Origin of the sequence: Psychromonas sp. SA13A, from assembly GCF_011378715.1 — a bacterium.
GTDB lineage: Bacteria > Pseudomonadota > Gammaproteobacteria > Enterobacterales > Psychromonadaceae > Psychromonas.
The window spans coordinates 1-223,867 of sequence record NZ_WTKU01000005.1 but is presented as its reverse complement, the minus strand read 5'-3'; the positions used below and the strand labels follow the sequence as shown (position 1 = coordinate 223,867).

Annotated in this window: 183 protein-coding genes, 8 tRNA genes, 1 other RNA gene, 2 pseudogenes and 1 riboswitch; of the genes and pseudogenes, 120 read left to right on the top strand and 74 right to left on the bottom strand. The window is 37.7% G+C overall.

What is annotated here, in order from left to right:
• Window positions 1-31: 31 nt before the first annotated feature.
• The 8 genes and pseudogenes from GQR44_RS07395 to rbsD all read right to left on the bottom strand — a co-directional run.
• Window positions 32-874: pseudogene (locus GQR44_RS07395) on the bottom strand (IS3 family transposase); the annotation flags it as partial.
• Complete coding sequence (locus tag GQR44_RS07390) at window positions 874-1,380, bottom strand: helix-turn-helix domain-containing protein (protein WP_166370789.1); 507 nt, start codon at window positions 1,378-1,380, stop codon at window positions 874-876. The gene GQR44_RS07390 and the pseudogene GQR44_RS07395, both read right to left, overlap by 1 nt.
• A 119-nt stretch (window positions 1,381-1,499) precedes the next feature.
• On the bottom strand, window positions 1,500-2,513 hold the full coding sequence (locus tag GQR44_RS07385; RefSeq protein ID WP_166370787.1) for a substrate-binding domain-containing protein: 1,014 nt from the start codon (window positions 2,511-2,513) through the stop codon (window positions 1,500-1,502).
• A 36-nt stretch (window positions 2,514-2,549) separates the two neighbouring features.
• Window positions 2,550-3,470, bottom strand: coding sequence for a ribokinase (gene rbsK / locus GQR44_RS07380; RefSeq protein WP_166370785.1), 921 nt, complete (start codon window positions 3,468-3,470; stop codon window positions 2,550-2,552).
• A 140-nt stretch (window positions 3,471-3,610) separates the two neighbouring features.
• Entirely contained in the window at window positions 3,611-4,489 is an 879-nt protein-coding gene (gene rbsB / locus GQR44_RS07375) for a ribose ABC transporter substrate-binding protein RbsB (RefSeq protein ID WP_166370783.1), read from the bottom strand.
• Between the two features lie 126 nt (window positions 4,490-4,615).
• Window positions 4,616-5,593 carry a ribose ABC transporter permease gene (gene rbsC, locus GQR44_RS07370; protein WP_166370781.1) on the bottom strand — a complete coding sequence of 326 codons (978 nt, stop codon included), beginning with the start codon at window positions 5,591-5,593 and terminating at the stop codon, window positions 4,616-4,618.
• Window positions 5,590-7,095: a ribose ABC transporter ATP-binding protein RbsA gene (rbsA, locus tag GQR44_RS07365; RefSeq protein ID WP_166370779.1), complete on the bottom strand. Its 1,506-nt coding sequence runs from the start codon at window positions 7,093-7,095 to the stop codon at window positions 5,590-5,592. Before rbsA ends, rbsC begins: the two co-directional genes overlap by 4 nt.
• 14 nt (window positions 7,096-7,109) lie before the next feature.
• Complete coding sequence (gene rbsD, locus GQR44_RS07360; RefSeq protein WP_166370777.1) at window positions 7,110-7,526, bottom strand: D-ribose pyranase; 417 nt, start codon at window positions 7,524-7,526, stop codon at window positions 7,110-7,112.
• A 267-nt stretch (window positions 7,527-7,793) separates the two neighbouring features.
• Between rbsD and tal the strand changes: the two genes are divergently transcribed.
• Complete coding sequence (gene tal, locus GQR44_RS07355; RefSeq protein WP_166370775.1) at window positions 7,794-8,753, top strand: transaldolase; 960 nt, start codon at window positions 7,794-7,796, stop codon at window positions 8,751-8,753.
• Window positions 8,754-9,039: 286 nt separating this feature from the next.
• Here the strand turns inward: tal and GQR44_RS07350 are convergent.
• Together GQR44_RS07350 and GQR44_RS07345 are read right to left on the bottom strand one after the other, a co-directional pair.
• Window positions 9,040-9,258: pseudogene (locus tag GQR44_RS07350) on the bottom strand (transposase); the annotation flags it as partial.
• Window positions 9,259-9,439: 181 nt separating this feature from the next.
• The gene (locus tag GQR44_RS07345; RefSeq protein WP_166370773.1) at window positions 9,440-9,904 is read right to left on the bottom strand and encodes a winged helix-turn-helix domain-containing protein; all 465 of its coding nucleotides are present in this window, start codon (window positions 9,902-9,904) and stop codon (window positions 9,440-9,442) included.
• Between the two features lie 784 nt (window positions 9,905-10,688).
• On the opposite strand from GQR44_RS07345, the gene GQR44_RS07340 reads away from it, so the two are divergent.
• On the top strand, window positions 10,689-11,117 hold the full coding sequence (locus GQR44_RS07340) for a DUF3859 domain-containing protein (protein ID WP_166370771.1): 429 nt from the start codon (window positions 10,689-10,691) through the stop codon (window positions 11,115-11,117).
• Between the two features lie 135 nt (window positions 11,118-11,252).
• Here the strand turns inward: GQR44_RS07340 and GQR44_RS07335 are convergent, their stop codons facing one another.
• Window positions 11,253-12,695 (bottom strand): methyl-accepting chemotaxis protein, encoded by a 1,443-nt coding sequence (locus GQR44_RS07335; protein WP_166370769.1) that lies wholly within the window; start codon window positions 12,693-12,695, stop codon window positions 11,253-11,255.
• A 570-nt stretch (window positions 12,696-13,265) separates the two neighbouring features.
• Here GQR44_RS07335 and GQR44_RS07330 point away from each other — a divergent pair.
• From GQR44_RS07330 to GQR44_RS07310, 5 genes are all read left to right on the top strand, one after another.
• On the top strand, window positions 13,266-14,189 hold the full coding sequence (locus tag GQR44_RS07330) for an ABC transporter ATP-binding protein (RefSeq protein WP_166370767.1): 924 nt from the start codon (window positions 13,266-13,268) through the stop codon (window positions 14,187-14,189).
• The gene (locus GQR44_RS07325; protein WP_028868509.1) at window positions 14,179-14,952 is read left to right on the top strand and encodes an ABC transporter permease; all 774 of its coding nucleotides are present in this window, start codon (window positions 14,179-14,181) and stop codon (window positions 14,950-14,952) included. Before GQR44_RS07330 ends, GQR44_RS07325 begins: the two co-directional genes overlap by 11 nt.
• Window positions 14,949-15,662: an SAM-dependent methyltransferase gene (locus GQR44_RS07320; protein ID WP_166370765.1), complete on the top strand. Its 714-nt coding sequence runs from the start codon at window positions 14,949-14,951 to the stop codon at window positions 15,660-15,662. The genes GQR44_RS07325 and GQR44_RS07320 overlap by 4 nt, the downstream gene beginning before the upstream one ends.
• Window positions 15,663-15,786: 124 nt before the next feature.
• A complete protein-coding gene (gene msrP, locus GQR44_RS07315) occupies window positions 15,787-16,809 on the top strand; it encodes a protein-methionine-sulfoxide reductase catalytic subunit MsrP (protein ID WP_166370763.1) in 1,023 nt (340 codons plus the stop codon).
• A 50-nt stretch (window positions 16,810-16,859) separates the two neighbouring features.
• Window positions 16,860-17,501 (top strand): protein-methionine-sulfoxide reductase heme-binding subunit MsrQ, encoded by a 642-nt coding sequence (locus tag GQR44_RS07310; RefSeq protein ID WP_166370761.1) that lies wholly within the window; start codon window positions 16,860-16,862, stop codon window positions 17,499-17,501.
• 113 nt (window positions 17,502-17,614) lie between these two features.
• Here GQR44_RS07310 and panD read toward each other — a convergent pair whose 3' ends face one another.
• The 7 genes from panD to dksA form a co-directional block, all read right to left on the bottom strand.
• Window positions 17,615-17,995 (bottom strand): aspartate 1-decarboxylase, encoded by a 381-nt coding sequence (panD, locus tag GQR44_RS07305; RefSeq protein WP_166370759.1) that lies wholly within the window; start codon window positions 17,993-17,995, stop codon window positions 17,615-17,617.
• Between the two features lie 70 nt (window positions 17,996-18,065).
• Window positions 18,066-18,920 (bottom strand): pantoate--beta-alanine ligase, encoded by an 855-nt coding sequence (gene panC, locus GQR44_RS07300; protein ID WP_166370757.1) that lies wholly within the window; start codon window positions 18,918-18,920, stop codon window positions 18,066-18,068.
• A gap of 47 nt (window positions 18,921-18,967) precedes the next feature.
• Window positions 18,968-19,762, bottom strand: a complete 795-nt coding sequence (gene panB, locus GQR44_RS07295; RefSeq protein ID WP_166370755.1) for a 3-methyl-2-oxobutanoate hydroxymethyltransferase — start codon at window positions 19,760-19,762, stop codon at window positions 18,968-18,970.
• A 61-nt stretch (window positions 19,763-19,823) separates the two neighbouring features.
• Entirely contained in the window at window positions 19,824-20,306 is a 483-nt protein-coding gene (gene folK / locus GQR44_RS07290) for a 2-amino-4-hydroxy-6-hydroxymethyldihydropteridine diphosphokinase (protein ID WP_166370753.1), read from the bottom strand.
• On the bottom strand, window positions 20,299-21,624 hold the full coding sequence (gene pcnB, locus GQR44_RS07285; protein ID WP_346774330.1) for a polynucleotide adenylyltransferase PcnB: 1,326 nt from the start codon (window positions 21,622-21,624) through the stop codon (window positions 20,299-20,301). Before pcnB ends, folK begins: the two co-directional genes overlap by 8 nt.
• 246 nt (window positions 21,625-21,870) lie before the next feature.
• Window positions 21,871-22,776 (bottom strand): tRNA glutamyl-Q(34) synthetase GluQRS, encoded by a 906-nt coding sequence (gluQRS, locus tag GQR44_RS07280; protein WP_166370751.1) that lies wholly within the window; start codon window positions 22,774-22,776, stop codon window positions 21,871-21,873.
• A 69-nt stretch (window positions 22,777-22,845) separates the two neighbouring features.
• On the bottom strand, window positions 22,846-23,295 hold the full coding sequence (dksA, locus tag GQR44_RS07275; protein ID WP_166370749.1) for an RNA polymerase-binding protein DksA: 450 nt from the start codon (window positions 23,293-23,295) through the stop codon (window positions 22,846-22,848).
• Between the two features lie 261 nt (window positions 23,296-23,556).
• On the opposite strand from dksA, the gene hrpB reads away from it, so the two are divergent.
• The 17 genes from hrpB (at window position 23,557) to GQR44_RS07190 (ending at window position 60,082) form a co-directional block, all read left to right on the top strand.
• Complete coding sequence (gene hrpB, locus GQR44_RS07270; protein ID WP_166370747.1) at window positions 23,557-26,037, top strand: ATP-dependent helicase HrpB; 2,481 nt, start codon at window positions 23,557-23,559, stop codon at window positions 26,035-26,037.
• A gap of 81 nt (window positions 26,038-26,118) precedes the next feature.
• Window positions 26,119-28,380 (top strand): penicillin-binding protein 1B, encoded by a 2,262-nt coding sequence (gene mrcB / locus GQR44_RS07265; protein ID WP_166370745.1) that lies wholly within the window; start codon window positions 26,119-26,121, stop codon window positions 28,378-28,380.
• Between the two features lies 1 nt (window position 28,381).
• Complete coding sequence (locus GQR44_RS07260) at window positions 28,382-28,801, top strand: SufE family protein (RefSeq protein ID WP_166370743.1); 420 nt, start codon at window positions 28,382-28,384, stop codon at window positions 28,799-28,801.
• Entirely contained in the window at window positions 28,794-29,588 is a 795-nt protein-coding gene (locus tag GQR44_RS07255; RefSeq protein WP_166370741.1) for a DUF3108 domain-containing protein, read from the top strand. The genes GQR44_RS07260 and GQR44_RS07255 overlap by 8 nt, the downstream gene beginning before the upstream one ends.
• A gap of 58 nt (window positions 29,589-29,646) precedes the next feature.
• The gene (gene rlmF, locus GQR44_RS07250; RefSeq protein ID WP_346774329.1) at window positions 29,647-30,609 is read left to right on the top strand and encodes a 23S rRNA (adenine(1618)-N(6))-methyltransferase RlmF; all 963 of its coding nucleotides are present in this window, start codon (window positions 29,647-29,649) and stop codon (window positions 30,607-30,609) included.
• 101 nt (window positions 30,610-30,710) lie between these two features.
• The gene (locus tag GQR44_RS07245) at window positions 30,711-31,043 is read left to right on the top strand and encodes an antibiotic biosynthesis monooxygenase (RefSeq protein WP_166370737.1); all 333 of its coding nucleotides are present in this window, start codon (window positions 30,711-30,713) and stop codon (window positions 31,041-31,043) included.
• 463 nt (window positions 31,044-31,506) lie between these two features.
• Window positions 31,507-32,535, top strand: coding sequence for an HlyD family efflux transporter periplasmic adaptor subunit (locus GQR44_RS07240; RefSeq protein ID WP_166370735.1), 1,029 nt, complete (start codon window positions 31,507-31,509; stop codon window positions 32,533-32,535).
• Window positions 32,536-32,603: 68 nt separating this feature from the next.
• Window positions 32,604-35,390, top strand: a complete 2,787-nt coding sequence (rbbA, locus tag GQR44_RS07235; protein ID WP_205962997.1) for a ribosome-associated ATPase/putative transporter RbbA — start codon at window positions 32,604-32,606, stop codon at window positions 35,388-35,390.
• Window positions 35,391-36,518: an ABC transporter permease gene (locus GQR44_RS07230; RefSeq protein WP_166370733.1), complete on the top strand. Its 1,128-nt coding sequence runs from the start codon at window positions 35,391-35,393 to the stop codon at window positions 36,516-36,518. It begins immediately after the preceding gene.
• Between the two features lie 176 nt (window positions 36,519-36,694).
• On the top strand, window positions 36,695-36,985 hold the full coding sequence (locus GQR44_RS07225) for a SelT/SelW/SelH family protein (protein WP_166370731.1): 291 nt from the start codon (window positions 36,695-36,697) through the stop codon (window positions 36,983-36,985).
• A 104-nt stretch (window positions 36,986-37,089) separates the two neighbouring features.
• Window positions 37,090-37,407 carry an antibiotic biosynthesis monooxygenase gene (locus GQR44_RS07220; protein ID WP_166370729.1) on the top strand — a complete coding sequence of 106 codons (318 nt, stop codon included), beginning with the start codon at window positions 37,090-37,092 and terminating at the stop codon, window positions 37,405-37,407.
• Between the two features lie 448 nt (window positions 37,408-37,855).
• Window positions 37,856-39,829: an HlyD family efflux transporter periplasmic adaptor subunit gene (locus GQR44_RS20040; protein ID WP_166370727.1), complete on the top strand. Its 1,974-nt coding sequence runs from the start codon at window positions 37,856-37,858 to the stop codon at window positions 39,827-39,829.
• A gap of 3 nt (window positions 39,830-39,832) precedes the next feature.
• Window positions 39,833-41,977: an efflux RND transporter periplasmic adaptor subunit gene (locus tag GQR44_RS07210; protein WP_166370725.1), complete on the top strand. Its 2,145-nt coding sequence runs from the start codon at window positions 39,833-39,835 to the stop codon at window positions 41,975-41,977.
• Between the two features lie 171 nt (window positions 41,978-42,148).
• On the top strand, window positions 42,149-43,036 hold the full coding sequence (locus GQR44_RS07205) for an efflux RND transporter periplasmic adaptor subunit (RefSeq protein ID WP_166370723.1): 888 nt from the start codon (window positions 42,149-42,151) through the stop codon (window positions 43,034-43,036).
• Window positions 43,037-43,097: 61 nt separating this feature from the next.
• Window positions 43,098-55,211 carry a putative Ig domain-containing protein gene (locus tag GQR44_RS07200; RefSeq protein ID WP_166370721.1) on the top strand — a complete coding sequence of 4,038 codons (12,114 nt, stop codon included), beginning with the start codon at window positions 43,098-43,100 and terminating at the stop codon, window positions 55,209-55,211.
• Between the two features lie 85 nt (window positions 55,212-55,296).
• Window positions 55,297-58,296 carry a response regulator gene (locus GQR44_RS07195; RefSeq protein ID WP_166370718.1) on the top strand — a complete coding sequence of 1,000 codons (3,000 nt, stop codon included), beginning with the start codon at window positions 55,297-55,299 and terminating at the stop codon, window positions 58,294-58,296.
• A complete protein-coding gene (locus GQR44_RS07190; protein WP_205962996.1) occupies window positions 58,289-60,082 on the top strand; it encodes an EAL domain-containing protein in 1,794 nt (597 codons plus the stop codon). The genes GQR44_RS07195 and GQR44_RS07190 overlap by 8 nt, the downstream gene beginning before the upstream one ends.
• A 222-nt stretch (window positions 60,083-60,304) precedes the next feature.
• On the opposite strand, the gene GQR44_RS07185 is transcribed toward GQR44_RS07190, so the two are convergent.
• Window positions 60,305-60,745: a MarR family transcriptional regulator gene (locus GQR44_RS07185; RefSeq protein ID WP_166370716.1), complete on the bottom strand. Its 441-nt coding sequence runs from the start codon at window positions 60,743-60,745 to the stop codon at window positions 60,305-60,307.
• Between the two features lie 147 nt (window positions 60,746-60,892).
• Here GQR44_RS07185 and GQR44_RS07180 point away from each other — a divergent pair, with 147 nt between their 5' ends.
• Complete coding sequence (locus GQR44_RS07180; protein ID WP_166370714.1) at window positions 60,893-61,321, top strand: organic hydroperoxide resistance protein; 429 nt, start codon at window positions 60,893-60,895, stop codon at window positions 61,319-61,321.
• 296 nt (window positions 61,322-61,617) lie between these two features.
• Here the strand turns inward: GQR44_RS07180 and GQR44_RS07175 are convergent, their stop codons facing one another.
• From GQR44_RS07175 to GQR44_RS07150, 6 genes are all read right to left on the bottom strand, one after another.
• The gene (locus GQR44_RS07175) at window positions 61,618-63,696 is read right to left on the bottom strand and encodes a methyl-accepting chemotaxis protein (protein WP_205962995.1); all 2,079 of its coding nucleotides are present in this window, start codon (window positions 63,694-63,696) and stop codon (window positions 61,618-61,620) included.
• Between the two features lie 342 nt (window positions 63,697-64,038).
• Window positions 64,039-65,268 (bottom strand): phosphoglycerate dehydrogenase, encoded by a 1,230-nt coding sequence (gene serA, locus GQR44_RS07170; RefSeq protein ID WP_166370712.1) that lies wholly within the window; start codon window positions 65,266-65,268, stop codon window positions 64,039-64,041.
• A 200-nt stretch (window positions 65,269-65,468) separates the two neighbouring features.
• Entirely contained in the window at window positions 65,469-66,125 is a 657-nt protein-coding gene (gene rpiA / locus GQR44_RS07165) for a ribose-5-phosphate isomerase RpiA (RefSeq protein WP_166370710.1), read from the bottom strand.
• 380 nt (window positions 66,126-66,505) lie between these two features.
• A complete protein-coding gene (locus GQR44_RS07160; RefSeq protein WP_166370708.1) occupies window positions 66,506-67,120 on the bottom strand; it encodes a 5-formyltetrahydrofolate cyclo-ligase in 615 nt (204 codons plus the stop codon).
• 197 nt (window positions 67,121-67,317) lie between these two features.
• Window positions 67,318-67,502, bottom strand: a non-coding RNA gene (gene ssrS / locus GQR44_RS07155) — 6S RNA.
• 190 nt (window positions 67,503-67,692) lie between these two features.
• Window positions 67,693-67,995, bottom strand: a complete 303-nt coding sequence (locus GQR44_RS07150; RefSeq protein ID WP_166370706.1) for a cell division protein ZapA — start codon at window positions 67,993-67,995, stop codon at window positions 67,693-67,695.
• Window positions 67,996-68,167: 172 nt separating this feature from the next.
• On the opposite strand from GQR44_RS07150, the gene GQR44_RS07145 reads away from it, so the two are divergent.
• From GQR44_RS07145 to GQR44_RS07115, 7 genes are all read left to right on the top strand, one after another.
• Window positions 68,168-68,737, top strand: coding sequence for a UPF0149 family protein (locus GQR44_RS07145; protein ID WP_166370704.1), 570 nt, complete (start codon window positions 68,168-68,170; stop codon window positions 68,735-68,737).
• An 11-nt stretch (window positions 68,738-68,748) separates the two neighbouring features.
• Window positions 68,749-70,047 (top strand): Xaa-Pro aminopeptidase, encoded by a 1,299-nt coding sequence (pepP, locus tag GQR44_RS07140; protein WP_166370702.1) that lies wholly within the window; start codon window positions 68,749-68,751, stop codon window positions 70,045-70,047.
• Window positions 70,040-71,332 carry a 2-octaprenyl-6-methoxyphenyl hydroxylase gene (gene ubiH, locus GQR44_RS07135; RefSeq protein ID WP_166370700.1) on the top strand — a complete coding sequence of 431 codons (1,293 nt, stop codon included), beginning with the start codon at window positions 70,040-70,042 and terminating at the stop codon, window positions 71,330-71,332. The genes pepP and ubiH overlap by 8 nt, the downstream gene beginning before the upstream one ends.
• Window positions 71,329-72,549, top strand: a complete 1,221-nt coding sequence (locus GQR44_RS07130; protein WP_166370698.1) for an FAD-dependent monooxygenase — start codon at window positions 71,329-71,331, stop codon at window positions 72,547-72,549. The genes ubiH and GQR44_RS07130 overlap by 4 nt, the downstream gene beginning before the upstream one ends.
• A gap of 164 nt (window positions 72,550-72,713) precedes the next feature.
• Window positions 72,714-73,910 carry an enoyl-ACP reductase FabV gene (gene fabV, locus GQR44_RS07125; RefSeq protein WP_166370696.1) on the top strand — a complete coding sequence of 399 codons (1,197 nt, stop codon included), beginning with the start codon at window positions 72,714-72,716 and terminating at the stop codon, window positions 73,908-73,910.
• A 187-nt stretch (window positions 73,911-74,097) separates the two neighbouring features.
• Window positions 74,098-74,174, top strand: a tRNA-Pro gene (locus GQR44_RS07120).
• Window positions 74,175-74,216: 42 nt separating this feature from the next.
• Complete coding sequence (locus GQR44_RS07115; protein ID WP_166370694.1) at window positions 74,217-75,176, top strand: KpsF/GutQ family sugar-phosphate isomerase; 960 nt, start codon at window positions 74,217-74,219, stop codon at window positions 75,174-75,176.
• Between the two features lie 537 nt (window positions 75,177-75,713).
• Here GQR44_RS07115 and GQR44_RS07110 read toward each other — a convergent pair.
• Together GQR44_RS07110 and rsmD are read right to left on the bottom strand one after the other, a co-directional pair.
• Window positions 75,714-75,977: a DUF1145 domain-containing protein gene (locus tag GQR44_RS07110; protein ID WP_166370692.1), complete on the bottom strand. Its 264-nt coding sequence runs from the start codon at window positions 75,975-75,977 to the stop codon at window positions 75,714-75,716.
• 3 nt (window positions 75,978-75,980) lie between these two features.
• Window positions 75,981-76,586, bottom strand: coding sequence for a 16S rRNA (guanine(966)-N(2))-methyltransferase RsmD (gene rsmD / locus GQR44_RS07105; RefSeq protein ID WP_166370690.1), 606 nt, complete (start codon window positions 76,584-76,586; stop codon window positions 75,981-75,983).
• 96 nt (window positions 76,587-76,682) lie between these two features.
• On the opposite strand from rsmD, the gene ftsY reads away from it, so the two are divergent.
• The 7 genes from ftsY to GQR44_RS07070 all read left to right on the top strand — a co-directional run bounded on the left by ftsY (window position 76,683) and on the right by GQR44_RS07070 (window position 83,896).
• On the top strand, window positions 76,683-78,710 hold the full coding sequence (ftsY, locus tag GQR44_RS07100) for a signal recognition particle-docking protein FtsY (protein WP_166370688.1): 2,028 nt from the start codon (window positions 76,683-76,685) through the stop codon (window positions 78,708-78,710).
• A gap of 13 nt (window positions 78,711-78,723) precedes the next feature.
• Window positions 78,724-79,404, top strand: a complete 681-nt coding sequence (gene ftsE, locus GQR44_RS07095) for a cell division ATP-binding protein FtsE (RefSeq protein ID WP_166370686.1) — start codon at window positions 78,724-78,726, stop codon at window positions 79,402-79,404.
• Window positions 79,397-80,386 carry a permease-like cell division protein FtsX gene (ftsX, locus tag GQR44_RS07090; protein WP_166370684.1) on the top strand — a complete coding sequence of 330 codons (990 nt, stop codon included), beginning with the start codon at window positions 79,397-79,399 and terminating at the stop codon, window positions 80,384-80,386. Before ftsE ends, ftsX begins: the two co-directional genes overlap by 8 nt.
• Before the next feature lie 161 nt (window positions 80,387-80,547).
• The gene (locus tag GQR44_RS07085; protein ID WP_166370682.1) at window positions 80,548-80,871 is read left to right on the top strand and encodes a hypothetical protein; all 324 of its coding nucleotides are present in this window, start codon (window positions 80,548-80,550) and stop codon (window positions 80,869-80,871) included.
• Between the two features lie 110 nt (window positions 80,872-80,981).
• Window positions 80,982-81,830, top strand: coding sequence for an RNA polymerase sigma factor RpoH (rpoH, locus tag GQR44_RS07080; RefSeq protein WP_166370680.1), 849 nt, complete (start codon window positions 80,982-80,984; stop codon window positions 81,828-81,830).
• A 73-nt stretch (window positions 81,831-81,903) separates the two neighbouring features.
• Complete coding sequence (locus tag GQR44_RS07075) at window positions 81,904-82,749, top strand: prephenate dehydratase domain-containing protein (protein WP_166370678.1); 846 nt, start codon at window positions 81,904-81,906, stop codon at window positions 82,747-82,749.
• Between the two features lie 220 nt (window positions 82,750-82,969).
• Window positions 82,970-83,896 carry a dienelactone hydrolase family protein gene (locus GQR44_RS07070; RefSeq protein WP_240923581.1) on the top strand — a complete coding sequence of 309 codons (927 nt, stop codon included), beginning with the start codon at window positions 82,970-82,972 and terminating at the stop codon, window positions 83,894-83,896.
• Between the two features lie 337 nt (window positions 83,897-84,233).
• Here GQR44_RS07070 and trmA read toward each other — a convergent pair whose 3' ends face one another.
• Window positions 84,234-85,340 (bottom strand): tRNA (uridine(54)-C5)-methyltransferase TrmA, encoded by a 1,107-nt coding sequence (trmA, locus tag GQR44_RS07065; protein WP_166370676.1) that lies wholly within the window; start codon window positions 85,338-85,340, stop codon window positions 84,234-84,236.
• Between the two features lie 189 nt (window positions 85,341-85,529).
• On the opposite strand from trmA, the gene murI reads away from it, so the two are divergent.
• Complete coding sequence (gene murI, locus GQR44_RS07060) at window positions 85,530-86,441, top strand: glutamate racemase (protein ID WP_166370674.1); 912 nt, start codon at window positions 85,530-85,532, stop codon at window positions 86,439-86,441.
• A 120-nt stretch (window positions 86,442-86,561) separates the two neighbouring features.
• Here the strand turns inward: murI and GQR44_RS07055 are convergent, their stop codons facing one another.
• Window positions 86,562-87,254 (bottom strand): pseudouridine synthase, encoded by a 693-nt coding sequence (locus GQR44_RS07055; RefSeq protein ID WP_166370672.1) that lies wholly within the window; start codon window positions 87,252-87,254, stop codon window positions 86,562-86,564.
• 309 nt (window positions 87,255-87,563) lie between these two features.
• Between GQR44_RS07055 and GQR44_RS07050 the strand changes: the two genes are divergently transcribed.
• From GQR44_RS07050 to GQR44_RS07035, 4 genes are all read left to right on the top strand, one after another.
• Window positions 87,564-89,792, top strand: a complete 2,229-nt coding sequence (locus GQR44_RS07050; protein WP_166370670.1) for an NADP-dependent isocitrate dehydrogenase — start codon at window positions 87,564-87,566, stop codon at window positions 89,790-89,792.
• A 246-nt stretch (window positions 89,793-90,038) separates the two neighbouring features.
• Window positions 90,039-91,433: an ATP-binding protein gene (locus GQR44_RS07045; protein WP_166370668.1), complete on the top strand. Its 1,395-nt coding sequence runs from the start codon at window positions 90,039-90,041 to the stop codon at window positions 91,431-91,433.
• A 3-nt stretch (window positions 91,434-91,436) separates the two neighbouring features.
• Window positions 91,437-92,105, top strand: a complete 669-nt coding sequence (locus tag GQR44_RS07040; RefSeq protein ID WP_166370666.1) for a response regulator — start codon at window positions 91,437-91,439, stop codon at window positions 92,103-92,105.
• A 321-nt stretch (window positions 92,106-92,426) separates the two neighbouring features.
• The gene (locus GQR44_RS07035) at window positions 92,427-93,569 is read left to right on the top strand and encodes an EF-hand domain-containing protein (protein WP_166370664.1); all 1,143 of its coding nucleotides are present in this window, start codon (window positions 92,427-92,429) and stop codon (window positions 93,567-93,569) included.
• Between the two features lie 341 nt (window positions 93,570-93,910).
• Here the strand turns inward: GQR44_RS07035 and GQR44_RS07030 are convergent, their stop codons facing one another.
• The 9 genes from GQR44_RS07030 to thiD form a co-directional block, all read right to left on the bottom strand.
• A complete protein-coding gene (locus tag GQR44_RS07030) occupies window positions 93,911-94,591 on the bottom strand; it encodes a DUF3334 family protein (protein WP_166370662.1) in 681 nt (226 codons plus the stop codon).
• 246 nt (window positions 94,592-94,837) lie between these two features.
• Entirely contained in the window at window positions 94,838-95,725 is an 888-nt protein-coding gene (locus tag GQR44_RS07025) for a LysR family transcriptional regulator (RefSeq protein WP_166370660.1), read from the bottom strand.
• Between the two features lie 437 nt (window positions 95,726-96,162).
• Window positions 96,163-96,789 carry a thiamine phosphate synthase gene (thiE, locus tag GQR44_RS07020; protein ID WP_166370658.1) on the bottom strand — a complete coding sequence of 209 codons (627 nt, stop codon included), beginning with the start codon at window positions 96,787-96,789 and terminating at the stop codon, window positions 96,163-96,165.
• A gap of 188 nt (window positions 96,790-96,977) precedes the next feature.
• The gene (gene thiM / locus GQR44_RS07015) at window positions 96,978-97,790 is read right to left on the bottom strand and encodes a hydroxyethylthiazole kinase (protein ID WP_166370655.1); all 813 of its coding nucleotides are present in this window, start codon (window positions 97,788-97,790) and stop codon (window positions 96,978-96,980) included.
• A 42-nt stretch (window positions 97,791-97,832) separates the two neighbouring features.
• On the bottom strand, window positions 97,833-98,498 hold the full coding sequence (tenA, locus tag GQR44_RS07010) for a thiaminase II (protein WP_166370653.1): 666 nt from the start codon (window positions 98,496-98,498) through the stop codon (window positions 97,833-97,835).
• A gap of 53 nt (window positions 98,499-98,551) precedes the next feature.
• On the bottom strand, window positions 98,552-99,502 hold the full coding sequence (locus GQR44_RS07005) for an ABC transporter substrate-binding protein (RefSeq protein ID WP_166370651.1): 951 nt from the start codon (window positions 99,500-99,502) through the stop codon (window positions 98,552-98,554).
• An 80-nt stretch (window positions 99,503-99,582) separates the two neighbouring features.
• The gene (locus GQR44_RS07000) at window positions 99,583-100,362 is read right to left on the bottom strand and encodes an ABC transporter permease (protein ID WP_240923588.1); all 780 of its coding nucleotides are present in this window, start codon (window positions 100,360-100,362) and stop codon (window positions 99,583-99,585) included.
• A 10-nt stretch (window positions 100,363-100,372) separates the two neighbouring features.
• Window positions 100,373-101,161: an ABC transporter ATP-binding protein gene (locus tag GQR44_RS06995; protein WP_166370647.1), complete on the bottom strand. Its 789-nt coding sequence runs from the start codon at window positions 101,159-101,161 to the stop codon at window positions 100,373-100,375.
• Between the two features lie 9 nt (window positions 101,162-101,170).
• Window positions 101,171-102,013 carry a bifunctional hydroxymethylpyrimidine kinase/phosphomethylpyrimidine kinase gene (gene thiD / locus GQR44_RS06990; protein ID WP_166370645.1) on the bottom strand — a complete coding sequence of 281 codons (843 nt, stop codon included), beginning with the start codon at window positions 102,011-102,013 and terminating at the stop codon, window positions 101,171-101,173.
• A 64-nt stretch (window positions 102,014-102,077) separates the two neighbouring features.
• Window positions 102,078-102,199, bottom strand: a riboswitch (TPP riboswitch).
• 310 nt (window positions 102,200-102,509) lie between these two features.
• On the opposite strand from thiD, the gene GQR44_RS06985 reads away from it, so the two are divergent.
• The 6 genes from GQR44_RS06985 to GQR44_RS06960 all read left to right on the top strand — a co-directional run bounded on the left by GQR44_RS06985 (window position 102,510) and on the right by GQR44_RS06960 (window position 111,573).
• On the top strand, window positions 102,510-103,355 hold the full coding sequence (locus GQR44_RS06985) for a hypothetical protein (RefSeq protein ID WP_166370643.1): 846 nt from the start codon (window positions 102,510-102,512) through the stop codon (window positions 103,353-103,355).
• A gap of 324 nt (window positions 103,356-103,679) precedes the next feature.
• Window positions 103,680-105,323: a sensor domain-containing diguanylate cyclase gene (locus tag GQR44_RS06980; protein ID WP_166370641.1), complete on the top strand. Its 1,644-nt coding sequence runs from the start codon at window positions 103,680-103,682 to the stop codon at window positions 105,321-105,323.
• A gap of 604 nt (window positions 105,324-105,927) precedes the next feature.
• Window positions 105,928-107,316 (top strand): cytochrome ubiquinol oxidase subunit I, encoded by a 1,389-nt coding sequence (locus GQR44_RS06975; protein ID WP_166370639.1) that lies wholly within the window; start codon window positions 105,928-105,930, stop codon window positions 107,314-107,316.
• Window positions 107,317-107,325: 9 nt separating this feature from the next.
• Complete coding sequence (gene cydB, locus GQR44_RS06970; RefSeq protein WP_166370637.1) at window positions 107,326-108,324, top strand: cytochrome d ubiquinol oxidase subunit II; 999 nt, start codon at window positions 107,326-107,328, stop codon at window positions 108,322-108,324.
• Window positions 108,324-108,428, top strand: coding sequence for a DUF2474 family protein (locus GQR44_RS19960; RefSeq protein WP_166370635.1), 105 nt, complete (start codon window positions 108,324-108,326; stop codon window positions 108,426-108,428). The genes cydB and GQR44_RS19960 overlap by 1 nt, the downstream gene beginning before the upstream one ends.
• Before the next feature lie 832 nt (window positions 108,429-109,260).
• Window positions 109,261-111,573 carry an EAL domain-containing protein gene (locus GQR44_RS06960; protein WP_205962994.1) on the top strand — a complete coding sequence of 771 codons (2,313 nt, stop codon included), beginning with the start codon at window positions 109,261-109,263 and terminating at the stop codon, window positions 111,571-111,573.
• 243 nt (window positions 111,574-111,816) lie between these two features.
• On the opposite strand, the gene GQR44_RS06955 is transcribed toward GQR44_RS06960, so the two are convergent.
• Window positions 111,817-112,641 carry a TIGR01459 family HAD-type hydrolase gene (locus tag GQR44_RS06955; RefSeq protein ID WP_346774328.1) on the bottom strand — a complete coding sequence of 275 codons (825 nt, stop codon included), beginning with the start codon at window positions 112,639-112,641 and terminating at the stop codon, window positions 111,817-111,819.
• A gap of 765 nt (window positions 112,642-113,406) precedes the next feature.
• Here GQR44_RS06955 and GQR44_RS06950 point away from each other — a divergent pair.
• The 3 genes from GQR44_RS06950 to GQR44_RS06940 are packed head-to-tail and all read left to right on the top strand — an operon-like array spanning window position 113,407 to window position 116,171.
• The gene (locus tag GQR44_RS06950) at window positions 113,407-114,777 is read left to right on the top strand and encodes an NAD(P)/FAD-dependent oxidoreductase (protein WP_166370633.1); all 1,371 of its coding nucleotides are present in this window, start codon (window positions 113,407-113,409) and stop codon (window positions 114,775-114,777) included.
• Window positions 114,774-115,862, top strand: coding sequence for a DMT family transporter (locus GQR44_RS06945; protein ID WP_166370631.1), 1,089 nt, complete (start codon window positions 114,774-114,776; stop codon window positions 115,860-115,862). Before GQR44_RS06950 ends, GQR44_RS06945 begins: the two co-directional genes overlap by 4 nt.
• A gap of 15 nt (window positions 115,863-115,877) precedes the next feature.
• Entirely contained in the window at window positions 115,878-116,171 is a 294-nt protein-coding gene (locus tag GQR44_RS06940; protein WP_166370629.1) for a hypothetical protein, read from the top strand.
• 688 nt (window positions 116,172-116,859) lie between these two features.
• Here the strand turns inward: GQR44_RS06940 and GQR44_RS06935 are convergent.
• The 4 genes from GQR44_RS06935 to GQR44_RS06920 form a co-directional block, all read right to left on the bottom strand.
• On the bottom strand, window positions 116,860-117,030 hold the full coding sequence (locus GQR44_RS06935) for a hypothetical protein (RefSeq protein ID WP_240923580.1): 171 nt from the start codon (window positions 117,028-117,030) through the stop codon (window positions 116,860-116,862).
• Between the two features lie 361 nt (window positions 117,031-117,391).
• Complete coding sequence (locus GQR44_RS06930; RefSeq protein WP_166370627.1) at window positions 117,392-117,580, bottom strand: DUF2892 domain-containing protein; 189 nt, start codon at window positions 117,578-117,580, stop codon at window positions 117,392-117,394.
• Between the two features lie 163 nt (window positions 117,581-117,743).
• Window positions 117,744-118,346 carry a Crp/Fnr family transcriptional regulator gene (locus GQR44_RS06925; RefSeq protein WP_166370625.1) on the bottom strand — a complete coding sequence of 201 codons (603 nt, stop codon included), beginning with the start codon at window positions 118,344-118,346 and terminating at the stop codon, window positions 117,744-117,746.
• A gap of 518 nt (window positions 118,347-118,864) precedes the next feature.
• A complete protein-coding gene (locus GQR44_RS06920; RefSeq protein WP_166370623.1) occupies window positions 118,865-121,231 on the bottom strand; it encodes an AsmA family protein in 2,367 nt (788 codons plus the stop codon).
• Between the two features lie 460 nt (window positions 121,232-121,691).
• Here GQR44_RS06920 and GQR44_RS06915 point away from each other — a divergent pair, with 460 nt between their 5' ends.
• The gene (locus GQR44_RS06915) at window positions 121,692-122,798 is read left to right on the top strand and encodes an endonuclease/exonuclease/phosphatase family protein (protein WP_346774327.1); all 1,107 of its coding nucleotides are present in this window, start codon (window positions 121,692-121,694) and stop codon (window positions 122,796-122,798) included.
• Window positions 122,799-122,914: 116 nt separating this feature from the next.
• On the opposite strand, the gene suhB is transcribed toward GQR44_RS06915, so the two are convergent.
• Entirely contained in the window at window positions 122,915-123,703 is a 789-nt protein-coding gene (gene suhB, locus GQR44_RS06910) for an inositol-1-monophosphatase (protein WP_166370619.1), read from the bottom strand.
• Window positions 123,704-123,916: 213 nt separating this feature from the next.
• Here suhB and trmJ point away from each other — a divergent pair, with 213 nt between their 5' ends.
• From trmJ to GQR44_RS06840, 14 genes are all read left to right on the top strand, one after another.
• Entirely contained in the window at window positions 123,917-124,675 is a 759-nt protein-coding gene (gene trmJ / locus GQR44_RS06905; RefSeq protein WP_166370617.1) for a tRNA (cytosine(32)/uridine(32)-2'-O)-methyltransferase TrmJ, read from the top strand.
• A 120-nt stretch (window positions 124,676-124,795) separates the two neighbouring features.
• Entirely contained in the window at window positions 124,796-125,272 is a 477-nt protein-coding gene (gene iscR, locus GQR44_RS06900) for a Fe-S cluster assembly transcriptional regulator IscR (protein WP_028868611.1), read from the top strand.
• Between the two features lie 17 nt (window positions 125,273-125,289).
• Window positions 125,290-126,504, top strand: coding sequence for an IscS subfamily cysteine desulfurase (locus GQR44_RS06895; RefSeq protein ID WP_166370615.1), 1,215 nt, complete (start codon window positions 125,290-125,292; stop codon window positions 126,502-126,504).
• A 46-nt stretch (window positions 126,505-126,550) separates the two neighbouring features.
• Window positions 126,551-126,931, top strand: coding sequence for a Fe-S cluster assembly scaffold IscU (iscU, locus tag GQR44_RS06890; protein WP_028868609.1), 381 nt, complete (start codon window positions 126,551-126,553; stop codon window positions 126,929-126,931).
• A gap of 70 nt (window positions 126,932-127,001) precedes the next feature.
• Window positions 127,002-127,325: an iron-sulfur cluster assembly protein IscA gene (iscA, locus tag GQR44_RS06885; RefSeq protein ID WP_166370613.1), complete on the top strand. Its 324-nt coding sequence runs from the start codon at window positions 127,002-127,004 to the stop codon at window positions 127,323-127,325.
• A gap of 91 nt (window positions 127,326-127,416) precedes the next feature.
• Window positions 127,417-127,926 (top strand): co-chaperone HscB, encoded by a 510-nt coding sequence (gene hscB / locus GQR44_RS06880; RefSeq protein ID WP_166370611.1) that lies wholly within the window; start codon window positions 127,417-127,419, stop codon window positions 127,924-127,926.
• A 32-nt stretch (window positions 127,927-127,958) separates the two neighbouring features.
• Window positions 127,959-129,827, top strand: a complete 1,869-nt coding sequence (hscA, locus tag GQR44_RS06875; RefSeq protein ID WP_166370609.1) for a Fe-S protein assembly chaperone HscA — start codon at window positions 127,959-127,961, stop codon at window positions 129,825-129,827.
• 31 nt (window positions 129,828-129,858) lie between these two features.
• Window positions 129,859-130,197 (top strand): ISC system 2Fe-2S type ferredoxin, encoded by a 339-nt coding sequence (fdx, locus tag GQR44_RS06870; protein ID WP_166370607.1) that lies wholly within the window; start codon window positions 129,859-129,861, stop codon window positions 130,195-130,197.
• A gap of 72 nt (window positions 130,198-130,269) precedes the next feature.
• Entirely contained in the window at window positions 130,270-130,470 is a 201-nt protein-coding gene (gene iscX / locus GQR44_RS06865; protein ID WP_166370605.1) for a Fe-S cluster assembly protein IscX, read from the top strand.
• A gap of 57 nt (window positions 130,471-130,527) precedes the next feature.
• Window positions 130,528-131,826 (top strand): aminopeptidase PepB, encoded by a 1,299-nt coding sequence (gene pepB / locus GQR44_RS06860; RefSeq protein ID WP_166370603.1) that lies wholly within the window; start codon window positions 130,528-130,530, stop codon window positions 131,824-131,826.
• 483 nt (window positions 131,827-132,309) lie between these two features.
• Window positions 132,310-132,732: a hypothetical protein gene (locus GQR44_RS06855; RefSeq protein WP_166370601.1), complete on the top strand. Its 423-nt coding sequence runs from the start codon at window positions 132,310-132,312 to the stop codon at window positions 132,730-132,732.
• A 316-nt stretch (window positions 132,733-133,048) separates the two neighbouring features.
• Entirely contained in the window at window positions 133,049-136,093 is a 3,045-nt protein-coding gene (locus GQR44_RS06850; protein WP_166370599.1) for an FAD-binding and (Fe-S)-binding domain-containing protein, read from the top strand.
• A 122-nt stretch (window positions 136,094-136,215) separates the two neighbouring features.
• Window positions 136,216-136,644, top strand: a complete 429-nt coding sequence (locus tag GQR44_RS06845) for a hotdog fold thioesterase (RefSeq protein WP_166370597.1) — start codon at window positions 136,216-136,218, stop codon at window positions 136,642-136,644.
• Window positions 136,645-136,683: 39 nt separating this feature from the next.
• On the top strand, window positions 136,684-137,523 hold the full coding sequence (locus GQR44_RS06840; protein ID WP_166370595.1) for a S1-like domain-containing RNA-binding protein: 840 nt from the start codon (window positions 136,684-136,686) through the stop codon (window positions 137,521-137,523).
• A 44-nt stretch (window positions 137,524-137,567) separates the two neighbouring features.
• Here GQR44_RS06840 and GQR44_RS06835 read toward each other — a convergent pair whose 3' ends face one another.
• The gene (locus GQR44_RS06835) at window positions 137,568-139,202 is read right to left on the bottom strand and encodes an FMN-binding glutamate synthase family protein (RefSeq protein WP_166370593.1); all 1,635 of its coding nucleotides are present in this window, start codon (window positions 139,200-139,202) and stop codon (window positions 137,568-137,570) included.
• A 242-nt stretch (window positions 139,203-139,444) separates the two neighbouring features.
• Entirely contained in the window at window positions 139,445-140,065 is a 621-nt protein-coding gene (locus tag GQR44_RS06830) for a LysE family translocator (protein WP_166370591.1), read from the bottom strand.
• Window positions 140,066-140,670: 605 nt separating this feature from the next.
• On the opposite strand from GQR44_RS06830, the gene GQR44_RS06825 reads away from it, so the two are divergent.
• Window positions 140,671-141,303, top strand: coding sequence for a hypothetical protein (locus GQR44_RS06825; protein WP_205962992.1), 633 nt, complete (start codon window positions 140,671-140,673; stop codon window positions 141,301-141,303).
• 601 nt (window positions 141,304-141,904) lie between these two features.
• Window positions 141,905-143,164, top strand: a complete 1,260-nt coding sequence (locus GQR44_RS06820; RefSeq protein WP_166370589.1) for a NupC/NupG family nucleoside CNT transporter — start codon at window positions 141,905-141,907, stop codon at window positions 143,162-143,164.
• An 85-nt stretch (window positions 143,165-143,249) separates the two neighbouring features.
• On the opposite strand, the gene GQR44_RS06815 is transcribed toward GQR44_RS06820, so the two are convergent.
• Window positions 143,250-144,695 (bottom strand): M48 family metalloprotease, encoded by a 1,446-nt coding sequence (locus GQR44_RS06815; protein WP_166370587.1) that lies wholly within the window; start codon window positions 144,693-144,695, stop codon window positions 143,250-143,252.
• Between the two features lie 247 nt (window positions 144,696-144,942).
• Between GQR44_RS06815 and GQR44_RS06810 the strand changes: the two genes are divergently transcribed.
• The 4 genes from GQR44_RS06810 to GQR44_RS06795 all read left to right on the top strand — a co-directional run bounded on the left by GQR44_RS06810 (window position 144,943) and on the right by GQR44_RS06795 (window position 149,136).
• Window positions 144,943-145,149, top strand: coding sequence for a sulfurtransferase TusA family protein (locus GQR44_RS06810; protein WP_166370585.1), 207 nt, complete (start codon window positions 144,943-144,945; stop codon window positions 145,147-145,149).
• Window positions 145,150-145,281: 132 nt separating this feature from the next.
• Complete coding sequence (locus GQR44_RS06805; protein ID WP_166370583.1) at window positions 145,282-146,379, top strand: AI-2E family transporter; 1,098 nt, start codon at window positions 145,282-145,284, stop codon at window positions 146,377-146,379.
• Between the two features lie 138 nt (window positions 146,380-146,517).
• Window positions 146,518-146,982 (top strand): thioredoxin-dependent thiol peroxidase, encoded by a 465-nt coding sequence (gene bcp / locus GQR44_RS06800; protein ID WP_166370581.1) that lies wholly within the window; start codon window positions 146,518-146,520, stop codon window positions 146,980-146,982.
• Window positions 146,983-147,249: 267 nt separating this feature from the next.
• Entirely contained in the window at window positions 147,250-149,136 is a 1,887-nt protein-coding gene (locus GQR44_RS06795) for a methyl-accepting chemotaxis protein (RefSeq protein ID WP_166370579.1), read from the top strand.
• 215 nt (window positions 149,137-149,351) lie between these two features.
• Here the strand turns inward: GQR44_RS06795 and uspE are convergent, their stop codons facing one another.
• From uspE to ccoN, 10 genes are all read right to left on the bottom strand, one after another.
• Window positions 149,352-150,290 (bottom strand): universal stress protein UspE, encoded by a 939-nt coding sequence (uspE, locus tag GQR44_RS06790; protein WP_166370577.1) that lies wholly within the window; start codon window positions 150,288-150,290, stop codon window positions 149,352-149,354.
• Between the two features lie 143 nt (window positions 150,291-150,433).
• Window positions 150,434-151,165 carry an FNR family transcription factor gene (locus tag GQR44_RS06785; RefSeq protein ID WP_166370575.1) on the bottom strand — a complete coding sequence of 244 codons (732 nt, stop codon included), beginning with the start codon at window positions 151,163-151,165 and terminating at the stop codon, window positions 150,434-150,436.
• A gap of 140 nt (window positions 151,166-151,305) precedes the next feature.
• Window positions 151,306-151,998, bottom strand: coding sequence for a sulfite exporter TauE/SafE family protein (locus GQR44_RS06780; RefSeq protein WP_346774326.1), 693 nt, complete (start codon window positions 151,996-151,998; stop codon window positions 151,306-151,308).
• A complete protein-coding gene (gene ccoS / locus GQR44_RS06775) occupies window positions 151,973-152,260 on the bottom strand; it encodes a cbb3-type cytochrome oxidase assembly protein CcoS (RefSeq protein ID WP_166370573.1) in 288 nt (95 codons plus the stop codon). Before ccoS ends, GQR44_RS06780 begins: the two co-directional genes overlap by 26 nt.
• On the bottom strand, window positions 152,257-154,683 hold the full coding sequence (locus GQR44_RS06770; RefSeq protein WP_166370571.1) for a heavy metal translocating P-type ATPase: 2,427 nt from the start codon (window positions 154,681-154,683) through the stop codon (window positions 152,257-152,259). The genes ccoS and GQR44_RS06770 overlap by 4 nt, the downstream gene beginning before the upstream one ends.
• A gap of 1 nt (window position 154,684) precedes the next feature.
• Window positions 154,685-155,161, bottom strand: a complete 477-nt coding sequence (locus GQR44_RS06765) for a FixH family protein (protein ID WP_166370569.1) — start codon at window positions 155,159-155,161, stop codon at window positions 154,685-154,687.
• A gap of 139 nt (window positions 155,162-155,300) precedes the next feature.
• The gene (gene ccoP, locus GQR44_RS06760) at window positions 155,301-156,257 is read right to left on the bottom strand and encodes a cytochrome-c oxidase, cbb3-type subunit III (protein WP_166370567.1); all 957 of its coding nucleotides are present in this window, start codon (window positions 156,255-156,257) and stop codon (window positions 155,301-155,303) included.
• On the bottom strand, window positions 156,257-156,448 hold the full coding sequence (locus tag GQR44_RS06755; RefSeq protein ID WP_028870405.1) for a cbb3-type cytochrome c oxidase subunit 3: 192 nt from the start codon (window positions 156,446-156,448) through the stop codon (window positions 156,257-156,259). The genes ccoP and GQR44_RS06755 overlap by 1 nt, the downstream gene beginning before the upstream one ends.
• A gap of 45 nt (window positions 156,449-156,493) precedes the next feature.
• Window positions 156,494-157,096 (bottom strand): cytochrome-c oxidase, cbb3-type subunit II, encoded by a 603-nt coding sequence (gene ccoO, locus GQR44_RS06750; RefSeq protein ID WP_166370565.1) that lies wholly within the window; start codon window positions 157,094-157,096, stop codon window positions 156,494-156,496.
• A 12-nt stretch (window positions 157,097-157,108) separates the two neighbouring features.
• Window positions 157,109-158,539, bottom strand: coding sequence for a cytochrome-c oxidase, cbb3-type subunit I (gene ccoN, locus GQR44_RS06745; protein WP_166370563.1), 1,431 nt, complete (start codon window positions 158,537-158,539; stop codon window positions 157,109-157,111).
• A gap of 220 nt (window positions 158,540-158,759) precedes the next feature.
• Here ccoN and GQR44_RS06740 point away from each other — a divergent pair, with 220 nt between their 5' ends.
• Window positions 158,760-159,251 carry a hypothetical protein gene (locus GQR44_RS06740; RefSeq protein WP_166370561.1) on the top strand — a complete coding sequence of 164 codons (492 nt, stop codon included), beginning with the start codon at window positions 158,760-158,762 and terminating at the stop codon, window positions 159,249-159,251.
• 212 nt (window positions 159,252-159,463) lie between these two features.
• Here GQR44_RS06740 and GQR44_RS06735 read toward each other — a convergent pair whose 3' ends face one another.
• The 4 genes from GQR44_RS06735 to GQR44_RS06720 form a co-directional block, all read right to left on the bottom strand.
• On the bottom strand, window positions 159,464-159,907 hold the full coding sequence (locus tag GQR44_RS06735; RefSeq protein WP_166370559.1) for a DoxX family protein: 444 nt from the start codon (window positions 159,905-159,907) through the stop codon (window positions 159,464-159,466).
• Window positions 159,904-160,707 carry a DNA-binding domain-containing protein gene (locus GQR44_RS06730; protein ID WP_166370557.1) on the bottom strand — a complete coding sequence of 268 codons (804 nt, stop codon included), beginning with the start codon at window positions 160,705-160,707 and terminating at the stop codon, window positions 159,904-159,906. Before GQR44_RS06730 ends, GQR44_RS06735 begins: the two co-directional genes overlap by 4 nt.
• Window positions 160,700-161,530 (bottom strand): DUF692 domain-containing protein, encoded by an 831-nt coding sequence (locus tag GQR44_RS06725; protein WP_166370555.1) that lies wholly within the window; start codon window positions 161,528-161,530, stop codon window positions 160,700-160,702. The genes GQR44_RS06730 and GQR44_RS06725 overlap by 8 nt, the downstream gene beginning before the upstream one ends.
• Before the next feature lie 144 nt (window positions 161,531-161,674).
• Window positions 161,675-161,935, bottom strand: a complete 261-nt coding sequence (locus tag GQR44_RS06720; RefSeq protein ID WP_166370553.1) for a DUF2282 domain-containing protein — start codon at window positions 161,933-161,935, stop codon at window positions 161,675-161,677.
• A 208-nt stretch (window positions 161,936-162,143) separates the two neighbouring features.
• On the opposite strand from GQR44_RS06720, the gene GQR44_RS06715 reads away from it, so the two are divergent.
• The 13 genes from GQR44_RS06715 to GQR44_RS06655 all read left to right on the top strand — a co-directional run bounded on the left by GQR44_RS06715 (window position 162,144) and on the right by GQR44_RS06655 (window position 171,810).
• Window positions 162,144-162,707: a sigma-70 family RNA polymerase sigma factor gene (locus tag GQR44_RS06715; RefSeq protein WP_166370551.1), complete on the top strand. Its 564-nt coding sequence runs from the start codon at window positions 162,144-162,146 to the stop codon at window positions 162,705-162,707.
• Entirely contained in the window at window positions 162,700-163,458 is a 759-nt protein-coding gene (locus GQR44_RS06710) for a DUF3379 family protein (protein ID WP_166370549.1), read from the top strand. Before GQR44_RS06715 ends, GQR44_RS06710 begins: the two co-directional genes overlap by 8 nt.
• A gap of 371 nt (window positions 163,459-163,829) precedes the next feature.
• A tRNA-Asn gene (locus GQR44_RS06705) sits at window positions 163,830-163,905 on the top strand.
• Window positions 163,906-164,041: 136 nt separating this feature from the next.
• Window positions 164,042-164,117, top strand: a tRNA-Asn gene (locus tag GQR44_RS06700).
• A gap of 59 nt (window positions 164,118-164,176) precedes the next feature.
• Window positions 164,177-164,252, top strand: a tRNA-Asn gene (locus GQR44_RS06695).
• Between the two features lie 67 nt (window positions 164,253-164,319).
• Window positions 164,320-164,395 (top strand) — tRNA-Asn (locus GQR44_RS06690).
• Between the two features lie 83 nt (window positions 164,396-164,478).
• Window positions 164,479-164,567 (top strand) — tRNA-Tyr (locus GQR44_RS06685).
• 82 nt (window positions 164,568-164,649) lie between these two features.
• Window positions 164,650-164,735, top strand: a tRNA-Tyr gene (locus tag GQR44_RS06680).
• Window positions 164,736-164,871: 136 nt separating this feature from the next.
• Window positions 164,872-164,960, top strand: a tRNA-Tyr gene (locus GQR44_RS06675).
• 788 nt (window positions 164,961-165,748) lie between these two features.
• Window positions 165,749-166,966 (top strand): ammonium transporter, encoded by a 1,218-nt coding sequence (locus tag GQR44_RS06670; protein WP_166370547.1) that lies wholly within the window; start codon window positions 165,749-165,751, stop codon window positions 166,964-166,966.
• A gap of 186 nt (window positions 166,967-167,152) precedes the next feature.
• On the top strand, window positions 167,153-167,779 hold the full coding sequence (gene upp / locus GQR44_RS06665; protein ID WP_166370545.1) for a uracil phosphoribosyltransferase: 627 nt from the start codon (window positions 167,153-167,155) through the stop codon (window positions 167,777-167,779).
• A gap of 122 nt (window positions 167,780-167,901) precedes the next feature.
• Complete coding sequence (locus tag GQR44_RS06660) at window positions 167,902-169,176, top strand: uracil-xanthine permease family protein (RefSeq protein ID WP_166370543.1); 1,275 nt, start codon at window positions 167,902-167,904, stop codon at window positions 169,174-169,176.
• A 219-nt stretch (window positions 169,177-169,395) separates the two neighbouring features.
• A complete protein-coding gene (locus tag GQR44_RS06655) occupies window positions 169,396-171,810 on the top strand; it encodes a DNA polymerase II (RefSeq protein WP_166370541.1) in 2,415 nt (804 codons plus the stop codon).
• A gap of 276 nt (window positions 171,811-172,086) precedes the next feature.
• Here the strand turns inward: GQR44_RS06655 and GQR44_RS06650 are convergent, their stop codons facing one another.
• Window positions 172,087-173,139, bottom strand: a complete 1,053-nt coding sequence (locus GQR44_RS06650) for an aldo/keto reductase (protein WP_166370539.1) — start codon at window positions 173,137-173,139, stop codon at window positions 172,087-172,089.
• A gap of 363 nt (window positions 173,140-173,502) precedes the next feature.
• Between GQR44_RS06650 and GQR44_RS06645 the strand changes: the two genes are divergently transcribed.
• Together GQR44_RS06645 and GQR44_RS06640 are read left to right on the top strand one after the other, a co-directional pair.
• Window positions 173,503-173,739: a hypothetical protein gene (locus GQR44_RS06645; protein WP_166370537.1), complete on the top strand. Its 237-nt coding sequence runs from the start codon at window positions 173,503-173,505 to the stop codon at window positions 173,737-173,739.
• A 519-nt stretch (window positions 173,740-174,258) separates the two neighbouring features.
• A complete protein-coding gene (locus GQR44_RS06640) occupies window positions 174,259-174,810 on the top strand; it encodes an NAD(P)H-dependent oxidoreductase (protein WP_166370535.1) in 552 nt (183 codons plus the stop codon).
• Between the two features lie 203 nt (window positions 174,811-175,013).
• Here GQR44_RS06640 and GQR44_RS06635 read toward each other — a convergent pair whose 3' ends face one another.
• A complete protein-coding gene (locus GQR44_RS06635) occupies window positions 175,014-175,613 on the bottom strand; it encodes a hypothetical protein (RefSeq protein WP_166370533.1) in 600 nt (199 codons plus the stop codon).
• Between the two features lie 279 nt (window positions 175,614-175,892).
• Here GQR44_RS06635 and GQR44_RS06630 point away from each other — a divergent pair, with 279 nt between their 5' ends.
• The 3 genes from GQR44_RS06630 (at window position 175,893) to GQR44_RS06620 (ending at window position 179,758) form a co-directional block, all read left to right on the top strand.
• A complete protein-coding gene (locus GQR44_RS06630; RefSeq protein WP_166370531.1) occupies window positions 175,893-177,863 on the top strand; it encodes a DNA topoisomerase III in 1,971 nt (656 codons plus the stop codon).
• 95 nt (window positions 177,864-177,958) lie between these two features.
• Entirely contained in the window at window positions 177,959-178,666 is a 708-nt protein-coding gene (locus GQR44_RS06625) for an AraC family transcriptional regulator (RefSeq protein WP_166370529.1), read from the top strand.
• A 183-nt stretch (window positions 178,667-178,849) separates the two neighbouring features.
• Window positions 178,850-179,758 carry an EamA family transporter gene (locus tag GQR44_RS06620; protein WP_166370527.1) on the top strand — a complete coding sequence of 303 codons (909 nt, stop codon included), beginning with the start codon at window positions 178,850-178,852 and terminating at the stop codon, window positions 179,756-179,758.
• A gap of 146 nt (window positions 179,759-179,904) precedes the next feature.
• Here GQR44_RS06620 and GQR44_RS06615 read toward each other — a convergent pair whose 3' ends face one another.
• Window positions 179,905-180,192 carry a hypothetical protein gene (locus GQR44_RS06615; RefSeq protein WP_166370525.1) on the bottom strand — a complete coding sequence of 96 codons (288 nt, stop codon included), beginning with the start codon at window positions 180,190-180,192 and terminating at the stop codon, window positions 179,905-179,907.
• A 475-nt stretch (window positions 180,193-180,667) separates the two neighbouring features.
• Here GQR44_RS06615 and GQR44_RS06605 point away from each other — a divergent pair, with 475 nt between their 5' ends.
• Window positions 180,668-181,450, top strand: a complete 783-nt coding sequence (locus GQR44_RS06605) for a TSUP family transporter (protein ID WP_166370523.1) — start codon at window positions 180,668-180,670, stop codon at window positions 181,448-181,450.
• Here GQR44_RS06605 and GQR44_RS06600 read toward each other — a convergent pair.
• Window positions 181,401-182,246 (bottom strand): LysR family transcriptional regulator, encoded by an 846-nt coding sequence (locus tag GQR44_RS06600; protein ID WP_166370521.1) that lies wholly within the window; start codon window positions 182,244-182,246, stop codon window positions 181,401-181,403. The two genes, GQR44_RS06605 and GQR44_RS06600, sit on opposite strands and share 50 nt — an antisense overlap.
• Window positions 182,247-182,360: 114 nt before the next feature.
• On the bottom strand, window positions 182,361-183,275 hold the full coding sequence (locus GQR44_RS06595; protein ID WP_166370519.1) for a LysR family transcriptional regulator: 915 nt from the start codon (window positions 183,273-183,275) through the stop codon (window positions 182,361-182,363).
• 268 nt (window positions 183,276-183,543) lie between these two features.
• Between GQR44_RS06595 and GQR44_RS06590 the strand changes: the two genes are divergently transcribed.
• Window positions 183,544-184,005: a DoxX family protein gene (locus tag GQR44_RS06590; RefSeq protein WP_166370517.1), complete on the top strand. Its 462-nt coding sequence runs from the start codon at window positions 183,544-183,546 to the stop codon at window positions 184,003-184,005.
• Between the two features lie 225 nt (window positions 184,006-184,230).
• Window positions 184,231-185,040, top strand: coding sequence for a class III extradiol ring-cleavage dioxygenase (locus GQR44_RS06585; protein WP_166370515.1), 810 nt, complete (start codon window positions 184,231-184,233; stop codon window positions 185,038-185,040).
• 432 nt (window positions 185,041-185,472) lie between these two features.
• On the opposite strand, the gene GQR44_RS06580 is transcribed toward GQR44_RS06585, so the two are convergent.
• From GQR44_RS06580 to ylqF, 3 genes are all read right to left on the bottom strand, one after another.
• Complete coding sequence (locus GQR44_RS06580; protein WP_166370513.1) at window positions 185,473-189,084, bottom strand: PAS domain S-box protein; 3,612 nt, start codon at window positions 189,082-189,084, stop codon at window positions 185,473-185,475.
• 506 nt (window positions 189,085-189,590) lie between these two features.
• The gene (locus tag GQR44_RS06575) at window positions 189,591-191,996 is read right to left on the bottom strand and encodes a diguanylate cyclase (protein ID WP_166370511.1); all 2,406 of its coding nucleotides are present in this window, start codon (window positions 191,994-191,996) and stop codon (window positions 189,591-189,593) included.
• 376 nt (window positions 191,997-192,372) lie between these two features.
• Window positions 192,373-193,314 carry a ribosome biogenesis GTPase YlqF gene (gene ylqF / locus GQR44_RS06570; RefSeq protein ID WP_166370509.1) on the bottom strand — a complete coding sequence of 314 codons (942 nt, stop codon included), beginning with the start codon at window positions 193,312-193,314 and terminating at the stop codon, window positions 192,373-192,375.
• A gap of 419 nt (window positions 193,315-193,733) precedes the next feature.
• Here ylqF and GQR44_RS06565 point away from each other — a divergent pair, with 419 nt between their 5' ends.
• The 6 genes from GQR44_RS06565 (at window position 193,734) to cyoE (ending at window position 199,380) form a co-directional block, all read left to right on the top strand.
• On the top strand, window positions 193,734-194,159 hold the full coding sequence (locus GQR44_RS06565; protein WP_166370507.1) for a hypothetical protein: 426 nt from the start codon (window positions 193,734-193,736) through the stop codon (window positions 194,157-194,159).
• Window positions 194,160-194,476: 317 nt separating this feature from the next.
• Window positions 194,477-195,427 (top strand): ubiquinol oxidase subunit II, encoded by a 951-nt coding sequence (gene cyoA / locus GQR44_RS06560; RefSeq protein ID WP_166370505.1) that lies wholly within the window; start codon window positions 194,477-194,479, stop codon window positions 195,425-195,427.
• Between the two features lie 2 nt (window positions 195,428-195,429).
• Entirely contained in the window at window positions 195,430-197,418 is a 1,989-nt protein-coding gene (cyoB, locus tag GQR44_RS06555) for a cytochrome o ubiquinol oxidase subunit I (RefSeq protein WP_166370503.1), read from the top strand.
• On the top strand, window positions 197,415-198,035 hold the full coding sequence (gene cyoC / locus GQR44_RS06550) for a cytochrome o ubiquinol oxidase subunit III (RefSeq protein WP_166370501.1): 621 nt from the start codon (window positions 197,415-197,417) through the stop codon (window positions 198,033-198,035). The genes cyoB and cyoC overlap by 4 nt, the downstream gene beginning before the upstream one ends.
• The gene (gene cyoD / locus GQR44_RS06545; protein WP_166370499.1) at window positions 198,035-198,364 is read left to right on the top strand and encodes a cytochrome o ubiquinol oxidase subunit IV; all 330 of its coding nucleotides are present in this window, start codon (window positions 198,035-198,037) and stop codon (window positions 198,362-198,364) included. Before cyoC ends, cyoD begins: the two co-directional genes overlap by 1 nt.
• Before the next feature lie 131 nt (window positions 198,365-198,495).
• Window positions 198,496-199,380: a heme o synthase gene (gene cyoE / locus GQR44_RS06540; RefSeq protein ID WP_166370497.1), complete on the top strand. Its 885-nt coding sequence runs from the start codon at window positions 198,496-198,498 to the stop codon at window positions 199,378-199,380.
• Between the two features lie 236 nt (window positions 199,381-199,616).
• Here the strand turns inward: cyoE and GQR44_RS06535 are convergent, their stop codons facing one another.
• Window positions 199,617-200,987 (bottom strand): MFS transporter, encoded by a 1,371-nt coding sequence (locus tag GQR44_RS06535; RefSeq protein ID WP_166370495.1) that lies wholly within the window; start codon window positions 200,985-200,987, stop codon window positions 199,617-199,619.
• A 318-nt stretch (window positions 200,988-201,305) separates the two neighbouring features.
• On the opposite strand from GQR44_RS06535, the gene GQR44_RS06530 reads away from it, so the two are divergent.
• From GQR44_RS06530 to GQR44_RS06495, 8 genes are all read left to right on the top strand, one after another.
• Complete coding sequence (locus GQR44_RS06530; protein WP_166370493.1) at window positions 201,306-201,743, top strand: GNAT family N-acetyltransferase; 438 nt, start codon at window positions 201,306-201,308, stop codon at window positions 201,741-201,743.
• A 259-nt stretch (window positions 201,744-202,002) separates the two neighbouring features.
• Complete coding sequence (locus GQR44_RS06525) at window positions 202,003-202,449, top strand: GNAT family N-acetyltransferase (RefSeq protein ID WP_166370491.1); 447 nt, start codon at window positions 202,003-202,005, stop codon at window positions 202,447-202,449.
• Between the two features lie 191 nt (window positions 202,450-202,640).
• A complete protein-coding gene (locus tag GQR44_RS06520) occupies window positions 202,641-203,525 on the top strand; it encodes a chemotaxis protein (RefSeq protein ID WP_166370489.1) in 885 nt (294 codons plus the stop codon).
• A 119-nt stretch (window positions 203,526-203,644) separates the two neighbouring features.
• A complete protein-coding gene (locus GQR44_RS06515) occupies window positions 203,645-204,130 on the top strand; it encodes a hypothetical protein (protein ID WP_240923579.1) in 486 nt (161 codons plus the stop codon).
• Window positions 204,131-204,300: 170 nt separating this feature from the next.
• A complete protein-coding gene (locus tag GQR44_RS06510; RefSeq protein WP_240923578.1) occupies window positions 204,301-205,089 on the top strand; it encodes a DUF3047 domain-containing protein in 789 nt (262 codons plus the stop codon).
• Window positions 205,090-205,206: 117 nt separating this feature from the next.
• Window positions 205,207-206,109, top strand: a complete 903-nt coding sequence (locus tag GQR44_RS06505) for a DUF6279 family lipoprotein (protein WP_166370487.1) — start codon at window positions 205,207-205,209, stop codon at window positions 206,107-206,109.
• Between the two features lie 53 nt (window positions 206,110-206,162).
• Window positions 206,163-206,486, top strand: coding sequence for a DUF4144 family protein (locus GQR44_RS06500; protein WP_166370485.1), 324 nt, complete (start codon window positions 206,163-206,165; stop codon window positions 206,484-206,486).
• A gap of 173 nt (window positions 206,487-206,659) precedes the next feature.
• A complete protein-coding gene (locus GQR44_RS06495) occupies window positions 206,660-207,271 on the top strand; it encodes a glutathione S-transferase N-terminal domain-containing protein (protein ID WP_166370483.1) in 612 nt (203 codons plus the stop codon).
• 161 nt (window positions 207,272-207,432) lie between these two features.
• Here GQR44_RS06495 and GQR44_RS06490 read toward each other — a convergent pair whose 3' ends face one another.
• From GQR44_RS06490 to GQR44_RS06480, 3 genes are all read right to left on the bottom strand, one after another.
• Entirely contained in the window at window positions 207,433-210,543 is a 3,111-nt protein-coding gene (locus GQR44_RS06490; RefSeq protein ID WP_166370481.1) for an efflux RND transporter permease subunit, read from the bottom strand.
• Window positions 210,544-210,547: 4 nt separating this feature from the next.
• On the bottom strand, window positions 210,548-211,723 hold the full coding sequence (locus GQR44_RS06485; RefSeq protein WP_166370479.1) for an efflux RND transporter periplasmic adaptor subunit: 1,176 nt from the start codon (window positions 211,721-211,723) through the stop codon (window positions 210,548-210,550).
• Window positions 211,724-211,956: 233 nt separating this feature from the next.
• Window positions 211,957-213,825, bottom strand: a complete 1,869-nt coding sequence (locus tag GQR44_RS06480; RefSeq protein ID WP_166370477.1) for a DUF294 nucleotidyltransferase-like domain-containing protein — start codon at window positions 213,823-213,825, stop codon at window positions 211,957-211,959.
• A 385-nt stretch (window positions 213,826-214,210) separates the two neighbouring features.
• On the opposite strand from GQR44_RS06480, the gene GQR44_RS06475 reads away from it, so the two are divergent.
• From GQR44_RS06475 to GQR44_RS06455, 5 genes are all read left to right on the top strand, one after another.
• Window positions 214,211-215,527: a CinA family nicotinamide mononucleotide deamidase-related protein gene (locus tag GQR44_RS06475; protein ID WP_166370475.1), complete on the top strand. Its 1,317-nt coding sequence runs from the start codon at window positions 214,211-214,213 to the stop codon at window positions 215,525-215,527.
• Between the two features lie 86 nt (window positions 215,528-215,613).
• Window positions 215,614-215,949 (top strand): rhodanese-like domain-containing protein, encoded by a 336-nt coding sequence (locus GQR44_RS06470; RefSeq protein WP_166370473.1) that lies wholly within the window; start codon window positions 215,614-215,616, stop codon window positions 215,947-215,949.
• A gap of 325 nt (window positions 215,950-216,274) precedes the next feature.
• Window positions 216,275-217,240, top strand: coding sequence for an endonuclease/exonuclease/phosphatase family protein (locus GQR44_RS06465; protein ID WP_166370471.1), 966 nt, complete (start codon window positions 216,275-216,277; stop codon window positions 217,238-217,240).
• A 339-nt stretch (window positions 217,241-217,579) separates the two neighbouring features.
• Window positions 217,580-217,771 (top strand): CsbD family protein, encoded by a 192-nt coding sequence (locus GQR44_RS06460; RefSeq protein ID WP_028870287.1) that lies wholly within the window; start codon window positions 217,580-217,582, stop codon window positions 217,769-217,771.
• Between the two features lie 395 nt (window positions 217,772-218,166).
• Window positions 218,167-218,751, top strand: a complete 585-nt coding sequence (locus GQR44_RS06455) for a VTT domain-containing protein (protein ID WP_166370469.1) — start codon at window positions 218,167-218,169, stop codon at window positions 218,749-218,751.
• A 199-nt stretch (window positions 218,752-218,950) separates the two neighbouring features.
• On the opposite strand, the gene GQR44_RS06450 is transcribed toward GQR44_RS06455, so the two are convergent.
• Window positions 218,951-219,127 (bottom strand): DUF6435 family protein, encoded by a 177-nt coding sequence (locus tag GQR44_RS06450; protein WP_166370467.1) that lies wholly within the window; start codon window positions 219,125-219,127, stop codon window positions 218,951-218,953.
• 118 nt (window positions 219,128-219,245) lie between these two features.
• Between GQR44_RS06450 and GQR44_RS06445 the strand changes: the two genes are divergently transcribed.
• The 5 genes from GQR44_RS06445 to tkt form a co-directional block, all read left to right on the top strand.
• Window positions 219,246-219,605 carry a MerR family transcriptional regulator gene (locus GQR44_RS06445; RefSeq protein WP_166370465.1) on the top strand — a complete coding sequence of 120 codons (360 nt, stop codon included), beginning with the start codon at window positions 219,246-219,248 and terminating at the stop codon, window positions 219,603-219,605.
• Window positions 219,606-219,959: 354 nt separating this feature from the next.
• The gene (locus tag GQR44_RS06440) at window positions 219,960-220,346 is read left to right on the top strand and encodes a carboxymuconolactone decarboxylase family protein (RefSeq protein ID WP_166370463.1); all 387 of its coding nucleotides are present in this window, start codon (window positions 219,960-219,962) and stop codon (window positions 220,344-220,346) included.
• 250 nt (window positions 220,347-220,596) lie between these two features.
• The gene (locus GQR44_RS06435; RefSeq protein ID WP_166370461.1) at window positions 220,597-221,046 is read left to right on the top strand and encodes a GyrI-like domain-containing protein; all 450 of its coding nucleotides are present in this window, start codon (window positions 220,597-220,599) and stop codon (window positions 221,044-221,046) included.
• Between the two features lie 141 nt (window positions 221,047-221,187).
• Window positions 221,188-221,703: a GNAT family N-acetyltransferase gene (locus tag GQR44_RS06430; RefSeq protein WP_166370459.1), complete on the top strand. Its 516-nt coding sequence runs from the start codon at window positions 221,188-221,190 to the stop codon at window positions 221,701-221,703.
• 260 nt (window positions 221,704-221,963) lie between these two features.
• On the top strand, window positions 221,964-223,867 hold a 1,904-nt coding region (gene tkt / locus GQR44_RS06425; RefSeq protein WP_166370457.1), incomplete at its 3' end, for a transketolase.

The window sequence follows — 223,867 nt, the reverse complement described above, 5'->3', positions numbered from 1 at the left end:
TGAACTGACCCCCAATAGTTGGACATTTTAGTTAGGCGGCTTGTAAGGCCTGGATTCGATACTCTATCGGAGTCAGGCCTTTTAATTTGACCTTTATCCTTTTTTTATTGTAATACTCGATATATTCGTCGAGCTTTTCTATCAGTTCATCGGCATCTTTGAAGTTTTGCCTATGATACATTTCTGTTTTTAATAATCCAAAAAAGTTTTCAGCTACTGCATTATCTAAGCAATTCCCTTTTCTGGACATACTTTGTGTAAGCCCACAATCTGCAAGCTGTTTTTGGTATGCTTTGTGCCGATACTGCCAGCCTTGATCGCTATGTACGATGGGTTTTGAGTTCTTGCTCAAATTATCGAGAGCATCTTTCAACATATCTGTGACTAATGGTAAACGAGCATTTTTAGCGATCTTATAAGCGATTACTTCTTGGGTAAATAGGTCAACAACTGGTGACAAATAGACTCTCTGATCTTTAACCTTAAATTCAGTTACATCGGTTACCCATTTTTCATCTGGTCTTGTTGCTTTAAAGTCTCGCTTAAGAACATTAGGTGCTGTTTTCCCTACACCTCCCTTATAAGAGCTGTATTTTTTGGGTCTTACTGTCGATTTTAAGTTTAATTGCGACATCAGTCTTTGTACCGTCTTATGGTTTAGCATAACTCCTTGCCTTCTAAGCGCTAGGTGAATACGACGATAGCCATAACGGCCTTTATGCTCATGGTAAATCGTCTTAATAAGATCTAATTCAAGACTATAAGCATCCATTTTTTTGCCTGCGTTAACTTGATAATAAAACACACTCTTTGCCAAGTGAGTGGCTTGAAGGAGGTGCTTCAAAGCATGCTTATCTTTGAGAGCTAAAACAACTAACGCTTTTTCTTTATTTGACGGCGTTTTGTCTGTTCCAGCTCTTCCAACTTTTTTAAAACAGCATTCTCTGCTCGTAGATAAGCAAGCTCTTCTTTTAGTTCTTCAAGTGTCATTTCATTATTTGGCTTTGCAGGAGTATTTGGTTGTGGTTTCATAGGAGGTCTCCCGAGTGAGGAACATTCAAGTCCTCTAAGCCCAGCCTCATTATATGTTTTTAGCCATACAGAAAGAGAGCCGGGTGAAGACAAATTTAATACAGCACTAGTGTGAGTGAGCGACCAGTCATTTGTCCACATTAATTTTAATGCTTGAAGTTTTGTTTTTGCATTACAACCATGAGAAGTAGGTAAGAATGCGTTTGTCCCATGAATTGCGAAAACCGAAGTCCAATATCGAATCTGTCGAGAGGATATTGTAAATTCATTTGCTAGTTTCCTAGATGACTTACCACCTAGGCATTCTTTTGCGATGATGAGTTTTAACTCACGACTATATTTGGACATAAAAAAAGACCCTCAGTAATTGGTTGTCCAACTATTTGGGGTCAGTTCATCATAATGGGCTTTTTTATTGTTTATCATTTATATGTGATAACGCTAAATTACTTTGGTAAAAAATAATATCAGGTATTTTGTCTATTAGGTATCACGCTGGATCTTTCAACTAAAGTGGGTTCAAGCTGGATCTCTAAATCAGTATCTCGCTGAGTTTGTATTTTATCTAATAAAGTATCAAATGCTTGCTGACCAAGATGAAACTTAGACTGATGGATGGTGGTGAGCGAGGGGCTCATATAGCGCGCTATTTTAATGTCATCGTATCCAATAATAGACAAATCATCAGGAATTGATAATCCTAACTCGTTAGCCATATTAATCACCCCCATTGCCATCATATCGTTACACACAAATAATGCCGTTGGCAGAGCTCCTTGCGCATATAAAGCTTTAAAAGCAACCGCACCACCTTCACATTCAAAGTTTGCCGGTACAATCCAGTGATCATTAATAATTAGGTTTGCATCCAACATTGCCTGTTTAAAACCAGCGTAACGTTTCTTTGCCGTAGGTTTATCTAGCGGACCATGGATACAGCCAATATTAGTATGGCCCTGCTTAATCAGGTACTGAGTTGCAATATAACCACCACGGTAGGAGTTGTCTTGAATTTTATCAGCGGGAAAGTGTGTTTCACCTGAGTCCATAACGACTGTGGGTACGGGCTTATGTCGCGCAAAAATATCTATATTTTGGTTCACTAATTCATCACTCATTAGCAATAATCCATCTACTCTTTTTTGCAGTAACATATCAATATTAAATCGCAGCCGGTCAAAATCTCCCTCGGTATTACATAACAATAAATTGTACCCTTGCTCATAACAACGACGCTCCACCCCTTTTACTACTTCAGCAAAAAAAGGGTTGATTGAAGTCGTCACTAACATACCAAAAGTATGCGTATTTTTTAACTTTAAGCTACGAGCCAGCGCAGAGGGAGCGTAATTTAATGCCTCAACGGCGGTTAACACTTTTTCGGTAACAGCTTCACTAACATAACGAGTCTTATTTAATACATGACTCACAGTGGAAGTAGAAACTTGGGCATGCTTTGCTACATCTTTAATAGTGGCCATTGTTTTATTTATTTCCTTACAGTTATGCTATTGCAGCTATTTTCTTTCAGTTAAGAACTCAGTCACATCTTTACGATATGGAATAGAGGATTGAGCACCTTGACCGGTCACAGTAATGGCAGCGGCGGCATGGGCGAATTGTACCGCTTCATTTAAACTTTTATCTTCTAACAATGCCGTTAAAAAAGCCCCATTAAAGGTATCTCCTGCCGCTGTTGTATCAACCGCATCAACTTTATAACCCATAATCTGTGAACCTTCACCCTCTTTACTTAACCACACCCCTTGACTACCTAAAGTAATCAATACGGTTTTAATTTGTTTTTTGTGCAGCGCATCTGCGGCTAGTTGGGCGGATTGTGCATCAAACACCTTAATACCAGTCAATATTTCAGCTTCTGTTTCATTTGGCGTAATAATATCAATCAGTTTTAATAATTTATCACTGAGGTGCTGAGCTGGCGCAGGATTAAGAATAACAGTAGTACCGGATTTATTTGCAATTTCAGCGGCATATTCGATGCTTTCCATTGGCACTTCTAGTTGTAATAGCAACATATCAGCCTGCTCGATAATGCGAGTATGCGCAGCAATACGCTGTGGTGTTAAACATGCATTTGCTTCAGCAGAAATACAAATGCTGTTTTCTCCCGTAGCTGCAACCTGAATCATCGCAATCCCAGTTGGCGTATCCTTTTCAATCATGACTGCATCAATATTAATACCGTCTTTTTCGAACTCTTGTCGGATATTAAGACCAAAACTATCGTCTCCTACACAGGCAATAAAGCTAACATTTGCCCCTAGACGAGCAGCAGCAACCGCTTGGTTTGCTCCTTTACCACCGGCAATAACAGAATAACCTTGCCCATGTAATGTTTCGCCTGGACGGGGAAAGCTACCAACCCTCAGAACATGATCTGCATTAACACTGCCTAGTACTGTTAGTTGACGCATAAGAATACCTTTTGAGATGGGTTACATAAAATTAGCCTACTAAGCCAATATACATAACATATTAATAAATAGAGACTAATAAATTTAAATTCTAAATAAGTGTAAACAAGAGAGGTCACTTTACGTAACCTCTCTATAAATTATTTTACAATCATCATTAATGGTACAGGAATGCTTTTAGCAACGGTTTTACCCGTTAAAACTGCAACAGCTGATTCAACACCTATTTCACCAATTAGCGATGGTTGTTGTGCAATTGTTGCACCTAAAAGACCACGCTTAACGGCTGCGATACCATCTTCAGTGCCATCAAAACCAACGATTAAGATGTCTTTACCTGAAGCTTGTACAGCACGGAATGCACCTAATGCCATTTCATCATTTTGCGCAAATACAGCTTGAGTTTGTGGTTGTGATGAAAGTAAGTTTTCCATAACATTTAACCCTTTAGTACGGTCAAAATCAGCTGGTTGACTTGCCAATAATTGCATATTTTCACTCTTAACTGCTTTCATGAAACCTTCACCACGTTCACGTGCAGCAGAAGTACCGGCAATACCTTCAAGTTGAACAATTTTTGCATCTTTACCAATTTTTTCACTGATATATTTACCCGCCATCTCACCACCGGCAACATTATCAGAAGCAATATGGCTAACGACTTCACCGTTATTTGCTGCTCTATCTAAGGTAAACACTGGTGTATTGGCTTTATTCGCCATACGTACCGCATTAGATACAGCATCAGAATCCGTTGGATTGATCAAAATCGCTTTCACACCACGTACTAATAAATCTTCAACATTTGCTAGCTCTTTACTTGGATCATTTTGTGAATCAAGCACAATCAATTTGTAATCTAGCTCTTTTGCTTTTTTCTCTGCACCTTCTTTCATGGTCACAAAGAATGGATTATTAAGTGTTGAAACCACCATCGCAATCGTATCTTGTGCTGCTGCACCAGCATTAAAAGTAGCTGAAATAACAGCGGCTGAAATTAATGTAGTTAACTTTTTCATTGAACATTCCTTTTCTTGGTTTTAAAAAATAAATTAATGTAAATTTACATAACTTGTTATCTATTAGTGATTGTTTATCAATTGTTATTGATTGTTTGTTATTTATTACCTGTTACTGTTGAGTGTTTATTTATTTTTGTTATCGACTAATACGGCTAACAAAATAACGGCTGCTTTTACTATCATTTGGAAGTATGAAGATACATCTAATAGATTTAAGGCATTATTTAAAACACCAATAATCAATGCACCGATCAAAGTCCCCATGATGTAACCTCTACCGCCGGCTAGACTTGTTCCACCTACCACAACGGCAGCAATCGCATCTAATTCATAGCCCATGCCCGCGGTTGGCTGTGCCGATGACAAACGAGAAGTGATAATAATGCCGGCAAGTGCTGATAATAAACCACAGATGGAGTACACACCGATCTTGATACGGTCAACATTAATGCCCGATAATTTTGTCGCTGACTCATTACCGCCCAAAGCATAAACATAACGTCCAAAACGCGTGTGATTTAATAGATACCAGATCCCTGCAAAAACAAAAATCATTAACCAAACTGGTACAGGAATGCCAAACATGTAGCCAGTACCAAACCATGCAAAGCTATCTGCAACATCGGTGAATCCCGTTGAAATTGGACGACCATCGGTATAAACCATGGTCACACCACGTAATAATGTCATCATTACCAACGTAGCAATAAAAGCCTGAACTTTACCTTTAGAAATAATAAGACCTGCCATAGAGCCTAATACTGCACCACCTAATAAAGAGACAGGTACTGCAATCAGCACAGGGATCTCTAAGCTGATCATACTAGCCGCAAATGCGCCACATAGCGCTAGGATAGAGCCTACACTTAGGTCAATGCCTGCGGTTAAAATAACCAATGTCATTCCTGCAGCTAAAATAGCAATAACTGAAGTTTGACGTAAAATATTAAGAATATTATCAATCGTAAAAAAGTATTCATTGAGCACTGATACAACGGCTATTAATACAATTAATGCAATCAGTGACTTTTGCTCGATCAACCATTCTTTACTCAGAAAGTGCCTTTTCGATGTTCCTGAACTTGTAATATTTGAACTCATGCTGCTACCTCGTTGTTATTTTTACCAACGGCACAAGCCATTAGTTTTTCTTGATCGGCTTCTTTGGCGCTAAATTCACCACTTATTTGACCTTGATGCATCACTAAAATGCGGTCACTCATCCCTAGTACTTCAGGCATTTCAGATGACACGAGAATGATGCTCATGCCTTCCGCTTTAAATTTATTAATCAGTTGGTAAATCTCTTTTTTAGCTCCTACATCAACACCACGTGTCGGTTCATCTAAAATCAATACTTTAGGTTTAGTCATCAATCCTTTAGCAATCGCAACTTTTTGCTGATTACCACCGGATAAATTACCAATAATTTGATTCATTGAAGGCGTTTTAATGTTGAATAAACGAATAAAATCATTAACCGATGTTGCTTCCGCTTGATGATCTAATTGCCAGCCTTTAGATAAATCTTTGAGTGCACATAAAGACATATTATCTTTAACTGACAACCCTAAAACCAATCCATCACCTTTACGATCTTCTGAAATATAAGCAATGCCATGGTTCAATGCTTGTAATGAAGAACTAGGATTAATCACTTGGCCATTCAGAATGATATCCCCTGATTCACGAGCGAGTGCGCCATAAATTACTTTCATTAATTCTGTACGACCTGCGCCCATCAACCCTGAAACACCTAAAATTTCACCATGGTTTAAAGTAAAACTAACGCCATGTGTGGCTTTCGCATATAGCTCTTTCACTTCTAAACAAACAGTACCGTGAGTACTTGCAATACGAGGATATTGCTCATCTAATCGGCGCCCTACCATTAATTCAATTAAGGTATCTTCATCCATCGACGCAACTGTTTTTTCCGCAATAAACTTTCCATCGCGTAATACGGTAATGTCATCACAAACTTCAAAAATTTCTTTCAAACGGTGAGAGATATAAACAATGCCATAACCTTCATCACGCAGTTCATTGATCACCACAAATAATGAATCAACTTCACTGTCCGTCAACGCATCAGTAGGCTCATCCATAATGATTACTTTAGATTCAAAGGATAAAGCCTTAGCAATTTCGACCATTTGCTGCTCACCTAAACTTAACTCATTAAGAGGAGTAGATGATTTGTGTTTTACCTTTAATCGCTTCAGTAGTAGATCTGCTTGCTCAAACATAAGTGACCAGTTAATTGCCCCAAAGCGATTAGTTACTTCACGCCCTAAAAATATATTTTCTGCAATTGTCAATTCAGGTAACAGATTTAACTCTTGATGAATGATACTAATACCAGCCTTTTGTGACTCTCTAGGCCCATTAAAACTAACCACTTTATCTTGATAGCGAATTTCACCTTCATCCAGAGAATAAATCCCAGTGATCACTTTCATCAAGGTCGATTTTCCCGCCCCATTTTCGCCCAACAAAGCCATTACTTGTCCGGGATACACGTTTAGGCAAGCCCCATCCAGCGCTTTCACCCCCGGAAAGGACTTATTGATATTATTAAGTTGTAATATTGGCTGTTTCATTTTTATCCTCACGACTAAAAAACTACACCGGATTGAAAAATAACATTGGCATAAGGTGTACATTCTCCAGTACGAACCACTGCTTTACTTTCAATAGTGCGGTCTTTAAATGCTTGGTGACTGATATAGGTAATATCGATGTGATGTCCAGACACTTGCTCTTTTTTAATTAAATCTAACAATTGCAGATGCAATTCTGGACTCACTTTTTTTAATTCTTCAGCCAATATCACCCCTGTTATTTGCATCTCGCTGAGCACAACAGCAACGGTATCGATAAATGCAGGTACGCCATGCGTTAAAGCAAGATCAATACGCACAGGTTGCTTTGGAATAGGTAAACCCGCATCGCATATTGTTATTTCATCAAAATGCCCTAATGAGGCAATGCAATAAGATAATTTTGCATTTAACAGTGCTGATTTTTTCATTTTAGAACCTCAAGACAATTAATATTTGTTTTAAAAACACGCAATGAATATAACTTCACTTACCAACGAAACGTTTGCGCAATCGTTTCGATGAGTGAAATTTAAACGTTAATAAATAAATTGCACGTATTGATGGCAAAAAAAGAGAGCCGCTTCACGATATTTTTTTTGAAACTTATCAGCACAAAAATAAACAGAAATGATGCTTGCTTAACAATAGGAAGATTGATATTAATAAAACGGTCACCAACATTAACGGGAAAATTTATGACTAACCAATTATTACAACTCAAAGAAATGTCGACAGTAGTCGCTGATACAGGTGATGTTCAAGCGATTAAAGAATATCAGCCACAAGATGCAACCACTAACCCATCTTTATTATTAAAAGCAGCTTCACTAAGCCAATATCAAGGTTTATTACAACAAGCAACAGAATGGGCTAAACAACAATCACAAGATATCCAACAACAGACGATTGATGCTAGCGATAAATTATCGGTTTTAATCGGTTTAGAAGTGCTTAAAATTATTCCAGGAAGAATCTCTACAGAAGTGGATTCTCGCCTTTCATTTGATACAGAAGCATCGATTTTAAAAGCCCGTAAATTAATTGCTTTATATAACCAAGCAGGTATTCAAAACGATCGCATTCTAATTAAATTAGCTGCCACTTGGGAAGGTATAAAAGCAGCTGAAATACTTGAAAAAGAGGGAATTAATTGTAACCTCACTCTATTATTTAGCTTTGCTCAAGCGCAAGCCTGTGCGGAAGCTGGCGTATACCTAATCTCTCCTTTTGTAGGCCGTATTCTGGACTGGTATAAAAAGCAAACAGGTAAAGAGTCTTACCCTGCAGATGAAGATCCTGGTGTTATTTCCGTTACTGAAATTTATAATTATTATAAACAACAGGGTTACGACACAGTGGTAATGGGCGCAAGCTTTAGAAGTGTTGAAGAAGTATTAGCACTAGCAGGCTGTGATCGTTTAACCATTAGTCCAGATCTAATGGCAGTATTACAAAGTAGAAACGAGCCAATACAACAAATGCTAAGTGATAAAAACGCACCTAAACAGGATGTGACCCCATTAACTGAAAGTGAATTTAGATGGTTATTAAATGAAGATGCGATGGCAACTGAAAAGTTATCAGAAGGTATTCGTAATTTCACACTAGACCAAATAAAACTAGATAAGCAGTTAGCTGATTTGCTACAGGCTTAATAGCATAAAAGTTATTTAAACTTAGATTCAAATAATAATTAAAAGAGAGCCTCAGTGATACTAAGGCTCTCTTTTTTTATGCAAAAAAAACATACCGTTAATTTGCTTATTATACCAAAAGAATTTAATTTATGATCAGATTCGCCCAGTCTCTTTTACAAAGAGATTTTACATGATCAATTTGATGCCTAAAGTTATTCCAGGCCCGACTTACTTGATCAACAATATCTTCATAATTTTTAAATGCGAAGTTTCCTAAGTCATTTGCTCTTAACCAAGCCCAAACCTATTCAATAGGATTAAGCTCGGGAGAATAAGGAGGGAGATGCATGATTGATAAATTCTTAAATTGACTATTTAGTTTGATTGAATGCCAACTAGCACAATCCATAATAACAAGTGCGTGCCTTCCAGCAGGTGTTGCATCTGATATTTGTTGAAGATGTTTTTCCATCATCTCCATACTCAATATTGGACTAATTAATGCTTCTGTTTGGCCTGTCGATGGACAAACAGCGCTTCATCTTCAAACCAAATATCTACTTCATCTAGCGTAACGTGGCCAGGAATTATGATGANCCGTCCATATTCGAGTCGTTGTATTTTGTTGCCCAAACCGCGCTTCATCTTCAAACCAAATATCTACTTCATCTAGCGTAACGTGGCCAGGAATTATGATGATCGATTCAATTACAATTTTTTTTAAACGCTTCTTGGGCTGCCAAGTCTTGCTTTGGGTGCTTCGAACGAGAAGTTATCCAAACGATACCTAGCTCTTTCATTAAACGGTAAATATTTCTTACACAGTAATTTACATTAAAGGTGTCTTGGATATATTTTTGAATGTCTTTACCCATTAAACGACCTCCCTGCGCTTTGACAGCATGACTTATTACGTATTCTTTTAATTGAGATTTTTGCTCATTACTTAAACGAGAAGGCTGACCAGTAGCTTTCTTTAATGCTAACGCATCAAATCCACCCGATAGATATTTTGTTATCCATTCGTTAACTAATCGACGACTTACATTCAATATCTTAGCAATGGATGTTCTAGAGTGACCATCATGGAACTTTTGCACAGCCAAATAGCGCAGTTTAAGGCTAGCATTATTTGTGTATGGAATTTTTATTTTGGAAATATTATTCATATGATAATCGAGCAATTAATGGTAAATGCATAATATCACATTAGATCACCAATTAAATTCCTTTGGTATAATTTAAAATAGCCCCACTGGTTAGTTCCGGTGGGGCTTTTTTGATTCTGTTGATTTATGACCTACGTAGAAAGTAGGGTGAGTTTGCCGATAGGCAAGGTTTACGAGTGGAGGAGCTCTGCGAAGACCGTTCCACCGTCAAGCTTGCATAGTATTCAGGAAAAACCCTGTAGACTCTGTCTACAGGGTTTTTTTCGTTTAGGGCTTTGGTGGTGATGCCCAGCTTGAGCAGGAGATAAATAAAGCACCACGCAGCGGCCTGCCTTTTATGCGATAGTAGGGCGAATGATGTGACAGCATCGTCTTATGATCGGGCTAAGCTCTGCATACCCTGGTGGTATAGCGGTAGCGATAGGTTATGTGCCATGTCAACCCATCGACAAGCTTACATTATATTCATAACAATCCCTGTTGACTGACGTTAGCAGAGATTTTTTCATTTAGGGCTTTGGTGACAATAGCCTATTTGAATATCAAAGTGAGTAGCCTCTGTCGTTGGCAGCTTCTTTTAGTGTAGTAGATAGCGGCGAATGATTTGACTGCTTCCAATTATGATCGGACTAAGCACTGCATACCCTAGCTATCGATACCCGTTATTAATTATTTCAGCCTAGAATAATGGTTCGGGACTTTGCTATTTTTTCCATACAAGTATCTATTTTATAGGTTCTTTTTTGGCTATAATTTACTGAATAATTATTGATGAGTAGAAAATATGGCCAAGAAAAAGCCGGTGATTAAGATGCAAACCTATGGTATTCATTCTAAATGGGAAGCCAAATCTAAAGCTTTACCAAAAGTGCTTGAATTTACGACTAATATCCCTGCTCAAATTGATATTGAATTTGGATTTATCATTAATGTAAAAAATGCACGCGGACAAAAAGCTTACTATTGTATCGAACATCCAGGTATATATGATGCTGATGGGAGTGTTTGCTCTGCATTTACTGGAGAAATGCATGTTACCAATAATGATTGGAGTTTTTATCTGGGTGATACTATTTGGGCTCCGATTGATGATAAATGTGGCCCGTGGCATATGACTATAACGTTAAATGATCAAATCATTGCGGATAAAACGTTTAACGTATCGTCAGTTAAATCAGACTCACCGATTAAGCAGCGTTTTTCATATTTATAATTTTATATGTTCATAAATGTACAATGCATACCCGTTGTCAGTTTTATCCATTAAATCATTTCACCCTAAGGTTTAATGACTTTTTTGAAAATTAAAAGATAACGGGCATATATAGCTAAAGGTAATGCAAATTATCTATTTGGTTTGATAACGAGCCAAAATATTACCTAGATTTTCCGATGCGCTAGATAATTTAACCACACCTTTTGCTGACTGACTTACTAAGTCTTTAACTGTATTAGATTGTAAACGAATACTGCTCAGTTCTTCAGATATATTATTAGATACTGAACTTTGTTCTTCCGAAGAAACTGATATTTGATAGCTCATGTCATTGATCGTTTGTGAAGATTCTTTAATAGAATTGACATCGCTGCCAATCTCTACAATCAATTCGCGACTTATTTGTGCTTGCTTGACCGTATTTTGAGTCATATTTGAAATGTTATTGGTTTCTAATTGTAAATTTTCAATCATTGATTGAATCTCAAGTGTGGCTGATTGAGTTCGCCCCGCCAACGTTCTAACCTCATCGGCAACAACTGCAAAACCTCTTCCCATTTCTCCAGCTCGGGCTGCTTCAATTGCTGCATTAAGCGCAAGTAAATTAGTTTGCTCTGAGATAGAGTTGATAGTTGTGACTACGTCATTAATTTTTATCGTATTCTCTTGCAGCGTGATGACCGAGTCAGATGTTTGATCGATGTAAGAAGATAATTGTTGGATCTCTTTCACTGCATGCTGTACACGGTTATCACTTTGTTTAATATATTCCGAATTATTTTCAATCTGCAGCGATGCTTTTTTAGAAATGTCGGTGACTTCCTGTGACGATGCTGTCATTTCTTCCATGGCTGTTGCTACTGCATCGAGTGAAACATATTGATGATTAATATGTTCTTCGCTTTGGCGTGTTTCATTCGCAAAAGAAGACGATGCATGATGAAGTGTTTCTGCATTCTCTTTAACGATCTCTACTAATTCAGTTAAAGTGTCCATCGCGTCGTCAAGTCCACAACCAATGGTGCCAAACTCATCTCTACCAGGGTGAAAGCCTAAACGGGAAGTGAGGTCTCCTTTAGAAATATTTTCAGTGGTATTCCACAATACCCATAATGCGCCTCCGAGAAAAGTTGCGGTCCAATAGAGGACAAGAGCAAAGGGTAGTAACCAAAGATATGAGAAGTACAAAGAATTTAAGGCTTGTTGTTTCGCCGCTTTTTCTTGTGATGTCACCGCTTTCGCTAATGAAGCATATTTTTGAGAATTAGTTTGAATAACGGCTGTTAATTTGTCTTCGCTTCGTGCTGATACTTTTTTTGAACTGGATTCAGTAATATTAAATGAGCTCAGTTTATTTAGTTGTTCACTAGACTCTAATGCTAAAACTATACCTGACAACTCTCTTTCTAAAGCGAACATTGATTGTTTTTCGATTTGTTGTAGATCATTTTGATATCGACTAAAGGACAGTGCTGTTAACACAATTAAAAACAAACCTAAAATGATCCAAAACTTGTCATTAATTGACATCTTTATGAATAGTTTATCTACATTACGGAATTTAACTTCTTTCATATCTTCTCCATGGAGCACTTTATTTTTTAAATGCAACAGTCATAGCCAATACTAGGCTTTCAGTGTTAATTAATTTTAGGAACTATTTTATGTGTATCATTACTTGTTAACTTATTAATTTTTTTGTTCTTTTTTACTAAAAATTACAGAGATACAAAAAACTATATCGGCACCTGTTGCATTATCTTTAGTAAATATAATTAATAGTTTACTCATTAAGAGGTGCTTGTCATAAGTCAACAGTAACTACTTGGTAGAAGCGCTTTTTACAGTTTTTTTTGAATAAAATTTAGTAGATAATTATCTGAATAGAGGAGTTGAGCGTACTTTACTGAAAGCTGTTATGTACTTTTAATATGTGGGACATTGTTAATTATTTTTGAAATATTGATTATTTGAATACTCTCATTGAACTTTATCTCAATAAACCCTTACAAATTTTCGGTATTTGTTAATCCTATTTTTATCAACGATTAATGTTACAATTTACCGTTATTCAATATTTTCAGTCATCGCTCCAATTTCATTATTGCAACGCATGAACTATCAATTACTAAGGCTTATATTGTTATGAATGCAATCGAACTTCAAAATATAACTAAAACCTATAAAGGCGGTGTTGTTGCCCTAAAAGGTGTTTCTCTAGAAGTTGCTGAAGGCGACTTTTATGCTCTGTTAGGGCCAAATGGTGCGGGCAAATCAACAACTATAGGTATCATTTCATCGTTAGTGAATAAAAGCTCAGGCCAGGTACGCGTATTCGGTTACGACATCGATACACAACTTGAAGCTGCCAAAAGCCAAATTGGTTTAGTACCACAGGAATTTAACTTCAATCCATTCGAACCGCCATTACAGATATTAGTTAATCAAGCGGGCTTTTATGGTACGCCGCGAAAAGAAGCATTTATTAGAGCTGAAAAGTATCTAAAACAGCTCGACTTATGGGAAAAACGTAATGAACCTGCAAGGGAGTTATCTGGCGGAATGAAACGACGTCTGATGATTGCGAGAGCATTAATGCATGAACCAAAATTATTGATCCTTGATGAACCGACTGCAGGTGTTGATATCGAATTACGTCGCTCGATGTGGGAGTTTTTAACAAAACTCAATAAACAGGGGGTGACTATTATTTTAACAACTCACTATTTAGAGGAAGCGGAAAGTTTATGTCGTAACATCGGTATTATCAATAAAGGTGAATTAGTGATTAATACCAGTATGAAGGAATTAATTGGCCGTTTAGAGAATGAGACTTTCATTTTAGATGTTAACTCTACGGCACATTTGCCAGAAACCAAAGATTACAAATTAACCATAATTGATGAGCGAACAGTCGAATTAGAGTTAGCTAAAGCCCATTCATTGAACAATATTTTTGAATTATTAACAAAGCAAGGTGTTGAAGTCAAAAGCCTTAGAAACAAATCTAATCGCTTAGAAGAATTATTTTTAGAGTTAGTTAAAAATGGAGTTATCGATGCTAAATAAACAATATGTGATAGCAGTTAAAAGTATTTGGACTAAAGAAGTTAATCGCTTTTTGCGTATATGGGTGCAAACATTAGTCCCACCTGCTATCACCATGTCTCTGTATTTTGTTATTTTTGGTAACCTTATTGGGGCAAGAATTGGTGAAATGAATGGGTTTAGTTATATGGCTTTCATCGTTCCTGGTTTGATCATGATGTCTGTGATCACCAACTCCTATTCAAATGTAGCCTCGTCATTCTTTAGCGCTAAATTCCAGCGTAATATTGAAGAATTGCTCGTTGCACCTGTTCCAAACTATCTAATTATTTGGGGGTATGTTGGAGGTGGTGTTGCGCGAGGTTTGATGGTCGGATTTATTGTTACTTTAGTTTCTTTGTTTTTTGTTGATTTACATATCCATAATGTATTGGTCCTGATAGCGAGTGTACTTTGTACTTCTATTCTTTTTTCTATCGGTGGTTTATTGAATGCTATTTTCGCTAAAACCTTTGATGATATCAGTATTATTCCTACTTTTGTGTTAACACCTTTAACGTATCTTGGTGGTGTTTTTTATTCTATTTCACTGCTTCCAGAGTTTTGGCAAGGTGTGTCTCATTTTAATCCGGTTTTTTACATGATCAACGCTTTCCGTTATGGGTTTTTAGGAGTCTCTGATGTACCAGTAATTTGGTCGTTTACTGTGATATTTACATTTATAATTATAGGTTACACGTTAGCAGCCGTGTTACTTAAAAAAGGCGCAGGTATTCGCTCATGAATGAAATTACTGGTGACTCAAGAATTATTACATCTAATCAAGTGGGGTTGCACGAGAAATTAGATGAAGTGGTGCTAAAGCATTTACAACATGACTTTAAAAAACCTTATCAAACGCATACTCTAGAAGCGTTTAAGGAAGTTGAAAAGTGGGTTGAGCAACAAGGTAAGCCGATTATATTCGATTCATGTTGTGGTGTTGGTGAAAGCACTTATCATATTGCAAAAGCACACCCCGAAGCAATTGTGCTAGGAATGGATAAATCTGCAGACCGGTTATCAAAACATGCTGTTGATGGCGAGCCTTTAGTGACAGGCAGCCATGATCATTTAAATGCTAATGGTTCTGAAGATTTAGATAACTATCGTTTGTTACAAGTTAATTTAAATGATTTTTGGCGTCTTGCTGTTGAAGCAAATTGGGCTCTATCACACCATTATTTGCTATATCCTAATCCGTGGCCTAAATCTAAACATTTGCAACGTCGTTGGCACGGTAGTGCTGTTTTCCCATCGATAATTAAATTAGGTGGTCAACTTGATTTGCGCAGCAATTGGTTTACTTATGTTGAAGAGTTTCAACGGGCATTACAATTAGCTAACGTTGAGAGTAAGACTGAAATTTATAGCGCAGAACAAGCGATTACACCCTTTGAACGTAAATATTGGGCAAGCGGTCAGCAGTCTTTGCGTTTAACCTGTGATTTATAATCTGTGTTTATAAATAGGGGAGGCCTATAAACTTCAACTATTTTTTAATCACATGAAATATAAAGTGTGTTTTAGCGGTCTATCTTTTTATACAGTCGAAGTGAAAACTGAGAGAGGAAAAAAGATGCTAATAAAACACACTAAAAAATCGCAATTAAAAGAGTCACAATTAACTAGCGAGTCAGTCTATAAAGAGCGCCGTAATATCATCAAAGGTCTAGGCCTTGCTGCTTTAACTATCCCTTTTATTAAACCTGCTAGTGCCAGTGTTTTCGATATTTTTTCTAGTGGTAACGATCAGGATAAAAATGCATTATTCCAACGCTCTGCTTTATCATTTACTAAAAATACTAACTACCAATCGCTCACACCATTGACGCCTGAAGATAAAGTTATTCAATATAATAACTTTTATGAATTTGGCACAGGAAAGGGGGATCCCGCTCAATATAGTCAGCAATTTAAAGTTGATCCTTGGTCATTAACTATTGATGGCCTAGTGGATAATCCACAAACATTAAACTACGAAGACCTACTTAAAAAGTTCGATATCGAAGAACGTTTATATCGCATGCGTTGCGTTGAAGCTTGGTCGATGAATATTCCTTGGTTAGGTTTCACTTTGGCAACGTTATTAAAGCAAGCGGGTGTTAAGTCCGATGCTAAGTATGTTCGCTTTGAAACTGTCTTTGACCCAGACCAAATGCGTGGGCAAGCTTCTCGGTTCGTCGGGGGCAGTATTAACTTTCCATATGTGGAAGGTTTAACCATTGAAGAAGCGATGAACCCGCTTGCATTGCTCTCTGTTGGTCTCTATGGCAAAACATTAGCACCGCAAAATGGAGCGCCTATTCGATTGGTTGTGCCCTGGAAGTATGGCTTTAAGAGTATTAAGTCGATTGTGAAAATCACCCTTACAGATAAAGCTCCCGTTAATACATGGCAAGCTCTTGGTCCTGATGAGTATGGTTTCTTTGCGAATGTTAATCCGCGTGCTGATCATCCTCGCTGGAGCCAGGCAAGTGAGCGCTTTATTGGTGAAGGTAATGTATTCCAACAAAGCCGCCAAAATACACTGATGTTTAATGGTTACGAAGAAGAAGTAGGTCATTTGTATAAAGGCATGGATCTACTACGTAATTTCTAAACCTAATCTCATTAACCTTAACCTTAACCTTATAACAGAGCGCGTTAAGCATGAATAAAATACCACCTTTGGCGATAACATTAATAAAAGCGATTATTCATATCGCTTCGCTATCGGTGTTATTGTATTTTTACCTGTTAATTGATAGTAATCAGTTAGGTGCAGACCCTGTTAAAGAGATGATACATTTTTTGGGTAAAACAGGTTTAAATTACTTGTTAATCACACTTGCTATAACTCCTATTAGTAAACGCTTTAAACAGCCTCTATTAGCACGTTTAAAGCGTGTTCTAGGCTTATATTCATTTGCTTGGATATGCTTACACTTGATTGCATTTTTATGGTTAGAATTAAACTGGGAAGTATTCTTATTATTCGATGAAGTAATTAAACGACCTTATTTAACATTAGGTATGTTGGCCTGGTTTATTTTACTGTTACTCAGTATTACTTCATTAACTGCCATTAGAAAGAAAATGAAACAAACTTGGTTTACGTTACACCGCTGGGTATACGTTGCTGTTTTATTGGGCACAGTGCATTATTATTGGTCAGTAAAGTCTGGCTTAATCGAACCGAGTATTTACTTTGTTATTTGTTTTATTCTGCTCAGAGAGCGTAACGCTTACTTTAGAGTAAAATTTAAAATGCTAATGACGGCTATTAAAAAGGCACCTAAGCCTTCAAATTAATAACTTATCAGGTATAGGTATAAAGCGAGGATTCAGCCCAAACATACACAAAAAAGCCGCTAATAATAAATATTAGCGGCTTTTTTCAATCTGCAGGAGCGTTTAGGTCTTAACTACGCTACTTGGATTGGAACATCTTTGCTGGTGCGGACAATATTATTGTCTTTATCTAAATATACTAGGCTAGGTTTATGGCCTTTAATCTCTTCGGCTTCGAAACTAGCGTAAGTACAGATAATAACACGGTCTCCTACTGCAGCTTGACGTGCAGCAGCACCATTAACAGAAATTATTTTTGAACCACGTTCACCAATGATTGCATAGGTAGAAAAGCGAGCGCCGTTATCGATGTTGTAAATCTCAATCTGTTCGTATTCTAAAATACCCGATTGCTCAAGAAGGTCTTGATCGATTGCACATGAACCCTCGTAATTTAATTCAGCATGGGTAACGCGCGCTTGGTGCAATTTGCCTGTTAGCAGTGTCTTTTTCATACAAAACCTTTGAGTCTAAAAAATTTAAAATGTTTGTTTTTTCAACAGAGGCGACTATAAAGTAAAAACTTTATTGGTGCAAATTAACAACTAAGTTATCAATTAAGCGAGTCTCTCCTAAGAAAGCGGCCATTAACACCACAGCTTGCTTACTGTCTGAGTTTAAAGGTGCCAATGTAAGTGGGTCAACCACATGAATTTTATCAGTTTTAAAGCCTACTTTGTTTAAAGTTTGGCTTGCATCTTCAATTAATTGCTTACTGGTTTCAGGATTAACTTGAACTTTTTGTCCAAGGTCATTCATCACTTCTGCAACTTTTGGTGCAATTATTTTTTGATCGGCTGATAACTTATTATTGCGCGAACTCATTGCTAAGCCCGAAGATTCTCTAACGGTAGCAACTGCAATAATTTCAATGGGCATGGCCAAATCAACTACCATTTGTTTTATCACACACAGTTGTTGAAAATCTTTTTCTCCAAAGCAGGCAAAATCGGGTTGTACTAAATTAAATAGTTTAGCAACGATGGTGCTTACACCCCGAAAATGTCCTGGACGTAATTCACCTTCTAAACAATCTGAAATACCTGGTACTTCTACAACCGTTTGAGAATGTAGCCCATTTGGATAAATGACCTGTGCAGAAGGGATAAATACAATATCAACCCCTGCTTGTTCAAGCTTGGCACAATCTGCATCTAATGTTTTTGGGTAATTCGCAAGGTCATCTGCGTTATTAAACTGCATTGGGTTAACAAAAATACTAACAACAGTAACTTCGGCATGTTGTTGAGCTTCTTTAACAAGCGTTAAGTGCCCTTGATGTAAGTTCCCCATGGTTGGTACAAAGCTAACTTGTGCACCTTGCTGTTTAATTTTTTTTATTTCATTACGTAGTAAAGTCGGATCTTTAATTATTTGCATGGTTAACTCTTAACAAAAAAAGTTGTTATTAATAACGGTTGTTGGCGTTAATAAAAGCTATGTTCAGCGCCAGGGAAAATTTTATTTTCTACTTGTTCTTTATAAAGCACAACAGCACGACGAATATCGCCGGTCTCTACTAAAAAGTTTTTAGAAAACTTAGGGCAAAACCCAGCTGAAATACCAAATGCATCGTGCATTACTAATATTTGACCGTCTGTTTCTGTTCCTGCGCCAATACCGATAACAGGTATATGCAACGCTTTAGTGACTCGCTCAGCTAAAGCAACAGGTACACATTCAAGTACTAAAAGTTGAATGCCTGCTGTTTGCAATGCGAGGGCATCTTCAAGTAATTTATCAGCCTGAGCATCAGCTCTGCCTTGGACCTTATAACCACCGAAAACATTAACAGATTGTGGTGTTAACCCTAAATGACCACAAACTGGAATACCGCGCTCGATCAAGCCTTTTACAGATGCTGTTAACCAAGCACCACCTTCAAGCTTGACCATATTTGCACCTGCGCGCATTAACGTCGCTGCATTGATGTAAGTTTGCTCTGGTGTTGCGTAAGACATAAACGGTAAGTCAGCAATAATTAAAGATTTCTTGGTGATGCTAGCAACGGCTGCTGTGTGATATGCAATATGCTCTACAGTCACTGGTAAGGTAGAGTCATGCCCTTGTAATACCATGCCTAAAGAGTCACCTACCAATAAAACTTGAATACCTGCTTGATCAAAAATAGCTGCAAAACTCGCATCATATGCGGTGATACAAGTAATTTTTTCTTGCTCTTGTTTCATTTTAGCTAAACGCGAAACGTTTACTTTAGCCATTATTGCTCCTAACTAGCAGTGGGGTAATTGTTGCATGATTTTACTGAGGTGATGAATTAATTCAACCTGTAATAGCGGTCAAACCATTTTTATCGCAATGTTTAAGTATCTCGATCAAAGAAGTGCCATTGGGCATTTGCAATGTTGGTGCTATTTCAAAGAGTGGGTAAAGCACAAACTCACGCTCTTTCATCCCATAATGAGGTACGGTTAAGCGCTCATTTTCTATCTCTTGATCTGCATACAAAAGAATATCTAAATCTAAGGTACGTGGCCCCCAACGCAAAGCTTTACGTTCGCGTCCTTGTTCCTGTTCAATGACCTGTAGTGCATCTAGTAGTTCAAGCGCAGATAGTGTTGTCTCTAGTTTAGCGACAGCATTGATATAATCAGGTTGATCCTGTGGCCCCATAGGCGCACTTCTATATAAAGATGAACACATCAGTAGTTTGGTATCTTTTATATTAGAAAGTGCTGTGATGGCTTGTTTTGCTTGTTCAATTGGCTGTGCTTGGTTACTGCCAATACCAATATAACTAATCATTGCTTTTACTCGGTGCGGGTTTACGCTTGGCTTTGCTGTAGCGACGCTTTTTAGCAGGTTGATTTGCTTCTGGTTTGTATTCTTTTGCTTTATTGACATTTTGACGAGCATATTGGTGCTCAGGTAATTTGTTGTGCAATTGATATTCTTCCCACCATGCCGTTAGTTCAGCTAGTTCGCGACTTTGTTCAACACGTGCTCTTAATGCTAAAAAGTCAAAGGCAGCTCGGAACTTCTCATGCGCATAAACACGCTGTGCGCGTTTACCTCCAAAGCGGGGTAGACGATGCTGTAAAACCCAGATATCACGAATAGCCGCGGTGAAGCGCTTAGGAATAGCAATAGTTTTGACTTGAATGGTTAACACTTCATTCATCGCTAGCATAAATGCATCGTGTAATTCGATACCACTTTCAAAGCTCATCTCTAATGCTCGTTGCTCAAGCGGGTACCATAACATCACTGCATAGATATAAGCAGGGGTCACTCGCTTACCTTCAGAGATACGCTTATCAGTATCCATTAAAGCTTGTTCAATCATTTTAGTGGCTTTGTCATCTTCGCCATCTTTAAATAAAATCGGGAATAGTACCGCTAATAATTTATATTCTTTTAATAATCGATAAGTTGCTAAACCTTGACCTGATAATAGTAATTTTATTACTTCATCAAAATGGCGTGCCGCAGGAATATCTTGTAATAAAGAAGCTAAACGGCGAATTGGCTCAGCACATTCTTCACTGATAGATAAATCTAATTTTGCTGCAAATCGGATCGCGCGCAACATACGCACAGGATCTTCACGGTAACGAACCTCTGGTTCACCAATTAAGGTTAAACGACGTTTTGCTAAATCGTTCATACCACCGCAGAAGTCATATAAAGAGAAATCAGCGATATCGTAATACAGTGCGTTAACAGTAAAGTCACGACGTTCAGCATCTTCTTCTAAAGAGCCGTAAACATTATCGCGTAACAACATACCTTCTTGCGATTGTTTGACCTTTTGTTTGTCTTGCTCTGCTTCATCGTGATGGCCTCGAAAAGTGGCAACTTCAATGATTTCACGACCAAATAAAATGTGTGCAAGACGGAAACGGCGACCAATTAAGCGGCAATTCCTAAATAAAGCTTTAACTTCTTCAGGGGTAGCATTTGTCGTAATATCAAAATCTTTAGGCTTCAAGCCTAATAATAAGTCACGCACACCACCGCCAACCAATAAAGCGCGGTAACCTGCATTATGTAAACGATACAAAACCTTCAATGCATTTTCGTCAATATCCGAACGAGAAATTGAATGTTCTTCGCGTGGGATCTTATATTGATCAAGCGATACTGCGGCTTGTGGCGTTTTTTTCTTTTGAAATACTTTTTTTACAAGTTTGCTTAAGCGTTTAATAGCTCTATCCTTTGCATCTACTTAGATGGAATTAGTCTGAAAATAATGCGCTCATTTTATGTGCGCAAGTTATTAAAAACAAATTAAATTTGCTTCTGTGTATTTCGCTTTATTAAAGTAGACATTTTATGTACTACTACAGTGCTTTAATAAAGTCCTTTATTAAAGCGTGACAGGCAGTTGAATTTCTAGCTGTTTAGGCACATTGTTTAAACACCAATGCTGCTGTGCCCACAGTAAAATTTCTGCACAGTTCGATTGTGCTATGTTCTTCGGCACTGGGTGACCTAAAAAAGCCAACACTTTTAGCAAGGTTGGCACTGGATTTTTTTTATCCACCGCTGTCGCATGATTTTGTTTCGAAAGTTTAAACCCTGGCGCCGTCACCGCTAAAGGTAAATGAACATAACTGGGCACTTTAGCATCAAGTAGTTGGTAAAGACTTATTTGTTTACCTGTTGTGCTAATTAAGTCTGCACCTCTTACCACTTCCGTAACACCTTGCTCAATATCATCTATCACCACGGCAAGATTATAAGCATATAAGCCATCTTTACGTTTAATAATAAAATCATCGTCCACTTGAGTGGCATCCAGTTCAATCAAGCCTTGTAACTTATCTTTAAAATGGGTGGTTTTGTAACGGATAGATGACAAGTTAATACGTAATGCATTCGCAACGGGTGAGTGCTGTTTATCTCGACACTGACCTTGATAAAAACCGCCTTGTTGCTTGATCATTTTACGTGTGCAACTGCATGCATAGCAGAGATTTTGTTTAGTTAATGCGTCTAATATGGCTTCATAGGCTTGGCTTCTTTGATGTTGATAGATTACATTACCATCCCATAATAAACCATAAGCTTGGAGTGTTTGTAATATATCTTCACTGGCTCCGGCAATTTCTCGAGGCGGGTCGATATCTTCAATACGAACTTGCCATACTCCATGCTGAGATTTAGCTTGCAAATAACTACCAACCGCAGCCACTAAAGAACCAAAATGTAATGGTCCTGAAGGTGAAGGAGCAAATCGTCCAATATATTGCTTGTTCTCTTTTAATAACAAATTATTTTCTCTAAAAACAAAAACGGCTAGCAAATGCTAACCGTTTTTTAATTCGTTTAATCACAAGGATTAACCAATACTTTGTTTTTCTTTTATCTCTGCCAGTGTTTTACAGTCGATACATAAATCTGCAGTAGGACGAGCTTCTAAACGGCGAATACCAATTTCAACACCACAAGATTCACAAAATCCGAAATCATCAGCTTCGATTTTTTTCAGTGTTTTTGCAATTTTAGTGATTAATTGACGTTCACGATCGCGTGCACGCAATTCCAAGCTGAACTCTTCTTCTTGTGTTGCGCGGTCAACAGGATCTGGGAAATTTGATGCTTCATCTTTCATATGATCAACAGTGCGGTCGACTTCTTCGCGAAGCTGTGTAGTCCATGCTTTAAGAATACTGGTGAAATGATCACGTTGAGGTTTACCCATGTATTCCTCACCAGCTTTTTCTTGGTATGGCTCTACTCCAGCAATGGCTAAAATACCGAGTGTTTTTTTGCTTTTAATAGCGGGCATAAATTTTCCTTCTTCCGATGCAGTGTAAATACGCTTTAGACGCATCAAAACGGTGATAAATATAAGTAGTAGGTCGAACAAACTTTGCTAACATAGAGACATCAGTTTTTTTCGGCGGCTATCTATAGCAATAATTGTTACCCGAGTCAAATGATCAGTTACTAATTGTGACGCTATGATCTTTTTTTTATCATATTTGATTATTCTCTGTGCTGTTTTGTCTTTTGCATGTAGTTCTATTTTTAAAGGATTTTATCTTCGATGCTACCTATTCAAGCGGTTCTCGCTGAACTTAAACAACAACTTAATTTGTGCCCTCAAGTGATCCTTCAAGCACCACCAGGTGCGGGTAAATCTACTTGTCTCCCCTTAGTTTTGTTAAAAGAACGGTGGTTTGGCGGCAAAATTATTATGTTAGAGCCGCGTCGTTTAGCCGCGCGAAATATTGCTCACTATCTTGCTAAACAATTAGGTCAACCAATCGGCCAGCAAGTAGGATATCGATTACGTGGTGAATCTAAGGTAAGTGCTGAGACACAACTTGAAATAGTTACTGAAGGTATTTTGATTCGATTATTACAGCAAGATCCCGAGCTAACAGGAATTGATTTAGTTATTTTTGATGAATTTCATGAGCGAAATCTTCAAGCTGATTTAGGTTTGGCTTTATGTTTAGATGCCCAGGCAAGTTTGCGCGAAGATTTAACCTTGTTGGTGATGTCTGCAACTTTGGATAATCAGGCATTACAACAACATTTACCCGCCGCGGCTTACGTCAGTTGTGAAGGTCGGGGTTACCCTCTCGAATATGTTTATCAACCTGTTATGGGGCAGGAAGGGGGCGTTGCTCAGCAACAAGCATTAGTCGCATTAATTAAAATGGCTTATCAGCAACAAACTGGCAATATATTGGTATTCGTTGCAGGAGTGAAAGAAATTCTTCGCTGTTGCCGGGATTTACAACATTGGATTGATGCTCTACAGCTACCCATTTTATTAGCCCCCTTATACGGTAAATTAAGTTTAGATGATCAGCAATTAGCGATTCAATCTCCTCCTAATAAAATGCGTAAGATAGTGGTCGCTACTAATATTGCAGAAACCAGTTTAACTATCGATGGCATTACTGTGGTGGTTGACTCCGGTGTTGAGCGAAGTTTTCATTTTCAAGCTCAAACGGGGATTGGCAAGTTGAAAAGCCAGACCATCAGCGAGGCAAGCGCCACGCAACGCGCAGGTCGAGCCGGGCGTTTAAGTGCGGGTACTTGTTATCGACTTTGGGCTAAAGAAAAGCGTTTAAGGGCACAGAATGAAGCGCCTATTTTACAAAGTGAATTAACGGCTTTAATGCTTGAAGTAAGTGCTTGGGGAGTTACTCATCCTAAACAATTGCCTTTTTTAACTCAGCCAAACGAGAATAATATTCAGGTGGCACAACAGTTATTGCAAAGTATTAACGCAATAGATTCTCGTGGCCGTTGTACTGCCCATGGTGAGCAGATCATTGAACTTGCCTTAACACCTCGATTAGGACATATGCTGATCACCGCTAAAACCTTAGAGTGCACCTTAAAGCAATCTGGAGTGGTAGCATTAGGCTGTTTAATCGCCGCATTTTTAGAAGCAAATGAAAAAGGGAACGATGATATTGAAGCACAGTTAAATTCCGTTTCTTATCCAGTGAAAAAACAATATCAAATATTGCTTAAAAAATGCTCTCAGAAAATGCCTAGCAGTTTACCAATGCAATATTGTGGGCTGCTATTAGCGATTGCTTTCCCTGATCGTATTGCAATGAGTCGTAGTAACGGGCAATCTCTTGACTATTTATTGAGTAATGGAGCGGGAGCATGTTTGGTTAATCATTCTGCACTATTAAATGAAAAGATGCTGGTGGTTGCAGACCTTGCGCTGTCGGAGCAAAAAACTAATAGCCTTATCTTTAAAGCCTGTAGTATCAATTTAGAGACCATAAAAGCTTACCTTCCACATTACTTAAAGTCTGTTGATTACTTATGTTGGTCATTAAAAGAAAATAAACTGATTGCTGAGCAACGTTTGATGTTGGGTAAAATTACAATCAGCCGTTTACCGCTTGCTAAGGTCTCGAAGCAACAAAAGTTAAGTGCATTATTAAATGGTTTAAGACAAGCTGGACTGTCTATTTTACATTGGAGTGACGCGAACAAAGCCTTATTAACCCGTTTACGTTATGCCTCTGAACAGTATAAGTTAGCGGGTGAAAAAGAGGCCGTTGACTTCAGTGAGGAGACATTAATTGAACAATTAGAATTATGGCTCGCCCCTTTTTGTACAGGGATTACGCAACCTGAGCAATTTAAAAAAATTGATTTGAAAGCTGCATTATTATCTCGTTTAACTTGGTCACAACAACAAAAGCTAGAGGCACAGTTTCCACAAACGATCACAGTGCCTACGGGCTCGGCGATAAAATTACAATATCGAGAGCAACAAAATCCATTATTGTCGGTTAAAATGCAGGAATTATATGGTCAGGCACAAACTCCGTGTATCTTTGATGGGCGTATCGATATTCAATTAGCCTTGTTATCACCGGCGATGAAACCATTACAAGTTACTCAAAATTTGCATTCATTTTGGTCTGGCGCTTACAAAGAAGTACAAAAAGAGATGAAAGGGCGCTATCCGAAACATTTTTGGCCCGACGACCCGGCGAATGCATTAGCAACACGGAAAACTAAAAAACATTTATCTAGATAATGTTATGGTGCGCGATGATCGTGCTTTACATGGCTAATACATACCTAAAATTTATTAAAAAATGAGTTAACTAAATCTGTTATGGCAAAAACACCTAAAAATGAAAGCGCTAAGAGCAAACCGAAAGAAGCGACAAAAGGTAAACTCAAACAAGGCGCTAAAAAAGAAAATGGGGAAAAAAGTACTGCTAAAAACCCCAAAACAACTCGTAAACCTACAGCAAGAAAAAATACTAAAAAAAGTACCAATAAATCGCTGACACCTTCCTTTAAACAGCGTTTCTTTAAAGGCTTATGGTCAATTATCTGGAAAGCGAGTCTTGCTTTTATTGCGTTTATTATTATTTGTGGCATCTATTTTGATAAAAAAATAGAGCGCCGTTTAGATGGATCTACGTGGACTCTGCCTGCCGCATTATATGCAAGGCCTCTTACATTACAGGTCGCATCGCCATTAACCCAACACGCCTTGGTTGGGGAGCTCAGGTTATTGAATTATCGTCCTGTGAGGAATGTACAAAGCGCAGGACAGTTTGCAACCAGTGGTAATAAAGTCACTATATATCGTCGTGCGTTTGATTTCTCCGACCGGTCTGAGCCTGCACAATTAGTGACGGTGAGTTTTAATGGGCAAGGGGTGAGTGATCTTAGCAGTAGACAGCAAAGGCATTTGCAACAATTTCGTTTAGACCCTTTGTTATTAGACAGGCTGAATAGCAAGCAAATTCAAGACCGGGTCTTTGTACCTTTTGAAAAAATACCGGATCTCTTTATTAATACATTGCTATTAATGGAAGATCGTAATTTTTATCATCATCAAGGTGTGTCACCTTTTGCTATTTTGCGCGCGTTTATTGTTAATTTTAAAGCGGGGAGAACGGTACAAGGAGGTAGTACATTAACGCAGCAATTAGCAAAAAATTTGTTTTTATCTCAAGAGCGTAGCTTATGGCGTAAGTTTCAAGAAGCGTATATGGCGGTGTTAATTGATCATAAATACAGTAAAGATAAAATATTAGAAGCTTACTTAAATGAAGTGTATTTAGCTCAAAATGGTGCGACGGGTATTTATGGTATTGAGTTAGCTAGCGATTTTTATTTTGCACGTCCGGTTGATGAGTTGCGCGTTGAGCAAATTGCATTATTGGTGGCAATTATCAAAGGTCCTTCCTACTACAACCCAAGAAGGAATCCTGAACGAGCACTGGCACGTCGAGATTTAGTGTTACGTTTAATGCTGGAGCATAACTATATTAATACCGCACAATATCGTATAGCGGCTAAGGGAAACCTTAATTTAAGTAATGCCAAGGCGTTAAATAACCGTGCTAATCCAGCTTTTGTGAGTTTGTTAAACCGAGAGTTACAAAGTGATGTACCGGCAAGTGTACGTAAAAAAAGTGGCTTATCGATCTTTACGTCAATTTCTCCTTTAGCGCAAAAAAATGCTGAAATGGCGATACAGAATGGGGTACCAAAAGTACAAAAAGAGGGGCAGCGTGACTTACAAGGTGCGATGGTCATTACTGACCGCGAATATGCTGAAGTGCGTGCGATTGTTTCCGGTAAGAATGTTAAGTTTAGTGGTTTTAATCGAGCCTTAGACGCAAGTCGGCCAATTGGTTCTTTGGTTAAACCTGCGGTTTATTTAACTGCACTAGATCAAGGCTATGCATTAACCGATACATTAAATGATAAAGCGATTATCCTCAAAAATAGCACCGGTCAGCGCTGGCGTCCTAAAAATTACGATCGAAAATTCCGTGGAGAGGTGACCGTTGAATATGCATTAGTGCACTCATTGAATGTCCCGACCGTAAACCTTGGGATGCAAGTAGGTTTAGGCAATGTTATTGATAGTTTGCATAAAATGGGGGTTAATGAAAAAATACCTGCTTATCCATCTTTAGTGCTAGGCAGTGTGTCATTATCTCCTTTTCAAGTCGCGCAAATGTATCAACCAATTAGCATGAAAGGAGTGTATAAACCGTTAACAATGATTCGCTCCATTGTATCGAGTCAAGGCGAGGTGGTTTATCAACGTAGTCAACATGCGCAGCAAATATTTTCATCACAATCGGTGTCACAATTATCTAATGCATTACATAAAGTGACTACAGAAGGGACTGCTCGTAGTTTACGTTGGCGCAACCCTGGGCAAGACTTTGCTGGTAAAACGGGGACCACCAATAATCTTAACGATAGCTGGTTTGTCGGGTTTGATAAAGATGAAGTGGTCACCACATGGGTTGGGAAAGATAATAATAAAAGTGCAGAGTTAACAGGCAGTAGCGGGGCATTAGTCTTGTTCTCTGATTATATGAAAGCAAAAGTAGGGAACTAAAGTGCAACAATTAACACCAATAACTAATGTAGAGCAGCTACGGGATGCATTTTCTCATAATAAAAGTTGGGATGCACAATACCGGCTCATTATTCAATTAGGTAAAAAGTTAGATAGCTTTCCTGAGCAGTTAAAATTAGAACAGCATCAAGTAAAAGGTTGTGAGAGTTTAGCGTGGTTAGTGATCACCGAAGAAAACGGTGTTTATGATTTTAAAATGGACAGTGACACTCGTGTGGTCAAAGGGTTAATGAAAATTATTTGGTTAATTTTTCAAGGAAAAACAAAACAGCAAATAGAGGATATTGATTATCAGGAGCTGTTTGCTCAATTAGGGTTGTTAAATCATTTGAGTCCATCTCGTGCCAATGGTTTATTTGCCATTATAAATACTATTAAAGGAGTCAATACCATTGACTAAGTTTCAACTTAAGATTGTTTTTTATAGCTTATTTTTACTCACTCACTCTGTTTTTGCGACAGCAAATGAGGCGTCTGCACAACAACAAGTAAATGTCGCTGCTGATGTATCTACAGATGCTGAAATAAATAGTGGAGCTGCCGCAGTAGCCGCTAATAGTGAACATCGTTATGTTTATGATGTTTATTATAAAAGTATATCGATTGGTGATATGACTCAAGAGTACCGTTGGAAAGGAAAAAATGTTGAGGTTAACTCAGTTGCTGATTTTTCTTTTTTATATTTTTCATTTGGTGGTAGTCAACAATCAGACATCGTCTGGGATGAGACAAAAGATTTATTTTTAAGTCGTTCATTTTTTAGAGAAAGTGTTGGGTTTAGTACGGTCAAAATGAGCGCTAAATTTGACCCAACAGGCCATCATTCAGAGGTCGTTAATAATGGTGAAAGTGCTGAATACTCAAACCAAGAAGGACCCATTGTTGACTTTAATACCGTGACCTTACAAATAGGGGAAGGTTTAAAAAAAGGACAAACAGATTTCGAGTTTTATATGCAAACATCTGACGATATTGCACATTATTACTTTCAGTTAAAAGGGACTGAAGTCATCAAAACTAAGTTCGGCGAAATGGAAGTATATCGAGTACAACAAACCAGAAAGAAAGATCGTACGTTTATTGCTTGGTTTGCTCCTCATTTTGATTATCAAATGGTTAAGTTTGAATATCAAAGAAAAGTGTTAGATATCCATGGCGAGCTGGTTGAGCATGGCACTGATTTTTAATTTGATACCGACACCATGATAAAAATCATAAAAATGATGACAGTGAAATAGGATGAAAGTGAAAAAGAATAAAATCAGTAAAGGGGCGTTACATCCTCGTAATAAGCATATCGGTCGATATGATTTTACGGCTTTGGTTAAGTCATGCCCTGAACTAGCGGCTTGTTTGATACAAAACCCTAAAGGCGACTTAAGTATCAACTTTAGTGATGCACAATCGGTCTTATTATTGAATAAAGCATTATTAGCGCATTTTTATCAAATAGATTTTTGGCAAATCCCCGTTGGTTATTTATGCCCACCTATTCCAGGACGAGTGGATTATGTACATTACATTGCTGATTTATTAAGTGAGGATCTTGTAGGAGGAGCTCCTACTGGTAGTCATATTAAAGGATTAGATATAGGCTGTGGTGCAAACTGTATTTATCCTATTCTAGGTAGTCGTAGCTACGATTGGTCTTTTGTCGGCGTTGATATTGATAAGTTGGCAGTGAAAACAGCGACATTATTAGTTAATGCGAACAAAAATATCAGCAAAAAAATTATTATTCGTGAACAAAAAAATACACAACAAATTTTATTGGGTATGGTAAAAAAGTCGGATAAATTTGCTTTTTCGATGTGTAATCCTCCTTTTCATGCCTCAATGGAGGCAGCAACTGCAGGTAGTTTATTAAAACAAAAAAATCTTGGTAAGCATGCACTATCTAATGCGAATAAAAAAATTAACAATGATACTGACTTAAATTTTTCTGGGCAATCGCATGAGTTAAGTTGTGCTGGTGGTGAAATTGCTTTTGTGAAGCAGATGATCGCTGAAAGTGCGCAGATTAAAGAGCAAGTTGGTTGGTTCACTTGTTTACTTTCTAAAAGTGAAAATGTGAACCCTTTGAAAAAAGCTCTAGAAAAGCACAGTCCTCAACAAGTGAAAGTGATTGAGATGTCACAGGGGCATAAAATAAGCCGCTTTCTTGCATGGACTTATTTAGACCAACAACAAAGGCAGCAAATTTTCTAATTGATTTATTTAACTCTTTGAATGGTAGCTAAATAAACCATCTGTTAATTAAGCTAAGTCTTTTAATGACTCGGACATAGTAAATATTAAAAGGAAACTCAATGCTAGCTGTGATTCTAGAATTTGATGTTATTGATGGTATGGAAGAGCAATTTAAAGCGTCATGGGCTGAAACAACGAAGTTGATTTATCAGCACTTTGGTAGTTTAGGTTCAATATTACACCATTCAGAGAATGGAAAATTTATCGCCTATGCGCAATGGCCAAGTTTAGATGTGTATGAAAATGATCATTATTGGCCTATCGATAAGAATCAAGCCAGAGATAGAATGAGAGCCACTCTGAAAATAGGAAAACCAACCGTACTTCATAAATTAATATTGGACACTGACTTATTAAAAACGACAACTTATACTGCAGTTAATAGCAATTGATAAGCATTTTTTAAATTAAATAAGCTGATTTCAGTGCAGGGTCTAGTAAGCTCATCGATAACATTGTTTGTTTATGGTTGAGCTTTCACTTGGCATTATATTTTATTATCTAGCCATTTAAATAGGCAATTTTCCTACCCATTTAAATAAGTAATTTAACGGTATATCAATATTACTTCGCTATTATTTTTCTTTTCCTTAGCCATCAAGATGCATTAATAAATGAAGATTTAAAATAGCTTAAAACATTCAGATCCAACTTTTTCGTTTATTTTATCTTACTTTTCTTTATTAATTTAGGGGGTGATCTTTACCTATTATCCTCTTCAATTACCCCTTGTAAATATATAAAATAAAAATAAAATTTATATTTTAATTTGTGAATGTATTGGTTTTTATTTGCAGAGGAGAAGACTACAATTTAGAGGTGATAAAGAACTGAAATATAGCGAGGTTTTAGCACATGAATAAAAGTGTAAAACAGTTAATAGGTGGCTCTGTATTAATACTGGTCATTATATCAGGTTGGTGGCTGTGGCAATCATTTAAAGCGCCACAATTAGCCTCTGATTTTGCGGTGAGTAATGGACGAATTGAAGCCGTTCAGGTTGATATATCCACTAAAATCGCAGGCCGTGTTAAAACGGTACTGGTTAAAGAAGGGGATCTTGTTCAAGCAGATCAAACACTGGCACAGATTGATACTGCTCAATTATATGCTCAGAAACTTCGTGCAGAAGCCGATGTTGCCAGTGCTAAAAGCCTTGTTGCTTCTGCGCAAGCATCGATCTCAATGAACAAGGCTCAACAACTTCTTGCAAAACAAGAGCTTGCTCGTGTTAAAGCGTTGATTGATAAAGGTCATACCAGCAAAGAAAATTATGACCTTCGAGTCAGTAATGTGTCAGTGGCTAAAGCAAACCTAGATGCAGCTCAAGCGATGCTTATTTCACGACAACGCAATGTCGATGCTGCCAATGCAAATGTCACTGAAATTCAAACTCAACTTGATGATGCAACACTGATTTCACCAACGATTGGTCGAGTGTTATATCGTCTTTCAGAACCCGGTGAAGTGTTAGGCAGTGGTGGTAAAGTGCTGACGCTGATCAATCTCGCTGATGTTTATATGGAGGTTTTTTTACCCACCGCGCAGGCTCATCGTATTGCCATCGGTGCTGAAGCTAGAATTAAGCTAGATGTGCTTGATGTTGCTATTCCTGCAACCGTGAGTTTTGTTTCACCGGAGGCGCAATTTACGCCAAAACAGGTTGAAACACAAAGTGAACGAGAAAAGCTAATGTTTCGTGTCAAAGTGCGAGTCCCTGAACAATTGGTTTTGAATTATATTGAGCGAGTGAAAACGGGTATTCGTGGTGTTGCTTATATTCGATTGACACCATTGCCTGGCGAAGCGCCATCTGTATGGCCTGAGTTTCTTCAGAAATCACCCTCAAATGTCGATCAGAAATCTACAGAAAATGTTGATTAACAACTACTGTAAATGTTGCTTTGACAACAAGAGTAAATGTCAATTAGTTATAAATTGATGGAGTTATTATGGTTGCACAAAATCATCCCGTTATTTGTCTTAAGGGGATAACACATTGCTATCGAAATAAGCCTGCTGTTAATGATCTCACGTTAGATATACCTGCGGGTTTAATGGTCGGTTTACTTGGGCCTGATGGTGTCGGTAAGTCTACCTTGATGGGATTGATTTCAGGTGCGCGTAAGCTGCAGTTAGGTTACCTCGAAGTACTTGGGGGCGATATGGGTTCAGTGCAGCATCGAAACAGTGTCGGACCGCGTATTGCTTATATGCCACAGGGGCTTGGAAAAAATCTTTATGCTGAGCTTAGTGTTGAAGAGAACCTTGATTTTTTTGGTAAGCTTTTTGGGCAGGGCAGTACTGAACGCAAAACCCGTATTGACAGACTCACTAATGCAACGGGGCTTGGCGCTTTCTTATCTCGTCCTGCGGGTAAACTTTCAGGCGGGATGAAACAAAAATTAGGGCTTTGTTGTGCGCTTATCCATGACCCTGATTTATTGATATTAGATGAACCAACCACGGGGGTTGATCCACTTTCTCGTCGCCAGTTTTGGCAGTTAATTACAGATATTCGTAGCGAACGTCCTACCATGAGTGTGCTCGTTTCCACCGCTTATATGGATGAAGCGGAAGGTTTTGATTGGTTAGTGGCAATGGATGATGGAAAAATTCTTGATACCGGGACTCCACTGGCACTAAAAGCTAAAACAGGTGCAAAAGATATCGAGACTGCATTTGTTCGTTTATTACCTAAAGAAAAACGAGGTACAGCGAACGAGCTGGTGATCCCTGCTTTAGACAACAAACAAGGCGTTGTAGCCATTAAAGCACAGGGATTAACTCGACGCTTTGGTGATTTCGTTGCCGTTAATAATGTTAGTTTTGAAATTCAGGCTGGCGAGATTTTTGGTTTTCTTGGTTCGAATGGATGTGGTAAAACGACTACCATGAAAATGTTAACTGGCTTGCTGCCCGTTTCTGAGGGAGAAGCTTTCTTATTTGGCAAACTAGTTGATGCGAATAACTTAGCAATCAGGCATCGTGTAGGTTTTATGTCACAAGCATTTTCACTTTATGGTGAGCTAACCGTGGAGCAAAATTTAACATTACATGCTCGCTTATTTCATCTCAGTGCTAAAAAAACGATTGAGCGTATTGCTACCTTGGTTGACCGTTTTGATTTACGTAAACATATGAATTCCCTTGCCTCATCGCTCCCGCTTGGTATGCGTCAACGTCTTTCCCTTGCTGTGGCCGTCATTCATGAGCCTGAAATGCTGATCCTCGATGAGCCAACTTCGGGCGTAGATCCCGTTGCAAGGGATAGTTTTTGGCAACTATTAGTTGAATTATCTCGCCACGATAAAGTAACCATTTTTATTTCAACACATTTTATGAACGAAGCATTACGTTGTGATCGCATTTCATTGATGAATGCAGGTCAAGTACTTGTTTGTGATACTCCTCAACACTTAATTGAAGCGAAGGGCGCGGATTCTTTAGAAGCGGCTTTTATTAGTTATATTGAAGAAGGCATTGCTGAAACAGTCTCTAAAAACTCCAGCACAACGAAAGTGCCTCCTGATTTAGTTGGCATTGCATCAAATACAACATCTAATGCAACTCTTAATACAAGATCAAAAAAAGGCTTTTCTGTTACTGGTCAGTTTAGCCTTAAGCGTCTTTTCGCTTACAGTTATCTTGAGACAATGGAAGTAATGCGAGACTCAGTGCGTTTAGCCTTTGCCTTTTTTGGCAGTGCGATTTTACTGATCGTTATTGCTTATGGTGTTTCTCTTGATGTTGAAGACTTACGTTATGCGGCATTAGACTTGGATCATTCACCTGAAAGTCGACAATATTTAAGTAATTTTGAAGGCTCACGATATTTTCTCGAACAACCTGTCTTATATAGCAAAGACCAACTTGAACAGCGCTTAAAGTCTAATGATATTACCCTCGCTATTGAGATCCCTCCTAGCTTTGGACGTAATCTGAAAAAGGGTGAAAATACAACTATATCAACATGGATAGACGGTGCGAATACCACTCGTGCAAGTACTATCGCCGGTTATGTAGCAGGCAGTCATCTCCATTATCTTACAGAACTTGCTACCAATGCTGGTATTGACGCTAGTGCTGCTGCACATGTTTTAATCGAATCTCGTTATCGTTATAACCCGTCCTTTGAAACTATCTATTCAATTGGCCCTAAAACCCCTGCTCTATTATTACTTTTATTCCCAGCTATTTTGATGGCGGTTAGTATTTCGCGAGAAAAAGAGATTGGAACAATTACTAACTTTTATGTTACTCCAACCAACCGGTTTGAATACTTGATTGGTAAACAGCTTCCTTATGTTGCGATAGGAATGGCTAATTTTGTAATTTTGACGCTGTTAGTTGTCTTTCTGTTACAGGTTCCTCTAAAAGGAAGTTTATTGGGATTAACGTTGGGTGCTTTTTTGTATGTTTGTGCATCGACCAGCTTTGGTTTACTAATTTCTTCGCTGACTAAATCTCAAGTTGCCGCTATATTTGCTACTTCTATTCTGTCATTGATGCCGACGATTCAGTTTTCGGGAATGATTCAACCGACTTCCACCTTAGAAGGAGTTGGTAATTTTATTGGCTCTGTTTGGCCTGCAACCTATTATATGCATTTGAGTGTCGCTGCATTCACCAAAGGGTTAGGTTTCTCTGACCTAACCGGCGACTTGCTTATATTGACTCTTTTTGGACCGATATTTTTAGTCATTGCGGCTGCTATTTTGAAAAAACAGGAGGCCTAAATGTTCAAAACTGGGATTAATATCTTCTGGCTTGGCGTTAAAGAGTTGCGTAGTGTTTTTGCTGATATTTTTGTGGTTGGATTTATCGTATTTGCATTTACGTTAGACATCTACACTCAGGCGACTGCGATGAGTGAGTCGGTAAATAATGCATCGGTTGCGATTGTCGATGAAGATCATTCTGAACTCTCTCGGAGTATTGCCAGTGCTCTTTATCCTCCTTATTTTAAAGTACCGGTGTTAATTAGCCCAGATCAAGTTGATCAATCAATGGATCACGACCGCTTTATGTTTGTGGTGAGTATTCCACCTGATTTTGAAAAACAAGTGCGTGAAGGTAACCAACCCAGTGTGCAAATCGATATTGATGCCACTGCTGTTTCACAGGCAAGTCTTGGTAATAGTTATATTCAGAGTATCGTTACCAGTGAGGTAAATCATTTTATAAATCGTTCTGATAAGGTTACTACTTATCCTGTGACACTGGTTCAGCGGCGTGCTTTTAACCCTAATGGAACGGGAATGTGGTTTGGCGCAATTAATGCGTTACTTAATCAGATAACCTTACTCACCATTATATTGACAGGTGCAGCTTTGTTGCGTGAACGTGAGCATGGGACCATCGAACATCTATTGGTTATGCCGTTAACCTCATTTCAAATTGCGATAGCTAAAGTTTGGGCGAATGGATTAATTATTCTTGTCGCGTTTATGTTATCGATGTTGTTTGTTGTCGAAGGTCTACTCGATGTGCCGGTTGCAGGTTCTCGATGGTTATTACTTGGCGGAACTGGTATCTATCTATTTGCTTCCGCTGCCATTGGTATTTTTTTGGGAACGATTGCACGAACAATGGCGCAGTTTGCATTGTTACTGATGATGGTGATCATGCCTATGATGATGCTTTCGGGTGGATTAACTCCGATTGAGAGTCAACCGATGATCATACAACCTTTAACTTGGTTTTTTCCTTCTCGCCATTATATGGCTTTCTTTCAAGCGGTCGCTTTTCGAGGAGCTGGTTTGAGTATCATTTGGTCTGAGCTGTTGATTATTATTGGCCTTGGGGCGATCTTCTTATCAGCAAGTTTGGCATTATTCCGACGGTCCATTTCGGTTAGTAAATGAGACAAATAAAACGGGTTCTCAAAGTTGAACCTGCTGGCTGAACAATAATATTGGCGATTTATTGCTTAACCTCAAGTAAAAAATTGTTCGTGTAACACAATAAATCACGTAATAAACTTGATGTTGAAGTATTATTTATTTTTAATGATTGAATCTATCTTTGGAGCGTTACACCCATGAATAAAATAGAAATTAAGTATTGTAAAAAATGTCGCTGGTTAATGCGCTCATCGTGGATGGCCCAAGAGTTATTAAGCACTTTTGAAAACGAGTTAGATGAGGTGTCATTATTACCCGGAGAAGGTGGCATATTTGAAATGTTCGCAAATGGTACGCTTATTTGGTCTCGTAAAGAGAAGGGCGGCTTCCCCGAAATAACCGAATTAAAACAGTTGGTCAGAGATGTTATCGCCCCAGATAAAGACTTAGGCTGTATTGATCGTAAAGCGACTAAAAGCGTGTCTTGATTATTCATTATGTCACTACGCAGGATATATAAGCTTACAAAATACTTATTTTTTCACTCTTATTGTATGTTTTTAATGCGTACATTTAATTCTCTGGAGCCATTATGTCAGCAATCGCGAATACACCTACTCCGCCTTATTATGCAGTGATTTTTACTTCTACTCGTACTGAAAAAGAGGACGGTTATAATGAGATGGCTGCCAGAATGGTTGAACTCGCGCTGCAGCAACCAGGTTTTTTAGGGATTGAATCCGCGAGGGAGGAGTTGGGCATTACCGTCTCTTACTGGGCTGATTTAGAGGCAATTAAAAAATGGAAAGCTAACAGCGAACATCTACAGGCTCAAAAATCAGGACGTAAATCTTGGTACGATAGTTTCAAAGTACGTATTTCAAAAGTAGAGCGTGATTATGGTATTTAATCACAATACATTTTTCTTGATGTTACTATAAAAGTAATCTTAGACATCTTATTAATTCTACTTTCGAACGGTTAACTGATTGAAAGTAGATACTATCCAGCACTATATTTTCCTCATCCATGATGCAATCGTCATTCAATGGTCTATGCTAATATCGCTTATTGTATAAATACTTAAAAGTTATATATCTCAAGGCCGTTGTGATTTTTGTGCTTTGAATGATAACGGGTATATACTCTCTTTGATTAACCCTATTTGAGTATTAAATATAGAGTTTTATTGTGGCCGTTTACCAGTTTTCTAAATATTAAACCTGTTATTTAATAATTGTTCTGTATTGAGATTATATTCTCAATATTTTTTGCTTACCTTTTCGAGGCAAGTCAAATGGCTATGCACTTTAGTTCGTCTCTGCGAACATAAATTTATCTACAGGAAGTTGATGTAAGTGATAATTCAGAATTGGCTTGAACAACTATGCTTGATGATTCCAAATGTTCAAGCATCAATAGTTGTTAAGCATTTTCATCAAGGTAGTGATGATCAACCGATTGCTTACTGGCCGAACCAATCCATTGATTGTGATAGGTTATTGCAGAGTTTGCCTTTATTGAAAGCTCAATTATCTCCAGTAGTGACCATGGGTAAACCGTTGTCCAGAGATAACAATACGGCTAAAAAATCTAATGACACACTGATCATTGCTTTTCCGCTTTCCTTTTGTGCCTATTCATCTGGTGCAGTGATCCTTGAGGTCGAAGCTAAAATTAATCAACAAGCGGTGTTGTTACAGATGCTGAAATGGGGGCAAAGTTGGTTACAATTATTATTAAACAATATTGAAAAAACTGGCGATACTGTCAGACAGCCACAGGACTCATTAAAAGAAAAGTCTGAGAAGCATCATCATGAGCAGCCTAAGCAAATCCCTTCAAATTATTTAGTGATTATTCAGGCGATCTTGTCTTGCTCCGAAACGCAACAAGCTAACATGACGTTAGTCAATGAAGTTTCACGTTGTTGGCCGTTTGATCGAGTCTCATTAGGTATCGTTAATGGCAACGACGTTGAAGTAAAAGTGTTGTCACATAGTGCTCATTTTGATCAGCGTAGTAACCTAGTTGTTAATTTACAACAGGCGATGATTGAAGTGAAAAACGAAACAGAAGGACGATATTTTCTAAGTTCACAGGTTGAAGAACTTACTGATTACCCAGAACATCAGCGATTACTATTACAACATGTACAACATGAGAATAACGCCTTAATCTCTATACCGCTTAAAAATAATGCACAAACGATTGCAATATTATTATGTGAATTTCAATCACAAGCTCTGTCTACTAAAAAACTGTCCACCAAAAAACTGTCTAACGAAAAGCTATCTAACAAAGAAAAGCTTGAACAGGATTTAGCTTATCAAAATACAATAGATGATCATGCTGATACCAAGCTTATGGCTTCTAAATATTTAACTGAGCTTACTCTCTTAGCTAGCATGTTGGGCCCCTTAGTAGGGTTGCATCAACGCGGTACTCAAAGTATTCCAGAACACATAATGGGTCGTTCCCGTGCTTATTTAACGCGGCTAAATCAAGGGAGGTTTGGTAAATTACCTTTAGCGTTTGGTGTTATTTTGTTATTGATGATGACCTTTGTTATTGATAGTGACTTCAGAGTGAGTACCGAGGCAGCGCTTGAGGGACGTATACAACGCGCAGTGGTTGCACCCTTTGATGGTTATATCGACAGCGCTTTTGCGCGTGCGGGAGAGCAAGTACAAAAGGGGGAACTATTGGCTCAACTTGACGACCGTCCTTTACAGTTAGAAAAGCGTGGTTGGTTGAGTAAAAAAGAAGAATATCAAAAGCAATATCGGCAGGAACTTGCGACATTAAGCCATGCTAAATCACGGATTATTAAAGCACAAATTGCACAAACAGACATACATATCGATCAAGCTGATAGTCGTCTACAACGCGCCAAACTACTTTCTCCATTATCTGGAATTATTATTGAGGGGGATTTGTCTCGTTCATTAGGGGCACCCGTCGAACAAGGGCAGGTACTTTTTGAGGTAGCCCCGTTAGATGATTACCGTGTGGTATTAAAAATTCATGAACGTGATATCGCATATTTGCAAACAGGGCAAAAAGGTTCATTGATGTTAACCGCTTATCCTAATCACTCTATACCGTTAACTATCGAGCAAGTGGCTATCGTCTATGAGCAAGAAGGGGATTACACTTGGTATCGAACCGAAGCAAGCCTTTCCTCTGAGCATTTGCCTGACAATATACTATTACGTCCTGGCATGGCAGGGTTAGGGAAAATAGAAGTGGGTCAAAAAAGTTTGGCTTGGATAGGACTACACCGCTTAACAGACTGGTTGCGTTTGTGGCTTTGGTCATGGACGCCTTAAACCATGAGAGTTGACCAACAGACATGGGATTCAATTGCCCTGCTTAAACCTAAACTTCGGTCGCATGTGACTTTTTATCAGCATGTGTATCGTCAACGAACATGGCATATTGTTGCGGATACGCTGTCGAGCTCGCATTTTCGTTGTACGGAATTGGTGTTTCAGTTTATTCAAAGTCTTGATGGTACAAATAGTATTGAACAAGCCTATCAGCATTGTCTCGACCTCGAGGGGGAGCAAACGCTTGAACACGTCGATATTATTAACGTTATTGCTACGCTTCAGCTGAAAGGTTTATTACAAGGTGACATTCCTGTTTCTGTTCAGGATCTTTATCAGCGCTATAGCCAACATCAACGACAGAAAAAAATGCGTATTTGGTCGCGCCCTTTATCATTTAAGTTATCGTTGTGGGATCCTGACCTATGGCTTGAGAAGGTTACGCCTTTATTGACAGGAGTATTTAATCGCTGGGTATTGATACTCAGTGCATGCTTAATTGTGTTGGGTAGCAGTGTTGCTTTAGGTCATTGGCAAGCATTGGCAGAGCATTTTTCGGTTCGCTTTATAGGCCCTCAAAACCTAGTTCTTATCTGGTTGTTATATCCTTTGGTTAAATTTTTTCATGAACTAGGGCACGCGATTTCAACCAAATATTGGGGCGGTGAAGTGCATGACATGGGAGTCTTATTTATCGTGTTTATGCCCGTCCCCTATGTTGATGCATCTACTAGCCATCAGTTTAGCAATAAACATCAACGTATGATGGTCGCCGCGGCGGGCATTTTTATTGAGTTATTATTAGCGGCCTTAGGCATTATTATTTGGTCGATGATGGATGACGGTATTGGGCGTGATATTGCCTTTAATATTGCCGTTGTCGCAGGGTTGTCGACACTGTTTGTGAATGGTAACCCTTTGCTTCGCTTTGATGGTTATTATGTCTTTTCTGATGCGATTGAAATTCCTAATCTCGCGAGTCGCTCAAATAAATATCTTGGCTATCTGTGTCAGCGTTTTCTATTGGGGTTGGACCGCTCAGCTTTAGTAAATTGTTGCCCATTAACCGCCGATGGAGAGCGTAGTTGGTTCGTTTTTTATGGAGTAGCAGCAGGTATTTACAAGCTACTTATCAGTTTTAGCATCGCTTTTTTTGTTGCTAGCCATTATTTTATTATCGGCGTTATTTTAGCTGTATGGTATTTGATACAACAGCTGCTATGGCCAACTTTCTCTGCACTTACCGCATTACTTAAGGTAGCAAAAGCACACGGTCGATTTAAGCGATTAACGTTAACGACTTTACCAATCGTTTCATTGCTTTTGTTGTTGCTCTTTTATCCTTTGCATTGGAGTTCACATATTGAAGGGATTGCAACCTTACCAGAAGCCGCCTCTATACGAGTAAAAAGTGACGGTTTTATGAAAGCAGTATTGCAAAATAATAGTGATAAAGTGAAGGTCGGCGATATTTTATTTGAGCTTGAAAATCCAGAGTTAGTAATTAAAAAACAATTGATTGAAGCACAAATAGCGGAACTTGAAATGCGAGAAAATCAAGCATTTATGGAAGGGCCTTTGGCAACTCAGGTTATCAAATTAGATATTCAACATGCTCAAGCAACGCTAGCGGATATACAAGTTGAAATTGATAGCTTAGCGGTAAAGAGTGAATTGGCCGGAGTGATATCTATCCCCAAAGCACTGGATATGCCCGGTCGTTTTTATCGTAAAGGAGATATTTTAGGTTTTGTTATTGACCTAAATAAAGTGTCTGTCAAAGCGATTATTCCTCAGAATAAGTTTGAACAACTTAAAATTAAGCAGCTCAATTGGCAGGTTAAGTTAAATAGTCAGCCTTTTTCAACCTTCAATGCTACGACTGGACAAGAAATTCCACAGGCGTCATTCCAATTACCGAGTGCTAAACTAGGGACTGCTGGTGGCGGTGCAATACTCGTTGATGCTCGAGATAAAGAGGGGCGCACGGCTCTTGAGGCTGTGTATCAAGTTGAATTGATGTTTGTAAATTATACTGAGCACTATTTAGCCGCGAAAGTTATTGTGAAAGTTAATCATCAACCAGAAAGCTTCGCCGCTTACCTATTCCGAATACTCACACTCTCCATCTCCACTCATTTTCAATAAAAGAAAGACTAAGTACTTAGCTAACAAGTCAACGCTATTAATTTGCTCCCCATCATATTTGTAATTCCCATCTTATTTTTAAATAACTATTACTACTTTTTAGGTATTCTTTGTATTTTAAACTACAATGGTTTTATAGATAAATAAATTTCCGCATACATGGATAACAGTATGAATTTAAAAAGCAATCAGTATTTAAACTCTGCCCTTACCGGTTTAGAAAAAATGTTAGCCTCAATACGTTTTATTGTCATCGGTTTTGTTTCTGTTGTCGCGACAGATTTAGCCGTAGCGGAGGAGTTCCAACCGGTAGATTGTGTCATTAATCCTTATAAAGTTGTAGATGTGAGCAGCGCAGTTTCCGGTGTGCTTGATGCTGTAAAAGTTGAACGTAGTGACTGGGTCAAGAAAGGGCAGGTCATTGCTACCTTAGAGAGTGGCATTGAACGGGCTTCATTAGCCTTAGCGAAAGTCCGTGCAGACATAGATTCAGAAATTAACTTAAGCAAAGTAAATCTGGCCTTTGATGAAAAATATCAAGCTCGTATTGGGAAACTGTATGAACGTAACGTTGTGTCTTACAAAATTAAAGATGAAGCGGATCGAGAAGTCGAGTTATCTAATTGGGAAGTGCAGCAAGCAAAAGATATGAAAAAAGTACGAAAACTTGAATTGCAACGGGCTAAGGAACAAGTAAAGCAAAAAACTATTCGCGCGCCATTTGATGGTTTTGTGATTCAGAAGTTCAAGGCAGAAGGTGAATATGTAGAAGATCTCCCTATTGTTCGTATTGCACAGTTTGACCCTTTACTGATTGAAGCCATCGTGCCAATGGAGCTATTTGGAAAAATAGAGATTGGTATGGTCGGTTTAGTTTACCCAGAGTTATATTCAGATGATCCCAAACAAGCGCAGGTTGTTGCCGTTGATCGAATGGGCGATGCCGCAAGTCGAACATTTGGGGTGAGATTAGAATTACCCAATCCTGAGTTTAAAATCCCCGCTGGTTTAAAATGTGAGATGAAATTTAACGCTGTTGCTGTGGCAAGCACCAACTAATGTCACATGGTTCAAGGTTCACCCTAATTGGTCGTATCGCTATTTTTACAGGAAGTAGACTATGAATTGGCTGAAACCAATTTGCTTGAGTTTTTTTAAAACAACTCGCTTGAAGCATGCTTTGACAAAGCATGAAAAAGTGACGCCGCCTTTTAGTCTTGAAACACTTGAGCCTAAAATTTTACTTTCTGCTGAATTAGTTGGTGGAATGATCGATGGCTCCTCATTTACTACGGAGCAGAGTGACGAACACTTCACCTCTCAAGTTGAATTAGATCAATGGACCAGTCAATTTGTTAATCAAGTGACGAGTAACACTTCAAGCGAAGAACCAAGCGTTGATAGCCCTTCTTCGAATCTCGCTTTGGATGGCTTAGCAACTTTTTTTGCCGATCAACAAGCACAACATAATAGCGATGATTTAGGGCAATTACTTGCCGATGCAGCGGTGACAGCATCGCAAATAAATGAACAGCCATTAGAATTGATTATTGTTGATCCGCGCACCCCCGATTATCTTCAGTTGATGGAAGGGATATCAACGGATAGTGGCAGTGATTATTTAGTTTATATGCTAGATGCTGAAGAAGATGGCGTACAACAAATAACAGATTTGTTAACCACTCATTCAGATCTTGATGCCGTACATCTCATTAGCCACGGTAACGAAGGCGGTATTCAATTAGGTAGTAGTTGGTTAAGTACGGATAACCTCGACCAATACTCTGAGCAAATTGGCACTTGGCAAGGTGTTTTTGATGATGATGCAGATATTCTTATTTATGGTTGTGATTTAGCGGGTAATTTAAGTGGTGAGCAGTTAATTAACTCTTTAGCTGAGTTGACCGGTGCAGATGTCGCCGCAAGTGACGATACGACAGGGGCAACCGAATTAGGCGGGAATTGGGAGCTTGAGTATCAGACCGGTGAAATTAATACTCAAATAGCCTTTACCCAGGACGCACAGGGAACATGGCAACATGTTTTAGCAACCAGCGGTGAGCTTTGGTTAACGACCAATGGCACTGCGTCAAGTGATACAATAGGTGGCGTTAACCATGATATTCTATCATTCTCTAATCCATCATTAGTACTTGAATCAGGCGATGGAACCTCGGGGGAAACCGACGGTACTTTTTATACGGAGAATAACACTTTACCTGCCGACCTGATGGCAATGCATTATGTGAGTACTGCTGTCACCGTTGATACCTTTGTTGGTGGTTCATCGGGAACCTACGAGCTGCAAGTAGGGCAAATAGTGGTATCATTAATAAGCACTGATAGTGGCAATCCTGATAAGTCTGTTCCGACAGTAGGCGGCGGTGCTATTAATGTTAATAATACCGATATTCTGGTTTTTACTCCTTCAACTTATACCTTTGAGTTTCTGCTTGAAGATGCGATTTTAGAATCAGATGATGTAACAGCTGCTAATATTCATGCCGTATCTATTGTTGAAAAGGATACAGTTATTGGTGATGGCACATTGTTAACTGCTGGAACTTATCTTTTGGCGCGTTCTGATGATGCGGTACATGCTGATATCTCGACCTACAGCAATACTAATGGCCTTCAAAATTTACTGTTTGGCGATCAGTACTTGAGTGACTCTGACAAACAAATTCAGGGCCTTGAATTGGTTGAGTCAGATATGGTCGTAGGTGGTCAAACTGTTTCTGCTGGCACTATATTGATAACGGTTAATGATCCGGTCACTGTTGGCTCTTCTGGTGGTACAACCGTTGCAGCTCAACAGATTGATATTGTGGCTTTAACAGTTAACGAATCTGAACAGGATGGAACTCCTAATACCGACGTTGATGCACAAATTTTATTTGATGGTTCGGATATCAATCTTTACATTAGCAGTGACGGTGAAATAAATGGTTTATCGTTATTCTCCACTTCACCTAATAATGTACCTGAAGCAACTAACCTCTTCCAAACGCTAAATTATATTGAAGGCACTGCCGTTGTTGCGCTGGATGATATCGTCATTACCGATCAGGATACGGGGGATATTGTGACCGCTACATTAACGCTGACAAATGCAGCGGCGGGTAGTTTGACTACGGGTACTTTTGGCGTTGCCATAAGTAGTTATAATAGTAATACGGGTGTATGGACTGTTTCAGGTTCTGTGAGTGATGTGAATGCCGCGCTTGCTGCGGTCAGTTTTTCTCCTGTCTCCCAAACAACCACAGACCAGGTAACCATTACTACCCATATCGAAGACGCAGAAGCTTCTGCACCAACAGATGGCACAATCACCCTTAATGCTGTAGCCCAGGGTAATGCCTTATGGTTGACTACTGATGACGATGTTTCAGATTCTGGTGTACCTAGTCTAAACGACTGGACTGCGGGTGAGGTATTAGAGGTTTCAGATCCTAATTTAAGTTTTGACACTGATAGCTCACCTTCTGCTACTACCGATGGTACAGTTTCCTCGGTGATTGACTTTGATGCTTTTAATCCTGCAAGTGTTGGCGGGAATAATGATGTGCAAGTAAATGCTTTGCACTATGTATCCGTTGATATCACCATTGGTACAGACGTTGACAATCACTATGACCTTAAGCAAGGTGATATTCTATTTTCGGTTGATAATGTGGAAAAGCTTAAAAGTACTAATACCTTGACCGTTGATAAAAATGATTTGGTTGTGTTTCGACCTGATGTCCTTAATGATTATAGTAAAGGCGAGTTCAGTATTCTAATCAATGGTTTGGCATCTAAAAAGTTATATGCAGTAACTTTAGTTGAGCAAGAAACCGTGGTTGCTGGTGTGACTTTAAATGCAGGTGATTTTTTATTTTCTCAAGAAGAAGATTCCATACATCTAGTGGGGCTTAATACAGTTGATGATGACAAAATTTATCGTGCTGTCATTACTGGAACGGGGAATCCTCTTGCAGGAACAGTAGGAAAAATAGGGACATTTATAGATGGAGATGACGTTGGAATAGAAGAAAAAATTTATGGACTAGAACTGATTGAAAAAACAACCGTGATCGCTGGTACTACTTTGAATGCGGGTAATATCCTTATAACGATTGGTGATGATGATGATGAGGAAGTTGGTGATAACGAATTAACCGTTACTGATAATGATATTTTTATTTTGGATGCAACGTCACCGACAAATGCTTCCGCCACATTATTATTCGATGGCAGTGATCTGTCTTTTTCTGGTGATATTAATGGCTTGACCTTAATTACTAATTCCTCTGCTACTGCGACCAATATGACAACCACTGTTTCTTACAATGAAGATGCAATCAGTGTCGACCTAGATGATATTGTGGTTACCGATAGCAATTTAAATGACGTTATCACGGCAAAATTAACCCTGATTGATATTAATGCGGGCAGCCTATCGACAGGAACCTTTGGTTCTGTGACCAGTTTGTACGATGATACTTCAGGTCTTTGGACTGTTTCTGGTTCGGTTAAAGATGTGAATGCCGCTTTAGCTGCTGTGAAGTTTACGCCCGTAGCCAACTATGAACTTAATACTAGCATCGTTACCCACATTGAAGATTCGGCCTCGACTGGTCCTGTTGATGGTATTATCAGCCTTAATGTAAACCCACAAAATGATCTACCAACAGCCACCAATTTAACCCAAGTACATGCCTACAATGAAGGCGATAGTAGTGTCGTACTGGATGCTATCGTGGTCACTGATATTGATGCCAATGAAACTGTCACTGCGAGTTTAACTTTGGCCAATGTGGCTGCGGGCGCTTTAACGACGGGGACCTTTGGTACTTCGAGCAGCAGTTATAACGGCATTACCGGTGTTTGGACAATAACTGGGAGTGTGACGAATGTTAATGCCGCCTTAGCAGTAGTAAAATTTACGCCAGCAACAAACAACGATCTCGATACCACTATCAGCACACATATTGAAGATGCGGCTAGCACAGGGCCAAGCGATGGCATTATTAATCTTAATGTCACAGCTGATAATGATGCCCCTTCGGCCACCAATCTGACCCAAGTAAAAAATTATAACGAAGGCGATGCAAGTGTTGCTCTAGATGACATTGTCATTACCGAGCTTGATAGTAATGAAACGGTTACCGCGAGTTTAACCTTAGCGAATGTAACGGCTGGTGTTTTAACAACTGGCACTTTTGGTGCTGCAACCAGTAGTTATAACAGTAGTACAGGTGTGTGGTCTGTGACGGGCACTGTTAGTAATGTCAACGCAGCACTAGCGGCGGTGGCATTTACGCCAGCAACAAACAACGATCTCGATACCACTATAAGTACACATATTGAAGATGCGGCTAGCACAGGGCCAAGCGATGGCATTATTAATCTTAATGTCACAGCTGATAATGATGCCCCTTCGGCCACCAATCTGACCCAAGTAAAAAATTATAACGAAGGCGATGCAAGTGTTGCTCTAGATGACATTGTCATTACCGAGCTTGATAGTAATGAAACGGTTACCGCGAGTTTAACCTTAGCGAATGTAACGGCTGGTGTTTTAACAACTGGCACTTTTGGTGCTGCAACCAGTAGTTATAACAGTAGTACAGGTGTGTGGTCTGTGACGGGCACTGTTAGTAATGTCAACGCAGCACTAGCGGCGGTGGCATTTACGCCAGCAACAAACAACGATCTCGATACCACTATTACCACACATATTCAGGATGCTGCTAATACGGGGCCAATTGATGGCTCTATCAGCCTGAATGTGACAGCTGAAAACGATGCGCCAACGGCAACTAATCTAACTCAAGTTAAAAATTATACGGAAGGTGCTGCGAGTGTCGCGCTGGATGCTATCGTGATCACTGAGTTTGATAGCAATGAAATAGTCACGGCAAGTTTAACTTTGGCTGATGTAGCTACAGGCACTTTAACCACGGGCACTTTTGGCGATTCGACCAGTAATTATAACAGCACTACTGGTGTCTGGACTGTTACTGGCAGTGTCGCTAATGTGAACGCTGCCTTAGCAGCGGTGGCGTTTACGCCGAATACCAATAATGACATTAATACAACAATCACTACTCATATTCAGGATGCGGCTAATACGGGGCCAATTGATGGCTCTATCAGCTTGAATGTAACAGCCGAAAATGATGCGCCAACGGCAACTAATCTGACTCAAGTCAAAAATTATACAGAAGGTGCTGCGAGTATCGCGCTGGATGATATCGTGATCACCGAGTTTGATAGCAATGAAATAGTCACGGCAAGTTTAACTTTGGCTGATGTAGCTACAGGCACTATAACCACGGGCACATTTGGCGATTCGACCAGCAGTTATAGCAGTAGTACAGGTGTTTGGACTATTACCGGCAGTGTAGCGAATGTCAATGCCGCCTTAGCAGCGGTCGCGTTTACGCCGAACACCAACAATGACATTAATACAACAATCACCACTCATATTCAGGATGCGGCTAATACGGGGCCAATTGATGGCTCTATCAGCTTGAATGTAACAGCCGAAAATGATGCGCCAACGGCAACTAATCTGACTCAAGTCAAAAATTATACAGAAGGTGCTGCGAGTGTCGCGCTGGATGCTATCGTGATCACCGAGTTTGATAGCAATGAAATAGTCACGGCAACCTTAACCTTGGCAAATGAGAGTACAGGTGTGTTAACCGCGGGTACCTTTGGCGCTTCGAGCAGCAGTTATAACGGCATTACCGGTGTTTGGACAATAACTGGGAGTGTGACAAATGTTAATGCCGCCTTAGCAGTAGTAAAATTTACGCCAGCAACAAATAACGATCTCGATACCACTATCAGCACACATATTGAAGATGCGGCTAGCACAGGGCCAAGCGATGGCATTATTAATCTTAATGTCACAGCTGATAATGATGCCCCTTCGGCCACCAATCTGACCCAAGTAAAAAATTATAACGAAGGCGATGCAAGTGTTGCTCTAGATGACATTGTCATTACCGAGCTTGATAGTAATGAAACGGTTACCGCGAGTTTAACCTTAGCGAATGTAACGGCTGGTGTTTTAACAACTGGCACCTTTGGCGATTCGACCAGTAATTATAACAGCACTACTGGTGTCTGGACTGTTACTGGCAGTGTAGCTAATGTGAACGCTGCCTTAGCAGCGGTGGCGTTTACGCCGAATACCAACAATGACATTAATACAACAATCACCACTCATATTCAGGATGTGGCTAATACGGGGCCAATTGATGGTTTGATCATCTTAACTGTGGCGCCTGAGAATGATGACCCAACCTTAGAGAGTAGCATTCCTGATCAATCGGCTAGTGAAGATACTTTGTTTAATTTCATCTTGCCTGAACACAGTTTTAAGGACATTGATAACGCCGATACTATTACCTATAGCGCTCAATTACTAGGTGGGGGCACATTACCAAGTTGGCTGAACTTTAATGCGATCACTGGTACTTTTAGTGGTATACCCCTCAATCAAGATGTAGGAACTATTTCCATTGAAGTGATTGCAGATGATGGCAATGGTGGTATACCTGCATCAGATAGTTTTGAACTTGTTATAGCAAATAGTAATGATGATCCCACTCTTGAGCATGACATTAATGATCAAACTGCGACTGAAGATTCGCTATTCACTTTCACTTTTGCAGCAAATACTTTTAGTGATATTGATAGTGGCGATAATATTAGTTACTCCACGCAACTAGTTGGTGGCGCTTTAATTCCGGCTTGGTTAAATTTCGATTCAAATACACGAACTTTTAGTGGAACGCCTACAAATGATGATATAGGAACGCTTTCGATTGAAGTGATTGCCAATGATAACAATGGTGGAATCGCAGCAACAGATAGTTTTAATCTCATTATTTCTAACAGTAATGACTTACCAAATGGTACTGCCACGATCACCGGTTCAGTGATAGAAAACCAAATTTTAACTGCAAATACCTCTACTCTAGCTGACGATGATGGATTGGGCTCGTTTAATTATCAATGGTTGCGAGATGGTGTTGCTATCAGTGGTGCGACAACAAGCTCTTATATGCTTGACGATGCCGATGTTGGTTCGGTTATTTCATATCAAGTGAATTATACCGATGCTCAAGGGACATTAGAAACCATTACTAGTGAACAAACGATTGCTGTTACGAATATTAATGACCTACCAACAGGCACTATTTCGATAACAGGTACTACGACCGTCGGTAATATACTTACTGTTAATAATGATTTGCTTGACCAAGATGGCTTAGGTGTCATTAACTATCAATGGCAACGGAATGGTATTGATATAGTCGGTGCAACAGAAAATACCTACACCATTACCGTTAGTGACGATAACCAAACTCTTAAAGTAGTGGCAAGTTATACCGATTTGCATGGTACCTCTGAAGTTGTTGCTAGTGAGACGACAGCCACTGTGACAGGTAGTAATTATATACCTACGGGTAGTGTGTTTATAAATGGTACACCGAAGCAAGGAGAAACCCTTAACGCAGATACCTCTGCATTAAACGATCCCGATGGATTGGGTACTTTTAGTTATCAATGGCAACGCAATGGCATTAATATTTCAGGTGCAAATAGTGCGAGCTATACGCTCGGAAATAATGACGTCGATAAAGCCATCACTGTGGTGATTAGCTACTTAGATAATGGGTTGCCAGTTGGCACTACAGAAAGTGTCGTAAGTGTTGCGACCACTGCCGTCGTTAATATTAATGACGCTGCTAATGCAACAGAAATGAACCAAGTACAAAATTATACAGAAGGCGACATTAATGTGGCTTTAAACGATATCGTTGTGAGTGACGTCGACTCTGGCGATATTATTACTGCCAGTCTGACATTGGCAGATCCTTCTGCTGGTGAACTGACCTCCGGAACCTTTGCAACAGTAACGAGCTCTTATCATTCGGTAACTGGAGTTTGGACGGTAACAGGTACTGTAGATGATGTTAATGTCGCATTAGCTGCGACAGCTTTTGTACCCTCGAGTGATTATGATATTGATACTTATATCACCACTCATATTGAAGATGCATCAGGTGCCGGCCCTGTTGATGGGGTCATTTCCTTGCAAGTCACTGCTGTTAATGATGACCCAACACTTGCGCACTTTATTGCTGACCAGGTTAGTACTGAAAAAAGTGCTTTTAATTTTACCTTTGCCGCGAATACATTTAATGATTTGGATAGCGGAGCATCATTAATTTATTCAGCACAGTTAGTTGGTGGTGGTGCATTACCTGATTGGTTAGATTTCGATAGTGCGACCCGCACCTTCAGCGGTACGCCACTTAATGATGATGTAGGTAGTATCAATATCACAGTGAGTGCCGATGACGGCCAAGGTGGAGTGGTTGCTAGCGATAGTTTTATTTTGACGACAAGTAATGTCAATGACACTCCTGTAGGTAATGTGATGATCATCGGTGCAACTTTGGAAGGTGATGTATTGTCCGCCGATACTAGCACTATTAGCGATCAAGATGGGTTGGGTGTCTTTAGCTATCAATGGTTAAGAGATGGTTTAAATATCAGTGCTGAAACGAATGAAACGTATACGTTATCAGGTGCCGATGTTGGAAGTAAAATAAGTGTTGTGGTCAGTTTTAAGGATGCACAGGGGACAACTGAAATATTAACAAGTGCAGAAACGTCTGAAATAATTAATATGAATGATGTGCCTAGCGCAACTAATCAAACCCAAGTTAAAAATTATATTGAGGGAGATAGCATTGTTTCTTTTGACAATATTGTTGTAACCGATGTTGATAATGCAGAAACTATCACCGCAACACTGGTTTTATCAGACACTACATCAGGCTCATTGAGCACGGGGGTATTTGGAAGTGCTTCTAGCTCCTATAGCAGTGCATCTGGCATATGGACGATAAATGGTTCAGTGACGGATGTTAATGCCGCATTGGCAAATGTTGAATTCCTTCCAACAGTAAATAACGACCGTGATGTCAATATCACAACACAGATTGAAGACGCTTTAGGAGCTGGGCCTAGTGATGGAGTAATCCACTTACTTGTTAACGCGGTCAATGACGATCCAACGTTGGATAACCTTTTACTAGACCAAGTCGCGATTGAAGACACTACGTTTAATTTTACCTTCAATGAAAACAGTTTTAATGATGTTGATAATGGGGCAAGCTTAACCTATAGCGCACAGCTAGTTGGAAACATACCGTTACCAACTTGGTTAAGTTTTGATGCGAGTACTCGCACATTTACTGGCATACCGCTGAATAGTGATGTGGGAACGATCAACATTGAAGTTATCGCCGATGATGGCCAAGGTGGTCTCCCTGCAACAGACAGTTTTCAACTGGTGATCACGAACACTAATGATGATCCGACTTTAAACAATACGATTACAGACCAATCAGCGACGGAAGATAGCGTATTCAACTTCACCTTGGCTGCTAATACCTTTGGCGATGTCGATAGTGGTGATAGCTTTACCTATAGCGCACAGTTGACCAATGGCTCAGCATTACCTTCGTGGTTAAGCTTTGATACAAATACTCGGACATTTGCTGGCACACCGCTAAATAGTGATGTGGGAACGATCAACATTGAAGTCACCGCCGATGATGGTCAAGGTGGTATTCCTGCAACAGACAGTTTTGAGCTGGTGATCACGAACACTAATGATGATCCGACTTTAGACAGTGCGACTGCAGACCAATCAGCGACGGAAGATAGCGTATTCAACTTCACCTTGGCTGCTAATACCTTTGGCGATGTCGATAGTGGTGATAGCTTGACCTATAGCGCACAGCTAGTTGGAAACATACCGTTACCAACTTGGTTAAGTTTTGATACAAATACTCGCACATTTACTGGCACACCGCTGAATAGTGATGTGGGAACGATCAACATTGAAGTCACCGCCAATGATGGTCAAGGTGGTATTCCTGCAACAGACAGTTTTGAGCTGGTGATCACGAACACTAATGATGATCCCACTTTAAACAACGCCATCGCAGATCAATCAGCGATGGAAGATGCCGTTTTCAACTTCACTTTTGCTGCAGATACTTTTGAAGATGTGGATAGCGGCGAGAGTTTAACTTACAGCGCGCAGTTAACTAATGGTTCAACATTACCCGCTTGGTTAAGTTTTGATGCCGCTACGCGAACGTTTAGTGGTACACCTTTGAATGCGGATGTGGGTAGCTTAACCATTGAAGTTACAGCCGATGATGGTAATGGTGACTTGAATGCCGTCGATAGCTTTGAACTTGTGATTGCTAACAGTAATTACGATCCCATTTTAAACAATGCCATCGCAGATCAATCAGCGATGGAAGATGCCGTTTTCAACTTCACTTTTGCTGCAGATACTTTTGAAGATGTGGATAGCGGCGATAGTTTAACTTACAGCGTGCAGTTAACTAATGGTTCAGCATTACCGGTTTGGTTAAGTTTTGATAACGCTACTCGAACCTTTACTGGTACACCTTTGAATGCGGATGTGGGTAGCTTAACCGTTGAAGTTATAGTTGATGATGGCAATGGTGGCTTGAATGCCGTCGATAGCTTTGAACTTGTGATTGCTAACAGTAATGACGATCCCACTTTAAACAACGCCATCGCAGATCAATCAGCGATGGAAGATGCCGTTTTCAACTTCACTTTTGCTGCAGATACTTTTGAAGATGTGGATAGCGGCGATAGTTTAACTTACAGCGCGCAGTTAACTAATGGTTCAGCATTACCCGCTTGGTTAAGTTTTGATGCCGCTACGCGAACCTTTACTGGTACACCTTTGAATGCGGATGTGGGTAGCTTAACCATCGAAGTTGCAGCCGATGATGGTAATGGTGACTTGAATGCCGTCGATAGCTTTGAACTTGTGATTGCTAACAGCAATAACGATCCCACTTTAAACAACGCCATCGCAGATCAATCAGCGATGGAAGATGCCGTTTTCAACTTCACTTTTGCTGCAGATACTTTTGAAGATGTGGATAGCGGCGATAGTTTAACTTTCAGCGCGCAGTTAACTAATGGTTCAGCATTACCGGTTTGGTTAAGTTTTGATAACGCTACGCGAACCTTTACTGGTACACCTTTGAATGCGGATGTGGGTAGCTTAACCATCGAAGTTACAGCCGATGATGGTAATGGTAGTTTAAAGGCTACTGATAGTTTTAATTTGTTGGTCACTAATGTTAATGACCCTGCACTAGGTAAAGTTGTAGTAACTGGTACTCTAAGTGATGGTGAAATATTGGTCGTAGATACTTCATTAATTTCCGATGACGATGGCCTTGGGGAGTTTACTTTTCAGTGGCTAAAAAATGGTAATGAAATAACTGCCGCGACGACTTCAAGTTATGTGCTTCAACCAACTGATATAGGGACTAACATATCCGTCATAGTGAGCTATATTGATAGTCAAGGAACGCTCGAGAGTATTAGTAGCCAGCCGCAAAAAGTATCTAGTGTAGATATTGAAATGACAGAAACGACTGAAGTTACAGAAATTATTGAAGAAAGAGTGAGTGTAGTTGATACCCCTATTTTTATTCCACTTGACAGTGTTGAGCTAGAACAAGAAGTTTTAGATCTTGAAACAATGTTAGAAGAGGAAGTTGAAGAAGCTCTACAAGAAGAGATAGAAGAAAGCGCTGAAGAAAGTTTAGGAGGTGGAGAGCCTGAACAAATTAATAACTTTGAACAAGATGCATTTCAGGATCAACTGCAAATCATCAACACTGCTGTTACTTCTTTTAATAGTGATGGTGAACAGCAGGTTAGCAACAATAATGTTAATGCCACCACTGTATTGAAAACATTGCAAAACAATACGATTGAGGAACAACAATCTCAACTTCAAAATGATATCGATAACTTTTTAATGAAAGATGATCCCCTGTTGTTAATACAGACGAACAACTTTATTAGCGGATTGAATGAGATGCGCCAAGAGCTCGATCAAGATATTATTTTTAATAAAACAACCGTTGGCAGTACTTTAGCTGTTTCAGCAGGTGTTTCGGCGGGGTATGTCGCTTGGTTAGCCCGGAGTGGCGTGTTGCTAGGGAGTGTTATGGGAACCTTACCCGTATGGCGCTTTGTAGACCCGCTTCCGGTACTAAATCAAGCCAGAGGCGTGTTAGGCGAAGAAGGGGAGTCTTTAGAATCGATTGTTTCCGATGGCAGCGATGCGAGTGAAGAAAATAAATAGTAATGCTATTACTTCACAATAAGATACCTAAAAAATATCAAAACAGACTTTATTATCGTAAATAAAAGAATGAAAGGAATTCAGGTTGATAAGCAAAATATTTAAAGGACAAAGTGCAAAAACACGAATCGCATTAGGATTAGTGAGCATAGTAGTTTGCGTAAGTATCGCTGCTTCTTTTCTAGGGTTATTTCCGGACAGATATGGCGCGATATTAGCTGGTAGAGCAGCCATTGCTGAAATTGTGGCTGTTAATAGCTCTGTCTTTATTACACGCCGTGATATACGTCGAATGGAAGCTAACCTTAATATTCTTGTTTCTCGCAATGAGCAAATACTTTCCGCTGCAGTTAAGCCTTTAAAAGGTAAGGCTGCTGCTATTATTGGTGATCACGAATTACAATGGAAAGCGATGGAAAAAGGAACTTCTACAGAATCGCAGTTGGTGGTGCCAATTTGGGAAGGCAATACACAATGGGGTAATATCGAACTTCGATTTGAACCTTTAAAACATCCTGGTTTGTTTGCTTTCTTTTTCGAACCTTTAGCGCAGTTTATTATGTTTGTTTCTTTCTTCAGTTTCATTTTTTTCAAGTTTTACTTAGGAAAAATGCTTAAACAGTTGGACCCCTCTCAAGCCATTCCTGGGCGGGTCCGTTCAGCATTGGATACTATGGCTGAGGGGTTATTAGTCTTAGATGTTAAGCAAAATATAGTGTTAGCGAATGAGGCCTTCTCTGTCTTAGTCGGTGAAAAACCAGAAGATTTAATGGGACGTAGTATTGCAAAGTTTAGCTGGGAGCAAGTCATGGCTCGTAACGAGAATGAAAGCGTTTCTCCAAACCCTGAGCCAAAATACCCATGGGAAATTGCCCTTGCATCCAGTTCACTGCAAATGAATCATATGTTGTATTTAGAGCTAGATGATAATATTCGTTATACCTTCATGGTTAATTGTTCACCTGTATTAGGTCAAAACGGTAAAGTAGCTGGTATGATGGTCAGTTTTGATGATATTACTAAGTTAGAAGAGAAAGAGATAGAATTACGTCGCTCTAAAGAAGAAGCTGAAATGGCAAACCGTGCAAAAAGTGATTTTTTATCCAATATGAGTCACGAAATACGTACGCCAATGAATGCCATTCTTGGATTTACAGAGGTGCTAATGCGCGGCCATAGTAACGATCCTGTAGAAAGTAAGCGTTATTTAGGCACGATCGCCTCCAGCGGTAAACATCTACTTGGCTTAATTAACGATATACTGGATTTATCAAAGGTTGAAGCTGGAAAAATTGAAATTGAAACCTTACCTTGCCCTGCACATCAAATAGTTCAAGAAGTGGTTAAAGTGATGGGGGGGAAAGCCCAGGAAAAAGGTATTAATCTTGAGTTTGTTGCCATCGATAGTATGCCTGAACTTGTATTAACAGACGCGGGTAAAATAAGACAAATATTAACTAATTTAGTTGGTAACTCTATAAAATTTACTGAAAGTGGAGTGGTTAAACTAAGTACACGTTATAAGTCAGAAAAGCATAAGTCGAGACTGATTATTGAGGTCTCAGATACGGGTATCGGCATGACACAGGAACAAGCTGAAGCGGTTTTTAAACCATTTGTACAAGCAGATAGTTCGATCACACGACGTTTTGGTGGTACTGGTTTGGGTCTTACTATTAGTAAACGTTTTGCTGAAGCGCTAGGAGGCGATATTACGGTTACTAGTGAGCAAGGTAAAGGTAGTTGTTTTATTGTCAATATAGAAGTTGAAGCCGTTCCGCAAGCTAGGTTGCTTTCCTCCACCGAAGTCATGCAAGAAATTACATCTAATACTGCAGAGCAACAAGTCACATGGATTTTCCCCGATGCGAATATTTTAGTGGTAGATGATGGCGATGAAAATAGAGATTTATTAGAGGTCGTCTTAAGTGGGGCTGGGCTGAGTATTGAAACCGCTGTTAATGGTCAACAAGCGGTGAGTATGGCTACAGCTGGAAACTTTGATCTTATTTTAATGGATGTACAGATGCCGATTATGGATGGTTATACTGCGGTACGTTTGATGCGTGAAAAAGGTATTAGCATTCCTATTATCGCTTTAACGGCACATGCAATGAAAGGAGCTGAAAGTGAGTGTCTCTCTGCGGGATATTCAGGCTACATGACGAAACCCATTGATATTGATAAATTGCTTAAATACTTGGCTAATGAGTTGGGAGGTAAGATTGCAACTGCAACAACGTCGCTACAACAAGAAGCAGCTAACACTGCATTGATGATTGAAGACTCGGTTAGCGAAAAAATGACAGAAAACACTCCGCTCAAGGCTGCTATCCGTTCATCTTTGCCAGGGGCAAAAAATAAGTACCGAAGCTTAATCGGACGTTTTATTACTCGTTTAGATGAACAATTTAGCTTAATAGAACAAGCAGCTGCTACAGCTAATTATGAGCAACTCGCTGACTTAGCACATTGGTTGAAAGGATCTGCAGGATCCGTTGGTTTTCATGATTTCACTGAACCAGCAGAAGCATTAGAGGCCTATGCTATGCAACAAGATCGAGTTGCTGTTAGAGCGCAAATTGCAGAAATTAGTGATTTGATTTCACGTCTAGAGGTGAATGATAACATTGACACTATCGAGCAAGAAATTACTGAGAGTAAGGCCAATGTTGTTACCGAACAGACGATATCTGCAAGTGTTCCAATCAGATCAAGTTTATTGATGAGCACACCTAAATTAAGACCAATGGTTGAGAAATTTGTGTTGAGATTAGATGAGAAAATTAGAGTAATGAATACTGCATTAGAGCAAGGTGATTTTGTAGAGTTAGCCGATTTAGCACACTGGCTTAAAGGGTCGGCAGGTACAATTGGTTTTCACGATTTTACTGACCCTGCAATAAAACTTGAAGCATCAGCAAATGAGAAAGATTCAGTTAATGCCATAAATTTACTCAAAAAAATTAAACAGATGACAAACAATATCGATTTATCTAGTGTTTCTGACAAAACTAATATGCCTGAAATAGTTGAGTATTCTACAGAAAAAGATAAAAAAAGCGTAGGGGAAGTGAGTGAATAATCTGAATATTGATAAATTCGATAAGCCAAGTGCTTGCGTTGATAATCTTCACATACAATTAAAAAATGCTGTGATTATGATGATAGATGATGAACCTATTCTAATGGAAATATTACAAAGCTTTCTAGAAGATGAAGGTTATCAGAATTTCATTAATATTGAAGACTCAACACTGGCGATGGAAAAGTTGAAGCTAAATCCACCGGATATTTTATTACTCGACCTTAAAATGCCGATAGTGAATGGTTTTGAAATTTTAAGAGAAGTACGCTCCCATGAACTATTAAAACGTATCCCTGTGATTGTATTAACTTCCGCATCTGATGCTGCTACTAAACTAAAAGCGCTTGAGCTTGGTGCGACAGATTTTCTAGCAAAACCAATCGACGCAAGTGAACTGGCTTTACGCTTACGTAATACCTTAACGGTAAAAGCTTACCAAGACCAATTAGCCTTTTATGATTCTTTAACTGGGCTACCTAATCGCGCTCGATTTATGGACCGCTTAGATTGGGCGTTGATGAACGCCATTAGATACAAAGATTCAGTTGCAGTAATGAACTTAAGTGTGGATAGATTTAAAGAAATTAATGATACTTTAGGCCCCAAGTCAGGGGACTTATTACTGCAACAGATTGCCGATAGGTTATCGGGTGCAGTTAGATTCACGGATGTTATTAGCCATACTGGAAGAGATGATCTATGGCTGAATATTGCGCGACTCAGCGGAGATGAATTTAGCATTTTGTTACCGGGTGGTGCAGCTGCTGAAGATTCAGCTTATATTGCAGAGCGCTTATTAGGGGTAATGAAAGGTGTTTTTGTTATAAATGGTCATGATGTCTTTGTAACGGCGAGTATTGGTATTGCTGTTTACCCTGATGATGCAGAAACGACGGATTCCTTGATGAAAAATACCAGTGCGGCGACAGAGTTTGCTAAGCATAAGGGGCGAGATAACTATCAGTTTTATTCAAAAGATATCAATAATAAAGCCAAAGAGCGTTTACAAATGGAGTCTGAACTTAGGCGTGCAATCGATTTACAAGAGTTCGTTGTGCATTATCAGCCTAAAATCAATACTAAAACAAATCAGGTGATGGGAATGGAGGCACTAGTTCGCTGGCAACATCCTGAAAAAGGATTGTTATCTCCCTTTCATTTTATTGATATTGCGGAAAAATCTGGTCTCATTCCAGGTATCGGTGAGTGGGTCATTCATGAAGCCTGCCGCCAAAATAAAGTATGGCAAGATCAAGGTTTAGGGGATTTAAAAATTTCAGTTAATGTCTCGCCGCAACAGTTTATAGCAAAACATATTGATCGAACCATGGCGGCTGCATTATCTTCTGGTATGGACATGAAATACCTTACTATTGAAATTACTGAAGGTATGTTGATGGGCGATGAAGAACGTGCTATTGATGTAATGAAAGGGATCAGAAAGCAAGGGCCGAAGCTATCAATTGATGACTTTGGGACAGGATACTCTTCATTAAGTTATTTAAAACGCTTCCCATTAAATGAGTTAAAAATAGACCGAGCATTTATTATTGACGTGCCAACCAAGCGTGAAGATTGTGCCATTGTGCGAGCGATCGTTGCGATGGCGCATAGCCTCGAATTATCAGTGGTAGCTGAAGGGATAGAAAACAGCGAGCAACTCGCATTTCTTGAAGGGATAGGCTGCGATGTGATACAGGGATTTTATTTTAGCAAGCCTTTACCCGCTGACGAATTTGAACAGTATGTGTTGGCTAGAAATAAAACAAGATGTGTTGGTTAGCAATAAACGGAGTGATGTTTCACTTTTTATGCACAATTACTTATGTATACAATTATCACATATGCTCTAGGTTACATAAAAATCAGTGACGCATTACAGTTAGACGCATTACAGTTATAAACTTGAAAGTCTAAACAGTAGTAATGCAACGCATCCTATTTAGTCGTTATAATATTGCTATTGATGCTATTGATGCTATTGATGCTATTGATGCTTTTTATGTTAATTGTCATTTTTTAAATCATTAACGACTAAGTCTAGTGCTTGCATCAGTTGTAATGATTGAGTTGCATCGATGCTATCAAACTTACAGCGAATTTCATTTGGTATATGTGCCGCTTTTAGTTTTAATGCTTGTCCTTCATTAGTAAGTTGGATGTGACGTTTACGTTTATCTTGTTCATCTTTAACCACTGCAAGTATCTTTTTATCTGTCATTTTCTTTAAAATTTGCGTCAAAGCACTGCCATCAATTGCTGTTTTTTCAATAAGTTCTGCGATAGTTATCTGATCTTTTTCCCATAGTGCCATCATCACAACATATTGAGGGTAAGTTAAGTTAATTTCAGCTAATGGCGAACGGTAGGCTCGAGCAATGCTGTTGGAAGCCATGTATAAACGGTGGCATAACTGATTTTTTAGCTTTAATTGTTCAAATGGCATCACAATACCCTTGTATGTATTTTTATATTTATACTTATTCTTTATTTTAATTTGCATGCAAAGTATTTGCAATTGCTATTTATCTTGGTTAATATTGTTTTGCATGCAAAATAAATTGCCTAATTAATATAAACTTTGGAGTTCACTATGAATGTATTACAAGAAATCGCATACACAGCTAAAGCGACAGCAACAGGTGGCCGTGAAGGTGTTGCTAAATCCGATGATGCTCGTTTAGATATTAAATTATCAACACCCAAAAACTTAGGTGGTGATGATGGGCAGGGAACCAACCCAGAACAATTATTTGCGGCGGGTTATGCTGCTTGTTTTATTGGTGCATTAAAACATGTTGCAGCGGCTGAAAAAGTAAAACTTTCAAGTGATATCTACATTAATTCTGAAGTTGCTATTGGTCCCATTGAAGGTGGTTTTGGGATAGCTGTTAAACTTGCCGTATCACTGGGTGATATGGATAAAGCACAGGCACAGGCTTTAGTCGAAAAAGCTGATTTAGTTTGCCCATATTCAAATGCAACACGTGGTAATATTGTTAAAGAACTGACAGTTATTTAATTCCATTAGCTCTGTACTTTAGTGAATTCAGTCTTTCGCGGGTAAGTAAAATACTGAATTATTTACATAGTTTAAAATGACTACAATGAAGAGAGAGCTGTAATGGAATTACATACAGCTCTCTTATTTTAAAAGCTAAAACTCAGTAATAAGTTATGCTATTACACAAACTTTAGGGCTGGGTCCAAGGGAAAGGGTCTTAACAATCAAGATATTTTTCTACTTTTTTTGCTTTTACATGGCAACCATTAAATTTATATCACCTTCATCCTATTGGATTAAGATGATCATTACCGTTATTGCAATTTAAACTTTTTCACCAATGCATCTAATTGTGTATTAGCAGATGCCAACGTTTGTGTACTATCCACTGTTGCTTGGCCATTTTTAGTTAGTTCTTGTACCATTTCATTTATGTTGGTCATATTTCGACTCACTTCTTCAGTAACACTACTTTGTTCTTCAGAAGCCGTTGCAATCTGCGTACTTAAATCGTTAATTTGAATAATAAAATTAGTCATATTATCCAAGCTATCGGTAACTCGAGCAGTGTTTTCAGCGGCACGTTGACAACTTGATCTTGTAGCATCCATTGTAGACACTGCATTGCTTGCATCACTACTTAACGTATTCAATATTTGATTAATTTCCGCGGTGCTGGTTTGGGTACGCGCAGCAAGTGAACGAACTTCATCCGCTACTACAGAAAAGCCTCTACCTTGCTCACCTGCTCGAGCCGCTTCTATTGCCGCATTTAGAGCTAATAAATTAGTTTGGTCTGCTATATCACCAATAACACTCAATGCTTTAATAATTTCTTGCGTATTATTACTCATGGTATTGATGCTTGCGGATGCCGAGTCGACTTCATCTACTAAGGCTAAAACACTGTTTGATGCTTCGCTCACAATCGCTTTTGATAAAATGGCTTCATCATTTGCTTGTTGAGTATTAAACGCAGTATCTGCTGCATTTTGAGCAACAGTTTCAGATGTACTGCTCATTTCTGTAATTGCGCTAACAACTTGTTCTGTTTCGCTCGCATGTGCGATTAAAGCACTATTTGCCTGCATCGATTGTTGATTAAGTTGTTCAGTGCTGGTCGTTATATGCACTGATGCCTGTGAAATATCAAGCATCATAGATTGTAAGTATATAATAAAGTTGTTTACCGAATGACTAATATCACCTAACTCATCATCGTTAGTAATAGTCAGGCGTGATGTTAAGTCTGCTTCGCCAGTAGATAGAGTGTCAATACGTTCTTTCAAAGAGTGTAGGTTTTTAACAATCGCAGTAATGATTAAAATAATGAGTAAAAGTGACACTATGATTAATACTACTGAAGAAGTGATCATTGAGGCTACTTCGCCATCAAAAATATTTTGAGTGACATCTGTTAAATTGTCTTGAACGGCAATAATATCATTCTCATAAGCTCCCGTAGAAAGTATCCAACCCCACTCTGGAAATATTTTTCGGCTATAAGCTATTTTATTTTCACTTTTTTTGGTGGCTGGGTTTTCATAGGCGATGTCAACTGTTGACTCTTGTTTTCCTTGAATGTGTTTGGCTATCAATTGAGTACTATCGGTTTTAGTGCCAATGATATCCGTTTTAGGATGAGCAATAATCGTTCCATCTTCATCTTGGATCCAAAAATAGCCATTGAGTCCATATTTAGCGACATTAACTGCATTTATAGCGGCTTCAATATTTTCTTTTCTCAGTGTGCTAACGTATTCACCACTGGATATCACTAAATTTAATGGTTTGAAATAAAATGAAGCGGTCATTTTCTCTTCGATGGTTTGTGTGGTTGGATTTAAAAAAGAATACTCACTAAACCCTATATCTTCTTTTTGCGCTGCAGCAATAACATCTCTTACAAAAAATTTACCTTTAGCATCGACTTTTTCGTAACCACTTTTTCCGACTTCACTAATATCGCTACCATAAGCTTTGCTGATCACAGTGGTCGCATCATAGGCAAATAAATAGCGTCCATTATTCCAGCGATGCTGTTGTAGAAAAGCATAAATACTCATTTCAGCTTCCCAATATGAACCACTCTTTTCATAAATATTTGTGATAGTACTTCTAAACTCAGACATTTCAGTGGCCAAGTTTTTCTTTATATTTTCAATTTTAGAAGATTCATAATAATCTGAAATGGCGAACGCGATGGTATCAACTTGACCTCTGAGGTTTTGATCAAGCATTTTAGCTAGTTGTACTTGAACATTTTCTTTTTCTTTTTCAAGGACAACATTTTCAGTTTCTATTAGTGAATAGATAAAAAAGGAAGCCATGATGAGTAGTGGTACACATAAGGTGGTGACCAGTTTTGCTTTGATAGTAAATTTAATTGCCATTGGCACTTCCTAGGATCTGTTGGTTGAAGTAAAAGTTAATTAATTATAGATAGGAAATTAATCTGTGATTTGCCTTACTACCTCTTTATTGTTATATATCAATAAAACAGTGAGTATTTTAAAAATGTGTGATTTTTAAAATCCTTGGATTCAGATCATCAGTGCAATGAAAAATTGATTAAAAATTTAAGGGCTTTTGTAAATGAAAGGCTAATTAGTTTTAACTAATAAAAATGTAATAAGCTTCGCTTTAGAAGTAGGGGATTTGTAAATGGGACTTGTATAAAATTAGCGCAAAAAAATAGGACTCAATGAGTCCTATTTTAGTTTTTTATCGTGTTATTACTTTAATAAACGTGCTCGAATAGTACCTTCAATCTCTTTTAACTTGTCTAAGGCTGTATCTGCATCTTCACTGTTTACATCAATAACTACATAACCAATGTTTTCATTTGTTTGTAAGTATTGTGCTGCAATGTTGATATTGTTATCAGCAAATGCCAAGTTGATCTTAGTTAGAATACCTGGTTGGTTACGGTGGATGTGTAACAGACGACTTGCATCTTTATGAAGCGGTAAAGATACTTCAGGGAAGTTTTTAGATGACAGTGTAGAACCGTTATCAGAGTACTTGACTAATTTACCTGCTACTTCGTAGCCAATGTTTTCCTGTGCTTCTTGTGTGCTGCCACCAACATGTGGAGTTAAAATAACGTTGTCAAATTCACGTAATGGAGATTCAAATTCTTCATTGTTTGATTTTGGCTCAGTAGGGAATACATCCACTGCTGCACCCGATAATTTTTTGCTACGTAATGCATCACATAAAGCAGGGATATCAACCACCGTACCTCGTGCTGCATTCATAAAGATGGCACCATCTTTCATTTGAGCAAATTCATCTGCTCCCATCATGTTTTTAGTTGAATCAACTTCTGGTACGTGCAAGCTAATTACATCAGATTTTTCTAATAGCTCTTTTAAAGTAGCAACTTGAGTTGCATTACCTAATGTCAGTTTGCTTTCAATATCATAGAAAGAAACGTTAAAGCCTAGGCCTTCAGCAAGAATACCAAACTGTGTACCGATATGGCCGTAACCAATAATACCTAAGTTTTTGCCACGTGCTTCGTATGAAGCCGTTGCTGATTTATCCCATTCACCGCGGTGCGCTTTAGCATTACGCTCAGGTACGCCGCGTAATAATAATAAAGCTTGTCCAAGTACTAACTCAGCTACACTGCGAGTGTTTGAGAAAGGAGCATTAAAAACTGCGATCCCTTTTGCTTGTGCTGCATTTAAATCAACTTGATTTGTACCAATACAAAAACAACCAATAGCGACTAATTTTTCTGCTGCTTCTAATACTTTTGCAGATAGGTTAGAGCGAGAACGAATACCGATAAAATGCGCATCTTTAATTTTCTCGATTAAGTCTTCTTCACTTAATGACGTTTTAATACTTTCGATGTTGTTGTAACCAGCTTGAGTAAAAGTATCAACTGAACTTTGGTGTAAACCTTCTAGAAGAAGAATTTTAATTTTATCTTTGTTGAGTGAAAACTTGGTCATTGTATTTCCTTGGGCCTTATGGAGGTATGTGGAACAGCAATTTAAAGAATAATTTTAGTGCTCGTAAAATAGCAAAAATAGTTGTAATTGTGAATCTGAGACTGTTATTTCGTATATGAAAAATTGAAACAACTTATTACTATTTAGGTCATTACTGCTCTCTGTGTTTATTTATCAGTCAAAGAGAGCAATATATTTAACTATTTTATAGTTTTAACGCCATCTTCTGCACCCACTAAAACAACATTAGCTGCGCGGTTTGCAAATAGACCATTTGTCACTACACCAACAATAGCGTTAATTTGGTTTTCTAATTTCAATGGTTCAGCAATTTTAAGATTATGAACATCTAGAATAACGTTACCGTTATCAGTTACCACGCCTTCACGGTATACAGGATCTCCGCCTAATTTAACTAACTCACGGGCTACATAGCTACGAGCCATTGGAATCACTTCAACCGGTAGCGGGAAAGCACCTAAAATATCAACATTTTTAGTATCATCAACAATACAAATAAACTTTTTAGCAACAGCTGATACAATCTTTTCACGAGTTAATGCAGCACCGCCACCTTTGATCATGTGATTGTATGCATTAATTTCATCGGCGCCGTCAACATAGACACTTAACTCAGAGACTTCATTCAAATCAAAAACTTCAATGCCGTAACCTTTTAACTTAGCTGTTGATGCATCTGAGCTAGAGACTGCACCTATGATGTCATTTTTTATGGTTGCTAATGCATCGATAAAATGATTAACCGTTGAACCTGTACCAACACCAATAATGGTATCTTTTTCTACGTATTCTAAGGCAGCATAAGCGGCAGCTTTTTTCTTCTCGTCTTGAGTCATGACTTGTATCCTATTGAGTGAGCAATGTCGTTAAAGTGGCGCGATTATACCCTTAACCGTGCTTTTAATTTAAGCTAAATTTATGAAAAATCATTAAATACTTAAGGGGAGTTGATCTTTGTTGTTGAAATTTTATTCATTACACGGTGTTTTGATGGAGGCGGGCATAATCAACCCTAGTGATATAAGTGTATTTTTCAACAAAGTACATAGCGTCTTACGGTCACCTTGGCTCACTGTAAATACTGTGCTTTCGCTTAGTTATGGGAACATGACATTCCCTAATCACAGTACATAAGCTTAGATCACATAGAGTCTGTCTTGGCTAAAACCTGCAGATCATCGCGATAATAAATTTAAAAGATCAACCATCCTTTGGGTTATTCAAAATAGAAGTGTTGACTCGGTGTGATCACCTCGGGCAAAGGGACATCCCATTCTTGAATTGGTAGGGCATTTATATATTGGCAATCATGAGCCAACCCAATGGGGTAGGGGCCGGTTTTTTGAGTAAACCAAGGCGCTAATAATCTGTCGTAATAACCTCCTCCCATACCTATTCTGTTACCTTGTTGATCAAACGCAACTAACGGGGTTAGCACCAAGTCTAACGATTGTGCTGGGCATGTCTGTTCAATGTTTTTTGTTGTATGCGTGAATTTAGGTTCGGCAATCCCATAGCGGTTGATGATCATTTCAGTATTTTTATGATACGCGAGAAATAATAGCTGCCCCGTTTTAGTTGGATGCACAACAGGTAAATACACTTGTTTTTGTTGCTGCCAACACCAATCAATAAAAGGATTGAGATCTATTTCACCGTCATAGGCCAAAGTCACTGATACATGTTGTGCCTGTTGTACTTTGGGGTGTTGTTTTAAGGTTTGTAATAATTGACAAGATGCTTGTTGTTGATCATTGCAGGACAAAGCCTTACGTGCACTTCGTACTTGTTGTCGAATGGTATTGCGCTGTGTAGAAATAGTATTAGCCATTATTTTATTTCTGCTTAGTTATAACGATGATTTTAAAAGTATATCTTAAGATTAACTTAAAATAAGCAGGTTAAACAAAATAAGAGAAGTCAAAGGAGTGGTTGAAACTAAACTGGTTAACTCTAGAAATAGATAATAGGAATAGATTTAAGGGATAGAAATAACGGGATGTAACATAAATGATAATAAGAAATTGAAGTTAACCCAAGGATACCGCTTTTGACTGTGACCTTGAACCCGAAGGTCAAGGTTGGTGTACTCGTGTCTACCGCAGGTTTCTCGATACAAGTCGAGCTTACACAATAGTATCCAAACAAATTCACCAGGGTAATGCTTATCGGCTCAGGGACTTAGTCAAGATTAACGGGTACCCGAGGGTTAAATAAACTGTACATACATTTAATCGTTTTTAAAAGGGGTTTTGGCAAAAAATAAGAACTTTTGCATTGAATGATGAATTTTTAATCGTAATTGCAAAGTCAATCAAAGACAGTATGAGTGATTGCAATTAGTAATATTAAAGGGATATAAAAATATAAGGTTGTTCAATAAATAAAGCAGAAAATAAAATGTTAGTCTTTTAATAAAGCAGTGTTATCTAATGCACCGTTAATGGCATCTTGTAATTGTTGAATACGTTTATTTAATTGCTCGGTCTGCGCTTGATTTTCTTCTTTTAATGTATTCAGTTGATGGCGATAATTTAATGCTGCCATTACAACCAGTTGATCGCTTCTTAAAGTGCGTGCCGAGGTTCTCATTTCTTTTAAATGTTCATTAACTTGCGCAACAGAGCCTAATAAACTTTCTTGCTCACCTTCTGGGCAGCTGATTTTGTATTGTTGGCCTAAAATAGTAATATCAAGATGTGCCATAAAAGCCCCCGTTAGTGTTGCAAATTAAGGGAACAGTGAACCTCCCTAAAAAAATGTCATATAATGGGCGAACTATATCGACCTAGCTATCAAGTTTCAAGTACTTAGTGGCGACGAGATCCTGTGGATGATAGAATATAGCAATTATCTTTTATTGATTAAGAGTGTCCTTATGAATTCAGCTGTACTACCAAGTTTTGAAAAAATTTCGCAAGCCCTTGAAGGTGCTGAGTTATTCACCAATGCTGCCGAAACTCACGGAGTCTTATCTGGCTTTGTTTGCGGTGGTATTGCCCTTGATGATAAAAGTTGGCAACCATTATTTAATGATGTTGTTAATGAGGGAATGGCGTTGCCACAACCAATAAAAAAACTTGTTGCTGATATTTATGCAGAGGTGGTGAAGCAATGTGCTGACGATGGTTTAGGCTTTAACTTATTATTACCTGATGATGAAAAACCTTTAGATGAAAGAGCTGAAGCGATGGCGCAATGGGCACAGAGTTTTTTAGTCGGTTTTGGTATGGTGCAACAGGCACTAAATCAAGCATCGGAAGATGTACAAGAAGTGATTCGAGATATTCGTGATATCTCACAACTATCTTTAGATTTTGAACAAGAAGATGAAGAATCTGAAATTGCTTTTGCTGAAATTGTTGAGTACCTTCGCGTTAGCGCTATGTTATGTTTTAATACATTTTCCCGTAACATGGCAACGCCTATTTCTAATACCCTTCACTAAACTGAGAGCACATGACTGAATTTAATACTCGCCGACATTTATTCTCTAATAGCATGCTGGACAACAGTATGGCTATTTTCCCTGCTAATGAAGAATTGATCCGAAGTAACGATACCGAATTTCGTTTTCGTCAAAATAGTGATTTTTATTACCTGACTGGATTTAATGAACCGGAAGCATGCTTGTTATTGATCAAAAGAAAAGGGTTAATTAGCAGTGTGTTATTTAACCGCAGAAAAGATAAAACGGCAGAAATTTGGCATGGTTATCGATTAGGTCAAGCGGCTGCCGTTACTGAATTATCGATGGATCAAGCCTTTGCAATTGATGAGTTAGAAGTGATTCTAGCGGATTTATTAACCGGCATCGAGACAGTATATTATCCTGTATTAAGTGGTTTAAGTTTAGATACTCGCTTGCAAACTATTCTCAATAAGTTACGTAATAAAACACGTAGTGGTTTAATTGCAACCAATCAGTTTTTAAATTGGCAACCGCAGTTACATGAAATGCGCTTATTCAAAAGTGATGCTGAAAAAGAGTTAATGCGTAAAGCAGGGGAGATCTCTGCACTTGGCCACGTACGAGCAATGCAACAGTGTAAACCGGGTATGTGGGAATTCCAATTGCAATTAGAAGTTGAATATGAATTCGCAAGGCAGGGGACGCGTGATATTGCCTATAACAGTATTGTTGCTGGTGGTAATAATGCCTGTATTTTGCATTACACCGAAAATGATAAGCAACTAAAGGATGGTGACTTAGTGCTGATTGATGCGGGTGCTGAATATCAAGGTTATGCTGGCGATATTACACGTACTTTTCCTGTTAATGGTCGCTTTACTGAAGAGCAAGCGACTATTTACCAATTAGTCCTAGATTGTCAGTTATTTGCACTTGAGCAAGTGAAACCGAATATCAGTGTTTTAGCGATCAATAAGTTAGTTGTACGTAAAATGTGTGAAGGTTTATTAGCTTTGGGTATTTTGCAAGGTGACCTTGAAACTCTGATCCAGGAAGAAAAACATAAAGACTTTTATATGCATGGTTTAGGCCACTTTATTGGTTTAGATGTGCACGATGTCGGGAATTCTGGCAGTATCGAAATACCGCGCCTCTTAGAAAAAGGCATGGCGATCACGATTGAACCTGGGCTTTATATTAGTAATGATGCAGATGTTGAAGATCGTTGGAAAGGTATTGGCGTTCGTATTGAAGATGATGTCATTGTTACCGAAACTGGATGCGAAATTTTGACTTCGGCAGTGCCAAAAAGCATTCAAGATATTGAAGCATTGATGCATGGTTAAAAACAACATTACTACGGTTGACACTGTTTCAGATGAGCGATGTGATAACGTTAGTTATGACATCGTCATTGTAGGTGCTGGTCTATCTGGCTCATTATTAGCGTTATCTTTGTTGAAGCAAAATGATCAACTTAAGGTGTTATTGTTAGATGAAAACGAGCAGCGTGTTGAAAGGGACCTGTCTCTAGCGACTAAAACATTATCTGATAAGCAACGTAACCCTAGCTTCGATGCGCGTTGTATTGCTTTGAACGCTGGGTCGGTTGATATTTTAGACTCGCTAGCATTATGGTCTGATATTAAAATTAATGCACAAGCCATCGACAAAATCCAAGTATCAGATAAAGGCTACTTTGGATCCTTAGGTTTAATGCCAAATAATAAAGGCGAAACTTTTGGCTATGTTGTTGAGCTGCAACATGTTGGGAAAGTTCTGGCAAGAGCATTAGGCGCTTTTCCATCACTAACGACACGATATAATGTAAAGCTCAAACATTTTCAACAAGGTATTGATGCAATTAGTTGTGAACTCAGTGATGGTCAGCATATTGATGCAAGATTATGTGTGGGCGCCGATGGCAGTGAAAGCCAAGTCAGGGAACTAGCTAAAATAGACACACAGCGCTATAGCTATGACCGTAGTGCCATTATCTGTAATGTTCGTTGTTCTAAACCACATCAAAATATTGCCTATGAGCGATTTTGTAAAAGCGGTCCTATTGCTTTATTACCGTTAACGGCAGGCCGCTATTCATTAGTGTATTGCGTTGAGCATCAGCAAGCCGCGCAAATTGCAGAATTACCGGATCACTTGTTTCTTGCTCAATTACAGCAACATTTCGGTTTTCGTGCAGGTATATTTGAAGAAACAGGAAAGCGAGATATTTATCCGTTAAGCTTAGTAAAAACAACTAAGCCGGTTGCTCATCGCGTTTTATGTATTGGTAATGCGGCGCATAGTCTACACCCTGTTGCAGGGCAAGGCTTCAATTTGGGGTTACGTGATTTATTTGTTTTAGCGAAGGTGATCACTCAATCTGAAGTACAACATATTGGCTCATTTTCAATGTTAAATACTTATTGGCAATGTCGCGCTAAAGATCATCATCGCACAATTTTGATGACAGATAGTTTAGTGAGAATATTCAGTAATCAATATCCATTATTGAGCATTCCTCGTAATATTGGTTTGCAAGCAATGAGCTGTTTCCCTTTTTTATCAGAACCCATTATCGAACAAGCCAAAGGCCAGTTTGATTTGTTCAACAGTGAGAATTTATCATGATGCAGTCTTACGATGTCACCATTGTCGGTGGCGGAATGGTTGGATTAACATTAGCCAAATGTTTAGCTAAAAGTCATTTATCTATTGCTATCATTGAAGCTAATGAAACAGTGGCGTTAAGTGATACCCCTGAAAGTAGGGTCAGTGCGATTAGCTTTGCTAGCAAAACCCTGTTTGATAATTTAGGTATTTGGCCATTACTAAAAGCACAACGTATTACGCCGTACCATACGATGCAAGTATGGGAAAAAGATAGCTTTGGTAAAATTGACTTTAATGCCAAACAAGTTGACCAAAAAGACTTAGGGTACATTGTAGAGAATAAAAATTTACAGCAAGCTTTACAACAGAGTGTACAACAACAGCAAAATGTCACTTTTTTCTGTCCCGATTCACTACAAAGTATGGCTATCGGAGAGGGGGAAGCTTGGTTAACATTAAACAGTGGCAAACAACTGACATCAAAGTTAGTGGTAGCTGCCGATGGTGCTAATTCATGGGTAAGAACGCAGCTTAATATTCCTTTAACACAATGGGATTATGAGCATCATGCTATTGTTGCTACGATAAAAACCGTTGAAAATCACCAAGCTTGTGCTCGTCAAATATTTACCCCGCAAGGACCACTAGCCTTTTTGCCTTTATACCAACAACATCTTAGTTCTATCGTATGGTCTTTGCCGCCTGAAAAAGCAAAAGCTTTACTGGCTTTAGATGATCAAACCTTCAATCAACATCTAAGTCGTACCTTTGACAATTGCCTAGGTCCCTGTGAAGTACAAGGCCAACGTCAAAGCATTGCTTTAAGCATGCGTTATGCTCGAGATTTTGCAAAACATCGTGTCGCTTTAATTGGCGATGCTGCGCATACTATTCACCCTTTAGCTGGTCAGGGCGTGAACCTAGGTTTACTCGATGCCGCGTGTTTAGGGCAGGAATTAATCAAACATACGGTATTAGGTAATGATATTGGTTTATACCCTCATTTGCGTCATTTCGAACGTTGGCGTAAAGCCGAAGCGATCCAAATGATTGCTTCCATGGAAGGTTTGAAACAATTATTTAATGGTGCAAATCCTGTGCAAAAATTGGTGAGGGACGTCGCATTATTAATGGCCAGTAATATAGCACCATTGAAAAAACAATTTATAAAACAAGCGATGGGATTAAATGGCGATAGACCTGATTTGTGTTTAATAAAAACAGGTGTCGAATAAGTTAACCCGATAGAGGTTTTAATTAGCCTTAGCTGTTTTTTGGCATTTTCCCAGAGAACAGGTATATTAGCGATAATTTTACTTACGCCTTTAATGCGAGTGCGGTGATTTTCTATCATTACTACCCTCATTAAAGGTTTCAAATACCATAAGAGCGAAAAAATATGATCATTAAACCTAAGATTCGTGGCTTTATTTGTACTACTACACACCCAACCGGTTGTGAAAAAAACATCCAAGCACAAATTGAATACACAAAAGCACAAGGCAAAATTGAAAAAGGTCCTAAACGTGTATTAGTGATTGGTTCTTCTGCTGGTTACGGCATGTCTTCTCGTATTGCAGCTGCATATGGAAGTGGTGCTTCAACAATTGGTGTGTTTTTTGAAAAACCTGCAACTGATCGTAAAACGGGTTCTGCAGGTTGGTACAACAGTGCTGCATTTGAAAAACAAGCTAAAGAAGATGGTCTATACGCTAAAAGCGTTAATGGCGATGCATTCTCTAACGAAACAAAGCAACTTGTTATCGATACAATCAAAGCTGACTTAGGTCAAATTGATGCAATCATCTATTCTGTTGCTGCGCCTGTGCGTAAATTACCTGATACGGGCGAAGTTATTCGTTCAAGCCTAAAACCAATTGGTGAAACTTACACTTCAACTGCTATTGATACTAACAAAGACGTGATCATTGAAGCATCAGTAGAGCCTGCAACTGAAGAAGAAGTTGCTAATACTGTTACCGTTATGGGTGGACAGGATTGGGAGCTTTGGATCAATGCACTAGCAGATGCGGGTGTGTTAGCTGAAGGTGTTAAAACCGTTGCTTACTCTTACATCGGCACTGAATTAACATGGCCTATCTACTGGAATGGCGCATTAGGTAAAGCGAAATTAGATTTAGATCGTGCATCTACCGCTATTCAATCTCAATTAGCTGCTTTAAATGGTGAAGCTTATGTTTCAGTACAAAAAAGTGTTGTGACACAAGCAAGCTCAGCTATCCCTGTTATGCCTTTATACCTTTCAATGGTCTTTAGAATCATGAAAGAAAAAGGTTTGCACGAAGGTTGTATGGAACAAATTCATCGTCTGTTTACTACACAATTATTTAAAGCTGATGGTTCAGCTCCTACAACAGATGAAGCACGTCGTTTACGTCTTGATGATTGGGAATTACGTGATGATGTTCAACAAGCCTGTACAGAGCTATGGCCTCAAATTACCACTGAAAATCTGTTTGAACTAACAGACTACCAAGATTATAAAGATGAATTTTTACAATTATTTGGTTTTGGTATCGACGGTGTTGATTATGATGCTGAAGTTGAACCTTTAGTTGAGTTTGATTGTTTATAATTTCTTATTCATTTGAATGAGTGTATTTAAGTAGTCTACTATACCCGCCGAGAGCGGGTATTTTTTGCCTCAATTTTTGTCACAATATGTCAATCTGTTTCAATTACGTTACTTTTTCCTTATTGTTTACGCTTGGACTTGCTTTTTTTGTTGCAACTTCATGATAAATAATTAGACTTACATAAATCGGTATGTAGCGCAGTTTGGTAGCGCACTGGCATGGGGTGTCAGGGGTCGGAGGTTCGAATCCTCCCATACCGACCATTTCTTCATTTATTATTTCTCCTCCTACACTAAGGAATTTTCATGTCCCGTTTTGCATTGCCAGAGTCTCAATTGTTAAAAGAACTCAAAAACGTATTTGAAGTACAAAGTGCGGCAATTACTACACATAGTAAACAGGTCGGCGAAGCGTATCTTCAAGCGTTGGCTTTAATGAAAAACTGTACTGGGCGTGTGATTGTTTCTGGAATGGGAAAATCAGGGCATATTGGTACTAAAATAGCCGCTACATTGGCCTCCGTTGGAACGCCTTCTTTTTTTATGCATCCCGGTGAAGCTTTTCACGGTGATTTAGGCATGGTAACAAAAGAAGATGTATTACTATTAATTTCATATAGTGGCGAAACAGATGAGATACTAAAAATAATTCCATCGCTGCAACACTTTGGTAATAAAATCATCTCAATTACCGGTGGCACAACATCGACACTTGCTAAAAACTCTCATGTTGTACTCGATGCAAGCGTAGAAAAAGAAACCTGCCCTAATAACCTAGCACCAAGCACTTCTACTACCTTGACCTTAGTGATCGGTGACGCACTTGCGAATACGCTCACGTTAGAAAAAGACTTTAGTCCAATGGATTTTGCTCGCTTTCATCCTGGCGGTAGCTTAGGTAAGCGTTTATTAACTTTTGTTCGCGATGAAATGCGCAGTGATAACTTACCGGTTGTAAGTGCAGATACTTCAGTGACTGATGTGTTAATGGTGATGACTGAAACTCGTACCGGTTTAGCTTTGGTGTTAGAAGATGGCAATTTACAGGGTGTGATCACTGATGGTGATGTTCGTCGTTTCTTAATTGCAGGTGAAAGTATTGTTGATAGCCAAGCTGAACATTTAATGAATCCTACACCACGTTTAATTTCTGCTTCAGCGCGTCTAACTGAAGCTGAAGAATTAATGCGTGAAAAACATATAAAATGGTTAGTGGTAAGTGAAGATGGTAAAAAAGTAGATGGCATTATCGAGTGGGGACAATAACCAAAGATATTGCCTAAGCATAAAGCTTAACTTATTAAAATATGCTCCATTAAAAGTCACTACGGTGACTTTTTTATTATTGGCTGCGGCTTATTCTGCACAGAGATAAACTTACCCTAAGAGATCAACCATCTTAGATACTGTTATTTGCCTTATTTAAGAAAGTAATCTCTCTCCATATTTTATTAACTTTACTTAACATGCTGAAAAATAATCTTTTTTTAAACTTTTATCTATGTTGTTTGTGCTGTTTAGAAACTATTTTCTATTTCATGTAATAACTAATTGCGAATAATTTCTTATACTTAGCAGCAAGTAAAGGAAGTAGCATCGTTGCAGTGGAACTGTTTACAGGGATAAGGAACCGCCAAAGGATTGGCAAGGGGAGTTGCTTAGGAAAGCATTGTCATGGAGCCACAAGGATGCGGTCAATCTCAAGGGAATGAAGTGAAGACGACAAAAAAGGGTGAGCATTTATAATGATCACCCTTTTTTATTCGCCATTTTTTAAAAAATGTGCAGTGATAGAAAGCGTGTTTATAAAAGGCGTGCTTTTAATTGCCACATTTTAAATACACCAAAAAAGAAAATTTCAAAGGATTCTTTTTTGGTTAACTTTAGCTTTTCAGCAAATGCACCATAAATAACTAATAATTGGATCGCATGCATTACAATCACAAAGGCTAATAAAAAGTAAAAGGCCATTGCTGCTTTTCCAGGGAATGGAAAAAATAAATTAGCAAGCAACAAGGTCCAAATAATGATCATTAAAAACTTTGCAAAGGGAATAAAGTAAGCCATTTTTTAACCTCTTGAAAATAATTGATAACGAACTTGGCCCGATGTTTTTTCTTTCAATAGTTGCCAGTTATCAGGAGTTTGTAACGTGTTTAAGCTACTTTCAACTTCCACATAAATAAGACATCCCTTGGCTAAATATCCATTTGCTTCTAATTGTTCTATACAAGGTTGAGCTAAGCCTAGATTAAATGGAGGATCGATAAAAACCACATCGTAGTTTTGAGTCGCCGTTTGGTGCAGGTATTTTAATGAATCACCTTGAATAATTTGCGCATTTTCCACGTTTAATGAAGTTAAGTTAATTTGTAGCTGCTTAGCTACTTGTTTATCAAGCTCTAAGAAAGTACAGAATTGACAATAACGAGACAACGCTTCGAAACCTAAACTGCCACTTCCACTAAAACAATCTAAACAATTTGCAGCTCGAATATCATGCATTAACCAATTGAAAAGAGTTTCTTTTGTGCGATCCGTTGTTGGTCGTAATCCTTGTTTATCTTTAACGGGAAGCTTTTTTCCTCGCCATTGACCAGAGATTAAGCGGATAAATCCGTCACTCATTGATTTTCTATTGTTTTCTTTGGTTAAAGTACGATGATTTTTACTCATATAATTTTTAGTCCGGCAAGCATAGTGTTAATATAGCATTTCAATACGATTGCTATTTTAGCAGGGTAAACAGGTTGTTAGTAAGGTTTTTAATCAATGTCTATAAAGAAAGGATTGTTTTCATGGTTTTCAAAAAAACCAGCTAAGAAAACAGAGCAAGAAGAAAAAGAGCAAGCTGAGCTATTAGCACGTGAACAAGCTGAACTTGAAGCACAAGAGATCGCCGCTGCTGAAGAAGCAAAACGTCAAGCCGAACTAATAGAAAGAGAGCGAGCTGAAAAAGAGCAAGCTGAGCTATTAGCACGTGAACAAGCTGAACTTGAAGCACAAGAGATCGCCGCTGCTGAAGAAGCAAAACGTCAAGCTGAACTAATAGAAAGAGAGCGAGCTGAAAAAGAGCAAGCCGAGCTATTAGCACGCAAACAGGCTGAACTTGAAGCACAAGAGATCGCCGCTGCTGAAGAAGCAAAACGTCAAGCTGAACTAATAGAAAGAGAGCGAGCTGAAAAAGAGCAAGCCGAGCTATTAGCACGCGAGCAGGCTGAACTTGAAGCACAAGAGATCGCCGCTGCTGAAGAAGCAAAACGTCAAGCTGAGTTAGTAGAAAGAGAGCGAGCTGAAAAAGAGCAAGCCGAGCTATTAGCACGCGAGCAGGCTGAACTTGAAGCACAAGAGATCGCCGCTGCTGAAGAAGCAAAACGTCAAGCTGAGTTAGTAGAAAGAGAGCGAGCTGAAAAAGAGCAAGCCGAGCTATTAGCACGCGAGCAGGCTGAACTTGAAGCACAAGAAATCGCCGCTGCTGAAGAAGCAAAGCGTCAAGCCGAATTAATAGAAAGAGAATTAGCTGAAAAAGAGCAAGCCGAGCTAGTAGAAAAAGAGCTAGCCGAAAAAGAGCAAGCTGAGCTAATAGAAAAAGAGTTAGCAGTCAAACGCGCAGAGCTGTTAGCACGTAAGCAAGCTGAACTTGAAGTAAGAGAAAAAGCGGCAGCAGAAGAGGCACAACGTCAGTTAGAAATAGTAGCTCAACAAGAGGCAGCTGCTAAAGCAAGATTGGCATATCAAGAAGCACAAAAAAATGCTGAATTAGCACGTCAACAGGTAGAAAGTGAGGCAAATGAAGAAGCAGCACAAGAAGCTGAGATAGAGGCAAAGTTAGTTGCTGAAAAAGAAGTTGAAGCAGAGAAACAAAAAAATACATTAGGTTTCTTTGCTCGTTTTGCTGCTGGCTTAAAGAAAACTCGGCTTAATATTGGTAGTGGTTTATTATCGTTATTTAAAGGCAAAAAAATTGATGATGAGCTATTTGAAGAACTAGAAGAGCAACTTATTGTCGCGGATATCGGTGTTGAGACGACATTGCGTATCATTGATAATTTAACGGAGCATGCAGACCGTAAACAGTTAAAAGATGCAGAAGTTCTTTATGAGTTATTGAAAAAAGACTTATCAGATATACTGCATGAAGTTGAAAAGCCATTAGTGATTGATGAAACTAAAAAACCTTATGTTATTTTAATGGTTGGAGTAAATGGTGTTGGTAAAACAACCACTATCGGTAAATTAGCCAAAAAATTCCAACAGGAAGGTAAATCAGTGATGCTTGCTGCCGGTGATACGTTCCGTGCCGCTGCTGTTGAGCAGTTGCAAGTTTGGGGAGATCGTAACGACATTCCTGTGATTGCTCAGCAAACGGGGGCAGATAGTGCATCGGTTTTATTTGATGCAATGGATGCAGCGCAAGCTCGCGGTATCGATGTGTTAATTGCAGATACAGCTGGCCGTTTACAAAATAAAGATCACTTGATGGACGAGTTGGCAAAAGTAGTACGAATCATGCGTAAAAAAGATCCAACTGCCCCTCATGAAATCATGTTAACAATTGATGCGGGTACTGGTCAGAATGCGATTAGCCAAGTTAAATTATTTAACCAAGCCGTAGGATTGACAGGCGTGACCTTTACTAAGCTTGATGGTACGGCAAAAGGGGGGATTATTTTCTCTATTGCGGACCAATTTAAACTGCCTATCCGTTATATCGGAGTGGGAGAGGGCATTGATGATTTAAGGGAGTTTAACGCCAAAGAGTTTATCGATGCTCTTTTCTCTAAAGAAGATGAGTCATAAGGTAAAATAGATAATGATATTATTCGAAGAAGTCAGCAAAATTTATGCCGATGAGCAAATCGCTTTAAATAAAGTAGACTTTCATTTAAAACAAGGCGAAATGGCTTTTATTACCGGCCACTCTGGTTCTGGTAAAAGTACTTTATTAAAGCTGGTGAGCCTGATGGAGCGCCCTACTACGGGGCGTATTGTTTTAAATGGCAATGATATCAGTCATATTAAAGGCAATGATATTCCCTATTTACGTCGTCATATTGGTATGATCTTTCAAGATCATCGTTTATTGATGAATCGTACCGTACTTGAAAATGTTGGCTTGCCTTTATTAATTGAAGGTTACAGCCGTTATGAAATTAAACGGCGTAGTTTAGCGGCTTTAGATAAAGTGGGATTAACGGGGAAAGAAAGCAGTTTTCCCATCAACTTATCAGGTGGTGAGCAACAACGAGTAGGTATAGCGCGAGCAATTATTAATCAACCTCCTTTATTATTAGCAGATGAACCCACTGGTAACTTAGATCCTAAATTATCATTAGAAATTTTAACCTTGTTTGAATCTTTAAATCAATTTGGTATGTCCGTGTTGATTGCCACACATGATTTAGGGCTAATTGCTAAGATGCGTTACCGTACACTGACATTGCGTGATGGTGATATGATCAATGACGGCTTATTAAGGGAACGTAATGAGTAACAAGATGGGCGCAAAAAGAAAGCTATCTGGCTCTCCTAAAATTAATAAAGTGTCTTTTATTGGTCGTGTTAAAGCAACGCTTGTACAGCATGTACATCAGGTTATCCATAGTTTTTTTGAATTATGGAAAACGCCGTTTGCAACCTTGATGACAATTCTAGTATTAGGTGTCGCATTATCTTTACCCACTGTCTTCCATGTAGTTTATAAAAATGTAGAGCGCGTTAGCGGACAATGGGACAGCGCCTCAGAGGTAAGCCTTTTTTTAAAAAAGAATATTTCTGAAGAACGGGTACAAGTACTGATTAATAAGTTAGGTTTGTATGAAGATATTGAAGCCGTTACTTATATTTCGCGTCATCAAGCATTGTTAGAGTTTAAAGAGATGTCTGGTTTTTCAAAGGCATTAAGTTATTTAGATGAAAATCCATTGCCAGCAGTGCTGGTGGTTGTACCTGTTAAATCGGCGATGAATGCAGCAGGCAGTAAATTACTAGTGGCTAAACTTGAACGAGAGCAAGATATTGACTTGGTAAGTGTTGATATTGATTGGATAGAAAAGTTACAGGCTATTTTCTATCTTGTGGTTGATATGGTCATTGGTATTGCAACATTATTATTATTATCTGTGTTATTAATTGTTAGTAATACGATCCGGCTTAACATACTTAATCAACGTGATGAAATAGAAGTACTAAAATTAGTCGGAGCAACCAACAGTTTTATCCAATTACCTTATATTTATATCGGAGCTTGGTATGGATTTTTGGGTGGTGTGATTGCTTGGTTCTTTTCTTGGATACTGGTTATCTGGTTGGAATCTGGGGTGATGAATTTAACCGGCCTTTATCAGGCTCAATTTCAAATAATATCATTGAATTTTGATGAATCTATTACACTACTTATTGTTGGTGCTCTATTAGGTTTTATTGCTTCATTTATATCTGTAAAACAATACCTTGTGAAGATTGAACCGAAGTAATTTTAATCACTATAATTGCTGCTTTTAGACGCTTATGGAATAACTTAATACCAATTTTTTATAAAAATAAATCAAAAACAACTGCTTGATCTCTTTTGTTTTGCCTGTAATATGTGATCTACTTCACGGGTTTGCTAAGGGAATTTGATTTCAGGTGTTTTATGAAAAAAAATGTTGATATTCAGTTGTTACCCATTTCGTCACCTACATGCCAAGTGCTCATTCAAGAACAAATGGCCTTCCATAAAGGCATGACGCTGATTGATTTGATTGCTAATTGTAAAGAAATTCTTGTTATTCGTATTGATGGACGGTTGGTTGCTTACGGAACTTTTGATCTATTTGATGGTCAGATTATGCGTATCAATTCATTACATTTTCGAGATGTTTTTCAACATCATAGTATCGGACAATATTGGTTATCCCGTTTTGTAAAACGCAAGTTAGATAAAAGATGTTACTTCAATTTTTTGATAGCCAGTTAGGGTTATTAGGTAAGTAAAATATTTTATTTTCAATTTGATACTGTATAATATAGAGTGTTTGATTAGTATCGAAACACTTATTATTAAAACTTCAAGTATTAAGGTAAAACATGAGTGAAACAATAAATTCAATGAGTCTAGTTCCTCAAGGAAGTATTGGAGCCTATGTTCAATCTGTAAACTCATTTGCTAAGCTAAGCGCTGAAGAAGAGCAAGAGTTAGCAGAGCGTCTATATTACAAAGGTGATTTAGAAGCCGCTAAAAAATTAGTCATGTCGCATCTTCGATTTGTTGCTTACATTGCTAAAAGTTATGCAGGTTACGGCTTAGCGCAAGCGGATCTAATTCAAGAAGGTAATGTAGGACTAATGAAAGCGGTTAAACGCTTTGACCCAACTGTGGGTGTGCGTCTTGTTTCTTTTGCTGTGCATTGGATTAAAGCAGAGATTCATGAGTACGTGATCCGTAATTGGCGTGTTGTAAAAATTGCAACGACAAAAGCACAACGAAAATTATTCTTCAATTTACGTAAATCTAAAAAACGTTTAGGTTGGTTCAAAAAAGAAGAAGTAGAAGCGGTTGCTGAAGAGTTAAATGTAAGTACTAAAGATGTACTTGAAATGGAGTCTCGCTTAAATGCTCAAGATCAATCTTTTGATTTAAGTGTTAATGACGATGATGACAATACCTTTGCACCGATGCACTATCTTGAAGATAAAAGTGCAAGCGTTGAAACTCAAATTGAGCAAGAAAATACTGAGTCTCATACAAAGAATAAATTGTATTCAGCGTTATCAACGTTAGATGCACGTAGCCAAGATATTTTAAATTCTCGTTGGTTGAGTGAGCCAAAAGCCACTTTACACGATTTAGCTGCTCGTTATGATATTTCTGCGGAGCGTGTTCGTCAGTTAGAAGCGAATGCTCTTAAGAAATTAAAAACTAACATGGACTTCTAAATAGTTAGAATATTATCAGGTGAGCTCAGGCTCACCTTTTTATTTACCCTCTCTAAGATCAACTCGGTATTCTATGCTTACTATCGCGACACTTGGCCCTAAAGATACATTCTCAGATCTCGCTACTAAGCAGTATATTCAAGCTATTCAAGATAAAAATCCCGTCCCCAATACTGATATTAAATATTACTCTACGCTATCACAAACCTTTCAAGCCGTTGGCAAAGACTGTCAATTAGGTGTTTTACCCATTGAAAACTTATCCGAAGGTTATGTGCAGGTAGTTTTAGACCAATTATTGGATACTAAGCTGTTTGTTATCTCTGAACTGCTATTGCCGATTCAATTCTCATTTGTTGGATTCTGTGAGCAATTCTCTGATCTACGTGATTTGTATGTGCAGTTTGTTGCTCATGGGCAATGCTCTGAATTCATCAATGGATTGGAAGGTGTTAGAATACACAACACGCAAAGCAATATTGAATCCTTGGTGTTAGCGCAACAAAAAGGTAAATCGGCTGGTGCAATTATTCCGCAACATGCTTTATCACAAGCGACTGAAGCAAGCATAGTTGATAATGACGTAACCAACTATGCTAATAATCAAACACGTTTTTTAGTACTTTCTGAAACACCTCAAGCACGGATTCAGGATAAAGAATATAAAACCACTTTGGTTGTTAATAATAAACAAGATTGTCCGGGTGTTTTAGGCAGTATTGTCAGTGCTTTTGCAATGCAAAAAGTAAATTTAACCTCTATCATGTCTCGTCCTACTCGTTCACAAATAGGTAATTATCACTTTTTTATTGATATAGATGGACATCAAGAAGATCAACATATCGCTTCTGCGTTAGCTGAGATACAAGCTCAATATGCAGTAACAGTGATTGGCTCTTATATTAAAGCCGTCAATTAAAACTATTTAAATCGTTTTCACTGCACTAAGTTATTATTCACTTTATCGATTATTAGATCGTTACATCCTTGCAAAAATAATAAAGATATGAAAAATGACGCTAGGAATAGGTTGATGATCACTGATTATTAAGAATAAATTTTACACTAGGTTTTAAATTGGTTATTGTTTGAACGATCGTTTTTAAATGTAATAATTTATTAATAATGAGAGTGTGAATATGACTAATAAAGCTAATATAACTAAAGCACCAGAAAACCAGCCTAGCATGCAGATCCCCCAAGAAGCCTTTGACTGGTATGATGAATATGCTCATGGAGATATAGATAGACGTACATTTTTAAGACGACTAGCTGGTATTGCAGGAGCCGGTATTACCTTAGCAACACTTTCAACTGCATTAACGCCTAATTATGCGCTCGCTGAACAAATTTCATTTAATGATGATGAGATCACTGCAACCTACCAAACATTCCCATCACCGAAAGGGCACGGTGAAGGCAGAGGCTATTTTGTTACACCAAAAGTTGTAGACGGTAAATTACCTGTGGTGTTGGTTATTCATGAAAATCGCGGCTTAAATCCTTACATAAAAGATGTTGCTCGTCGTTTGGCAAAAGCAGGGTTTATTGCTTTTGCCCCTGATGTCTTACATTCACTTGGTGGCTACCCAGGTAATGATGACCAAGGTAAAAAGATGCAAAGTTCGTTAGATAAAAATAAAATTGAAGAAGACTTTATTGCAGCAGCTAATTATTTAAAAACACATCCACAGAGTAATGGAAAACTAGGTGCAGTAGGTTTTTGTTTTGGTGGCTATATTGTCAATATGCTGGCAGCAACTATCCCTGAAACGCTGGATGCGGGTGTGCCGTTCTACGGAACCCCTGCTAAAGCAGAATTAAGAAAAAATATTAAAGCACCTTTATTAATTCAATTAGCTGAGCTTGATAAAAGGGTGAATGCGTATTGGCCAGAATATGAAGCGGACTTAAAAAAATATAATGTGGATTATGAAATGCATATGTATGAAAAAGCCAATCATGGTTTTCATAATGACTCAACAGCTCGCTACGTTCCAACCATGGCCGACCTTGCTTGGGATAGAAGTATCAACTTTTTTAATAAGCATCTAGCCACGGCTTGATTTTAGTTAGCTAATAAGCGCGTCAGTTAAGTGTAAAAATAAAGTAACTACTCAGGCCCCATTAAAACTGAGTGCTTTTTACCAAAATAAAAACGTAAATGCTCAGGGCTAAGCTATTTATGCTTAGTTCAAGGCGAAAAAGCGCAGTTTAGTGGTTTAAATGAGCATTTTTCAACGAAGAAATAGGCTTAAATAGCAACGGCTTGAGTAGTTACAAAATAAAAAGCTACATACTTAGGTATGTAGCTTTTTTGTATTTATCGACCCGTTTTTTTATTTTGTTTATATAAGCATATTTCAACAAGTAAATAGGCTCAGATAACAATCTTCTGAATAGTTAATGCTTTTTAACTAAAAACACACCCGCTTCGGTATGGTGTGTATAAGGGAACTGATCAAATAGAGAGAATTTTTTAATCTCATGTGTCTGAGTAAATACATCAAGATTCGCTTTTAACGTTTCAGGATTGCAGCTGATGTACATGATGTTGTCATATTTTTGTACCATTTCAACGGTATCATCATCAAGGCCAGCCCGTGGTGGATCAACGAAAATGGTATTACATTGATAACTAGATAAATCGACATTTTTTTCTTTTAAACGATTAAACTCTCGCTCGCCATTAATCGCTTGAGTAAATTCTTCAGCAGACATTCTAACAATTTTCACGTTATCAATATTATTTGCGGCAATATTATATTGTGCAGAATTAACCGATGGAGTAGAGACTTCTGTCGCTAATACTCGGTTGAAGTTCTTTGCCAATGCTAAAGAAAAATTACCATTACCACAGTACAGTTCTAATAAATCACCTTCACTATCTCGTGTACATTCGATAGCCCACTCAAGCATTTTAATCGAAACTTCTGTATTAGGTTGGGTAAAGCTATTTTCAACTTGTTGATATATTAATTGTTGCCCATCTACATTTAGTTTTTCTACTACATAATCATGATCGACAATCAGTTTTTGTTTGCGTGCTCGACCAATAAAGTTAATCTTAAACTCTTTAGATAAGCGGGTTTTTAATGCTTTAATCGCCGTTAACCATTCATCATCTAAAACTTTATGGTAAAGAAAGCTCACCATAATTTCGCCACTCATGCTTGATAAAAAGTTAGCTTGAAATAATTTATAGCGAAGAATAGGGGATACTTTTAACTCTTCTACTAGGCGTGGCATTAATCGATTAATTAATTCACTCGCAGGAGCAAATTGTTCTACACGTATACGCTGGCGCGTTTCTTGGTTAGTCATGTAAAAATACAGGTCCATATCTTCATGCCAAACTCGAAATTGGCTGCGCATACGGTAATGTGTTTTTGGTGAATCGAAACATTCTAATTCAGGGAGTTCAAAGGTTGAAAAGAGAGCTGTAAATTGCTCTTTTTTAGCGTCTAATTGTGATTCATAATTATCCGGATCAACAAATTCTAAGCTCATAATAACCTCTGTTTTTTATATCTATCACTGACTATTTTTCAATAGCATTTAAATGGAGGGGCATTCTAAAACAGCGAGTAGCTGTTGGCTAGCTAAAACCGACCATCATTATTACCAGGTTAATGATCATTTTATTTCTTTATGCTTTGATTACAGGCTAAAATACTTTTTTTGCCAAGGAAGTAGAAAATGTCAGCCAAACGAGTACTTATATTTGATTCTGGAGTCGGTGGTTTATCTGTTTACGAACAGATAGTTAAATATAATCCTACTATCAAGTGTCAATATTTGTTTGATAATGCTTACTTCCCCTATGGTGAGCTGCCAAGAGAACAATTAATTCATCGACTAACACAATTATTAACTGAATTTATGCAGTTGCACTCGGTTGATTTAATTGTCATCGCGTGTAACTCCGCGAGCACTGTCGCGCTTGATGCATTACGCCTGCACTTTACTATACCAATTGTTGGGGTTGTCCCGGCCATCAAGCCTGCTACTTTAATCACTGCTAATAATGTGATTGGATTATTAGCAACGCCGGGTACTATAGAGCGTGCTTATACCGATACGTTAATTAATGAGTTTGCCGCTGATAAAACGGTACTGCGTATTGGCTCTACTCAATTGGTTAAATTAGCCGAAGATAAGTTGATAGGGAAAGTACTTGATGTAGATAGTTTTAGAGCAATATTAGCACCTTGGTTAAAGAATGAAGATAACATGCCTGATACATTAGTATTAGGATGTACTCATTTCCCTCTACTCAAAGAAGAAATCAGTGCCTGTTTCGCTCGGCCGGTTCATTTAGTTGACTCTGGGCAAGCGATTGCGTTGCGTGTAAAGCAGTTATTAAATCCTCTATCACTGGATGAACAGTTATTAGATGAACAGTTATCAAGTGAGCAATTATTAAACGATCCACTATCAAGTTCTCAGCTATTAAACAATTACCCATTAAACAATTACCCATTAAACAAGTACCCATTAAATCATCAGGCTTTTTATACCCGCCAGTTTGAAAGCAAAGCACATTTAACCGCTTTAACAATGAGTTTTAAAGAGCGGGGCTTTTTAGATATTAATTTTTGTGGGCTTTAGGTCACTTGTAGTAATAAATCGATAAAGCCCGAATCCATTCAGAGTTGGCTCTGAGTAAATTTATGCTTCGGGCTTTTTACTGTTAAAACTCTGATTGCTTGTTAAATAACTGATTGCTTTTTAAAGTACTTTGAAAGTCCCGTTATCAAGCCCTTTAATGGTCCATTCGCCAATGGAGTAACGAATCAAACGTAATGTCGGAAAGCCTATATTAGCCGTCATTCGGCGTACTTGTCGGTTGCGCCCTTCAGAAATGGTAATGCTTAACCACGTAGTAGGAATGTTCGCTCGTTCGCGTATCGGAGGGTATCGCTCCCAAATATTAGGGTTGTCCATTATCTTTACTTTTGCAGGTAAGGTCATACCATCTTTTAATTTCACACCTTGACGTAATTTGTCTAAGTCAGCTTCCTTTGGGGCACCTTCAACTTGTACCCAATAGGTTTTTTCCGTCTTTTTACCTGGCTGCGTGATGTCCGCTTGCAATTGCCCGTCATTGGTTAGTACCAATAAACCTTCACTATCTCTATCTAAACGACCCGCAGCATAGATATTAGGGATCGTAATGTAGTCTTTTAAGGTTTCTCGAAAGCTGTCAGCGTTACCTTCATCGGTAAATTGGCTTAACACATCAAAAGGTTTGTTAAATAGAACGATTTTTTGCATTGCTTTAGGTAGTGCTTTTTTCGGAACAAAGGTTTTATGCGCTGCTTTTTTAACATTAAAATGCGAAGGTTTTTTGGTTTTTCGTGGACTGCTCTTTGCGTCTGCTTTAAATGTGCTATTGGTTTTTTTTATTGGAGGTTGGTTCATTTGTTGCCCTTAAAAGCAGTCAAAAAAAAACATTGTAGCAGAATAAAATATTAAGGCAGAGTTGCTTATGAAATGTTATGTTTATCAGTATCAAATAGCGCTATCTGACATTATTTAATTACTTGATGGTAACAAGCACAAGTTCACAAATAATGATCTTGATCTCGTTTTAATCGATGACTTAAGGGTCTGAAACTAGATAATTTTGTTTTTTCCGATATGATATGCGCGTAATTATTATGCGTAACAATTTGATAACATTTTTAACGCTAACAATTCACTTCATAAATTTTTGTTAAAGGAAATAAAATGACAGATAAATCAGCAAAGATCATCTATACACAAACAGATGAAGCACCTGCGCTTGCAACTCACTCTCTATTACCAATCGTTAATGCATTTACTAAAGCTGCAAACATCGTTGTAGAAACGCGTGACATCTCTCTAGCTGCTCGAATTATTGCTAACTTTTCTGATAAATTACCTCCTGCACAACAGCAAGCTGACGCCCTAGCCGAACTAGGCGACTTAGCGAAGACGCCCGAAGCAAATATCATAAAATTACCCAATGTAAGCGCATCAATTCCACAATTGCATGCCGCTATCAAAGAATTACAAGCACATGGCTTTGCGTTACCAAATTACCCTGAAGTAGCGACTACTGAAGAAGAAAAAGATGCACAAGCGCGTTACGCAAAAGTATTAGGTAGTGCAGTTAACCCTGTTTTACGTGAAGGTAACTCTGACCGTCGTGTTGCCGATGCGGTTAAACAATACGCACAAGACAACCCACATCGCATGGGTAAATGGTCTAAAGATTCTAAATCTCATGTTGCAGACATGGATGATGGTGATTTCTATAGCTCTGAGCAATCAGTTGTTTTAGGCCAAGATGATGATGTGAAAATAGAATTTACTAATGCTGCTGGTGAAAAAACGGTACTTAAAGCATCAACACCAGTATTAAAAGATGAATTAATTGACGCATCTTGTATGAGTGCAAAAGCATTACGTGCTTTCTATGAAAAAGAGATGACGGAAGCGAAAGAAAACAACATCATGCTTTCTTTACACCTTAAAGCAACCATGATGAAAGTATCTGACCCAATCATGTTTGGTCACGCTGTAACTGTTTACTTTAAAGATGTATTTGCTAAGCATGCAGACTTATTTAAAGAATTAGGTGTTGATGAGCGCAATGGTCTAGGCGATGTTTACGCAAAAATTGCTAACTTACCTGCAGATCAAAAAGCGGCTATCGAAGCGGATATTGCTGCGGCATATGCAACTCGTCCAAGCCTAGCGATGGTTGATTCTGATAAAGGAATCACTAACTTACACGTGCCAAGTGATGTGATCATCGATGCTTCTATGCCTGCAATGGTGCGTTCTAGCGGTCAAATGTGGAATGCAGAAGGCAAGCTTGAAGATACTAAAGCATTGATTCCAGATCGTTGTTACTCAGGTATCTACGAAGAAACGATTAAATTCTGTCGTGAGAATGGTGCATTTGACCCAGCAACAATGGGTAATGTATCTAACGTAGGTCTAATGGCTCAAAAAGCTGAAGAATACGGATCACACGATAAAACATTCCAAATCAAAGAAGCGGGTACTGTTAACGTCATCGATTCTGCGGGCAACACATTAATGTCTCACGATGTTGAAGCCGGTGATATCTGGCGTATGTGTCAAGCTAAAGACATTCCAATTCGTGATTGGGTTCGTTTAGCTGTAAGTCGTGCACAAGCAACTGGCCAACCTGCAATCTTCTGGTTAGATGAAAATCGTGCACACGATAAAAACTTGATTGTTAAAGTAAATGAATACCTAAAAGACCATGATACAGCTGGCTTAGATATTCAAATATTAACACCTGTAGAAGCATGTAAATTCTCTTTACAACGTGTTAAAGAAGGCAAAAATACTATCTCTGTAACGGGTAACGTATTACGTGATTACCTTACAGATTTATTCCCAATTTTAGAGTTGGGTACGAGTGCTAAAATGCTTTCAATTGTTCCATTGCTTGCTGGTGGTGGTTTATTTGAAACAGGCGCGGGTGGTTCTGCCCCTAAGCACGTTCAACAATTTGTTGAAGAGAACCATTTACGTTGGGATTCTTTAGGTGAGTTCTTAGCATTGGCTGTTTCAATCGAAGATATTGCAGCGAAAACAGGTAATGAAAAAGCAGTTATTTTAGCTGAAGCATTACACGCTGCTAACGGTAAATTCTTAAAAGAAGATAAATCTCCTTCTCGTAAAGTAAAAGAATTAGATAACCGTGGTAGCCACTTCTACTTAGCGATGTACTGGGCTGAAGCGTTAGCAACACAAACTAAAGATCTTGAGCTACAAGCACAATTTAAACCATTTGCTGACGTATTATTAAGCAATGAAGCTAAAATTGTACAAGAGCTTAACGATGCACAAGGTGTTGCAGTTGATTTAGGTGGTTATTTCGACACTGACCCAGCTAAAGTATCTGCAGCAATGCGTCCAAGTGCGACATTAAATACAGCGATTGAAAATATCTAATCGTTTTAAACAGTATTTTATGACCTTGTTGTTGAAGTTATAAAATTTAACATACTTTATAGTATGTCATTGGAAAGCCATTAAGTAATTTACTTAGTGGCTTTTTTTTAAGCTAATCTTTTTGACATACATATTTTAAGGCAAGTGATTTATTTAGCGGCAGGAGTATTAATTCTCGCTACGGAATAAATCTCAGTTTATGTTACAGTTAAGCGTCGATAATCAATTTAGATAAAAGGGTGCTAGATGCGTCTAACCTTGTTCAAGAAAATTCTCATTTCTATGTTATTCATTAGCTCTTTAATGGTCATAGGCATGGCATGGTTAATGAACTCTAGCTTCCAAACTGGACTGCGGAATTATCTTAATCACGGTGAAAAGGAAAAATTGCAACTTGTTGCTGAGCATATCGCGCCTTTTTACTCAACGTTAAATGGTTGGCAAGATTTGTCTCCAAAAGTTGTGGGGGATGTTATCGCACAAGTATTTGCTCGACCACGTCATGGAGATAATCAACCGCGACAAGCATCTGCAAGGAATGTTGAAAGTCTAATGAAACGTATTTTTATTTTAGATAAAGACTATCAACCTCTATTAAATCAACCTAAACCCAAAAGTAAAAAAGGCTTGATTAAAGTGATGATTAGCTATCAAGGTAAGACGGTTGGTTGGGTGATCACTAAAAAACGTAATGCTATTTCAGGTGCATTAGAGAGTAGTTTTTATCGCGAGCAGCAACATAACCTAATGTGGATTGTGTTGTGGGTAACCTTATTGTCATTCTCATTATCTTGGTTATTGGTACGACATTTTTTAACGCCACTAAAACGCCTTGAAAGCGCCGCTAATTCCTTACAACAAGGTGATTATTTAACGCAAATAGAAGTACAAGGTGAAGATGAGCTTGCTGCATTATCAACGAGATTTAATGAATTAAGTCAAAGTTTGTTACATCAAAAAAAGACCAGAGAACAGTGGTTAGCAGATATTTCACATGAACTGCGCACGCCTATTTCAGTGTTAAAAAGTGAAATCGAAGCATTACAGGATGGTATTCGTCAACCTGAACCAAAGTATATTGACTCTTTACACCATCAGGTTCAGAACTTAAGTCAGCTAGTGAATGATTTATATCAATTATCATTATCCGATGCAGGATTACAATTTAACTTAACGGATTCGGTTGATGTACAACAATTATTGGCCACCAGTTGCAATCAATATCAACTGCGGTGTCAAGAAAAACAGATACAGTTGCACAGTCATTTTGATCTTAAAAAGCCGGTTTATATTAAAGGAGATCAAAAGTCATTAACGCAGCTATTCTCTAATTTATTAGAAAACAGTCTACGCTACACCGATTCGCCTGGCGTATTACAAGTACATATTAAAACAAACAAAAAACAGCTTTCTATTTGTATTGAAGATAGTGCACCTAGTGTCCCTGATGCCGCTTTACCTAAGTTATTTGAACGATTATATCGGGTTGATGAATCACGTAGTCGTTTAAGTGGGGGGGCAGGTTTAGGGTTATCGATTTGTGAAACCATTGTACAAGCACATCAAGGCAGTATGGTTGCGACCCATTCCGCTTTAGGTGGTTTAGCCATCACTATTAATTTGCCAATAATTAGGAAATAGATAATGCCACAGCATATTTTAATCGTGGAAGATGAACATTCTTTAGCACAAGTACTTAGTGAGTACCTTAGTCAATCTGATTTTATTACACACATACTCAATGATGGTTTATCCGTTGTTAGTTGGGTAAAAGAAAACTCTGTTGATTTGATTATATTAGATTTAATGTTGCCGGGCCAAAATGGCTTAGATATCTACCGAGAGCTACGTACTTTCACTGACATACCCGTGGTGATGGCAACGGCAAGAGTGGATGAAATTGACCGTTTAGTAGGGCTTGAACTTGGAGCTGATGATTATATTTGTAAACCCTATAGTCCACGAGAAGTAGTGGTACGAGTGAAAAACATTTTACGTCGCGCTACAGATGATGTCAAAACAGTAGATAAAGTCTTGAGTATCAACGAAAGCACCATGCAAGTGTTAGTTAAGGGTAAAGAAGTGAGTTTAACCCGTGCGGAGTTTCGTTTATTATCTCATTTTCACCAACATAAAGACCAAGTGTTCAGTCGCGAACAACTAATGTCTCAAATCTATTCTGACAATCGCATTGTTACCGATAGAACGATTGATAGTCATATTAAAAATCTACGTCGTAAAATCCAAAATGTTGATGCTGAGGTCGATTGCATTCAATCAATATATGGAGTGGGTTATAAATTTGCCCTGTGATCATTAATTATATCTCTGAATTCCAAGAGAATTTAATAAATATCAAATTCATCTAACAACGAACGTTAGCTGTTACATTCTTTATTTTCTGCTTACTGTTAAAAATATAATGTGGTTCAATGTTGAATACGCCAATTTTTTTAAATAGTAAGCCTTCCTTCTTATCCTATTCAAAGTCAGCAATTAATAAATAATTGTCCTTAAAAATAGCCTAAAACCCTTAACTCCTTTTTTTATCCATATTTCCTGCACAATGTTTACCTATAGTCTTTACATCAGCTCAGAAAGAGCTTTATTTGGTAAATTAGAATAGAGGTTAACATGAAAAAATTATTTATATTAAGCGGTGTTGCGTTAATGGTTTCTAGCGCTTTAACAATGGCAGCAGATGGTAAAAGTAAACGTGACTTTGAAAGCTTTGATGTGAATGCCGATGGTGTAATTACGTTAGCAGAAGCGGGTTCAAGAATGGCTAAGCATTTTGATCGTATTGATAGCGATGGTGATGGCAGTGTTAATAAAGCTGAGTTTGAAGCTATGAAAGCAATGCATAAGGGAAAAGGTCATAAAAAAGCTGCATTCGCTGATTTTGATAGTAATGGCGATGGCGATATTACGGCAGCAGAATTTGATGCAATGAAAAAAATGCATAAAGGAAATCGAAAATTAAACTTCGTTCAGGTAGACGCTAACAGTGACGGTGTTGTTACTAAAGATGAAGCTAAAGGTCGTTTATTGAAAGGCTTTGATAAAATAGATAGCGATGCAAATGGTTCAATCACAACCACTGAATTTGCTGCAATGGAAAATATGCATAAAGGCAAAGGGTATAAAAAAGGTAACGGTAATCATAAATTAGACTTTGCTCAAGTTGATACTAATAACGACGCTAAAATCACTAAAGATGAAGCTAAAGGTGGTTTACTAAAATACTTTGATAAGATTGATACAGATGCAGACGGTGCAATCACTAGCGCTGAATTTGATGCCTTGAAAGCAATGCACAAAGGAAAAGGCCATAAACAACCTACCTTCGCTAAAGTCGATACTAACAACGATGGTAAAATCACTAAAAATGAAGCCAAAGGTCGTTTATTGAAGGGCTTTGATAAAATTGATACGGATGCAGACGGTGCAATCACAAGTGCTGAATTTGAATTAGTGAAAAAGATGGGTAAAGGAAAGCGCGATCAAAAACTAACTTTTGCCATGGTTGATGCCAATAATGATGGCTCAATTGCTAAAAGTGAAGCGAAAGGGCGTTTACTTAAGCATTTTGATAGAATAGATGCTGATAATAATGGTCAGTTGTCAGAGCAAGAGTTTAATGCGATGGTTAAAGCTAAAAAAAGTCATAAACGCCCGACTTTTGAAATGTTAGATACTGATGGTAATGGAAAAATTTCACAAGTTGAGTTCGACTCGTTTCACCAACAACATGCAAAAATGAATAAACAAGCTTAATAAATCGTAACTACTCAGCACCCATTAAAACTGAGTGCTTTTTACCAAAATAAAAACGTAAATGCTCAGGGCTAAGCTATTTATGCTTAGTTCAAGGCGAAAAAGCGCAGTTTAGTGGTTTAAATGAGCATTTTTCAACGAAGAAATAGGCTTAAATAGCGACGGCCTGAGTAGTTACAATAAATCTTTAATCTTTGTAATGTTATAAAAGCAAAGTTTGCTGAGTATACTCAGCAAACTTTTTTTATGTACTTTATAAATTTTCGAACACCAGGTTGTCACAAGATAAATTAACGCAGAAATTCACGGTATTGAGTCGTTTTGCTTATCCCGAACTGAGGTTAAATACCTAACTCATCAAACAAATCAGAGTCTGAGGTCGATGTATTTTGAGCCGTTGCGTTTGCCTGCAATGTTTTATTGTTCTCTTCTTCAATTAGAGAGTCGGGATCAAATGCTTCTCGCTCTTCAAAATTAGGTAACTTAATAAACTCAGTTTTATCCATCGCTAATTCAAGATAAAAAATATTATTTTTTTCTGTTGTAAAACTCACTCGTCGAGCTTGTGGGCGATCTAGGTTTGTATCAATAGAGAGTACAACTTGCTTGTTGATAGTCAGCATTTTAGGTTGGTTTTGATTGATAGATGTATGTAATTCATGACCAATAACCCCCGTAAAATCACCAACGGCTTGATTCATTAATTCACCCATTACATCACTTACATCATCAGCAGTATGCGATGTGGCTAAGTCTTCTTCCGACAAACCCATATTGGTCATGTATGTGGTGTATAGCTCCATTGCAGCAGCGGCACTAAAATTCAAAATAACTAATCCAGAAAAACCACCGTCAAATAACACAAAACAGCCAATATCGGGCTTAAGGCAGGTTTTATTGATTTTTTGAACCATAGATGAATAGTTAACCGTTCGCCCCGTTGCACTACTTAAAACAGACTTTACCGAATTACATAATACTAATAATACATCGTCTGTAGAGGTGGTTTTGCTTCTAGCCATATTCTTTTATCGCCTTTTAAAATGCACATAATGAAGCGTTTAGAATAGGCTATTATTTAAATATAGGTAGTTTTATGGTGTGTTATTTAATGAAAATGATAGTAAGTCGCTGTTTTTTATGTTTATTCCAGTACTAATTTTGTTTGATTTTAAAATGTTGAGATTATTATTGAATTCAAGAACTATATTAGTGAAGTCTGTTATTTAAATAATATGCCTAAGAAGTTAAGGTAACTATCTTTCGAATTAAGCGTTTAAGGTCCATTGCTGGCAAAAAATAATAAACTCTTTCAATATTGGGCTCTGATATTTTTCTTTATGCCATACCAAATATAAGTCTCGTGACATATCGATATTAATGGGCAGGGTTACTAAACGTTTATCTTGCAGGGCATGCCGAGCAGCAGTACTAGACATGCAAGATAATCCTAACCCTGCAGCGCAGCAGTTAATGATTGCCTCCGTAGAGCTTAATTCAAAGGTAATATCGAGGTTTGTTAAATACTGTCCAATGTGTGTAATAAAAAACTCGCGCGTACCTGAGCCTTGCTCTCGTAAAATCCAATGCTGGTGGTTTAAATCTTCTATCGAGACTTGTTCTTGATTCATTAGCGGGTGAGCAGGACTAGCGACTATCACCATCTCATCTTTTATCCATCGCTCGATATGCAATTGTTTATCAATCACTAAAGCTTCAACTAAGGCAATATCTAGCTCGTATTCTTTAAGTTTTTTGCCGATACAAGTGCTGTTATCAACGTATATGGATTGAGCTTGATGATGTTTAATATCCCTAAACTCAGCTAATAAATTGGGCAACAAATGGTTTCCGACGGTATTACTTGAGCCAATTCTTAGTTTTCCTTGGAAATTATTTTTATCAAATAAACTAGTAATAGCTTTACTGCGTTCTATTTGTTCATCGGCTAATGGTAATAAAGCCTTGCCCATTTCATTGATTAATAATCGATTATTAGTGCGCTCAAAGAGTTTATGCCCTAACTGTTTTTCAAGTTCAGCTAAAGCCATGCTCACTGCTGGTTTACTCAGGAATAATTTCTCAGCCGCAGTGGTTAAGGTTTTTTCTTGAGTAATAGTTACAAATACATGCAATTGTTTGAGCGTTATATTCATCGTTAGCCATTGTTCTGATTTAATTAACAAGTTGAATAATATTGTAAGTTATTCTTAATTGAAATGCTGTGGTTGAGAAGTCATTAGTGACAAATTAAAGTATAAAAATAAAGATATTAACCACGAAGCGCTACGCTAAAGGAAGGGCACGAAGAAGTGCAAAAGAATGGATGAAAGTAAAAACATTTAGAATTCAGTGTATTAAAGTTAGTTGTTAGGCATAAGACTTTTGATTTAAAAAAACAGATTAACCACGAAGCGCTGCGCTACACGAAGAGCACTAAGAAAGAAAAACTGGGTTTAAGTGGAAAGTTTAGTGCTACCTACCTTCATATAAGGTTTTGACCTAACCTTCTTTTAACTTCGTGCCTTCGTGGTTAAGCGCTTTTGATTTACCTTTTTTAGCTTTGTGATTAATTGCTTTTATTTCAACAGGCTTATGGCGTAGCAGTTTGTATCTGTTTTAACAACGCTGCTGCAGCAGCTTTAGGATCATCGGCATGGCAAATAGCAGAGACTAGCGCTACACCGTCAACACCCGTGCTAATGATTTGATCAAGATTACTGTGATTAATACCACCAATAGCCACGATCGGAAATTGAGAAATATTAATCGCTTTTTGTAAACCGGCAATACCCCATTGTTTAAGCGTATCGGTTTTTGTTGGTGTAGCAAATATAGCACTTAAACCAATGTAATCCAGTGGTAGTGTATTTGCATCCATTAATTGTTGTTCATTCTCTATCGATAAACCTAACAACTTATTTGGACCAATTAATGTTCTTGCCATTTGGGCTGGCATATCCGATTGACCTAAATGCACACCATCGGCATCTACCGCTAAAGCGACATCAACTCGATCATTAATAATTAGCGGAACGCCAGTGCCTTGAAGTATGGTTTTAACCACTTGAGCGCGAGTAATAAAAGATTGTATATCGTTACTTTTTTCGCGTACTTGCACCATGGAAACACCGCCAGCGACAGCTTCTTTGACTACATTAATTAAAGTATAAAGATCCTGTTGATCATCGGTGACTAGATATAAACGGTATGGATTCATGGTGCTTACCTGTATTGGATACAATAAAAAAATGGCTTATGTAAATAGCATTGCTAATTGTCAAAGCTAAGTTGAAATGCTAAGCAGCAAAGCTAATCAATAGTACTAAGCAGCAATAGCAAAGAATATAAATGAGTAGAGTGGAAGCAATAAGGTCACTTTCACTTACTGATCCAGCAATGACTGTATTATTTATTAATAGTCATCTTTAAGTATGCCACAATCGCTTTATCATCTAATTGATATAGCACGTCTAATAAGTTCATTTGTAAACTTCCTGGTCCCGCGGATTGCTTAACTGCAACTTCCCCTGCGATGCCAAGTATGGCAGCAGCTGCTAAACCAGTATTTTCACCAATCGCTGCAAAAGCACCGGTTAATGCACTTAAACTACAACCCATTCCTGTGATGTTAGGCATCATTGCATCACCATTATGCAGTGATATTTCACTCTCCGCATTGATGATGTAATCGACTTCGCCAGAAATGACGACATTACATTGATAAGTTTCAACTAAGTAACGGGCTGCACCAACGGCTGCTTCACTGCTATCAAGTGAATCGACACCTTTGCCTTGTGCTTTTTCTCCTGCTAGAGCAATAATTTCAGAAGCATTAGCTCGAATAATTAACTGCTCTGCAAGTGCTGCTATTTGGCGTGATGTTTCAGTACGTAAAGTGCTTGCACCACAACCCACAGGGTCTAATACCACCACTTTATTATTGAGGTTCGCTTGTTCAACTGCAAAGATCATGCGCGGTATCCACTGGCTATCTAAGGTGCCAATGTTAATGACTAACGCACCACTAAATGACATCATTTCAGCCATTTCTTGGCATGAATGCGCCATAATAGGTGAAGCGCCAATTGCTAACAATGCATTAGCTGTATTGTTCATCACCACATAGTTAGTGATGTTTACTACTAATGGTTTTTGTTCGCGCAATACTTGTAAGGCATTAGTGATCACTTGTCGCTTTTCTGTTGCTATTACTGACATATTTGCTCCTCTACTTCTGTTTTTATTTAGCACTGCGTCTATTTAAATAGCGGAGTTTAAACCTTGTTGCCAGAAGGCAACTTCCATTCTGGTTGCTGTTTTAAATACTTTTACCAAGTGTTGACCCCGTTTGCTGTTAATGTCTACTTCAGCAAGTAACTGGTCAAAATGTTGCACACCATCGGTAACACTTTGTTGAAACTCTTCACCGCTGTATAAATCAATCCAACTAGCAAACTCATTGCCAACTATTTTAGTGTTTTTGTCATTTGCTAATAAACGTCCAATCACTGCATAACCAATGGAGCAAGGGGCTAAAGCGGCGTATAAATCAACTAGGTCACCGGTCATGCCTGCATCTAACACGTAACGAGTGTAAGCGACGGTACCAAAATCTTCATCCTCTGCTTCCAAGTCTGCTTCCGTTAATCCCCAATTTGCGCAATAAGTGACATGGTGACTAATCTCAGAATCTAATAACGCATGTACACTAGGTAACGCCTTGCGCATGTCTGCTAGGGTATTGGCTTTATAAATGGCTAATGCATAAGCACGCGCATATTGCTTTAAGAACAAAAAATCTTGCTTTAGGTAATGTAAAAAGCACGGCTGCGCTAAACTGCCGTCTCCTAATTGCATCACAAATGGATGCTGTGTGTAGGCATCCCAGTCAGACTGGCAAGCACTAATTAAATCTTGATGGTTCATGATTCTCTCGCTGTTTTTTAGTTGTCTATTTAAACTTGATATGAGTGTGCTAACTACTCGAACATTGGCATGTAATCTTTTGCTTTTGGCATACTTTTAATCAGTTTGTTATCAAACATAAATTGCGCATAATCATTGTAACGTTTTAAATCAATAGCAGCAGGGCGTAATGAGAAACGAGTCAACGTATCGCGCCATGCTCGTTTATTTAACTCATTATTTAACGTATCAGGTGCGTAACTAACAAACTCATTCCATGCTTGCTGTGGGTGGTTAACGATATAAATAGTGGCTTGCTCTATGGCTTTGTTAAAGGCTTTAATCATTTTCGCATCGTACTTATTTGCATTTGCAACAAATACCAATTCATCGTAAACAGGAACACCATGCTCTTCAGGGAAATAAGCTTTAGCTTTAAATCCTTCTAGCTCCAGTTGGTTAGTTTCAAAGTTACGTAACCCGCCCCAAATGGCATCGACTTTCCCCGATGCTAAAGAAGCAGAGAGAGCCCAACCGACGTTAATGATCGCTACATCTTGATAATTAAGTTGTACTGATTCTAACATTTTGCCAATGATGGCTTCTTCACTACCTGAAATAGCAATGCCGACTTTTTTTCCTTTTAGGTCACTCAATGAATTTATTTTGCCATCATCTAAGACCATTAATGTATTTAACGGTGTTGCTATTAAGGTCGCTGAGCGTACTAAAGGTAATTTTTCAGATACATCAATGATCAAGTTAGGCTGATAAGTAATAGCCAAGTCAATATTACCCGCGGCAACTAATTTAGGTGGCATGCTTGGGTCTGCAGGTTCTTGAATATCGACAGACAAACCTTGCTGTTTAAAATAACCAAGCTGTTGTGCAATCACAATTGGGCCGTGGTTAGGGTTAACAAACCAATCTAGCATTAGCGTGACTTTTTTATCTTCAGCCTGTGCGGAGAATGATAATAATGCAGCCGTTAGAGACAAGGCGGTTAAAATGAAACTCTTTTTCATGTGTTTTATTTCCTTATAGTATTTTTGGTATTAATCGTTTTAGTTTTAGGCTTAGTTTAGGGTTATTAAAAATGGTGCATTTAGACTTCCCATGGGATAAGCTTTTTTAGTAACTTATCGGTGATAAAATATAAACTTACAGAGAGCGCAGATAGAATAAATAAGGCCGCAAACATTTCATCAATTAACATTCGCGCATTAGCTTGTAGCATCAAATAACCCAACCCTTCGCTTGAACCTACCCATTCACCGGCAACCGCACCAATCGGCGCAATAACCACAGCAACACGAATACCAGACGCTAAAGTAGGTAAAGCAGCAGGCAATTGAATATGACGTAACATCTTCCATTTAGTCGCGCCCATGGTTTTAGCTAAATCAAGGTAACCGGTAGGAGTGTTTTTTAACCCGTCGTAGCAACAGGTGGTCACTGGGAAAAAGATGATCATCGCCGCCATCACTATTTTTGAGGAAATACCGTAACCTAACCAGATCATTAAAATAGGCGCAATCGCAAAAACAGGAATTGCTTGGCTGGTGATCAGGATCGGTAATAACCAGCGTTTAATGGGTTTAAACAGTAACATTTGTAGTGCAAAACATAGGCCCATGGAAAGCCCTAGTAATAACCCTAAAAGTATCTCTTGTGTGGTTACCCAACTATGTTTTAACAACACTTCATAGCGTGTGATCAGGCGTTCAAATACCGCTAACGGCTCAGGTAAAATAAAAGAGGGCAGTTTAAATATAATCACCACTGCTTGCCAAATTGCAATTATAATCATAAAAGTGAACAGGATACGTAATACTGGCGGTAATGTTTTATCACTGCTTTTAAACGATTTAGTTAAACCTGACATGGCAATAAAATTACGCATAATCTTGCTCCAAACGGTCAAGAATAGTCTGCTGTAGCTCAGCGCATTGTGCATCAAATTGTCTTGGTGCTGGGGCACTAGGTACATCTAATGATTCTGCAGATGCAGGTTGACCTTGCATAATATAAAGCTGGTTTGCTAAACGAATAGCTTCCTGTGGATCATGTGTAATTAATACTACGGTTTTATTTTTTAATAATTCATGGGCTAAGTTTTGCAAGCGGTAGCGTGTTACTGCATCTAATGCCGAGAAAGGTTCATCCATTAATACTACAGGCTTGTTTTGCATTAAGGTTCTCGCTAATGCAACACGCTGTCGCATTCCACCAGATAATTGCTGTGGTAGATAATGAGCTTGTTGCTCAAGGCCAACCTGTTGTAATAGTTGTTGTGCTTTATCACGTTGTGATGGCTGTGGATTAGGTGTAAATTTATCGCTGAGCAGTACGTTATCTAATACCGATAACCAGGGCATTAATAAATCTTGCTGTGCCATATAGGCAATTTGACCTTGCAATGCAATATTGGTGCTGGTGGATAGCTGCCCAGACCATTGTACTTTATCGCTTAATAAGTTCGCCAAATAACGTAACAAAGAACTTTTACCGCAGCCACTACGGCCTAAAATACAGGTCCATTGTGCTGCTGGAATATGCATATCAAGCGATGACAATACACACTGCTCACTGTCGTTATAACGCAAGCTGGCATTGTGAATATCAATGCTTGGAGCGCTTTGATTTATTGATTTTTTTGGCTGTGGCGATAAGTTATTTGTCATGGTGATCACTTATCGATTCAATGCATAAAAATGATCAACAGGGCCACGGCCTTGACCAATATTAAGTTGGTCAGCATGTTGTAATGCTTGCGTAATGTAATCTTTACCAAGCTGTACTGCTTTTGATAATTCATGGCCTTGAGCCAGATAAGAAGCAATCGCTGAAGATAAAGTACAACCTGTGCCGTGGTTATTGTTAGTATTAATACGTTTTGCAGTGAGCTGCTGTACTGAGTCCGCTAAAATTAACAAATCATTACTGTTTTCATCTTGCTCTAAATGCCCGCCTTTTAATAATACGGCTTTAGCACCTAACTGACGTAAAGCATCAATCATTGCCTGCATTTCTTGTTCGCTTGTGGGAATGTGACTGTCAATTAACGCCGCGCCTTCAGGCAAGTTAGGGGTGATTAAATCAGCCATTGGCAGTAGTTCAGTTTTTAGAGTTTGAATGGCGACTTTTTCTAATAATAAATCACCGTTGGTGGTGACCATCACAGGGTCGATTACTAAAAAGGACGGTTTGTACTGTTTTAGTTTTTTAGCCACCACTTTGATGATCTCGCAGTCGGCTAACATGCCTACTTTAACCGCGACAATATTGAGGTCACTAAAAACAGCATCTAATTGCTTTTCAACATGTTCAAGGGGGATCGGGAAGATAGCAGATACACCAAGCGTATTTTGTGCGGTAATAGCAGTGATCGCAGAGCAAGCATAACTGCCGGTGGCTGAAATCGCTTTAATATCGGCTTGAATACCTGCACCGCCACTGCTGTCAGAGCCAGCAATAGTTAATACTATTGGTGTGCGAATAGGGTTACAAATAGTGTTAGGCGTAAGGTCAGACATAATGGCTCCGTTCACAACGCGATCGGAACTTATATCAACCAAAAAAGCAAAGAAATGCCACAGGAATGGTTTCTATATAGTTCCCTGCGTCAGTGTTAACTGTATCAGGTTCAACGGGTATCGACGTTTTATCAATTAATATTGATATCACATCGCTCTCAGCCAATGGCCCCCCGACTATAATCGCCGCAAATCATAACAAGTTCTGTTAAAAGCGCAATCAAACATATTGGTAAAGGAGAGTTTGTTAATTCATTATGCCCAATAAGCTATGCTCAACAATGACTGCCTATAAAACCACCTCACTTAAATTCCGTAATTCCCCCGGAAAGACTGAATGATGATATCTATTCACATGATTAAGTTTTGATGACTTGGTTTAACATATTGATTATGTGTTTGATTAGCGTATTGTTAGGGGTATTTTAACAAAAAATAGGTATTTCGTATTTCGACAGGAAGTGCGGAATGATTATATACAAGAAGCTGTTATGCAATGACTCAAAAAAATACGAACAATAAACTAAGTAATGATCTGATTTTTAGAATTAGTTTCTGGGGCGGTCTGTTTCTTGGCTTTTTATTGTGGGTATTATTGGTGGTAAATAATGATCTTGTGTTTTGCTTTGATCTAAGTTGTTACGATCGAACGTTGGACATCTTCTCTCTCCCATTAAGTGTAATGGCTGGCGGGATGGCACTAGCTGCATTCAGAGCGTCTATATTCAGAAGCAATCAAACTAGGGAACAGATAAGAGAGACAATTACACAGAATAAATTTAAAAATTATATTGATCATAAAAAAGAACTAATGAGCTTGCTTGATATGCTTGAGAAAGCACATGGAATAATAATTACTAACAGGCCATATCTCTACAAAAATCTATTTCCTAGAAATAGTCCAGTTTGCGTGATGTTTGACTCAAAGGAGTTAGATTGCGATAGGTCTTGGCTAGACTTCCAGTTAGATGAATTTAATGAGTTAATTATTAAGTACAAAGAAATTGGAACAAAAATTTGTGTGGATGATAACTCCCTCTCCGAGCGAGAGGTTGCAAGATGGTTAAGCAGTTACCTTTTTCTAATATTTAAACTTGATATAGCCTTTCCTGAGAGTTCGGTTGTTTCAGAACACTACAAGGGGGTATTTTCTGATAGTGATGAAGTCAATCGTATACCTACAGGTATTAGTCGTAGTTTTTATGTCGTATCTGAGTACTTTGAGCACCTGTCTTCATTTGCTTTGCCAAGTAGGTCTGAAAGTATAAGAATCGACGGCATCGTTAGTTTTGATAATAGATTCGATCAATGGTTAGAAGTTTTTACACGTGAAAGTAGTTAAAGAAGTAGCTAAGGGCATTAGAGGAGGGGGGCTAGTTAAGGAAATCCATTAGTTTTGAACATATTCATAATCAACTTATCTTTTCGAGGTGTAGTTTTACATGCTCAAAGGTAGTTTATTATGACGCAATCTCGACAATCTCAAGTATCGTATTATTACCCCCGTATATCTCGCATTGTAAAAATTAATAGCCGCTAATAACAGAGTTTTGTTTCAAACAAATAATTTCATGATGAGTCGCAATGTTATCAACAAAACAACTAACTTTTATATAATAAAAGAGGTATGTTTGCCTTTGTGTATTAACTAATAAATTATGAGTAGATGACAACTCTTTTAGATAAAATAAAACCATCCCGTATTTCCACTAAATTATCTTTCTATGTTGCGGTGTTTATCATCGTTGCTTTTACGCCGCTTCAAATTTACAATTTTTTAATGCTTAAGGCTGAAATAAAAAACCAAATCAATAAAGAGCAATATACACAAGCTAAATATATCGCAAAAGACATTCAAAAAAAAATAGCAATGCGTACGAATTTTTTGGTTGCTTTAGCTGATAAAATTCCTCCTCAAAAAATACAATCAGAAGCCTTTATAACGGAAATATTTAAAAATAATATTGTTTTTACTGATTTTTTTCCACAGGGCTTTGCAGTTATAAGCCCAAATGGACAGGGCGTGATAGCTGAATATCCGGTTATTCCAGGTAGAAAAAACTTAGTAATGACTGATTACGAATGGTTGAGAAAGGCGAATAATAGCCAAGGCGTTATTATTAGTTCACCTTTTCGTTCTGAAGTTATGGGTGAAGTACTGGTTGTGATCGCAAAAGCGTTAAGAGATGAAAATGGACAGGTATTAGGCATATTAGAAGCACCAATCTTCTTGAACCGCCCCGGTTTTATGGAGTATATATTTGATAAAGACTTTAGTGAAAGAAGCGATATCTTAGTCATTTCAAGAACGAATCAAATATTCTTAGCATCGAGCGATCCAAACCTAGTGTTAAAAGCAACTCCTAAAGAAGGGATGGATGCATTTCTTGACGAGGTAATGAGAGGCTTTAACGGATATGGACATACAGTGACTTTAGTTGAAGGTGAAATGTTAGCCGCTACGGCTGATATTAACTCCTCGGATTGGTTTGTTATGGTAAGAACTCCTGTGGCCAAGGTTTATCAGATAATAAATGAAAGTTTACGGGCTGCCATTATTAATGGGATCATTGTTAGTTTTTCTGTATTTTTGGTGGTTATGTTTTTTTTATTCTTCTTTTTTAATCCATTAAAAAAGGCTGCTGAATCGGTTAGGAAAATGGTATTGCAGAAAAAATCCCTGACACATATTAAAGGTTATAAAAAAGATGAAATAGGTGATTTGATTATTGGTTTTAATGCCGCTATCGATATGGTTAATGAGAGAAATGATAAACTTGAAAAATCGAATGCGGTATTAGAGTCGTTGTCACAAGTCGATGGGTTAACTGAGATATTTAATAGGAGATGGTTAGATAAAACGCTTAATCATTTATGGCTGGTAAAAACGCGTAGCCAACAACCGTTAACTTTATTACTCATTGATATAGATGAGTTTAAAAAATTTAATGATACTTACGGACATATAGCGGGTGATGATTGTTTAAAAAAAGTGGCCCAAACTATCCAAGAAACGATTAATAGACCTACTGATTTTTTGGCTCGTTATGGTGGTGAGGAGTTTGTTATATTGCTAGAAAGTGATATTAAAGAAGGCGCTTTAATAGCAGAAAAGGTAAGGCTTGCTGTTAGTAATTTAAACATTTCCCATAGTGAAACGTCATACAAGCATGTCACCATTAGTTTAGGTATCGCATCAATGACCCCTCAACTAAACATTAAATCTGTGGAGTTAATTAAACAAGCAGATCTTGCCCTATACCAAAGTAAGGAACATGGTAGGAATCGCTGCGAGTGTTATAAAAATTAGTCATAAATGAAGTGGTGATGTTCAAATGGGAATGTACCCTCAGAATTATTTACAAGGTCTATTTACAAGGTCTATTTAAAGGGTCGAATACATTTGACCCTGCTCAGACATCATTCATTACAAGGTCTTATTTACTGGCTCAAACAAAGTGATACAACACTGCTATTTACTCATTTCTACATTAAATTATTTCGTAATAACCTGTTATTGATTTCATAACTCGTCTTCAACTAAGCGATACAAACTGTATTTTATAATTAAATGTAATTGCACTCTCAATCTCACTCTCACTTTCACTTTCACTTTCACTTTCACATTCACATTCATTAATCAGAATTTAAGTTAGTTAAGAAGGCTTTACGCAAACTTAATCACCGGCTAAATAGGTTGGTAACTCATTATATCTCTCTAATGTTAATAACCAAATATGACTTAAGGGGATAAAAAATAGCTGCTGTGAATGGCATCGGTCTGGGTATACATTGTCCATTTTTATATAAAAAAACTGTCTTAAGAGAAATTCTACAGATAAAAAACATTAGAGGGTACTTGATCTTTCTTGCTCAAAGCAGCGTACATAATCCTATACAAATTAGGAGTGATTATGGATACTTTGGCATTAGATCTGGCACGGTTTCAATTTGCATTTACTGTGTCTTTCCACATTATATTCCCATCATTTACTATCGGGCTTGCGTCCTATTTAGCTGTATTAGAAGGTCTATGGCTGAAGACCAACGATGACAAATACATTCAAATCTATAAGTATTGGTTAAAAATATTCTCTGTTACTTTTGGTATGGGTGTGGTTAGTGGGATCGTACTCAGTTATCAGTTTGGGACTAACTGGAGTGTATTCTCCGATAAAACTGGTCCCATCCTTGGGCCACTAATGGGATATGAAATTTTAACTGCATTTTTCCTAGAAGCAGGATTTCTAGGGGTGATGTTGTTTGGTATGAAAAAAGTGGGGAGGAAACTACATTTCTCAGCTACTTGTGTTGTTGCTTTTGGTACTTTTCTTTCGGCCTTTTGGATATTGTCGGTTAACAGTTGGATGCAAACACCTGCTGGATATTCGATCAATGAAGCAGGGCAATTTATTCCAGAAGATTGGTTAGCGATTATTTTTAATCCCTCATTTCCATACCGCCTGGTGCATATGTTATTGGCGTCTTATCTGACGACTGCCTTTGTGGTTGCAGCAGTAGCGGGATACCACCTAATTAAAGCAAATCACAATCCTCTAGCCAAAACTATGTTTTCAATGGCGTTGTGGATGATTGTGGTTGTAGCGCCATTGCAAATTATTGTTGGTGATTTTCATGGATTAAATACAATGCAACATCAACCTGCAAAAATAGCCGCGATGGAAGGACATTATGATTCTCACGATGGCGCTCCTCTGATCCTTTTCGGCATTCCTGATGATCAAGCAAAAGAGATGAAATACCAGGTAGCTATTCCTAAGTTAGGTAGCCTTATTTTAACGCATGAACTTAACGGCAGAGTGCAAGGCCTTGATGCTTTTCCTGAAGCTGATCATCCACCCGTTTCGATTGTTTTTTGGAGCTTTAGGGTAATGGTGGGTATCGGTTTTGGTATGTTGACGATTGGTCTTGTCAGTTTATGGCTTCGTAAAAAAGGTAAGCTTTATCAAACACCATTATTTCATAAAGTCTGTGTTTTATTCGGCCCCGCTGGTTTTGTTGCTTTAATCTCAGGTTGGATAACCACTGAAGTGGGCAGGCAACCATTTACCGTTTATGGATTATTAAGAACTGCTGACTCAGCGTCACCAATAGACGCAGTTGCAATAAGTTGGTCTTTAACCGCATTTGTTGTTGTTTATTTGTGCGTTTTTGGTGCAGGGTTCTTTTATATCATTCGTTTAATGCAAAAGTCGCCTACGCGTTATGAACAAGCATTAGAGGCTCGACTTCCTGATGGTGCTGAAGTGCCACCTGCTTCACATCCGAACAGATTACCTTAGGGGAAATATATGGATTACGCTTTAATTTGGTACGGGTTGATTGGTTTTGCCGTATTAATTTATGTTGTGCTAGATGGATTTGATTTGGGGATAGGCATTCTTTTTCCCAAAGCTTCCAATGAAGCAGAACGAGATTTAATGATGAATAGCATTGCACCTGTTTGGGATGGTAATGAAACTTGGCTAGTGCTGGGGGGAGGAGGGTTATTTGCTGTATTTCCACTTGCTTATTCGATTGTGATGCCTGCGCTTTATGCACCGTTAATTATTATGTTGCTGGGGTTGGTATTACGTGGTGTTTCATTTGAATATCGATTTAGAACTAAACGTGGAAAGTTTGTTTGGTCTATCGCATTCTTTGCAGGATCGATTGCAGCTGCTGCAACTCAAGGGATCATGCTAGGTGCCATGTTACAAGGTATCGAAGTCGATGGTAGAAGTTATGCGGGAGGTTGGTTTGATTGGTTCACACCGTTTACTCTATTCTGTGGTTTTGCAACTATTTGTGCCTACGCATTACTAGGTGCGTGTTGGTTAGTGATCAAGTTACCTCAGGAGTTAGCTGATAGATATTATGATGTGGCTAAGCATTGGGGAGTAGCTTTGGTACTTTGCATTGTTGTTGTTAGTGCTTGGTTGCCATTAACTCATGAAATTGTTTCCGAGCGATGGTTTAACTTACCCAATTCGATGCTTTATTTTATGGTGCCGATATTAGCGGTGGTATGTATTTGGCAATTATTTAAATCCTTAAACAATCATCAAGCAGTGCGGGCATACTTGTTTGGCATTGGTTTATTTATTGTTTCTGCATTAGGGTTTTCTGTTAGTACCTTCCCCTATATTGTGCCTTTTGCTGTTACTTATGCTGACGCTGCTGCACCAGATGGTAGCTTAAAGTTTTTGCTCACTGGAACGGTATTTTTATTACCCATGGTGATTGCGTACAGCGGTTATGCTTATTGGGTATTCAGAGGTAAATTAAAACACGACGAGGGGTACCATTAATGAAGCAATCACTAAAGCAATGGGGATGGATGGTTATAATTTGGTTCGGCAGTGTACTTGCCTTGAGCGTATTCGCCTATTTACTGCGTTTTATCCTTAAGTAATGAATTAAAAAATTTAAGTTTTTAGATGAGTCAAAGTAGTGAGTTATGGCACTATCACTACCAACATTCCTATCACCACTATCTACTTACTGAACTTATTCATGTCTATATTCTTTAGCGTTTGCTGTGCTTACTTGTGCGGTGAATGCTAAATCATCGTTACCAACCATCACCTATTACTGATTTTTACTATTTGAATAGCGAATATCTATATAAAATAACCAAAAACCTTCCTTTAAAATAGTGGCTACTCTTAATCACCATTTACATCTACTTACCTATTCAACTATTTACCTAATCAACTATTTACTCATTGCGTTAAGTAATTGTTGAACAAAATTTAACTTCCCCATTCAATTTAATTGATATTGTTGTAACCGTTAAAATTAGGTTGAGACTTAGTATGGTAAAAGTCTATTAAATTATTTTATCTTTTAGTTGGTTGTTGATGGGTTTTTATATATTATTTATTTAATATTCAGTCAGATAGGTTTTCTTAGCTTATTAAATCGGGGGCTGTGGCAACATCAGCGTATCGTTAATATTTTTGATAATAGGTGAAGCAAGCAATTGAAAGTTCTTTAAATATAATATCAATCACGATGAGTAAATTTTCTCATTAGTATGAGAGCTCTTACAATATTGATATCTATATTACCTAATAATTGTTACCTAATAATTAACTTCAATAACTCAAAATTAAACACCTCAAAAGAGGTGCTTAATTTGCTTTGTTTCGTATATTATTATGTATATTATCTTTTCAACTCTATTGGCTTGGATCTCGGCAATATTTTTATAATAGACTCCATTAAAAGGAAGCTAGACCTGTATGCCTATTAAATTAAAGCAGCGTACTTTAGAAGATAAAATTCTATTAGCCATTACTGCTGCTGCAACATTAGTCCTATTCCCTTTTCTTATCACAAGTCTTTTAGCGCACGATATAGCGCATATTGCTGTTGATATTGCAGCCGTTGGCGGTATTTTTTCTGTATTTCTCGGGGTGTGGTTTACCAGTAACATTAAGCTTTTTAGTGCTATATTCGCGGTTCTTGCACAAGTTACTATTTTAATTGGTATTTATGTAAAAGGGGCGGGGCTAATTTATTGGCTTTTCCCAATCATTATCGCCAGTTTTTATCTATTACCCATATTTGTTGCCAGTTTATTTAATCTACTTTTGATTACTGTCGCTTGTTTGTTTACCTATGATCAATTTGATAGTTTTACATTGTCTCGTATTGTCGGTGCATTTTTTGTTACCAATTTATTTTCTATGATTTTTTCAATGTTTATGCAAAATAAAAATAAGCAGTTATTAGAAAAAGACAAAATAAGCCAACTTCGCAATAATATTCTTGAGCTGATTGCTGGTTCAAGTAAGTTATCTAAAGTATTGCCTGCAGTGATACATTCTATTGAAAATGAATTACCAGACACGATCTGCAGTATTTTATTGCTTGATAAAACAGGCAAACATTTAACCGTTGGTGCCGCCCCTAGTTTGCCTGACTTCTATACAGGTTTCATTGATGGTTTAGTGATTGGTGATGGAGTCGGTTCCAGTGGAACAGCTGCCTTTACAGGTAAAAGAGTGATTGTTTCTGATGTTGCTACACACCCTTATTGGTTTGCTTGGAAAGCGTTAGCTAAAAAAGCAAATTTAGCGTCATGTTGGTCTGAGCCGATTATTGGTAATCAAGGAAATATACTCGGTACTTTTTCTCTTTATCATCGTAAAATATCGACACCCAAGAGCAATGATTTTTTACTTATCGAACAATTTGTGAACCTTGCTCGGATTGCGATAGAACGGGAAAATGCAGATAAAATAATTTGGCAGCAAGCTAATTTTGATAGCTTGACTCATTTATCTAATCGGAATTTATTACATGAACATTTAACTAATGCGCTCAATAACGCCGAACGTGATAAAAAGCAACTCGCTATTGCAATGCTAGATCTTGATAAGTTTAAAGATATTAATGATTCCTTAGGACATGGTGTTGGTGATGCTGTTTTGGTTGAGTGTTCAAAGCGTATTAAGGCTTGTATTAGAAAAAATGATATTGCGGCGCGTTTAGGTGGCGATGAATTTATTATTGTTTTTGTGGGGACAACAACGGCAGAAGATATAGATAAAATTGCGCAAAAACTATCAAATACATTGGCTAAACCTTACCTTATTCAGGAAAAAAATGTTTTTTGTACCGCGAGTATTGGCCTCGCATTTTATCCTAATGACGCCTTGTCTATTGATGCCTTATTGAGAAATGCAGACCAAGCAATGTATCGAGCTAAAACTCACGGTCGCAATAGTGTTCATTATTTTACTGATAATATGCGTACAGACTTTATGAAACGAATGGAAATAATTCAGGATCTACGCATTGCTGTGATGCAAAACCAGTTCTATATGGTGTATCAGCCCATTGTTAACTTGGAAAATAATCAAATCATTAAAGCAGAAGCCCTTATTCGTTGGCAGCATCCAGAGAAAGGTCTGATCTCTCCCTTAGATTTTATTCCTATTGCCGAGGAAATCGGGATTATTATAGAAATTAGTGAATGGATATTTGAGGAAGTATCAGAGCAAGCCAAGATTTGGCGAAATGAATACTGTAAGGATTTAACAATAAGCATTAATACTTCTCCAGTACAGTTTAAAAATGACGGTCAACAAATTAAATCTTGGGCAGAATCCCTAATTGCACGAAAAATACCTTGTGAAGCGATCGCTATAGAGATCACTGAAAACTTAGTGATGGAAAATCAAGCTGAAGTAGTTGACGTACTCGATACGATACGTGAGCACGGTATTGCTGTGTCCATTGACGATTTTGGTACGGGTTATTGTTCTTTTTCTTACCTTAAAAACTATGCCATTGATTATTTGAAAATTGATAAAAGCTTTGTGCAAAATATGTCAGCTGATAATAAAGATGTTGCATTATGCGAAGCTATTATAGTGATGGCAAAAAAACTGAATATTGAAGTAATAGCAGAAGGCATTGAAACAGAACAACAAAAGCAACTTTTGATAGACGCGGGTTGTCTGCTGGGACAAGGTTATTTATTAGCTAAACCTCTATCTCTGGAGGATTTTGAAAAGCTTCTGATCGAACAAAATAACGTTGTTTAACGTTTAATCGCCTTGATAAAACTTAGTTAATTTAGTTTAAAAGCGGTAGGTTTTATCTAGTTTAGATAGAGTATGAAGGTTTAGGGTCTAGAGAAGTAAGTTATAGGCAGTGCAATTTATAACTTGTTCAATTATAAAGTGTTCAATTATAAAGTGTTAGAGTGCATCTCTTTGATAACAGGCAACGAGTAGGCTGCCTGTTACTTTTTACTGCTATTATAACTATGAATATGATTAATTTTTTTATTGCTTAAACCAATCGACATAAAAAGTAGGTTTGACAGCATACTCATTACATAAATCTTCGATACTTTGATGGTTGCTAATACTCTTCGCATGAATCCCGCTAGTGATGAATAAGCTACTGATATTTGCTGCATTTGCACCCGCTATATCATGCTCTAAACTATCACCCACTGCGATCGCATTTTCCCAGCCTCCCACCAACTCTTTACACATTCTATAAATATCTTGCTGTGGTTTTCCGTGCCAGTGCACCGTTCCCCCCATCTTTTGGTAAGCACTCGCTATCGATCCTGGGCAAATTTTTAAGGTGCCATCGGGCTGCATAGCAACCAGATCTGGGTTACTCACCACTAATTCAAGGTTATGTTGATAAGCCCATTTTAAGTCATCTAAATAAGCCTCGAGGCTACCTCGATCAACCCCGCAACATAATATAAAAGAAGCTTCATCTCGTGTTGATTCAGTCAGACCACAATCTGCTAGTACACTATGGTTATTATCCCAAGAAAAATATAAAGCTTGGTTACCCAACTGTTTGAATTTACCTGAAGCAAAGTTATGGCGCATGTGATCACCAGAGGTGAGTACATCAAGATATAAATCACGGTTAATGCCTGACTCTTGTAAGCGGCTATAGGAGAACGTGCCAGTATTACCACTATTAGATAGAATAACGACTTTTTTGTTGTGTGCTTTTAAAAACTTTAATGCGGCAATAGCTTCTGGAAATGCATCTCCACCATTGTGCAGCACTCCCCATTGGTCAAGAATGAAGGTATCAAAACTATCAATTATATCTTTAAGGCCGTTAATTATTTTCACTAAATAGATTCCTTTTGTCGCGAGAGTAGTGGGGGCCAATTTCAGCTCCTCTATTATACACACACACTTCACAGTTGCTTGTAGAGGCTAACTTTTTGTATCTTCTTTGAATTTTCTATACCAATTGTTGATAATAAAAAAGATAAATATATTTTATGATTTTTATGGCACTTTCTCTAAATTGCTGAACAACCTTGTGCTTTTTTAAAGTTAAGGGCTTAAAATGAAGCTCTTTGGTGTTAGATATTTTCTGATGGGAGCAACCATTTAACGCAATTTATACCTTAAATTGATTTATTTTTACTGCTTAATATTTGAACATATATTTGATGGAATTAGCATTATAAATAGCATTTTGATTACTCATTGTATTGATTTTTCAATAAGTGATGGCGTCAGCCATCGCAGCCATCTTGTATTTTATGGGAAGAAACCTCATCAGTAACTAAAATGTGTTAAGGTAGTGCTACTGGTATACGAGTTAACAAGCATTTTAATCTTCCTTGACCAGTTCGAACGCTCCCCTAAGGCGTCTTCTCGAAACCTCGTGTTTGATCGGTGACCAGCTCACCCTCGGCTTTTTGTTTCTCACAACAAAGGCTGTCTTCACTACTGTACCATCGGTTAATTCAAATTTGGTGCATTTCACTGTGGAATTTCATTGCTGAATCGTTGTCGGTTCAACCTGTGCTATTCCCTGCTTTTAATCGTCGCTCGGGCTTCTTTCTCCTGACGGACGACACATCCCCTGTAAAAGGAATTTTTATGAGTTTTAGAGTTGCAATTTTAGGTGCTGGCCCCAGTGGTTTAGCACAATTACGTGCATTTGAAGCAGCCCGCGACGCCGGTGCTGATATCCCTGAGATTGTTTGTTATGAAAAACAAAGCGACTTGGGTGGCATGTGGAATTATACATGGCGCACAGGCTTGGATGCCTACGGTGAGCCAGTCCACGGCAGCATGTATCGTTATTTGTGGTCAAATGGCCCTAAAGAATGTTTAGAATTTGCGGATTATAGCTTCGAGGAGCATTTTGGTCGTCCTATCCCATCATATCCACCACGTGCAGTATTGCGTGATTACATCATGGGACGTATCGCTAAGAGTAATATGCGTCAATACATCCGCTTTAATACTGCGGTACATTGGGTGACACATGATGAAGCTAGCGATAAATTTTCAGTGACAGTAAGAGACCTCAAGAAAGACGAACTGAGTACGGAAGAATTTGATCATGTAATCGTTGCTACTGGGCACTTCTCAACGCCTAATACACCTTATTTTGAAGGTTTGGAACAGTTCCCAGGCCGTGTTTTACATGCGCATGACTTTCGTGACGCTTGTGAATTTAAAGGTAAAGATTTGTTATTGGTTGGTAGTAGCTACTCGGCAGAAGATATCGGTACACAGTGTCATAAATACGGCGCTAAATCAGTTACTTTCAGTTATCGTTCTAACCCTATGGGTTTTGACTGGCCAGCATCTTTTAGCGAAGTTCCTTTGCTCACGGGCGTAACCGGTAAAACAGCTCACTTCAAGGACGGGACTAGCAAAGAGGTTGACGCTATTATTCTGTGTACGGGATATCAGCATTATTTCCCGTTCCTACCTAATGAACTAACGCTGACGACACATAACAGAATGTATCCAGAAGGTTTGTATAAAGGGATTGTTTCTCTAGCAAATCCGAAGTTGATATTTCTGGGTATGCAAGATCAGTACTATACCTTCAATATGTTCGATGCTCAGGCTTGGTATGCGCGTGATGTAATGCTTGGTCGCATTAAATTACCTGAAAGTGATGTAATGACCGCTGATACTAAAGAGTGGGTCAGCCGTGAGCTTAAGCTTGCTAATCCTACTGACGATATCGACTTTCAGGCTGCTTACATTGAAGATCTAATTGCACCGACTGATTACCCAGATTTTGATGTATCTGCTGTTGCTGAAACATTCAAAGAATGGGAACACGATAAAGAAGCCGATATTCTTGGTTATCGTAATAAGAGTTATCGTTCTACATTGACCGGAACACTAGCGCCTGTTCACCATACACCGTGGATGGAAGCGATGGACGATTCTCTAGAGACCTTCCTTTTTGAAGAGAAAAAGCAGCTTGTAAAGGAAATTTCATGAACCCAAGCTTGAATGAAGCCCGATCTCGTTTCACTGCGAGCAGTATACGTTGGGGTTTTATGTGGGCTTTGTGGGCAGCTGTACTGTGGGGGGCTTGGTATGTGCCGGGTTCTGCAGTCTGGTTTGAAGCTCCTTATGTTGACCTCAGCTACGATACTAATGCTGAGTTTCTATTAGCTGCGGCGGTGTTAACTACCTTTAACGCGATTATGGTGTTGTTGTTCCTGTTTGTTTGGAATGCGGTATTGGGAAAATTAGGAGAGTATGTCCGTACCATTAAGCAGATGCGTCATATCTCCAAATGGTTCTTTATCGGGGCTATTTTTGGTGGTCCGATGGCTATTTTTGGTTCGTATCTGGCGATTGGTTATATCGGCGGGGCTTTTGCGGCCATTTCAGCACTGATGTATCCGATCATTGGTGCTAGCTTAGCTAGGCTCTGGTACAACGAGAAGATTACTCGTCGTGCGGCCGTGGGTATTTTCATCATTCTTGCTGGTGGTGTGACGGTATATGCTCCCGGTATTATTGCTGAAATTAATGGTACTGGCGACGCTGGATGGCTTGGTTATCTGGGTGGCGCAATGGCAGCGATAGGCTGGGGTGTTGAAGGTGCAATCGCAGGCCGTGGCTTAGATGTCGCTGATCCTGATGTAGGTATTACGGTGAGGTTTACGGCCGAAGTCCTTTATTGGGTTTTACTTATTCTACCTGGGATCTACTTCTTCACTGATCAACCCGTTGTAGAGCTAGTTATCGCTACATTTAACTGGGCGGCTATCGGTTGGCTGCTGTTGGCAGGTGTCACTTTTGCCTTCTGCTATGTCTCTTGGTATAAGTCGTTTCCATTGATAGGTGTCGGGCGTGGACAAGCAATTGCTGCATTGTATGGGCTTTTTGCCGTTATCTTTCTTGCTGCATTCACGCTTAAGTTTCCTGATTGGAATTTCTTGGCTGGTTTGTTTTTATTTGTTGGGGGCGGTTTTGTCATGTTTACGGAAAGTGACGATGTGCTGGAGGTCGTTCGTGCTGTATCGACAGAAGCGAAAGCTGATACTGGCAATACTAAGTCGATTAAATCGTAATAATTGGAGTACGTAATGAAAAGATTACATATGAAAGGGCGCATTCTACAATTGATTCATGAGCAGCTAGATATTGGTATTTGGGATTGGGAAGTGACTGACGCAGTGATGAAAGAATACGGTCTTAATGGTGCTTACTGGCGTGGTACTACACGCGTCACACTCGCTGATTTATTTTCCAGCGGTATCATTGAAAGTGTTGAAGAACAACTCGACGAACAAGCGTATTTTGGCGAAGGCCGAGTGTTATTTAAATTTAGACTTAACGACTTCGGTCGACAGCGTATGCGCGACACCGCATTAGCCTGAGAATGAGTACTAAGTTTATTTTTACTTTAAATAAGGAGATATAATGTCTGATTTTTGGGGATTTCCGGGAGCTGATATACTTGCTGTTGCCGTTATTATTATACTTAGTGGCGTTGCTCTTTACCAGGCTCGCACCTTCGTAACTAAGCTTTAAACATACAGTGCTGGTTACCCTTTAAGGTTATCAGTACGAATTTTTAGCCGTTTTCCTGAGCTAACTTCATATAACACGAGGTTAGCTCAGTCTTAACACTTAACTGCCCTTAGGTAGCTATTGCTACGATGATTTACCTGAACTATACCTTAATATTACCTTCATATATCCCCATTAAGTCCTCATATTTCCCATTAAGCAGAGTAATAGTATTTCAATAGGTTAAAGCTCAACCCTAAAATGCTAATAAATCGTTACTCTACACTTTTTTGTATTATCTACTCCTATCTATTGCACAGTCTTAGGCGCATACTGAATCGTTATGCATCAGCCTTACTGCTACTGCGTAACCTCAATCATTAGGTTAGCTCAAACTGACTTTAGTTTAGAGTCCATCTCAAAAAGGAAAGCATCATGAGTAAAGGCCAAGACAGTAAAAAAGCGACTAAAAAGAAACCCCTTTTAACAGCAAAAGAGAAGAAAGCGGCAAAAGCAGCTAAGAAACCCGTCAGTACTTCTTTAGTTCATTAAGCATTAAGTCGTCATCGTTTGTTCGGTGACTTTTTTTATGTGTGTTTTTAAAAACTTTAATGCGGCAATAGCTTCTGAAAATGCACCTCCACCATTGTGCAGTAATCCCCATTGGTCAAGAATGAAGGTATCAAAACTATCAATTATATCTTTAAGCTCGTTAATCATATTCACTAGATAAGTTCTCCTCGTTGCAGAGTGCTGAAGTCTTTAGTTCTAAAGGAGGGCAGTACTCATGTTGTCATGTTCAAATAGGTAATATTCAACGATGTAACATTCAACGATGTAATATTCAGCTAGGTAATAGTTAACGTTATAGTGTTTAAATAATGGGGGCTTTGTATCTGTTACTTAAAAGGGATGCTGAGAAACGTCCCTTTATCTTATTTGCGATTAGTCATTCACTTGTTAGTCTTTTATCAAGTAGACGATGAAGTGGCATGTATCTTATGTCGTTGTTATCTAATTTTTGTAGTGGATACAATCTTGAGTTCAAGTAATAAGCGCAATGACATAAGCAAATTTATAAACACTATTACTGTTCATTTTTATCGGTTTTTACGCCTAATAGAGTATAAGCAGGACACGTTTTTACTAATGCTGTTGCTATCAATACAATTCCAATAGCTCCCCAGTAATTAACGCTGATAATACCCCATATAACAAGTGCTAAACCTAATATCATTCTTATGGTGCGATCCGTATTGCCGATGTTTTTGTTCATGAGAATACCTCCAGTAGTTTGTTCTTGAGGTATTATTACGCTTCATAACTGGTGAGTATGTAACTATTGTCACATAGCTTTTACACTTATTTTAAATAGTTGTTTTAACAATGCTTTTCAAATAAAGCGGCAAATTTAATTGGGAAAAATACCTGAAGAAAAATCAGGATAAAAGCTGTTTACGTAAAACGATTTCACCTCGGTGTAATTCTATCAATTGTTTCTCTTCCAGCTTTTTAAGTAAGCGACTGATCACTTCTCTTGATGATGCGAGTTCTTGTGCAATTTCTTGGTGAGTTATTTTTAAGTGTGGTGCTTGGTTGTGTGCAGATAACCAATGTATCAATCGTGTTTGTAAGGAATCAAAGGCGAGTTCATCGACCTTTAAAATCAGGTCTGCCATGCGTTCGGTTAACATTTTAAAAATGAAAGCTTGCCATATAGGCTCTGCCGTTAACCAATGTTTTAATTGATTTTTGGAGATAACATAACCTTCTGAGTGAACTTGAGTGATTGCAATAGCGGGAAATGCTTTTTCATTGAATAGGCAAGATGTAGTTAATACACAGCTTTCACCAGCATGAACGTTGTAAAGTGTAATATGTCTGCCATCCTCTGCAATACGCATTACTTTCACTTTGCCTTTGGTTAATACCACAAGATTATCGCAATGATCACCTAAGCGACAGACGATTGTATTTTCTTTAATAGCTATCTTTTTGACGGATATTTGTTTGCTTAAAAATTCGAGTATTGGTGATGTCAACGAAATGTCCTTACTACAAAGATAGGTTCTTTATTTATGTTATAACAATCATATTAATTAATGTAGGCAATTTTACTTGTTAAAGTGGCTTATTTCCTTGTTGCAATCTTCATAAATGCAACAAGCATTAAAGAATTTATAAATTAACTTCTTTAATGCTTGTTTACTGATCCAGAGTTCACGTAGTTAATCGTTTTAAATGCATCAAGGTAGACCTTATTTTAATGTAAATTTGAATCTCAGTTTGAATTAAAAAACCATTTTTATTCACAATCTTTAGTTCTATTATGCACTAACAACACAGCTAAATAGCTGATCAACTTTACTGGTTAAAATGTATTATTTCCGCTTGTTTTTAATGCGTATACTTACCTCACATATTTAATAGAGTTATTAAAACTACTATTTTTCTAAACTAAATATGGCAGGAAAAAGGCAAAAAAATAGCTGAGACAGTTTTCTGTATCAGCTATTTTTATTAAGGCTTGAAGGTGACCAATAGATGGTCATAAACAAAGTTAGTTAAATAAACCTTTTAATGTTTTCTCTAAATCTTTTGCTTCTTCTTTTAAGTCACCCTTGGATATTTTTTTACCTGAAAGAATGTCTTTTGCTTTATCTTTGATGACTTGTTCTGCTTTATCTTTTACCGCTTTTTTAGTTGCGTCTATTTGCGCTTTTAATGCGCCTTCAGTATCTAAAGCAAAGGTTGGTTTTGCGAAAGTCCCTTTGATACGCAATGGTATAGAGATGCCATTTAGATCCACATAACTGGTACTTTCATCTGTTTTCGATAATGGTGTCACACCTAATTTATAGTCGATCGTTTGCTCAATAGTATTGGCAATGCCGGTACCATCTAAACGAATAACAGGAGATAACATGGTCAGTTTTTGATTATTAGCAATACCTTTTTCTACGGTAAAGTCACCTAATAATGAAGCAAAATCTGTTTTCTTAACCAGTTTATCCGGTGCAATTGTTTTACCTTGTATTTTTGCTTTTAAAACACGTATTTCGTGAGAAAGGTTAATCCCATATAATTCTCCATCGAGTATTTTAAAGTCACCTTTGGCAACTATACCTTGTTGAATTTTGCTTGCTGTTAAACCTTGCCCACTAGCGACTAAGTTCATACTTGCATTACCACTTAATAGATCTACCTTGGCTGCATCTTTCAATAGTTGTATTAATGTTATATTGCTAATACTGGTTGTGGCTTTGTATGTGTTTTTACCACCGCTTTCATCAACCCAAGCATCAATATTTAATGAACCATCATAGAGTTTTGCAGTTAACGGTTTAAGCGTTGCTCTGCCATCTTTTACGGTTAAGTTATTGGTGATTTTACCGATTTTTATATCTTGATAAAGTACGCCAGCAATACTTAAATCACCTTTAATATCTAAGGTTTTTAGACTGCTTAAGTCAGGCTCAACTTCTTTTTCTGTGGTTGGTGCTTTTTCACCTGTGTTACCAGACTCTGTTGTTGTACTTGAAGCCAAATAGGGATTTAAGTCCCATACATTACCTTTCAAGTTATAACGGATAACAGGCACCGCTTGTTGGATGAAGCTTAATTCTCCTCCTAACTCTATATCATTAACTGTTGTTTGCAGCTTATTAAGGTTAAGTTTTTGCTTGGCAAGATCGTAGTTGATTTCACTGCTAATAGTACTGTTGATTTTTTCTTTACTGATGCTTGGGGCATTCAATTCACTGATCATTTTGAATTGATTAATTATGATTTTCTCAAAATTACTGACATTCATTTGTTTAAATGAAAGGTTCACATTGCCCTGTATTTGCTCACCTGTGATTTTATTTTTAAGTTCAAACTTATCTATCGTCGCTGTTTTTTTATTGATATCAGCTGCCAGATTTGTTTGTAAGTTAGTTTCTAACTTATTATTTTCTAGACTGCTGCCGGTTAAACTGCTGGTCATGATCAGTTTGCCCAGAGTGAGTTGGCTAAGGTCTTTAATATTAATATCACTACTGTTGATATAAATATCGCCTTCCAAGAATGACCCTGAAAATTGATTATTAATGGTGATAGCTTTGATATCTAATTGCTTGTTGTCAACTTGGTATTTTAAACCACTTTTAAATTTGGTATTTAAGGCGCTACCTGATAATGCGTCTGCAAGTACGTCACTTTCAATGGTTAAGTTAGTGAGTTCAACAACACTTAATGCGGCATCCACAAATAGATCTGTTTCTAATGATATATCTGCTTCAACTTGTGCATTTTTTAGGGTGCTGTTTAAGCTGAAATGAGCTGTTTGATCAAAAGCAAACTCGCTCAGTGTCATGCTATTAATGTCAACTTCCTGTGTTTCACTTTTTTGGTGGTCGATCACCTTTAATTGCGCATTAGTGATATTCAAGCCAGACAGTACAAATTGCGACAGATCTAAGGGAGCTGATGATTCGCTAGGCTCTTCTGTCGATATTTCTTCTTCTGGTGCGTTAACAGTTTGTGTTGCTTCTTCAGGTTGTAAGTTATCTAGATTTGATAAACCATCTTTATTGGTGATTAAGTTAAATTCGACACCATCTAAGATAATTTCGCCAACTTCTAATTTTCCTTTTAATAAAGGTAATACGCTGATAGAAATTGCAGTTTCTTTGACGTTTAATAGTGTCTTTTCTTTAAACTCTGGGCTATTGAATAGGGTAATTTGACCACTTTGGAAACCTAATAGAGGGTATAAACTCCAACTTAAATCGCCTGCGATGACCAAATCTCTATTTACTGACTTCTTAACTTGATCTTGAATCTGCTGTTTGTAATCATTAGGGTCAATGAAAGTGACAACAATAATGACGATTAATAATAAAAGCACAATCAAAGCTGCTGCTATCTTTAAAAATAATTTCATTAAACATATCCTCTTTAGGGAAGTGGTATTGATTGAATAAAGCATAGTGTAATGGGTTAAGCCGATATGATCATCATTTGATTATTTATTAGTGCTAAACTTGTGCGATTAATGAGCAGTTTTTTGTAAATAGTTGCATCTAATAGGTTTTTTGTGTCGTATTAGTCCGATATCTTTATAAGGCTTATTTTTACGCGCAATGTTTCCAAATTGTCATTCACTTACTATTTGTCATGCAGTTGTTAATTATATTGATGACTTATAGCCTTTTATATTGATACTTATACCCATTTATATAGGGCTTAATTTTTGACTATGGTTGCGCACTCATTGTTCCAGTTTCTGCCTTATTCACTAAGTTCAAAGCTTCTTCTACGCAGAGGTTATTTATAGCAATTATCGTAAAAGTTATTCACATTGTGCGATACTGTTGCCAATGATTATTAATAATGAGGATTTTGTGTCAAATAACTCTGTACCAACACCTAGCATAAGTGAAGCCTGCTCACTGCTACCTAATTCCAAGGTAAGTAATGAAGTGGCATATACAAAGATTAAAGTGGCGACCTTTAATCTCTTCAATTATTTAGCGCCACCTGATGCTTTCTATGATTTTGATCGTATTTATTCCGCACAGCAGTGGCAAAAAAAGCAACAATGGATAACAACCTATTTAACAACACATGAGCCAGATGTGATTGGCTTTCAGGAAGTTTTTAGTGTCGAGTCGTTGCAGGCGTTAGTAAAAGAGGCGGGCTACCAATACTTCGCTGTGATTGATCAACCGACTGTGATAGATGATTTTATCTATCGTGATCCTGTGGTTGCTTTAGCCAGTAAATTTCCAATTAAAGCTATTTCTACCGTTGCTGTCGATACTGAGCTTGCTCTGAAATTAGGATTAACAGCCGACTTTAGTTTTAGTCGCAAAGTGTTAAGAGCTACCGTTGAATTGCCTCATATAGGTGACAGTGATTGTTATGTGGTGCATTTTAAATCAAAACGAGCATCTTGGCAGGCACAAGTAGATAAATTAACCTCATTAGAAGGTAATGTGCTTGAGCAGTTTAAAGCACAAGTTGCAGGAGGATGGGCGTCCTCTATTCAACGTGGTAGTGAAGCAACATTATTAATGATGAAAATGTTAGAGAGACGTGCAAAAAAGGGTAATGCGATGATATTGATGGGAGACTTTAATAACCCATTAAGCGATGGTATTTTAGCGCACTTAGTAACCCCGAATTTACTTTTTAATAATGACCAAACGCAGCAAAAGCTAGTCAAGTTTTATACGTTACGAGATGCCTGGGACTTATATAAAGACAATCAGTCGGCTGATACTAAAGTACTGTTAACACGTGCTGCCACCCATTATTTTGGGCAAGGTAGTTCAGTGTTAGATTATATTTTATTATCCAGTGAGTTTGATACTGCAGATCAATCCAGTTATTTCGAAGTAAGTGATTATATTAATACGGACAAACATTTAATTAATCCAAGTTTTGATATCGATGGAGAAAGCACTGACCATGCTGTGGTAAGTATTACGTTAACATTGCGTCAATAAAGGAACGCTATCGGATTGGCGTCTTTTTAATGCAAAAAGCCAGAACAATTTGTTCTGGCTTTTTTAATCTAATGGTTGTTCTTTTTTGTTTTTTACAACAAATGAAAGACGATTGATTAAGCGTTATGCTTACGAATAACCGTTAACATTTCTTTTAAAAGTTTTGGATTAGCTGCAACAACATCACCTGATTTAAAGTAGTCATTGCCACCGTTAAAGTCAGTCATCATAGCACCAGATTCTTTTAATAATAATTCGCCAGCCGCGATATCCCAAGGTTTTAAACCAAATTCCCAGAAACCGTCCATACGACCAGCAGCAACGTAAGCTAGGTCAAGTGCAGCACTACCGCCACGACGCATATCAGCAACATCCTTAAAGAAATCTTGGAAGATGTTTAAGTACGTTTCTATGTTGTATTTTTGTTTGAACGGGAAACCTGTTGCTAACAAAGTACCGGTTAATTTTGGCACTGTGCTAGTACGAGTACGGTAACCATTGATTTGTGCGCTTTGGCCACGAGCTGCTGAGAATAATTCATTGCGGATAGGGTCAAAAATAACGCCGACTTCAGTACGACCTTTGATTTTTAATGCAATTGAAACGGCAAAATGAGGAATACCGTGAATGAAGTTTGATGTCCCATCTAGTGGGTCAATAATCCATTGGTGATCGGTGTCTGCACCGTTATCAATACCTGACTCTTCAGCAATGATACTGTGGTCTGGGTATGATTTACGTAATGTACCAATAATTGCTAATTCAGCTTCTTTATCAACGCTGCTTACATAGTCGTTAAGTGATTTTTCTTCAACTTCAACAGACTCTAAATTTTCATAACCTTTTACAATTACTTTACCCGCATTACGCGCAGCACGAATCGCAATATTTAACATTGGATGCATAGGATCACCATTAGATTTTAAAAGAACATGAAGGGAGATTCCTTCGGCGCGAAATTATACACAGGTCACATAATTGTGCAATATTTTAATTGCTTGAAAATTCATCTATTAAATGGAGTTTTAGTTTAAAATGGCCAATTACAGTGGTTTAGTTGTTATACAAACAGTGCTAAACTTTGCGCTCAAAAATTTACTCTTCACGAAGGAAAAACGATGCTAGACAACGTTCGCATTATATTAATTGGTACCTCTCACCCTGGCAACATTGGCAGCGCTGCTAGAGCAATGAAAACAATGGGCTTGACTGATTTAGTGTTGATCGATCCTGAATGTGAAATCGATGGTAAATCGGTTGCTCTTTCAGCTGGTGCCAGCGATGTATTAAAAAATCATAAAGTCTATAAAACACTCGATCAAGGTATCGAAGATTGTGGATTGGTCGTTGGTGCAAGTGCTCGCCCTAGAACCCTTGATTGGCCTATGTTAGACCCAAGAGAAATGGGTGTTAAAGTGGCGAGTGAAGGGAAGAAACACAAAGTGGCATTAGTGTTTGGTCGTGAAAATAGTGGTTTAACCAATGATGAACTTCAGAAGTGTCATTTTCATGTGTTTATTCCTGCAAATCCAGACTATAGCTCGCTCAACTTAGCAATGGCCGTTCAAACATTAAGCTATGAAGTACGAATGGCATCTTTAGCCTCAGAAGCATTTCCTGAGGTTGTCGAGGAGTACCCAAGAGCTGCTGACTTCGAAGGTATGCTAGAACACTTACAAAAAACATTGTTTCAAATCGGCTTTATCGTACCCGCTCATCCAGGCTTGGTGATGGATAAGTTACGTCGTTTGTTGAATCGTGCCCGTCCTGAAATCAATGAGTTAAGAATGCTTAGAGGTATTTTTAGTAGCATGCAAAAATCCATAGAAAGTGCAGAAAAAGATGTGCTAAAAGATGCAAGTATCAACAAAAAATAAAACCTACTAAAGTGTAGGGTTTTTTACTTGACTAAAATTGTCAGGTATTTATACTAAGTGCATTAAGTCATTCGTTTTAACCGATATGGTTGTAAAACACTTATTATAGCGAACTCTACTATGAAATTAACTTCAAAAGGCCGTTATGCGGTCACTGCGATGCTAGATGTTGCAATAAAAGAGCACAATGGCCCAGTGCCCCTTGCTGAGATCTCTGAGCGCCAAGGAATATCGCTTTCTTATCTGGAGCAATTATTTTCAAAGCTTAGGCAAAAAGAGCTGGTAAGTAGTGTGCGCGGCCCCGGTGGCGGTTATAAGTTGGGCAAAAGCAAGTCAGAGATTTCAGTGTCAATGATTATTGATGCCGTAAATGAAAGCGTTGATGTGCGTAAATGCTCAGGTAAAGGTGGTTGTCAAGAAGATGGCGTACAGTGCTTGACTCATTCTTTATGGGAACAATTAAGTACCAGAATTAGTTCATTTTTAGACGGCATAACATTAGATGAATTAATGGCTAGTGAACATGTACAGCATGTTTCTGAACAACAAAATAATAAATTTACTAATAACGAACTGCTTAATATTATCTCTAAATAAGGGCAGTGGAGAAAAAAATGAAATTACCGATTTATCTTGATTATTCAGCAACTACCCCCGTTGATCCTCGTGTTGTTGAAAAAATGGTGCAGTATTTATCAGTAGATGGCGACTTTGGTAACCCAGCGTCACGTTCTCACCGTTTTGGTTGGCAGGCTGAAGAAGCCGTTGATATTGCTCGTGAGCAAATTGCCGACTTATTAAATGCAGATTCTCGTGAAATAGTTTTCACATCAGGTGCTACTGAATCAAATAACCTTGCAATTAAAGGTGCTGCACATTTTTACCAGAAAAAAGGTAAACATATTATTACCGCTAAAACTGAGCATAAGGCCGTTTTAGATACTTGTCGTCAATTAGAGCGTGAAGGTTTTGAAGTTACTTACCTTGACCCAAAAGAAGATGGCATCGTAACACCTGAACAATTAAAAGAAGCATTACGTGACGACACGGTTTTAGTAAGCTTGATGCATGTGAATAACGAAATTGGTGTTATTCAAGACATTGCAGCATATGGTGAATTATGTCGTGCCAATAAGACTATTTTACACGTGGATGCAGCACAAAGTGCCGGTAAAATTGAAATTGACGTACAAAAAATGAAAGTGGATTTAATCTCTTTCTCTGGTCATAAAATTTACGGTCCTAAAGGTATCGGTGCATTATATGTTAGCCGTAAACCGCGTATTCGTTTAGAAGCACAAATGCATGGTGGTGGGCACGAGCGTGGTATGCGCAGTGGTACATTAGCAACGCATCAAATTGTAGCAATGGGTGAAGCATTCCGAATCGCAAAAGAAGAGATGGCAAGCGAAAACGAACGTGTTCTAGCATTACGTAATCGTCTATTAAATGGCGTTAATGATATGGAAGAAGTGTATGTGAACGGTTCGTTGGAAAATCGTGTTGCAGGCAATATTAATATCAGCTTTAACTATGTTGAAGGTGAGTCATTAGTAATGGCACTGAAAGACTTAGCTGTTTCTTCTGGTAGTGCGTGTACTTCTGCGAGTTTAGAGCCTTCATATGTTTTACGTGCAATTGGTCGCGATGACGAATTAGCACATAGTTCAATCCGTTTTAGTATTGGCCGTTTCACTACTGAAGCTGAGATTGATTACGCTATTAAAATTATCCGTGAAAACATCGGCCGTTTACGTGATATGTCGCCGTTATGGGATATGTACAAAGAAGGTATCGACATAAACAGTATTGAATGGTCTCATCATTAATCAATACCGACGTAAACACTATTAAAAGAATATAAGGAATATAATCATGGCTTATAGCGAAAAAGTAATCGACCATTATGAAAATCCACGTAACGTTGGTTCATTTGATAAAGATGATAAAAGCGTTGCAACGGGTATGGTTGGCGCACCAGCTTGTGGTGACGTAATGAAGTTACAACTTAAAATTGATGCCAACGGTATCATCGAAGACGCTAAGTTTAAAACTTATGGTTGTGGTAGTGCAATTGCTTCTAGCTCATTAGTAACTGAATGGGTGAAAGGTAAATCATTAGAAGAAGCTGGAAAAATTTCTAACACTGAAATCTCTGCTGAGCTTGCTTTACCTCCTGTAAAAATTCATTGTTCTATTCTTGCAGAAGATGCAATTAAAGCGGCAATTGAAGATTACAAAAGTAAAAATGCTTAAAAAACATAGCTAAGTGATAGTGTTGTGCTATCAATTAGCGTGTTTATGAATTAAATAAACGGAGTCGATTTTGGCTATTACACTGACAGAACCTGCTGCAAAGCATGTATCAAATTTTTTAAAAAACCGTGGTAAAGGCCTAGGCTTACGGATCGGTGTTAAAACTTCAGGCTGTTCTGGAATGGCTTATGTACTTGAGTTTGTAGATGTTCTAAACGACGATGATGAAATGTTCACCGACCAAGGTGTTAATATTATTGTTGATAAAAAAAGCTTACTTTATTTAGATGGTACTGAGTTAGATTTTGTTAAAGAAGGTCTTAACGAAGGTTTTGAATTTAACAACCCTAATACCAATGGTGAATGTGGTTGTGGTGAAAGCTTTAGCGTATAAAAAACGCAAGTCTCGATATTATTGAAGTCTGACTAATACACTAGTATGGTCGGACTTTATTGTTTTATTATTAACAAGTTAGGAAATCGTTTTGAACTATTTTGAGTTATTTTCTCTACCTGTTGAATTTTCTGTCGATCAAACTCGGTTATCTCAAACTTACCGTGACTTACAAAAACAATTCCATCCAGATAAATTCACAATGCAAGATGATCGCACGCGCCTGCAAGCTATGCAAAAAAGCACAGAAATTAATGATGCTTTTCAAACCTTAAAAGACAGTTGTTTGCGTGCCCAGTATATTTTGAAACTGAGTGGGTTAGATATTGAATTAGAACAGCGTACCCTTCAGGATACTGGTTTCTTAATTCAACAAATGGAGTGGCGAGAAAAAGTTGCTAACTTCACCGAAGATGATGAACAAGCAATAGAAGGGTTCAATCAAGATATCTCTGCTTTAGTTAAAGGTTTAGAAGCAGAAATTGAAACTGCATTACAAGCAGAACAATTAGAAACTACGGCAAACCTTATCCGCAAATTAAAATTCATGCTAAAACTTCAAGTTGAGCTTGAGTTATTAGAAGAAAAATTATTCGATTAGTAATACTCGAAAAATAATAGGATTATCAACGCATGGCATTACTTCAAATTGCAGAACCTGGTCAATCAGCAGCACCCCATCAACATAAACTCGCAGCGGGTATTGATTTAGGTACCACCAATTCATTAGTCGCTACCGTGCGCAGCGGTGAAGCAACAACGCTTAAGGATATTGAGCAGCAAGATATGCTGCCATCAGTCGTTAACTATGCTTTATCTGCAGAAAATACGCCGCAAGTTTTAGTTGGTAAAAGCGCTTTAGAAAAATCGGTAAGTGATCCTCTTAATACCTTAGTGTCAGCAAAACGCTTAATGGGTAAGTCTTTGGCTGACCTAGATCAAACACATCTTCCCTATGAATTTTCTGCTCATGAAAGTGGCTTAGCACAAATCAATACCGTATGCGGCCCTATCAATGCAGTACAAGCGTCTTCTGAAATACTTAAAGTGTTGGCACAACGTGCAACAGAATCTTTACAAGGTGACTTGAGTGGTGTGGTTATCACAGTACCTGCTTATTTTGACGATGCACAACGTCAAGGTACAAAAGATGCCGCTCGTTTAGCCGGTTTACATGTATTACGTTTGTTAAATGAACCCACTGCTGCCGCTATTGCCTACGGGTTAGACTCAGGTAAAGAAGGTCTGATTGCTGTCTATGACCTAGGTGGCGGTACCTTTGATATTTCAGTTTTACACTTACATAAAGGTGTTTTTGAAGTATTAGCTACGGGTGGAGACTCTGCATTAGGCGGCGATGATTTTGATGCTGAAATTGCAAAATGGATCCAAGTACAAGCGGGGATTGAAGGTAAAGTTTCTCCTCAGGTACAGCAGGAGTTATCAAAAGTTTCTCGCGCAGCTAAACAAGCACTTTCCGATGCAGATCAAGTTGACATTGCATTGCAACAAGCTGGTTGGACTGGCACATTAAGTAAAGATGTTTTTGAAACCTTAATTGCTAAATTAGTTAAGAAAACAGTACGTGCGTGTAAACGTGCATTAAAAGATGCCAATGTTGTACTTGAAGACGTGGTTGAAGTGGTCATGGTGGGCGGTTCAACCCGAGTACCATTAGTACGTTCAGCTGTTTCTGAGTTCTTTGGTAGAACATTATTAACCAGTATTGATCCGGATAAAGTAGTGGCCATTGGTGCGGCTATTCAAGCTGATATTTTAGTGGGTAACAAACCTGATTCTGAAATGTTATTACTTGATGTTTTACCGCTATCCTTGGGATTAGAAACGATGGGAGGACTCGTCGAAAAAGTGATCCCTCGTAATACGACTATACCCGTAGCGCGTGCACAGGAATTTACTACTTTTAAAGATGGCCAAACGGCTATGATGATCCACGTATTACAGGGTGAACGAGAATTAGTCAGTGATTGTCGTTCTTTAGCTCAATTTGTATTAACTGATATTCCGCCAATGGCCGCGGGTGCAGCACATATTCGTGTTACGTTCCAAGTGGATGCTGATGGGTTATTAAGTGTGACTGCGATGGAAAAATCATCGGGTGTTCAGGCTTATATTGAAGTCAAACCAACTTACGGCTTAAGCGATGAGCAGGTAATGACGATGTTGTCCGATTCAATGACATTTGCGGAAAAAGATATTCAAGCCCGTATGTTAGTTGAGCAACAGGTTGAAGCTAAACGCGTCGTTGAAAATTTACAAGCGGCAATGAAAAAAGATGGCGAGCAATTACTTAATGAGCAAGAGTATGAACAAATAACGACAGCAATTGATGCATTAATTACTCTCTCTGATGGCGATGATATCGATGCGATTAAAGAAGCTATTAAAGCAATCGATAAATTAACGGACCACTATGCAGAGCGCCGTATGGATGTATCAATCAAAGCTGCTTTAACGGGTCATACCGTTGACGAAATTTAAGCTAAATTCAATAAATTAGAAAGGTTTTAAGATGCCCAAAGTTATATTTTTACCGCATGCAGAGTTGTGTCCAGATGGTTTGGTTGTTGAAGCAAAGGATGGCGAAACCATTTTAGATGTGGCTTTAAAGAATAAAATTCATATTGAACATGCCTGTGAAAAATCATGTGCTTGTACAACTTGTCATGTCATTGTACGTGAAGGCTTTGATTCATTAGAAGAAAGTGATGAATTAGAAGATGATATGCTAGATAAAGCATGGGGCCTTGAACCTGAGTCTCGCTTAGGTTGTCAAGCGTGTTTACATGGCGAAGACTTAGTAGTTGAAATTCCAAAGTATACGGTTAATATCGTGTCGGAAGGGCATTGATTTTTATCTAATAAATTAAACTAAAGTTAATGATTAAATTTTTGTTGTCGTATTATTTTTAGGAACGCTGAAATGAACTTAAAATGGATAGACTCTTTAGATATTGCATTAGCGTTAATTGATAAATATCCAGAGCAAGATCCGCTAGCAATACGCTTTACAGATTTACGTGATTGGGTATTAGCTTTAGAGGAATTTGATGATGACCCAGAACATTGTAGTGAACGTATTTTAGAAGCAATTCAACTTTGTTGGATTGATGAAAATGATTAATGTAATCAATTAATAAACGCGAGTCTAGGCTCGCGTTTTTGCCAATTAAGGAATCTTATGAGCCAGCCATTTTTAGTTAATTTATCTGATCAAAAAGCGCATCCAATTTGGGGGGAGAACGCTCTTTTATCTTTTGATCAGCAACAAGCGACGATACATATTGATTATATCAATGATGTTTTATCACAGGTACAAAGTGCAGCGCGTAAATTAGATAATATGTCATTACCCAATATGAAATTAACTGGAGAACAGTGGAATTCTGATTTGTGTTGGGCATTTTGCCAAGGTTTCTATAATGCAAAAACAGGCGCTAACGTTGAATTTCCTGAATTAGATGATGAAGCAATTAGTGCGCTAAAAAACAAAAAATTAATCAGCGAATGGGTTCGTGAAACTATCAATCTAGGGCCTGCATTAGTTACTCCTGAAGTATTGTGTGAAAAAGCGTGTCTATTATTAGAACAAGTTTGTGCTGATAAAGTGCCTTTAAAATACAAACTGATTTTGGGTGAACAACTCAATGCCGATGGTTATGTTGGTATTTATGAGGTAGGTAAAGGCAGTACTAATATGCCATGCATGTTGCAACTGGATTACAATCCAAGTGGTGATCAAGATGCGCCCGTTGATTTTGCGTTAGTGGGTAAAGGGATCACTTTTGATTCTGGTGGTTACAGTTTAAAACCAAGTGCATCTATGGCTGCCATGAAAAGTGATATGGGCGGCGCAGCAACGGTCACTGGTGCTTTAGCATTAGCAGCTGCCAATGGTTTACAAAAGCGCGTTAAATTGTATTTATGCTGCGCAGAAAATATGGTGAGTGGCAAAGCCTTTAAACTAGGTGATGTAATTAATTATAAAAATGGTGTTAGCGTTGAAGTTTTAAATACTGATGCAGAAGGGCGTTTAGTGTTGGCCGATGGTTTAATTGCCGCACAAGAAGATGGTGCAAAGTTGATCATCGATGCAGCAACGTTAACAGGTGCAGCTAAAGCGGCTGTTGGGCGTGATTATAACTGTATTCTAAGTATGGATGATGAGTTCACTGAGTCTGCATTAGAAGCTGCAAAAGATAGCAATGAAAAATTATGGCGTCTACCACTAGCCCCTTTCCACTTGCAACAAATTAGTTCTGCATTTGCTGATATTGCCAATATTCATAGTGGCGGAGAAAGCATGGCAGGCGCTTCTACCGCAGCTGCATTCCTTGCTAAGTTTGTTGAAAAACCTGAGCAGAACTGGGTTCACTTTGATCTGTCTGGTAGTTACCAATTGGCTGCAAACGGCCTATGGTCCGTTGGTGGCAAAGGGCACGGAATTGAAACAATCAGTACTCTTTTATTAAAAGATTAGTTAACGTTTCTTGACTTGCTTTGGCTTGAAGCTGTAATTGCAAGCCAATGAAATAAAAGCCAATATCTTGTGCGAGGTATTGGCTTTTTTCGTTTTAAGACTCATATTTTTTGGGGCTTAAATATCGTTAATGTAAGTTATCCCTACGCCATTAAGACTGCGAATAATTATTGCACAGGAAAAATGAGCCAATTTAAAGTAGTCATGCGTAAAAAGTTGTTCTCTTTGCAAAATATCTAACGCAGAAAAGATGCATTTTAATCAGCAAGATTGAGCTACTATTTAGCGGAATCGGTATCAAATATCTAACCAAATAAGCTGCGCGCATTTGTAAGAGTAAAAATGTCAAAGTTATTTAATATTTGTCATTGAATATTGATAATTTTTTTTTGACGCGTGGAATCTGCTTTAAAAGTACGTATAATGCGCGTTAATTTTAGGTATTTAACCTACATTAGTATTATTTAAGTGAGAGACGTGATTATGGTCAGTAAAGCATTGATTTTAATGTTCAGTATGTTGTATTTAGCGGGCTGTTCATCGGTTTCTATTGGTCCTATTGAGGCAGGGGAAGACAGTTATGTTATAAGCAAACAGCCTGCGACTTTTTCAAGTGAAGAAGATGATTTATTAGCCTCTATTCTGGCACAGGCAAACGCTTATTGTTTAGAGAAAAAGCTTAATATGGAAGTTAAACATCTCAATGAATACACCGGTTTTTTTGGTAATGATACCAAAACAACCTTAGTTTTTGCTTGTTTGAGTGAAAAGGATGAAACCTATCAGCCTATTGCTCCCGTGGTTATTGCAACGCCCGTTGCGCCAGTTCAACCAACTACGCCGGTTCCTGAGCCAGAAGAACCTAAATTTTTTCCACAGGAAAAGTTAACTAACTACGCTTTTTAAATTGTTTTAGGGTTTAAGCTTTGGAACTTTTTATTTATTGTTTTTTATTAAGCACCTTAATATAAATTCAAGGTGTTTAATAATAGAACCTTTCCAGAGGCTCTAATCTAAGCCTCTGACTTAGTTATTTTAATGCACTGAATTTAGCATAAATGATTAATCTAGCGAATATCAACACCACTCCCAGCCCCATAAATAGGCAATAATTTTAATAGTAAAACTCCTATTTTATCATCTGTTTTACGGTTATTTATGCTATTATCTGAAGCTATTTTTTATCCCCCGTATATCATTAATAGATTAGAGCGTTTTACACATGATCCCAAATTTAAACCATCAAGAGAATATCAAGCAGGATACTTTTGCGTTTATCAAAGCATTAAGCGAAAGTGATTATGCAGGTGAAATTGCAAAAAGTTATGCTAGCCGCTTAGCTGTTGCAACGGATAACAGTGTTTATCAATGCCTTCCGCAGGCAGTTATTTACCCTAAGTCGACGCAAGATATTATTACCCTTTGCCAACTTGCCCAACAATCCGAATTTGCAGATATACGCTTTTCACCGCGCGGTGGTGGTACGGGAACTAATGGTCAGTCTCTGACTAATGATATTGTTTTAGATTTATCTAAGCATATGAATAACATCCTTGAGATCAATCCTAAAGAAGGTTGGGTTCGAGTACAAACTGGCGTTGTGAAGGATCAATTAAACGATTATTTAAAACCGCATGGTTTATTCTTCTCCCCAGAACTCTCAACGAGTAATCGTGCAACGATTGGCGGTATGATCAGTAATGACGCATCGGGACAAGGGTCTTTGGCTTACGGTAAAACCAGTGACCATGTTTTAGCATTAACTTCTGTCCTTATTGACGGTAGTTTATTAAAAAGTAAACCTTTGGCCGCGGTTGATTTGATAGAGCAAGTCGAACGAGAAGACTCAATAGGTGCAATTTATCGTCAGGTTATCGAAACTTGTGAATCTCAGCAGGACAATATTGAAAACACATTCCCTAAGTTAAATCGTTTTCTAACCGGTTATGATTTAAAGCATGTTTATGACCATGAATCGGGCACGGTGGATTTAACGCGTATTTTATGTGGAGCGGAAGGCTCTTTAGCCTTTATTACTGAAGCAACATTACATGTACAACCTATCCCTACTTATCGTACGTTATTCAATATTAAATATGATAGTTTTCAATCTGCATTACAAAATGCGCCTTTTTTAGTTAAAGCGGATGCATTATCTGTAGAAACAGTTGATTCAAAAGTTTTAAATTTGGCAAAACAAGATATCGTGTGGCATAGCGTAAAAGACCTCATTACCGATGTGCCAGGACAAGTATTAGATGGTATTAATATTGTTGAATTTGCTGAATCGGATCAAACCATACAACAACAAAAAATTGATGCGCTTATCGTGATGCTGGACGGTTTAATTAGCAATAAAGAAGCGGGTGTTATTGGTTATCAAATTTGTAGTGATTTAGCAGATATTAATAAAATTTACGGTATGCGTAAAAAAGCGGTTGGGTTATTAGGTAAAGCAGATACTCGTGCTAAACCCATTCCATTCGCTGAGGATACTTGTGTTCCTCCAGAAAATTTAGCGCCTTATATCAATGAATTTCGCCAATTGTTAGATGACAATGGATTACATTATGGCATGTTTGGTCATGTTGATGCTGGTGTATTGCATGTTCGCCCAGCCTTAGATCTTTGTGATCCTGAACAAGAAAAGCTGATGCGTGAAATTTCAGATAAAGTGGTGGCATTAACGGCTAAATATAAGGGCCTGATGTGGGGTGAGCATGGTAAAGGGTTTAGAAGTGAATACGGCCCTGAATTTTTTGGTGAAGTGTTATTTAATGAGCTGCGAAAAATTAAAGCTGCTTTTGATCCAAATAATAGAGTTAATCCAGGTAAAATTTGTACCCCTTTAAATTCAACTGAACAGTTAGTGAGTGTTGACGCGGTTAAACGAGGCACATTCGATCGTCAAATCCCGATTGAAGTACGAGAAAGTTATTCGCAAGCACTTGATTGTAATGGTAATGGATTGTGTTTTAACTACGATACAAAATCGCCAATGTGCCCCTCGGTTAAAGTCACTAAAGATCGTGTACATTCACCTAAAGGCCGTGCTGGTCTAATGCGAGAATGGTTACGTCAATTAGCGAATAATGACATTGATGTATTAGCATTAGAAAGTGACCTTTATGCGGGTAAAAATGCCAGTATTTTCACTAAGTTTAAAAATACCTTAGCTAAACGTAACGGCGAATATGATTTCTCACATGAAGTGATGGAGGCAATGCAAGGTTGTTTAGCCTGTAAAGCATGTACGTCCCAGTGTCCTATACAGGTGGATGTCCCGACGTTCAGGTCACGCTTCATTCACTTGTATCACGATCGCTATTTACGTCCTGTTAAAGACTACCTAGTCGCTTATGTTGAGCTATACGCGCCGATAATGGGCACTATGCCGAGATTTTTTAACTTCTTCACTGGGTTAAAAGTAACTTCGACTTTAACGGAGAAAGTAGTGGGTATGGTAGATATTCCACAACTCTCTACACCGACTCTAAAATCTACATTAAATCAACATGATATTACTGAGTTTGATTTAACTAAATTACAGGCATTAAGTGCAACTGAGCGTGAAAACTATGTGTTAATAGTACAGGACCCGTTCACTACTTATTATGATGCCGATGTGGTTCGTGATTTAATACTCACGGTCAAAAAGCTTGGTTATAAGCCAGTATTACTGCCTTTTAAACCAAATGGTAAAGCGCAGCATATTAAAGGCTTTTTGGGTCAATTCGCTAAAACAGCTAAAGACTCGGCCGCATTTTTGAATCAAATGGCTGAGCTGTCTATCCCTATGGTTGGTACTGACCCTGCAATGGTGCTTTGTTACCGTGACGAATATAAAAAAGCGCTAGGTCATGAGCGTGGTGAATTTAATGTTCAACTGTTTCAAGAATGGTTAAAACCACGTTTGAAGGGGAATGTTAAACCTGCTAGTAATGCAGACTTTTACTTATTAGGACATTGTACTGAAAAAACTGCAGAGCCAATGGCGGGCAATGATTGGGTGACGATTTTTAAACATTTTGGCGGTTCATTATCAGAAGTTGCAGTTGGATGTTGTGGTATGGCTGGTACTTACGGCCACGATGCAGGTAAACTAGCGGATTCAAAAGCGATTTATAGCTTAAGTTGGGAAGCTGAAATTGCTAAACGAGAACGTGCTCAATGCTTAGCAACTGGATATTCCTGTCGTAGCCAAGTTAAACGTATTGAGGGCGAAACACTAAAGCACCCAGTACAAGCTTTATTAAGTTTATTATAAATAACCTCAGTGCTAGATTTAAATAAAAAGGCGCTTTTGTTATCTAGGATTGAGATAAAACATTAACGTTAAATGATAGCTAACATAGTCACCAATAAACAATAGTTAATCTAAGGGGCACGATGAGTATTTGGAAGAAAAGCACTGATTTAGCTCGATTAAATGCAATCAGTAAAGATACGATTATTGCACTATTAGGTATTGAATATACTAAAATTGGTGACAATTTTATTGAAGCAGTTATGCCTGTTGATACACGAACACATCAACCTCATGGTTTGTTACACGGCGGCGCATCAGTTGTGCTTGCTGAAACACTCGGTAGTGTGGCTGCTAATTTAGTAGTTGCAGATGACAAGGTTTGTGTTGGCTTAGAAGTTAATGCTAATCATGTTAGAAGTATTAAAAAAGGCACTGTGACAGGGACTGCAACGGCGGTCCACATTGGTTATAGTACGCAGATTTGGCAAATAGAAATTTGTAATGAACGCCAACAGTTAATCTGCACCTCACGATTAACTGTAGCGGTTATTGATAAACCCAAACAATAAACACCTCATACAATGAGGTGTATTTAAAAAGAGAGAATTATGATTAAAGTAGGCACTTATAACGAACTTAAGATCGTTAAAGAAGTGGATTTTGGCCTGTATTTAGATGCAGGTTCTCATTTAGGTGAAGTTTTATTACCTAAACGTTACGTCACTGAAAGTATGCAAATAGGGCAAACTATTTCAGTATTTTTATATTTTGATTCTGAAGACCGTTTGATCGCGACGACACAACATGTAAAAGCGATGGCGGGTGAATTTGCGTCATTAAAAGTAGTCGATACAAACCGCGCAGGTGCATTTTTAGATTGGGGCCTACCAAAAGATTTGTTAGTGCCATTCAATCAGCAGAAAGTAGCTATGAAAACGGGCTTAGGATACATAGTCTATGTATACCAAGACGATATCAGTGAGCGACTATTAGCTTCGTCTAAGTTGGATCGATTTTTAGATAAAGTGCCTGCAAACTATAAAGTGGGTGAAAAGGTTGATTTATTGATTGCAGATCGTACCGACATTGGCTTTAAAGCGATTATTAATAACTTACATTGGGGCGTTATTTTTGAAAGTGATGTGTTTGGTGATTTGGGTATTGGCAAAAAATGTAAAGGTTACATCAGACGTATTCGTGAAGATGGCAAAATTGACCTGAGTTTAACGCAAACTGGTTATGCAAAAATGGACGGATTGTCGGATCGTATTTTATTAACCATGAGACAACACGATGGATTCTTGCCATTATCAGATAAAAGTAGCCCTGAGCAAATTGCGAAAATTTTAAAAATGAGCAAGGGTAACTTTAAAAAGGCAATAGGTCAGTTATATAAAAATGGCGATATAGTGATTGCTGATAACGGCATTACTGTCACTAATAAATAATCACTTTTACCCAGTAATTAGTTACTGGGTAAATTCTATTAATTTTAGCTAAGTTCCGGTGATTTCAATATAAATAAGTCATCGGCATAAAATCGTTCTGCACTACTTGCTTGCCACCATTGTTGCCAACACTTGTTGAGATCTTTATTTTCTATTAATGCATTTAATGTCAGTGGTTTTGCAAAGCTATTGACGGATATTTGGCCACCATTGGATGTGCGTTGCTTGATCATCTGAGGAATCAGTTTGGTAGGATCATCTAGCCCCATACTACCCACCAGTTCAAAAAAACTAGCCATGGTATTGGTATGATAGTTTTTAACTCGTTCACTTTTTACTGCTATATCGAGAGCTTCAGATCTTGCTTGATCCTGTGTCGCAACTCCCGTTGGACAAAGGTTAGTATTACAATGTCTGGATTGGATACAACCTAATGCTAACATCATGGTTCGTGCCGCATTAACAAGGTCAGCCCCAGCTGCTATTTTAGCTAATAGATCAAAACTAGACGCTGTTTTGCCAGAGGCAATAATCTTGATTTTGTCGCGTAACCCAACGCCTATTAAGGCATTATTAACGACACTAATTCCCTCTAAGCATACTAAGCCTAATCTATTTGAGAATTCAACGGGCGCGGCTCCTGTTCCACCTTCTGCACCATCAACAGTAATAAAGTCCGGCGTAATGCCGGTTTCTATCATTGCTTTACAGATACTGAGAAACTCCGCTGGATTGCCGACGCATAATTTGAATCCGACAGGTTTACCACCACTCAATTCACGTAATTGCTGAACAAAATTTAATAGCGCTTTAGGTGACGTGCATTCAGGATTAACAGCAGGTGAAACACAATCGTGATCTTTTGATATCTGTCTAATACGTGCAATTTCATCGGTAATCTTTGCCTTAGGTAATACCCCTCCGTGGCCAGGTTTTGCACCTTGAGAAAGCTTTATTTCAATCATTTTTATTTGTGTTCGTGAGGCTGTTTTTGTAAAACTGTCTGGGTTAAATCGACCATTTTCATCACGGCAACCAAATAAGCCAGAGCCAATTTGCCACACAATATCACCGCCATGTTTAAGGTGATAAGGGCTTGCTGCACCTTCACCGGTATTATGGTAACACCCTGCTTTTTTAGCGCCTAGGTTAAGTGCTTCAATTGCATTGGGGCTTAGTGAGCCAAAGCTCATAGCAGAAATGTTGAAATATGATGCGGAGTAGGGTTGTTTGCAGTTTGCTTCTCCTATCAACACCCGCTTAGCGTCGGGTTTGACATGAGCAGGAGACAGTGAATGCCATAAGCTTAAATAATTATCCTCCATCAAATTGCGTTGGGTACCAAAAGCAATGGTATCGCGTTGGTTTTTAGATCGTTGATAAATAAGCGTGCGTTGCTCTCGGTTAAAGGGCATCTCTTCGGTGTCATTGGCTATAAAATACTGTTGAATTTCAACTCGGTAAGATTCTAGAAAATAGCGTAAATAAGCAACAACGGGATAGAGGCGATTGAGTGTGTGCGGGCTACGAAAAATATCGTAGAGACCAATAGCAGTATATGCCAATGTAAATAGAAGTATGATCAAACTAAATGCATTTTGAGCCTGTATATAAAAGTAGACTGCTGAAAAATTACCAAGAGAGGCAATCAGCCAAAGGACTTTTTGCATTATGGTCATAGATTATTCCTATATGTATGAGGGGCAATTAACTTTAATAGCGAACTATAAAGCCAACTGAAACTAAGTTAAGTTGGCTAAGTATAAAGTATCTATCTAGGACGTTGCTATTTAAGGCTGTTTATTGGTTCGAAAATGTTAATTAAAACCACTAAATTATGTTTTAACCTCAAACTAAGCAGCAGTATTAAATAGTTAAAATATTAGTAAGTTATCTATATACCTACTATCCACCTAACTACTTAACTGACCACTAGCCATAATGCGACAAACATCATCATTGAACCGGCGATGCGGTTTAATATTTTGACGCTGCTTTGCTGTTGTAATAAATGGCGTAACGTTTTGCCACCCGTTGCATAAAGCAACATACAAATTAACTCAAAACATAATATTACGGCAATCAATTGGGAGGCTTGCGGTAATAACGCACTATCTGGATTAATAAAAGGAGGCAATAAAGAGATCATGAATGCCCAACCTTTAGGGTTCGCAATTGCTGTAATGAACCCTTGGCTTATTAGTGCGCTTCGCTTAATTGCTTGGTTATCGACGGGAGTGGAGGGGATCGCCATTTTACCGCGCGAGCGCCACATTTGAATACCTAGATATAATAGATACGCACCACCTGCATATTTAAGGATTAAAAATAAGTTTGGTCTTGCTAATAATAGGGTAGCGACACCTATTAATGCTGATAATGCGACTAAACCAACACCAACTAATTCGCCCATCATCATCCATAAACTACGGCGAATACCAATCGTCATACCTAACGTCATTGCAAGTGTCATGCACATCCCTGGCGTGATAGAAACGGCAAAAAAAGTAGGAATAAATAAAAGCAGTAAATTGTTATCCATAAATATCTCGAACATATATTGAGGAGGTTAGTCGTAAATAGAATGACCCGTGTATTTTTTAAGTGATGTTTATTACCAAGATTGTACTTTAATCAGTAACTGAAGTCCTGCATAAATAATTGATTTAAAGCTTAAATGTTTGTTATTTTTTTCAGTAGAGCGCTCAACTTAACTATCCGCGATTACGTTGTTATTAGGCCATTAAATCGCTTTTTTTGTTAAATGATTCACCTAATCAGCTAGCTGATTAGTTTCTTTACTCACTTTGTATCTCGAAATATAAAAAAACCGATAATTTCCTCAAGCTTATTTGATTCTTATCGCATTATATTTTTAATCAGTCTCTACACTAACCATTACTTATTATTAGTTTTAGCAAAATTGAGTCGCTAGTTTGCTATTTTGAGCTAACACAGGAGTGTGCAGCTAATAAAAAGTGCCCAAAGATAATGGATACGATGGGCTTAGGCGATGAAGTGATTATTTCGGTTATTTACCAATATCTACAATCAACATATTGATTGGTAAGGGACCAAAGTACTTCAGTCGCACTATTAATCAAGGGCTTATATTAAAATATAAGCTTAAAAAGGGAGGTTTGAATTATGATTGAATCAATCTTGAGAGATTGGGTTGAATGGTTTGGTTACTTTGCGTCATTGGTTGTATTAATTTCTCTTACCATGACCTCGATTATTAAATTACGTTTTATAAATCTTATCGGTTGTTTACTGTTTGCTACTTTTGCTTATTTCATTGACTCATGGCCTACCTTGGCGATGAATCTTGGCATCGCTGCGATTAACTTGTACTTCTTATATGGCATCTATTCCACTAAAGAACAATTTAAAATAGTGTCAACTAACATTGACTCAGAGTTTTTGTGGCACTTCATTCGTCATAATGAACAACAAATAATGATGCAAAGTTCTATTCAGCAGCTGTGCCAAGCGAATCAGGTTTTTTATCTACTGAGAGACAACAATATCGCTGGTTTATTGATTGGAACCGTTAAAAAAGATGGTTGTTTTGATATCTATTTAGACTATGTGCTACCACGTTATCGGGATTATAAATTAGGCGCTTATTATTTTAAAACTCATCGCCATTTTTTAAAGGAAAAAGGTGTTAAGTCTCTAAATGTGACGGTGTTAGATCCTGTGCATCAGGACTATTTAATTAAAATGGGTTTTACTGTGGATCCTGCTAATAATGCTCACTTCCAAAAAGTGTTATAGCTAGTCTCTGCTGGAGATTAATTTGGAGGTTAAGTTGGAGAATAAGTTGAAAGTTAAGCTCTAAATTAACCTCAAGATAAGCAAGGCGATTCAGCACAGTTAATTCTGTGGGTTCCTGTGCTAATCTATCTTCCAATAAGCCGTTATTGGTTTGATAGTTTGCCTTGAACTGTACGAATTAACCATGCTGATATATTCAAACTTAACGTGTTTAGATTTAAATATTAAAAATAGATTAAAATCATAAAAACGTTCTTTTCCGTTATTCCGAATTGAGGCTAAATAACCTCAATTTTTTCCCAAGCTTGTTCTCATTGAGCTGCCGAACTGTTAAGCCATCTATCAATGCCTGATAAGGTTTTAAAAATAGCTGATGTAATTTGTTTAGCTATCAACAGCACTGTTATATAATTATGATGTGAATTTAGGCATTGAAAAATCTAAGCTGTTATTTTGGTGATCATCAAAATGAACAGAGTTTTATGCTTAGCGGAATATCAAATTTATTTTTTAACACACTTTCGAGTGTGTTTTTTTATATCAATTTTTATGACTTAAATGTTGAATTCGCCCCGCATATAAGTGAAGAATGGAGAAACTTGTGGAAATACTGTTTGGATTTGTTGGCCTATTTTGCTTGATAGCGATTGCCGTGATGTTTTCAAGTGATCGTCATGCTATCAACTTTAGAACAGTCAGTGGAGCATTTATATTACAAGCATTTATTCCTGCATTAGTGATCTTTACGCCATGGGGGGCTAATTTTCTACAGGCGATGTCAGCTGCGGTTCAGGGTGTTATTGATAGCGCCAATGCTGGAGTTAGCTTTTTATTTGGTGGTTTAGTCTCGGGGAAAATGTTCGAAATCTTTGGTGCTGGCGGTTTTGTTTTTGCCTTTAGAGTCTTGCCTATTATCATTTTCTTCGCCTCATTGATGGCGGTGCTTTATTACCTAGGTATTATGCAGGTAATTATTAAAATTTTCGGCGGTTTTTTACAAAAAGTATTAGGTACCAGTCGCAGTGAGTCAATGTCTGCTGCGGCTAATGTTTTTGTTGGGCAAACGGAAGCACCATTGGTCGTTAAACCTTATATTAAAAATATGACTCGTTCTGAACTGTTTGCTGTTATGTGTGGTGGGTTAGCATCCGTAGCGGGATCTGTATTGGTAGGGTATGCGTCGCTAGGAGTGAGTTTAGATTACCTTATTGCCGCTTCGTTTATGGCTGCGCCCGGTGGTTTATTAATGGCAAAACTGCTTGAACCTGAAACAGAAAAAACCAAAATTGATTTTGATGAAGTTGAGTTACAAGATGAAGATAACCTTGCTCAACCCGTTAATGTGATTGATGCTGCGGCAAGTGGTGCTGCTTCAGGTCTTAAGCTTGCTCTTAATGTAGGTGCTATGCTGATCGCTTTTATTGCACTGATTGCTTTAATTAACGATATTTTGGGAGTTGTTGGTGGTGTGATTGGTATACAAGCATTAACCTTAGAATCTATTTTAGGTTATTTGTTTGCTCCAATCGCTATTATATTGGGGATCCCATGGTTTGAAGCACTAGAAGCGGGAAGTTTATTGGGGCAAAAGTTAGTGGTTAATGAATTTGTCGCTTATATCGAATTTATTAATGTGCGAGATATACTCAGCGAACATACGCAGGTTATTTTAACCGTCGCATTATGTGGTTTTGCTAATTTGTCGTCAATGGCTATATTGTTAGGTGGCTTGGGTGTTATTGCGCCTAGCCGTCGTGCTGATATTGCACGTCTAGGTCTAAAGGCAATATTAGCTGGTACGTTATCTAACTTTATGAGTGCGACATTGGTAGGTATTTTCTTTGCATTGAGTATTATTTAGTAGCGGCCGAACAGAGCCGCTACATTGGATAACAATTAACCCCACCTCTTATTATTTTAATCTAAGATTTGAAAAAGTTGATGAGTTACTGTTGCAGTTCCTGTAATCGAATATCATCACGTCTGAACTCTTCAATTTTGGCGCTATAACGTGCTTGATCCAGCTTATTGTCTGCATAAGCTAATGCGCTACCCATTTGTTGTGACGCCTCTCTAAAACGGCCTAATAACGCGAGATATTCTGCTCGCATAGCATGCTCCTTTGATTTGTTTAACATTTTTTTGTAAAGAGTAATGGCTATCTTATGAGCGAGGACATGTTTAGGATGAGAACGTACAAAGAACTCTAATTTCTTTTCAGCTAATACATATTGTTGATCTTGCTGCAAAGCAATGACTAAGTTGAGCAGGATAACTTCATTACCTGACAAATTATTATCGTATGACATCAATAATTGTATTGCATCTTTTTCCTTATTGGTTGCTAAGGCAATATCTGCTGCTAAATCGATATAAAATAGATTATTAATATCATCATTCAACAACTTCTGATTAATTTCCTGTGCTTTGTCATAATCTTTGTTTTTAAAATAAGCCAATGCTAAACCATACTCTGCAGCCTGTTTAAGTTGATACTTGTGGTTTTGTAATTCACCTTGATACTTGTTAATTAAAACCGGAGCATTCAGGCGATAATACCTGACAAAGATGCGTGCCTTACTTAGCTGGTAATTCAAGCTGTTATTGATATTTGTTTTTTTTAATTGGCTAGCGCGTAAACGTGCTTCGGACAAGCGAGCTTCTGGTAAAGGGTGAGTTGATAGCATTTGTGGAGGTAGACTTGCATATTTATACTTTTCAGCCAATTTACCAAAAAAATCAGCCATTCCATAGGGATCGTAACCCGCAGCGGCGAGGGTTTGAATACCAATCCGATCCGCTTCAAACTCATTTTGGCGAGTATAGTTAATTTGGCTTTGCATGTTGATGGCCATTGTCGATGTTAATGCCGCGATACCTGCGGCGGGAGAGACTAAAGCGAGTAAAATAGAACCCGCCATGGCGGCCATAGAAGCGGGGTTGCTAATCGATTGTTGCTCTAACATTCGTGCTAAATGGCGTTGTGTAATATGCGCTACTTCATGTGCAATTACGCTGGCAAGTTCACTTTCCGTTGCTGCATAGAGGAATAACCCTGTATTGATTTTAACATTTCCGCCTAAAAAAGCAGCTGCGTTAATTTCATCATCCTCGACTAGAAAGAATTTAAAGGGGAGCTTTACTGAATCTGCGTTGGCCACAATATTTTGCCCAAGCGTTGCAATATAATTATTTAAAACTGGATCATCAATAATAGGTAATGATTGGTTTGCCATCATATTAAAAGCCCAACCATACTGCTTTTCTTTTTCGATAGTGAGCACACCAGAACCAACCGTTCCTATTTCAGGTAGGTCATTGTTGGCTAGGCTATTAGGAGACTGGCATAAGAGAAAAAAACACACCGCAAATAGTTTTAATTTGTAAAGCATTCTTTACTCCAGTTTATTTTATTTATTTAAAAGTTATTTAAATTAGCCTATTACAACATTCTCGATATCAAAGATGTTGATAGCATCATATCATCCAACTCGATTAATGGGTGCCTTACACATTAAAAAAGAGGGGGCTTATTATTTCGCAAACAACCCCATTTTGTTTTTCCTGAGTATTTATTGGCAACTATTTAAATTAACAAGATGGTACAATTAATGTTTTATAGCGTTATAAGTTACTTCTATGTACTGTTTAGATTTACGTAATATACGTTGTCCATTAGCATTAGTTTTATTAAAGCAAACTTTAATTAAGACTGAGCATTCAGTGGACATTAAAATTCTTTTCTCTAACCAAGCTGCAATGCAAGATCTACGATTATATTTGGATAAAAAAAACTATTGCTATAGCTGCGATCAAACTACATTATTAGTTAAGTTGAGTGATTAATTGTACTTGCACATGTTAGATAACTTGTCGCTTGTTTTAAGCTCTGCGATTCAGGTTATTTTTAAAGCGCACCACCAGTGTCTATTACTCTGTAAAATGACACCTTGTAATTAATATAAGGATCAATATTGAATGTTTATGCAACTATTTCAATGGTATAAGACACGTTTCTCTGACCCCAATTTAAGTGTTTTGTTCCTTTTATTACTGTTTTCTTTTATCGTCATCTACCTTTTCGGGAATATACTGACTCCTTTATTTGTGGCGATTGTCTTGGCTTATTTATTAGATTGGCCTGTTACTCATTTAATGCGTTTCAAAATCAATAGAACATTAGCGACCTTGATAGTGATGGTGTTATTTATTTCAGTTGCTATGTTTGCTTTTTTGGGGGTGTTACCGACTATATTCAAACAAGGCGCCGCCTTTATTCGTGATTTACCGACCATGTTAAACCAGGGACAGGCTTATATTTTAACGTTGCCAACGCAATATCCCGAAGCTATTGATCCGGTGACTATTACGCATATTATTGGCACTATAAAAAGTTATTTATTAGAGCGTGGTGGGTTTCTCCTATCTCAATCATTTGCGTCTTTATTAGATATTGCCGCACTGTTAGTTTATGCCATTTTAGTACCATTAATGATGCTATTTATGCTTAAGGATAAAAACCAATTAATTAAAAGTAGCACGCGTTTCTTGCCTAAAAATCGCAAATTAGCTGCACAAGTCTGGTCGGAAATGAATGGTCAAATAATGAATTATATTCGCGGTAAAATAACCGAGATCTTGATCGTTGGAGTCGCGACTTATTTTACCTTTTTTATTATGGACTTAAGATACTCTGCTTTATTAGCGTTATTGGTCGGACTTTCGGTGCTCATTCCTTATATCGGTGCGGCAGCGGTTACAGTGCCTGTTGCAGTGGTGGCTCTATTCCAATGGGGGATCTCTCCTGAATTTGCCTATTTGATGATAGCCTATGGCATTATTCAAGCGCTTGATGGTAACTTAATTGTACCGATTCTATTTTCAGAGGCGGTTAACTTACACCCTGTTGTGATTATTATTTCTGTACTTATTTTTGGTGGGTTATGGGGATTCTGGGGAGTGTTTTTTGCTATTCCTTTAGCCACATTAGTTAAAGCGGTTTTAAATGCATGGCCGAACACGCAAACTGAAATAGAAGAAGGTTTATCTCTTGAATCGTCAACAATTATTAAATAAATGTTAAAGAATATGAATAACTTGCCGCTAAGCTAGTGCAGGCAAAAAGTGTTTCTTATTCAAATATTTAAATCGATAGAAATAAAGAATAATAAATAGAAAAATTAAAATTAATCATTAGTTTACAAGGAAAATTGTATGTTAGAAATCGGTAGCAGCGCGCCAAATTTTTCATTACCAGATCAGAATAATTCAATTGTTAATTTAAGTGATTATCTTGGTAAAAAAGTGTTGGTGTATTTTTATCCTAGAGCATCAACACCTGGCTGTACGACACAAGCTTGTGCCTTAAGAGATAGTAAAGATGAGCTAACGGATTTAAATGTTGTGGTATTAGGTATCAGCCCTGACACGCCCAAAAAATTAACAAACTTTATCAATAAACAATCGCTAAACTTTACCTTACTTGGCGATGAAGATCATAGCACCTGTGAAGACTATGGTGTTTGGCAGTTGAAGAAGTTTATGGGTAGAGAGAATATGGGCGTAGTGAGAACATCATTCTTAATCGACGAACAGGGAAATCTTGAGCATATCTTCAACAAGTTTAAAACTAAAGACCATCACGAAGTTGTCCTCAACTATTTAAATTCAAAAGCATAAGTCAGTTACTTAAATTCTAAATATGAAGTAAGCAACGTGTCATTATTTGTGTTGCTGCTTTAAGTAGCAGTTCAAATAAATAGTTAAGCAGTGACTTAAACAATTATCTCAACACTAAAGCCATAAATAATTATTTATGGCTTTAGTGTTATTAGTAGGGGCGTATTTACTGGTTTATTCTAATCTGCAAAGCATCTAAAAAACTATTCAATCCATAAAATTATAATTATATGAAGAGTCACTCGTAAAACTCTTCAGGGAAAAAGCATGACTGTAAAAGCTAAAATGTTGTTGTTAATAGGGTTGCTATTTGCAACTTCAATATTATTGGTATCGGGGGTTGGTTTTAATAATTTCAAATCATCTTCTACGGAAAATTATATTGCTAAACTCGATAATCAATCGTTTTTAATTTCTAAAGCCGTCGAACAAAAAATGGAACGTTATTTTGATGTGCTAAATTTGATCGCGAATGATATTGAAATTGATGAAACAGGGTTACTCGATATAGATAAGACAGTTTCAACGTTACATCTGATGAAAAAGAATCTAGGGGTGCTTGAAGCTTACGTTGCGACTAAGGATGCAAAAACTTATTCCGATGCAGCCGATGGTTTGATTGAAGGGTTTAACGCAAAAGAACAAAAGCGTGAATGGTACCTTCGTGCATTTAATGGCGAAGAAAAAATTATTACTACACCCTATATGAGTAACTTTGGCGGTGCAGTGATGGCATTAGTGGTGCCTGTAAAACGTAATGGAAAAATAATAGGGGCATTATGCGTTGATATTGGTATTAATCAGGTGACCGATTTCATTAAAAAATTAACTCCTGAGAATAATATTTTTGTTAGTCGTGAAGATGGTTACTTATTGGCGGCAAAAGATAGTGAGTTAATTGGGAAAAATATATATCACATTCGTCCTTCTTATCAAGAATTTAAAAATGATCGCGTAAGCCACCATGATTATAGTTTTGAAGGCGCTGAGTATGACGTAGCCGCAACACGTATTGAAGGTATGAACTGGACAGTTTGGGCATGGAGTAGTTGGGATAATATCAATGAAGCATCGAATGATAATCTTGCAACCAGTTTATGGATGGCATTAGCTTTTATCATTATTTCTCTATATAGCATTTATCTCATTATTATTAAGTTAATGTATCGTCCTATTGGTGGAGAACCTGCTGATATCGAAGCGATTGTACAAAAAATAGCGAGTGGCGATCTAAAATCAATTACCCCTGCTAATGGCCAAGAAACAGGTGTATATAGAGCCGTATTAACCATGGTAAGTAGCCTGAAGGGAATTATTGAAAATATTAATCTCTCATCAGGACAGCTTAATAGTGTGTCAACTATGATGTCAGAGTCGGCTTTGAGTGTTAATAGCAGTTCAGAGTCGCAGATGGTGCAATTAGAGCAAACATCCACGGCGATGAATGAAATGACGGTTACAGTTGATGAAGTAGCACGTAACGCTTTGCAAGCTTCTTCAGCTGCTGATGAAGCAAATCATCAATCTACCCAAGGCATTAACGTTGTGCTTGATATGAATACTGATATTTCAACCTTAGTTAGCGGTATTACCAGCGTGCAACAGGTGATGACTAAATTAGAAGGTGAAATTGATGATATTGGCAGTATTATTGAGGTTATACGTAGTATTTCTGATCAAACTAACTTATTAGCGTTAAATGCAGCCATTGAAGCGGCAAGAGCCGGTGAGCATGGGCGAGGGTTTGCCGTGGTAGCTGATGAGGTTAGAAGCCTTGCAAATAGAACACAGGAAAGCACTACAGAAATTCAAGCGATGATAAGTAGCTTACAAAATGAGTCTAAAAACTCAGTTGAGTTGATGCAAGTGAACGTGAATAATGCGCAGATGACGGCTGAGAAATCACAACAAGCGAATAATGCTTTAGAGCAAATACGCCAAGCGATTTCAGTGATTCAAGATATGAATAATCAAATTGCTACTTCTGCAGAAGAACAAACCTTGGTAGCCGGTGATATAAACGAGAGTATTGTTGAAATAAATGATATTGCTAAAGTCACTTTTGAAGGTTCTGCGAATAATAGTAAAAGATCTGAAGAGTTATCAACCATTGCTACGGTATTGAGCAAGTCAGTTGAAGTATTTAAAATCTAGGCGATCTTATTTAACGTAAAAGATCCTAGAAAAAATAAAGCCCAACAAGCGAAAATTTTGTTGGGCTTTATATTTGCGATTTATTGCAGTTAGTTTTTAATTTAATTAGCTGTTTAAATACTAACGATGACTATCAACTATCAACTATCACCTTCGACGACTACTAATTATTGTCAGTCAACAGTGCAATTTCAGACCTAAAAGTCTAGTCATGCTTATTCAAGTTTGATTGGACTAACAAAACCTTCTGGTTTAAGTGCTAGTAAGTCACAGTCTAATTTATCAATTACTTGTTCTGCGGTATTGCCGAGTAATGTTAATCCTAAACCTGAGCGGCCCACAGTGCCTAAAATAACTAATTCTGCTTTAATATCACAGGCAACAGAGCTGATCACATCTTCTGGTAAACCTTGATGCAAGTGGATATTTTTTTCATCTACTTGGTATTTTCGAGCATAATCACTCAAGGTTTGTTGATGGAATTTTTTTAATCCATCTTCATAATGAATAGGATCAAATTCAGGTAGCTCCATCATAATATTCATAGGAGGGCTTGGGTAAGCATTAACTACATGAATATTTGAATTGATCATCGCTGCAATGTCATTCGCTTCACTTAAAATTGTTTCATTAAGATCATGGTGCTCGGTATCTTGAATACTTTTACAGTCAATAGCACATAAAATTTTACCATTTTCAGGCCATGATTTAGCTTTAACTAATAAAAGTGGTACTGGGCATTTACGTAATAAATTCCAATCCGTCGGCGTGAATAAAATAGCACTAAGACGAGAGTGAGGGTGTGTTGATTTAATTAATAAATCATAACCTTCTTTTAATATTGATTGAATTGCTGCTTGGAAAGGTCGGTTATGCCAGTGTACCTGGCAACCAATGCTTAATCCTTGTTCACGATAAGGCGCAGCTAGCGTTTCTAACCATTCTCTGTTGTCACGTATAACAAGCGACTGCATGGCATGTCGTTCTTCCATGGAGCTTAAAGAGGTCATTTCATAGGTAAGGTCATAGCAACATAGGAATAATGTTATTTTTGCATTTTTTCCTTTTTGTGCAATTTCGACTGCACGTTGCAATGCGGGTTGTTGCTCTTGAGTTGGATCTATATAAACTAAAATATTACGGTATTTGAGCATGTTAGCCTCCGAGATTTAATAAATCACTTAACTCTAATTTAGAACAAATGGAGGCAAACATATAGTGATATTAGCCAGAAAAATCAAATTAAATCAGTTTCTGGCTATTTAAAATTGGAAATGGAGGAGATGTTAAATTTATGTTATTGGCCTGCTAACTCAGCGAGTTGCGGTTCATCTAATATTGTGATGTATTTACCTTTAACTGCAATCATGCCATTTTTTTGGAAACGACCTAACAAGCGACTGATAGTTTCTACAGTTAACCCTAAGTAGTTACCAATATCGCCACGTGTCATTGATAATCTAAATTCTCTTGGAGAGAAACCGCGAGCAGAATAACGCACTGATAAATTATGAATGAATGAAGCTAATCTTTCTTCTGCATTTTTCTTCGAAAGCAGTAAGATCATATTTTGATCGCCAACGATTTCATTACTCATTAAACGCAAGATTTGTTGTCTTAGTTTAGGCATCGTTGTTGATAACTCATCTAGCGTATCATAAGGTATTTCACATATCATTGCCGTTTCAAGAGCTTGTGCAAAACTTGGATGACTACCAGAACTAATACCATCAAAACCCACTAAATCACCAGCTAAATGAAAAGCCGTAATTTGCTCATCGCCTTGTTCAGTAATTGTGTAAGATTTTAAAGTCCCTGAGCGAATGGCATATAAACACTTCATATCTTCGCCAGCTTTAAAAATTTCTTGTCCTTTTTGAATCGGTTTTTTACGTTCTATAATGTCATCTAAACGATCTAATTCAGACTCATTAAGAGAGTAGGGAATGCATAGCTGACTAATACTACAATCTTGACAATGTATTGAACTACCAGCGGCTTGTACTCGACCTGAGTTATTTTTTTCCATATTCCACTCTTAAATTTGTTGATTTCAATCAATTATAACATCTTATAGCGGTTATTATAAAGTGACTTTGAATACCTAAAGCTACATAAAGGCTTGTCTTAATCGATGCTGTGATGAATCTCTACCTAATCCGATGCAGATCAACTTAATTGTTTGTAGGCAATATACAGTGTTTGTAAGGCAAATAGGGCAAGTATAAGCCCGCTGCTATACCTAAACCATTGCTTGTTGAGGATCGTTTTTAATCGATGACTTAATGAGCCAACCAACATCATGGCTGGTAAAGTACCAAGGCCAAAACCTAGCATTATTAAAAAGCCATTGACGGCATCCGCGGTACTGATTGCCCAGACCAAAGTAGAATAAACTAAACCACAGGGTAGCCAACCCCACAAAAAACCCAGAGGAAATGCTAAAAGAGGGTGCTTAAGGGGTAAAAAATATTGTGGCAGCGGTTTAATGAAACGCCATATTAATTGCCCAGCTCTTTCTACAATTATCAGTCCATTCCATAGGCGTGCAATATAACATGCCAGTAATAACATCATTATTGCGGCAAAGATGCGCAGATAAATAAGTGATTCTTTACCACCCATCCAGATGATGAGGACACTACTACTTGCAGCAAAGATAAACCCAGCAATAGAATAACTGCTAATGCGGCCTAGGTTATACAAGAGTAATGATAACAATCCATTTTTTTGTGTAGGACTGATTGAAAAGCTTAAGGCACTAGCAATACCTGAGCACATGCCGATACAGTGTCCTGCCCCTAAAATTCCAATTAAGAAGGCGCTGAAAAAGTCATTAACGAGCATCGGAACGTTTACCACTTTTTTTCTTCGCCGTACTTATCGTTGCGCTTATCGTTGTATTCATTGGCGCGTTGTTTTCAGTACTCTGTTCACTATTTTCTGTATCAGTAAGGTCTGCTTGTGAAGTTTTACTCGGGGTCATATCTTCATCAAAAAGAATATTTACACCTTCTCTATCTAAATCATCATATTGATTAGATTTTACTGCCCAAAAAAAGACCAGTACAGCGATTGCAACAAAGATCATGGCAATCGGTATCAACACATAAATTATACTCATTTTAGTAACCTTAAAGAGTTGCTCACTACAATTAGAGAGCTAAAGGACATACCTAACACTGCTACATAGGGGGGAACTAAGCCCATGATGGCAAGTGGAACAATAATAATATTGTAGCCGATTGCCCAACCGAGATTTTCTTTAATAATGGTTGTCGTTTTTTTAGCGTTCGTTGTTAATAAGCTTATCTTCTGTAAATCTGAGCCGAGTAGGATCACATCTGCACTATTTTTTGCAATATCAGTACCACTAGAAAGTGCAACTGAAACATGAGCGCCAGCTAATACCGGAGCATCGTTGATTCCATCGCCAATCATCATTACTGGTTGTGATTGTTGTAATGTTTGAATATAAGCTAATTTTTGTTGTGGGCTGACACCCTTTACAACATGTTTAATATTTAATTGCTTAGCTACTTCTTCACTTTTGTTAGAAATGTCACCGGTTAACATGGTGACATCTAAATGTTTTTGTTGGCAAAAATTTATTAGCCCCGCCGCAGAATCTCGTAATTGATCTCCCAACTCAAATATCGCTGCTAATTGGTCATCAATAGTTAAATAAATCAATAACTCTTGGCTCGATAAAGCATGCTCTACTTTACAAAACTTAGCATGACCTAACTTAATATTATGTTCTTCTTGTAGGTGGCTCCAAGTTGCTTGCATACCTTGGCTTGGCATATTTTTAATGTTGTTTAGTGACAACTTCTGACTTTGTAATTGTGTAAAAGCAATCGCGATAGGGTGTTCTGAATTAACTTCTAAATTAGCTGCCAAATCGATACATATTTGTTGTTGATTAACCGATTTTGGAAAGCACTTATGATTGAGGATATGGGTATTTAAGAGTTTAAAGTTACCCTGTGTCAATGTGCCCGTTTTATCCAATACAACATGTTTAATATTATTAACCGTTTCTAACACATGGTGCTGTTTGATGAGAATGCCATGTTTGTTTAATTGAGCTGTAGCACAGGTCAGTGCAGTGGGGGTCGCGAGCGATAATGCACAGGGGCAGGTTGCTACTAAGACTGATAAGGTGATCCAAAAAGCTTGTTCTGAATCAATGATACTCCAGCCAATATAAGTGAGAGTAGCGGTCACTAACAATGCACCAACAAAATAACGAGACACTGTGTCTGCCATTACTTCAATACGTGGTTTACACAATTGAGCACTATTTTGTAATGCTATGATGTCAGAAATAAGTGTGTTGTTACCGACTTTAATTACTTCAATGGTCAGAATGCCGTTGATATTAACCGTACCAGCATAAACATTATCCTGTGACTTTTTAAATACAGGTAAATGCTCACCAGTTAACATGGATTCTTCGATGTTACTCTGTCCATCAATAATTTTTCCATCAATAGCAATCGTTTCTCCAGGCTTAACTAATATATGTTGCCCTGGTTGTAACGTCTTCGCGGGTATTAATTGTTGTATCGCCTCGCCATTATTTGTTTCTAATAATGTCGCCATGGCGGGTAACAAACGCAATAAGTTACTGCTGGTTTCTGATGCTTTACGACGCGCCCTTAACTCTAGTAGTCGCCCCAATAAGAGTAAAAAAGTAAACATAGAAACAGATTCAAAATAAACCTCTCCACGGCCCATAATTGTTGCATAACCAGACGCGCTATAAGCACCTAACAATGCAATTGAAATAGGAATATCCATGCCCAATGTTTTATTACGAATATTACGCCATGCATTGGCGTAGAAAGGTTGAGCACTGTATAACAGAACGGGGGTCGCTAAAATAAAACTTACCCATCTAAAATAGTGAATAAATTCTTCTTCCATACCGGAAAAAAAGTCCGCATATAAAGCAATCGCAAACATCATTACTTGCATGGTGGCTAAGCCCGCAAGACCTAAACGACGTAAATAAGACTTTACTTGTTGAGTATAAAAAAGTTCTTGCTGATTGACTTGGAAGGGGTACGCTTTATAACCAATTTTTTGGATTTGTTGTAAAATTTTACTTAAAACAAGTTGTTCATTATCCCATCGAATAACTGCACGATTTAAGGTGGTATTCACATTGACAAAAACCAGCCCGGGTAAAAAACGAAGTTGTTTTTCAATTAACCAAGCACAGGCTGCACAACTTATACCTTCTATGGTTAGGGTTATTTCAGTGCTTGACCCCGTTGATTTTGTAAAGTCCGATTGAATTTGTTCAATATCATAATGTTCGAGCTGTTGTAGCTCTTCAGGGATCAGTGATTCCCCTTTACTTGCTACTTCTGTTCTGTGTTCATAATAAGAGCTCAACCCACTGTCAACGATGGTTTGTGCTACAGCTTCACAGCCGGGACAGCACATTTTTTGTTGTACGCCGTTAATGGTTACCTTGAAAGGCGTATTGTTTGGGTTAGGCTCTCCACAGTGAAAGCACTGACTGACACTTTGCATTTTATAGTGCTATTTTAGCATTTGGAAATTTTACTGACTTTTGCAAGCGCCATTTTTTATCAAAAGGCTCTAAGCGTAGTGTCCACTTACCATCTAACGCTTGATCGGTTTCAAAGTGATAACTACCATCAGCGGCCGCTGTAAGCATGGTTATTTTATCGCGCTTAGCTTGGGTTGAATGAAAGAGTGAAAAGCTGATTGATGTATTACTGTCTAAACCAGTTAAGGTAATTAATAATCCATCTTGTTGCTGTTCGACAATAGCAGATATGCCCAACTCTTTGGCTTTTTTAAGTAAACTTAAATCGGCATTGATTGCTTTACCTGTTTTGTAGTAATCATCGATAACCATTTCAGGCTTATTGTCAGAGGCAATCATTAGTGTACTGAGCCCGGCAACAACCGCTGCCAATGGTAAAATAATTAAAAACCAAGGCCAAAATTGTTTAAACCAAGATTTTTTTTCTTTTGTTTGCATGGTTGTTCCTGTTATTAAAAAAGGGGGACTTGATGGGCGATAATCTAGCATTTACAGTAAATTTTAGCTATAAAAAAGCCTCGATAAAACGAGGCTTTTTATTTTATTAACCTAGTTTATAGGTTAATTTGTTGTCTATTTATTTATTAGATAAAGAGTAAACAAAAGCAGAGATAAGATGTACTTTATCTTCTCCTAGTACTTCACCCCATGCTGGCATCACACCATTTCGACCGTTACGAATAGTATCTTCAACAGCTTTACGTGAACCACCGTACAACCAAATTTTATCGGTTAGGTTAGGTGCTCCGAATGCTTGACCACCCGTACCATCTGCACCATGACATGCTGCACAAACAACAAAACGTTCTTTACCAGCTTGCGCGTCAAGATCATTTACACGACGACCACTTAGTTGTAATACATAAGTAGCGACTTCTTTAACGCCATCTTCACCTAAGATATCTTTCCAAGCAACCATCACACCATTACGACCATGCATTAGTGTTTGTTTGATAGTAAGTGCTTCACCACCATATAACCAATCATTATCAGTTAAGTTAGGAAAACCTTTACCACCACGGGCATCTGAACCATGGCATTGGGCACAGTTTTGTAAGAATAAACGTTGTCCTACTTTTACTGCTTCAGGATCTTGAGCGATTAATTCAATATCTTTATAAGTATCAGCATCGGTATAAACTAATTTTTTAAAAACTTCACCGTATTTTATCTCTGCTTCATTCATTTCACGCTGGTACTGTGAATGCGATGTCACAGCTGCTTCTGCCGATTCTTCTTTTGATTTAACACTTTGCTCAGAACTTGACCAACCTAATAAACCATTCCAATTAGCGGTATAACTTGGGAAAGCGAATGAATAAATCAGCGCGATAACAATCGTAAACCAAAACAGACCAACCCACCATTTAGGCAGTGGATTATTAAGTTCTTGAATGCCATCAAAGGTATGAGGCATTGGATCGCCTTCTTTAACGCCTGTATTATTTTTATTCGCTGCTCTCAGAAGAACTGCACAACCGATAATGACAGTTAACGTGATCGCTGAGATCCATATTGTCCAAAAAATGCTCATTATTTTTTAGCTCCTGTATGTTCGCTTGAGGTGCTTTCATACTGTTTTGAGTCCAGATCATCTTCAAAAATAGAATTACCCATTTCTTCAAATGTCTGTTTTTGTTTTTTACTGTATGCCCATAAAATCAACGCAACGAAAATAATAATTAAGAATAATGTATATAGTCCGTTAAATGTTGCAAAATCCATATAGCCTCCAGTAGCCGAAGTGCCTATTGCTAGGCACTATTTTTATTATTTAAATGCATGACCTAGTGATTGTAAGTATGCAATTAATGCCTGCATTTCAGTTTTACCCTCAACAGCAGCTTTAGCACCAGCAATATCATCATCAGTATAAGGCACACTAAAATGGTCTTTAAATATAGACAGTTTTGCAGCGGTATCTTCACCCGTTAACAAATTAGTTGCTAACCATGGGAAGCCAGGCATATTTGATTGAGGCACTACATCTCGAGGATTCAGTAAGTGAACTTCATGCCACGCATCTGAATAACGACCACCAACACGTGCTAAGTCAGGACCAGTACGTTTAGAACCCCATAAGAATGGATGTTCCCAAACATGCTCACCAGCCATACTGTAGTGACCGTAACGTTCAGTCTCAGCACGGAAAGGGCGAATCATTTGGCTATGACACACATGACAGCCTTCACGGATATAAATATCACGACCTTCCATCTCTAAAGCGGTGTAAGGACGTAAAGTATCCACAGGCTCATTGGTTTCTTTTTGGAATATTAACGGTGTAATTTGAGCTAAACCACCAAAGCTAATCGCGATGATGATAAAAATAGCTAATAAACCAACGTTTTTTTCTATAAATTCATGTTTCATTAGTAACTCCCTCTAACCTAGTTCTTGAGGCTTGATAGAGCCTTCTTCAGCAGAAACTGTTTTGTATGTATTGTAAGCCATAATAAACATACCAGTTAAGAAGATCGCACCACCTACAAATCGAATTGTATAGAACGGGTAAGATTTTTCTAATGATTCTACGAAGGTATAAGTTAAGGTACCGTCTTCATTAACAGCGCGCCACATTAACCCTTGCATTACACCAGAGATCCACATTGCAACAATGTATAAAACAGTACCGATAGTTGCTAACCAGAAATGTAAGTTAACTAGTGCAGTGCTATACATGCCTTTTTGACCGAATAATCGAGGAACCAAGTGGTAAATTGAACCAATTGATACCATTGCAACCCAGCCAAGCGCACCTGAATGTACATGACCAATTGTCCAGTCAGTATAATGTGATAAGGCATTAACTGTTTTAATTGCCATCATTGGACCTTCAAAGGTAGACATACCATAGAAAGATAATGAAACAACTAAGAAACGTAAAATAGGGTCTGTACGTAATTTATGCCACGCGCCTGATAGCGTCATAATACCATTGATCATGCCACCCCAAGATGGAGCGAATAAGATCAGTGACATCACCATACCTAATGATTGTGCCCAATCTGGTAAAGCAGTGTAATGAAGGTGGTGTGGACCAGCCCAAATATAAACTGCAATCAATGCCCAAAAGTGGATGATCGATAAGCGGTATGAATAAACAGGGCGGTTAGCTTGTTTCGGTACGAAGTAATACATCATACCTAGGAAGCCTGCCGTTAATAAGAAACCTACGGCATTATGACCGTACCACCACTGCACCATGGCGTCTACTGCACCTGCATATACAGAGTATGATTTCATTGATGACATAGAAACAGGAATTGCCATACTATTAACAATATGCAATACCGCAACGGTTAGAATGAATGCACCAAAGAACCAGTTAGCAACGTAAATATGCGAGGTTTTACGTATTGCCATGGTGCCAAAAAATACAGTGGCATACACAACCCAAATAGCTGTGATAAGCAAATCGATTGGCCACTCTAGTTCTGCATATTCTTTAGAAGTTGTGTAGCCTAACGGTAAAGAAATAGCAGCTGATAATATAACTAGCTGCCATCCCCAGAACACAATTGAGGCTAACGGACCACCAAACAATCTTGTTTGACAGGTACGTTGTACAACGTAAAAAGAAGTTGCCATTAACGCAGACGTACCAAATGCAAAGATAACTGCATTAGTATGAAGGGGACGTAAACGACTATAAGTAAGCCAAGGAGTATCAAAGTTTAAAGCTGGCCATATAAGTTGGGCTGCAATAAGCACCCCGACACTCATGCCCACGATACCCCAGAGAATGGTAGTAAGTGTAAACTGACGAACAACTTTCATGTTGTAGTCAGGTTGAATATTGGTTGCGGTTGTCATTGTGTTGATTCCATGCATGTATTTACAATGTACGTTCGTTATGACGTAAAAATAAGTATTCAATATAAATATTTTAAAATATCACTTAAAACATCTATATTTGGCGGGAAGTTTACGCGACAATTAAAAAAATGAACAGATTTGCATTGCTTTAATGTTAATAAAATTACTGGATATGTTAAAAAATGCGCGTTAACCACTATTTTTACAAGGAATTGCAATGTTAACAAAAAGCAGATTGATTCAATTAGTTATTATGCTTAGCTTACTAATTGGTTTATTTATATGGAGAACCATTGAACTATCACCTGTTATTGAAAAAAATCAGGAAGAGAGTGTGCAGAGCGATAAGGTTGAAGAGGTTTTGTGTGATTTCTCTGAGCCCTGTGTTTTTAATTCTCTGTGGGGGGCGTTCAGTTTATCTGTAGAGGGCGGGAAGATTATCCCTGAGCAGTGGTTCCACTTAACTCTAGAAAGCAAGGTTGAAAACTGGCAGGTAAGCAGTGCTAAAATAATAGGTAAAACCATGTTTATGGGTAAGATACCTATCAAATTTACTGAAGCGACTAATATAGCAGGTAAACAACAATCGACGGGAAAAAGCATGTTAGGTGTTTGTACTGAAGATAAAATGCTATGGCGACTTGACATAGTAGTTGAGGTTAATGGTCAGCCGGTTAATTTATATTACGATTTTTTAATTGTGAAATGATGGCATCTATTGTGCGAATTTAGAAATGAATTGCTTTCAGTAATAAATATTATCACTCTACTTGTAAAAGGCCTTGTCAGACACAAGCTAGAATATCTGTACAAGGCCGCTACAAACATTACCTTACGTTATGTATGTAGCTTTAATTATTAAAACGAGTGTGCTTCTAATAATTAAAACGCAGGTGCATGTTCAAAGGCTTGATGGCCTTATTAAGCGTTCGCTTTTTTCTTTAATAAATAATCTAATGAAATATTACCTGCTCCCCACATCACATTCATTAAAATAAGTGCTCCCCAGAATTGATGGTCAAAGAATCCTCCTTCCCAAATTACAGGGTAAGAAATCACTGCCACGATGTTGAATACAAATAAAATAGCGGCCATTGGGCGTGTTAACAAACCTAGTACCAAAAATACTGGCAATATTAATTCAGCTGCAGTACCAAGATAAGCGGCTAATTCCCAAGGAATAATGGGCACTTGATATTCTTCTTCAAATAAATACAGGGTACTGTCCCAAGTGGTAAACTTTAAATAGCCTGACTTGAAAAATACGCTGGCTACCCATAAACGTGCTGCAAGTAATACTAAGGGTTGTATATATTGCAGCAATGCTTGCACGCTTTGCTGATAATAATTAATTAATGTATTCATTGGTCCTCCTTAACTTTAACGATACTAAAATCACCAATTAAATTGGTTGTTATTAAATAACTTAATTGTTCCTGTAAAATACTTGGCTGCAATGCCCCAAGTAGCATTTTCTGTTGTAGTTGCTGTATTAATTGCCATTGCTGCTTGGATAGCTCAGTTACTTTTATAGTAAAGTTAGGTTCTTTTTCTAATAATAAGTAACACGGTTGATCTAAATTCGTTGCTTCAACATTGTTATTAATTAGCATTTGATACAACAAGTTTATATTTTGTGAACTCTCAAAAATTAGGCAATGCGATGAAATTGAAAATTGTATGTATTCAAAGTCATCGGGATTAACTTGTTGTAGTGATTGCAGATCAAACTCAATCGGTTGTTGTACTGTTTTTTGGCATTGCTCATATAACCATTCAAATTTTGCCATTTCTGCGACGTAAGGCATGTCTGCTAGCTGTGTTAAATTTGATAAGTAAAATGGAAATTGTTCGCCGTAAACAATGATGTTATTAATCGCCGGTGGTTGCCGTAAAATAAATTGTCTCGCGACACTGTCAAAAAAATCTGCGCCAACTAATTGCTCGGTATACTTGAACGTACTTTTTAAACTTTCGGTTACACTCATCACAAAATTGTTGCGGTGAATTTGTAGTAATTGTTGAGATGTAAAACCTTGTTTTTCTTTAAGTTGCAACGCGATATCAGATTCTTGATACAACAGACTTTGACTAAATTGTTGTTGTAACTGTTTAAGGTTTAAAGAAGAGGGGGCAAGGTTGTCTTGATTAGGAGGTTTAATCATGAGTAACCTCTCTTAAGAATTGTTTGGCTTTATCTCTTTCACCTAATAGTACAGAAAGGGCTGGTAATTCAGCATCCCATTCAATTAAAGTGACTGCATTTTTGATTTTATTAATATTTGCAGAGTACAGCTGCCACACTGGATCACTGATTAATTTGCTGTGCGTATCAATTAATATCTCACCTTCTGCAAATTGTTTACGTATATGCCCTGCAAGGTGGATTTCTTGTACTTTATTAAAGTTAATTTCATCTAAGTACTGTTGTGCTGAAAAATTATTATTGGTTGCACTGACGTAAACATTATTGATATCAAGTAACAGTCCACAACCTGTACGTTCACTAATTTCATTAAGAAAAGTCGCTTCATCATAATCAGTATTTTTATACTCTAAATATGACGATGGGTTTTCTACGATTATTTGTGTTTGTAAATGATCTTGAACCTGATTGATATTGGTAATAAAACGAGATAGCGCTTCTTCTGTGTAAGGGACTGGCAGTAGATCATTAAAATAGGTCCCTTGCCATGAACTCCAACTTAAGTGGTCTGATATTAAAAAAGGATTAAATTCTGCTACTAGTGTTTTTAATTGTTTTAAATGATTTTTAGAAACAGCCTCTGCACTACCTAAGGAAAGTCCGATTCCATGAAAACTAAGTGGATATTGTTCACTTAATTGTTGTAAATAAAAGTAATTGAGCGAATTTTTATCAAAGTAGTTTTCGCTATGGACCTCTAAAAAGTCTATGGCAGGTGAAGTTTGATGTATCTCTTGATAGTGTTCAGCTCTTAAACCTATGCCTACATTGGTTATACTCATATTATTCACATAAACCCTTGTAAAAAATTAATACTACTCACTTCCTTTCAGAGTAGTATTAATGGCAGCTTTTTATTGTCAAAAAATAAAGTTAACAATCAAAATTAGCTGAAATGACTGGTTTAACTTGATGAAGTGCTATTATTAACCTTCAATTGGTTTTAAGCTACCACCTGATAATTTATCACATAAACCTTTTGGCACTGCGATGAACGCATCGCCTTGGTTATCTACTTTAGATGTGCCTGCACAAGAGCTTGATTTAGTTGCACAGTCATTTTGACCCGCTGCAGCAACGCCATAGCACTTTTCTTTACCTGCCGCCATCGCTGGAGAAGAAACTAGCGTACCGATAGCTAGAATAGAAGAAACTGTTGCTGCCAATGCTATATTTGATTTTTTCATAATGTAGATCCTTTATATTTAATGTAAAAATGCACGCATTGCGTGATTCAATGATGTGTCCAATAATAGATACCGACTTTAAGTAAAAAAAATTTCAAAAATAATAAAATTAATTTATAAACATTCAATGTTAGCTATGTCGTCGATAGTTTTATGCACAAGCATAAAGTTAAAGAGTGTAGGACTAAATCAGTAATTAAGGAAACAAATGAATTTTTTTACATCAAAACGAAATAAAAGTTCATCGTCGACGGTCTATAAGGATATGGACAGAAAACAAAAAAGATATGAATCATTAGTGAATGTATATAGTGCAGATTTGTACCGTTATGCATTTTGGATTTGCCGAGATCCTGAGGTTGCTCAAGATCTAGTGCAAGAGACTTGCCTGCGAGCATGGAAAAGTATAGATAGCTTATTAGATGATAAATCAGCTAAAGCGTGGTTGTTTACGATTTTAAGACGAGAAAATGCAAGACGTTTTGAGCGAAAACAACTGGCTTTAGTGGATATTGATGATTATGAAATAGCAGCAGAAGAAAATAGTAGTCCCTATGATAAAGAGTTAATTCAGCAAAAAATTGCAGCTTTGCCATCAGACTATAAAGAACCATTACTATTACAGTTGATAGCTGGTTTTACCGCTGAAGAAATAGCTATTCAATTGGACTTAAATAAAAATACTGTCCTAACACGGTTATTTAGAGCAAAAAACTTGCTCAAAACCAACCTAAAAGTAGAAATTAATAATAACGGAGAAGCGCATGGATGATATTTTATTCCGGCACTCAGCGATAGCGACACCTAACGATAAAAGTGATGCATTTTTATCTCGAGCTGCAGCTTCTGATAGTGCTAAAAACTTGGTTGAAGAATCAAAAGCCTTTGATAAATTCTTGAAAGATAGTTTGCAAGTTGATGTACCAAGTGATCTCACTGATAAAATCTTACTAGAACAAAGTTTTGCTCTAGAACATGATAAAACGGTCAGTGCTCGTTGGCATATTGCTATCGCAGCATCAATCGCGTTTGTGATCGGTATTAGTGTGCCAATGATGGGACAATTAACGAACTCGCCTGCGGTTGTTAATACCGTGAGTACGGTGCCATTAGTAAAGCCACATTCAGATATTGGTAGTGTTGCGTTACAACATGTCAAACAAGAGTATTTTTTAACTGCAAAAGCAAATGAAAATGCAACCTTACAAACAGTCAATGCCAAATTAGCAGTATACGGTGCTAAAGCGATGGATAATTTTGGTGAAGTATTATTTGTTAACTATTGTAGTTTTGAAGGGACTTCAGCTTTACATATGATATTAAAAGGTGAAAAAGGACGCGTTACTGTTTTTGTGGTTCCTGAAGATGCTGGGTTTATGCCTTCCTCTTCATTTAAAGATCAACACTTAAAAGGGATTTCAGAGCATATCGGTAAGGCAAGCCTTGTTATCGTTGGTGAACCAGATGAGCCGCTTGAAGTAATGAAAGAGAAGTTAGCTGGCAGTATTAAGTGGGATATTTAATTTGCTTTAATTATGAGCGAAAAAGGGCTAATTAACAAATAACGAACATTGGTTGCTTGATTTATCAGCAACCAATTTTTTTATCACCCTTTTTTGTTGACATGCGGAAACGCAAAAAATATACTGCGCCCGTCTTTAACGAGACTGAAAAAATAAATCTTAGTTACACTATCAATTAACAAATCAATTGATATGATAGCAAATTGAAATTAAAACTCATCGTTGGTTTAGTTAGTAAGAACGATAGAGGCACTGTTAATTAGTTTTTAAATTTTACAGTAAAAAAATCTCTATTCCTCTTTGGTTCGGTTAGTAGAACTATAGAGACACTGTTAATCTGTATTTATATTTTTCAGTGAGAAAATTACAATTCCTCTTTAGCTCAGTTGGTAGAGCAACGGACTGTTAATCCGTGTGTCGCTGGTTCAAGCCCAGCAAGAGGAGCCACATTTAGTTAAGTTCGATTACGTCGAGCATAACGAGTCCAAGGACTTAAAATTTACAATTCCTCTTTGGTTCGGTTAGTAGAGCTACAGAGACACTGTTAATCCGTATTTATATTTTACAGTGAGAAAGTTACAATTCCTCTTTAGCTCAGTTGGTAGAGCAACGGACTGTTAATCCGTGTGTCGCTGGTTCAAGCCCAGCAAGAGGAGCCACATTTAGTTAAGTTCGATTACGTCGAGCATAACGAGTCGAAGGACTTAAAATTTACAATTCCTCTTTAGCTCAGTTGGTAGAGCAACGGACTGTTAATCCGTGTGTCGCTGGTTCAAGCCCAGCAAGAGGAGCCACATTCAGTTAAGCTTTCGAGTTTAACAAGTCTACAAGTTGTAAAACCTGGTGACTTAAAAAGTTAATTCCTCTTTAGCTCAGTTGGTAGAGCAACGGACTGTTAATCCGTGTGTCGCTGGTTCAAGCCCAGCAAGAGGAGCCACATTAAAAAGCCTGAACATTATTGTTCAGGCTTTTTTTTGGCTAAAATTAATAGCTTGTCTAATAGACTGGTAAAAAAACAATTCCTCTTTAACTCAGTTGGTAGATCAACGGACTGTCCTGTTTATAAAATATAGCGTGTGTCGCTGGTTCAAGCCCAGCAAGAGGAGCCACATCAAAAAGCCTGAACATATCGTTCAGGCTTTTTTTTTGACTAAAATTAATAGCTTGTCTAATAGACTGGTAAAAAACAATTCCTCTTTAACTCAGTTGGTAGAGCAACGGACTGTCCTGTTTATAAAATATAGCGTGTGTCGCTGGTTCAAGCCCAGCAAGAGGAGCAACATCAAAAAGCCTGAACATGAACTGACCCTCAGTAATTGGTTGTCCAACTATTTGGGGTCAGTTCAACACATTGTTCGGGCTTTTTTTTACCTAAAATTTATGATCTACTTATACATTAGCAAAATAAGGAATTCCTCTTTAGCTCAGTTGGCAGAGTAACGGACTGTCCTGTTTATAAAGCATAGCGTGTGTCGCTGGTTCAAGCCCAGCAAGAGGAGCCATATTTAGTTAAGCTTTCGAGTTTAACAAGTCTACAAGCTGTTAAACTTGGTGACTTAAAAAGTTAATTCTTCTTTAGCTTAGTTGGCAGAGCAAAGGACTGTCCTGTTTATAAATCATAGCGTGTGCCGTTGGTTCAAATCCAGTAGAAGGAGCAACTTTAAAAAAGCTATAGTTGTATTGTTTGAAGTCCAGCCATATAGGCTATATTTGGTGAGCTTCAAATGTAATAAACCTCAGGCAGTCATACTTGGCGACTTAAAAAGTTAGCCCTTCTTTATCTCAGTGCTCGCTCTATAAAGACTCGTATTTAGGTTTTTTAGTGAGAAATTTACAGCTCATTTTTAACTCCGTGGATAACAAAATGTGAGCGCTGTTATTTGGTGCGGAAATACTTAATTTTTTCATCCCTCAATTTAATCTGGCTGCATGTTGATGCCTTTAAAATTGCACTGCAATAATTGCAATTTTATTGGTGATTTAATGGCATTACGCTCAGTATTGACTGCTAAGCACTATTGATAAAATTTCTAAGCTAATAAACACTAATATTTAGCATGAATAGTCTAAATTCTATGAGTTGATATTATTTATTTAATATAAATTTAAGCGAAGTAAATGTCTTATTTTTATAAAGTTCGTTATTTAGCTGTTTTTTTATTCTATTTTTATCACTAATATTGATTTGTGGTTAAAAAGTGAGCGAATATAGCCATAAAAATATGTTAACTAGCTGGCTGATCGGTTAAGGTTCTGTTGAATTTTTTTAAGGACTTTAGAGAGGGATTTTATGGAGTCAGTACAAAACCATGTTACTGCATTAATTAGTAGTGCAGATACATTATTCATATTATTAGGCGCAATCATGGTATTTGCCATGCATGCGGGGTTTGCTTTTTTAGAAGTAGGCACCGTGCGCCATAAAAACCAAGTTAATGCCTTGGTTAAAATCATGTCTGACTTTGGCGTGTCTGCGCTAGTCTATTTCTTTTTTGGTTATTGGCTCGCTTATGGGGTTACTTTCTTTGATGGCGCCGCTGTTTTAGCAAAAAATAATGGTTATGAGCTCGTTAAATTTTTCTTTCTAATGACCTTTGCGGCAGCTATACCGGCTATTATTTCGGGTGGTGTTGCAGAACGTGCCAAATTTAATCCAATGTTAATTGCAGCGGCTCTTTGTGTCGGTCTTGTTTATCCTTTCTTTGAAGGTTTAATGTGGAACGGTAATTACGGTTTTCAAGATTGGTTAGCAGCTAATTTTGGTGCAGCTTTCCATGATTTTGCTGGTTCGATTGTTGTGCATGCTGTTGGAGGATGGATTGCTTTTGCTGCTATTATTGTTTTAGGTAGCCGTAATGGTCGTTACCGTAATGGCAAAGTAGTGGCTTTTGCGCCATCTAACATTCCATTGTTGGCATTAGGTGCTTGGATATTATCTATTGGTTGGTTTGGTTTTAATGTTATGTCAGCTCAGGCAATTGAAGGTATTAGCGGTTTAGTTGCAATGAACTCTTTAATGGCAATGGTCGGCGGTATTATTAGCTCATTGGTAATTGGTAAAAAGGACCCAGGTTTCATTCACAATGGCCCCTTAGCTGGCTTAGTCGCAGTTTGTGCAGGTTCGGATTTAATGCATCCTATTGGTGCTTTAATGACGGGATTAGTCGCTGGTGGTTTGTTTGTATGGCTATTTACTTATGTGCAAAGTAAATTTTCAAGTTTTGATGATGTCTTAGGTGTATGGCCTTTACATGGTATTTGCGGGTTATGGGGTGGTATCGCTGCGGGGATATTTGGCCTTGAAAGCTTCGGTGGTTTAGGTGGGGTAACCTTTATGAGCCAATTTATTGGATCTATTGCTGGTGTTATTTTTGCGCTTACGGGGGGCTTTATTGTTTATAAAGTGGTGAATGCAATCATGCCGGTACGCCTTAGTGAAGAAGATGAATTTAATGGCGCAGATGTTGCCATTCATAAAATCGGTGCCACTAACCTGAATAATAATTAATTATATGATTATCAATCAAAAGGCTAAGAAGTGATTCTTAGCCTTTTTTTTAAATTTTTTATTCTTTATCTTTTATTTTTTAAAACAACTGCGCATTTTCAATTTATAATGACGCAAAACATTATCCTAATATATTGAGCTGTTATTATCAGCCAATTTTAAATTTTACCCTTTTGGAGAAATATCATGAAAGTAGTTGAAGTAAAACATCCTCTTATCCAACATAAATTAGGTTTATTACGCGAAGCGGATATTAGCACCAAACGTTTTCGTGAGTTAGCTCGTGAAGTTGCCAGTTTATTAACCTATGAAGCAACTAAAGACTTAGAGCTAGAAACAGTGACAATCCAAGGTTGGGAAGGTGAGTTAGAAGTTCAACAAATTGCAGGTAAAAAAGTTACTGTTGTGCCTATCTTACGTGCTGGTTTAGGTATGATGGATGGGGTTTTAGATTATATTCCAAGTGCTAAAGTAAGTGTGGTGGGTATTTATCGTGATGAAGAAACGTTAGAGCCTGTTCCTTATTTTCAAAAATTGGTAAGCCAAATTGATCAACGTTTAGCATTAGTCGTTGATCCAATGCTAGCAACTGGTGGTTCAATGATCTCTACTTTGGATCTTATCAAAGAAAGTGGTTGTACTAATATTAAAGTATTAATTTTAGTTGCCGCACCAGAAGGTCTAAAAGCACTGGAAGAAAAACACCCTGATATTGAAGTTTACACGGCTTCTATAGATTCTCATCTTAACGATCATGGTTACATTGTACCTGGTCTAGGTGATGCGGGTGATAAAATATTTGGTACCAAATAAACATAATTACACCTTATAAAATATGAGCATGTTCACTGGATTCCATTTTATGATGGATATTTCAAAAGTAGCATGCTCAAAAAATGAATTTATCAATTTTAAATTATTAAAGGGAATTATTCATGTCTGAAATTGCTTCAGAACATCAATCGAAACCGCCTGAGCAAGATATCACAGCCAATCTTAATGTATTTCAGCAACTACTTGCTGGCTCTCAAATGCTATTTGTTGCCTTTGGTGCGTTGGTCTTAATGCCATTGATCACAGGATTAGACCCTAATGTCGCATTATTTACTGCGGGTATTGGTACGCTCTTGTTTCAATTGGTAACAAAAGGACAGGTACCAATCTTTTTAGCCTCTTCTTTTGCATTTATTGCCCCCATTGCCTATGGGGTTCAAACTTGGGGTATTCCAGCGACTATGTCAGGCTTATTTGCTGCTGGCGTTGTTTATATGCTGATGTCTTATGCAGTGAAGCTTAAAGGTGTTGATTTTATACATCGGTTATTACCTCCAGTTGTTGTGGGGCCTGTGATCATGGTGATTGGTCTTGGCCTTGCTCCTGTTGCTGTTAATATGGCGCTCGGTAAAACGGGTGATGCAAGTATGGTATTAATTGAACAAGATATCGCGATGATTATCTCTTTTTCTTCTTTAATTACCACACTATTAGTATCAACCTTAGCAAGAGGGATCTTTAAATTAGTACCTATTTTTTGCGGTGTGATTGTTGGTTATTTATTATCACTATTTTTCGGTATTCTTGATTTCAGCGCGATTTCTGAAGCTGCTTGGTTAAGTGTTCCACAGTTTGTTACACCCGAGTGGAATTGGCATGCTGTATTATTCATGATCCCAGTAGCTATAGCACCAGCGGTTGAACATGTGGGCGATATTCTTGCTATTAGTAACGTCACCGGTAAAGACTACCTTAAAAAACCAGGATTACATCGTACTCTGTTTGGTGATGGTATTGCGACCAGTGCTGCTTCGTTATTTGGTGGTCCACCTAATACAACTTATTCAGAAGTGACTGGTGCGGTCATGTTAACACGTAACTTTAATCCAAAAATAATGATGTGGGCTGCAGCCATTGCCATTTTATTAGCCTTTGTTGGTAAGTTTGGTGCTGTATTACAAACCATACCAGGTGCAGTCATGGGCGGCATCATGATGTTGTTATTTGGTACGATTGCTTCTGTTGGTTTAAATACAATGATCCGCCATCGCGTAGATCTATCACTGCCACGTAATATGTGTATTGTTTCAGTTACCTTAGTGTTTGGTATTGGTGGTATGGCACTTGGTATTGGTTCCTTTAGCCTGCAAGGTGTGAGCCTTTGCGGTATAGTGGCAATCTTACTGAATTTATTATTACCTCGTCACCGAGCGTAGTTTTTAATAGTTTAAGTATTCATGTATTGAAGTGCTTCCAATTGCTATTCACAATTAGTCGCATGAAGTAATCGCATGAAATATTACATCTAAAAAGAGGCTGATTATCAGCCTCTTTTTTTGCCTTTTTTATTTCTTTTTAATTTTTCGCAATGCTTTGTTTTTAATTACTTTTATTAAGCGGTAACGTTTACGTTGAAACTATCCTAAAATAGCAATATGACTGAATCTTCTATTACCTCTCTATCCGGTTTAATTCTATCGCGTCAGCAAGTTGAGACAGCGAATGGTGTTGATCTTATTTTTTGGTTAAGCACCGACCGCGGTCCTTGCAGACTTGTAGTACCACAACAACGTTATGTGTTTTTAATTGAACAGGAACAACTTGAGCAAGCGGAGCAAGTTTGGAAACAAGAAAACTGTCAACCTAATTTTATTCGTCCGCTTGATATTAAAACCTTTAATGGCAAAAAAGTATGTGCTATTTACACCTTTAAACAACAACTTCATAAATGGTGCCAATTAGCGTTAATGCAACAAAGTATTGCCACCTATGAAGGAGATATTAAACTCAGCGACCGATTTTTAATGGAGCGCTTCATTTATGGCTTGGTGAAAGTTTCTGGTCAAATTGAATGGTTGGGCAAGTATTGGTCATGCCAGCAAGCAACTTTATCTAATGAAATTAATCCCGATGCCATTAGCGCCAATGTAACTTTAAAGATGGTGTCACTCGATGTGGAATGTAGCCCTCAAAGTGAACTATATAGTATCGCATTGAGTATGCATAATGTCGGTGACAAAAAGCAAGCACACCATACGGTATTGATGATAGGAAGGCCCCAATCTGCTAACGATATTAATATTATTTGGGTTAAAGATGAACGGTCATTATTATTGCAATTAATTGCTTGGTTTGAACAATATGATCCCGATGCGATCATCGGTTGGGCAGTTGCGAACTTTGATATGCGTTTATTAGCACAACGTGCTCAAATTCTTAATGTCCCATTAACCATTGGTCGAGATGGTAGTGCCTTAAAATGGTTAACACATAGAGACGATCCCGATAGTGGCTCCGTCATACTAAACGGACGCGTGGTGTTAGATGGTATCGACGCATTAAAGAATGCCAGTTTACATTTTGAAAGCTATAGCTTGGAATTTGTCAGCCAGAGTTTATTTGGTGAAGGTAAGTTAATTGAAACCAATAGTGATAAAGGGTTAGAGATTAAACGCCAATTTGAGCAGGAGCCTGTCACACTTGCACGTTACAACTTGCAGGACTGTTTATTAGTTGAGCGTATTTTTGAAGATAAACAACTCGCAGAATATACGATCCAACGAGCACGATTAACAGGGCTCGCTTTAGATAGAAGGGGAGCATCAGTTGCCGCCTTTACTAATTTATATTTACCATTATTACACCGTAGCGGTTATATCGCACCTAATCTAGGAGATGTTCAAGCACAACATTCTCCCGGCGGGTTTGTGATGGATTCGATTCCAGGTTTGTATGAGTGGGTGTTAGTACTTGATTTTAAATCGCTTTATCCAAATATCATTCGCAGCTTTAAAATTGATCCAATGGGCATGATTGAAGGTTTATTAGCGCCTGAAGAAGAAACTATTCCAGGGTTTAGAGGGGCAAGGTTTAGCCGAACTGAACACCATTTACCTAGTTTATTAAATACATTAACCAGCGCGCGAGAGCAAGCCAAAAAAGAAAAAAATAATGCATTTCAGCATGCAATAAAAATTATTATGAACAGTATGTATGGGGTATTAGGATCTGCAGGGTGTCGGTTTCATGATACGCGCTTAGCCAGTTCAATCACCTTGCGCGGCCATCAAATTATGCAACAAACTGCGCGCTTTATTGAAAACAAAGGGCAAAAAGTCATCTATGGGGATACTGATTCAACTTTTGTTTATCTTAAAGATTGTAATAATTTACAACAAGCGAATGAAATAGGTCAACAATTAGCCTTAGACATTAATCAGTATTGGGCAGATTTATTACGGCAGGACTTTGACCTTGACTGCTTTTTAGAGATTGAGTTTGAAACGGCTTTTTCTAAATTTTTTATGCCAACTTTACGTGGCCAAGATACCGGCTCTAAGAAACGCTATGCAGGGTTAACCGCCACAGAAAGCGGTGAAAAAATGGTATTTAAAGGATTGGAAACCGTACGCTCAGATTGGACTGAATTAGCACAAACATTTCAGAAAACGTTATATCAAAAAATATTTGCCGAGTTACCGGTGGAAGCATATATCACTGATACCATTGAGCAACTAAAACAAGGTTTATTAGATGATAAGCTCGTCTATCATAAAAGGTTGCGCCGTCCTTTGGCTGATTATATTAAAAACATTCCCCCGCAAGTACGTGCCGCACGGTTAGCAGATCAACAAAATGCAGCGTTGGGGTTACCACTTCGCTATCAGCAACGGGGGCGCATTGGTTATTTATTAACAGTAAATGGGCCAGAGCCACAAGAGTATTGTCATTCTGATATTGATTATCAGCAGTATATTGATAAACAACTAAAACCTATTGCGGAGGCAATTTTGCCTGTATTAGGTAAAGATTTTAATATGATCACGTCGGATCAAATGTCTCTATTTTAGAGATGGAGGGGACTGCTATTAAGCCAGTTAGTTTGTGCTTTAGACAAAAGTTATCAAGACTAAGTGTCAAGGTTAAGTATCGAAAGTAGGAGGTGTTGTTCCCGGCAATGCTTAAATACAGTAGAAAGTGAAATAATAAAAGCGCCGAAGTGTTTACTGGAAGCTTCGGCACTTGATTTAGGTATGGCTCATCAGTTGATAAATTAATAGCTTAATAAGCTAATAGGTTATTTACTCTCACTTACCAGTTGCTACAGATGATCGTTTGAGTCATTGTTAATAAGGCGCTGGGTACTTTTTAAATATCGTATTGATATCACTTAACGCTTGTTCAGATAAAGGCGCTTTAAATGCCTCGATATTCTCTTTTAATTGCGTCATTTTAGTTGCGCCAATAATGGTCGAAGTCACTCCATCTATTTGGTCGCACCATTTCAAGGCCAATTGTGCTGTGGTAATGCCATTCTGATGGGCGATATCTTGATAAGCTTTTACTGCTGCTTCACTTTCAGGCGTATCTCTAAATAAACCATTACGCTGCTTAATGCTCCAACGACTCCCTGCTGGGCATTGCCCATCTAAATACTTACCACTTAGCATACCCGTTGCTAATGGTGACCAAGGTAAGTACGCAATATCTTCATGCACACAGTTTTCAATTAAATATGGCCAATCTTTGGTATGTAATAAATTAAACTCATTTTGAATCGATACCATACGCGGTAAGTTATGCTGTTCACTAAGTTTTAAGAAGCTATTAATGCCCCAAGGTGTATCGTCTGATAAACCGCAGTATCTTATTTTCCCAGCTTTAACACACTTATCTAAACCTTGAAGTATATCGAGCATCGAATCTGTTTGTTGTGCTGTCTTACTATCAGAGAATTTAAACGTATTAGGTGTATGACGTCCAAAATGAGGAGACTGGCGATTTGGCCAATGTAATTGGTAAAGGTCAATGTAATCCGTTTGTAAGCGTTTTAAAGAAGCTTCTACTGAACTAATCACTGCTTCACCTGTTATGTCGCCGCCGTTTCTTACCCAAGGTAGCCCTGATCCGGCAATTTTAGAGGCTAAAATAATATCTTTACGTTGACTGGCATTATTATGTAAATAATGTCCAATGATTGATTCTGTTTTTCCATATGTATCAGCAGAAGGAGGTACTGCGTACATTTCAGCGGTATCGATGAAATTAATACCCTGCGTTAATGCATAGTCTATTTGCTGGTCTGCATCTTGTTGATTATTCTGCAACCCCCAGGTCATGCTTCCTAAACAAATTCGAGAAACTGATTCACCACTGCTGCCTAACGTTGAAAACTGCATATTCACCCTTTTATGTCTTGAAAAAGACCCTTAATGTAACTGCTTATGAAGCTGTTGTATATTATCCAATTGATGAAAAATAGAGTGATAATTATTATCGTCAATGTTTTTTTATCATTAAATCGACTAAATCATCACGAAAATGGCTATTTAATCTCATATTTTATAGAAAGTGCTTTTTAATCTTGTTTTTTATGTAAATTTTTATCGAATTATTTTAAATAATGAGTTAAAAAGACTAGGTATGGTTTTTTATTTAATCGTAGATAAAAGTCTCCCGTACTTAATATTTAAAATTAGTTTTTTGTAGTTATAAATAAGCCTATAACGGCATAGCAATACTGTCATGATTGGAGAATTAAAATGGCACACTCAAATAGAAACTCTCTACAAACTGAAGATGAGACTCAAGATATCACTGATTTTTTTCCTGAAGATGATTGGGATGAAAACAATGCATCGATGAAGAAAAAACAAGCATTATTAAACGATAGAAAAAGAGGCAAAGTTCGCCGTAGTATTGAAGAATTAAAAGAAAGAAGACGTTTAAAAGAACTATTAGGTGATGATTACGACGACTTAGATTACTTAGATAGTTAATATATTTTTATAGATAAATTAAGAATTTTGCTTTGTAACTTACTTACAAAAAGTTAGATTCATTAAATATTAATTTAGTGATTTAGCTTAAGTCAAAGTACAGGGCAAATTATCGTTTTATCTGTTAAAAAGGGTTGATGGAAACATTAGCCTTTTTTTTACATTTATTTTTCTACACTTATTATGCTAATTTAGAATTCAATTGATTTTACAACTGCCATTCTAAGGTATTAAGCTATTCCACCACATTTAACCAAGCTGCTTTGTTCATTTTCTTACTATTCATATGATTCTGTTAGTGATGTCACTAAACCCGATAGTAATTAATATCGATCAGCCATACCAATTTAGCGCTGAATATGGCCTAATATTGTTAGGCAAAAATCAGTTAGTTATATATGAAAGAACAATTAATTAACAAAATTAATATACCTTATCGTATTCCATTAATAGAATCGTTTTCGGTGTGTTTTAATTCTTATCCTCATTTAAAAAGTGATCATCAGTAAGGGATTCCGCATGAAAGTATTAGCATTGGCAGCCAGTAATTCAAAAAACTCAATGAATCGGAAGTTAGCAAACTACACCGCACATTTAATAGAAGGAGCTGAAGTAGAATTATTGGATCTTAATGATTTTGAAATGCCAATTTACAGTATTCAACGAGAAGTAGAGTTAGGAAAGCCACAACAGGCACAGGACTTTTACGATAAAATTACCGAAGCTGACGCGATTGTCATTTCTTATGCAGAGCATAACGGGTCATTCACGGCGGCTTATAAAAACCTTTTCGACTGGACCTCACGTATCGATATTAAAGTGTATCAAAATAAACCGATGTTAATGTTGTCAGCTTCTCCTGGTCCAGGCGGTGCAGCATCGGTATTGGCCTCGGCGGTTGGTTCTGCTCCTTATTTTGCGGCTGATCTAAAAGGTTCGCTGTCTATGCCAAACTTTTTTGATAACTATAATATTGAAACTCGTTCGGTAAAGAATACAGAAATCGATGCCAAACTAAGAGATTTAGTTACACTGTTAGTTAATGATATAGGTGCTAGCACTGTAATTTAATTTTTATGTTTTGTTCCTCATAAAGATGCATTAATTTAATGCATCTTTATTGCACTTATCAAACGAATAAGCAGAGGGGCATGCTATATGTTTCTTGTGTCATTTTTTGGCTTATTTAATTTTTTACATAGTTAAATTTAGCATAGTTAAATCATGACATAGTTAAATCATTACATAATTAAATTTTGAAAATTTTGACATCGCTAAATTTCATCAGGTTCAAAAGCTTGGTTTGCTTTATCAAAAGCATCTTCTTTAGTTGGTTCATTTGACTCTTCAAATATTTTATCTAATTTCTCACTACCTTCTTGCCATAACTCTTTACTTGATTGTTTGCCATCCTTCCAAAGTTCTTCGCTAGTTTCTTTGCTTTTATCCCAAATTTCTTGGCTAGATTTTTTACTACTTTCCCAAAGTTCTTTGCTTTTTTCTTTGCTACTTTCCCACATTTTTTTGCTGGATTCTGTGCCTTCTTTCCAAGCACCAGTGGTGGTATCTTTTCCTGCTTCTATCGCATCTTGGCTGATTTTTTTACTTTTTTCCCAAACTTCTTCGCTGGATTTTTTAACTTCGTCCCAAGATTTAGTAGACTCAGTTTTTTTGGCTGCTGAAGTTTTATATAGCGTATCTGCGTTAATCACAGTGTCCACCGTTGCTTTTGCTTGGCTTACCTGTTTGGTGCTTAATGGTGCGTCAACCACTGTTATTGGAGAATCTTGGTTGATTTCATCGGCATTACAGGCCACAACAAATAGCACACTACATAGACATAATGATGATGTTACTTTTTTGGTTAGTTTCATATTTGGTTCTCTCGTTAAATTCTTTATCAAATGTACTATTTCAATGATTTTATAAATCTGTTGGGTTCTTTCAAAACAATGACATTTAATCAATCTGGCGTTCTATTAAGGTAAGCATATGACAATAATGCAAAGTAATACCAATATTATAAAAGACACATAGTCAAAAGTATTGTTTATTAGTCAAGCAATTGTGAACATAGTTGCAAATAAAAGCGTCCAATACTTGAATTATGGCAGTAGATAAAATACTGTCTATAAAAACAGTTGGAGTGTGCGTTGAAACTATATATTGCTGAAAAACCAAGTTTAGGGCGTGCCGTTGCAGACGCATTACCTAAACCACACCGAAAAGCCGATGGTTGTATTTATGCCGGAAATGGCGACGTGGTCAGTTGGTGTATCGGCCATTTATTAACGCAAGTTGACCCAGAAGCTTATGATCCCGCTTTTAAGCAATGGAAGTTTGAACACTTACCTATCATTCCCGTTCAGTGGAAGTTGAAGTCTGTTGCCAACACCAGCAAGCAATTAACGATTTTGAAAAAACTGATTAAACAAGCGGATCAACTTGTCCATGTTGGTGACCCCGACCGCGAAGGGCAACTTTTGGTTGATGAAGTGATTCATTTCAGCGGTGTTAAGGGGAAAAAATTAAAACAAGTCGAGCGTTGTTTAATAAGTGATTTAACGGTTAATGCAGTGAAACGTTCAATTCAAAATTTACGCTCAAATCAAGATTTTATTCCACTTTCAACCTCTGCTTTAGCGAGAACACGTGCGGATTGGTTATACGGTTTAAACCTGACACGGGCTTATACTTTATTAGCTCAAAAATCAGGCTATAAAGGCGTTATTTCAGTTGGTCGAGTACAAACACCTTTATTAGGATTAGTAGCAAGGCGTGACCATGAAATCGAGCAGTTTGTTAGTAAACCATTTTATGAAGTACTAGCGCATTTAAATGTTAATCAAGATAAAAGTACTCAACAACCTTTTACCGCTAAATGGCACCCTAGTGAAGCCTGCGCTCCTTATCAGGACTCAGAAGGGCGAGTGCTAGTTAAAGCCTTAGCTGAAAATGTTGCCGCACGTATTACAGATCAACCCGCCACTGTTATTAGCTTTATTAATAAAAATAAAAAGCAGGTTGCACCTTTACCTTATAATTTATCTGGGCTACAAATTGATGCCGCTAAACGTTTTGGCTACAGCGCACAACAAGTATTAGATGCCGCCCAAGCTCTTTATGAGCGATATAAACTAATTACCTATCCACGTTCAGATTCCCGTTATTTACCGCGTAATCATCATCAACAAGCTAAGTTTGTTACACAGGCAATTGCTAGCAACGAACCGCAAATGCAACAAGCGGTGCAGGGTGCTAACTTATCAATTAAAGGCCGTGCTTGGAATGACAGTAAGGTTGATGCGCACCACGCGATTATTCCGACAGATACTAAAAAATCCACTAGTTCATTAGATATTGTTGCTAAAAATATTTATCAATTGGTTGCTCGTCAGTACCTTAGTCAGTTTTATGATGATTATTGTTATGCAGAATGTATTGCTGAAATTGAAATAAATAAAGGGCTGTTCATCAGTAAAGCGAAGTCAAAGCAAAGTGACGGTTGGAAAGTTTTGTTTCCTCAAAAAGAAACTGAAAGCTTTTTACCGACATTAAAAAAAGGCCAGATATTATATTGTGAGCGTGGTGAAGTGATTGATAAAAATACACAACCTCCAGCACACTTTACTGATGCAACCTTACTCGCTGCGATGAGCAATATTGCACGTTTTGTTAAGGATGCTGAGCTAAAAAAAGTACTTAAAGAAACCGATGGTTTAGGCACTGAAGCGACTAGAGCTGGCATTATCGAGTTGTTGTTTAAGCGTCAATTTTTACAGCGCATTGGTAAAACGATTCAAGCAACAGAGGTTGGTAGAAAATTAATTGAGAGTCTTCCTGACAAATTAACCTTGCCAGATATGACTGCTTTGTGGGAAATGCAGTTAAATGCAATTAGTCAAAAGCAACAAAGTTATCTGGGGTTTGTCTCTCCATTACAAGAACAGCTTGGTGATATTATCAAAAAAGCGATTGCTGATGGCCCACAAGCATTAGTCAACCTGCCTGCAAGCCCTGCTGGGTTTAAAAAGTCATTTGCTAAAAGAAAACCAGCTGCTAAAAAAAGTGCTAGTGCTAGTAAAACCACAAAAACAAAAAGAGCTGCCACAAAATCTCGCTAAAGGTTTAATATCATTGTGAAATTCTTCGATATTATGGTAATTGTCTGATAATAAATAGCTAATAAACACGGCAATATTTAATGAGGGGCACTGCGATGCAAGATAATTTAAGCATAAGAGCATATAGCAAGCAGCGAAGAGGGCATGTGCACTGTTATCACCAGCTAGTTTTGCCGATATTAGGCACTATTATTATCGAGCTTGAAGGATACCAAGGTAAAGTCTCCGTTGGAGAGTGTGTTGTGATCCAATCCGATACCTTTCACTTATTCAGAGCCAATGAAGAAGCTCGATTTATTGTCGCAGACCTTAATCTATTACCTGATAATTTATTAAACATGGACTCTGTTGTTTTCTCTGTCTCTTCGCCACTTAGAAGTTATCTCTTTTTTATTGAAAAACAATTACAACACAAAGTCGATAGTTCGATTGAAAGCTTGATGCAGCAGATGTTTTTTCAACTGTTGCAGCAACAAAGAGTGGGCGAACAAATAGACTCTAGGGTGAGATCCGTAATTCAGCATATATCCGATGACCTATCATTAACATTCACTATTAATGGGTTAGCCGACATCGCTTGCTTGAGCCCAACACAATTTAAGAAAATATTTAAGCAGTCGATGGGTCAAAGTGTGCTGCAATATATAACGATTCAAAGAATGGAAAAGGCAAAGGCATTATTAACGCATACCGATGCACCAGTGCAGCTGATATCGGAACAAGTAGGATATGGAGATATCTCTGCTTTTAGTCGCCGCTTTTCACACTTTTTTGGTTTGTCACCTCGCCAATTAAGACGTTAATAAGTTCAATGCATAGATTCACCTGTAAATCTAACTTCATAAAGCCTAGTCTTATAAAACCTAACGCTATAAAAACAGTCTTGAAAAATGTAGTCTGATAAAACAATATAAGCGTCTTTTCTGCAAACTAATCTGTTAGCGGTAGATTTATACTTCGACTCATTAATCGTCTAAAGGATCAACATGAGCAAGTTAAGCATAACTAATAAGTCAGAAACATACGGTGTATCAGCTATCTTATTTGCTTCTTTATTATGGGGCACAACAGGCACGGCTGCATCGTTTGCATCTACCGTGAATCCACTAGCCATCGGATCCTTTTCTATGGGCGTCGGTGGTTTAATGTTAGCTATTGTTGGTGCGAAAAATCTACGACATGATGCAAAGTGCCTGCTAAAAGAAGGTAAACTACTTTGCATAGGGGCTATTGCCTTAGCCGTTTACCCATTAGCCTTTTATAGTTCAATGCGCTTATCGGGTGTCGCAATAGGCACGGTTATCTCAATCGCTAGTGCTCCTTTTTTTGTCGCCTTAATTGAGTGTCTTTTTAGCAAAAAAAATAACATCGACCGTCGTTGGGTACTGAGTTTATTTATCGGGTCTGTTGGCATTGTATTGTTAGCTAGTTCAGAAACAAACCTGACTGAACAGACCCTTGATGATTCAAGCAAAGTGATTGGTATCGCCCTTGGTTTTATTGCAGGTCTCACTTATGCACTTTATTCATGGGCCGCAAAAGCATTGATTAATCGCGGAATAAGTTCGAAATCAGCAATGGGTAGCATCTTTGGTATTGGTGCGGTACTGCTTCTCCCTATTTTATTATTGAATAGCAATGATCTGTTTGCGACACCCATCAATACTGCGGTGGTGCTTTATATCGCAGTAATACCTATGTTTATCGGTTATATTTGCTTTGGATATGGGCTTAACACTATTCATGCGAGCAAAGCCACTTTGTTGACTTTGTTTGAACCTGCCGTTGCTGCTGTATTTGCAGTGGTTGTGGTCGGAGAATCAATTTCTGTATTAGGGTGGGCTGGTGTTGTCCTTATTATGCTGTGCTTATTACTGCAGTCGTATAAGTCATAACTTAACATATTTCTGACAGCCTATTAATGCTCAAGTTAATAGGCTGACTAGCTTTTCTTCAGATTTATTTAGTTGATTAATTTAAAATTTTTTCTAAGTATGACCTCCTTCAGGGCTGATTTCTTCATTATTACTTCAGTAGAGGGTTATGTATCAATATTAACCACATTAATTGTTTCAACACCTGCTATTGCTTGGTGCTTTTCTTTTTCAATAGCAAAAACAACCAATGCAATTAAACGATAAAAACCATGAATAAATTTACCATAGGGCATGGAAAGAAAAAATGTCATGACAATACCTAAATGTAAGCTTAATACCAAACCTACCCATTGTGTATCCTTTACTAACATCAGTAAAAGCCCAGAAATACTAGTCAATAAAAGTAATGCGAGAAAACTCACATCCATGCCTTTATTGGTTTTTCCTTTCATTTCATTGGGTGCTCGATATTTGATCGAGAGTAAGCCAATCGGTCCTACAATTAATCCTATGCCACCCAGGATCCCAAATAGCTTTGGTAAGCTAATGTGGGTCTTTTTCTACCAGCCGCTTAAATACACCGCGCAATATATTAAAAGAGGCGCTGGATCAAGAGGCTGATCTCATTGTCGCAGGTGCACTTGTACATCAGAAGTTACATAAGCAAATGTTTGGTGGCGTAACGCAAAAATTATTACGCAACACTCATATTCCTCTGTTTATGATGGCATAACCCTCCATTCATTAGTCAACCTATTTAGTCAATCCAATAGCCAGTTTATTAGGCTTCTCTGAAAGATGGTGAACAGTGCTAGTTACTGTCACCATCTCCTATGAAAAATAGGAATACATTAATTTCCATGCTTTTGCTCATCTAACTAGCTGCTCAGTGTTATAGTCGCGGCCTTAATAATGATAAGGAAAAGTATGGAAATTTCACTAGAGGTCATGGCGTTTCTCGTTGCTGTTGCAACATTAGCCGGATTTATCGATGCAATGGCTGGTGGTGGGGGATTGTTGACCGTTCCTGCTTTACTCGCTGCGGGTATTCCACCTGCACAAGCATTAGCAACGAATAAACTACAAAGCTCTTTTGGTAGTTTCTCCGCAAGTTTATATTTTGTTCGTAATGGTATTGTGCAGTTAAAACCGATGCGTTTACCTATTTTATGTACCTTTGTCGGCGCCGCAATAGGGGCTGAAATCGTACAACATGTAAAAGCTGATTTATTATTGAGTATTATTCCAATTATACTGATTGCGATTTCAAGTTACTTTCTTTTCTCTTCTTCAATCACGCCACATCCTGACGATAAACCGAAACTGTCAGAAACTGCCTTTGCTTTTGTGATTGGTGGAAGTGTGGGGTTTTATGATGGATTTTTAGGTCCAGGTACGGGATCTATTTTTACGGTCTGTTTTGTTGCACTAGGGCGTTATGGCTTGATAGCAGCAACAGCGCGCACCAAAGTGTTAAATTTCACCTCAAATATAGCAGCGTTGCTGTTTTTTATAATTGCAGGGTTACCAATATGGGAGTTGGGATTATTGATGGCCATAGGCGGCTTTTTTGGCGCGCGTTTAGGTGCAAGAGTGGTGTTAGGTAATGGTCAAAAAATCATTCGACCATTAGTGATCATTATGTCGATGACCATGGCTATTAAGTTGTTATGGGAACAGCACTCGTTATGGCTTTTATCAATGTTTTAACTCTTTGGTTCTGATAATTGTTGGGCCGTAAGCAGATGTGAATTGGGCGATATAAAGGCCTTAACTGTTCAAAGGTAAAACAGTGTTTAGCTTGTATTTTCATGGTTTTTACAATAGAAAGTGGCACTAATGCAGGCGCTATACCGCCGAGTGCAAGTTGCGCTGAAGCGGTATAAGAGTCCATTTGCATTAGTGGCTCAATACCTAGTGTCGTTAATATATCTAACTGGTAACGGTTAGCTGGGTTCGATAGGTCATTGGTTAATATTTGCTTAGGCAGTGTTAATAATGCGGATTCGCTGACCAATACAAAAGGCTCTTGCCATAGACAAATCATTTTTAGTCCGTGATGTGCTGGGATCTGACCAGCACAAAAGCCGATCGTCGCTTTACCCGATTGCACGCGTTCAATAATCCTTGGGGTATGGTGGGTGCTAATACGAATAGCGGCATCCTGTTGACAATAATCCCCCATGATACTGGCAAGGTATCCTGCGACTAAGGTTTCCGAGCAAGCAAGGGAAATAATTGTTTCATCTTTTAACGTATGTTGTTCGTAAATACGTCCCTGTAATTCTTGAAATGTAGGCCCAATGCTAGCGATCAACTCATTCGCTGCAGGCGTTAAGCGTACATGCCGCCCATCAGGGGCAATCAACTTTTTACCTAATTTCTTTTCTAATAATGCGATACGTTTGCTTACCGCAGACTGGCTAATATAAAGCTGACTACCTACTCTGCTCATGGTTTTTTCATGGCTGAGCATTAACAACGTTTCAATGCCTTCAAGTAACATAAAATAAAGGGACCTAATATTTAAACAATAAATTATCAATGCTTATTTGGAATAGGCGAAAATACTATCGCAAAAAATAGCAACTAGCGAGTACGATAACAATAATCTTTAGGCTTATTTACTTATCGCTTGATCCCAGTAGGGCGGTGAACCGTAATAGTGCTCGATAAAATCAATAAAGCATCGAACTTTGTTAGGTAATAGTTTTCTATTAGCATAGACCGCATATAACCCCACTTGCTCAGGCTCGAAATCAGGTAATACTGGTATTAATTGACCTTTTTCAAGCGCCTCATGCACTATAAAAGTGGGTTGTAATATTAATCCTGCACCTGCTATAGCAGCTTCCGTTAATACGTCTCCATTATTACTATGGAATGCACCAAGGTCATTAGTATTTTTAGCTTTTAACCATTGATAAACGTCCCCTTTTCCTTCGATGTCCATATAACTGTAGTGGAGATAGCGATGATGTTTGAGCGCTTCAGGGTGGCTTGGTACGCCATTTTCTTGCAGATATTCAGGAGATGCACATAATATAAGACGAATAGGGGTGAGATATTTTGCAATTAAAGATGAGCTTTTAAGACGTCCAATACGTAATGCAATATCAACACCTTCTTCAACGATATCTACTTTACGATCGTTTAGCTGTAAATCGACATTCACTAACGGATATTGCATTTGAAAATCGGCAATTAATTTAGCCATGTGCCTTAAAGCAAAAGAGACAGGTGCATTGATACGAAGTGTGCCTTTAGGAGTTTGTTGTAATCCTCCTAACTGAGAATCCATTTCATCAATGCTTAACAATATTTGTTGTGCATGCTGAAAATAATGGGTCCCCGCCTCGGTTAAACTGACTTTACGTGTGGTTCTGTGTAATAAGCGCACATCTAATCGCTCTTCAAGTTTAGAAACATACTTACTGACAAGCTGTGGTGATAATTGCAAAGTTGTTGCCGCATTACTGAAACTACCTTCTATAACAACGGATACAAAAGCCCGCATCGCATCAATTCTATCCATTTTACTTGTTCCTTTAGCTGACTTATTTTATTTTTTAATTAACTATCTATTCAACTTTTCTATTTAAGTTATTCATTTGATTTTTTTATTTAATCAGCATAACTAATTTATTTATTACAAATTAAATCTTAAAAACTCAATTAACAACATTTTGTTGTTAATTATTCGTTATTATACATGTTACTCTTTTATTTTGTTGATAGTAAAGTACATACATCCCACAACAGGGGCAACACTATTAATTATTAACTTTATCAAGGAACAACCCATGAAATCATCATTGTTAAACAAAGTACTGTCATCTAAAGCAGGCGTTGCTGCATTAATACTACGTGCGCCAATTGGTCTTATTTTAGCTGCTCATGGTGCGCAAAAATTGTTTGCGTGGTTTGGGGGCTATGGACTAGAGGGGACTGGACAGTGGATGGCAAGTATAGGAATGACTCCAGGTTACCTAATGGCATTACTTGCTGGAAGTGCAGAGTTCTTTGGTGGATTAGCCATTCTATTAGGTTTGTTAACTCGTCCTGCGGCAGTGGTTGCGGCTTTCACTATGGTCGTCGCTATATTCTCCGTACACATTAATAATGGTTTATTTATGGCTAATAATGGGTATGAATATGCATTAACACTTTTAGTTGTATTGGTTGCTATCGCTGTACAAGGTGGTGGTAGTTATAGTCTTGATCACTTCTTACTTGAATTGAATAGTAAAAAGCAGAGTAAATAATTTAATTATTCCCTCTTTCTTACTTTATTCTTTCTTACGTAATTCATTGTTGCGACTCAGTGCGCGACAATGAATTATTAGTAAGTTTTGAGCTACTTTTAGACTTTTATCAGTCTACTTAAACACTTGATATTTTCGCTTAGCGAGCTTTACCAGTGTTGGACTCTGTAGCTAGCTAGTGCTCAATTGGACATCTTAAACCTAATTTATTGTTTTGGAGTTAATATGAAGAACGTAAATATCGCTTTTATTTCTCATGGTGGTGGCCCTATGCCATTGTTTGATGACCCTGCACATGCTGAAATGGTGTCTTATTTAAAATCGCTACCCCAAAAAATATCTAAACCAAGTGCTATTTTATTGATTAGTGCGCATTGGGAAACTGAACAGGTGATGATCACTGCGCACTCAAACCCTGAATTGCTCTACGATTACTACGGCTTTCCTGCCCCAGCATATGAAGTGAAATATCCAAGCCCAGGAGAACCTGAGCTTGCAAAACAAGTACAGCAGGTATTAAAGCAATCTGGCATACCAGCTAAACTTGAATATAAAAGAGGTTATGACCACGGTGTCTATGTTCCATTGACGTTAATGTATCCCGCTGCTGATATTCCTGTTATTCAGCTTTCATTAGTGAATAGTCTAGATCCTGCACTGCATCTAGCCATTGGAAAAGCACTACAGTTACTTGATTATGATAATTTACTAGTGATAGGGTCAGGCTTCTCATTTCATAATATGAAAGCATTCTTTGCACCTAATACGGCTGATAACCAATTAAAAAATCAACAGTTTGAAGATTGGTTAAGTATAACATTGAGCGACAAAAATATTCGCGAAGATGATCGTAATGAAAGAATGACAAACTGGGTTCAGGCTCCACATGCTCGCTATTGTCATCCACGAGAAGAACATTTATTACCTTTGCATGTTTGTTATGGGCTTGCGGGAAGAGCAAGTGATGAACATGAAAATATAACTATTCTTAACAAACAATCTAGCGCCTTTATATGGCATAGCCAAGTAAAATAATGCAATGAACGATTAAAATCATAGAGTTTGATCTCTTTATGTAATTGAATATGAAATGGATATTACTTAATCGTTTACTGGTACTTTTTAGCATTATATCAAGGAAATTAGGTTAAATTACCAAAGTATAGTGGCCTATTAAAATTAGTCATCACTGCCTCGGCTAGCCTATCAATAGATTCAATTTCATCATATTGATATATTGATATATTGATATATTGATTTTATTCCGTATTTGTATAGCCGAGTGTCACTTATGTAAAGTGATTCTAATTTAGTTGAGATTACCGGCGGCATAAATCTTTTTTATTGAAAATCTAAAAATAAGATATCGGCTATTTCTATTTCTATTTCTATTTCTACCTCTAGTCAGGATATATGTAGCCGTTGCCAACCAATATTAGTCATAACGTAAAGGTTAACTAATATTTCCTATAGGCCAATTGTGTTGTTCATTTCAATAAAAGCCAAATCAAGCTCAGCTAAGTCAGCGCGTGCTGATTCTAGTTCTCCGGCTTGGTATTTAAGCTGTAACGAATAAGCTATTTTATGTATTTTGTCATGAGCATTTTCAATCTGTTGCATCTCTTCTTCTGTAAATAACTGCTCTTGTTTCCTTAGGAAAGTCCAGTTACCACAATGACATAGTTGATTATCAAGTATTGGCCAAACTATTTTGTTATTCGGGGGTAATAAAATCTGTTTTCTTAGTTTATCTTTCCACTGTGTGGTAATTAGCTTAAATATTTTCAGATTTTTTTGTTTATTATTGTGCTCTTTTTTACTGCAAGTGATCCAGGTTTGGTTAGGAATATAGTCACTTAACCATTTCGACAGGGCTGGTGCTGACATCGGTTTCGCTATTCCATAACCTTGAGCTTGTTGGCATCCCATCAATAACAGCATCAATCCATGCTCATTAGTTTCAACGCCTTCAGCAATAACATTACGATTAAATGATTTTGTTAATGAAATAACACCATCAATAATTGAGTAATCACTTGGATCATCTAGCATGTCTCTGACGAAACTTTGATCAATCTTAATCGTTTCCGCAGGTAAACTTCTTAAATGAGTTAATGATGAGTAACCTGTGCCAAAATCATCCAAAGCAAAACTGACACCTAACAGCGTTTGACACTCCTTGATAATATGAGTAATTGTTTTGAGATCACCTAAAGTAGAGCTTTCCAAAATTTCTAATTGCAAACATTGAGGTTTAATTGCAGGGTGTTCAGCTAAGCACTGTTCAAGCACAATAAAAAAAGAGGAAGAGAGCAGGTGATAAGAAGCAATATTGATACTCACTTCAAGTTCAATACCTTGCAGCTGCCAGTTTTCAAGTTGTTGCAGGGCCTCATTGATAACCCATTCTCCAATCTTAATTTCTAATGATGTTCCGTCGATAAATGGTAAGAAATCTAGTGGTGGTATCATGCCTCTTTCTGGGTGAAGCCAGCGAATTAAGGCTTCGGCTCCAAACACCTCACCTGTTGCCATATTAACTTTCGGTTGATAGTACAATTGAAATTCATTATTGATTAAAGCGCGATTAATTTCTTCTAATTGAAGGTTGTGTTGAATTATACGTTGGTCTGAATCTGGACTATATAATTGAGAGCGATTTTTACCCGCTAATTTAGATTGGTACATTGCATGGTCAGCATGACGTAATAGAGTATCTATATCAGCATTATCTGATGGATAAAGGGTAACACCACTAGAGACAGTAAGATGATGCTCAATATCATCAATTATATAAGGTATGGCTAACGCTTTATGAATGCGTTTGACGGTTGCTTCATATTGTGAAGGCGATTTAATATCATTCAATAAGATGGCAAACTCATCACCACCTTGGCGGGAAACCGTGTCTTCTTCTCGGATGCAACCAATAATACGTTCTGATACTTCAATTAATAAATGGTCACCCGCTTCGTGACCATAGGTATCATTTACAGGTTTGAAATTATCTAAATCTAGGAAGCACACCGCTAGTTGATGGCCTGTACGAATACTATGGGCAATAGATTGATGAAAACGATCTATAAATAAAGCTCTATTAGGTAATTTAGTCAGTACATCATAGTGCGCCATCAGGTTAAGTTTTTCTTGTTGTTGCTTAATGCTGGTAATATCGGAAAATACACCTATGTAGTGAGTGACTCGATTTTGTTGATTGGTTAGTGATGAGATATTGAGCAGTTCAGCATAGAGTTCTCCTTGTTTTGTTCTGTTCCAAACTTCGCCTTGCCAATGCCCGTGGGTTTTAATTGATGACCACATCTCTTCATAAAACTGCGGGCTTTGCTTACCAGACCCTAAGAAGCTGGGCAGTTTACCCATAACTTCCTGTTTGCTAAAGCCTGTTATTCTAACGAAGGCTGGATTAACATCCACAATAAGTTGCTGAGCATCTGTAATGACAATACCTTCATTAGTATCACTAAATACTTTAGAGGATAGTAGTAATCTTTCTTCTGCTTTTTTACGTTGGCTAATATCCTGAGCAACGACAATAATAGTTTTAGGTAGGTTGCCGACTTTACGAGTCGGGGAAATGGTTAGCTCAACCCAAACGATATGCCCATCTTTGTGAATATAACGTTTATCCATTGTTGTTGATCGTTTTTTGCCTCTTAATACTTTATTTCGTTTACTTAAATTGCTTTTTAAATCATCAGGGTGTGTGATTTTTTCAAAAATATTAGGATCTGACATTTCTTCTTTACTGTAGCCAACCATATCGCAAAACTGTTGATTAATACGAATGACCTTTTTGATATCAAAACTGACCAATGCAACGCCAACCGATGCTTGTTCAAAAATAGTACGAAATAGTTGTTCACTGACCTCTAAAGATTCTCTGGATTCATATTGATCTGTAACATTACGAACAACACACACAAGTTGGTCATGCAAATGAATTCTATTAAGTCGAGCTTCCAAGTGAGCTACTTGATTATTAGTAGATAATTGAAAATTAAAAGTAACTACCTTATCGACCTGCATGATCTCATCTATTTTTGATTGGAATAATGCGCCAGTATCTTTTGGTAAAATATCTTGCATGCGTTTACCAATAAATTGTTCGGGTACTTTAAACAGCTCGCTTTTATTTTGTGTACGATAATCTAGAATTTTTCCATCGGATTGTATACGAAAGTAAGTATCTGGTAGCGCGTTAAATATGCTTTGTAGTTCAGCACTATGTTGTAAATTAGCATGCTCTGCTTTTTTTAGATCTGTTATATCTTGTACTATTCCGACCATTAATTTTGATTGACCTGGTGCGTCAATCACATGTCCACCTGAAGCTAAAATCCAACGAATTTCACCATCGGTTCGAATAATTCGACACTCAATTTTCCAATTCATTTTATTTGCAATAGCTTGTTGGAGTTTGTTAGTTACCTCTATTTGTTCTTCAGGGATGACGTGTTGAAGAAATGTATCTGCAGTCCAATGGGGTACCAATGAGTCGTAACCAAATATTTGGTCGTGTGTCAGAGAACGTTGAGAACTCTGGTTAACAAGATTAAGAGACCAATTACCAACCTTGCTTTGTTCTAGAACCAGCTCTAAGTCAGTATCATCTTTTTTTGTTGTTTCTTCTATTTGTCTATATTTTTGTCTGTGTTTTGTCGTATCAATAGCTTGGATCATATAACCAGAGAGTTGGTTATTAGGGGTATAAATAGCAGTTGTCGATACATCAGTATAATAAACAGAGCCATCTGCAATTTGGTAATAATCTTCCGTTATTACCGCTTTTTGTTGACTGGACGCTTTAGCTAAGCGTTTCATCCAACGACTCTCCCATTCAGGAAAATTAGACCATGCAGGGGACTTCCAAAATAGCTTGCCAATATAATCTTCTTTTTTCAAACCTTTGGATGTTAATGCTAAGTCATTAACGTCTAAGATATTTCCTTCCGGTGAGAGTATCGCCATGAAATAAAATGGTTGATTGAAAGCCATTTTAAATAACAGCTCCGTATCATTAATCAGTAGGTGAGGTGACTTTGAATTGTTTAATTTCATAGTTTCACATTATACAAAGTTGGTAGAAAAAATAGGCTAGGAAAACTGAGCGTGCTCAAAGGACGTTGGGCGTTTATAAGTTTTTGTATTGAGAGAAAAATAGTAGATTTTTTTATATAAATTTTAGCGCTTATTTGTGGTTCAAGGTTTGTCATTTTTTTATCCTTGCTATTTAAACTGAGTAGCTAATATAAGATTACTATTAATAGATGGCTTCGGGGACAACTTGAATGGTCTGGATAGTGAGGGAGTAGACCTAATATCAGATAAAATAGTTTATAAATTTTATATAAAAATAAATATAGCTGATAAATGTATATCAATGTAAATCATTGATCACAGCTTAAAAAAAATCATTTAATATATCTAGATAATAACTATTTTTAAGCGATTTAAACTCTGAAAGTGATATGGCGGTTACCAGTATTATTTACAGGGGCAAAAATATAATTAGTTTTATTGTGTGCAACCACCGCCTAGAACCTTTTGATTTGAATCTAAGTCGTTTATTTCTTCATGATTGCTTGAACTTGATTTCTGCCATTATTCTTGGCGATATATAATGCCGAATCAGCTTTTCCTATGAATTGCTCTAAAGAATCGCCTGTTTCATATTGGCCAACACCGATGCTGATTGTAATATTGATTAAATTATTTTCTTTGTCCAATTGATAAGGGTGCCACTCTATATATTGACGTAGTTTTTCTGCAACAATTAAACTTTGTTGTAAATCCTCTTTAGGTAGCAGTAAAATAAATTCTTCTCCGCCATAGCGCACCAGTAAATCATCAGCTCTTAAGGTTTTTCTAATATTGTTAACAAAATGAGTTAACACTTTATCTCCAATAATATGCCCATGAGCATCATTTACTTTTTTAAAATAATCGATATCAATTAACAATAGAGAGAGAGGTTGATTAAGCATATCGGCTTGTTTAAAAAAGCATATCGACTTTTCATCTAAGTAATGTCGATTAAAAACACCCGTTAAATTATCTCTGTAAGCAACATCTTGTAATAGACGTTTTGAATGTTCGATTTGCTCAGTGCGCTGTTTTATTTTTAGTTCTAAGCTTTCATTTAGTTCCTGTAAGGCTTTGGTTTTTTCTGCAACTTTTTCATTCAATTTATTATTTAAATCTTTTAATAAACTCTGTCTGTATACAAAGGCCGCAATAATGGCTAATACAATTAATAATAACCACCATAATAATTGATAGTTAAATTTATCAACATATTGAATGGATGCACTTTTATCGGTAATGCTCTTGATTGATTTTTGCGATAAGTTATCAATTAGTTTGTTAAATATACTTAATAAAAGGGGGTGGTCATTTCTAACGCCAAGACCAAGCTCTCTTTTTTGGTCAAATTTCCCACTTACTTTTAGTTCCCCTAAAAAATCTTCTTGTAAAAAATAGCCAACAGCATCTAAAGCATCAATGAAACCATAAAGTTCGCCGTTAGCTACTTTATTAAGGCCATCTTTTATCGAATTAACATTTACTATAATGATATTGGGGTAAGTGTTTTTAATTATATCCTGTTGCGCATAGCCTTGAACCATGCCAATTTTTTTATCTATTAAGAGAGTAAAATTGTTAACAAATGGCTGGTCTGGTTTAGTCACTAATACTCGGGGAAAAGTTAAGTAAGGAGAAGTAAAATTAAGAAACTCTTCTCTCTCTTCAGTGACACCTGCAAGTGATAAAAGGTCACACTTCCTTTGTTTGGCAAAAACTACCGATTCAGCCCATGATTCAGTTTTCACGATATCTAATGGAATAGGTAGGCGCTTTCTAAAGATATCAAGAAACTCAGTATTCAACCCAATATGTTGACCAGCCTCATCAAAACCATCATAGGGTAACCAGTTAGGATCAATACATATTGTTATCTTTTGTTTATTCTTTAAATAGCTTTTTTCCTGCGAGGTTAGGAATAAAAAAGGATTCGTTTTATCGTAAATGAACTGACTGAAATCAATCGGTCCTTTATCAACCCCTAGTACCTTATATAAATCAAAGCTCTTTTTTAGTTTATTCTCATCAATAACACCAAGTGTTGGTGTATTGAGGTAGGCTAATTTTTTAAGTGCTTTTGCTTCAAATAAAAGGGCTGATTTACTTATGTTTTGTTCATTGTATTTTTCAAATATTATATCAACGGCTTCATCTATATTATCAAACGCATATTGCCAGCCTTTTAAAGATGCGGCTCTAAAGGCTTCGGCCTGTAGTTTATTATTAGCCATAAAATTTTGGCTGGTATACAAAAAATCGCTATACAAATCAAAACCATAATCTTGTGGTGAAAAAGTATTAAAGGGTACACCTAAGGCTTCTAAATCGTGTGGGGTTTTTGATACATAACCAGAGATTAAATCAGTTTTGTTATTGATGAGGTCTTTTATATCATGCGTATGAGTTAAATAAGTTAAGTCTGATTCTTGCACATGGTGTGAACTCAACATGGACTTCAATGAGACTTGCTGAGCATCGGCCTGGGTGGTCATGATCCGTTTACCTAGGAAATCTTTGAATGTATCAATATGAGATTTTTTAGTGCTGAAAATAGCTAAGGGACTGGATTGAAAAAGGGCATACAAAGCAATTATTTTTTTATGTTGAGCTTGCTCTAAAATGAGGTTTTCTTTACCAACTGCAAAATCTACTTTGTCATCAGTGACTAATTGAGCGATCTCATTTTGTATCTCAATGTGAAAAGGTTTTATTGTCAGTGCTAAACCAACTTCATTATAAAAGCCTTTTTCTTTGGCCATATAGTAGCCAGCAAATTGAAATTGCTCAAACCAAGAAGCTTGCAAAGTTATTTGCTTGAATTCTTTTGCATGCAGTGTATTAACAAACAATGCAAAAAAACAAATACACACTCTGATATTGATGGGCACTCAGAATTCCTTTTTTGACAATGCAGATTTACATATCAGATATTAAATAATACTAATGCTCAATTATTAATGATAACAGATATTGCAGAGTGCATATAAACCTTTTTTTGATAAAGGAGTTATATAAATAAATTTAAAATCTGCGCGATAAAATATCTATGTATATTGTGGATAAAAAACAAGGAATAGGTAGGTAGGTAGGAAGGATTGATTGTTACAACAATGTCATCACATTAGTATTAGCATTATTTACAGGGTTTATAAAAAATGTAAAAAGCCAATGTGATGTTTATCTAAGACTTATCTAATAGCTATATTTTCCTATCTCATGCTTAAACACTTTAGCGTTAATTCGCATAGTAAGAAGTTATTGATATTATCTATTTTTCTTGTATCTTTTTCTTCTTGCTTCTTTAACTTCAATTTTCTTTTTCAGTTTTTCTGCCATGATCACTTCAACTTCCAGTTTTTCAACCGCCACCATTTCAGGTATTTCTAAACTTAATAAACCTAATGCACCAGAACGCAGCTCGTTTAACAGGATTGTTGATACTTTGTAGATATCAAAATGCCCACCTGCGCGCAATGCACCACGACGTTTAGCAATCAGTTCCATTAACTCATGGTCCGATTGCGGAGTTTCCTCAAACTCATAACGCTGCTGTAAACGAGGCAAATAGTGTTTTATTAAATATTCCGCTGCGTAATATGCAATATCTTCATACTCAATAGCAGTATCTTTAATCGCTCCCGTTACCGCTAAACGATAACCAGAATTTGCATTCTCAATTTTAGGCCATAAAAACCCTGGAGTATCGGACAGCATAATGCCACTTGGTAAGCGGATACGTTGTTGATTTTTAGTCACTGCAGGTTCATTACCCGTTTTAGCAATAATACGATCAGCTAAAATATTAATGATGGTGGATTTACCTACATTAGGAATACCCATGATCATGGCTCGAATTTGTTTATCTTGCCCTAATCGATTAGGTAACATCTTTTCACAGAGTTTAGTGATCTGATGCACTTGCTCAGGTTTGCTAGTGGTAATGGCAATCGCTTTTACATCTTGATCTTGTTCTAAATACTCAATCCATCTGGCGGTAATTTCTGGGTCCGCAAGGTCTGCTTTATTTAATACTTTAATACAAGGCGTTTTCTTTCTAATAGCTGCTATCAGTGGGTTTTCGCTACTGTAAGGGATACGTGCATCAACAACTTCAATAATAATATCAACTTGTGGAAGTACTTCTTGAATTTGTTTGTGTGCTTTGTGCATGTGTCCAGGAAACCACTGGATATTCGCTTTACTCATTTAATTTTACTGCCTTTGGAATTTTTATATCATGACTGATATTTAAGCTTAACATGACTTGAAACCCTGCTTGAAAATTAAATTCGTTAATCGGGGGAAGGTTTTTAAGTACAATGTTGATAATTTGTTATTTTAACTGATGATCGGATAGATAGACATGTAATTAATGGTTAATAATAAGCCATAGCCATAAAAAGCTATTTGAACCTGATGGCAACAAATTTTTACTGCTTTATTGGTATTGAAAATTAATTCATTTATTACTTAACGTCTTTTCTACTTGTCGCGCTCAACGACTTTGTTATACTGCCGAAAATTCCCTTGCTTCTTACTAGTTTGTTGATTTACATCATGCAAATATATTTGGAAATGAAGTAGGAGGTTTAATTGATTTTTCCGGATCATTAAGGTAATAACTTTTGAGTGTACTGTTTCCTCTACAATATTGTCAGCAAATTAAATCGCAATCCACAGTTAGTGGATTAGGTTTGAGTGCCCGTGCAATAGGAATGGAGGGCAAGTTACTGCCTATTTTAACGCTATTATGCATTTATGTATTCATGTTGTTGAATGGCTTAATTGACGATATTAGCGAATTAAATCATCTATTAAGTGAAGGGGCTTTTTCTGAGTCTATGTCAGTTAATAGTGGCAGCCTTTTTGATGACTCATTAATGTCGAGTCAACTATTAATTGGTTTATGCTGGTTATTATTTTTATACTTTCCTGCTCGCCGAACGGCGATGGTGTTACGTAAAACAGCGGTTTCTTTTTGCGAAACCCTACAATCTTTTATTTCCCTCAGTATTCACGGTTGCCGTGCTCCCCCAGCTGTAAATGGTTAATCGCTACCTGTAGCTTAGCTGTTTTAGTTTTTTAATCATCTTTGTTTTTTTGTAGCCGCATGTGTTTGCGATTCACCTCCCTTATTCAATCTACTGTTATTTTTTGTCACCCAATTTTTGTGTTGAGTAAAAAAATATCAGAGAATTTCTACTCCGTTGTTTTTATGTACCGACTTTATAGTCGCTGTGGTGCATCAAATAACATCTTTTAAATTTTAGGTTATATCAATTCACTTAATTACATGTGTTTAGTTGATTTACTACAGTAAGTTAGCTTTTTCATTAGTTATGTGAATTGGTATTAGTAGGATAGTCCATTGTTAATTCGCAACCTTTGTAATATAGCCTTAGCTAGCATGGTGCTGGTTTTGTCCGGCTGCTCAGGCGGAGTGCTCGACCCAAAAGGTCAAATAGGTATTGATGAGAAAAACTTAATCATCATAGCTACTGTACTCATGCTGCTCGTCGTGATCCCCGTTATTGTGATGACTTTATATTTCGCATGGAAATATAGAGATACACAAACTCATGAAATTTATGCCCCGAAATGGGCTCACTCAAATAAAATAGAAGCTTTTGTTTGGGCAGTTCCAATCCTTATCGTGATTATTTTAGGCGTGATTACTTGGCAATCAACTCATAGCTTAGACCCTTACAAGCCGATTGAAGGTAAGGGAGAACATCTGACTGTTGAAGTCGTTTCCTTAAACTGGAAATGGTTATTTATTTATCCGGAACAAGGTATTGCGACAGTCAATGAATTGGTGTTCCCAGCAAATGTACCGGTTGAATACAAAATCACCTCAGAAAGCACCATGAATTCGTTCTTTATTCCACAGTTAGGTAGTCAAATTTACTCAATGGCCGGTATGCAAACTAAGTTGCATTTGATCGCTAATGAGCCAGGTACCTTCAAAGGTATTTCTGCTAACTACAGTGGTGCTGGTTTCTCTGGTATGAAATTTAATGCGATTGCAACGCCTACACAAGCTGACTTTGATCAATGGGTGAGTGATGTTAAAGCGCAGGGGAGCTCATTAACGAAAGCAAATTATGATCAATTAGCTTTAGCCAGTGAGAACAATCCTGTGACTTATTACGGCAGCGTTGATAAAGGCTTGTTCCATACCATTATCATGAAATACATGGCTGGTATGAATGGCTCGCGCAATATGGATAAAAATAAAGAGATGGGAAGTATGAAACATTTGCATCATGAAATGGCTGAACATTCAGTTAGCTCAGCTAACAGCCAAGGCGAGGAGTAATTATGTCGTTTTTAGGTAAATTATCGATAGATGCCATTCCGTTCCATGAACCTATTTTAGTGTTCACTATGGGTGCCATCGCTATCGGTGGCATTGCACTTTTTGCACTCATTACAAAGTATAAAAAGTGGGGTATTTTATGGACTGAGTGGATCACATCCGTAGACCATAAACGTTTAGGTATTATGTACATCCTTCTTGCTTTAGTGATGTTGTTCCGTGGTTTCAGCGATGCGATCATGATGCGTTCACAACTTGCATTAGCAACCAGTGGTGCGCCGGGTTATCTTCCGCCTGAACATTATGACCAAATATTTACGGCACATGGTGTGATTATGATCATCTTTATGGCGATGCCATTTATGGTGGGATTAATGAACATCATTTTACCGTTACAAATTGGTGCGCGTGATGTTGCTTTTCCTTTCTTAAACAATTTAAGTTTTTGGTTAACAGCCAGCGGTGCCATTTTAATTAATATGTCACTTGTGTTTGGTGAGTTTGCTAAAACAGGTTGGGTTGCTTATCCACCACTTTCGGAGCTGACATTTAGCCCTGGAGTGGGAGTAGATTATTATATTTGGGCCCTACAAATATCTGGGTTGGGTACATTATTAACATCTGTTAACTTTTTAGTGACTGTCTTAAAAATGCGTGCACCAGGTATGACATTAATGAAAATGCCTATTTTCACTTGGACCTGTACTTGGGCAAATATTTTAATTGCAGCATCTTTCCCAATCTTAACCGCATTGTTAACAATGCTAACACTTGACCGTTACCTTGGTTTCCACTTCTTTACTAATGATGGTGGTGGTAACGCCATGATGTACATCAACCTGTTTTGGGCTTGGGGTCATCCTGAAGTTTATATCTTAGTACTACCTGCTTTTGGTATATTCTCTGAAATTATATCAACCTTTACCAGTAAACGTTTATTTGGTTATACGTCAATGGTTTATGCAAGTGGTGCAATTTCAATCTTAGGTTTCATCGTGTGGTTACATCACTTCTTTACCATGGGGTCGAGTGCCAACGTTAATTCCTTCTTTGGTATGGCGACCATGGTTATCGCTGTGCCAACAGGGGTGAAGCTTTTCAACTGGTTATTTACTATTTACCGTGGTCGTTTACAAATGACTGTCCCAGTAATGTGGACACTTGGATTTATGGTTACCTTTACTGTCGGTGGTATGACGGGGGTGTTATTAGCGATTCCAGGTGCTGATTATGTTCTACATAATAGTCTGTTCTTAATTGCACATTTCCATAATACGATCATTGGTGGTGCGGTATTTGGTTACCTTGCTGGTTTCTCTTTCTGGTTCCCTAAAGCGATGGGCTTTAAGCTTAATGAGCGTTGGGGTAAAGGTGCTTTCTGGTGTTGGATAGTTGGTTTCTTCTTTGCCTTTATGCCACTTTATGTGCTTGGTTTCCTCGGTATGACACGTCGTTTAAATCACACTAATAATCCTGATTGGAACATCTGGTTATACATTGCCATGGTGGGTGCTGTGATCATTATGTTCGGTATTATTTGCCAAGTGATTCAATTGTACGTGAGCTTTAGAGACCGTGAGGCCCTTGATGATAAAACGGGTGATCCGTGGAATGGCCATACACTTGAATGGGCAACATCTTCTCCTCCACAGTCTTATAATTTCGCCGAAATTCCACACATCGATGATATTGATGCATGGACGGATATGAAAGAAAAAGGCCAAGTTTATCAAACTAAAGCGAGCTATGAACCTATCCATATGCCTAAAAACACAACGGCAGGCGTATTTATGGGGATCACTTTAACTGCGTTCTGTTTTGCCATGATCTGGCATATTTGGTGGTTAGCGATTGTAGGTTTGGTGGGCGGTATTGCTGTCTTTATCCAACGTTGTTACAGCAAAGATGTCGATTTTTATGTGCAACCACAAGAAATATTAGCAACAGAAAAAGCCCATAATTTAAGCGCAAGTAAGGGGATAAATGCATGAGTACTGTTAGTGCACAAATAGATACTAAAGCAGTATCTCATGAGCATCATGAACACCATGATACTTCCGGAGATACGATTTTTGGTTTTTGGTTATACCTAATGACTGACTGCTTGTTATTTGCCTCGTTCTTCGCGACTTATGCTGTGTTATTTATGAATACAGCGGGTGGTGTATCGGGTAAAGATATCTTTGAACTCGATTTTGTAGCAGTAGAAACAGCCGCATTATTGATCAGTAGTATTACTTTTGGTTTTGCCATGATTGCTGCACAAAGGCAAAAAAAGGGATGGACCTTAAATTGGTTGTTGATCACTTTTTGCTTAGGTGCTTCGTTCATCGCTATGGAACTTTATGAGTTTACTCACCTTATCGAGCATGGTAATGGCCCTCAAGGAAGTGCTTTCTTGAGTTCATTTTTTGCCTTAGTCGGATTACATGGTTTACACGTAACAGCGGGTTTGATCTGGATGACGGTAATGATGATAGAGGTTGCTCGTCGTGGTCTTGGTAATGCAACAGTGACTCGTTTGAGTTGCTTAAGCTTATTCTGGCACTTTTTAGATATTGTTTGGATCTGTGTTTTCACTGTTGTTTATTTAATGGGAGCAATGTAATGAGCCATAACGAAATAGAGCATGATGCCTCTCATGGTAGCGTCAAAACCTATCTAATTGGTTTTCTATTATCTGTTATTTTAACTGCCATTCCATTTTATGTGGTGATCAGTGGAGACTTTTCAAAAGTCACCACTCTGTGGAGCATTGTTATTTTAGCAATAGTACAAATTTGGGTGCATTTGAAATACTTTTTACACCTTAATTTTATTACCGAAAGCGGTCGTTTAAACAGCTTCTCATTCCTGTTCAGTGCGATGATTATCATTATGGTAGTGGGATTATCTGTTTGGATTATTTATGCATCAAACGCAATGATGATGTATTAAATTAATCAACCCTGCGGCAATCTTTTGTCGCAGGGTTATTTTCAATCAGAGTTGATACTAGGATACGTAAAAGTTTTCAAACTTAGTAAAGCGTATTAAACGAGTTATAGATGGCAAAAAAGAGGTTAAAGATGTTTCGTCGTTATTGGAGTGTGACCAAGCCGGGTATCATTATGGGTAATTTTATCAGTGTGGCGGGTGGTTTTTTACTCGCGTCACGTGGTGATATTGATCCATGGTTGATGATTGCAACATTATTAGGTTTATCTTTTGTGATTGCTTCTGGGTGTGTCATTAATAATGTGATTGATAGAGATATTGATATCAAAATGGCGCGCACGCGTACACGAGTGACGGTGACTGGAGAGATGTCTGCGCTAGCAGCTTTATGCCACGGTGTTGTATTAGGGGTGATTGGTTTTGGTTTATTGATTGCTTATACAACGTCGGCTGCTGTATTTTTTGCTGTATTTGGTTATGTTATTTATGTGGGTGTTTATAGCCTCTATATGAAACGTAACTCTATTTATGGCACATTTATCGGTAGTTTATCCGGCGCTGTGCCACCTGTGGTTGGCTATTGCGCAGTAACAGGGCGCTTTGATATGGAGGCGTTGATATTATTAGTGATGTTTAGTTTATGGCAAATGCCACACTCTTATGCGATCGCTATTTTTCGCTTTAAAGATTATCAAGCTGCGAATATTCCAGTGCTACCGGTAGCTAAGGGAATTGATAAAGCAAAACGTCATATTGTGCTTTATATTGCCATCTATGCGTTAGTGGTGATGTTATTGCCTATTGGTGGATATACTGGCGCGGCCTTTATGGCGGTTGCTTGTACGACTAGTTTTTGGTGGTTGTTAATGGCATTACGCGGTTATCGTCGTGATATTGATGTGATTGGTTGGGCTCGACAAGTGTTCGGTTTTTCTATTGTTAATATTACTGCATTGAGTATTGCGATGGCGATGGATTATCAAATGATTGCTCCGCAATTCGCGCTATTCAATTGAGTTAAAGGCGTTTTGACAGTGCAAGCTAGTCTTTGCCATTGCTAATCCTTATCATTGCTAGTAACTAATACGCCTAGTAATTACATTATTGCTTATTAAGATGATTAATAACTAACATGATTGGTCGCTATGACGATTGATAGTTGGTAGTTGATAGTTAAGGTTATTTAAAATAATAAAGCTTAAATAGACAAACTAAAAAGGCGTTAAGTTAATACTTAACGCCTTTTTTACCATTATTCAACTTGATTTAGCAGTCTTTTAATCTTGGTAATATTCACTCTTTTTTCATCTACTTTTAAATAAGCAATCGCTTCAGTAAATACCACGGTTGCCTCAATAACACCGGGCATATTAATTAATTGTTCTGCTACTTCTCCCGCTTGTTTTTCATTTTCAACATTAATGGTGAAGCTTAGGTTTTTAGACTTTTTAAGTGGGCTCATTCCTAAACTAATGATTAACCATATACAGCAGATCACTGCCATCACTAAGAAAATAGATTGTTCACCAAAATTACTGGCAATGGCTCCACCTAATACACCGCCACTAAAAGCGCCTAGAAATTGGCTACTAGAGTAGATGCCCATCACACTACCTTTCACACCAGCAGGGGCAAGGCGCGATAATATAGAAGGCATTGTTGCTTCTAAATAGTTAAATGCTGTGAAAAACATGATCACAGTGATCACTAAGCCGGTAAAACTTGTTGGCAAGTACCAAAGTAGAAATAGCGCTAGGGTAAGTAATAAAACCGATGCCGATAACATTTGTTTTTCTTTTTGCTTTTTAATCGCAAAAATCATAAATGGTACCATCAAAAAGAATGAGCCGATTAATGTGGGTAAATACAATTGCCAATGATCTTCAAGCTGTAAACCACTTTCAACAAACTGTTTAGGTAATGTAATAAAACAAGCCGTCATCGCCATGTGCAGCGCGAATACACCAAAATTTAAGCGCGACAATTGAGGGTGGCGAATCAATTTTTTGAGTTGAGCAGGTAAAGCAACACTATCACCACGTGGGGCTTTATTAACAGAATGAGGAACTAAAAATTGAATTAATAACATCGCAAAAATAGTTAATAGTGCAATAAACCAGAACAATCCACTTAACCCAAAGGCTTCTGCCACAATAGGGCCTATTATCATCGCAATAGTAAATGATAAACCAATGAACATACCAATGGTTGCCATCACTTTAGGGCGTTGTTCTTCACGACTTAAATCTGCTGCTAATGCCAAAATAGCACTCGCAATCGCTCCGGTTCCCTGTAATGCTCGGCCCAATACCACGCCATAGATAGTGTCTGACATAGCAGCCACAATACTACCTAATAGAAAAATGAATAAGCCAATCAAAATAATCGGTTTACGCCCATATTTATCAGATAAAATACCCATGGGGATCTGTAACATAGCTTGAGTCAAGCCATAAGCACCTATCGCTAAACCGATCCAGATTGGGCTATAACCTATTAACTGTTCGCCATAAATAGCAAAAACAGGCAGGATCATAAATAAACCCAACATACGCAGACCAAAAACAGCAGCTAAAGAAAAAGCCGCTTTTTTTTCAATACTATTTAAACCGTTAGAACTCATAAAATATCTTAATGTTGTCTATACCCTAGATGGGCGAAGTGTTACAGAGGATGTGATGATTATTTTATCACGCTATTAAGAGTACACAACCCGCAAAGATAAGTAATGCCGATTTCGCTAAATAGCTGAATAATCTTACTGGTTAAGATGCATCAATTCTGTGTTTGAAATTTTGTAAAGGAAAACCATTTGACGCAATTACTTCATGGAATTAATGCTATAAAATCTGCATTATCAGATATTCGATTATTTATTGCTATTGGTAAGTTTATTGTTATCTTAAATTCAAGGTCGTAAATAATCTAAAGGAGGGGATAAATGTCAATTCGTAAATATACCGACGACGATTTTGAAGCGTTGCAGAATATTTATAATATCGCTAGGCCCGATGAGTTTTATGCAGAGCAGGGAAATTTTAAATTCATACTATTAGCAGATGATGAATATATTATGTTCATGTTAGGTGAGTCAGAAGTGTTTGTTTATGAACAAGATAGCATTCTTGGTTTTTGTGGATTTAGCGGAGATCGTATTAATTGGCTTTTTGTCGACCCTAGTAGCAGAGGTCAAGGTGTAGGCCATAAACTACTGCAATATGTTTTACATAAACTTGAAAAAGGGGCCTCATTGTCGGTATGGAAATCAAACCAACGCGCGCAATCGCTGTATAAAAAGCTAGGTTTTCGTATCAGTGGTGAGTTTCAAGTCGGCTTCCAAGGCCATCAATTAATGGTTAACACTATGGTTTATCCTTAAATCAAATCAACGCGCACAATCACTGTATAAAAAGCTAGGTTTTCGTATCAGTGGTGAGTTTCAAGTCGGCTTCCAAGGCCTTCAATTAATGGTTAGCACTATGGTTTATCCTTAAATCAAACTGTGTCATACCTCTTGTTGCTTTTTATTCGTATTAAAGCAATAGGTGAGCGCTTAATCTGCTCACATACTCCGAACGCATAACCTGCTAACATAGCCCCATAGAGTTTTCACACAAATGTTAATAGGTGAAACAGTAATGGATTTAATAATAGAAATGGGCACTATTGATGATGTGTTGCTAGTTGACGCTTCTACTCCTGAATTTGAACAACAACATACACAGCAATCAATTACCGCTAGATTAAATGCAAAAACCTCGCTCATTTTAGTTGCAAAAATAAAAGGGCTTGTCGTTGCTTACAAAATTGGTTATGCACTATCGGAGAATGTATTTTACAGTTGGTTAGGTGCTGTAGTTCCTGCATATCGTCAACAAGGCATTGCTACTCAATTACGTGTTTATCAAGAACAATGGGCTGTTAATTCCGGATATAGTTGTATCAATGTCAAGTCCATGAATCGTTACCCTGGCATGTTACAGTTGTTAATTAATAGTGGTTACCAAATCCATGGATATCAAGCAAATGAAGATGATAAGTATGGAGAAAATGGCAAAATTTTATTTATAAAAAAGCTGATATGATATTTGAGCCAACGGGGTGGTAACTGATATATACCTTGAAGTATTATGTGGTTGTATTGTGCAGAAAATATCACATGTTTTACATTAAACTTTAAGCAATAAAAAATTAAAATATAAAATATATCGTTGTTGTTTGCAGATTGAATGCAGCTTTAAAAACAGCACTCAGAGTCATTTAATAAGGATTTAATATGCAATCAACATCTAGTCAATCGCAAGGATTATTGCTTTTTAGACTATCTCAGTTACAAAATTTTGCGCTAGGCACCTTAAAAATAAAAGAACTTGTTCCTTATATGCCACTTACCCAATTACCTAATGCGGATACCAATATATTAGGTGTTGCTAGTATTCGAGGGCGAACGCTACCTATTATCGATATGGCTGCTGCAGTAGGTTACCCAGCGATGAGCGAAGCTGAAAAAAAACAGGCAACCATTATTATCACCGATTGTAGTCGCATGCATGTTGGATTTTTGGTGCGAAAAATAGAGCGTATTGTCGAATGTAATTGGAAAAATATTGATCCGCCACCTAGTTCATTAGGGCATAAAACTTATATTACCGGTATTACCCGTTTTGAAAATCAACTTATTCAGCTATTGGATGTCGAATTGCTACTGGCTGAGCTATTCCCTGATAAAGATGAAAAAGCGGTGGAGATCACTGGCGTGCAAAAAGGGTTATTACAGAATTCTCACATTTTATTAGTTGATGACTCTTCCGTAGCTCGTCGTCAACTAGAAAGTGCATTGACTAAAATTGATGTGCCTTTTAAGGTTTGTAAAAATGGTCATGATGCCTTTGCCGTCATGAAAGACTGTGCTGCAAAAGGCAACCCAATCGACATACTGGTTAGTGATATTGAGATGCCAGGGTTAGATGGCTACGAATTAACCTTTGAAGTACGCAGCGTACCAGCCATTGCAGAAACCTATGTTATTTTGCATAGTTCGCTATCCAGTGCAATGAGTATGGATCGAGCCAGTCAGGTTGGTGCAGATCAAGCATTAGCCAAATTTGATGCTAAAGAATTAGTGAATGCGATGTTGATAGGTGCCAAAAAGAAACACTAGTACCTAGTTTATGAGCATAGTTAACGAGTAGATTTTTGCTTTCTGGAAAACATTAGCTCAGCGGTGTATGCATTAAAAATTAACATTATTAAGGGTCAAAAAATTAAGGGGCACAAACTTTGAATGAAATTACACTGCCTGTTTTAACTGCGTCGGTCATTAGTAAGCAAACTCTTTTGCAAGTAAAGGATGGCGAGCAGGGGGCTAGCCAAAAAATGACAGAACAAGGCAATGCAATTAAAGAAAGTTGCAAAACCAGCCATTCATTTTTTACTGACGTAACTTATTCAGTAGTAGATTATAACGGTTTATTTATTACTGACAGGATAGATGCGCTCAACTTTCGCCATCGTAGCAGCGAACCTGGCTATTTTAGTACTTGGCATGTGGCCGGTGATCCTACTCTAATTATTATTCGTTCAGGTATTTTACGTATCACGCTACGCAGTGGCGAATTTCGAGACTTTAAAGCAGGGGACTTATTTATTGCACAGGATCGTTTACAAGAAAATGAAGCATTTGATGACCATATTCATGGCCATTGTGCTGAATTAATTGGAGATGAAACCTTGCTTGCGGTCCATATTAAGTTGGCTTCAATCTAATCATTTATCAAAACTGGCCTTATTGAGTCGATTACTACAAGTGGATTGTTAAAAATTGGAGTCGCTCGTCAATTGTATTTTTAGTACAAACAAATTTTTCTTTTTAACCACAGCCTATTTTCTATAATTCAACGATTTCCAAATTTATCCATTATTTATAAGGTGTTTATATGCGCATCAATCGTCATTTTTGCAAATATCTGTTTACTGTGCTTAGACAAAAAGAGTTGAAGACCGTTTGGGCTCTGAACTGTATCTTGGTAATGTTTAGTTCAAATGTGACCGCTAATGAGCAAGTTGAACCTTTAATTGTTCCCGCAACTTCAACTCACTTTGCAAACCCAGCGTTAACAACAGATATCACCATTGGCCATTTCTCACAGGGAGACCTTACTGGGTGGGAAGAGAAAGAGTTTTCAGGTCAAACAGACTACCAAATAGTTACCGATGCCAGCACTTCAGCTAATGCGGGGAAGGCGAAAAAGATACTGAAAGCAAACAGTAATAATAGTGCTTCTGGGCTGTTTAAAGAACAACGTATTGATCTGCAGAAAACACCTTATTTACATTGGTCTTGGAAAACACAGCATTTATATTCCGGTTTGAACGAAGTTAAAAAAGAAGGGGATGATTTTGTTGCGCGTATTTATATCGTAATCGATGGTGGTATGTTTATATGGAAAACAAAAGCATTGAATTATGTCTGGTCATCTTCTTTTAAAGAGAATGAGTTTTGGCCCAATCCTTACACCTCTAACGCTATTATGTTTGCCGTTGAATCAGGCACTAAAAATATTGGTAAATGGGTTAAATATAAACGTAATGTTAGTGTCGATTTACAAAAGGTGCTGGGAAAAGAGGTTCGCTATATCGATGCCATTGCAGTCATGACGGATAGCGATAGTTCAGGGCTACAAGCCACTACGTATTATGGAGATATCTACTTTAGTGCAGAGTAGTTTTTACTATTTTTTATCTGATGGGTTAGTTTGAATAAATGAGATAAATAGTTGTATTGAACTGAACAACATTAGCCACCCAACCAAGTAAGCATATAACGATCTGGAGTGCATGTTATGACATTTAACAGATATCGGAATTCAACATATAAAAGCATCAATATGCGTTTGTTGTTGAAACTAATGATGGCTTTATTGCTAGTTTCTATGACGGCCTGCTCAACTAAACTTGCCTATAACAATCTTGATTGGGTTGTTTCTTGGTACATCGATGATTATGTCACATTAACAAATACCCAAGAAAAGCAACTTGATAGCAGTATTGAGTCATTGTTGTTATGGCACCGCAAGACTGAATTACAGAATTATGTGGTGCAAATTAAATATATAAAAATTGATTTAAAAAATGGCATAAAGCATTCAACGATTAAAAACTATATTAATGCATTAAAGCAGTTTTGGGATGCTATTTTACTCAAAGCTGAACCGGATGTGATGCGATTTGCTTATTCTTTGTCGGATAAGCAAGTGACTGAATTATTGGCTGAAATAGAGCAGCAGAACCTTAAAAAAATAAATGATTTTGATAATAGCAGTGAAAAAGAACGCTTAAAAAAACGTTTTGAGCGTATTGAAGAGCAAATAACTGAATTTACTGGGCCGCTTGATAAGCAACAAAAAAAACGACTTACTCAGCTAAATGCTTCTCTATTATCAGCTTTTGAACAACGTATTCAGTTTCGACGCGACTGGGCAACGTCAATCGCTGCCGCTTATCAATTACGGCAACAGAAATATCACAAGGAGAATGATCGTGTTCAATTTGAACAGGCATTAAGACCTGCGTTGATCAATACTAATAGCTTACGTTCTGAAGAATATTTAGCCATTTTTGAGCATAATCAAGCCAAGTGGGTTGAGTTTCTTCCTCAATTGGTGAGTTCATTAAGTGTAAAACAATTAAGCAATGTACAGTCGAAATTAGATGATACCATTGCAGATATACAAGGTTTATATTAACGATTATTATTTTCTCAGTTCGTTTTTAGTTTATTATTCAATGAGGTATATTAATGATTTGTTGGCCGTGTTTATTAAAATTAGAAGGAGAGCATGAGCTTATTTACTTAGCTGATGAGTCTGAATTTATTGCTGAATGCGAAGAGTTAATTGTCAGTGATGATGATTACGTCGTTGACTCAAATGGTCTAAGTTATTTGCTTAAATTTAGCAATAAGACTAACAATAGTCGCGTGCAACTCGTTGATGCTGAACGTCAGCTTTCTAAGCAAGAAGTGACACTGTTAATACGTGAACATGAATTTAGTAAAGCTAATGTGTGCCTGACTAAAATTGAATTCCTAACTATCTCCTGTGCTGTGCTGTGCAGTCTTTAGTTTATTAATTCAATTGCATTAGCGTTAGTACTCGCATTAATAAAAATGAAACGATGTAATGACACAATAAATAACAACAGCATAAATAACAACATCATTAATAATAGCAAAAGCGTTATTGATGGAATTAGACGAGTAAATTTATAATTAAAATATAACAATGGAGCGATAAGATGAAATTGATTGTAGGTACCGGTTCAACATGGTCACTAAGAGTATGGATATGTTTGCAGCTAATTAAAGTAGAAGCGTCTGAGCAAGTGATTGATTTAAGCAGTACTGATCACCAAGCAAAAATTTTAGAGCATTCGCCAAGTGGACTTGTACCTGCCTATATTGATGGCAACATTGTGATTAATGATTCGCTAGCAATTATTGAGCACCTAAATGAACATTCACATGGTGGTCTGTATCCTATCAGAGTTAAACAGCGAGCCTGTGCTAGAAGTTTATGTGCAGAAATGCATTCGGGTTTTACCTTACTACGCGAACAGTTTCCTTTCATGCTAACACCAGCAACAACACCGCCAATACTGAATCAACAAATTCACCAAGAGTTAGCCCGTGTGGAGGCTATTTTTGAAAGTGCAACCTTGCCTTATATGTTTGAGCTTGCCGGTGCAGTCGACGCATTTTATGCCATTTTAGCATTTCGTCTTAATAGCTATGGTATTACATTGCCAGGTAAAGCTGGAGAATATCAGCAAAGTCTTTTACAGTGGGATTTATTAAAAAATGCGATTAAACAAGCTGAACACTGGGAAAATATGTGTGCAATTAGTTAACGGGTTTATTGGCGTTATATCAGCAGTTAAATAAAGGGGCAGACAAAGTAAACATTTAACTTCGATTATAATTTCATTGCTTACGGGCTCGCAGCTCAAAATAAAAAGGCTAACTCACGATAAGTGAATTAGCCTTTTTTAATGCTTATATCATGCTATTGTTATTTTGTTAGGATCGAGCGCGTCTTTTTCACCATATTCAGAATTAAAACAAAGAATAAAGGTGCAAAATAAATCACTAAGCAGGTTGCTGCAATCATACCACCAAGCACTGATGTACCAATGGCATTACGCGCATTCGCGCCTGCTCCGGTACTGATCACTAAGGGTAAAACACCTAAACCAAATGCTAATGATGTCATAATGATCGGACGTAAACGCATTTCACAGGCTTTGACTGTAGCATCAATTAAGTTCATTCCTTTTCCATATAACTCTTTGGCAAACTCGACAATCAAAATGGCATTTTTAGCCGTTAATCCAATGGTGGTCAATACGCCTACTTGGAAATAAACATCGTTTTCAAGCCCTCGTATCATAACAGCTGCTAACGCGCCCAAAATACCTAACGGTACAACTAAAATGATCGCGATTGGAATGCTCCAACTTTCATAAAGCGCTGCTAAACAAAGGAATACCATCAATAGCGAAATGCCATACAAAATAGGTGCTTGGTTACCTGCTTCTAACTCTTGATATGACATACCAGTCCAACTAACTTGTACATCACTAGAAAGCTCTGCTGCTATTTTATCAACTTCAGCCATTGCATCACCGGTACTATACCCCGGTGCTGCTTCACCTAATATTTCGACTGCAGAGTTACCATTAAAACGTGATAACTGTGGGGAGCCTGTTCCCCAATGTGAGGAACTAAAAGCTGATAATGGTACCATTTCACCTTTATCATTACGTATAAACCAAAGGTTCATGTCTTCTGGTGTCATACGATATTCAGCATCAGCCTGAATATAAACCTTTTTAGATCGACCTCGGTCTATGAAGTCATTCACATAAGAAGAACCCCATGCAATAGAGAGCGAGTTATTAATATCATCAATATCGAGACCTAATACCTTGGCTTTTTCATAGTCAATATCGAGGTAAAATTGTGCCGTATCTTCCAAACCATTTGGTCTTGCATTTTGTATCAATGGACTTTGTGCTATTTTTTCTAATAATTGGTTACGTAGCTCAATGAGTTTTTCATGACCAATACTACCCACATCTTGCAGATAAAAGTCAAAACCAGTTGCTTGCCCTAATTCACGAATAGGAGGGCTACTAAAAGCAAATACAGATGCTTTTTTATAACCTGAAAAATGCTTCATAGTACGTGCAATAATCGCGTTCGCATCGGTACCTGGTTCAGTTCTTTCTGCCCAGTCTTTTAAACCAATAAATGCCATGCCGGCATTTTGGCCCGTTCCAGAGAAGTTAAATCCTGCAACGGTAAAAACAGAAGTCACTAGATCTGGCTCATTTTCTTCAAAGTAGCTTTTTACTTCATCCATTACTACATTGGTTTCTTTCAGAGTTGTCCCCGTTGGTGTTGATACCATGACCATAAATGAACCTTGGTCTTCATTAGGTAAAAAAGAACTTGGTAATGAGTTATATAAGTAAACAGTACCGCCGAACAATAGGATATAAATTAAAGAAAAACGAATCGGACGCAATAATAAGTGTTTAATAGAGGTGTTATATTTTCCTAATAATTTGTCAAATAAACGGTTAAATATTTCGAATACTTTAAGGTTTCTTTCTTTATCAACCGGTTTTAATAACGTCGCACACAGTACCGGTGTTAATACTAAAGCCACTAATACTGATAATCCCATTGCAGATACAATAGTCAGAGAGAATTGTTTATAGATAATACCCGTAGAGCCAGACATGAAGGCCATTGGAATAAATACCACCATTAATACCATGGTAATACCGACTAATGCGCTGGTAATTTGTCCCATTGATTTTTTGGTTGCTTCAAATGGTGATAGTTTCTCTTCATGCATTATTCGTTCGACATTTTCGACAACAACAATCGCATCATCAACCAACAAACCAATGGCTAACACCAACCCAAACATGGTTAAGGTGTTGATAGAGAAGCCCAATACCGACATGATTGCAAACGTACCCAGTAATACAACAGGTACCGCAATGGTTGGAATTAATGTTGCTCGGAAATTTTGTAGAAATAACAGCATAACTAAAAATACTAATACGATTGCTTCTATTAATGTTGTGACTACTTCACTAATAGATATTCGAATAAATGCATTGGTATCAACTGCTTTCGCTATCTCTAAACCAGTAGGAAATGACTCAGATAATTGTGCTAATTTTGCATCTACCCCTGCTTGCGTATCTAATGAATTTGCACCTGAAGCAAGTGTTATTGCAATACCTGATGTTGCGTAGCCATTAAAAGTAGGGATCACACTTGAGCTTTCGCTTGCTAGTTCAACACGCGCAACATCTTGAAGTCGGACCTGCGAGCCATCTGAATTAACTTTAAGATAAATGTTTTTAAATTCATCTACCGTTGTTAATAAACTTTGTGCTGTGATAGTGGCATTGATTAATTGTGACTCTGTTGAAGGTGTGCCGCCTAATTGTCCTACTGTGACTTGGCTATTTTGTGCTGATACGGCAGTAGAAATATCTACCGGTGTTAAGTTATAACTATTTAATTTAGCTGGATCTAACCAAATTCGCATGGCGTAAGATGGACCAAAAATAGTCACACTACCGACACCATTTACACGGCTAATAATGTCTTTAATATTAGAGTTTGCATAATCTTGAATGTCTCCTGCACTCATCGAACCATCTTCAGAATATAAGGTGGTTACGGAGATAAAACCAGACGTACTCTTAGTGACAGATGTACCTGCATTTTGTACTGCAGCAGGTAAGCGACTGCTGACTTTTTGTAAGCTATTTGATACCTGTACCTGTGCAGTATCGGGGTCGGTATCGGCACTAAAAGTTAATGTTATTTTTGCGCTACCAGAGGAATCACTGGTTGACGACATGTAAAGCAGGTTATCTAATCCTGTCATGCTTTGTTCAATAACCTGGGTCACAGTATCTTCAATGGTTTTAGCTGACGCACCCGTGTAGGTTGCCGAAATTGAAATTGCTGGTGGTGCAATAGTAGGGTACTGCGCTACAGGTAATGTCAAAATAGAAGCTATACCTGCCATCATAACAACAATGGCAAGCACCCAAGCAAAAATAGGTCTGTGAATAAAAAAGTTAGACATGTAATTAATCCTGATCTTTTGATTGATTGTCAGTTTTTGTTGTTGCAGTGTTAGAGGCGTTATCAACAATGACTGTTAAGCCATTTTTAACTTTAGCTAAATTGTTAATGACGACATTATCACCTGCTTTTAATCCCTCTTTAACAACCCATCCGTTATCTACTTCATTACCCAATACGATAGATTTTTTTACTATCTGATTGTTATCATCAACAATAAATACCGAAGGTAGTCCTGACTGGCTTCTTACAACAGTTGATTGTTTTACAACAAGGTAGTCACGCGCTTCTGGCATTGAAATTTTAGCTCTAACATACATTCCAGCTAACAGGGCATTATCTGGATTTGCAATAATTGCACGTAAAGCGACTGTGCCCGTTGAACCATTAGTTTGAGTATCTGTAAATTCTAAGTGGCCAGTTTGATCATAAATAGTGCCATCTTCTAGTGTGATAGAAACAGGGACAGTTGGATTTTTAGTGGTAGCATTTTTAAATTCTTGTTGTATTTTATAAAAAGCAACTGCAGATTGTTGCATATCAATATAGACATTATCAGTTTGAATAACAGTGGTAATGTAGTCTGATTGACCCGATGTTAATAGCGACCCTTCTGATACTTGAGAGAAGCCTGCTTTACCTGATATAGGTGCTTTAATTTTGGTGTAAGATAATTCTATATTTGCGTAATCTAACGTTGCTTGGCGAACGGCTACTTCAGCTTTGGCCTCTAGGTATGCGGCTTCTGCAGAATCAAATAATTGTTGGCTACTTAGTTTTTTCTTTAATAGCTGGGCATAACGCGCCATTTCTTTTTTTGCATTTCTTTCGCTGCTTAAAGCTTTTTTTAGTTCAGCATTAGCACTGTTAACGGTTGATTGATAAGTCGTTGGATCTATTTGAAAAAGGATATCTCCCTTTTCTACATAACTGCCTTCCTTGTATAAGCGGCTTTCTATTATACCTGTGATTTGTGGCCTTACTTCTGCTTCTTTAAAAGCGGTAATCCGCCCCGGTAATTCGGTCGTTAAACGTAATGTTGAATAAGTTAACGTTGAAGTATCAACGTGGATACTTTGCACCGGCCTTTTATTGGGCTCAGTTTGGTCACTACACCCGAATAAGCCCAAGGGTAGTAGTAATAACAGTAAAGAGTATTTAACTTCGCGAGCAAAAAACATAGATCAACCTTAAATGAAAATTTAGTATCAATAGATACGGATTCTTCAATAGTCTCATGGAGAGGGTTAAGAGGAAGTTAAGGTTTAATTAAGGAAGGTCTTTAGTTTCGATTCTGGTTGTTATTTTGACGACTATTTTGGTTTTGTTATGCTGTTATAGATTACCTTTAAAGCATTTACTTAATAAGTGCGAAGCAGCTTTCCTAATTATTAAGTAAACCGTTAAATAATAGTTACTTAGTGAATTTCATAAATTTCATTTTTATCTGGTTCTGAAAACTGCTTACAATGCGAAAAGAGTCTTTTAAATGCTGTCGCTCAAAACTGCCAAATAAATTCGGTGTTAATAGGTTATCAATGGTCTGATTATTCTCTATTGCTTGCTGTTGGTGTTGATACCTCAAATGGCAAACGTATTGGTAGGTGCCTTTCAAATCTTGATAAGTCACTTTATTGAGAATTTTTTCTTGATATAACCATTTGATACGTTCATTAGTATTGATATAGCGACAATTATTCATGATGGCATAAATACGCACGACGTCAGATATACAACTGATCGCTGCTTTTTTGATGTTTAAAACACGATTATTATGGCCGTCTTTCTCCAACACTAAGTTCTGAAAAATACCTAGTGGAGGACGAGTTCTCAGTGCATTTTTAACCAAAGCCAAGGATAATTGAAAATTATTACTGATCTGCTGCTGACGATATTCATTGATACCATCAAACAAATTTTTATCCCCGTAAATATGGCGAATTTCAATAAACACATTTAGGTTAAGCAGTGAATCATACTCTGGTTTATCACTCCATTTGCGATAATACTCTTTCCAGACTTTGCTATTTTGGCACCATTTGGGTGTTGCTGCCATAAATCTACCGGTACATAAAGTGTAACCAAGGTTAGATAATCCTTTACAGATATACATAGCCAGATGATTAAAATACATACGGTCAGCTCGCGTTGCATCCTCAGCTAGAATAATTGCGTTATCTTGATCTGAAGCTAAATGAACTTCATTACGAGCATGTGAACCGGCGACCATCCAAGAAAAAGCGCAGGGTGGTTTACCAAAGGCTTCAATCGCTAATTCAATTAAGCGATGGGTAAAAGCATCATAAATAGTCGTTAGTGTTTGTCCGACTAAACTAGGTGACGAAGTACTTTCCATTATTTCTTGGAAGGCCTCATTACGTTGCTCCGACAACTCAATTAAATGCGTAATAGAATGCGCATGGCGAATTTTATCGACTAAGTAAATACCTTGAACACCACTGTTTTGGATTAAATCTTTGGGGGTAATATAGCCAATCACTTGATGCTTATTATCCACCACTGGAATATGTTGAATATTGTATTTAGTCATCAAGCGTATTGCTTCCATCACCAACTCATTACCAAAAATAGTATAAGGGTTGACGGTCATTACAGTACTAATTGGTTGATTTATATCAACGCAATCAGCGACAACACGGTGGGTGATGTCTTTATCGGTGACCACACCAATTAATGCGTTGTTTTTGGCAATAATAAACGCACAGGAAACACCTACCGCATCGCGCATTTGATTGGCAACACTTTGTATGCTGTCATCGGCTGATACCAAGGCCATTTTAGAGGTCATTAAATCAGCGCAGGCTCGCATATATTGATGTGACGATTGACGTGACTTATTTGGATCTGTGATGCTAGCTTTTAAACGGATTTTTAAGCTTAAATTCAACTGTGACTTAATGTCAGGATAAGCTTCAATTTGTTTCATCAACACAAGGTAATTGAATTGATAGAGTAAGGTCTCTTCAATGGCAGTCGTTGAATAGGTTTGTTTAGCATCATCGGGCTGCAGGTTAAATCCAAAAATATCATCATTACTTAGTTTTGAACGAAGCGAACCATCTGGATTATTTTGTTTAATAACACCATTTTTAATAATATAAAGGTACGATTTTTCAAGATCTTGGTTTAGTATTTCTCCTTCATCAAGCACAATAATATCAACGGCTTCAGCAACCTCTTCGAGTGTATTCCTTGGAAGTTCACTGAAGGTAGGGATGTTCTGCAGAAAAGACAAAATGTTGGGAAGTACTTGATTATCCATATTAACCATGCTTTTTGTATTGAATGTTGATCGTTGTGTTGACCGAGAAATTAAACCTATTCTTAAATTGTACTTATAGGGTAGTCTACGTTTTTGATCGGTGAATTGAAAGCTGCATATTATTTGTACTTACTCGATAAAATTAGCTTTAATTGTTAACTGTGAACGATAATAGATATAGATAAATTAACAGCCCTAATACCTTGTCGGAGCCGCTTTGATTAATCAAATATAGATAGAATATTTTTTATTTGAACATGTTAAAGTAAACCAACAATCAAGGCGTTATTACCAATCCTAATGGGCGTACCATCTTTTAGTCAGTATAGATGAGTACGCTAGCATTGTTTTATGTAAGCAATCAAACAACTAATAAAGAGAGTTTATGAAGCTAGAAATGATATGCACTGGTGAAGAAGTATTAGCAGGACAGATTGTCGATACTAATGCTGCCTGGTTAGGTAATCAATTGATGGATAATGGCTTTGAGATGCATCGTCGTACCACGGTTGGTGATAGATTAGCTGATTTAATCGAAGTATTTGAAGAGCGAAGTCATCGTGCAGATATCATTTTAGTTAATGGTGGACTCGGGCCTACCGCAGATGACCTATCTTCGTTAGCGATGGCCAAAGCAATGGGCGTTGAGTTAGAAGAGAGTGCCGAATGGCGTGCTACTTTAACTCAGTGGGCAAAAGGACGAAATATCGCCCTAACTGCTAGTAATTTAAAGCAAGCTTTGTTACCTAAAGGTGCATTAGTTGTTGATAATCCAGTGGGTAGTGCCTGTGGGTTTAGAGTCAAATTAAATCAAGCTTGGTTCTTTTTTACACCTGGAGTTCCCCATGAATACAAAAAAATGGTGTTAGAGCAATTTATTCCCTTTGTTAAATCTCAGGCAACAAAACAGAGTAAAGTTGAAGTCACTAAATTGTTAAGTATTGGTATTGGTGAATCAGAGATGGCTGAACGTTTAGAACAACTTACTTGGCCAGCAGGTATCACGCTTGGTTACCGTTCTTACATGCCTTATTTAGAGTTAAAGTTAATCGCACGTGATGTGACTCAAGAACAGCAATCGCTAGCAATATCACAAGCGGTTAGTTTATTAGGTGATGGTATTGTTGCGAGAAATAAGGACACCTTAGCGGCAGAAGTACATCATCTGCTTAGTGAAAGAGATAGTACTTTGGCCATTGCAGAGTCATTAACTGGCGGCGAGATTTGCAGTCAATTAGTTGCTTTTTCTGGTAGCTCTCATTACCTTAAACAAGGTGTTGTTAGTTATTGTAATGAAGCAAAAATAGGCTTACTTAATGTACAAGCAACAGATATTGCTGAGCAATCTGAAGTTTCATTAATTTGTGCTGCACAGATGGCCGCTGGCGTAGCTTGTGCTAACCCCAATATTACAACGCCTGATTTTGCGATCGCGACTACCGGCATTGCAGGCCCTAGTGGCGGCTCAGATCAACACCCAGTTGGTACGGTGGTGATTGCGGTTAAAGCACAACAAAAAATCTATTGCCAGAAGATCAATATAACCGCGACGAGAAGTCGAGATTACATTCGTGATTTAACCGTCGCCATTGCCTTTGATATGTTACGTAGAGCTATTTTAGAGTTATCACCGGTTGCGGATTACAGTTATATTAAACGCACTGACTCAGCGATTTACAATTTGCGAGATCTATTAAATTAACCTGAAGACTGTGGTTAACTCAAACTGTGGTTAACTCAAAACTATGGTTAACTAAAAACTATGGTTAGCTCAAAAGGAGTTATTTAATGAAAATTAAAAGGCTTATTAGTATCGCTTCATTTACCTTGGCTATGCTATTTAGTTCATTGTCTTATGCTGATGAACCGGTGTGGATTGATGTTCGTACCTTAGTGGAAAATCAACGTGACAATATTGCAGGAGACTTACGTATTTCGCATTCTAATATTGTTAGAGAAGTGGTTAAACTGTTTCCCGATAGAGAAACAGTTTTCTATTTTTATGATAAAACTGGGGGGAGATCTGATATCGCCATTTCAGCGCTAAAGCTAGAAGGATATAAAAATTTACACAATGCTGGCAGTATTGAGGAGGCGCGAAAACAAAGAGGACTTTCTCAGTAAAGTATTAATGGTTACGCTAGCGAAAAATTATCGCACACAATGGATCATGAAATACAAAGTATCGATTATTACTTTATGAACTTCCTAGATGATCTTATTCTTACAAGATTATCTCTTCATTACCCTGTCATTAATTAATGCACACGTCATAGGGCATAACGTAGTTCTCACTGCGCTATAATTAAGGCATATTAAGACATAATTAGAACCAATTATTTAGAAATACATAGCTATTTAGAGCAACATAGTTATTAAAAAGTGCTTATTTAAAAAATGGCTATTTAGAAAATAGTTATTTAAAAGATAGTTAGCCAAGGAATTGAAGATGTTTGAAATTATTATTATCCTATTCACTTGCATCATGTTGTGCGTGACACTAGTGCCTTTATTACCGAGTAATCATTGGTTATCGAGAGTGTGGGAGTTTCCGCGCGTACAAATTGCCGTACTCACTGTGAGTCTTACCATTGCTAGCCTCTTCCTTGCTTCTCCTAGCATGGCAATTGTGCTTGTTAGTATTAACGGTTTATTATCTTTGTATCAAATCGCTTGGATTTTTCCTTACACAAGGCTATATCCAATACAAGTGAAAAAGGCGACCGCACCATATCAACAATCAATTAAAATAATGACCAGCAATGTACTGATGCCCAATCATTCTGCTGAAAAGTTAATTAAGTTAATTCAGTCATACCAGCCTGATGTGGTGGTGACCTTGGAAACAGATCAATGGTGGGAAGATGCATTACACCCCATCCATAGCGAATATCCACATCGAGTTAATTGCCCATTAGATAATTTATACGGTATGCACCTTTACAGTAAGTTTGTATTAGAGGATGTACAATTATTAGAGCTTATCGAGGAAGGGATCCCTTCAATACACTGTTATTTAGTGTTAAAAAATAATATTAAAGTTAAATGTCATTTTCTACATCCTGCGCCGCCAAGTCCAACAGAGAACACAACCTCAACGCCAAGAGATCGGGAGTTATTGGTAATTGCAAAGCAAGTTGCAGGACAAACGGAGCCTATTATAGTGACCGGCGATTTAAATGATGTTGCTTGGTCGCCAACTACGCGTGCTTTTAGGCGTATTAGTGGACTTAAGGATCCAAGGATGGGCAGGGGCATGTTTAATACGTTTCATGCCAGTTATCCTATTTTGCGTTGGCCTCTAGATCATATTTTCCATAGTGAACATTTTGAGTTGGGTTCAATACAAAGAATGCCATCTATCGACTCAGATCACTTCCCTTTACTCAGTGAGTTAGTTTACGTTAATAAATAATCACTATAGCGTTGCTAGATTCAACTGCTATGGCGTAAGGCATTATTCAATAATGTAACTTATTGAGCATTTGTTTTCATTGTGCCCCATGAAATATTGACAAGCAGGGCTGTAATTATTACAAAGAAGTCACATGCTTATCACTTACCTTTTATGTTTTTATTTAATAATCAATGATTTATGTGTTGGCATGGAACTTGGTTGTAGTTAATTGAGTTCAATGAAAAGTTCTGTAACATAAATGATTCTAATGACGATGTTATTTTTAAATATTCTTTTTAATGGCTCTTTTATTAAACCAAGTTTAATAAACCTTATAATAAAGCAAGGAGTTACTTAATGAACAACGATATTATCGAAGGTAAGTGGAAACAAGTTTCAGGTACACTTAAAGCGAATTGGGGTAAATTAACTGATGATGATTTACAAGAAATTGATGGTAACCTAGAAAAGTTTCAAGGAAAAATGCAAGAGAAGTATGGAATGGCTGAAGATGAAGCCAAAAAAGAGTTTGAAAAATCATACTACTAAGTCGTTTTACATAGGGCAACGACCGTACTCAAGCTGTACATACATCGATGCATAAGTTAAGTGCTAAGTAGGTTTGTAGTAGTAAAATGTTGTCTAAGTTCTAGGGGTAGCCCCTGATTGCTGCCCCATTAATCAGTCCTCCATATCAATACGCCTTCATACTTATATGCTAAAAATGAAGCCATTAACGTTATTTTAAAAGGGTATATTCAAAATTATTTTATTGATGATGAACAATATTCATATCTGCAACTTTGATACTAAATAACTGCTATTTGATTTTAAATAACTACTAAATAACTTACATAATCAGTTAACTTAGTCATCAGCTGATTTAACCATCAGGTAACTGAAACGGTAGCTAACCAAGATCCTAGCCACTAAAGAGATACATTATGCCAATCCAAAAAAAGATAAAACAAAAAACACGTAAGTTTATTGATTCAAAGCATATGTTGAGTGGTATTACGATTGCATCATTTTTGGAATCAACCATTGTTCCCATCCCATTGGAAGCGGTATTAGTACCGTTAATGCAGGCACGTCGCGAAAAGCTTTGGCTTATTGCCTTAATGGCAACCTTAGGTTGTATTGTGGGCGCTTTATTTGGTTATGCACTTGGGTATTATTTATTTGATGTGGTTGGCGATTGGATCATTGAAACATTTTCAAACCCAACACAGTTTGAAAATGTCAGACAAAGCATGGAAAATCAAGGATTTTGGTTTGTTATTACACTAGGCATTATTCCGATTCCATTCCAAATCGCAATGCTTGCTGCTGGTGCAACTAAGTACTCACTTACTTTATTTTTAATTGCTTCTGCAATTGCACGTTCTATTCGTTACTTTGGTTTGGCGTTAGTTGTATATTATGCAGGAAACCATGCTGAACGCATTATCAATAAACACAAAAAGAAAGCGATGATTAGTCTAACTATTCTAATACTAGGAGGGTGGGCATTAAGTGCTGTCTTATAAGCCATTTAGTATTAGATCATTGTCAATCGCCACAGCTCTAAAACAATCGCTAGTATAATATTTGATACCCTAATGATCGATACCCTAATAAACAACACCATCTCAATCTAAGTTAATAGGGACTGTCAAAGGCTCTATCACATGCAACCAAATGAGCTCTTAAATACAAAGATAAATTTATAAGGCTATCAATAATCTTCTACTTGTTTGCATTTTCTAAGACGATTAACTGCTTTTCAATTTCTTGTGCTTCAAAGCTTAATTGCGAGTAAGTTCTTATATCGCCGTTACGCTGTGCGTTCATTGCTTCCTCTAATTTTGCAGACAGTTGTTGGTTGAGTTTTTTAATTGGATCTTTTTTAAATATTGAAAACATGATTTACTCCTTGAGGTTGTTTCGAGTTATACGTTTTGATCACTCATTTGGTTTACTTTGTTAGTGTATATTTTAATTATTAGGACTTATTACTTGAATTCAAGATTAGGAAAAATTCATGAATATTAAAAAATTTTCAGAGGCAACCAAGCTCACTGCTTATACCGTTAGATATTATGAAAAAATGGGGTTATTAAAAAACATTTCTCGTAATAGCAGTGGCCACCGTTGGTTTACAGAGCAAGATATAGTTTGGGTCGCCTTTATAAAGCGATTAAAAGATACGGGGATGCCACTGGAAGGAATCTTGAAGTATGCAGAATTAAGAGAGCAGGGCATTTCGACATCAGAGCAAAGAATGAAGATGTTACAGGATCACGCCCTTAAACTTGAGGAAAATATTACTGAGCAGCAGTTAAACCTTAAGAAGCTGCAACAAAAAATCACCTATTATAGCGACGTTATTAAAGTGCAATGAATATAGGCATCAATATAATTTATAAACAATTTGTACTCGCTATTATTTCAATTACCTTTCCTTAATATACCTTCCTTAAATCATTAAATAACAAGGCATTAAAATTAAAAGTCATTAAAATAAAAGTGTTACAGCTTAATTCTTTGATATTAAATTTCTTATAAAGTCACTGTCGACAATTCAAAATTTTCATAAACTTATATTAATAAATCTACGTTTTGCCCATTGGCTAATCTTCTCAAATTTTTCATCTTTTAAACACTTGACTTAGAGTTGGCTCTAAGTTGTAGAGTGGTTAACGAAATCCGATTGTTATTGAAAGTTGGCTTATTAATAAATACATAAGGAAAGAAAATGAATAATAAACGTTATCAAGATGGCCTTATCAAATTACAAGAAATTGATGGAGAGGCAGGGCAAAAAGTGATTGATAGTTTAGCAACTATTTCTCCCGACTTAGCCAAGTATACTATTGAGTTTGCTTTTGGTGATATCTACCCTAGAGCAGGGCTTGATCTTAAGAGCAGAGAATTAGCAACGGTGGCTGCATTAACTGCAATGGGGAGTTGCTTACCGCAATTAAATGTACATATTAATGGTGCGCTGAATGTAGGATGTAAACCACAGGAAGTGACAGAAGTAATTATACAAATGGCTGTTTATGCAGGTTTTCCTGCTGCACTCAATGCGATGCAGATAGCAAAAGAAGTCTTTATTGAGCGTGCCATTATCAATAGTTAATATTAGGAAATATAGATACTTGTGCATCACAGTTTTCCTTTGATGCACTAGAAAAATACACTTCAAAGATCAACTCCTCTGGAAAATAACCAGGATAATATTTATAACTTTTAATCCTTATTCTTGATTGTGATATAACTAACCTCAACTTAGCATGAGCAAAACTATTCACTGCTGCATAGTATTGCCTCATAGTAGTGCTTCTGTTGAATACTTCGGTAAACTATCCGATTTTTTACTTGGATTTGTTATGACGATACGTAATGTTTCAGAAAAAATACTGCATGGCTTAAGTATCAGAACTGATAATGAAACTGAAATGAGCGCTGATAAAGGAAAAATAGGCGCTTTGTGGCAACAGTTTGATAAGGTTGTTGATGTTGATTATCAAAGTGGAGAAAGAGTTTACGGAGTATATTTTGATTATGAATCAGATGCTCGCGGTCAATTTAGTGTATTAGCTGGTTTTTATGGTAAAAATTTACCTGCATCTATACCTTTACAAAAAGTAGTAATCTCCGCTGGCAAGTATCTTGTCTTTAAACACAAAGGAGAAATGCCACAAATTGCCATTGATGGGTGGACTGAGGTTTGGAATTATTTTTCGAATCCAGAGGCTAAACATCAGCGCACTTATTCCACTGATTTTGAGTTTTATCCAAACTATAATGAAATTGAAATACACATTGCGATAAAATAACACTCGCTATTGTGGTTACTGCTCAGCCTGCATTGTATTCTTTAATGCTAATGCTAATGCTAATGCTAATGCTAATGCTAATGTGAATGGTTATTTTGGCCAGAAGCTCTATTAGGCTCATTAAATAAATATAGGTAATAAATGCAACGCTTTGAATATTGTAATGCTAAAGATTGTGCGCAAGAAATGCTCAACTTAGGGCAAGTTAACATGAAAATGTGGTACTTATTCCAATGGTTAACTGAGCATGAGCAATTGCGTCATGGTACTCAAGCTGAATTACTCAAGTTGTATGTTGATGAACAGCTGGTGGCTTATAGTCTGTTAGAAAATTATGAAGCTTGCATGGATAAAACAACTTTATTCGACGGCATCTTATATCAGGATTTAGGCGTAATACACTTTGTGACTATGCCTGACTTTCGTAAACAAGGTTATGCGAGCCTATTAGCTGAGGTGATGTATCGAGATGTTATTCAGCCTTTATTGGCTCGACATACAGATGTACATGCATATATTACTGCCACCGGACGAGCCGTTCCTTTAATGGAGCGCACGCCTATTTCACCTGCCAAGATGGTAAAAGAATTTTATTCTGAGGTTACCTTTGAAGAAAAAGTGGTTAATTACCTACGTGCTCAATCATCGGACTGTTAGCTTATGAAGATACTTAATTAATCCACTTAACTAATCCACTTAACTAATTCACTTAACTAATTCACTTAATTAAGACACTAATTTATAAACCCACCACTTTAGTGGAGTGTAATATATCAATTTAACCACATATTTTGTGTATTGCAGCACTGTTGAAAATATTTTACCCATTCTGTCGATCTAGTTCTCACTTTCTTACCTATTTACAAAATACACTGATTTTAGTTTTTAAATTTAAGTTTAATTTTTAGGAGTTATTTATGCCATCGAGTTCTACTTCTCAGCCTTCTCGTCAAGAGTTAGCTAACGCAATACGCGCCCTTAGTATGGATGCTGTCCAAAAAGCCAATTCAGGTCACCCAGGCGCACCAATGGGTATGGCTGATATTGCGCAGGTCTTATGGACTGACTTTTTAAAGCATAACCCGACTAACCCAAACTGGGCTGATCGCGACCGCTTTATTTTGTCTAACGGCCATGGTTCAATGCTTATCTATTCTCTATTGCATTTAACAGGTTACGACCTTTCAATTGAAGATCTTAAGAGCTTCCGCCAATTACATTCAAAAACACCGGGTCATCCGGAATATGGTTACGCACCAGGTGTCGAAACAACAACAGGCCCATTAGGCCAAGGTATTACTAATGCCGTTGGTATGGCGATTGCTGAACGCTCTTTAGCGGCTTCTTTTAACAAAGAAGGCCACGATATTGTTGACCACCATACTTACACTTTCCTAGGTGATGGTTGTTTAATGGAAGGTATTTCTCATGAAGCTTGTTCTTTAGCGGGAACCTTAGGCCTAGGTAAACTGATTGCATTCTGGGATGACAACGGTATTTCAATCGATGGTGACGTAGAAGGTTGGTTCACTGATGATACACCTAAGCGTTTTGAAGCTTACGGATGGCAAGTTATTTCTGTTGATGGGCATAACCCTGAAGAAATTAAAGCGGCTATCATCTCTGCAAAAGCAGAAACGACTAAACCAACGATGATTTGTTGTAAAACAATTATTGGTTTTGGCTCACCTGCTAAGCAAGGTACACACGATTGTCACGGTGCACCATTAGGTCACGATGAAATCGCTGCAACGCGTAAAGCATTAGGTTGGAACCACGGTCCATTTGAAATCCCTGCCGATATTTATGCAGGTTGGGATAACAAAACACAAGGCCAAGCCGCAGAGCAATCTTGGGATGAAAAATTCGCAGCCTACGCTGCGGCTTACCCTGAATTAGCAGCTGAATATAAACGTCGTGTTAATAACGAATTGCCTGCTGAATGGGAAGCTAAATCTTCTGCTTACATTGTTGATTTACAAGCTAACCAAGGCAATATTGCAACACGTAAAGCCTCACAAAACTGTATCGAAGCATTTGGTGCAATGTTACCAGAGCTATTAGGTGGTTCTGCTGATTTAGCGCCATCTAACTTAACCATGTGGTCTGGTACTAAAGCCATTACTGCTGATGACGCTACGGGTAACTACTTACATTACGGCGTACGTGAGTTTGCAATGGCTGCCATTATCAATGGTATTGCATTACATAAAGGTTTTGTTCCTTACGGCGCAACATTCTTAATGTTTATGGAATACGCACGTAACGCACTACGTATGTCTGCAATAATGAAGCAACGTTCTATTCAAGTGTTTACGCATGACTCAATTGGTCTAGGTGAAGATGGTCCAACACACCAACCTGTCGAGCAAATTGCAAGTTTACGTTTAACACCGAACATGAACACATGGCGTCCATGTGACAGCGTTGAATCTGCTGTTGCTTGGAAATTTGCGATTGAATCTGTTGATGCACCGTCATCACTTATCTTTAGCCGTCAAAACCTGAAACCACAAGCGCGTGATACACAGCAATTAGCGGATGTGGCAAAAGGTGGTTATGTATTGCTTGACTCTGAAACACCTGCTGAAATCATCTTAATTGCGACAGGCTCTGAGGTTGAGTTAGCAATGCAAGGTGCTGCAGAATTAACAGCTCAAGGTAAAGCGGTACGTGTTGTATCAATTCCTTGTACAGAGCAGTTTGAGCTTCAATCAGCTGAATATAAAGAGTCAGTACTACCAGCAGCGGTAACTAAACGTGTAGCAATTGAAGCAGGTATTGCTGATTACTGGTACAAATACGTTGGCTTAAACGGTGC

Coding starts and splice junctions, on each gene's coding strand:
- panB (WP_166370755.1), bottom strand. CDS start 19,762: ATGGCTAAAGTAAACGTTTCGCGTTTAGCTAAAATGAAACAAGAGCAA.
- hrpB (WP_166370747.1), top strand. CDS start 23,557: ATGCTACCTATTCAAGCGGTTCTCGCTGAACTTAAACAACAACTTAAT.
- ccoS (WP_166370573.1), bottom strand. CDS start 152,260: ATGAGTATAATTTATGTGTTGATACCGATTGCCATGATCTTTGTTGCA.
- cyoE (WP_166370497.1), top strand. CDS start 198,496: ATGTTTCGTCGTTATTGGAGTGTGACCAAGCCGGGTATCATTATGGGT.
- GQR44_RS07075 (WP_166370678.1), top strand. CDS start 81,904: ATGCTTACTATCGCGACACTTGGCCCTAAAGATACATTCTCAGATCTC.
- thiD (WP_166370645.1), bottom strand. CDS start 102,013: ATGTCTGACCTTACGCCTAACACTATTTGTAACCCTATTCGCACACCA.
- GQR44_RS07345 (WP_166370773.1), bottom strand. CDS start 9,904: ATGAATAATATTTCCAAAATAAAAATTCCATACACAAATAATGCTAGC.
- rbsB (WP_166370783.1), bottom strand. CDS start 4,489: ATGAAAAAGTTAACTACATTAATTTCAGCCGCTGTTATTTCAGCTACT.
- GQR44_RS06645 (WP_166370537.1), top strand. CDS start 173,503: ATGGCACACTCAAATAGAAACTCTCTACAAACTGAAGATGAGACTCAA.
- ccoN (WP_166370563.1), bottom strand. CDS start 158,539: ATGACAACCGCAACCAATATTCAACCTGACTACAACATGAAAGTTGTT.
- GQR44_RS07070 (WP_240923581.1), top strand. CDS start 82,970: ATGACTAATAAAGCTAATATAACTAAAGCACCAGAAAACCAGCCTAGC.
- GQR44_RS06620 (WP_166370527.1), top strand. CDS start 178,850: ATGAGCAAGTTAAGCATAACTAATAAGTCAGAAACATACGGTGTATCA.
- GQR44_RS06740 (WP_166370561.1), top strand. CDS start 158,760: ATGTTAACAAAAAGCAGATTGATTCAATTAGTTATTATGCTTAGCTTA.
- GQR44_RS06995 (WP_166370647.1), bottom strand. CDS start 101,161: ATGACAAATAACTTATCGCCACAGCCAAAAAAATCAATAAATCAAAGC.
- GQR44_RS06480 (WP_166370477.1), bottom strand. CDS start 213,825: ATGGATAATCAAGTACTTCCCAACATTTTGTCTTTTCTGCAGAACATC.
- GQR44_RS07390 (WP_166370789.1), bottom strand. CDS start 1,380: ATGTCCAAATATAGTCGTGAGTTAAAACTCATCATCGCAAAAGAATGC.
- GQR44_RS06840 (WP_166370595.1), top strand. CDS start 136,684: ATGATTAAAGTAGGCACTTATAACGAACTTAAGATCGTTAAAGAAGTG.
- GQR44_RS07210 (WP_166370725.1), top strand. CDS start 39,833: ATGAGAGTTGACCAACAGACATGGGATTCAATTGCCCTGCTTAAACCT.
- GQR44_RS06655 (WP_166370541.1), top strand. CDS start 169,396: ATGACTGAATCTTCTATTACCTCTCTATCCGGTTTAATTCTATCGCGT.
- GQR44_RS06440 (WP_166370463.1), top strand. CDS start 219,960: ATGAATAATAAACGTTATCAAGATGGCCTTATCAAATTACAAGAAATT.
- GQR44_RS06490 (WP_166370481.1), bottom strand. CDS start 210,543: ATGTCTAACTTTTTTATTCACAGACCTATTTTTGCTTGGGTGCTTGCC.
- GQR44_RS06720 (WP_166370553.1), bottom strand. CDS start 161,935: ATGAAAAAATCAAATATAGCATTGGCAGCAACAGTTTCTTCTATTCTA.
- cyoD (WP_166370499.1), top strand. CDS start 198,035: ATGAGCCATAACGAAATAGAGCATGATGCCTCTCATGGTAGCGTCAAA.
- GQR44_RS06980 (WP_166370641.1), top strand. CDS start 103,680: ATGACAACTCTTTTAGATAAAATAAAACCATCCCGTATTTCCACTAAA.
- GQR44_RS07025 (WP_166370660.1), bottom strand. CDS start 95,725: ATGAATATAACGCTCAAACAATTGCATGTATTTGTAACTATTACTCAA.
- GQR44_RS06770 (WP_166370571.1), bottom strand. CDS start 154,683: ATGCAAAGTGTCAGTCAGTGCTTTCACTGTGGAGAGCCTAACCCAAAC.
- GQR44_RS06465 (WP_166370471.1), top strand. CDS start 216,275: ATGTTTGAAATTATTATTATCCTATTCACTTGCATCATGTTGTGCGTG.
- GQR44_RS06945 (WP_166370631.1), top strand. CDS start 114,774: ATGAACCCAAGCTTGAATGAAGCCCGATCTCGTTTCACTGCGAGCAGT.
- GQR44_RS06725 (WP_166370555.1), bottom strand. CDS start 161,530: ATGAGTATAACCAATGTAGGCATAGGTTTAAGAGCTGAACACTATCAA.
- GQR44_RS06595 (WP_166370519.1), bottom strand. CDS start 183,275: ATGGATAGAATTGATGCGATGCGGGCTTTTGTATCCGTTGTTATAGAA.
- GQR44_RS06635 (WP_166370533.1), bottom strand. CDS start 175,613: ATGAAACTAACCAAAAAAGTAACATCATCATTATGTCTATGTAGTGTG.
- GQR44_RS06810 (WP_166370585.1), top strand. CDS start 144,943: ATGTACTGTTTAGATTTACGTAATATACGTTGTCCATTAGCATTAGTT.
- cyoC (WP_166370501.1), top strand. CDS start 197,415: ATGAGTACTGTTAGTGCACAAATAGATACTAAAGCAGTATCTCATGAG.
- GQR44_RS07160 (WP_166370708.1), bottom strand. CDS start 67,120: ATGGCTAATACTATTTCTACACAGCGCAATACCATTCGACAACAAGTA.
- GQR44_RS07130 (WP_166370698.1), top strand. CDS start 71,329: ATGATGCAGTCTTACGATGTCACCATTGTCGGTGGCGGAATGGTTGGA.
- GQR44_RS07240 (WP_166370735.1), top strand. CDS start 31,507: ATGAATAAAAGTGTAAAACAGTTAATAGGTGGCTCTGTATTAATACTG.
- panD (WP_166370759.1), bottom strand. CDS start 17,995: ATGAAAAAGACACTGCTAACAGGCAAATTGCACCAAGCGCGCGTTACC.
- rpiA (WP_166370710.1), bottom strand. CDS start 66,125: ATGACTCAAGACGAGAAGAAAAAAGCTGCCGCTTATGCTGCCTTAGAA.
- serA (WP_166370712.1), bottom strand. CDS start 65,268: ATGACCAAGTTTTCACTCAACAAAGATAAAATTAAAATTCTTCTTCTA.
- rbsC (WP_166370781.1), bottom strand. CDS start 5,593: ATGAGTTCAAATATTACAAGTTCAGGAACATCGAAAAGGCACTTTCTG.
- GQR44_RS06600 (WP_166370521.1), bottom strand. CDS start 182,246: ATGTTACTTGAAGGCATTGAAACGTTGTTAATGCTCAGCCATGAAAAA.
- GQR44_RS06660 (WP_166370543.1), top strand. CDS start 167,902: ATGTCTGAAATTGCTTCAGAACATCAATCGAAACCGCCTGAGCAAGAT.
- GQR44_RS07115 (WP_166370694.1), top strand. CDS start 74,217: ATGTCCCGTTTTGCATTGCCAGAGTCTCAATTGTTAAAAGAACTCAAA.
- GQR44_RS06470 (WP_166370473.1), top strand. CDS start 215,614: ATGAAAATTAAAAGGCTTATTAGTATCGCTTCATTTACCTTGGCTATG.
- iscR (WP_028868611.1), top strand. CDS start 124,796: ATGAAATTAACTTCAAAAGGCCGTTATGCGGTCACTGCGATGCTAGAT.
- rpoH (WP_166370680.1), top strand. CDS start 80,982: ATGAGTGAAACAATAAATTCAATGAGTCTAGTTCCTCAAGGAAGTATT.
- GQR44_RS06670 (WP_166370547.1), top strand. CDS start 165,749: ATGGAGTCAGTACAAAACCATGTTACTGCATTAATTAGTAGTGCAGAT.
- GQR44_RS07310 (WP_166370761.1), top strand. CDS start 16,860: ATGAATAAAATACCACCTTTGGCGATAACATTAATAAAAGCGATTATT.
- GQR44_RS07325 (WP_028868509.1), top strand. CDS start 14,179: ATGCTAAATAAACAATATGTGATAGCAGTTAAAAGTATTTGGACTAAA.
- GQR44_RS06585 (WP_166370515.1), top strand. CDS start 184,231: ATGAAGAACGTAAATATCGCTTTTATTTCTCATGGTGGTGGCCCTATG.
- tenA (WP_166370653.1), bottom strand. CDS start 98,498: ATGAACCATCAAGATTTAATTAGTGCTTGCCAGTCTGACTGGGATGCC.
- GQR44_RS06710 (WP_166370549.1), top strand. CDS start 162,700: ATGGATGATATTTTATTCCGGCACTCAGCGATAGCGACACCTAACGAT.
- GQR44_RS06805 (WP_166370583.1), top strand. CDS start 145,282: ATGTTTATGCAACTATTTCAATGGTATAAGACACGTTTCTCTGACCCC.
- ccoP (WP_166370567.1), bottom strand. CDS start 156,257: ATGAGCATTTTTTGGACAATATGGATCTCAGCGATCACGTTAACTGTC.
- fdx (WP_166370607.1), top strand. CDS start 129,859: ATGCCCAAAGTTATATTTTTACCGCATGCAGAGTTGTGTCCAGATGGT.
- GQR44_RS07145 (WP_166370704.1), top strand. CDS start 68,168: ATGAATTCAGCTGTACTACCAAGTTTTGAAAAAATTTCGCAAGCCCTT.
- GQR44_RS07385 (WP_166370787.1), bottom strand. CDS start 2,513: ATGGCCACTATTAAAGATGTAGCAAAGCATGCCCAAGTTTCTACTTCC.
- GQR44_RS06730 (WP_166370557.1), bottom strand. CDS start 160,707: ATGATTAAACCTCCTAATCAAGACAACCTTGCCCCCTCTTCTTTAAAC.
- GQR44_RS06975 (WP_166370639.1), top strand. CDS start 105,928: ATGGATACTTTGGCATTAGATCTGGCACGGTTTCAATTTGCATTTACT.
- GQR44_RS06455 (WP_166370469.1), top strand. CDS start 218,167: ATGCCAATCCAAAAAAAGATAAAACAAAAAACACGTAAGTTTATTGAT.
- GQR44_RS06850 (WP_166370599.1), top strand. CDS start 133,049: ATGATCCCAAATTTAAACCATCAAGAGAATATCAAGCAGGATACTTTT.
- GQR44_RS06795 (WP_166370579.1), top strand. CDS start 147,250: ATGACTGTAAAAGCTAAAATGTTGTTGTTAATAGGGTTGCTATTTGCA.
- GQR44_RS06460 (WP_028870287.1), top strand. CDS start 217,580: ATGAACAACGATATTATCGAAGGTAAGTGGAAACAAGTTTCAGGTACA.
- GQR44_RS07045 (WP_166370668.1), top strand. CDS start 90,039: ATGCGTCTAACCTTGTTCAAGAAAATTCTCATTTCTATGTTATTCATT.
- GQR44_RS06960 (WP_205962994.1), top strand. CDS start 109,261: ATGCCTATTAAATTAAAGCAGCGTACTTTAGAAGATAAAATTCTATTA.
- GQR44_RS06985 (WP_166370643.1), top strand. CDS start 102,510: ATGACTCAAAAAAATACGAACAATAAACTAAGTAATGATCTGATTTTT.
- rbsD (WP_166370777.1), bottom strand. CDS start 7,526: ATGAAAAAATCAGCACTGTTAAATGCAAAATTATCTTATTGCATTGCC.
- GQR44_RS06435 (WP_166370461.1), top strand. CDS start 220,597: ATGACGATACGTAATGTTTCAGAAAAAATACTGCATGGCTTAAGTATC.
- GQR44_RS06530 (WP_166370493.1), top strand. CDS start 201,306: ATGTCAATTCGTAAATATACCGACGACGATTTTGAAGCGTTGCAGAAT.
- msrP (WP_166370763.1), top strand. CDS start 15,787: ATGCTAATAAAACACACTAAAAAATCGCAATTAAAAGAGTCACAATTA.
- ccoO (WP_166370565.1), bottom strand. CDS start 157,096: ATGAAACATGAATTTATAGAAAAAAACGTTGGTTTATTAGCTATTTTT.
- GQR44_RS06605 (WP_166370523.1), top strand. CDS start 180,668: ATGGAAATTTCACTAGAGGTCATGGCGTTTCTCGTTGCTGTTGCAACA.
- ylqF (WP_166370509.1), bottom strand. CDS start 193,314: ATGAGTAAAGCGAATATCCAGTGGTTTCCTGGACACATGCACAAAGCA.
- GQR44_RS07335 (WP_166370769.1), bottom strand. CDS start 12,695: ATGAAAGAAGTTAAATTCCGTAATGTAGATAAACTATTCATAAAGATG.
- GQR44_RS06500 (WP_166370485.1), top strand. CDS start 206,163: ATGATTTGTTGGCCGTGTTTATTAAAATTAGAAGGAGAGCATGAGCTT.
- GQR44_RS07085 (WP_166370682.1), top strand. CDS start 80,548: ATGAAAAAAAATGTTGATATTCAGTTGTTACCCATTTCGTCACCTACA.
- GQR44_RS06765 (WP_166370569.1), bottom strand. CDS start 155,161: ATGCAAACAAAAGAAAAAAAATCTTGGTTTAAACAATTTTGGCCTTGG.
- GQR44_RS06940 (WP_166370629.1), top strand. CDS start 115,878: ATGAAAAGATTACATATGAAAGGGCGCATTCTACAATTGATTCATGAG.
- GQR44_RS06950 (WP_166370633.1), top strand. CDS start 113,407: ATGAGTTTTAGAGTTGCAATTTTAGGTGCTGGCCCCAGTGGTTTAGCA.
- GQR44_RS06430 (WP_166370459.1), top strand. CDS start 221,188: ATGCAACGCTTTGAATATTGTAATGCTAAAGATTGTGCGCAAGAAATG.
- GQR44_RS06835 (WP_166370593.1), bottom strand. CDS start 139,202: ATGACCATAATGCAAAAAGTCCTTTGGCTGATTGCCTCTCTTGGTAAT.
- GQR44_RS07330 (WP_166370767.1), top strand. CDS start 13,266: ATGAATGCAATCGAACTTCAAAATATAACTAAAACCTATAAAGGCGGT.
- cyoB (WP_166370503.1), top strand. CDS start 195,430: ATGTCGTTTTTAGGTAAATTATCGATAGATGCCATTCCGTTCCATGAA.
- GQR44_RS07320 (WP_166370765.1), top strand. CDS start 14,949: ATGAATGAAATTACTGGTGACTCAAGAATTATTACATCTAATCAAGTG.
- GQR44_RS06735 (WP_166370559.1), bottom strand. CDS start 159,907: ATGAATACATTAATTAATTATTATCAGCAAAGCGTGCAAGCATTGCTG.
- thiM (WP_166370655.1), bottom strand. CDS start 97,790: ATGTCAGTAATAGCAACAGAAAAGCGACAAGTGATCACTAATGCCTTA.
- GQR44_RS06450 (WP_166370467.1), bottom strand. CDS start 219,127: ATGTTTTCAATATTTAAAAAAGATCCAATTAAAAAACTCAACCAACAA.
- GQR44_RS07150 (WP_166370706.1), bottom strand. CDS start 67,995: ATGGCACATCTTGATATTACTATTTTAGGCCAACAATACAAAATCAGC.
- panC (WP_166370757.1), bottom strand. CDS start 18,920: ATGCAAATAATTAAAGATCCGACTTTACTACGTAATGAAATAAAAAAA.
- ftsY (WP_166370688.1), top strand. CDS start 76,683: ATGTCTATAAAGAAAGGATTGTTTTCATGGTTTTCAAAAAAACCAGCT.
- GQR44_RS06445 (WP_166370465.1), top strand. CDS start 219,246: ATGAATATTAAAAAATTTTCAGAGGCAACCAAGCTCACTGCTTATACC.
- trmJ (WP_166370617.1), top strand. CDS start 123,917: ATGCTAGACAACGTTCGCATTATATTAATTGGTACCTCTCACCCTGGC.
- pepP (WP_166370702.1), top strand. CDS start 68,749: ATGACTGAATTTAATACTCGCCGACATTTATTCTCTAATAGCATGCTG.
- GQR44_RS06845 (WP_166370597.1), top strand. CDS start 136,216: ATGAGTATTTGGAAGAAAAGCACTGATTTAGCTCGATTAAATGCAATC.
- GQR44_RS07205 (WP_166370723.1), top strand. CDS start 42,149: ATGAATTTAAAAAGCAATCAGTATTTAAACTCTGCCCTTACCGGTTTA.
- murI (WP_166370674.1), top strand. CDS start 85,530: ATGTCAGCCAAACGAGTACTTATATTTGATTCTGGAGTCGGTGGTTTA.
- GQR44_RS06475 (WP_166370475.1), top strand. CDS start 214,211: ATGAAGCTAGAAATGATATGCACTGGTGAAGAAGTATTAGCAGGACAG.
- GQR44_RS07000 (WP_240923588.1), bottom strand. CDS start 100,362: ATGTCAGGTTTAACTAAATCGTTTAAAAGCAGTGATAAAACATTACCG.
- GQR44_RS06830 (WP_166370591.1), bottom strand. CDS start 140,065: ATGGATAACAATTTACTGCTTTTATTTATTCCTACTTTTTTTGCCGTT.
- GQR44_RS07030 (WP_166370662.1), bottom strand. CDS start 94,591: ATGGCTAGAAGCAAAACCACCTCTACAGACGATGTATTATTAGTATTA.
- GQR44_RS06520 (WP_166370489.1), top strand. CDS start 202,641: ATGCAATCAACATCTAGTCAATCGCAAGGATTATTGCTTTTTAGACTA.
- GQR44_RS07340 (WP_166370771.1), top strand. CDS start 10,689: ATGGCCAAGAAAAAGCCGGTGATTAAGATGCAAACCTATGGTATTCAT.
- GQR44_RS07175 (WP_205962995.1), bottom strand. CDS start 63,696: ATGGCAATTAAATTTACTATCAAAGCAAAACTGGTCACCACCTTATGT.
- trmA (WP_166370676.1), bottom strand. CDS start 85,340: ATGAGCTTAGAATTTGTTGATCCGGATAATTATGAATCACAATTAGAC.
- GQR44_RS07200 (WP_166370721.1), top strand. CDS start 43,098: ATGAATTGGCTGAAACCAATTTGCTTGAGTTTTTTTAAAACAACTCGC.
- GQR44_RS07220 (WP_166370729.1), top strand. CDS start 37,090: ATGTCAGCAATCGCGAATACACCTACTCCGCCTTATTATGCAGTGATT.
- GQR44_RS06815 (WP_166370587.1), bottom strand. CDS start 144,695: ATGCTTTACAAATTAAAACTATTTGCGGTGTGTTTTTTTCTCTTATGC.
- GQR44_RS07180 (WP_166370714.1), top strand. CDS start 60,893: ATGAATGTATTACAAGAAATCGCATACACAGCTAAAGCGACAGCAACA.
- folK (WP_166370753.1), bottom strand. CDS start 20,306: ATGATTAGTTATATTGGTATTGGCAGTAACCAAGCACAGCCAATTGAA.
- bcp (WP_166370581.1), top strand. CDS start 146,518: ATGTTAGAAATCGGTAGCAGCGCGCCAAATTTTTCATTACCAGATCAG.
- GQR44_RS07245 (WP_166370737.1), top strand. CDS start 30,711: ATGCTAGCTGTGATTCTAGAATTTGATGTTATTGATGGTATGGAAGAG.
- pepB (WP_166370603.1), top strand. CDS start 130,528: ATGAGCCAGCCATTTTTAGTTAATTTATCTGATCAAAAAGCGCATCCA.
- GQR44_RS07225 (WP_166370731.1), top strand. CDS start 36,695: ATGAATAAAATAGAAATTAAGTATTGTAAAAAATGTCGCTGGTTAATG.
- fabV (WP_166370696.1), top strand. CDS start 72,714: ATGATCATTAAACCTAAGATTCGTGGCTTTATTTGTACTACTACACAC.
- rsmD (WP_166370690.1), bottom strand. CDS start 76,586: ATGAGTAAAAATCATCGTACTTTAACCAAAGAAAACAATAGAAAATCA.
- GQR44_RS06755 (WP_028870405.1), bottom strand. CDS start 156,448: ATGGATTTTGCAACATTTAACGGACTATATACATTATTCTTAATTATT.
- GQR44_RS06485 (WP_166370479.1), bottom strand. CDS start 211,723: ATGTTTTTTGCTCGCGAAGTTAAATACTCTTTACTGTTATTACTACTA.
- GQR44_RS06930 (WP_166370627.1), bottom strand. CDS start 117,580: ATGAACAAAAACATCGGCAATACGGATCGCACCATAAGAATGATATTA.
- ftsE (WP_166370686.1), top strand. CDS start 78,724: ATGATATTATTCGAAGAAGTCAGCAAAATTTATGCCGATGAGCAAATC.
- GQR44_RS06525 (WP_166370491.1), top strand. CDS start 202,003: ATGGATTTAATAATAGAAATGGGCACTATTGATGATGTGTTGCTAGTT.
- GQR44_RS06580 (WP_166370513.1), bottom strand. CDS start 189,084: ATGAAATTAAACAATTCAAAGTCACCTCACCTACTGATTAATGATACG.
- rbsA (WP_166370779.1), bottom strand. CDS start 7,095: ATGAAACAGCCAATATTACAACTTAATAATATCAATAAGTCCTTTCCG.
- mrcB (WP_166370745.1), top strand. CDS start 26,119: ATGGCAAAAACACCTAAAAATGAAAGCGCTAAGAGCAAACCGAAAGAA.
- GQR44_RS06895 (WP_166370615.1), top strand. CDS start 125,290: ATGAAATTACCGATTTATCTTGATTATTCAGCAACTACCCCCGTTGAT.
- GQR44_RS06590 (WP_166370517.1), top strand. CDS start 183,544: ATGAAATCATCATTGTTAAACAAAGTACTGTCATCTAAAGCAGGCGTT.
- tal (WP_166370775.1), top strand. CDS start 7,794: ATGACTAACCAATTATTACAACTCAAAGAAATGTCGACAGTAGTCGCT.
- ftsX (WP_166370684.1), top strand. CDS start 79,397: ATGAGTAACAAGATGGGCGCAAAAAGAAAGCTATCTGGCTCTCCTAAA.
- GQR44_RS06625 (WP_166370529.1), top strand. CDS start 177,959: ATGCAAGATAATTTAAGCATAAGAGCATATAGCAAGCAGCGAAGAGGG.
- GQR44_RS06535 (WP_166370495.1), bottom strand. CDS start 200,987: ATGAGTTCTAACGGTTTAAATAGTATTGAAAAAAAAGCGGCTTTTTCT.
- GQR44_RS06505 (WP_166370487.1), top strand. CDS start 205,207: ATGACATTTAACAGATATCGGAATTCAACATATAAAAGCATCAATATG.
- upp (WP_166370545.1), top strand. CDS start 167,153: ATGAAAGTAGTTGAAGTAAAACATCCTCTTATCCAACATAAATTAGGT.
- GQR44_RS07055 (WP_166370672.1), bottom strand. CDS start 87,254: ATGAACCAACCTCCAATAAAAAAAACCAATAGCACATTTAAAGCAGAC.
- iscU (WP_028868609.1), top strand. CDS start 126,551: ATGGCTTATAGCGAAAAAGTAATCGACCATTATGAAAATCCACGTAAC.
- GQR44_RS07040 (WP_166370666.1), top strand. CDS start 91,437: ATGCCACAGCATATTTTAATCGTGGAAGATGAACATTCTTTAGCACAA.
- hscA (WP_166370609.1), top strand. CDS start 127,959: ATGGCATTACTTCAAATTGCAGAACCTGGTCAATCAGCAGCACCCCAT.
- GQR44_RS06615 (WP_166370525.1), bottom strand. CDS start 180,192: ATGAAAGGAAAAACCAATAAAGGCATGGATGTGAGTTTTCTCGCATTA.
- rbsK (WP_166370785.1), bottom strand. CDS start 3,470: ATGCGTCAACTAACAGTACTAGGCAGTGTTAATGCAGATCATGTTCTG.
- cydB (WP_166370637.1), top strand. CDS start 107,326: ATGGATTACGCTTTAATTTGGTACGGGTTGATTGGTTTTGCCGTATTA.
- GQR44_RS06825 (WP_205962992.1), top strand. CDS start 140,671: ATGATTGAATCAATCTTGAGAGATTGGGTTGAATGGTTTGGTTACTTT.
- GQR44_RS07050 (WP_166370670.1), top strand. CDS start 87,564: ATGACAGATAAATCAGCAAAGATCATCTATACACAAACAGATGAAGCA.
- GQR44_RS06855 (WP_166370601.1), top strand. CDS start 132,310: ATGGTCAGTAAAGCATTGATTTTAATGTTCAGTATGTTGTATTTAGCG.
- GQR44_RS06650 (WP_166370539.1), bottom strand. CDS start 173,139: ATGCAGTTTTCAACGTTAGGCAGCAGTGGTGAATCAGTTTCTCGAATT.
- GQR44_RS06495 (WP_166370483.1), top strand. CDS start 206,660: ATGAAATTGATTGTAGGTACCGGTTCAACATGGTCACTAAGAGTATGG.
- GQR44_RS06510 (WP_240923578.1), top strand. CDS start 204,301: ATGCGCATCAATCGTCATTTTTGCAAATATCTGTTTACTGTGCTTAGA.
- GQR44_RS06785 (WP_166370575.1), bottom strand. CDS start 151,165: ATGGAAAAAAATAACTCAGGTCGAGTACAAGCCGCTGGTAGTTCAATA.
- uspE (WP_166370577.1), bottom strand. CDS start 150,290: ATGCTCAAATACCGTAATATTTTAGTTTATATAGATCCAACTCAAGAG.
- dksA (WP_166370749.1), bottom strand. CDS start 23,295: ATGCCCGCTATTAAAAGCAAAAAAACACTCGGTATTTTAGCCATTGCT.
- GQR44_RS19960 (WP_166370635.1), top strand. CDS start 108,324: ATGAAGCAATCACTAAAGCAATGGGGATGGATGGTTATAATTTGGTTC.
- ubiH (WP_166370700.1), top strand. CDS start 70,040: ATGGTTAAAAACAACATTACTACGGTTGACACTGTTTCAGATGAGCGA.
- GQR44_RS06640 (WP_166370535.1), top strand. CDS start 174,259: ATGAAAGTATTAGCATTGGCAGCCAGTAATTCAAAAAACTCAATGAAT.
- GQR44_RS06920 (WP_166370623.1), bottom strand. CDS start 121,231: ATGAAATTATTTTTAAAGATAGCAGCAGCTTTGATTGTGCTTTTATTA.
- suhB (WP_166370619.1), bottom strand. CDS start 123,703: ATGCATCCAATGTTAAATATTGCGATTCGTGCTGCGCGTAATGCGGGT.
- GQR44_RS07005 (WP_166370651.1), bottom strand. CDS start 99,502: ATGAAAAAGAGTTTCATTTTAACCGCCTTGTCTCTAACGGCTGCATTA.
- iscX (WP_166370605.1), top strand. CDS start 130,270: ATGAACTTAAAATGGATAGACTCTTTAGATATTGCATTAGCGTTAATT.
- GQR44_RS07230 (WP_166370733.1), top strand. CDS start 35,391: ATGTTCAAAACTGGGATTAATATCTTCTGGCTTGGCGTTAAAGAGTTG.
- GQR44_RS07035 (WP_166370664.1), top strand. CDS start 92,427: ATGAAAAAATTATTTATATTAAGCGGTGTTGCGTTAATGGTTTCTAGC.
- rbbA (WP_205962997.1), top strand. CDS start 32,604: ATGGTTGCACAAAATCATCCCGTTATTTGTCTTAAGGGGATAACACAT.
- thiE (WP_166370658.1), bottom strand. CDS start 96,789: ATGAATCCATACCGTTTATATCTAGTCACCGATGATCAACAGGATCTT.
- GQR44_RS07110 (WP_166370692.1), bottom strand. CDS start 75,977: ATGGCTTACTTTATTCCCTTTGCAAAGTTTTTAATGATCATTATTTGG.
- GQR44_RS06715 (WP_166370551.1), top strand. CDS start 162,144: ATGAATTTTTTTACATCAAAACGAAATAAAAGTTCATCGTCGACGGTC.
- GQR44_RS07185 (WP_166370716.1), bottom strand. CDS start 60,745: ATGCCATTTGAACAATTAAAGCTAAAAAATCAGTTATGCCACCGTTTA.